Below are 225,803 nucleotides of genomic sequence, written 5' to 3' on the forward strand. Positions count from 1 at the left end.
CAGGCGCACTGGGTGGGCAGAGATGGCCTCAGGGCAGGTCGAGGGTGAAGCGGGCGCCGCCGAGCGGGGACTCGTCCACCATGATCTGGCCGCCGTAGCTGTGCACGATTTCGGTGACCACCGCCAGCCCGATCCCCTGACCGGGGGAGCTGTCGGCGCGCACCCCGCGCTGGAAGATCTGCTGCGACTTGCCCGGGTCGATGCCGGGGCCGTCATCCTCGATCTCGATCCGCAGCCGGTCGAGCCGGCGGCTCACCGTCACCTTGATCTCGCTGATGGCGAACTTGAAGGCGTTGTCGAGCAGGTTGCCCATCAGCTCCATCAGGTCCCCCTGCTCGCCGGCGAAGAAGACGTCGTCATCGAACTTGAAGCGGGTCTGCAGCTTCTTGTGGCGATAGACCTTGGCGAGGCTGGCCAGCAGCTTCTCGATGAGGGGCACCGGCTCGGTGCCCTTGCTGGCGAGCCGCTTGCGGCCGGTGACGGCGCGGCGCAGCTGGTACTGGATGATCTGATCCATGGTCAGGATCTGCTCATTGATGTTGTCGTGAATGTCGCGCCCGAGCTTGACCTCCTGCGCCGTCATCTGGATCAGCGCCAGCCGGGTTTTCAGGCTGTGGGCCAGGTCGTTGAGGGCATGCTGGTAGCGCTGGGTCTGCTGGCGCTCGTTTTCCAGCAGCTGGTTGACCGATTCGGTCAGCGGCGTCAGCTCCCGCTCATAGTCGTTGGAGAGCGCCTCCCGCTTGCCGGCCCGGATCTCGTCGATCTGGCGCGCCATGGTGCGCAGGGAGCCCAGGCTCCAGAAGCTGGTGAGCAGCAGCAGAGCGCCGAGCAGGGCGTAAGCGAGCAGGGCCTGGCGGATGCACTGGTAGAGGTAGTCGCGGGTCTGCAGCAGGTAGCGCTTGGCGGAATCGACCATCACCACGTAATAGGTGGTGGGGCCGTCACCGTGGTTGCGCAAGAAGCGCAGGCTGTAGATGAAGTAGCTCTCGCCGTTCTTGATGGTGAGGCGCTTGAAGAAGTAGTCCTGATCCAGCCCGCCCAGGTACTTCATCAGATCGTCGCAGATGGAGTCCTTGACCTGGATCACCTCCGGCATGTGCAGGCTGGACCAGCTCAGCTGGCCGTCGGCCCGGCAGATCAGGGTATCCAGGTTGGGGTCGATGGCATCCGGAGTGAGCCGGCCCAGATCCGTGCTGGCCTGGGCGTCCGGCATCTTGGAGGAGAACAGCTTGGAGAGGTTCTCCTGCATGCGGGTGCTGGCCTTCTGGGCCTGCTCATCGGTGTGGCCCAGATAGAGGATGTAGACCGAGAAGGACATGATGAGCGCGATGACCAGCATGGCGCTCAGCATCAGCTTGATGTGCAGCGAGCGGTGGATGAAGCGCATGGGGCGCGGCAGACGAAAGCCCATCAGCTGCACGACAGATTGAAGATGTAGCCCTGGCGGCGGATGGTGGAGATGGGCTGGATGAGCCCCTCCGGATCCAGCTTCTTGCGCAGCCGGCTCACCATCACCTCGATGGTGTTGGGGTCCCCCTCGCCGTCGCCGTAGAGCTGATCCAGCAGTTGCTGCTTGGAGACCACCTGGCGGGCGTTGCGCATCAGGTATTCGAGGATCAGGTACTCAAAGCTGGTGAGCACCACCGGCGTACCGGCGATGGTCAGCTCCTTGCGGGAGAGATCCAGCTCGTAGTCGCCAGCCTTGACCCTGGGAGAGATGAAACCGGCGCTGCGGCGCACCAGGGCGTTGAGGCGGGCCAGCAGTTCGTCCTTCTGGAACGGCTTGACCAGGTAGTCGTCCGCCCCCGCTTCCAGCCCCTCTACTTTGTCCTGCCAGTTGCCACGGGCGGTCAATACGATGATGGGGAAGGGGATCTGCTGCTCGCGCAGCTGGCGGATGAGCTGCAGACCGTCCATGTCCGGCAGGCCCAGATCGATGATAGCCACGTCGATGGGGTAGTCAGCGGCGTAATGGAGCGCCACCTGGGCGCTCTCGGTGCTGTGCACCTGATTCTGGGCTTCGGTCAGCAGGGTGGTGAGGTGGTGATTGAGCAGCTTGTCGTCTTCGACCAACAAAATTTTCATAAGGTGCGCGATCATGGGGATCCAGGCTGTCAATTAGAGGGCTTATGACGGGGAGAGTCAATCCGGATCCTAACAGCCCCGCCTGTATCGGGACTGAATCAGCCCGCCATTGGTTATATGCTTCCAGACCATGCGCAGACGCTTCGAGCAATCATGGTTGAACACTTTTTTTCCTTGCATTGCACCAACAAAAAAGCCAGTCAGGGGCTGACTGGCTTTTTATTGGCGTTTATCGGGGATCAGTCGATGAGACTGGCCCACAGGTCGTACTCGTCCGCTTCGTCGATGCGGACCTTGACCATGTCGCCGGGCTTGAGGCCGGTTTCACCATTCAGGTAGACCAGGCCGTCGATCTCGGGGGCATCGGCGGCGGAGCGGCCGGTGGCTCCCTCTTCGTCCACCTCGTCGATCAGCACCAGCATCTCTTTGCCCACCTTGCGGGCCAGCTTGCGGATGGAGACCTGCTGTTGCAGCTCCATGAAGCGCTGGAAGCGCTCTTCCTGCACCTCGGCCGGTATCGGATCCGGCAGCTCGTTGGCCTTGGCGCCCTCGACCGGGCTGTATTTGAAGCAGCCGACCCGATCCAGCTCCGCCTTGTCGATGAAGTCCAGCAGCATCTGGAACTCTTCTTCGGTCTCGCCGGGGAAGCCGACGATGAAGGTGGAGCGCAGGGTGATCTCGGGGCAGATCTCGCGCCACTTCTGGATGCGTTCCAGGGTGCGCTCGACGGTGCCGGGGCGCTTCATCAGTTTCAGGATGCGCGGGCTGGCGTGCTGCAGCGGGATGTCGAGGTAAGGCAGTACCTTGCCATCGCGCATCAGCGGGATGACGTCATCCACGTGCGGGTAGGGATAGACGTAGTGCAGGCGCACCCACATGCCGAGCTTGGCCAGCTCCTCGCACAGGGCCACCATGCTGGTCTTGACCGGCATGCCGTCGTAGAAGCCGGTGCGGTGCTTGACGTCGACGCCGTAGGCGGAGGTGTCCTGGGAGATGACCAGGATCTCCTTCACGCCGGCCTCTTTCAGGCGCTTGGCCTCGGCCAGTACCTCGCCGATGGGGCGGCTCACCAGATCCCCGCGCATGGAGGGGATGATGCAGAAGGTGCAGCGGTGGTTGCAGCCTTCGGAAATCTTCAGATAGGCGTAATGACGGGGGGTCAGCTTGACGCCCTGGGCCGGCACCAGGCTGGTGAAGGGGTTGTGGGTCGGCTTCTCCACGTATTTGTGGACGTGGCCGAGCACCTCTTCATAGGCGTGGGGGCCGGTGATCTCGAGCACCTTGGGGTGGATCTCGCGGATCTGGTTCTCTTTGGCGCCGAGGCAACCGGTGACGATTACCTTGCCGTTTTCGGCCAGGGCCTCGCCGATCGCTTCCAGCGACTCCTGTACCGCGCTGTCGATGAAGCCGCAGGTGTTGACCACCACCAGCTCCGCATCGTCATAGCTGGGCACCACGTCGTACCCTTCGGTACGCAGCTGGGTCAGGATGCGCTCGGAATCGACCAGGTTTTTGGGGCAACCCAAGGAGACGAATCCTACTTTGGGGGCCTGTTTTGTGTTGGACATCGCTCAATCACTCTTAGGTGGCTCTAGTTTTAGGGCGCGGATTTTACCGGAATGGCTAACCAAAAACTATACAGCCGGCACGCCGGAAGCGAACAATCTCTTTGCCCGGGCCACAATGGGCCGTCAAAGGAGAAAACCATGGTGGCAACAGGCCTTGCCGGCCGGTCTGCGGGGCCCTGATATCTGTTGCTGACGCTTGAGTCAATTTGGCAGGAGAGTGAAAACAGGGGTCACTATACTCCCTGCAGGAATAGCAGAAGGACGTGCGGGATGGAGAGTTCATTTGGCGAAAAAGTGCAGAACGTGCACGCCACGCTCAGGCAGCGGTTTGACAAGTTGAGCCGGGTTGCGGTCGCCATCTACGACCAGCAGACGGACAAGCTCAAGACCTTTGCCCACAGCACGGAGGGGGGATCGCCGCTGTTGCAGTACGAGGTGAAGCTGAGCGAGGTGCCCTCCCTGCGCTATCTGGCCGAGCGCCAGCAACCCAGGGTGCTCGATACTCTGGGCTCGCTGCAGGGGTCCCCCGCCGAGCACAGCCGCAAGCTGCTGGCGGCCGGTTATGAGTCGAGCTACACCGAGCCGCTGTTGTTCAACAGCCGGCTGTTCGGTTTTCTGTTTTGCGATGCCAGGGAGCCCGGCTACTTCGATGCGGCCATTCGCGGTGAGCTGGCGGCCTATGCCCAGATCCTGGCGGCCATCATTGCCGTTGAGTTCTTCTCCATCCAGACCCTGAACGGGGCGCTGACCACGGCGCGGGAGTTCAGCCGCTACCGGGACGAGGAGACCGCCAACCATCTGCACCGCATGTCGGGCTATTCGCGGCTCATCGCCTGCGAGGTGGCAGCCCATTACCCCCTCAACGACGAGGAGGTGGAGTTCATCCATCTCTTCTCCGAGCTGCACGACATCGGCAAGATTGCGGTGCCGGACGCCATCCTGCTCAAACCGGCCAAGCTGACCCCGGAGGAGTACGCGGTGATGAAGATCCACCCCCTCAAGGGACGGGAGATGATCGCCCTGATGATCAAGGAGTTTGGTCTGGACGGCATCCATCACACCGACATGCTCAAGAACATCATTGCCTACCATCATGAGCGTTTCGACGGCCAGGGCTACCCGGAGGGGCTGGCGGGGCAGGCGATCCCGCTGGAGGCCCGCATCGTCACGGTGGCGGATGTGTTCGACGCGCTCACCAGCGAGCGTCCCTACAAGCAGGCCTGGCCGTTCGAGACGGCCTTCGAGTACCTCAAGACCCATGCCGGCAGCCAGTTCGACCCCGTCTGCGTCGCGGCGGCGCTGCGCAGCAAGGAGGCGTTTCGCGCCATCCATCAGCAGTATCGGGATCCGGCCATAACCTGACCTCTCGTTCACGCTCTCGGTGCTAGGGTCGGCTTGCCTACCGGGGGGAATGCCTGGGGGCGGGCTCTGCAATTTGATAGAGATGCTCGGAGCAAGCGCTTGCGCAGCCACAAGGCCGGTCGCTATTGCCCTGGCGCTCTGCCGCTAGCCTGGTTTGGCGCCACCAGAGCAGGGCGCTCATGGCCAGGATCAATGGGAAGGCGGCCAGCATGCTCAGCAGCAGGTGTGACATGGTTCGTCCCCCTGTTGATGATTGCAGGCGCACTGCTCCGCCTGGTGACAACCATTTTCCCTACCGATCTGTTCCCCCTTGCGGCCGTTGCAGGATGGCCGGATCCCCTTGACAAGATCCCCGGCCTTGCTGGCCTTGCGGCGTGACGGACTGGCCTGGCTGGCGTCGGTCAGCGGCTGAAGGTGGGCAGCAGACAGATCAAGGTGCTCCGAGCGGTACTGCCATACCGATATCCCGGCATCGAGCAGTCGGCCCAGCATGTGCTCACCGATGTTTCGCACCAGCACCTGAGTGACGGCATGGGCCTGTAGCGTCGCCAGCAGGGCCTGTTTGCCACGGCAACCCTCGCCGTTGGCCGGGTTGGACATGGTCGCGAGCACCTCGCCGGCTGGGCTGACAATCTGCAGCTGCTCAGCCCGGCTGACGTGGGCGGATGGCTGGCCCCGGCTCAACAGGATGGCATGGTTGCCTGGCACGGCTGCTGTATTCACGTTCTGGTTCATTGCGCGGTTTCTCCACCGGGTTGCGGGACGTTGGGTTGCATCAACAGGGCCTTACCTAAGCTCAGGCACTCCACCACCTTGTAGCGGGCGCGCTTGAGGGTATTGGCCAAGGTCTGGCGAGAAACGCCCATGAGTCGGGCGGCCTCCTGTTGCTGCATGCCCTCCAGATCCACCAGGCGCAGCGCCTCAAACTCATCGGCGGCGAGGGCCACCTGCTCCAGTTCATGCATGGGGACACCATTGGGCTTGAAGCAGCTGTTGGCGGGGCGCCCACAGATACGACGGGCTATTTTCGGTCTCGGCATAACGCCTCCTAATTTGCATATGCCACATATACGCCGCATAAATGGCATATGCAAATTAAAGAAAAATGTAATTGAAAGGCATGATCTTGTTGAGAGGGAGGTTGCGGCTTCACGAGCAGAATTGGTGGCAACTTGATCATTTCAATGATTCTTGTATAGTTGAAATAAAGGTGCATCCAACGAGAGACAAACATGAACAAAGAGACGGCCACCAAGGTCTTTGAGTCGCTGGCATCCGGGATCCGGCTCGATGTGTGGCGGCTGCTGGTCAAGGCGGGGCTGGATGGGCGGGTCGCGGGCGAGCTGGCCGGCGAGCTCGACATCGCCCCCAACACCCTGTCGTTTCATCTCAAGGCGATGCTCAATGCCGGCCTCTTGTCGGTGGAGCAGGAGGGGCGCTTCCTGCGCTACCGCGCCAATATCCCCTTGATGCTGGATCTTATCGGCTATCTCACCGAGGAGTGCTGCGCCGGCCATCCGGAGGCGTGCGGCATGATGCGCGCCGAGTCTACTTGCTCACCCCATGTGCTGCCTGCGCAGCCCTGCTGCCACAAGGAGTAATGCCATGTCAGTCATTCAGATTTTCGACCCCGCCCTCTGCTGCGCCAGCGGCGTCTGCGGCACCGAGGTCGATCAGGCGCTGGTCACCTTTGCCGCCGATCTGGCCTGGGCCAGGGAGCAGGGCGTTGCCATCGAGCGTTTCAATCTGGCCCAGCAGCCGCTGCAGTTTGCCGAAACACCTGCGGTCAGCGCCTTTCTCACCCACGCCGGGGAGGAGGGGTTGCCGCTGGTGCTGGTGGAGGGTCAGGTTGTGCTGACCGGCCGCTATCCGAGCCGCGGCGAGCTGGCCCGCTATGCCGGACTGCCCGCGCCGCAGGCCACCATCAAGGGCATAGTGAAAGCGGCCTGCCGTCCTGGCAGCGGTTGCTGCTAAGACATTGATATTCCAAACCATGTCGTAACGGGAGAGGCTATGTATCACTTTCTGACCAATCCGCCGCCGTTTCTCTTTTTCACCGGCAAGGGCGGGGTGGGCAAGACCTCGCTGGCCTGCGCCAGTGCGGTGGCCCTCTGTGACGCCGGCAAACGGGTGCTGCTGGTGAGCACGGATCCCGCCTCCAACGTGGGGCAGGTGTTTGCCACCGACATAGGCAATCGCATCACCGCCATCGCCGCTGTGCCCGGTTTGTCGGCGCTGGAGATAGATCCCCCCGCGGCGGCCAAAGCCTATCGGGAGCGGATCGTCGGCCCGGTGCGCGGCAAGCTGCCCGAGCGAGTGGTGCGCAGCATCGAGGAGCAGCTCTCCGGCGCCTGCACCACCGAGATCGCCGCCTTTGACGAGTTCACCGCCCTGCTCACCGACCCGGCGCTGCGTTCGGAGTATGACCATATCCTCTTCGACACCGCCCCCACCGGCCACACCATCCGCCTGCTGCAGCTGCCGGGGGCCTGGAGCGAATTTCTGGCGCAGGGCAAGGGGGATGCCTCCTGCCTGGGCCCGCTGGCGGGGCTGGAGAAACAGCGTAGCCAGTATGCCGAGGCCGTCGCTGCGCTGGCCGACGACGCTCGCACCCGGCTGGTGCTGGTGGCACGCGCCCAGCACTCCACCCTGCGGGAAGTGGCCCGCACCCATGAGGAGCTGGCGGCCATCGGCCTGGCAAACCAGCAGCTGGTGATCAACGGCCTCTTCCCCGCGGCGGCCATCGCCGGTGACACGCTGGCGCAGGCCATCTGGCGGCGTGAGCAGCAGGCCCTCGCCGACATGCCGCAGGGAATAAATGGGCTGGCCCGGGATCAGGTGCCGCTGCTGGCCACCAACCTGGTGGGGCTCGACAGTTTGCGCCAGCTGCTGCAACCACAGGATGCTGGTGAGCAGGCACCACTGGCAACGTCAGCCCATCTGCCAGTCCAGCCCGAGTTGAGTTCGCTGGTGGACGAGCTGGCCGCCGACGGTCACGGCCTCATCATGCTGATGGGCAAGGGCGGGGTGGGTAAAACCACCCTGGCGGCGGCCGTGGCGGTGGAGCTGGCAAGCCGTGGCCTGCCGGTACACCTCACCACCTCGGACCCGGCCGCGCACCTCGGCGAGACGCTGGCAGGCAGCCTGCCCCATCTCGAGGTGAGTCGCATCGACCCCCGCGCCGAGACCGAGCGCTACCGCGGGCAGGTGCTGGCCAGCAAGGGGGCGGCACTGGACGAGCAGGGGCGGGCGCTGCTGGAGGAGGACTTGCGCTCCCCCTGTACCGAGGAGATCGCCGTGTTTCAGGCCTTCTCGCGGATCATCCGCGAGGCGGGCAAGCGCTTCGTGGTGATGGATACCGCCCCCACCGGCCACACCCTGCTGCTGCTCGATGCCACCGGCGCCTACCACAGGGAGATCGCCCGCCAGATGGGGGGCAAGGGGCTGCACTTCACCACCCCCATGATGCAGTTGCAGGACCCCAAGCAGACCAAGGTGCTGATCGTCACCCTGCCCGAGCCCACCCCGGTGCAGGAGGCGGCCAATCTGCAGGCCGATCTGCGCCGTGCCGGCATCGAGCCCTGGGCCTGGCTCATCAACCACAGTCTGCAGCAAGACGCGGTCAGCTCGCCGCTGTTGCAACTGCGGGCCGAGCGCCAGCAGCCCTATATCGAGGCGGTCGAGCGGCAGCATGCCAGCCGCTACGCCGTGGTGCCGCTGCTTGCCGAGGAGCCGGTGGGGGCGGATGCCCTGCGCCGCCTCTGTCAGCACCACTGAAGAGTCAGCATCACTGAACAAGGGCCCCGGCCGCGTGGCCGGGGCGGATGAACATTTGTCGTTAACGGAAGAGATGCGGGATGACCGCATCGGGAGCCCTCATGTCTGCAACCTGTGATGCCAAGAGCCAACCGGCGATTGGCTTTTTTGAACGTTACCTCACCGCCTGGGTGGCCCTCTGCATTCTGGTGGGGATTGGGCTCGGGCAGGGCCTGCCTGAACTCTTCAAGGCCATCGGCGCCATGGAGGTGGCCAAAGTCAACCTGCCGGTGGGACTGCTTATCTGGGTGATGATCATCCCCATGCTGCTCAAGATCGACTTCGGTGCCCTGCATCAGGTGAGGGGGCACCTCAAGGGGATTGGGGTCACTCTCTTCATCAACTGGCTGGTCAAGCCCTTCTCCATGGCCTTCCTCGGCTGGCTCTTCATTCGGGTGCTGTTCGCCGACTGGCTGCCGGCGGATCAGCTCGACAGTTACGTGGCGGGGCTGATCCTGCTGGCGGCGGCCCCCTGCACCGCCATGGTCTTTGTCTGGAGTCGCCTCACCAACGGCGATCCCTACTTCACCCTGTCGCAGGTGGCGGTGAACGACCTCATCATGGTGTTTGCCTTCGCTCCGCTGGTGGCGCTGCTGCTCGGGGTCTCCAGCATAGTGGTGCCCTGGGATACCCTGCTCACCTCTGTGGTGCTCTATATCGTGATCCCGGTGATCATCGCCCAGCTGCTGCGCAAGGCCTTGTTGCAAAAGGGGCAGGCCCATTTTGACAGCGTCATGACCCGCATCCAGCCCTGGTCGGTGGCGGCCCTATTGCTCACCCTGGTGCTGCTGTTCGCCTTCCAGGGCAACGCCATCATTGAGCAACCGCTGGTCATCGCCCTGTTGGCGGTGCCGATCCTGATCCAGGTGTTGTTCAACTCGGGATTGGCTTACTGGCTCAACCGCAAGGTGGGGGAGAAGCACTCGGTGGCCTGTCCCTCCGCTCTGATCGGCGCCTCCAACTTCTTCGAGCTGGCGGTGGCCGCCGCCATCAGCCTGTTCGGCTTCCACTCCGGCGCGGCGCTCGCCACCGTGGTCGGGGTGCTGATTGAAGTGCCGGTCATGCTGCTGGTGGTGCGCATCGTCAATGCCAGCAAACCCTGGTACGAAGCGGGGCTAAGCCGTTAACAGATGGCCGCTAACCCTTTTTATCCAATGTTTTTATTCACTTAAGCCATGAGAGACATGTCAATGAGTGCAATCACCATCTATCACAATCCAGAGTGCGGCACCTCCCGCAACACCCTCGAGCTTATTCGCAACAGCGGCGTCGAGCCGACCGTCATCCACTATCTGGAGACGCCCCCCTCACGCGATGAGCTGGTGGCGCTGATCGCCGCCATGGGGATGCCGGTGCGCGAGCTGCTGCGCAAGAACGTGCCCCCCTACGAGGCGCTCGCTCTGGCGGAAGATCGCTTCAGCGATGACGATCTGATCGACGCCATGCTGGCCCACCCGATCCTTATCAACCGCCCCATCGTCGTGACGCCCCTTGGCACCCGACTGTGCCGCCCCTCGGAAGTGGTGCTCGATATATTGCCCGATCAACAAAAAGGGGCCTTCGCCAAGGAAGATGGCGAGCAGGTGGTGGACGAGCAGGGCAAGCGGCTGCGTTGACAGGGAGCGGGGCCGAGCGTCACCGGCTGACCCGGACGGTGCAGATGCACTTACCGGGTGGGCGCCGGATCTGCTACTGTGACCCTCGACTCATCACAGTGGGGGAAACAGCATGAAGATTCGATTCCTGGTGATAGCCACGGCACTGGCGCTGACCTCGGCCCCTGGACTGGCCGACTGGGCCAAGGTGAAGGCGGCCGCGACCGAGCTTGGCAACGCGGTGAGCGACACCAGCAAGGAGGCGTGGCAGAGCGTCACCGATTTCTCCAAGGCGACCTGGGCCTCGGTCTCCCAGTGGGGCTCGGAGGCGTTCAATACCGCTGGCGCCTGGACCGACAAGAGCGTGGCCACCGGCAAGGAGTGGCTGGCGGTGGCCGACAAGAAGCTCGACGAGATGCTGGAGCCCAAGACGGCGGACGAGGCGCGCCTCGCCCTCAATACCATGGCCGACACCGCCCTGGTGCGGCTGTTCAACGAACAGCCCTCGGCCAAGCTGTTGTTTGACAAGGCATACGGCTATGCGGTGTTCGACTCGCGCAAGTTCTCCCTGATGCTGCACACCAACCAGGGGGCCGGGGTGGCCGTCAACCGTGCCACCGGCAAGCACACCTACATGAAGATGTTCGGCGCCGGGCTGGCGGCCGGGCTGGGTGGCAAGTTCTATCAGCAGGTGATCCTGTTTGAGGACAAGGCCAGGTTCGATGCCTTCGTCAGCCAGGGCTGGGAGGCCACCTCCGAGGTGGGTGCCGTGGCGGGCAAGGAGAGCGCCGAGTTGACCGCCAAGTACAACGGCGGCATGGCCATCTACCAGATCGGTGAGAAGGGGCTGCTGCTGGACGCCAATATCTCGGGCTCCAAGTACTGGGTGGACAAGGATCTGACCCGCTGATTGAGCAGAGGGTGAGCAACCGCCAGTTTTTCTTCATACTGCGCGGATTGCCGTCTGTTTAATTGGTGCGAATTACAGTAAAAAGAGGGCCTTAGGCCCTCTTTTTCATGGGCGCAGCCAGGTTCGTCAGCAAGACAAGGAGAGTGGCATGACTCAAGCATCAGCACAGGACGGGGCGGACGGAGCCCTGCGTCGGGAGTGGGACAAGCAGAGCATCTATCTGCGCCTGCAGGAGGGGATCCCCACGGCCTTCTGGGTCAGCGGGGATCTGGTCTCCCCCCTCGAGCCCGGCGCCGAGGGGGTGGCATACCAGGGCCACTTCGGCTGGGGGCGTGCCGACGAGGCGACCATGGCCCTGGCGCAGGCCATTGTCGCCAGGCTGGTGGCGGTAGGACTGGTTCCCCCCGAGCTGGCGGCGAGCCGCGCGGGCTACCTGCATGACGAGGTGCTGGTCAAGCTGCCCGCCGGGGAGCACTACGATCTCCACCTGAGCTATCTGAGGCTGCTGCTGGGGGAGGGGGCCGTGCCGCGCCCCTGAAGGGCCGGCTCATCATCTCGGCGAGCATCCCAACCCCTGTTTCGAGGAATCTTCTCCCTAATTGGCACTCTTATTGCTTGGAGCTTGTCAGTGTCAATGATTTGTCTGGGGATGAAATATGGAAATCAGTGCAAGCAGCCTGATGCAAGAGATGCAGGCCCTCAAGGTGGAAGCCGGCGCCACGCCGCTCACCCAGCCTGGCCGTCAGGTCAGCTCCGATTTTGGTCAACTGCTGCAGCAGGCCCTTGGCAACGTCAACGAGCTGCAAGGGGCCGCCAACGATCTGCGCACCCGTTTCGACATGGGCGACAACTCGGTCGACTTGTCCGAAGTGATGATCGCCGGACAAAAATCCTCTATCGCCTTCGAGGCGACGGTGCAGGTGCGCAACAAGATGGTCGATGCCTACAAGACCATCATGAACATGCCGGTGTAACTCAGGCCCATGGCGACTGAGCATCATGAACATGTCAGCAATAAGGACATAAATCGTGGCTACTGATCAAAACGGCGAACTGCTGATGAACGATGAGGGCACCGCCGCCCTCGATGAGAATGAGCAGAAGAGTTCGGCTCTCGGCTTTCTCTCCAATACGGACGTGTTGCGCCAGATCACCCTGATCCTGGGGCTGGCCATCTGTCTGGCCATCGCCGTTTTCATCCTGTTGTGGGGCAAGGAGCCGGACATGCGTCCCCTTGGCACCTATACCACCCAGGAGCTGGTCAAGACCCTCGACTTCCTCGATCAGCAGAAGATCCCCTATCAGGTGGATGGCAAGAGCGTGCTGGTCAATGCCGAAAACTTCTCCAACATCCGGCTGGCGCTGACCCGTGCCGGTCTGGCCAACGCCACTGACGCCAGCACCGACGGGGAAGACATCCTGCTCAAGGACTCCAGCTTCGGGGTCAGCCAGCGGATGGAGAGCGAACGGCTCAAGCTGAGCCGCGAGCGCCAGCTGGCCAGCGCCATCGAACAGTTCCAGAACGTGGCCAAGGCCCAGGTGCTGCTGGCCATTCCCAAAGACAACGTGTTTGCCCGCAACGAACGCAAGCCCAGCGCCACCGTGGTGCTGAGCCTCAAGGGCAATGCCCTCGGTCAGGGGGAAGTGGACTCCATCGTCGATATGGTCGCCTCCGCCGTGCACGGTCTGGAGCCGACCCGCGTCACCGTGACCGACCAGAACGGCCGCCTGCTCAACTCCGGCTCCCAGGATCCCGTCTCTGCCCAGACTCGCAAGGAGTTTGCGATGCAGCAGAAGCAGGAGCTGGAATACAAACAAAAAATTGACGCCATCCTGATCCCGGTGCTCGGCGCCGACAATTATACGGCGGAGGTCGACCTCTCCCTCGACTTCTCCCAGCAGGAGCAGACCCGCAAGACCTACAACCCGGACCTGCCGGCGGTGCGATCCGAAATGACCATGGAAGAGAACAGCGCCAACGGCAGTAACGGTGGCGTGCCAGGCGCGCTCTCTAACCAGCCGCCCGCCGCTTCCAACATTCCGCAGCAGGCGACCGGCCCCAACGCCGAAACCACCGCCTCCAGCTCCGGCCGCTCCCGCAAGGAGGCGACCCGCAACTTCGAACTGGATACCACCGTCAGTCATATCCGGCGCCAGATGGGTGGCATTCGCCGCATGACCGTCTCGGTGGCGGTGGACTACAAGTCGGCCACTGCCGCCGATGGCAAGGTGAGCCGCGAGCCGCGCACTCAGGCCGAACTCGATACCCTGCGTCGTCTGCTGAGCGGCGGCCTTGGCTTTGATGTGACCCGTGGTGATACTCTGGAGGTGGTCGCCATCCCGTTCAACCGGCCTGAGCTCGAAAACGTGGCCGAGGCGCCGCTCTACGAGCAGCCCTGGTTCTGGCGCGCGGTGCGCATCGCCGCCTCCGTGCTGGTCATCATAGTGCTGATCGTCACAGTGGTGCGCCCCATGCTCAAGCGCCTGCTCTATCCGGATGCCAAGCCGGAAGGGGAACTGGATTTCGACAACCACACCGTGCTGGGTGGGGATGACGAGCTTAGTCTGCTGGCGGCTCAGGCCGAAGCCGAGCCGGTGTTCGGGGTACGTGACGGCCATCTGAAACTGCCGGATCTGCACCGTGACGAAGACTTGCTCAAGGCGGTACGTGCCCTGGTGGCGAACGAACCGGATCTGGCCGCACAGGTCATTAAAGAATGGGTAGCGAACAAAGATGGCTGACGAAAACAAGACACAGGTCACCGGCAATGACATCACCGACAGTCAGCGCCAGATCCTGGATCAGATGAGCGGCATGGAGATGGCGGCGGTATTGATGCTGAGCCTCAACGAAGAGGACGCCGCCCAGATCTTCCGCCATCTCGAGCCCAAGCAGGTGCAGCGGCTCGGCATGTCGATGGCCTCCATGTCGGATTTCAGTCACGACCGGGTGGCGGCGGTTCACCGTCAATTCATCGACGACATCCAGAAGTACACCAACATCGGTATCGGCAGCGAAGACTTCGTGCGCAAGGCCCTGGTGGCGGCCCTTGGCGAAGACAAGGCCAGCAACCTGGTGGACCAGATCATCCTGGGTTCCGGCGCCCGCGGCCTCGATTCCCTCAAGTGGATGGATGCCCGCCAGGTGGCCAGCATCATCCAGAACGAACACCCGCAGATCCAGACCATCGTCCTCTCTTATCTGGAGCCGGAGCAGTCCGCCGAGATCCTGAGCCAGTTCCCGGAGCAGGTGCGCCTGGATCTGGTGATGCGCATCGCCAACCTGGAAGAGGTGCAACCGGCGGCGCTGCAAGAGCTCAACGACATCATGGAGAAACAGTTCGCCGGTGCGGCGGGTGCCCAGGCAGCCAAGATGGGCGGCCTGAAGGCGGCGGCCAACATCATGAACTACCTCGACACCAACATCGAGGGTCAGCTGATGGACTCCATCCGCGAGTCGGACGAGGAGATGAGCCAGCAGATCCAGGACTTGATGTTCGTGTTCGAGAACCTCATCGACGTGGACGATCGCGGCATCCAGACCATGCTGCGGGAAGTGCCTGGCGATCTGCTGCAGCGGGCCCTCAAGGGCTCCGACGATCAGATGCGCGAGAAGATCTTCAAGAACATGTCCAAGCGGGCCGCCGAGATGCTGGCAGACGATCTGGAGGCCATGGGGCCGATCCGGGTCTCCGAAGTGGAAGCCGCCCAGAAGGAGATCCTCTCCATCGCCCGCCGTCTGGCGGATGCCGGCGAGATCATGCTGGGTGCCGGTGGCGGCGAGGAGTTCCTCTGATGAACGCTCGCTTCGACGTGCATAACACTCCCGGCAGCGTGATGACGAGGAGTGCGGCAGCCAGATGAACAACAACAAACTGCGCGGCTATGTCAGACCCGACGGGGACGAGAGCCAGGTTCAGACCTGGGGCTGGCCGGAGATGGAGGTCGAGGCCGAGGTCGAAACCAATGCCCTCGGGCTGACCCCGGACTGGTATCGGCAGGAGGAAGAGGTGCCGGTCGAAGAGCCGGCAGAGGAGCCGGCCCCCAGCATCACCGCCGAGGAGCTGGAAGCCATTCGCCAGGCTGCCTGGGAAGAGGGGATGGCCGAGGGGCGTGACGCCGGTTACGCCAAGGGGCTCGAGGAGGGCAAGCTGGAAGGCTTGCAGCAGGGCCATGCCGCCGGACTGGAGCAGGGCAAGGAGGAGGGGCTGGCCCTCGGCCGCGAGCTGGTGGAGCAGCAGATGAGCCACTGGCAGGAACTGATCGATCGCCTCGCCAACCCGCTCAAGGAGCTGGACAGCGCGGTGGAGCAGCAGCTCATCGCGCTGGTGATGCAACTGGCCCGCGCCCTCATCCGTCACGAAGCCGAGACCTCGCCCAGACTGCTGCTCGAAGCACTCAAGCAGGGGCTGGCGCTGTTGCCCGCCGCCGAGCTGGGGGTCACCCTGATGCTGCATCCGGACGATCTGGCCCGGGTCGAGCAGGCATTTGGCGCCGAGGAGTGCGCCAAGCGTCACTGGCGACTGCAAAGCGATCCCACCCTCTCCCCCGGCGATCTGCAACTGGCCACCGAGCTCTCCAGCATCGACCTGACCCTCTCCGGTCGCATCGACCAGCTGCTGCGCAACTTTCTGCGGGACAATGCCGGCCAGGATGGTCGCGGCTAGCGGCCTTGCCTGCTTGCCCCGTCTATTTTTCAACTCATTCAACACCAGCTTTCAGGAGGCCGGATGAGCGGCTCGTTACTCAATCGGTTGCAGGGGTATCGGGTACGCGATATCGCCCCCAAACCCCCGGTGGCCGGCAAGCTCACCCGGGTGGTGGGCTTGACCCTGGAGGCCATCGGCTGTCGCGCCGCCATCGGGGCACTCTGTCGTATCGATACCCAGGATGGATCGCTTGAGGCCGAAGTGGTCGGCTTCTCCGGCGATCGCCTGTTTCTGATGCCGAGCGAACAGCTCAAGGGGGTCATTCCCGGCGCCCGGGTGGTGCCCATCACCGAGGAGCACGGCATTCCGGTCGGCATGAACTTGCTGGGCCGGGTCATCGACGGCATCGGCCAGCCGCTGGACGGGCTCGGTCCCATCCTCTCTTCCCAGACGGTGCAGTTTGCCCAGCACCGCATCAACCCGCTCTCTCGCCGCCCGATCCATCAGCCGATGGACGTGGGGGTGCGCGCCATCAACGCCGTGCTGACCGTGGGCCAGGGCCAGCGGATGGGACTGTTCGCCGGCTCCGGCGTCGGCAAATCCGTGCTGCTCGGCATGATGACCCGCGGCTCGGTGGCCGACGTGGTGGTGGTGGGGCTCATCGGCGAACGGGGCCGTGAGGTGAAGGAGTTCATCGAGGAGATCCTGGGGGAGGAGGGGCGCGAGCGCGCCGTGGTGGTGGCGGCGCCGGCCGATGCCTCGCCGCTGATGCGGCTCAAGGGGTGTGAAACGGCGCTGGCCATCGCCGAGTACTTCCGCGATCAGGGGCTCAACGTGCTGCTGCTGATGGACTCGCTCACCCGTTACGCCCAGGCCCAGCGCGAAATCGCCCTGGCGGTGGGCGAGCCGCCGGCGACCAAGGGGTATCCGCCCTCGGTGTTCGCCAAATTGCCGGCGCTGGTGGAGCGGGCCGGCAACGGCAGCGACGGCCAGGGCTCGATCACGGCATTCTTCACCGTACTGACGGAGGGGGACGATCTGCAGGATCCCATCGCCGACGCGGCGCGGGCCATCCTCGACGGCCACATAGTGCTGTCGCGCGAGCTGGCCGACTCCGGCCACTACCCGGCCATCGACATCGAGAAGTCCATCAGCCGGGTCATGCCCATGGTGACCTCGCCGGAGCACATGGAGCTGGCGCGCACCCTCAAGCAGTTCTACTCCCTCTACCAGCAGAACCGGGATCTCATCACCATCGGCGCCTACAGCCAGGGCTCCGACCCCCGCATCGACCGCGCCATCATCCAGAAACCCTATCTGGATCAGTTCTTGCAGCAGGGAATGCGCGAGGTCATTCACTACGATGCCGGCCTGCAGGCCCTGCAGCTGGTGGCCATGCCGCTGATGCGTTGACGAGAAGATGAAGGGGAGGCGTGACCATGAGTAAAGGCTTGATGATGTTGTCGGAGCGGCTGGTGGAGGCCGAGCAGCAGGCCGCGCTGGCGCTGGCCAAGGCCCAGCAGGATCTGAAAATCTTCCTGGAGCAGCAGGATGCGCTCAACCAGTACCGCCAGATCTACCACCAGCAGTGGACCGACCGCGGTCTGCAGGGGATCGGTGCCCAGCAGAACAGCCAGTATCACGCCTTCATCAACAAGCTCGAGCAGGCGGCGACCCAGCAGTACGAAGGGGTACTGCAGGTGCGCCAGGCGCTGGAGCTGCGCCGTGAAGAGTGGCTGGCCGCCCAGCAGCGGCGCAAGGCGGTGGAGCTGCTGCTGGCCAAGCAGGCGGGGCGCGAGCAGCTTAAAGCCCAGCGCCAGGAGCAGAAGATGCTGGATGAGTACGCCACGCTGCGCCGTTTCCACCATTCTGGCCTGTAACTTGCTTTCTTCTTGCCATCCCGTGTGCGCCTCACTCCCTGCGGGGAGCTGAGGAGAAACCCGAAGCCGAATGCCGTCAGGAATCTTCACCATGATGCAGACACTGTTAACCAATTCTTCCGCCGCACCGACAGCCGCCGCTGCCGACAAGAGTGCGGTGCTGACGGCGAGTCAGGATGGTAGCGAAGGAGCCCTGCAGAGCGACGGCAAGGGTGGCTTTTCCGAGGTGATGAACCGGGTGCAGCAGGCCGGCAAGGGCAATGCCAAAGCCGATGGCCATGTTGCCAACTCTGATGGCAAGGCCACGTCGCGGCCCGGTACCGGGCCGGAGCGTGCCGGTGCCGTGGAGAGCGACAAGCCACTGCAGAACGCCAAGGGCGAGGCTGCCAAATCTTTGGCGAATGAAGCCGAAGAGGCCGCTGGCGCCGACGACAAGCCACAGAAGGGGAGCGATCCCGACCCCGCCCTCGCCCCCAACGACTTCCTGCAGCGTCTGCAGGATGCCCTCAAACAGGACACCTCCCTGGTCGCCCCGGCGGCCATCACTCTGGTCGCCAGCACACCCGTGGTCGAGACGGACGGCAAGATGTTGCCGCCGGATGACGCGCAGGCTGCGTCGGCCGAGACATCGGCCACCCTCACCCAGCCGCTGGCCGGCAGCGGTGACAAGCAGGGAACGACGACCGCTGCCGCCGCGCTGGCCCGTCAGGCTGCCAGCTTGCTCACGGGCGAAACCAGTGCACCGGTTGATGCGAAAGCCACGCAGCCGGATGCCGTCGTGACGGATGACGCCGCCCTGGCTGCTCAGTTGCAGGAAGCCGGGAAAGAGGGCAGTGGCAAGGAGAGCGGCGCCGGTGGCGCCAATGCCGACCAGCATGCCGATAAAAATGGCAAAGATATCAAGGGGAGCAAAAGCGAGCTCTCCGCCGCCGAGCGGGCGGCCTTGCAGAGCAAGGTGCCAGCCGCTGCCGCGGTAAGCGGGCAGGATAAGGAGAACGTCCAAATCCAGGTGGAGGGCGCCGACAAGGCAGCCAAGCCTGTGGTGCCGCCCATGGCCGGCAAGGATGAGCCTGCCAAGCCTTCCCCGCTGCAGACCACCCACAGCACAGTGGCCGCTCAGCCGGGAGCCGCCAGGGCGTTTGCCGAGGGGATGAACCGGGCCGATGGCGAGACGAACCTGACCTCTGAAAAGGCGCCGCCGCAGGGCGTTGCCGAGGGGGATGGCCAGTCCAGACCCGCGACGGCGGCCAAGACGGAGAGCCAGCCAGCGCCTGCTGCCGGCAGCACGCCGGCGCCGGCCGCCACCCCGAGCGAACCCGTGCTGGTGGCGCCGCAGCAGGTGCTGGCCAGCAGTGAACCCCAGGGCCCGCAAGCCTCCCTGGCCAGCCTGTCGGCCGGACTCAAGCAGATGGAAGCCACCGAGCGCAGCGACAGCGCCAGAGGCAGAAGCGAGGTCAAGGTTGACCTGAAACAGAAGGCGGCAGAGCTGGCTCGCGGCACCAACCAGGGCAGCAGTGAGACGACCGCCACCCCGGAGAGCAGCCACAGCCAGCAGGTACAACAGAACAGCCAGCCCCAGGCGGTTGGCCATGACAACCGGCCTGCCACCGCCGAACTGGCCGCGCGGCGGGATCCCGCCAATCTGCTCCACCTCAAGCTGGCCGACCCGGAGGCGCCGGCCCAGCTGCACCAGAAGGTGAACCTGATGCTGGCGGACAAGCTGCAGCAGGCGGAGATCCAGCTCGACCCGCTCGGGCTTGGCAAGATGAAGATCCAGATCCAGATAGACTCCTCCAACCAGGCCAACGTGCACTTCGTGGTCCAGCATGGCCAGACCCGGGAAATGCTGGAGCAGGCCATGCCCCGGCTGCGTGATATGCTGGCAGGGCAGGGCATCCAGCTGGGCCAGACCCAGGTGCAGCAACAGCCGCAACAGCAGTCACAGGGGCAGTCTGGCTTCTCCGGTCAGGGCCAGCAGGGACAAAAAGGCAGCGGATCTTTTGCCGAAACAGGCCAAACTGAGGCAGAGGTCACGGGCGCCGGCATGAGTTTGTCGAGGGAATCGACAAACGACCGCGGAATTGATTTCTATGCTTGATGCCAGCCCGAGTAAGTTTATGATATCGAACAAGTTTGAGACTAGGGTGGACAAGGGATGGCAGACGATAACGAACTGACGCTGAAAGATCCGGCGGCAGGCAAGAAAAAGAAGCTGATCATGATTATCGCCCTGGCCGTGATTGTGCTGGGCGGCGGTGGTGCCGGCGCCTGGTTCATGCTGGCCGGCGGCGACAAGCCGGCGGCCGAAGCCGCGGGGGAGGGCAAGGATGCCAAGCCCAAGGAGGCGGCACCTCAGCCCTCGCTCTACGTGGGCATGCCGCGCCCCTTCGTGTTCAACGTCTCCGGCGGTCAGCGCGACCGGCTGGTGCAGATCAAGATCCAGCTGATGGTACGCGGTACCGCCGACGAAACGCTGGCCAAGCAGAATATCCCCCTCATCGAAGGCACCCTGCTGCGGGTCTTCAGTGCGGCCACCAGCGAGCAGCTGATGACCTTCGAGGGCAAGGAGAAGCTGCGCAAGGATTCACTGGAAGAGTGCCGTCGGGTGCTCAATGACCTGGTCTCTTCCCCCGTTATCGAACAAGTGCTGTTTACCGGCTTTGTCATGCAATAAGGGTGAAGCGTGAGCGATCTGTTAAGTCAGGACGAAATTGATGCCCTCTTGCACGGGGTCGATGATGTCGAAGAGGAGGAGATAGGCGCGGCGGGGGATCCCGGTGTTGCCCAGTTTGACTTTTCCTCCCAGGACCGCATCGTCCGTGGTCGCATGCCGACCCTGGAGCTGGTGAACGAGCGTTTCGCCCGCCACATGCGGATCAGCCTGTTCAACATGATGCGCCGCACCGCCGAGGTCTCCATCAACGGCGTGCAGATGCTGAAATTCGGCGAATACGTCCACACCCTGTTCGTGCCGACCAGTCTCAACATGGTACGTTTCCGCCCCCTCAAGGGGACGGCGCTCATCACCATGGAGGCGCGGCTGGTCTTCATCCTGGTGGAGAACTTCTTCGGTGGTGACGGCCGCTACCACGCCAAGATCGAGGGGCGCGAGTTCACCCCCACCGAGCGACGCATCATCCAGATGCTGCTCAAGCTGGTGTTCGAGGACTACAAGGATGCCTGGGCGCCGGTGATGGACGTGGGCTTCGAGTACCTCGACTCCGAGGTGAACCCGGCCATGGCCAACATCGTCAGCCCCACCGAGGTGATCGTGGTGAGTTCGTTCCACATCGAGCTGGACGGCGGCGGTGGCGACTTCCACGTGGCCATGCCCTACTCCATGCTGGAGCCCATCCGCGAGCTGCTGGATGCCGGCGTGCAGAGCGACAAGGGCGACACCGACGTGCGCTGGAGCAAGGCGCTGCGCGACGAGATCATGGACGTCAAGGTGGAGCTGCGGGCCAAGTTGCTGGAGACCGAGCTCACCCTGCGCGAGCTGATGGAGCTGCAGCCTGGCGACATCATCCCGGTGGAGATGCCGGAGAACCTGCTGGTGTTCGTGGAGGACTTGCCCACCTTCCACGCCAAGATGGGCCGCACCAAGGACAATGTGGCGCTCAAGATCACCGACAAACTCAAACGCCCGGAAGGGGTCAAGACAGAGATGCATCTGGTGACCCGGGGCGGCGTACGCATCGATGGCGAGGCCGAGCTGGAAGAGCTCGAGCGCAGCATCGGAGACCAACAGCAATAAACGACGGCCTGCCTGGGCAGACCGTCACGAAAACAGCATAAGGAATTCAAGATGAGCGGAACTGAGGAAGAGGATCTGATGGCGGACGCCTGGGCTGCCGCGCTGGAAGAGCAGGTGACTGCCGAAGCCAAGCCAGCTCCTCTCGAGGAGCTCAAGGACGATGCCCCCATCAGTGCCGAGGAGCGGCGCAAGCTGGATACCATTCTGGATATCCCGGTCACCATCGCCATGGAGGTGGGCCGCAGCCAGATCAGCATCCGCAACCTGCTGCAGCTCAACCAGGGCTCGGTGGTGGAGCTGGATCGGGTGGCGGGCGAGCCGCTCGACGTACTGGTCAACGGCACCCTGATCGCCCACGGCGAGGTGGTGGTGGTGAACGACAAGTTCGGTATCCGATTGACCGACGTCATCAGCCAGATTGAACGGATCAAGAAACTCAAATGATCCGCGTCTTCCCGTTGCTGCTGTTGTCCCTCCCCGCACTGGCCGAACCCGGTGCGGGCGCCAATCCACCCAGCCTCACCTCCTGGCTGCTCTCCAGTCTGATGGTGATTGGCCTCATCCTGGTGCTCGGCTTCCTGCTCAAGAAAAGCAAGATTGCCACCGCCATGGGCGGCGGCCAGATGCGCGTCATCGCCAGCCTGCCGGTGGGCTACAAGGAGAAGCTGCTGGTGGTCAAGGTGGGCGAGCAGCAACTGCTGCTCGGGGTGACGCCGCAGCAGGTCAACTTTCTCTATCGCCTGGAAGAGCCGCTGGACGAGAGCCAGCCCCAGGCATTTTCCCAGCAGCTTGGCAAATTGATGGGCAAGCATGAAAAAAGCTAACGGCTCACGGCCGCACGGTGGGCTGCTGGTCGGCCTGTTATCCCTCCTGATCCTCTGCTCGCCGCTGGCGCTGGCCCAGGACGGCATGTCGGCGGTCACCATCAAGACCATGGCGGACGGCAGCCAGGAATACAGCCTGACCCTGCAGGTGCTGGCGCTGATGACGGCGCTCTCCTTCCTGCCGGCCATGGTCATCATGATGACCTCCTTCACTCGCATAATCATAGTGCTCGGCATCCTGCGCCAGGCCATCGGCCTGCAGCAGAGCCCCTCCAACCAGGTGTTGATCGGCATCGCCCTGTTCATGTCGTTCTTCATCATGTCACCGGTGCTGGATCGCATCAACAACGAGGCGATGCAACCCTATCTGGCCGAGACCATCCAGGCCAAGGAGGCGCTGGAGCGGGCCGAGCTGCCCATCCACCAGTTCATGCTGGCCCAGACCCGGATCAAGGATCTCAACACCTTCATGGAGATAGCGAATGTGCAGGTGGACAAGCCCGCCGAGGTGCCGCTGCGGGTGCTGATCCCGGCGTTCGTCACCAGCGAGCTCAAGACTGCCTTCCAGATAGGCTTCATGCTGTTTCTGCCCTTCCTGGTGATAGACCTGGTGGTGGCCAGTATCCTGATGGCGATGGGGATGATGATGCTGTCACCCATGCTGGTGTCGCTGCCGTTCAAGCTGATGCTGTTTGTCATGGTGGATGGCTGGAACCTCATTCTGGGATCCCTGGCCAACAGCTTCGGGCTGGGTGCCGGTGGTTAAGGGCGAACGACGCAAGGAGCGAATGGCATGAGTCCTGAAACCTTTATCGATGTGTTTCGCGAGGCGCTCTGGCTGGTCACCATCATGGTGTGTGCCGTGATCCTGCCGAGCCTCTGCGTCGGCTTGCTGGTGGCCATCTTCCAGGCTGCCACCTCCATCAACGAACAGACCCTGAGCTTTCTGCCCCGTCTCATCGTCACCCTGTTTGCGCTGGGGGCGGGGGCGCACTGGGGCCTGCAGAGTCTGATGGACTTCTTCATGCTGATGGTGAGTCAGATTCCCGAGGTGGTGGGATGAGTAGCCAGGCCGTGCGCCTGCCGTTGCCGCAGGCCGGCAAGGTGCCCGCATGACCTATACAACCGCTCTCATCATGGAGTGGTTGTCTTCCATCGTCTGGCCGTTGGCGCGAGTGAGTGGGCTGCTGATGGTGATGGCAGTATTCGGCAGCCGGCTGACCCCGGCCCGCATTCGCATCAGCCTGGCGCTGGCGCTGACCCTGATGATCGCCCCTCTCTTGCCCGCCATGCCCAGGATTGAGCTCTTCTCCGTCGGCAGTTTTCTGGTGCTGGGGCAGCAGCTGCTCATCGGCATCGCCCTCGGCCTCATGACCCAGTTTCTGATGGAGAGCTTCGTGATGGCCGGCCAGATCATCGCCATGCAGACCAGCCTGGGGTTCGCCACTCTGGTGGATCCCATGAACGGACAGTCGGCCCCTGTGGTGGGTCAGTTCTATCTGATGCTGGCGACCCTGGTGTTCCTAGCGGTGGATGGCCACCTCATCATGCTGCGCATGGTGGTGTTGAGCTTCGAGACTCTGCCGGTGTCTGACAGCGGCCTCAGCCTGCCCTCCATTCGCGATCTGATCGGTTTTCTCGGGGTCATGTATCAGGCCTCGCTGGTGATGGCGCTCTCCGCCATCGTCGCCCTGCTGCTCATCAACTTTGCCTTCGGCGTCATGACCCGCGCCGCCCCCCAGCTCAACATCTTCAGCATCGGCTTTGCGGTCAGCATGATGTCTGGCCTGCTGATCCTCTGGCTCACCATAGGTGGCTTCCTCGGTCACTTCGACAGCATGTGGGAGCGGGTGCAGGAGACCAGCTGTACCCTCATCGGCACCCAGTGTCTGGGGGGCCAGTAAGATGGCTGCGGGGCGCCGTTACCTGCCGCAGGCCGCGCTGGCCCGCGGCCTTGCATTCGCAATGCTGAACGGCGGCGAGCGGGCGCGCGTTTCGGCTCGCCCACTCAACCTGTGCGGGGGTCAGCATGGCTGATACCGATCAGGAACGTACCGAACAACCCACGGGCAAACGACTGCAACAAGCCCGGGAAAAAGGGCAGATTGCACGATCCAAGGAGCTGGGCACCGCCAGCGTCCTGCTGGCGGCCGTATTCGGCCTGCTGATGGTCAAGGAGAGCCTGGCCGGCGCCATGGTCAAAGTGCTCACCATGGGCTTTACCCTGGACAGGGAGCAGGCGTTCGATCCCAACGCCATGATGACCATGCTGCCGGCCCTGCTGCGCGAACTGCTGCAGCCTCTTGGTCTGCTGTTCATGCTGGTGGCCATCGCGGCCTTCGTCGGCAACGTGCTGATGGGGGGGATGAACTTCTCCTCCGAGGCCATGCTGCCCAAGTGGAGCAAGCTGAGCCCCCTCAACGGCATCAAGCGGATGTTCGGGGTGCAGTCCCTGGTCGAGCTGATCAAGTCCATCGCAAAGGTGGTGTTCATCACCCTGTTCGCCTGGTGGATGCTCTCCAGCCAGTTCAACCACCTGCTCAACCTCTCCCTCGAGGGCTACCCGGGCGGCATCATAGACGCGCTGGATCTGCTGCTGTGGATGCTGATCATCCTCTGCTGCGCCCTCATTCCCATCGTCGCCATCGACGTGCCGTTCCAGCAGTGGAACCACATGCGCCAGCTCAAGATGACCAAGCAGGAGGTCAAGGACGAGTTCAAGGACAGCGAGGGCAAACCCGAGGTGAAAGGGCGGATCCGTCGCCTGCAGATGGAGATGGCGATGCGCCGCATGATGGGGGACGTGCCCAAGGCGGACGTGGTGATCACCAACCCGACCCACTACTCGGTGGCGCTCAAGTACGATTCCGCCAAGCCCGGTAGCGCGCCCAAGGTGGTAGCCAAGGGTACCGATGAAATCGCAATGAAGATCAGGGAGATAGCCCGAGAGTACGAGATCCCTGTGATGCCCTCTCCGGCGCTGACCCGCGCCATCTACCATGCTACCGAGATAGGCCACGAGATCCCGGAGGGGCTGTTTGCCGCCGTGGCCCAGGTGCTGGCCTATGTCTATCAGCTCAGGAAGTTCCGCCGTGGCCGTGGTCGTCGCCCCAATCCGCTGGCCAAGGATCTGCCCATCCCGCCTGAATTTCGCAAATGACAAACTTCTGACACAGTCAAAATAAAAGCATTGTATTTCAATGCGTTGCATTATTGGCTTGATGTTTGCTTTAATCTGGCATCAGCGGTTTGAGATTGAGAAAAACGATGAAACTCCAGGCATCATTGGGCCGTATCAAAGAGTACAAGTGGCTGTTGACCAAGGGCGTGGGGACGCCGCTGCTGGTGCTGGCCTCCCTTGGCATGGTGGTGCTGCCCATCCCGCCGCTGATGCTGGATATCCTCTTCTCTTTCAACATCGCCCTCTCCATCGTGGTGCTGCTGGTGGCGGTCTACACCCGCCGGCCGCTGGAATTTGCCGCCTTTCCGACCGTGTTGCTGATAGCCACTCTGCTGCGTCTTGCCCTCAACGTCGCCTCTACCCGGGTGGTGCTGCTGGAAGGCCACAACGGCAGTGCGGCGGCCGGCCATGTGATCGAGGCCTTCGGCAACGTGGTGATCGGCGGCAACTACACGGTCGGCATCATCGTCTTCATGATCCTGATGATCATCAACTTCGTGGTGGTCACCAAGGGTGCGGGCCGGATCTCCGAGGTGAGTGCACGCTTCACCCTGGATGCCATGCCCGGCAAACAGATGGCCATCGACGCGGATCTGAACGCCGGCCTCATCAATCAGGAAGAGGCCAAGAAGCGTCGTCAGGACGTGACCCAGGAAGCCGACTTCTACGGCTCCATGGACGGTGCCTCGAAATTCGTGAAAGGGGATGCGGTGGCGGGCATCATGATCCTCTTCATCAACATCCTGGGCGGTTTCATCATCGGCATGGTGCAACACCAGCTGAGCTTCGGCGAAGCGGCCCAGATCTACACCCTGTTGGCGATAGGTGATGGTCTGGTCGCCCAGATCCCGTCGCTCTTGCTCTCCATCGCCGCCGCCATCATCGTCACCCGTCAGAATACCGATCAGGACATGGGTACCGCGGTGCTGGGTCAACTGTTCGACAACCCCAGAGCCCTCATCATCTCGGCCGGTATCCTGCTGATGATGGGTAGCGTGCCCGGCATGCCCCATCTGGCGTTTCTGAGCCTGGGTGGCGTCGCCGCCGCCGGTGCCTGGTGGCTGCTGCGCCGCGAGAAACAGCTGGCCGCCAAGGCCGCCAAGGGCGAGCTGATGCCGGCGAACGCGGAGCAGCCTCACGAGCAGAAAGACTTGAGCTGGGACGACGTGATGCCGGTGGACATCATCGGACTGGAGGTGGGTTATCAGCTCATCCCGCTGGTGGACCGCAATCAGGGCGGCGAGCTGCTCAACCGGATCAAGGGGGTGCGCAAGAAGCTCTCCCAGGAGCTGGGTTTTCTGGTGCCTGCGGTGCATATCCGTGACAACCTGGATCTCGCCCCGAACCAGTATCGCATCACCTTGATGGGGGTCAGTACCGGCGAGGCCAATGTTTACCATGATAAGGAAATGGCCATCAATCCGGGTCAGGTGTTCGGCCAGATCCAGGGTATTGCCACCCGGGACCCCGCCTTCGGGCTGGAGGCGGTGTGGGTCGCCAAGGAGCAGGTCTCCCAGGCGCAGACCCTGGGCTATACCGTGGTGGATACCGCGACCGTGGTGGCCACTCACCTCAGCCAAATCCTCTCCAACCATGCCGCTCTGCTGCTGGGTCATGATGAAGTGCAGCAACTGCTCGACATGATAGGGAAGCATCAGAACAAGCTGGTGGAAGGGCTGGTTCCTGAGGTCATCTCCATGGGTAACCTGGTGAAGGTATTGCAGAATTTGCTCAATGAAGGCGTGCCAATCCGCGATATGCGCACTATCCTGCAGACCCTGGTGGAATATGCCCCGCGCAGCCAGGATCCGGAAGTGCTGACGGCCGCCTGCCGTATCGCCCTGCGGCGCCTGATCGTGCAGGAGATTGCCGGACCGGATCCCGAACTGCCGGTGATCACCTTGGCACCGGAATTGGAACGCATATTGCATCAATCCCTGCAGGCAGGGGGTGGTGATGGTGCCGGTATCGAGCCGGGACTGGCAGAGCGGATGCAGCGCTCGCTGGTGGAAGCCACACAACGACAAGAACTGGAAGGCCAGCCGGCCGTGCTTCTGACATCAGGGATACTGCGCAATACCCTGGCGAAATTTGTCAAGAATGCCATTCCTGGATTACGCGTTCTGTCTTATCAGGAAGTGCCTGATGACAAGCAAATCCGCATCGTCAGTGCGGTAGGACAGAGCTAGTTAGCGGAGATGACGGGTGAAGATTAAGCGGTTTTTTGCCAAGGACATGCGAACGGCTCTGGCCGAGGTCAAGGAGACTCTCGGGCCCGATGCCGTCATCATGTCCAACAAGAAGGTTACCGGTGGGGTGGAGATAGTCGCCGCTGTCGATTATCAGTCCCAGGTGCCGGGACCCAAGGACGCGCCGGTTCGCCGTCAGTTGAACGATGAGAGCGTCAATATCTCGTCTGCCGGCCGGCAGATGACGCGCTCCGCGCCGAGCCCGGCCAAAGAGCAGAATGAACACTATGCCGATACCCTGGCCGCCCTGCTGGCCCGCCAGCAAAAACTGAACCCGGCCGGCCAGGGGCTCAACGGCGTTGCGCCTGCCGCCGCCAGCGGTGCTCCCCGCACTCTGGCCGAACAGGGACAGTGGGGAAATGCTCCCGAACCGGCCAAGCCGAAGGCGAGGGCTGCCGCGCCCGGTCGTGCTCCCCAATCCCCTCAGCGGGATCAGGAGATGGAGGGGATGCGCAAGGAGATGGCCAGCATCCGCAAGCTGCTGGAGCACCAGATCTCCGGCCTGATGTGGCAGGAGGTGGAGCGCCGCGAGCCGATGCGCGCCCTGCTCATCAAGGAGCTCAAAAAGATGGGCTTCGACGATGCCTTCGCCGATCAGCTGGCCGGCATGATCCCCGAGGATATGCCGATCCATCAGGCCATGGCCCAGCTGGCCGAGGTACTGACGGCCCAGCTCAAGATCAGTGAAGACGAGATTCTGCGCCAGGGCGGGGCGGTTGCTCTGCTCGGGCCGACCGGGGTGGGCAAGACCACCACCATCGCCAAACTGGCGGCGCGGTTTGCCATGAAGTACGGTGCCGAGCAGGTGGCCCTCATCACCACCGACAACTACCGGATCGGGGCCCATGAACAGCTGCAGACCTATGGTCGCATCATGGGCTGCCCGGTGCGCCAGGTGCGTGATGCCGAGGAGCTAGCCAATGCCCTCTATCAGTTCCGCCACCGCCGGCTGGTGCTGATCGACACGGCGGGGGTCGGGCAGCGGGATATCCGGCTGACCGAGCAGCTCGATACCCTGGTCAAGAATGCCAAGGTGCGCATCCGCAGCTACCTGGTGATGTCTGCCACTTCCCAGCGTCGGGTGATGCAGGAAGCGGTGGACCATTTCCGGCGTATTCCATTGAGCGGCTGCATACTTACCAAATTGGATGAGAGTCTGAATCTGGGCGAAGTGATTAACGTGTGTATCCAGAATGCGTTGCCCATCAGCTATATCACTGATGGACAAAGGGTTCCGGAAGATATTCAGGTCGCCAATGCGGCGCAGCTCGTCGGAGCTGCCATGGGCTCGCTGGAGCGGGAAACAGAAGAACCCTATTTCTGGGGCACAGGCTTTGGCGAGGCCGAAGATTCGGAGTTTTATGAGTAACATGTATATGGATCAGGCGAGTGGTCTGCGCAAAATGCGTCAAAACAATCGAGTAAAAGTGATCGCCGTGTCTGGTGGCAAGGGGGGCGTCGGCAAGACCAACGTAACCCTGAACGTGGCGGGAGCCATGGCCGCACAAGGCAAACGGGTGATGGTGCTGGACGCCGACCTTGGCCTCGCCAACGTGGACGTCATGCTGGGGCTGCGGGTGCATCGCAACCTCTCCCATGTATTGGCGGGTGAGTGCACCATCGACGACATCATAGTCGAAGGCCCTTACGGCATGATGATAGTGCCGGCGACCTCGGGCACCCAGTCCATGGTCGAGCTCTCGCCGGTGCAACACGCCGAACTTATCCGCGCCTTCAGCGAGATGAAGACCCAGGTCGACATCCTGCTGGTGGATACCGCGGCGGGCATCTCCGACATGGTGTTGAGTTTCACCCGCGCTGCCCAGGACATCATGGTGGTGGTCTGCGATGAACCGACCTCCATCACGGATGCCTACGCGCTCATCAAGATCCTCTCCAAGGAGCACGGAGTGTTTCGCTTCAAGGTGGTGGCCAACATGGTGCGTTCCTTGCGCGAAGGGCAGGAGCTTTACGCCAAGCTGACCCGGGTGACCGACCGCTTCCTGGATACCTCGCTGGAGCTGGTCGCCTGCGTGCCTTATGACACCAATCTGCGGGCTGCCGTGCGCAAGCAGAAGCTGATTGTCGAAGCCTTCCCCAAGTCTCCGGCCGCACTGGCATTCAGAGCGCTGGCCAACAAGGCGGCAAGCTGGCCCATTCCTAACCAACCCGGCGGTCATCTCGAATTTTTCCTGGAAAATTTGCTGCAAAAGCCGGTCATAGCACAGGAAGGTTCCCGTGAATAAAGCCCAAGCGTACTTGCGTCATCAGGATTCCTACGTGCTGGTCGAGCGCCATGCTCCGCTGGTGAAGCGGATCGCCCAGCATTTGTTGGCTCGCCTGCCAAGCAGTGTCTTGCTGGATGACCTGATCCAGGCAGGTATGATTGGGTTGCTCGAAGCCTCCCGCAACTTTGATGGCAGCAAGGGGGCCAGTTTTGAAACCTACGCCGGGATCCGCATCCGCGGCTCCATGCTGGACGAGATCCGGCGCGGTGACTGGGTGCCGCGCTCGGTGCACCGCAACAGCCGCACCATAGCCGAAGCCATCGAAAATGTTGAACAAACCCACGGTCGTGATGCTCGCGACACCGAAGTGGCCGCCCAGATGGGGGTCAGCCTCGCCGAGTATCACACCATGCTGCAGGATGTGTCCTGCGGCAAGATCATCGGCATCGAGGATCTTGGTGTCAGTGAGGACGTCATCGGCCACCCCGATGACGAGCCGGGCAGCAACGGCTTTGATGAACTGGCGGCCGAACGTTTCCAGGGGGCGCTGGCTGAACACATTGCCCGCCTGCCGGAACGGGAAGCGCTGGTGCTCTCCCTTTACTACGATGAAGAACTGAACTTGCGTGAAATAGGCGAGGTATTGAACGTCAGCGAGTCTCGCGTGAGCCAGATACACAGTCAGGCGATGCACAGATTACGCGCGCGTTTAAGAGATTGGCATGTATAAGTGTTTGTACTGGCTACACTGAAACAAAACTCTAAGGCATAATCCGCAAAACAAAACCTGCGATCTGCATCATGTAAGTGAGCCGCTCTGGCGGCTATTTAGGAGGGAATTTTGGACAAGAACATGAAAATCCTCATTGTTGACGATTTTTCAACGATGCGCCGGATTATCAAGAACTTGCTGCGTGACCTGGGATTCAACAACACCCACGAAGCAGACGATGGCAACACGGCCTTGCCAATGTTGAAAAATGGCGATTTTCAATTTGTCGTGACCGACTGGAACATGCCTGGCATGCAAGGCATCGACTTGCTCAAGGCTATTCGCGTCGATGACAAGCTCAAACACCTGCCGGTACTGATGGTGACTGCCGAAGCCAAGCGCGAGCAGATCATTGAAGCCGCCCAGGCAGGCGTCAATGGTTATATCGTCAAGCCTTTCACTGCTGCAACGCTCAAAGAGAAACTCGACAAAATCTTTGAACGAATCGGCTAAGGAGCAGCAGGGATGAAGGCCAAAACGAGTGCAATGATTTCGCTCGATCAGGCAAGGATGCTTGTTGCCCATCTTGAGCAAGGTGAATTCGAACAGGCCGACACTCTCATCGCCGATGCGTGTGCACCCAATGCGGCGGCCCTGTTTGACAAAGTGGGTCAGTTGACCCGACAACTGCATGATTCCCTACAAGATTTTCGGCTGGATCCCAGGATCCCCGATCTGGCCACCCATGAAATTCCCGATGCGCGGGAGCGCCTCAGCTATGTTATCGACATGACGGACAAGGCTGCCAATCGCACCATGGATGCGGTGGAAGCCAGTCTGCCCATTGCCGATCGGTTAAATGACAACATTCAACTCGTTCTGCCCAACTGGAATGCCCTGATGAGCAGAGACATGAGTGTTGGTCAATTCAAGTCTTTGTGTCACCAACTGGATGATTTTATTAAGGCTTCTGAATCTGATGCCGATAAATTACGGCAACTGCTGACAGAAATCCTGATGGCGCAAGATTTTCAGGATTTGACCGGCCAAATGATCCGCAAGGTCATCAAGTTGGTCCAGGAAGTTGAAACTAAATTAATAGAAATGCTGACTATGTTTGGTGAGGCATCTGCCGAGCATTCTTCTCGCAGCCTTCCTGTAAGCGGGATTGAAGCCGAAGGCCCCATCATGAACCCTGAGACTCGTTCCGATGTGGTCAATGGTCAGGATGATGTGGACGATCTGCTGTCTAGCCTGGGATTTTAATGGAGTGACGCATGGCCTTCGAAGTTGATGAAGACATACTGCAAGACTTTTTGGTCGAAGCATCCGAAATATTGGAACAGTTGTCTGAACAACTGGTCGACTTGGAAAAGCGACCCGATGACAAGAATCTGTTGAATGCCATATTTCGCGGCTTCCATACCGTCAAGGGCGGCGCCGGTTTTCTCTCGCTGACCGAACTGGTGGACGTCTGCCACGGTGCCGAGAACGTGTTCGACATCTTGCGCAACGGCAAGCGGACCGTGACCGCCGAGTTGATGGACGTGATCCTGCAGGCCCTGGATGCCATCAATGTGATGTTCGCCCAGGTGCAGAATCGCGAACCGCCTAGCCCTGCGTCCGCCGAAATCCTTCATGATCTACACGAGCTCTGCAAACCCGAAGGGGAAGAGCAGCTGTTGACTGCCTCTGCAGGCAGCAGTGCTCCGGTGGAGGCTGCCGCTCCCGTGGCTGAAGAGGTGGCTCTGATTGCCGAGCCGGAGCCTGCGGCCGTTCCGGAACCCGCGCAAGAGGCCTCCGTGGTCAGCGGTGGTGGTTCTATTGATGAGATCTCGGCCGATGAGTTTGAACGCCTGCTTGACGAGTTGCATGGCGTCGGGGGGGCACCTACCGCTGCAGCCAGCCCTGCCGCGCCGAGTTCCGGCGACATCACAGATGACGAGTTTGAAGCCTTGCTTGACCAGCTCCATGGTCAGGGTCAGCACGGTGGCGCTCCCGAAGTCAACCCGCTGAAATCGGTACAGAAAGAGGTGGACGAGCTGATCGATGACGATGAGTTCGAACGTCTGCTGGATGAACTGCACGGTCGCGGTCAGAGTCCGCAGAGCAGCATGTCTGCCCCGGCGGCGCCCCAGACTCCAGCGCCGGCAGCACCGGTTACTCCGGCGCCGGCAGCGGCAAAACCAGCTCCTGCGCCTGCTGCGGCCAAGCCCGCCGCCGCGCCGGCAGCGGCAAAACCGGCTCCTGCTCCGGCGCCATCCAAGCAGGCTGCGCCAGCGCCCGCCGACAGTGCGGTGCAAAGCGACACTACGGTACGGGTGGATACCAAGACGCTGGACGTCATCATGAACATGGTGGGTGAGCTGGTGCTGGTACGAAACCGTCTGGTGAGCCTCGGCATCGCCAGCAACGATGAAGACATGTCAAAAGCCGTTGCCAACCTGGATGTGGTGACGGCGGATCTGCAAGGCGCGGTGATGAAGACCCGCATGCAGCCTATCAAGAAAGTATTTGGTCGCTTCCCACGGGTGGTGCGGGATCTGGCCCGTACCCTCAAGAAAGAGATCGAGCTGGTAATGGTCGGTGAAGAGACCGATCTCGACAAGAACCTGGTGGAGGCCCTTGCCGACCCGCTGGTTCACCTGGTGCGCAACTCTTGCGACCACGGCGTCGAGATGCCGGATGTCCGCGAGAAGGCGGGCAAGCCACGGCAAGGTACCATTACCCTGAGCGCGTCCCAGCAGGGCGATCATATCCTGCTCTGCATCGAGGATGATGGTGCAGGGATGGATCCCGAGAAGCTCAAGTCCATCGCCATCAGCCGCGGTGTGCTGGATGCCGATACTGCGGCACGCATGAGCGACAACGATGCCTACAACCTGATCTTTGCTCCCGGCTTCTCGACCAAGTCAGAAATCTCCGATATCTCCGGCCGTGGCGTCGGGATGGATGTGGTGAAGACCAGCATCGTCAGCCTGAATGGCTCGGTGCATATCGATTCGACCTGGGGCAAGGGCACCCGTCTCGAGATCAAGGTGCCGCTGACCCTGGCGATCCTGCCGACCCTGATGGTGGAAGTGGGCGAACAGACCTTCGCGCTGCCGCTGGGCTGCGTGAACGAGATTTTCCATCTGGATCTGAAAAAGGCCAACATGGTGGATGGACAGCTCACCATCATAGTGCGCGAGAAGGCCATCCCATTGTTCTATCTGCACAACTGGCTGGTCAGAGGCAAAAACCGAAAATCGCGTCAGGATACGGGCCACGTGGTGATTGTCCAGATTGGTACCCAGCAGATCGGTTTTGTCGTGGACAATCTGATTGGCCAGGAAGAGGTGGTGATCAAGCCGCTGGACAGCCTGTTGCAGGGGACTCCCGGCATGGCCGGGGCGACCATCACCAGCGACGGCGGTATTGCGCTCATCCTGGATGTGCCGAGTCTGCTCAAGGCGTACGCCCGTAGACATTGATACCCCAGGCTCAAGGAGTTAGAAGAATAACAATGGCAATCAAGGTATTAGTTGTCGACGATTCAAGCTTCTTCCGTCGTCGGGTCAGCGAGATCATCACTCAGGATCCCATGCTGACGGTCATCGACACGGCCCAAAATGGGCGGGAAGCGGTAGAAAAGGCACAGCAGTTGCGTCCTGACGTGATCACCATGGACATAGAGATGCCGGTGATGGATGGCATCAGTGCCGTGCGTGAGATCATGGCCAAGTGCCCCACGCCGATCCTGATGTTCTCTTCTTTGACCCATGAAGGGGCCAAAGCCACGCTCGATGCGCTCGATGCAGGGGCGCTCGACTTTCTGCCCAAGAAATTCGAAGACATTGCCCGTGACAAGGATGAAGCCGTCCGTCTGTTGCAGCAGCGGGTCAAGGAGATTTCACGCAAGCGCTTCCTGATGTCTGCGCCGTCACGCCCGAAGGCGCCCGAGCCTGTGGCCAGGACACCTCTGAATGCGCCACGTACGGCAGAGCGTCAGGCTGAGCCGCAGCGTGCTGCTCCGGTGGCCGCATTCAAGCGCAGCGGCAAGAGTTATCAGCTGGTGGCCATTGGTACTTCCACCGGCGGCCCGGTCGCCCTGCAGAATGTGCTGACCAAGCTGCCCGGCGATTTCCCGCATCCGATCCTGCTTATCCAGCACATGCCGGCAACCTTCACCGCGGCCTTTGCCGCACGCCTCAATGGCCTGTGCCAGATAGGCGTCAAGGAAGCGGAAGATGGGGATGTGCTCAAGCCCGGACACGCCTACCTGGCCCCCGGCGGCAAACAGATGCTGCTGGAAGGTCGTGGTGCCGGTGCCCGCATCCGCATCGTCGATGGCAATGACAAGGTCAACTACAAGCCGTGTGTCGACATTACCTTCGCCTCTGCCGCCAAGACCTATGCCGACAAGGTGCTTGCCATCGTGTTGACCGGGATGGGGGCGGACGGTCGAGATGGTGCGCGTCTGCTCAAGGAGCAGGGCTCCACCATCTGGGCGCAGGATGAAGCGTCCTGTGTGGTTTATGGCATGCCGCAGGCGGTTGCCAAAGCCGGGATTGCCACTGAATCGCTGCCGCTGGATCGGGTCGCACAACGTATCCTGGTTGAGCTGGGCCGCTAACGATGGGCATGTTTGGCCTGATCCTGGCACTGGGAGCCATTGCCATTGCCCAATTGTGGCATGGCGGCAACCTGTTGACCCTGCTCGATGGACCCGCGTTTGTCATCGTGGTGGGGGGAACCTGGGGGGCGGTCATTTTGCAGACGCCGCGCAAGTTCCTGCTGGAAGCGATCAGGCAGACCCGCTGGATGGTGCTGCCGCCGGACTGGGATCTGGTCGCTCAGGCCGAGAGATTGCAATCCTGGGCTATCTTTGCACGCCAGCAAGGGTTGCTGGCGCTGGAGAATCAGGCCGAGCAGGAGAGTGACGAATTTACCCGTCATGGCCTCACCATGATAGTGGACGGGGTTTCGGTAGACGACATTCGCATGTTGCTGGAAGCGGATATCGATATCGAGCAGGAGCGCAACGAGCACTCTGCCAGGGTCTTCGAGGCCATGGGGGGATACAGTCCGACCATCGGCATCATAGGTGCCGTCATCGGGCTGATCCAGGCGATGTTTCATCTGGAGGAGCCCGCCGCTCTCGGTGCTGGCATTGCCGTCGCCTTCGTTGCCACCATTTACGGGGTCGGCTTTGCCAACCTGCTCTACTTGCCGATCGCCAATCGCTTGCGTGCTTTTCACTATCATTACGCCCTGTTTCAGGAGATGACGCTGGAAGGCCTGATGGCCATCGCCCATGGCGAGAATGGCCCCCAGGTTGAACGGCGGTTGAAGGCTTATCTGAAGGGAGAGTAGCCATGCGCAAGCGCTATCGTTTGCATCTGCAAGGTCGGGAACACCTCGACCGCTGGCTGGTTTCCTACGCCGACTACATGACGCTGATCTTCGCCCTGTTCGTGGTGCTCTACTCGGTGGCACTGGTCAACAAGGACAAGTATCGTGCCGTCATCGACGGCATGACCCAGGCATTCAATGTGATGCAGCCCCGCAGCGATGGCTTGCTGGAGGGGCAGGGCAAGTCGCTGCTGAACAATGAAGTGTCCGCCGCAACCTCTGTGCTGGAAAGTGCCAAGGCCCGTTCACCCTCGCAGGCTCCTATTTCTGGTGTTCCCATTCTGCAAGATGGTATGACTCTTGCGAAGATAGATTCGCAACTGCAGGAGAACATGGGGTCTCTGGTGGATGCCGGGGTAGTCAAGTTGACACAGGATGACAACTGGCTGACGGTGGAGCTGAGTTCCGGCCTGCTGTTTGGCAGTGGCAGCGCGTTTATGAGCTCCAATGCAGATCCGGTGCTCAATACTCTTTCAAGTATCCTGAAACCGGTCGATAACTATGTGAGAGTGCGGGGTTACACGGATAACCAGCAGATAAATAATGAAATTTTTCGCTCCAACTGGACGTTGTCGGCAGCAAGGGCGGAGGCCGTACTCACTGCGCTCATCGCCAAGGGGATAGCCCCGCAGCGACTTGCTTACGAGGCGTACGGGGAGTTCTCTCCCTTCTCGGACAACAGTACCGAGCAGGGGCGTTTACAGAATCGCAAGGTGGTGGTCGCTATTTCCAAGTTCGCCTGGGTACCACCTCCGACGCCGACTCCTCCCGTTCAGCCAGTGACGGAGGAGCCGGTCCCGGCAGTTCAGCAGGCAGTCGAGGCAGGAGAGGTCAAGGTGATCTCGCTGCCAGGTGGTGGCATACGCATAACAACGAGGCAGGATTGATACAGTGATTGTTTGGACGGTTGCCAACCAAAAAGGTGGGGTCGGTAAAACCACCACGGTGGTCTCGTTGGCCGGTATTCTGGCTCAGCGTGGTCAGCGGGTGCTGTTGATCGACACCGACCCTCATGCTTCCCTGACCTCATATCTCGACTTTGACTCCGATCGGCTGGATGGCACCCTCTATGAGCTGTTCCAGGCGGTCAAGCCCACGGCGGAGCTCGTCAATAAACTGACGCTGCGTACCAAGTTTGAGAACATCCACCTGCTGCCCGCCTCCATTACCCTGGCCACGCTGGATCGGGTGATGGGCAATCGGGAAGGGATGGGGCTGGTGCTCAAGCGGGCACTGCTGCGCATCCAGGATCAATACGACTATGTGCTGATCGACTGCCCGCCCGTGCTGGGGGTCATGATGGTGAATGCGCTGGCGGCCTGTGACCGGATCCTGGTGCCGGTGCAGACCGAGTTCCTGGCGCTCAAGGGGTTGGAGCGGATGATGAAGACGTTTGAAATCATGCAGCGCTCCAAGCGGGAGAAGTTCCGCTATACCGTCATTCCCACCATGTTTGACAAGCGAACCCGCGCCTCGCTGATGACCCTGCAGTCCATCAAGGAGCAGCACGGGAGCGCGGTCTGGAATGCCGTCATACCCATAGATACCAAGTTTCGGGATGCCAGTTTGCTTCACATTCCCCCCTCCATCTATTCGCCGAGCAGCCGCGGCACCTACGCCTATGAGACGCTGCTCAACTATCTTGATGCGCAAGAGCGCCAGCGTGCTCATGAGGTGACATCATGAGAGATACCACCCAAGTCCGGGCCATGGATGACTACTTCCACTCCCTGCTGCTGGAGGATGCCCTGCTGCTTGATGCCGACGAGCCTGACTCCGCGCCCGTCATCCAGTTGCAGCGCAAGCCCCTGCCGGTTGCCGAGAAAGTGGCGCAGCCCTATCTGGAGGCGGATCAGCGGCTGGAACAGTTGAGTGAACTGCTGGCCCAGGTCGGTCAGGTACAATATGAAATCGACGCCCTGAGCCATGAAGAGGTGGTCACTGAACCGCTGCAGATCGAGGCCGAAGATGCCTTGCTGCCGGTTGAGCCGGTCTGGCCCGAGGAGATGCCTGAGCCGGTGGCGGCGGATCCCGCGACTCTGGTGGTGACGGAGACCGAGGTGGCGCTGGCGCCACAGGAGGAGGTTGCCCCCTCCACCTGGGAAAACATTGATACCGGCAAGGAGTTTCAGGCCCTGTTCTTTGAAGTGGCCGGCGTCACCTTTGCCGTGCCGTTGACCGAGCTTGGCGGTATTCATCAGCTGGGGGAGGTGTCATCCCTCTTTGGCCAGCCCAGCTGGTACAAGGGGATCATGACGTCCCGCGAGCAGAAGATGAACGTGGTGGACACGGCGCAGTGGGTCATGCCGGGCCAGCATCTGGAAATAGATGACTACAAGTATCTGATCATGTTGGGTGAATCCCCCTGGGGACTGGCCTGCCATCATCTGAAGGGAACCGAGTTATTGCACCGTGATCAGGTCAAATGGCGCCATCAGGAGGGCAAACGTCCCTGGCTGGCCGGCATGGTCAAGGAGAAGATGTGTGCCCTGCTGCACGTGAAGGAATTGCTCCTGTTACTGGAGCGCGGGGTCAACATAGAAGGTCGCTGATAACTTCTGCACTCGGGCTGTTTTATTGCTAGTTTTACCAGTAGACGTTTTCATAAAAGGAATAAAAACATGACAGAAAAGCGCAATATTGCACAGAATCTGGCCGAAGACGAAGTGCTGCAATGGGTCACCTTCCAGCTGGAAAATGAAACCTACGGCATCAACGTGATGCAGGTGCAGGAGGTGCTGCGCTACACCGAGATCGCCCCTGTGCCGGGTGCCCCCGAATACGTGCTGGGCATCATCAACCTGCGCGGCAACGTGGTGACCGTCATCGACACCCGTTCCCGCTTCGGCCTGCCTTCTGGCGATGTGAGTGAAAACTCGCGCATCGTCATCATCGAGGCGGAGAAGCAGGTTATCGGCATCATGGTCGACAGCGTGGCCGAGGTGGTCTATCTGCGTTCATCCGAGATCGATGCGGCCCCGGCCGTGGGTACCGAAGAGAGCGCCAAGTTCATTCAGGGGGTCAGCAATCGCGATGGCCAGCTGCTGATCCTGGTCGATCTGAACAAGCTGCTCTCCGATGAAGAGTGGGAAGATATCGGTTCCCTCTGATAGGAAGATGATGTGTTGATGATTGAAATTGCCGCCTTGGGGGTGTCCTTGCTGGCGTTGGCGCTGGCCCTGTACGGGGTGTTAGGCAGCCGACGTGGCCAGCGAGAGTCCGAGGCCAGGGTGGAGCTGCTGCAGGGTCAGCTCGAGAGTCTGCGCAAGCAGATGATGGAGCTGCATACCGGAGCCATCGGCATGGGCCAGCGTCTGCAATCCGTCGAAGGGGCCATGCAGCAGGTCAATGACCGCCAGCAGGAGCTTACCCTGCAGGATCCGGAACGCCGCCTGTACAGCCGGGCCGCCAAGATGGTGGAGCTCGGTGCCGACCTCGACGAGGTCATGAACGAGTGTGAATTGCCAAAGGCCGAGGCTGAATTGTTGATTTCATTGCGAAAAGGCCGCTCATGATCTATCGGGAAGGCATCTGCCTTCCTGATTTTCCCGCCCCGCTTTGCGGCTCTCCAAGGCGGGATCTCCCCCACAAATCCTGCTGATAATTGGCATCTTTGAAAAGACGCTTCCCGATACTGTGTTAATATGCAGGCCGCTTCTTTTCACTGATTACATCCTCATGCTGCTTCAAATTCACAACCTGAGCTGCGTGCGTGAAGATCGCACTCTGTTTGAACATCTCTCCTTTGCGGTGGCTCCCGGTGATCTGGTGCAAATTGAAGGTCCCAACGGCGTGGGCAAGACCAGCCTGCTACGCTTGCTGACTGGCCTGTCTCAGCCTTTTGCCGGTGAAGTGTGCTGGAATGGCGAGAATATTCGCCATTGCCGCGACGAATATCACGCCAATCTGCTCTATCTCGGTCATCAGCCAGGCGTCAAGGCTGCCCTGACACCGCTTGAAAACCTCGCCTTCTACCAGAAACTGCACCATGCGGCCGATACCAGCGTGGATCTGTGGCGGGTGCTGGCCCAGGTTGGTCTGGCCGGCTTTGAAGACAACCCCACCGGTCAGCTCTCCGCCGGTCAGCAGCGCCGCGTCGCGCTGGCTCGTCTGTGGCTGAGTGACCAGCCGGCACTCTGGATCCTGGACGAGCCGTTCACCGCCATCGACAAGCAGGGGGTGAAGGTGCTGGAGCGGCTGTTCCTGACCCATGCCGAGCGGGGGGGCATGGTGATCCTCACCACCCATCAGGACATGACCCTGATGCAGGGACGGCTGAAGACCCTCTCTCTCACGCCCTTGCTGCAGGAGTAGTTCTGATGTTGCGCGCCGTAATGCACCTGATCCACCGTGAGCTGCTGATGGCCCTGCGCCAGCGCTCCGACATCCTCAACCCGCTCTGGTTCTTTCTCATCGTCATCACCCTGTTTCCGCTGGGGATCGGCCCCGAGCCCAAGCTGCTGGCCCGCATTGCCCCCGGCATCATCTGGGTGGCGGCCCTGCTGGCGGCCATGCTCTCCCTGGAGCGGCTGTTTCGCGACGACTTCGGCGATGGCGCGCTGGAGCAGATGATGTTGATGCCCCATCCGCTGGGCTTGCTGGCGCTGGCCAAAGTGATCGCTCATTGGTTGCTGACCGGCCTGCCGCTGTTGCTCATCTCCCCGCTGCTCGCCATCCTGCTGTCGCTGGACATGCACACTTATCTGGCGGTGGTGGCAACCCTGGCGCTGGGCACTCCCGTGCTGAGCCTGCTCGGGGCGATCGGGGTGGCCCTCACCGTGGGTCTGCGCAAAGGGGGAGTGTTGCTCAGCCTGCTGATCCTGCCGCTCTATATTCCGGTACTGATTTTTGCCACCTCCGCCATCGATGCGGCGGGGATGGGGCTGCCCTATTCGGGGCAGCTGGCGATTCTGGGGGCCATGCTGGCCGGTGCGCTCACCCTGACCCCGTTGGCGGTCTCGGCGGCGCTGCGGGTCAGCGTGAATTGATGAAAGCGTCTGAAAAAGTGGCCATGGAAGGGCCGTTATAAAAAATATAATTGAGATAGATCAAGAGGATGGCTGCTTATTGCTTTCGGGGGATGTGATGTTTTCCGGCAGTGAGTAAGGTAGGCCTCGCCACGATATTAATAACAGAAAGGTTTTGTGAGCTATGTGGAAATGGTTGCACCCTTACGCTAAACCCGAGCGCGCTTACCAGCTGGCAGGGACCTTGCTGCCCTGGTTTGCCGTGACCAGCCTGCTGGCATTCATCATCGGCACCCTTTGGGGGTTGGCGTTCGCCCCTGCCGATTACCAGCAGGGTGACTCCTTCCGGATCATCTACATCCATGTTCCCGCCGCCATTCTCTCCATGGGGGCCTACTCCACCATGGCGGTCGCGGCCTTCATCGGTCTGGTGTGGCAGCTGCGGATGGCCGACATGACGGTGGCCGCCATCGCGCCGGTCGGTGCCGTGTTTACCTTCATCGCGCTGTTTACCGGTGCCGCCTGGGGCAAACCCATGTGGGGCACCTGGTGGGTGTGGGATGCGCGGCTCACCTCCGAGCTGATCCTGCTGTTCCTCTACCTGGGGGTCATCGCCCTCTACAACGCCTTCAGCGACAAGGTGCTGGCCGGCCGGGCCGCCGGTATCCTGGCGCTGGTGGGGGTGATCAACCTGCCCATCATTCACTACTCGGTGGAGTGGTGGAACACCCTGCATCAGGGCGCCACCATCACCAAGTTTGACAAGCCCTCCATCTCCCCCGAGATGCTGTGGCCGCTGCTCATCATGATCCTGGCCTTTGCCGCCTTCCTCGGGGCTCTCTCCCTGATGCGTTTTCGAAACGAGCTCTTGATGCGGGAGTGGCACCGCCCCTGGGTCAAAGAGATAGCCGAGCAGGAGAAGTAAGCATGCACTTTGCCTCATTCAGTGACTTTCTGGCGATGGGCGGTTACGCCTTCTACGTCTGGCTCTCCTTCGGTCTGACCCTGCTCTGCCTGGTCGGCATCGTCATTTCCACCCGTATGAAAACCCGCAGCCTGCTCGGCGAATTGCGCAGCAAGCAGGCGCGCGAGGCTCGTCGCAAGGCGGCCCAGCAGATGGAGAACACCCTATGAACCCGAGACGCAAAAAACGCCTCACCATCATCCTGGCGATCAGTGCCGGCCTCGCTGCCGTGATCGGCCTGGTGCTCTATGCCCTCAGTCAGAATATTGATCTCTTCTATACCCCGAGCGAGCTGGTGGAGGGCAAGGGACCGGACAAGATCAAGCCGGAAGAGGGGCAGCGCCTGCGCATCGGGGGTCTGGTGGTACCTGGCTCGGTGCAGCGGGATCCCCAGAGCCTCAAGGTGGCCTTCAAGCTGGTGGACAATGGTGGGCATCTGGTGACCGTCGAGTTTGACGGCATCCTGCCGGATCTGTTCCGCGAAGGGCAGGGCATCGTCGCCCAGGGCACCCTCAAGGATGCCACCACGGTCGCCGCCTTCGAGGTGCTAGCCAAGCACGATGAAAACTACATGCCGCCGGAAGTGGCCGATGCCACCAACGGCATGCACTTCAAACCGGAATATACCGACGCGCAGTTGAAGGGGAGCAAGCAATGATCCCGGAATTAGGACAGTTCTCGCTGATCCTGGCGTTTGCCACCGCCCTGCTGCTGGGCAGCTATCCGCTGCTCGGGGCCAAATGGGGGCGCCTTGGCATGATGTCGGCGGCCCGCCCGCTGGCCTATGCCCAGTTTCTGCTATTGCTGCTGTCGTTCCTCTGCCTGACCTGGGCCTTCATCGACAACGACTTCACCGTGCAGTATGTGGCCACCAACTCCAACAGCCTGCTGCCGCTGGCCTACCGCATCTCCGCGGTGTGGGGAGCCCATGAAGGTTCCCTGCTGCTGTGGGTGCTGACGCTGGGGGGCTGGACCGCAGCGGTCGCCATGTTCAGCCGCCGCCTGCCGCTCGACGCGGTGGCGCGGGTGCTCGGGGTGCTCGGCCTCATCTCGGTCGGTTTCACCGCCTTCGTACTGTTTACCTCCGACCCCTTCACCCGCACCTTGCCCTATTTCCCGGTGGATGGGCGCGATCTCAACCCGCTGCTGCAGGACCCGGGTCTCATCTTCCACCCGCCCATGCTCTACATGGGCTATGTGGGCTTCTCGGTGGCGTTTGCTTTCGCCATCGCGTCCCTGATGACCGGCCGGCTCGATGCCACCTGGGCACGCTGGTCGCGTCCCTGGACCATGGCAGCCTGGGTCTTCCTGACGCTGGGTATCGTGCTCGGCTCCTGGTGGGCCTATTACGAGCTCGGCTGGGGCGGCTGGTGGTTCTGGGATCCGGTGGAAAACGCCTCCTTCATGCCCTGGCTGGCCGGCACCGCCCTGCTGCACTCGCTGGCAGTCAGTGAAAAACGCGCCACCTTCAAGGCCTGGACCGTGCTGCTGGCGCTCTCGGCCTTCTCCCTGAGCCTGCTCGGTACCTTCCTGGTGCGCTCCGGCGTGCTGGTCTCGGTGCATGCGTTTGCCTCAGACCCGACCCGCGGCCTGTTCATTCTGGGCTTCCTGCTGGCGGTGATAGGTTCATCCTTGCTGCTGTTCGCCTTCAAGGGCTCCCAGGTAAGAAGCCACGGCAAGCACGAGCTGTGGAGCCGCGAGACCCTGCTGCTTGGCAACAACATCATGCTGGTGGCGGGCCTGCTGACCGTGCTGCTCGGCACCTTGCTGCCGCTGGTGCACAAGGAGCTGGGGCTGGGCAGCATCTCCATCGGCACCCCCTTCTTCAATCACATCTACAGCTGGCTGATCATCCCGTTCGCCCTGTTGCTGGGGGTCGGCCCGCTGTTTCGCTGGCGCCGTCAGGAGCTGGGCGAGCTCAAGGGCAAGGTGGTCCTGGCGCTCCTGCTGAGCCTGGCCACCGCCATCCTGCTGCCGCTGCTGCTGGCCGAGGAGTTCAAGCCCTGGGCTGCGCTCGGTATCGGGCTTGGCGCCTGGATCATCGTCACCAGCGTGCAGGAAACCTGGGCGCGCGCCACCCACAAACACAGCTTTGCCGTCGGTGTGCGGCGCCTTGGCAACAGCCACTGGGCCATGATCCTGGGCCACGTGGGTCTTGCGGTGAGCATTATCGGCATCGCCTGCACCCAGAACTACAGCATCGAGAAGGACTTGCGCATGCAGGCCGGCGATCGGGTTCATTTTGCCGATTATGAGTTCGTCTTTACCGGTATCAAGGAGAAGAACGGCCCCAACTACGACGGTTTCAAGGGCGTGCTGGAAGTGCACAAGGATGGCAAGCAGGTGGCTCTGCTCAAGCCGGAGAAGCGCATGTACAAGGTGACCCGGATGCCGATGACCGAGGCGGCCATCGATGCCGGCTTTACCCGTGACCTCTATGCGGCCCTTGGCGAGCAGCTCGACAACGGCGCCTGGGCGGTGCGGATCTACTACAAACCCTTCGTGCGCTGGATCTGGTTCGGTGGCGTCTTCATGGCCATTGGCGGCGTGCTGGCGATGCTGGACAAGCGCTACCGTTTCGGTCGTCGTGAAGAGGAGGCCAAGGCATGAGCAAGAAGACCTGGTTGTTTCTGATCCCCTTCATCGTCTTTCTGCTGGGAGCCGTGTTTCTGTTCAAGGGGCTCTATTCCGATCCCACCAAGCTCGAATCCGTGATGGTGGGCAAGGAAGTGCCCGTGTTCACCCTGCAGGATATCTATGACCTCAATAAGCAGCATGACAGGAGCATCCTCAAGGGGCGTCCCATGCTGCTCAACGTCTGGGCCACCTGGTGCCCGACCTGCTATGGGGAGCACACCTACCTCAAGCAGCTGGCGGGGCAGGGGATCTACATCGTCGGCATGAACTACAAGGATGAGCGGGCCAAGGCCATCAACTGGCTGGCGGAGCTCGGTAATCCCTATCAGATCAATCTGTATGATCCCGATGGCATGCTGGGGCTGGATCTGGGGGTTTACGGCGCGCCGGAGACCTTCTTCATCGACAGTCAGGGCATCATCCGCTATCGCCACGTGGGTGACGTCAACCCCGAGGTGTGGGCATCGACCCTCAAACCCATCTATGACGCCATGAAGTGAGGGAGAACCCGATGAGAATCTTGATTGCATCCCTGCTGCTGCTGGCGGGACTGGGCGGGGCAGGTCAGGCGCTGGCCGCCATCGATGTCTACACCTTCGACAACGACGCCCAGGAGCAGACCTTTCGTGAACTGACCAAGGAGCTGCGCTGCCCCAAGTGCCAGAACCAGGACATCGCCGACTCCAATGCGGGCCTGGCCAAGGACCTGCGTGACAAGACCTACCAGATGGTGCGCGAGGGCAAGGAGAAGCAGGAGGTGGTGGACTACATGGTGGCCCGCTACGGCAACTTCATCCTGTACAACCCGCCGCTGATGGCCTCCACCCTGATCCTCTGGCTGGGGCCGCTGCTGGTGATCGTGGTGGGCATAGTCCTGGTGGTGGTGCGCAGTCGCCGTCGTCCCGCGGCAGCTACGCCGGCGGATAGCGCCCTGAGCGCGGAGGAGCAGCGTCGTCTGGCTGCCCTGCTCAAAGAGGAAGAGAAACAATGACCGCATTTTGGATAGTGATCGCGGCCCTGCTGGTGCTGGTGAGCCTGGCACTGGTGTTGCCCCTGTGGCGGGGAGAGGGCCGCCAGAGCATCAGCCGCTCGGCCCTCAACAAACAACTCTATCGTCAGCGTCTGCTGGAGATCGGTGAAGAGCGCGAACAGGGGGTGCTGGCGGAAGAGCAGGACACCCTGATCGAGTTGCAGCGCAGCCTGCTGGACGACATCCCCGACGTGGAGCAGACCGCTCGCGGCGGCAAGAGTCTGATCTGGATCCCGGGTGTGCTGGTGCTGCTGGTGGTGAGCCTGGGGCTCTACTACAAGCTGGGCGCCTGGCAGGAGGTCAGCCGCTGGCAGGACGCCAGCAGCCGGTTGGGCGAGCTCAGCAACCGCATCCTGGTGGAGCGCAATGCCGAGGTCACCGAGCAGGATCTGCTGGACTTCACCCTGGCCCTGCGTACCCGCCTGAAAGAGGAACCGAACGATTACCGCGGCTGGCTGCTGCTGGGCCGACTGTCGCTGGATGGCAATGATCCCGATATGGCCCGCGAGGCACTGGAGCGGGCCTACGGGTTGGCACCACAGAAGGGGATGGTGGCGGTGCCCTATGCCCAAGCGCTGATGATGACAGGGGATGACGCGCAGGCCGATCAGCTGCTGCGGGGAGCCATCGCCCAGGATCCGGCCAATATAGAGGCGCGCTCCGTCTACGCCTTCATGGCCCTGCAAAAAGAGGACTTCAAGACCGCCCTGCAACGCTGGCGCGAGATGCTGCCGCTGATGGAGAAGGGCTCGACCCGCTACACCATGGTGGAGCGCTCCATCGACTATGCCGAGCAGCAGTTGAAGAAACGCGGCATGGCCAGTGCGGTCGTGCCGGCAGAGGCGAGCGGACAGAGCACCGCTTCCGCCCAGGTGCTGGAAGTGAAGGCCGGCGAGTTCCCGCTCAAGGTGACGCTGGCCGATGGCATTGCACTGCCGGAAGATGCCCATCTGTTCGTGTTTGCGGTGATCCCCAACGGGCCTCCCATGCCCATCGCGGTCAAGCGCATCCCGGGCCCGCACTTCCCGCTGACGCTGTCGCTGGGTGACGGTGATGCCATGATGGAGGGCAACAAGCTGGCCGCCTATCCCGAGCTGCAGTTCAAGGCGCGCCTCTCCCGTGGCGGCAACGTCATGAACAAGGAAGGGGCGTTCGAAGGGGCCTCGGTCCCGGTCGCCACCGGCTCAATTCCTTCAGCGCCGATTGACATCCGCATCGATCACGCCCTCTAATACGCCTCTGGCCCGGCCCTCGATGGGGCCGGGCTGCCTATAATTCAGATTAATCACAATAAAAAGCTAGGACTTCCATATGCATGTGCGTGTAGGGGCATTGACGGTGGCCTTGTTGCTGGGTGGCTGTGCTGGCGGCCCGCCCAAGCCGGGCCCCGAGAGCCTTGACCTCAAGGAGACGCCGAGCCGGCCCGAAGCGACCAGCACGGCCAGTGACAGCCGTGACCCGTTTCAGGGTGCCAACCGGGCCATGTGGGCCGTCAACTACGATGTGCTTGAGCCCTACGTGGCTCGCCCCGTGGTGCACGGCTACGCCCGATACGTTCCGCAGGGAATGAAGGATGGCATCGAGAATCTGGTGGAGAACTTCAACGAACCGAGCAGCATGGTCAACCACCTGCTGACCGGCGACTTGAAGGGGGCGGGTACCAACCTGGGCCGCTTCACCCTCAACACCACTGTGGGTCTGCTGGGGATCTTCGACGTGGCCAAGCATGCGGGCCTCGAGCGCAACAAGCTGGAGCTCTCTACCGTGCTCGGGCGCATGGACATAGGTGAGGGGGCCTACGTCATGGTGCCCGTCTATGGCCCCACCACCACCCGCGAGATAGTGGGGGATACCATAGACGTGCTCTACTTCCCCTACTCGCTGCTGACTTTCCCGCTGAAAGCGGTGCACTGGGCGCTGAATGGTCTGGGTACCCGTTCCAAGCTGATCGATCAGGAGCGGATCATCGACAACGCGCTCGATCCTTACGCCCTGACCAAGGACTTCTATCTGCAGTACAACCAGAACAAGGTGACTGGCCGTCAGAGCGATCTCAAGGCGCCGGCGCAGGAGAAGAGCGACGACAGCAACCTGGATGACTATCTGGACGAGATTGACCAGTGATGCCTGTGCATCCCGGCTCGAATGACAAAGGCGCCTGCGGGCGCCTTTTTGCTACGCTGGCTGCCCTTGCGCCATAAAAAACGCCCCGCAAGAGCGAGGCGTTTTGGCAAGAGTGTGGCGCTATCAGGCAGCCAGGTTCTTGGCCACGAATTCCCAGTTGACCAGGGCCCAGAAGGTTTCCATGTACTTCGGACGCAGGTTGCGGAAGTCGATGTAGTAGGCGTGCTCCCACAGGTCGACGGTCAGCAGCGGGGTGGTACCGGCTTCGGTCAGCGGGCAACCGGCGTTGGAGGTGTTGACGATGGCCAGGGAGCCGTCAGCCTTTTTCACCAACCAGGTCCAGCTGGAGCCGAAGTTGCCGATGGCAGACTTGGTGAACGCATCCTTGAACTCGGCGAAGGAGCCGAACGCCTTGGTGATGGCATCGGCCAGGGCGCCAGTGGGCTCGCCACCGCCGTTCGGGGAGAGGCAGTGCCAGTAGAAGGTGTGGTTCCAGATCTGGGCGGCGTTGTTGAAGATGCCACCAGTGGAGGTCTTGATGATCTCTTCCAGAGACTTGCCTTCAAACTCGGTACCCGGCACCAGGTTGTTCAGGTTGACCACGTAGGTGTTGTGGTGCTTGCCGTGGTGGTATTCCAGAGTTTCCTGGGAGATGTGCGGTTCCAGAGCATTGATTGCATAGGGCAGAGCGGGAAGTTCGAATGCCATTTTCTACTCTCCATTGGCTGGCCGTGCGAAGGCGACGGTTGCAAGACATTGCGTACTCTTTTCTATTTTGAAAAGAATTGTTCTTGAAGTGATGGGGCCAGTTGGCCCAAAGCCCATCGATTGTACCAGCATCAAAGATGGCCTAACAACTCTTGATTCTCGCCATGATCCGGATCAAGCTGCGGCGTATTGATTCGTCACTTCTTGCTGTTGTCGCGGTTTGCCAGTTTGTGGTCTGCCCGGATTGCAGTAGAATGGCCGCCGAAATCGCTCTAGTGAGGCACCTATGGAAACTATTGAAAAGATCAAACAGCAGCTGGCTGAAAACCCCATCATTCTGTACATGAAGGGCTCCCCCAAGCTACCCAGCTGCGGTTTCTCTGCCCAGGCCTCCCAGGCCCTGATGTCCTGTGGCGAGCCGTTTGCTTACGTCGACATCCTGCAAAACCCGGACATCCGCGCCGAGTTGCCGAAGTTTGCCAACTGGCCCACCTTCCCGCAGCTGTGGGTCGAGGGCGAGCTGGTCGGCGGCTGCGACATCATGATCGAGATGTTCCAGGCTGGCGAACTGCAGACCCTGATCAAGGAAACTGCCGCCAAACACAAGCAGGATGACGCAGCCGCCGAATAAGGCCGCCATCGCATCATGCAAAAAGGGGAGCCATCGGCTCCCCTTTTCTTATGCTGCAAGACGGTATCAGGCGATGCGCTCGATGCGCGCCAGATAGAAGCCGTCGAAACCGGTGGCCGCCGGGCTCACGGTGTGATCACCGAGCAGGCGGAAGTTGTCGTTGGCGGCGAGGAATTTGTCCACCTGCTGGCGGTTCTCCTCGGGCAGGATGGAGCAAGTGGCGTAGACCAGCATGCCGCCCACCTTCACCATCTGGCTGTAGCGCTGCAGGATCTCTTCCTGCAGGGCTACCAGCACCGGCAGCCGCTCGGCGGTATCGCGCCACTTGGCATCCGGATTGCGCTTGAGTACGCCAAGGCCGGAGCAGGGCACGTCCAGCAGCAGGCGATCCGCGCTCTCTTTGAGGCGCTTGACGGTCTTGCTACTGGTGATGACCCGGGTCTCCACGTTGTGGGCACCGGCGCGGCGGGCGCGCTGCTTGAGGTTCTCCAGTTTCCACTCTTCCACGTCCATCGCCAGCAGACGGCCCTTGCCCTTCATCATGGCGGCCAGATGCAGGGTCTTGCCGCCGGCACCGGCGCAGGCGTCGATCACCCGCATGCCGGGAGCCACGTCGAGCGCCGCCGCGATGTGCTGGGAGCCGGCATCCTGCTGCTCGAACCAGCCGTCAGCAAAGGCGTTGGTGCGAAACAGGGCGGCATCCGAGGTCACTTCCAGGGCGCTCTCGACCCCTTCCACCGGTACAGTGGTGATCTGCTCTTTGGCCAGGGCCGCCTGCAGCTCGTCACGGGTGCACTTGAGGGTGTTGACCCGCAGGTAGCGCTTGGGCATGGCGGTCAGGGCGGCACGCTCGGCCGGCCAGGCATCGCCCAGCTGCTCACTGCCGAGCTTTTCCAGCCAGGTTGGGCAGCCATCCATCAGCACCGGGTTCTTCTTGGCCTCGGTCAGACGGCGACGAAACGCCTCTTCATTGAAGCGATCCAGGGTCGGGTGATTGGGCTGAGCTATCTTGTGGAAAGCGTGCCAGCTGTGCAGCAGCGGCCAGACGTGCTTCTCGGCCTGCCGCACCTGAATACCGGTCAGGGCGCAGTAGAGGCTGAGGCGACGCAGCAGATCGCCGGTGACCAGGGCAATCCTTGCCTGTTCTTGCGGTTTGAGTTCGATGCCGGAAAATTGACGGGCATAGGCGCGATCCAGGGTGAGACCCTGGCCCAGCACATCGTCAACAATGGCAACGACCAGGTCCCCGAGACGGGGCAACAGTGGGGATTTGAGCATGAGATTAACCTTGGTCAGAAAAAGACGAACCGTCGCCATGGTGACGCGGCTCAAAAACTGATAAATCCGCGCAATGATAGGGGCTAGACAGGGTTGGTGCAACACTCCCCATTCGGGGAAGATAGGGTGGATGCTGCTGGACTAATCGGACCAGCAGGCGAATGATGCAGGTTGCAGTTCAGGTGAGTGCATTTTAAAAGGACTAAAACGATGCAGTTGATGAAATTTTCTCCCTTGGCGCTGGTGGTAGCCAGCTTGATGAGTTCGGGCGGCCTTGCGGCCAAAGAGTGGGATACGGTCGCGGCGCGCGCCACTGCCGCCGACGGGTATGACGTGAGGGCCAACCAGTTTCGGGTAGCCAAGGTGCCCATCGACTATTTTGCCGGACTGCAAGCCGGGGCGCGTTCGCTGACCCTGCCGCTGCCCGACGGGGGAGAAGTGACCTTCACCCTGCAGGCCTATGATCTGTTGCCGGCGGATCTGGCCGCCAAATATCCAGATATCCAGGTCTTCAAGGGTCACAACCCGGCGGCACCGGTGGAGACGGGGCGCTTCGATCTCGGCCCCCAGGGATTCCATGCCATGTTCACCCATCAGGGCAAGACGGTGTTCGTCGATCCGCTGCGCAATGCTGACGGTTATGCCGTCTATTACCAGCAGGACGCCTACAGCCGGTTGGCGGAGGAAGCGGACAAGGTTATCGGCAGCGATGCCAGCAAGGCGCTGGCGCACAAGGTGCAGGTGGATGGCAACGTACGCAAGCGCTATGTCATCGCCATCTCGGCGGCGGGGGAGTACACCCAGTATCACGGGGGTACTGTCGAGGCTGGTCTTGGCGCCATCACCACCCTGCTCAACCGGGTCAACGAGGTGTACCAGCGTGACGTGGCGGCCGAATTCCAGCTGGCCAGCGGCAACGACAACATCATCTTTACCGACCCGGCCAGCGATCCCTTCAACAATGATGACGGCGACGTCGACATCAATAGCGTGGTGCAGGCCGATGCCCAGACCCTGCCCAGCACGCCGTTGGGACCGTTTGACATTGGCCATGTGGTCAATACCGGGGGCGGTGGTCTGGCCGGCCTCGGCGTGCTCTGTATGGCTGACAAGTCGGCCGGCATGACAGGTTCCGCCACCCCGGTGGGGGATGCCTTCTTTATCGACTATGTGGCCCACGAGATCGGCCACCAGTTCGGCGCCGATCACACCTTCAACGGCACCACCAACAGCTGTGGCGGCGGCAACCGTGAGGCGAGCCAGGCCTGGGAGCCGGGCAGTGGCACCTCCATCATGGCCTATGCCGGCATCTGCGGGGAGGAGAACATCCAGCCCCACAGCGACCCCTATTTTCACAGCAAGTCCATCGAGCAGATGCGGGCGCACATGGCGACCGTGCCGACTTGCGGCACCACCATCGACCTCGTCAACAACGCGCCCCAGGCGGCGGCCGGGGCCAGCCACATCATTCCGGCCAACACGCCGTTCGTGCTGAAGGGGGCCGGCGCCGATCTGGACGGGGATCCCCTGACCTATACCTGGGAGCAGATCGATCTGGGGACTGAGTCGAGCAGCCTGGCCACCATGGTGGACGACGGCAGCCGGCCGCTGTTTCGCTTTGTCTCCCCCACCAGCTCACCGGAGCGGATCCTGCCGAGCCTGCCCTCCCTGCTGTCGGGCACGCTCGCCAAGGGCGAGGCCTGGCCTGCCACCAACCGGGATCTCAACTTCCGGCTGACGGTGCGTGACGGCAAGGGCGGTGTCGCCAGCGATGACATGAAGGTGCAGGTGGTCAATACCGGCAGCGCCTTCCGGCTGACTGCGCCGCTTGGGAGGTCGTTGACGCCGGGGGCAAGTCAGGCGGTCAGCTGGGATGTGGCCGGCACCAACCTGGCACCGATCAGCTGCAGCAAGGTGGACCTGCTCCTGACCCAGAACGAGGGAACCAGCTGGAGCAGCCTGGCGGTCAGCCAGCCCAACAGTGGCTCGGCCACCGTGACCCTGCCGGCGGATCTGGCCAGCGACGCCCGTCTGAAGGTGGCCTGCAGCGACAACATCTTCTTCGCCATCAGCCCAGCCAAGCTGCCGGTCGTCCAAAGCGGCGGCAGCTCGGGCGGTGGCGGTGGTGGCGCCCTCGGTTTCTGGACCCTGGCGCTGGCCCTGCTGGGCTGGCAGCGGAGGCGCGGATGAGGGCGGCCTGGCTGGTGTTGGCGTCCCTGCTCGGCGGCTGTCAGGCTGACGCCGATACCCTGGAGCAGGCGGTCAGCGCCAGCCTGGCCAAGCAGGATTACCGGCTGATCGTGCGGGCCGGGCGAGGCGAGGTGGCGCCCGGCATAGCGCCGGAGCAGCAGGCATCAGCCAAGGCCCGCTGCGGCGTGCGCTATCTGGAGGGGCTGGGGGATGTGATCAAGCCAGGCCAGCAGGAGGCCCAGGCCAAGCTGGCGGCCTACGCGGCCGACTACAACCGGCGCATGCTGGCGCACTGCCCGTCACTACCGGCAACGGATCGGCAGTGACAGAGGGCCGTCAAGGTCAACAGGGGGAGGCGCGAGCCTCCCTCTTTTTTACGGCTGTCATTTGCCGGTCACAAGGCTTGTACCCATGGCGTGCTCGTCGCACAATGCCTGCACGCATGGCCGCATGGGCGGCAAAGAGAGAAGGAAAATCAAGATGATGGATGTAGCCGATCTGCGCCGTGAATACACCCGGGGTGGACTGCACAGGGCCGATCTGCCGGCCGAGCCCCTCGCCCTGTTCGAGAAGTGGCTGGCCCAGGCGTGCGAAGCCAGGCTGACCGATCCCACCGCCATGGTGGTGGGCACAGTGGATGCCGACGGCCAGCCCTGGCAGCGCACCGTGCTGCTCAAGCACTACGACGCCGAAGGCATGGTGTTCTACACCAACATGGGCAGCCGCAAGGCGCACCAGCTGGAGGGCAACCCCCGCATCAGCCTGCTCTTCCCCTGGCACACCCTGGACAGACAGGTGCATGTGACCGGCCGGGTGGAGAAGATGAGCACCTTCGAGGTGATGAAGTATTTCCACAGCCGTCCCAAAGACAGCCAGATCGCTGCCTGGGTCTCCAAACAGTCGACCCGTATCTCGGCCCGTGGCGTGCTGGAGGCCAAGTTCCTCGAGCTCAAGCAGAAGTTTGCCAATGGCGAGGTGCCGTTGCCGAGCTTCTGGGGCGGTTTCCGGGTGCGCATCGACACGGTCGAATTCTGGCAGGGGGGCGAGCATCGCCTGCACGACCGTTTCTACTACACCCGCGAAGGGGAAGGGTGGCACATCGAGCGGCTGGCGCCCTGAGCGCCCCGCTAGCCCTCTGCTGCTGACAAGGAGTCTGTATGCGTCTGTATGGCGATCTGAAGTCCGGCAACTGCTACAAGCCCTGGCTGCTGGCCCGCTGGCTTGAGCTGCCCCTCGACTGGGTGCCGGTGGATGTGCTGGCGGGGGAGACCCGCACCCCCGACTTTTTGGCCCTGAACCCCAACGGCAAGATCCCGGTGCTGGAGCTGGCCCAGGGCGACACCCTGGCGGAGTCCAACGCCATCCTCTTCTACCTGGCGCAGGGGTCGTCCCTGTGGCCGGCCGAACCGAGCCAGCAGGCCGAGGTGCTCAAGTGGCTGTTCTTCGAGCAGTACAGCCATGAGCCCTATATCGCGGTAGCTCGCTTCATCGTTCACTATCTGGGGCGACCGGAGTCCCAGGAGGCGCGCCTCGACGGGCTCAAAGCCGGCGGCGAGAAGGCGTTGGCGGTGCTGGAGCAGCAGCTCAAGCAGAGTCCCTACCTGTGTGGCGAGGCGCCGACCATCGCCGATCTGGCGCTCTATGCTTACACCCATGTGGCGGAGGAGGGGATCTTCTCGCTGCAGGGCTGGCCCGCCATCCGGGCCTGGATTGCCCGTATCGAGGCGCATCCCCGCCACCTGAGCCTGCCCGCAGCCTGTCAGGCCGGCTGATGGAACTGCTGATCGAGCGTGCCCTGTGGCAGCCCCACTGGGCACCGGTGCTGCAGGCCTGGCAGCGGCAGGGCCATGGCTGGCAGTTGCTGCAGAGCAAGGTCGATGAGCGTTTGCCGAGCGAGACCGGCGGACTCTGGTCCTGTTGTCCGCCCGATGGCGTGCGTTCGGCCAGCGCGCTGCTGGCCGCCTGGCTGGACGGCGATCTGCCCGGCCAGCAGGCCGTTGATCCGAGCCGGCAGATCCTCATCAGTGGCTCGGCCTCCCTGCTGACCCTGGCGCGAGAGGAGGGGCTGTTGACCCTGGGAGGACAGGGGGCCGATCTGGCGCTGACGGCGCAGGACGATCTGGGCGCCGTGCTCAACCGCCTGCTGGCCCGCCGCCTGACGGTGCCGGTGCTGGCCGAACTTCCCTCCCGGTCGGAACCCGCCCTGCAGCTGCGCCCCCTGCTGGCGTGCGATGAAGCCGAGGTGGTGCGTTATTGCAGCGATGCGGCGCTCGCCCGCTACACCCTCAACATTCCCCACCCCTATCCGCTGGAGGCGGCCCGCGACTGGCTGGCCGGCTGCTGGCGCAAGGCGGCGCTCGGATTGGGCTGGAGCTGGGCGCTGACCCTGCCGGCTGGCGAGGGCGATGCGCCGCTGGTGGGGGTTATCTCGCTGCACTGGAACGGCGAGCTGGCCTGGTGGGTGGGTGTGCCCTGGCAAAACCGCGGACTGGCGACCCGGGCCGCCCGGCTGGTGAAGGCCTTTGCGTTCGACCGGCTGCAGCTGCCGGTGCTCACCGCCCGCCACATGCCGGACAACCATGCCTCCGGCCGGGTGATGGCCAAGTTGGGCATGCGCTATTGCGGCCGACGGGCACTGAGTGGCCAGCGCCCGTGCTTGAGCCAGAACCAGTGCGAGGTGAGCTACTGGCAGCTGGCGCGAAGTCTGACGCTGGCGGCGCCGGTCGAACGCCAGCTGGCCCCCCTGCTGGCTGACGAGCGGGTGGTGGCGGCCATCCTGCAGACACAGGTCGGGGAGGGGGCGCCGAAGCGGCTGGCGCTGTTCATGACAAATCGGGATGAGGCAGAAGAGGGCGAGCCCGCCGCCGCGCCGCCACGCTCCCTGGGTACTGACGGGCCGCTGGCGGTGGAATACTACGACCAGGATGCGCTGGCGCAGGCCGAGCCGGAGCAGCTCCATCTGCTGCGCGGCCTGCTGCTGAAAGACGCCGAAGAGCAGGGGCTGGACTACCTGCTGCAGTTGGCCAGTCTGCAGCGCCAGGGGCCTGTGTTGCTGACCCTGGTTGAGCGGCGCCAGCGCTTGCGCTGGCTCGCCAGTGAGGAGCGCAGGCTCGCCCTGCTGGCCGCTGAGCCGCTCACCCATCGCTATCATCTGCTCGACTTGCTGGTGGCCTTGCCCGCTCTGCTCGATGAGCTGGCCGGTCGCTGGCATCGGGATGCCGACGACACCCTGGCCTGGCTGGCACGGGCCGAACCGCTGCTGTTCAATGCCTATCGAACCGCCATCACCAGCCTGCAACCGGTCGATCTGCATGAGTTGCTGGCGCAGGTGGCGGATCGTTTTCCTGAGTCCACCCTCCCATTTCTGGACAAAGGTGCTCAGGGCGGCGGGCAGTTTGTGGAATAATGCCCGCTCTGCTGTACGAGGAGTAACGCTGTATGCTGAGAACCGAGCGCCCTGGCGACATGCTGCCGGTCTATGACCTGGTGAGTGCCGCCTTTGGCCGTACCGACGAGGCTGAACTGGTCAACCGCCTGCGCGAATGCGGCGCCGCCGTGGTGACCATGGTCGAGGAGGAGGAGTACGAGTTCATGGGGCACCTGATGCTGAGCCCGATCACCATTAACGGGGTGGAGGGGCCCTGGCTTGGTCTCGCGCCCGTGGCGGTCCACCCGGATTGGCAGGGGCAGGGGATCGGCTCGGATCTGGTGCGCGAGGGGCTGGATACGGCGCTGGAGATGGACTGGAAGGCGGTGGTGGTACTTGGTGACCCGACCTATTACAGCCGCTTCGGTTTTCGTCCCGCCAGCGAGTTCGGCCTGTACTGCATCTATGAGGTGCCCGCCGACTGCTTCATGGCGATGGAGCTGCAGGAGGGCGGCTTGACCGGAATGCAGGGTGAAGTGCTCTACCACCCGCTGTTTGACGAACTTCCCGAAGAACAATGAGCCACGCAAACGGCAGCCAGGGGCTGCCGTTTTGTTATCTGAATGCGCTGCAGATGCTGTGTCTCCCCCCTCGAACAGTCGATGGTTTTTTCTTTCCCGCCCCACCTCATCATTGCGGATCGTATTCACGAGCACACCGGTGAGCTAATGCCACTTTGCTCCGTGCTGGGATATATAGTGCGTACCACCTTTATCTGGAAATCATGGTGCTGCCCTGCAGCCTGATGGCACCTTGCTGCATTTTTGGGGGGCTCTTTTCGAAATATATTGTTACAACTTTTTCTCGGCAATATCTGTTTTTGTCTAACGGGTAACATTTTCTGGTTAGACCTCATTATTGATGTTTGACTCAAATGAGGATTGGAAGGTAGGTTGTGCAATATATAAACAAGGAGGCTTGATACGGTTGCCTTGGCTTTAATTGTTAATATCCTCCTTGCCTTGTATATCGGTAGTGCTGCTGTTATGCATATATTGACGATGCTGATATGGCAGCCTATTTACACCTCTCATAGAACAACAACCATATGCTCGGTCATGATGACATGGCCCGCCAGACTATTTCCTGAAATATTTAATAATCTGGGAAGCAATGAGCACTGATAGGGATATATAATATGAAAAAACTTTCAGAAATAATCCATCGTGAAGTTTCACAAGGGCGTCGGGATTTTCTGACGTTCTCCTCCATGTCGCTGATAGGCCTGGCTGCCGGCACTGTCTTCCCAGCCCCGGTGAAAGCCGCTATTGCTGTCCTGAATAGTGGCAATTTCGCCGAGCTGGATGCGATCAATTTTTACGTGATGGCATCTAATCAGCCCGTCGTTGATTCGAACCGGGTCAACTTTGTACAAGAAACCGATGAAGCGCAATATCTTGCCCAAGTGATGTTTCAAGAGCTGATGAAGTTCGAATTCCAGTATCAGAACAGCTCATTGAGCGAAGCGTTAGGCCCTGGCATGAAGCCTAACAATAATGTGTTGACCATGAGTGATGGCATCAACTCGGTCAATGCTATTTACAGCAGCAACCGACGCTATTTTACCGATAATATGGTTGAATATGTGAGTGGCTTGTTGCAGAACTCATATAGCAAGCAAACCAATGTCACTGTGGCAGACCGGAAGCTGTATAACTCTTGGGATATGGTGAAGGTAAATGCAAATATCAAGCAAGCTGAAAAGGGTACGCAGTTTAAAGAAATTATCGATCAGCTATACTCTGTCGCCACTCATTATTGTCAAAGCGGAAAGTTAACCGGCTACAAAGCAGCGGGGGAAAACTGGGCTCGTCAACTTATCGAACACTACTCCAAGAATGAGGTGTTAGAGGAACTGATCAGCTCTTTCAAAGTTCAGGAGTATCTGGGATCAGGTTCATCGTTTGAAAAGGCGATGTGGCAAGTCTACAACACCATCAATAAAGTAAGAGCGCTCAATATTTCATCCGGTCGTCGCATCACCGAGGACGAGCTGAAAAAATTTGAACGTACCATGGCGGGTTCTGTATACAGTGGGTTTGCCATGAACCTGAGCTGGGGCCAACAAAGCGAGAAATACACAGTCCTGGCCAACAGGAGAAATTTCGATGATGTGGTGACCTTGCTGAGAAATGAAAGCGGGACTCAGCGCACCTTCTGGAACAGTTTCTTCAACCAGAATAGCCCGGATAGCTTCTGGAATGAACTGAACAACATGAGCTTGAGAACGAGCACCCTGCAGGATGAGGGGGCCCGGCAGCGCATTCTTCAACGATATCCTGCGCTGGCAGGGACGGCGGGCAGTATGGCTCCCACAGCCTTCTCCGGTGTGGCTCCCGCTGCCTTTCCCATCGATTCATTCCTTTCCGTGTTCACCTTGTTGCTGGGGGTGGGCAACTTTACCTGGTTGACGGCGACCGATCGGGAGGAATGGAGCAACCCTGTTCCTTTGATGGAGTTGGGGGCGGCCCTGTTTGATGTGACATTGAATCTGATCCAGCTCGGTCGATTCCTTGATAAAGTGACCATGTTTATTTATGGCAATGGCGAAGGCATCATCAACAGCATTGCCATCAATATGGGTAAATTCAGTCAATTCTTGAGCAACCTTACCGCCAAAGGCCAGCATCTCACGAATGTATTAGAGCGGCAGATAGCCAGCAAGATGTTTCTCGCCACGCAAAATATCACCCGGATTATCAATATATGTTTTGTCGGATTGGCGGCGCTGGGGGCGGCCCTGGCTGCGTATAACCTATATCAGGCTATCGAGGGTGGCGATATAGGTGATATTATATTTGCGGCAATCAATATGTTGGTCGCCACGGTGGCGCTGGGTGTCGCCGTGGCCTCTTTTATGGGCTTTGCCATTGCCGGCCCCCTGGGGATTATTGTCGCGGTGATAGGCATAGTGGTGGCCATCGCCCAATGGATATACACATTACTTAAAAAAGAAGAGGTCAAACCTACCCCGATCGCGAGATATACCAACGAGTATATTAAACCGAGAGGGCTTGAGTATGAAGACCTGGGGTCATATATTTGCCGAGTGTCCAGTTACTGGAAGCGCACTCTGGTATGCGCCTTCGATGCAAGGACCATGAATACCGATTGGGATTACGTCCCAAGTATCGCGGATCATGACAACCCGATTTATACCCAGCCGGGGGCATTGGTCACCTCCCCAAGAAATGGCAGGATTTATAACTTTGCCAATATTCAGAAGCCAGGCTACGGAAATATATCGAACTTCTTCACTGCGGGAGCCACCACCCCAATCAGTAACTGGCGGCCGGGAAGTGATTTGCAGACCTGTTTGCATGCCGTTGAGAGTCAGGCAAACAATAATAGTCGCGCAGCAATATTTGTGGTGCTGGGCAACAACTCTAGCTTTTCACGGGCCTTCTTGACGTCTCATCTGGAGGATGCCCCGACAAGCAGCAATGAACTGACGAGTCAATTAAATCTGGAGTGGCAAGAGTATCCGCTGGATGTGGTTGCCATTAATGGCCTTGACGAGACAATGTTCCTTATCTTTACGACCCGGCATATCTATCAAGTGAAAGGTGGTGCAGTCCGCAGGATAATATCTGACTTTGTCGGTCAGCGCGATGCACCGATAACCTATGGCCTGAATGCGCTGGCGCTCGGTACCAACGTGAATTTGATCTATCGGCTAAATGGTCTGCAGGCGCCCGATACCCGCTACCATTATCTGCTGACCCGGGATGACAATGGTGACTATACCAGCATGAAATTGCTGCGGACCATCAATAATCCCATGTCCTCAGACTCGCCGATTGTTGGCCGGTTGTTCAAGAAAACCAACGATCTGGTTTCGCGGATGGACTTTATGTATCACGATGGCAAGAGTGGTTATGCGCGTTATGGCGCAATCATGAACAAGACTGATGATGCCTCCTTGTCATTGTACAATGGGGTGGAATTTCAGGTGCCGGACAATGGATTCCGCTCCTTCTACAAGAATGCGTTTATTCCCAAATAACACAGTCGGCACGCTTTCAGGCGTTCACGTCCTGGGCCATGAAGGACCCGTATCGACTCCTGATGTGTCGAAAACAGGCCACGCCCTTGTCGGCAACACTCAAAAGCCCTCAGCGAGGGCTTTTTTTATGTCATCCCCTTGCGTGTACAGGGCTTGCTCAGGCGCGGGTATCGAGCAGGTTGCCCTTGCGATCCTCGGCCCCTGTCATGCCCGCCAGTTGCTTGCCAAGGGGGCTCTGCCGGTATTGCAGGTAGTCGCCGAGCTGCTGTTGCTGCTGGTGGCGTTCTTCCATCCGGTAGAGATCGACAGCCGTCGGGGTGCTTTGCTCATCGCTCTCCTGCCCACTGGCTTGCAGATAGCGATCCACGGCGGCCTTGTCCTGCTGCTGCTCTGTGTAGGAGACGGCCAGAGTGCGGCGGGTGGTCTCTTTCTCTTCCTGCGTCGCCACGTATTCATCTCTCTTGTCCAGCGCCTTGTCACGACCCTGGTTGAGCTGCTCCGGGGTCAGCTTGGAATAGGCGTTGCCATAACCGGGCAACGGCATGGGACGAGTGCTGATCTGCATGGGATACCTCTCTGCTAAACCTGGCTGCTTGAGCAATGGCCGCATGATACGAGCTTTCGCTTGTGCAAAAAAGCATCATCAGGTGTGCCGTCAAGAGTGGGTTCAGCTTCGAAAGCAGGTTGTGGACAAGGCAAGAAGTGAAAGCGCCGCCGGGGTGGTCCGGTCGGCAGCAGAGACGGTGAGGTCGGGCAGCTGAGATAGAAAAGGCGCCCGAGGGCGCCTTCTGTCACCGCGGGGGGATCAGTTGAAGAACCAGTAGCCGCGGTTGATCAGCCGGGTCAGCAGCTGGAGGAAGCCGGCCTGATCGGCCAGTTCCACCATGTCGGCCTGGGTGACCATGTCCTTGTCGCACAAGAGCGAAATGGCCGCCGCATCCTCGCTCGGCAGGGTCCAGGCTTCGCCGTCGATGTAGCAGGTCTGGCTTTCGCCACTGAACCAGACAGAGCGCAGGCCCGGTACCTTGATGGCGGGCTCGCCCTGGGTCAGCAGGTCGGCCACTTCCTCGGCGCTGTAGTCCGGCTCCATGGGACTCACGTCCAGATCGTGCTTGGCCTCGGAGATCATGGTGCCGAACCACTCCTTGAACAGGGTCTCGTCATCGAGTGCCTGCTGCATCAGCTCGCGCAGGCGGTGCAGCTCATGGGGCTGGATCTCGCCGTGGCGGGCACGTGGCTTGAGGTCGGCATCGCCGTAACGCTCGGTGCGGATCTCGTTGTCGATCAGGTGATCGGCAAAGGAGGAGATAAGCGCCTTGGCATCCGGCGCGCGAAAGCCCACCGAGAAGTTCAGGGAGGGCTCGATGGCGTAGCCCTCGTGGGGGAATCCAGGCGGAATGTAGAGGATGTCGCCCGGCTCCATGATGACGTCGATGATCGCCTCGAACGGCTCGCAGTGCAGCAGGGCCGCGTGAGCGGCAAACTCGTTCAAGGGCTTGGCATCGCCGACGCGCCAGTGGCGCTTGCCCTGGCCCTGGGTGATGAAAACGTCGTAGTTGTCGATGTGGGGACCGACCCCGCCGTGAGGGGTGGAGAAGCTCACCATCACGTCGTCAAAACGCCAGCCCGGGATGAACTGGAATGGCAGCGCCAGCTCGTTCACCTCGGGGGCCCAGTGGTTGCAGGCCTGCACCAGCACTGTCCAGTTCTCTTCGCCCAGGTGATCGTAGGATTCGAAGGGGCCGTGGGCCGCTTCCCACTTGTTGTTGAAGCGGGTTACCAGGCGCGATTCAATCACCTCTTCCATGGCCAGACCCGCCAGCTCGTCCGGGCTGATGGGATCCTGAAAGTCGGTGAAGCCGCCCTTGATGAGGAGCGGGCGCTTCTGCCAGTAGTGCTCGAGGAAGTGAGCGATATCCAGATTGAGTTGGTACATGGTCTTCTCGTGTCTCTGTGAGAGAGGTGTTGCCCAAGACGGGCTTGGGCAACGCCACTCATGGCCCTGCCTGGGCAGGGAAAACAACAGGGGGCCCTGTGGCTAGCGCCCAGGGCCCCCGATACTGTCTCGCCCGCTTATTTCAGCAGGTCGACCAGACGCTGGGCGTCACCGATATAGTTGGCCGGGGTCAGCTTCTTCAGCTCGACCTTGACGGCTTCCGGCAATTCCAGGGTGTCGATAAAGGTACGCATCCCTTCGGCATCGACGCGGCGGCCACGGGTCAGCTCTTTGAGCTTCTCGTAGGGCTTCTCGATGCCGTAGCGGCGCATCACGGTCTGGATCGGCTCGGCCAGCACTTCCCAGTTGGCATCCAGATCGGCGGCCATGGCATCGGCGTTGGCTTCCAGCTTGGAGATACCCTTCAGGGTCGCCTGATAGGCAATCAGGGAGTAACCCACTGCCACGCCCAGGTTGCGCAGCACGGTCGAGTCGGTCAGGTCACGCTGCCAGCGGGAGATGGGCAGTTTGCTCGCCAGGTGCTGGAACACGGCGTTGGCCAGACCCAAATTGCCTTCGGAGTTTTCGAAGTCGATGGGGTTGACCTTGTGCGGCATGGTGGAAGAGCCGATTTCACCGGCGATGGTGCGCTGCTTGAAGTGGCCCAGGGAGATGTAGCCCCACACGTCGCGATCGAAGTCGATCAGGATGGTGTTGAAGCGCGCCATGGCGTCGAACAGCTCGGCGATGTAGTCGTGCGGCTCGATCTGAGTGGTGTAGGGGTTCCAGGTCAGGCCCAGAGAAGTGACGAACTCCTCGGAGAACTGGTGCCAGTCAACTTCCGGATAGGCGCTGATGTGGGCGTTGTAGTTGCCCACGGCGCCGTTGATCTTGCCCAAGATCTCCACCGCCATGATCTGCTTGAGCTGGCGCTCCAGACGGTAGGCGACGTTGGCCATCTCCTTGCCCATGGTGCTCGGGGTGGCCGGTTGACCGTGGGTGCGCGACAGCAGCGGCATGTCGCGGTACTCGGCGGCCAGGCGCTTGATCTCGGCAATCAGCTTCTCGCAGTAGGGCTTGATGACTTCCTCGCGGGCGGTCTTCAGCATCAGGCCGTGGGAGTTGTTGTTGATGTCTTCGGAGGTGCAGGCGAAGTGGATGAATTCGCTGACGGCGGCTAGCTCCGGGTTCACTTCCACCTTCTCTTTCAGGAAGTACTCCACCGCTTTCACATCATGGTTGGTGGTGCGCTCGATCTGTTTGATGCGGGCGGCGTCGCTCTCGTTGAAGTTGCTGACGATGCCGTCGAGCAGGGCACTGGCAGCCGCGCTCAGGGCAGGGACTTCCGGGATCCCGGCGTGGCTGGCCAGTTTTTGCAACCAGCGCACCTCGACTTCGACGCGAAAACGCAGCAGACCGAATTCGGAGAAGATAGGGCGCAGGGCATCGGCCTTGTCGCCATAACGACCGTCAATCGGGGAAACAGCAGTCAGCGCGGACAGCTCCATGGGGTGAACTCCTGATGATTGGTGTGGGGGATTCGTATCCACTCGCGCGCGGGCCGGGGGCCATCAAGGCTGATGTGTGGCTGTTCACCTTGTCCTCCCCTGCCTTTGCACGAGCCAATGATTAGTAACGCTTTGCCAGTTCCACCATCTTCTTGCGGGCGAAGATGATCTGGGTACGGCTTCCGCCGAGCTGGCGCCACAGCACGCAGGCCCGGATGCCGGCCAGCAGCAGGGCGCGCACCTTGTGCTGCACCAGCGGCTGCTGCAGGAACAGCGGGGTACCCGCTACCTGGATGCGCGGGCCGATCGGGCTGATGAGATCGCTGTAGATGCTCGCCATGTTGGCCAGGATCTGCTCGTCGAGCAGGTCGAAGTGCTGTTGCTGGCGGCCGATCTGGCCGATCCGCTCACCCAGCATGTTGAGAATGTCCTTGCGCTTGGCCAGCTTGCGCTCCAGCGCAATCAGGCTCACCACGTAGCGGGTCAGCTCGGCATTCTTCTGGCTGCCGTCGGCGCCCAGCTGCTCGACCAGGGCGCGGTAGCCGTCGCGAATGGCCAGGTGGTTGCCGAACACGTCCAGCGGCTGCTTGGGGTCGGTGACCAGGATGCTGGAGAGGCTCTCGCGCAGGGAGGCCTCGTCACAGGTGCCGTCGCGGGCCACCTTCTGCACCAGGTAGGCGGCCTGGCAGATGCCGGCAAAGGCCATGGTTCTGTCTTGGAATTTGTCGCTCATATCTTCACAGCCCTGTTCTGTTCATTCACCGGCCGATGCCATGATCCGGCCTGTAAGTTGCCAATCATGTATCACTGCCTTGTGCTGTTTTTTCTTTGTCCCTTCTCCCGCGAGGAGAGAAGGGAGTAGAGCGCGGACGCTTGTGAGCGTCCAGCCCTTACACCGGATGGCTGAAACGCTGCTCTATAATGCCGCCGCCCAGACACACTTCCCCGTCGTAGAAGACGGCAGATTGACCCGGGGTCACCGCAGCCTGTTTCTCGTCGAAGATGACCCGGATGGTCTCATCGTCGATGGGCTGGATCAGGCAGGGGATATCTTCCTGCCGATAGCGGGTCTTGACGGTGCAACGGCGCGGTTCGCGAATGGGGGTGCGATCCACCCAGTGCAGCTGGCTCGCGATCAGGCCATCGGAGTAGAGGCGGGGATGCTCGCCCTGCGCCACTATCAGGGTGTTGCGCTCGACCTCTTTGTCGACCACGTACCAGGCCTCTTCGGTGGCATCTTTGCGCCCGCCGATGCCAAGCCCCTTGCGCTGGCCCAGGGTGTGATACATCAGCCCCTGGTGCTCGCCGATCACCTTGCCGTCCACGGTTTCGATGGGGCCGGGCTGGGCGGGCAGGAACTTGGCCAGGAAGTCCTTGAATTTGCGCTCACCGATGAAGCAGATGCCGGTGGAGTCTTTCTTCTTGGCGGTGATGAGATCCAGCTGCTCGGCGATGCGGCGAACCTCCGGCTTCTCGAGATCCCCGACCGGAAACAGGCTCTGACCCACCTGGGTTTCGCTCAGGGTGTAGAGGAAGTAGCTCTGATCCTTGTTGGTATCGAGGCCGCGCAGCAGGCGCGGGCGGCCGGTGCTGTCGTCACGGCGCACATAGTGGCCGGTGGCGATGTAGGTGGCCCCCAGCTCCTCGGCGGCAAACTCCAGGAACGCCTTGAACTTTATCTCCTTGTTGCACAGGATATCCGGGTTCGGCGTACGGCCGGCCTTGTACTCTTCGAGGAAGTGCTCGAACACGTTGTCCCAGTACTCGGCAGCGAAGTTGATGGTGTGGAGTTTCATCCCCAGCTTGTCGCAGACGGCCTTGGCATCAGCCAAATCCTGGGCGGCAGAGCAGTACTCGTCCGTGTCGTCTTCTTCCCAGTTCTTCATGAACAAGCCTTCGACCTGATAGCCCTGCTGCTGGAGCAGGTAGGCCGAGACGGAAGAATCCACGCCGCCGGACATGCCGACGATCACCTTGATTTGGCTGTTGTCTGTCATTAGTCGAAGTTACCAGTTCGTTTAAACGGGGCGTATTCTACCAGAATTTCGCGCCCCCGGTCACATATCCATGCCGCCGTTCCCATCAGGAACCCGGCAGCAGGAAATCGTTTTTCTTGTCTCGGCCTCACGGCGTCAAAAAGAGCCTCTAACGGCTCTTAGATAAAGGCCTTGAGGGCCGATAGCGGCAAGCGGGTACCCGCCAGATAATCCTGAATGCACTGCCACACCAGAGGGCTTCTCAGGGCCGCTTTGCACTCGGCAATCTCCTCCAGGGTGAGCCAGTGGCAGGCCAGCACGTCGCCGTCGGGATCCTCTGGATGGTGCTGACCCGGCGCCTTTTCAAGGTCGAAGATGACGGCGATGCGCACAAAGGTGGCCTCGCTGTCCGCCGGTTTGTAGAGATAGACCCCGAGCCAGGCGGTAGGAGCGGCGGTGAGCCCGGTCTCTTCTTTCAGCTCGCGGCAGGCCGCCTGGATGAGATCTTCCCCAGGCTCCACGTGGCCGGCGGGCTGGTTGAAGCGGCGCTGGCCTTTTATCTCCTCTTCCACCAGCAGGAAACGGCCCTGCCAGTGCACCAGGGCGGCCACGGTAAGGCGGGCGGGCAGGGGGGGATGATCGCTCATTGGGACTCCTTGTCTTGTGTATTGTGCCTTGCTGTGGCACTCGATCAGGTTGCGCCATCTATGTTGCGGCACGCTGGCCAAATGGCTTCCTCGTGTTATTCCGATGGCTTGCTGCGGGCCGGGCGGCGCGCGGTGCCACGCCCGCCGCTGCGATTGGCCGGGCGGGTGCTCGCTTCGCGGCTGTCCCGCTCCTGGTGTTGGGCGTGACGGGCCGGCCGGGCCTTGCCGTGCACAGCCGATTGCCGCGGTGCCGCTGCCAACTCGGGAGCGGGCAGGGCGCGGCTCTCCCCCGGTGCCAGACCATCGAGGGTCCACTCCCCGATGGCGTAGCGGACAAGGCGCAAGGTGGGGTGACCGATATGGGCGGTCATCCGCCGTACCTGGCGGTTGCGCCCCTCGACAATCTTGATCTCCAGCCAGCAGGTGGGGATCTCCTTGCGTATCCGTATGGGCGGATTGCGCGGCCACACCGCAGGTTCATCCATGATGCGCGCCCCGGCGGGCAGGGTCATGCCGTCGTTGAGCTCCACCCCGGCGCGCAGGGCGGCCAGTTTCTCCTCGCTCGGGATGCCTTCCACCTGCACCCAGTAGGTCTTGGGGGTCTTCTCCCCCGGCTGGGTGAGGCGCGCCTGCAGCTTGCCATCGTTGGTGAGCAGCAAGAGCCCCTCGCTGTCACGGTCGAGCCGGCCCGCGGCATAGATGCCGGGCTCGGTGATGTAATCCTTGAGGGTCTCGCGACCCGCCTCGTCGGTGAACTGACAGAGCACCATGTAGGGCTTGTTCAAGAGCAGCAGCTTGCGATCGGCAGGCGCCGGTGCCGGTTTGCGCTCGCCCTCCTTGTCTCTCATGGCGTGTTGCGCCTCCCTGCGCTGGGATGGGCGCGTCGTGGCGGGCCCTTTGGCCTTGTGCTCGGTGTCAGGGCGGGCGGAGAGGGAGAGACGGGGACGGGCTGATTTCATCGCATGCATACCAAAAACAGAGGAAGGGCGAGTGTACCACAGGGGGCTGTCACGGGCATGAACGACGGGGACGGGAGGCTAGCCGCTTAGCCGAGCAGGCCGTCGATGACAATGGCCTGACGGGCGGGGGCGGAGCCTGCGTGCAGCAGCGCCGTGCCCACCTGCTCGTCTATCAATGCGCGGGCCAGCCGGGTGAGGGGGCGCAACTGCTCGGGGGCAAGACCGGCGGGTACTGCCAGCAAAATCAGGGTCTGCACCGGTCCGAGCGCGGAGCCCCACTCGATGGGTTCGCTGCTGCTGAGCAGCGAGAGCGCGGGGCGGCGGATGGCGGGGCAGATGACGTGGGGCATGGCGAGGCCGGGCCGGATGATGGTGGCGGCCAGCTGCTCACGCGCGGCGATGGCCTGCTCCAGCATGGGCCTGTCGCTTATCAGCGCGGCGGGCAGCAGATCCACCAGCACCGCCAGTGCCTGGGTCTTGTCGAGGGGAGCCGTGGCATGGCCGAGCTGGGCCAGGGTGAAGCAATAGTCGGGCAGCACCTGAGCGAGGCGCTGCTCGGCCAGGGCGGCGCTGCCCGGGCGCCCCAGCGGCTGGCCCAGCTCCACGCACCAGCAGGTGAAGGCCATGTGGGCGAGCTCGGCATCCAGCCCCTCGATCAGCAGCAGACAGAGATCGCCGGGCTGGGTAGCCAGGGTGAGCAGGGAGAGCTGGTTGGTCGCCTCTACCGCCTGGCGGCGGGTGACGTTGATGAACTGGATATGGGACTTGAACAGCCCGGCCAGCCGGCTCAGCTGCTTGGCCTGGGTGATGGTGAGCCCCAGCCGGCAGTGAAAGGAGATCTCGCGGATCAGCATTCAGACGCCGGGGGCGGCGGTCTTGAGCACGGCTACCGCATCGAGCAGCACTGCCTCCAGCGCCACCTGGTGAATGGGACAGCCGAGGAAGCGATCTTTTTGCTCAATCTCGATATCGGAGGCGATCAGCACCAGATCGGCGCCGGCGATGTCGCGGGCGGTGAGGATGTTCTCCAGCCCCATGGCCCCCTGGGTTTCGACCTTGATCTTGAGCCCCAGCTTGTCGGCGGCTTTTTGCAGCGCCTCGGCGGCCATGTAGGTGTGAGCGATGCCGGTGGGGCAGGCGGTGACGGCGAGGATCTTCATGGGCTCTCACGGCAAATTCGGGTGGGGCAACAAGATAGCGCCAAGGGGCGGCCTTGCCAAAGGGGTGGAGGCAAAAATGGGATCCCGACTGCGCTCTGGTGACGTGGTGGGCAAGGGACGGGGGTATTTATGGCCCCAAAAGGGACAAGTGGGGAAAAGAGGGGAGAAAAAAACGGCCCGCCAGAGGGCGGGCCGAATACACACTACGGAGTGAAACCTTAAGACCGGGCAATCAGTGCCCAGTAATCCGGGGCTCAGGCGGACTGGGTCGCCAGGGTAGCTGCTTTCAGTTCGCGCTGGTTCAGACGGACTGGGTCGCCAAAGTGGCAGCTTTCAGCTCCCGCTTGATACGGCGGATCTTGCGCTCTTCGGCGACCGCGACGCAGGCCATCAGCACCAGACAGGCGGCGGCTGCCATATCCAGCGCCGCGAAGGTGCCGGTCCAGCCGGTCAGGCCGAAGATGGGGGTGCCGTCTGCAATCATGCCCAGACCCAGTTTGGCGAAGCTGTCACCGATGAGGTAGGCGAAGGTGCCCTTGACGCCATCGGCCACGCTGATGCCCTGCTTGGGTACGAAGCCCACGGCGGCCACGCCGATCAGCAGCTGCGGACCGAACACCAGGAAGCCCAGCAGGAACAGAGAGCCCAGGAACATGAACTGGGTGGTGGCGTGCTGGTAGAGCCCCAGGGTGGCGATGATCAGTGCCAGCGCCACGCAGGCCACCAGACCACGGCGACCGTTGGCCAGATCGGAGAGGTAACCCCACATCAGGGTACCGACCAGGGCGCCCACCTCGAAGAAGGTAAAGCCCTGAATGGCTACGTCTTTGGAGAAGCCCAGCTCCTGGTGGGCGTAGACGGTGGACCACTGGTCGATACCGATACGCACCACGTAGAGGAAGATGTTGGCAAAGCAGAGCAGCCAGATCACCTTGTTGAGCAGCACGTACTTGACGAAGATCTGCCACTTGGTCAGCTTTTGCTCCTCGGTGGCGACGTCTTCTTCGCTGGCCACTTCGTCAAACAGCTCTTCCACCTTGCCAAGGCCATAGGCTTCCGGCGAGTCGCTACCAAAGCGCAGGCCGATAAAGCCGACGATCAGCGCGATGATGGAGGGGAAGATGAACATGCCGAGCACGTTGCCATCGAACAGGTAGTTGGCACCGAACAGCGCCACACCGGCCGCACCGGCCCCGCCCACGTTGTGGGAGAGGTTCCACATGCCGAGGTAGGTGCCGCGCTTGTTGCGGGGTGTCCACTTGGTGATGGTGGAGTAGCTGCAGGAGCCGCCGCAGCTCTGGAAGAAACCGCTGGCCGCGTAGAAGAAGATCATCAGGTAGAGGCTGAAACCGGTACCGCCCATGCTGGCACTGAAGCCCAGCATGCAGAGGGAGGAGAGGATCAGCATCAGCGGCAGGAACTGCTTGGTGTTCTTGCCGTCGGCATAGTAGGAGACGATGGTCTTGCCCACCCCGTAGGTGATGGAGAAGCCAAGGCCGATCATGCCGAGCTCGGTCATGGAGAGACCGTACTCCTGGATCATGTCGTTCTGCGCAATGTTGAAGTTCTTGCGGATCAGATACATGGTCAGGTAACCGATGAACACAACCAGATAGGATTGCATAAACGGTTTGAACCAGAGCTTGCGCCGGGCTTCGACCGGCAGGTTCAGGGTGGGGACCCGGACCTGTTCGAGCAGTTTAAACATCTTCGTTCATCCTCTGCGAGATAGACGCTGTTTCCGCCGCGTTCCACCCTTTTTGATTGGAGTTGGAGGTCACGCCACGGAAAGAACAACAGGAAGCGGGCGCGGTGCGCGGCGAGCCCCTGTCGATTGAACCCATGCCCGTCCCTTGCGCCATGGCGCGGGTCGGGTAACCACATCAGGTAGCGTGACTTTAATGAGGCGCGCTGCAAATGGCGTGAGAGCCATCCCTAGGGGGGGTAGGAAAATTTCCTAGTTTGGCGGGATCCGGCCGCGAAGCGTGAAGAGGATCACAAGCCGGCGTCGTGCGGCAGAGGTGAACGGGCTCTCTCGAACCCGACAAAAGAGGAGGCCACCCGCAGGTGGCCTCGTTTGGTTTGGTCGCCCCCAGCAAGGGGCGGCTTGGTTGGACGGGGATCAGGCGGCCTTGGCCAGCGTCACCTCGTCACTCTTCTTGACCCGCAGTTTTTTCAGGGCAACCGCCACCACACCGGTGACGATGGCGCCGCAGATCATGCAGAGCAGGGCCAGCAGCGGCTTGTTGACTGCACCCAGCAGGGCCACGATGGGGCCACCGTGGGCGACGCTGTTGGTGATGCCAAACAGGAAGGCCATCACGGCGGCGGTCATGCTGCCCAGCACGTTGGCTGGAATGACGGCGAGCGGATCACGGGCGGCAAACGGAATCGCCCCCTCGGAGATCCCCACCAGACCCATGGCACCGGCAGCCTTGCCCGCTTCAATTTCGGTGGCGTCGAAGATGCCGAGCTTGCGACCGAGCACGGTGGCCAGCGACATGCCAAGGGGGGCGGCCGGAATGGCGCAGGCCATGGCACCCATGAACTGGGTCTGGCCGGAGGCGATCATGCCCACCGAGAACAGGAAGGCCACCTTGTTGACCGGGCCACCCATATCAAAGCCGGCCATGCCCCCCAGCACGATCCCCAGCAGCACCAGGCTGCCACCGCTCATGGAGAGCAGCATGGCGTTCAGACCCGTCATCATGTCGGCGATGGGGGCACCGATGATGAAGATGAAGACCGCGGCGATAAAGAGCGACCCGACGATGGGGGCGATCAGGATCGGCACCAGCGGCTGCACCATCTTGTGGTAGTGGCGGGTCGCAATCCAGCGCACCAGATAACCGACCAGGAGGCCTGCGATGATGGCACCGATAAAGCCGGTACCGGCATCGGCGCCGTAGAAGCTGCCGTTGTTGGCGATCCAGCCGCCGATAAAGCCCGGTGCCAGCGCGGGTCTGTCACCGATGGCGTAGGCAATGTAGCCCGCCAGAATGGGGATCATCAGGGTGAAGGCGGCGACGCCCACGTTGAGGATCTGGTTCCACATGCTCCCTGCCGGGATCTGCATGCCGCTCGGGGTCGGATCGCCGCCGATGGCCAGTGCCAGGGCGATCAGCAGACCCCCCGTGACCACAAACGGGATCATGTGGGAGACGCCGTTCATCAGGTAGCGGTAGAGATCCGAGCTGCCGCCTGAGCTCTTCTCCTCGCTCTTGCGCTCATCCTTGTCCGCCACATAGGCGGGGGCCTTCAGCGCCTGCTCAATCAGCCCCTTGCCATCCTTGATGGGGGCCTTCACGCCGGTCTTGATGAGCGGCTTGCCGTTGAAGCGGGCCATGTCCACCTGCTTGTCGCAGGCCACCACGATGGCGCTGGCACGGGCGATCTCGGCCGCAGTCGGGCTGTTCTTGACGCCGATGGAGCCGTTGGTCTCCACCTTCACCTCAAAGCCCAGCTCTTTGGCGGCGCGCTCCAGGGATTCCGCCGCCAGATAGGTGTGGGCGATGCCGGCCGGGCAGCCGGTGACGCCGATGATCAGCCCCTTGTCGGCGGCGGGCGCCGGGGCTGTTTCTTCTTTCTTCTCGAGCAGCAGGGCCAGCGCATCGGCTTGGGTCTTGGCTGCCAGCAGGGCATCGATAAAGCCCTCTTCAATCAGCTTGGCGGAGAGCTCGGCCAGCACCTCGATATGGTGGTTGGCGCCACCGGCCGGGGAGGCAATCATGAAAAACAGCCGGGAGGGCTTGCCATCCTCGGCGCCGTACTCGATACCGGCGCGGCTGATGCCGATGGCCACCGCCGGGGTGCTCACTGCCGCACTCTTGGCGTGGGGCAGGGCGACGCCCTCTTCAAAGCCGGTGTTGTCCAGCTCTTCCCGGGCCCACAAGTCCTTGATGAACTGCTGCTCGTCGCTGACCTTGCCTTGCGCCGCGAGCAGACGGGTCATCTCGGTGAAGACCTCCTCCTTGCGCGTGGCCTTTAAATCGAGCGCGATCAGCTGCTCGTTGATAAGGGTGGTGATCATGGCGTTCTCCCTGCTCCTGGCCGGAGCCTGTTGGCATCTTTTCCTGGGCTAGCGCCCAGGAGATGCAGACAAAAGTGACCCCACTATTATCCCGCCCGCAGGGCAGCGCACCTATCGGACAAAACTGCGAAATACTGGATTTTTGTGCGACATCACCCCGAGTGTGACCCCGATCGCACAGCAGACCAGCTGACAAAATGGGTCTTGATTGAATCACTAATTGCTTTTTTATAGTTAAAAATCAATCAATTGAAAGTGTATGTGCCGATGTGCAGCTGCCATTGAGCCAGCCCTCATCTTGGCTAAGGGAGCTACATTGCTAGAAATTTGTGAGGTAATGAGAGGCTCCTGGATGTGAGCCAAAGCACATAAATGGCGGTAATCAGGGGAAGAGGAGGGGTGGCAAGGTGGAGAAACGTCGTGAGCCATCGGGTGGCTGCCATGTGGATGGTGGCTGAGAGTGGATTAAAAGTAGGTTGGCGGTTCGCCGACATAGCGTGGCCGCCTATGAGAGAAATGCATGCAATCACCCCCCGGAATGCGCCTATACCCCAGCCTCTCGTAGAAGTGATGGTCGATATCTGCATGGAGGAAGGTGGCGATGGCATCGGGACTATCCAGCAGCATGCCTGTCACCCCACGCAGTAGATGGGCGCCAAATCCTTGCCCCCTCATCGCAGGTGTCGTTGCCAGTGAACCTATGCCAAAACAGCCCTGGCCAAGGCCAAATCGGTCCCGATAGACGATAAGGGAAGAGACAGGCTGATTGTCCACAATCAGGACATACCACACACCGGAGCGGTATTTTTGACTGGCGTGGCAGCTCGCCAGATATTCAGTCGGTGACAGTCCTTCGCCCCAAGCATCAAAGCCCATCCAGAAGATGGCATTCAGTTCATCTGGGCTGGCTTTTCTTGTCTGCATCCTGCATTCATTCCTTTACCAGTGTCATGGTGCTCGATATGGCTCTCGTTGCTTTCGATGAGATGTGGCGACGCTGAATTGATCCCCCCACCATTTATCCCCAGAGCGCTACAGGCTGCTGAGGGTGGGGATAGCCTAGCCCAGTTCAAGGTAGAGCCGCAGCATATCCTTGTGCTGGATGCCGTGCTCCATCAGGGGCTCCGGGTAGTGGATAAGGAAGTGATCCTTGATGACGGCATCGATGCGAAAGCCGTGGCGCTGGTAATAGGTGAGCTGGTGGCCGAAGCTGCCGGTGCCGAGTTCGACGCGGTGTACCCCTTTCCCGGCCAGGCTGGTCAGCACGAAGCGCAGCAGGCCGGAGCCGATGCCTTGCTGCTGGCGATTGGGGGCAACGGCGATATTGAAGATCTCGGCCGTTTGCTCCCCCACCAGACCCGCCACACAAGCGCCCACTACCTCGTCGCCCGCCAGGGCGGCAAAGCCACAGGCGCCGGGCAGATAGGTGGCAATACGCTGTTCTGCGGGATCGGCCTCCAGCAGCAGCGCCAGCGGCAGTTGACCGGGGGTCATTTCGACAAACTTCATCTTTATTTCTCTTTTATCTCGCTCTGACTGTCCGGAGGCGCCGTCTTCTGGGCCTCAATACTCCAGAAACTTCTCGCCGCAGCGCTCGCAGATCAGGTGCTTTACATGGGTGGCCTGATAAGCGAGGGTCTGGCCGAATACCGCGTTGGTCAGGCTGCTGGAGCGAAAGGCTTGCCAGAAGGCTTTGCGCGGATCCTTGGGCATGATGTCCTGGCTGTGATCCCGTGGCACCAGCACTACGATATGGCGGGTGCGCTCCCGGCATTTGTCACAGCGATGGATTTCGCTTGGTGGCTCGCTTTGGGGTTGGGCGGTGCACTCTGTTGTCATGATGATGACCTGTTATGGATGGCGCGCCCATCATAGTCTTCTTCAGTTGGCTCTCAATCCCCCATGCTGGGGGCGTGTGCTGGTTGCGAGCGGGATCACTTTTTGGGGTGCGTAACGGGCTTGGTTGCGATGGTGTTTTTTACGATGCCCTCGGGGGAGGGAATACCCATGCTGGCCAATACCCGGGCGGCGTTCTCTTCACACGGCATCTCGTCGGGTTTGGACTCCACCAGCCGGATCAGGGCCTGCAATTGCTGCTTGCTGTGGGCAAGTCTTGCCTCCAGCGCTTCTATGTCGCTCACCTTGGCCTCGAGCGCCGCCAGTAGCGGGGCGTGTTGCCAAGAACTGATATCTGCGGGCACCAACTGCTTGATCTCGTCGAGGGAGAAGCCCGCCTGTTGCGCCTGGCCGATGATGGTCAGCAAGGGTACCGTCTCGGGCGGGTAGTCGCGATAGCCATTGGCACCCCGCCGTACCTTGCTGAGCAGGCCTCTGGCTTCGTAGAAGCGGATGGCCGAGGCCGCCATGCCGGTCTGTTTGGCCAGTTCACCGATCTTCATCTTGCCTCCTGGGCTGCGGGTTGGCGGGTCTGCCCACTGTCATGGACGAAGGGCGGGATCAGGGGGATTCTAAGATTAAAGCCAGCTTGAATGTCAACGGCACTGAGCAGGGACTGTGCGGGTGGATAGCATTTCTCCCATCGCGACGGCATCCCGATAAAGGGGCTTGACCTTCAAGTCAGCTTCAAACTTATGGTGGGGTCCTCATTACCGAGGAGATCGCCATGAATCCATTTACTCCCCTGACTCTGCCCAATGGCAGCCAGCTTATCAACCGCCTCGCCAAGGCGGCCATGGAAGAGAACATGGCCAACCGTGACCATGCCCCCTCAGAGGCGCTGATCCAGCTTTATCGTACTTGGGCAGAGGGTGGCGCCGGCCTGCTCATCACCGGCAATGTGATGGTGGACGGCCACGCCATGACGGGGCCGGGGGGCGTGGTACTCGATTCCCACGATCTCTCCCCAGAGCTGGCCGAGCGTTTCAGTGCCTGGGCCGAGGCGGCCAAGAGCGGGGGCGCCCAGATCTGGATGCAGATCAACCACCCCGGTCGCCAGATGCCGGCGGCGCTGGGGCAGCCCACCCTGGCCCCTTCCGCCGTGCCCATGGCGCTCGGCAGTTTCTCGAGGCAGTTCGCCCCGCCCAGAGCCATGAGCGAGGCCGACATTGCCGAGGTGAAGGCGTGCTTCATCAACACGGCGCTGTTGGCACAGCGTGTAGGTTTTGACGGAGTGCAGATCCACGCCGCGCACGGCTATCTGCTGAGTCAGTTCCTCTCGCCGCTCACCAACCAACGCAGTGATCGTTGGGGCGGCAGTCTTGAGAATCGCGCCCGCTTGCTGCTGGAGATAGTAGAAGGGATCCGTCAGCAGGCGAGGGAGTGCTTCTCACTGTCGGTCAAGCTCAACTCCGCCGACTTTCAGCGTGGCGGCTTCAGTACCGAGGATGCAAAGGCGGTGGTGGAGATGCTCAACCCGCTTGGGGTAGATCTGGTGGAGCTCTCCGGCGGCAGTTACGAGGCGCCCGCCATGCACGGCCAGGCCCGCGATGGTCGAACTCTGGCGCGGGAGGCCTATTTTCTAGAGTTCGCTCGGGAGATCGTCTCCGTTGCCCATATGCCCGTGATGGTGACCGGCGGAATTCGCCGCTATCCGGTGGTGGAGCAGGTGCTTGGCAGCGGGGTGGCGGTCGCCGGCATGGCCACTGCGCTGGCCATCGCCCCGGATCTGCCCGCCAGATGGCACCATGAGCAGGCGGCAAGTGCCGAGCTCAGGCCCATCCCCTGGCGCAACAAGGTGCTGGCCTCGGTAGGTTATATGGCGATGGTGAAATACCAGTTGCGGCGGCTGGGGCGCGGCCAGCCGAGCCGCCCCAAGATCGCGCCCGCCTTGGCGCTGGCCTGCCAGCAGTGGCAGACCCTGCTTGGCAACGCCCGCTATCGACGCTGGATCAAGGTGCAGGAAAAGTGAAGAGGTAGCGGCTCGTGAATCTGCCAGTCTTGCCAACTCAGGCCGATGCCCGCTTCTGCGATTTGCTGGTGAGCGGTGATGATATGGCAAATTCGGTCTGCTGCAGACGGACCTGCCTTGCCAACTCAGGCCGACGCCCTTTTCTGCAAGCTGGGGGTGATGATATGACGGGTGGGGGCGAGCTCGGGCTGCTGCATCCGGGTCAGCAGGCGCAGGGCGGCCTGGCGGCCTATCTCGCGGGCCGGCGAGCTGACGAAGGTGAGGGCGGGGGAGGTGAGCTCGGCCTCCGCCACGTCGTCAAAGCCGAGCAGGGCCACCTGCTGGCCGATGTAGTTGTCCTTGCCCACGCTGCGGCCGCTCGCCTCGACGCCGTAGATGCCACCGAGGGCTACCTCGGGGTAGTGGCACAGAACGGCGGTCACCTTGGGGTGCTGGTGCAGCAGCTGGGTGATGGTGTCGGCGGCGCTGCGCTGGGTTCGTTCGCACTCCAGTACCCACTCGGGTTTGAAGGGGAGGCCATATTGCAGCAGGCTGGCGCAGTAGCCGCCGATGCGCTCGGCGCGGGTGAGGGAGTCGGCCCGCCCGCCGACGTAGGCGATGTGGCGGTGACCCTGTTCGATAAGGTAGGTGGTGGCCTGTTGGGCGGCGTGGGTGTTGTCCGGGCCGATAAAGTCCACGTCGTCCCGATAGTAGGAGCGGGCGGCGCACACCAGCGGCAGCGCCGAGTCGAGCAGGGGCTCCAGCGGCTTGGCAACTGCACCGCGCACCGGGTTGAAGATGATGCCGGCCACCCCCTGGCGCGACAGGGACTGGATGCTCTGCTGCAACCGCTCGGGGCTGTGGCCGCACTGGGTCAGAAACAGCAGATAGCCCTGCTGCTCCAGCACCTCGCTCACCCCGGCGGTCACCTCGGTATAGAAGGGGTCGGTGATGTCCCGCAGGATCAACCCCACCAGGTTGGATTGCTGGCTGCGCAGGTTGGCAGCGGCGCTGTTGGGCACGTAGTCGAGCGCTCTGATCGCTTGCTGCACCCGCTCGGCGGTGGCCGGCGAGATGCGCCCCTTGCCGTTGAGCACCATGGAGACGGTAGTGACCGACACTCCCGCCCACTGGGCGACATCGGTGATCTTGGTGGCTTTGGCAGAGAGGGATTTGGGCGACATAGGGCGAACAGGCGACGGCGAGTTGAGAGCGAGGCTCCAGCATACCTGCTCATATGCCTGAGTGAAACGTTACATCACCATTGGGCCGATCCGGCTCACAGTTTTGCAAGCGCTTCCCTGACAGCACTTATATTCTGTGATCCTGTCGGCACTTGTGAGCTGATAAAACGTTTTATCATCCGACAAAACCAGATACGGCTCGCCGTTGCCATCCGTCAGGGAGGCCACCGGCAGGTGTATCGAATGCCCCTCACCTCACAAGGATCTGACACATGGCCAAGTCCCCCGCCAAATCCACCGTATGGGAGTTCCTGCAGAGCCTCGGCAAGACCTTCATGTTGCCGGTCGCCCTGCTGGCCTTCTCGGGCATTCTGCTCGGTGTCGGCAGCTCGCTCACCAGCGATGCGGTCAAGCAGAGCATGCCCTTCCTCGACAATACCGTGCTGCAGTTGCTGTTCCTCTGGATGACCAAGGTGGGGCTGGTGGCCTTTATCTACCTGCCGGTGATGTTCGCGGTGGCCATTCCGCTGGGGCTGGCGCGCGAGGAGAAGGGGGTGGCGGCCTTTGCCGGTTTCGTCGGCTATGCGGCGCTCAACCTCTCCATCAACTTCTACCTCACCGTGGCCAACGTCATCGGTGACGCAGCGGCAGAGAAGGCCTACGGGGTGAAAGCCATCCTCGGCATCAGCTCCATCGACACCGGCATTCTGGGGGCCATCATCGTCGGGGTGATCGTCGCCAAACTGCACGCCCGCTTCTACACCTACAAGATGCCCGATGCGCTCGCCTTCTTCGGCGGCGCCCGCTTCGTGCCCATTATCACCGCCATCGTGCTGGGGGTGGTTGGTCTGGTGGTGCCCCTGGTCTGGCCCTGGTTCGCCGCCGGCATCAACGGCATAGGGGCGCTCATCTCCCACGCCGGTCCCTTCGGCCCCTTCCTGTTCGGTACCGGCGAGCGTCTGCTGCTGCCGCTCGGTCTGCACCACATCCTGGTGGCGCTCATTCGCTTCACCGAGGCGGGCGGCTCCCAACTGGTGTGCGGCAACGAGGTGAGCGGCGCGCTCAACATCTTCTATGCCGAGCTCTCCTGCGCCGACACCACCCAGTTCTCGGTGTCGGCCACCTCTTTCCTCTCTCAGGGCAAGATGCCGGCCTTCCTCGGCGGCCTGCCGGGGGCGGCGCTCGCCATGTATCACTGCGCCCGCCCGGAAAATCGCGGCAAGATCAAGGCGCTGCTGGTTTCCGGCGTGGTGGCCTGCGTCATCGGCGGCATCACAGAGCCGCTGGAGTTCCTGTTCCTGTTCGTGGCGCCCGTGCTCTACGTCATTCACGCCATCCTGACCGGGCTCGGCTTTATGACTATGGGGCTGCTCGGCGTCACCATCGGCAACACCGACGGCAACCTCATCGATTTCCTGGTGTTCGGCGTGCTGCAGGGCACCGCCACCAAGTGGTATCTGGTGCCGGTCGCGGCGGCCATCTGGTTTGCCATCTACTACAGCGTGTTCCGCTTCGCCATCGTGCGCTTCAACCTGAAAACCCCCGGCCGGGAAATCGAGACCAGCGAGGCGGCTCAACCCGCGGGCAAGAAGGCAGGCAACAGCGGCTACAACGGCGAAATCATCCTCAATGCGCTGGGCGGCGCCGGCAATATCCTGGCGCTGGACAACTGCATTACCCGCCTGCGGATGTCGGTGCAGGACATGAGCCGGGTCGATGACAAGGTATTGAAGGCGAATGGCGCCATCGGGGTGATCAAGCTCGACGAGCACAACCTGCAGGTGGTGATCGGGCCCCAGGTCCATCTGGTGAAAAACCAGCTGCAGAGCCTGATGGGGGCCTGAGTCGGCCCTCTGTTACCCTGCGTTGGGGGGCGCCATGCCCCCTTGTTCATTGCTGTTTTTGCTGGTGAGAAAGAGATGCCCACTACCGAATCCTTTGATTTTGACCGCCTGGTCGATCGCCACGGCACCTACTGCACCCAGTGGGACTATGTGGCCGACCGCTTCGGCCACGCCGACCTGCTCCCCTTTACCATCTCCGACATGGATGTCGAGACTGCCCCCTGCATTCGCCAGACCCTGGCCAAGCGCCTGGAGCACGGGGTCTTTGGCTACAGTCGCTGGAATCACGACGACTTCAAGGGGGCGGTGAGCGACTGGTTTGCCAGCCGCTACGGGGCTCGCCTCGACCCCGAGAGCCTGATCTACGGCCCCTCGGTCATCTACATCATCGCCCAGCTGGTGAGCCTCTGGTCGGCGCCGGGGGAGGGGGTGCTGGTGCATACCCCCGCCTACGACGCCTTCGACAATATGCTGACTGCCAACGACAGGGTGCTGCTGCCTTGCCCGCTGATAAAGGGGGAGGGGAGCTATCACATTGACTGGGCCTGCTTCGAGCGCCAGGCGGCCCGCCCCGATTGCCGCGTTCTGCTGCTGTGCAGCCCCCACAACCCCACCGGCCGGGTCTGGACGCGGGATGAACTGGGCCGGATGGCCACTATCTGCCAGCGCCACGGGGTCAGGGTCATCTCGGATGACATCCATATGGATATGAGCTTTGCCCCTTACCTGCCGTGGAGCGAGGTGGCGCCGGATGACAACTGGGCACTGGTGAGCTCGGGCTCAAAATCCTTCAATATTCCGGCCCTTGGCGGCGCCTACGCCTTTATTGCCAACGCCGAGGTGCAGGCCGCCTATCTGCAGCGGCTCAAGGCGGCCCATGGGCTCTCATCGCCGCCCATTCTCGGAGTGCTGGCCCATATCAGCGCCTATCGGGAGGGGGATGAGTGGCTCGATGCCCTGAAAAGCTATCTGCACGGCAACCTGACCCAGGTGGCGGTGCGGCTCAACGCTGCCTTCCCCGCCATCGACTATCGGGTGCCCGAGGGGACCTATCTCGCCTGGATTGACTTGAGCGGCCTTGGCATCGACTCCACCGAGCGGATGGATGCGCTGCAAACCTTGCTGGTGGAGAAATACCGGGTCGCCATCATGCGCGGCGACACCTATGGCCCTGAAGGCAAAGGCTATCTTCGCCTCAACGTCGGCTGCTCTCGCTCGAAAGTAGATAAAGGACTCGATGCCCTGATCGGTGCGCTGCAAGAGCTGCTGGCCAGATAGAGCACCGCCGCCCTCGGGCGGCGGTTGCTATTTCGAGGCGGCCTTGTCAGGCCGATAGCGGGTCTCTTCTATCTGATCGAAGCGCAGGATCAGGGTATCACCCCCCTTGAGGCGATAGGCGCAGTGGGAAGCGTTGCAGGCGATGCGAATATGGGGCTCATCCCCCAGCAGGAGCGACTGACTATGGGCCTCTCTCTGCGGCCACTTGTTTTGCTCGAGGCGGGTGATCTGTGTTTGTGCCTCTTCAACACCTTTCACAAAGAACCAGAGCGCACCCATGACGGGGATCAATACGGATAACGACAAGAAGGCAAATTTGTAATAGTTATTCCCCATCCAAACAAATGCTCTGAAAAGAGAGGGGGCTGGGTAGCGTCCAATCTTTTTGGCTCTTTTGATCAGCCAACGATAGAACATTGAGCTTTGCCACAGCCATGTGAGATGAATTCGCCAGCGAGCGCAGATGAGTAGGGTGATCGCCACTGAAAAAATCGTGAGCATGCTACCCAATACAGGCCACATCCAGGGCTTGAGCATATTGAGAGTCGTGAGAAGGCCAAGGGCCAGCAGATAATCCGCCGGTGGAGAAAATTCGGCATAGTCGAGGTTAAACGCCAGGGTATAGCCATAGTGATAGGCCATCCCCAGAAGATAGGTTGCTGCTGTCAGGGCAGGAATGGCCGCCACGACTAATCCCGCAAAGCGCCAAGTTGTCCCCTTTTCTTCGGGTTCCAGCTCAGAATTGCGCAATGTTTTTATATGTTGGCGAAGCCAGCGCCAACGGGCAGCGGCTGTTCGATTACTCACTGGGCGTCCCTTCACTCATCTAGTTGATATATGAATCTGTCAGAGAATAGCGCGGTTTCGAAACCGAACCTTGTGCGAACCGCAGGCACAGCAGCTGGCGTTTTCACTATCGTCGGTGGCGCATTCGGGATGGCGGGCGAGGCACTCGGGCAGGGTGAGCCGTACGTCCGTCAGATCCATTTGTGCAAGGCTCCGTCCATGTGTGGTCGCCAGGCCGGCTGGCAGGCGAAGGCACGATATGGCTCCTATCTTATCGATCCTGAGTGGGAGGGTGCTATCCCCGTTCGGGCGGCTGACGAACAGGGTTTACTGCCTGATGCCTGGATAAAAGAAGGGGCCCTCGGCCCCTTCTGTCGCAGGTACTCTCAAGTCCGTTATCAGGCCACCTGGCGCCCCGGTCGGGTGCGGGCCAGCAGCCCCTCCGGGTTGTGGATGGCCTCCCGGGTCTTGACGTCGATGACCTCGATATGGGCGAAGCGCTCCCTGTTCTTGATGGCCACGTCGTGGGCCAGGATGACGCAGCGGGCGTTGGCCACGTCCTTGGCGCTGATGTGGTTGATGATGCCGTTGGCGCCCTGGGTTTCCACTTTCAACTTGATGCCGGCCTTGGCGGCTGCCTTTTGCAGGCTCTTGGCGGCCAGGAAGGTGTGGGCCACGCCGGAGGGGCAGGCGGTGATGGCCAGCACCTCGGCTTCCCCTTCCGCCTCGATGATCTGGTACTCCTCCAGGCGCTCGTTGCTCTCTTCGGTGTCACTGACCGGCTTTTTCAGCAGGTTGACGATAAGGGCCGTGGTGAGGGCGCCGAGCAGGGTGCCCAGGATATAGCCCATCTTGCCCTCCACCACCGGCAGCACGATCCAGCCGCCCCAGGGGGCGTGGTTGATGCTGTGCATCATGAAGCCGGTGATGTTGCCGACGATGCCGCCTGCGACGATGGCCGGGATGACCCGCACCGGGTCGGCGGCGGCAAACGGAATGGCCCCCTCGCTGATGCCGATCATGCCCATGATGGCGGCCGCCTTGCCCGCTTCACGCTCCTCTTTCTTGTAGCGCTTGGGCGAGAGCAGGGTGGCCAGCGCCATGCCGAGCGGCGGCACGCAGATGGCGATGCCGACCCCGCCCATCAGCCAGGGTTGGGTGTTGACCTGGGTCTGGGCGAACAGGGTGGCCACCTTGTTGATGGGGCCGCCCATGTCAAAGGTGGTCATGCCACCGAGGATGGCCCCCAGCATCACCTTGCCCGAGCCCGCCATGCCGGAGAGCCAGTGGTTCATCCCCTCCATCATGGCGGCGATGGGGGCGCCGATCACCCACATGACGATGCCGCACACCAGGAAGGTGCCGATCAGCGGATAGATGAAGATGGAGCCGAGCGAACTCATGGAATCCGGCAGCTTGATGCGTTTGAGCTGGTTGACGATGAGGCCGGCGATAAAGCCCACCAGGATGGCGCCGAGAAAACCGGTGTGAAACTGCTGCACGGCAATCCAGGAGCCGATCATGCCGGGGGCCAGACCCGGTTTGTCCGCCATGGAGTAGGCGATGTAGCCGCCCAGTACGGCGGTAAACAGAGTGAGCCCGGCAATCCCCATATCGGCCATGTCTTTAAGCACGCCCGCCTCGGGCACGGCGCCCTTGCCGCTGATCATCACCGACAGCGACAGCAGCACGCCCCCCGCGACTATGAAGGGGATCATGTGGGAGGTGCCAAACAGCAAATGCTGCTTGAGGGTGTTGAGCTGGGCCTTGATGCCGCGCTCCTGCGGATCTGCCGGCTGGGCTGGTTGCGCCCGGGGGGCGGCAGGGGCTGCGGACGGCCCTGGTGCGGCCAGCAAGGCGAGTACCTCGGCGTGGCTGGTGGCCGCCTGCATGCTGGCGATGAAGCCGGGTTCCAGCAGCTTGGTGGAGAGCTCGGCCAGTACCTCGATATGGTGGTTGGCGCCGCCCGCCGGGGAGGCAATCATGAAGAACAGCTTGGAGGGCTCGCCATCTTCGGCGCCGTAATCGATGCCCTGGCGACTGATGCCGACCACGATGGCAGGCTCTCGCACCGCCTCGCTCTTGGCGTGGGGCAGAGCGACCCCCTGCTCGAAGCCGGTATTGTCGAGTGCCTCTCGCGCCCAGAGGTCGCGGACAAACTGATCCTGACTGGCTATCTTGCCGCTGGCCTTGAGCCTCTCGGCCAGCTCGACAAACAGCGCCTGCTTGTCGCGGGCCGCAAGATCGAGGCAGATCAATCCTTCATCTATCAGGGTGGTGAGCATGGTTCTCTCCTGGCTGGTGCCGTCCGAATGGAACTGGTCCTGTTGAAACTGTGGTGCAACGGGTTGACCTGCCTATTGTTTCTCCCAAGTGCTGCGGTCGAAATCGGACATATGTGCCCTTTACTGGATTTTTGTGTCGATGGTGCTCACCTGTGAGCCTGCTCGCATTTTGTTCGGTTGGTAAAGGTTGCGGGTGCTGAACAAAAACAGATTTAAAAACAGATGATTATTCTTGGTTTGAGGGAGGTTGATCACCAGCCGGCGGTTGGAGGGCCTGCTCTTTGTGGGTTGAGGGATGGAGATTTGTGTGCTCACGTGGTCAGCAAAACTGTGAGCCGGTCGGCAAAAGCGGCTGCCTGGCCCTGGGCGGCGCTTATGGTGGCGGGGTTGCAAGGGATGCAAACACGGGGTGTGAAAAATCAGTGCATAATCGGCAGCTTGAAAAGGGTGTATGCACTCGCCATGATATCACTTTAAGCTACTGATATTTAATTGTTTTCATCTCATTCATAAGAGCGAAAAGCGGCCTGTTGAGCTCCTTTAGACGGTTTTACGAGAGACGTTTAATCATTTTTTAGATTGCTTTGTGCATATCCAATCGTTTATTTAGTTGGACAGTTTTGGCAAACCGGAAGTCAAACTTGATGAACCGACAGGCCAACGCCCTTGATGCGGAGTGTGCCGTCAACCCGTTTTACTTGTCATGTTCACCCAGATGTAAGGAGACATCCTGATGGAAAATTTGGCCCAAAAGATCGACACCATGCGCGAAGAGTTCAAGCAACAGGAGCTCAAACAGGCCCATGACAAATGGCAGGCCAGGGTCGAAGAGCTGCAGCAGATCCGCGCTGAAGAGCCTCAGTCGGAGGCGGTAGAAGAGTGACCTCGCTACGGGCCCGGCGCTGATGCGTGTGGCCCGGCTGAATGCAAAACCCCCGCCTGTATGGCGGGGGTTTTTTATTGCGGCTCGATGGCGTTGTGGTTCTGCCACTGGCGCAGGCGCTGTTTGAGGGAGCCATCGCCGGGGGGAATGAAGTCATCCATCAGGTAGCAGCGGTTGTCGCCGCTCTTCTGAAAGTGGAGGCTGACGGTCTGCGGCTCTTTCTGGGTGTCGGAGAGGGCAAACAGATAGTGCATCCTGACCGTTACCCCTTGCTCTTGCTCCTTGGCCAGGGTGAAGCTGACGGGCTCGCTCACCTCGCCATCCTGGGCGTTGATCCAGGGGTCGGCATCGATGGCACACACCTCGCCGTCGGCGTTGCACTCGGCCTCGCTGCTCAGCACGGCGAAGAAGTCGGGGGTGAGCAGCGCCTTGAGCGGCGCCGGATCGGCGTAATAGAAATCCTTGTGCTCGCTCCAGAACGCCTTGGCCAGCCTGAGTGCCACCCCCTTGTCGCAGGCGGCGTGCACCGGGCTGCCCAGCAGCGCCAACAGTAAAACGGATAGTCCACAGTAGCCTTTCATGATGTTCTTCCTGAACTGGGGCCGGCTGGCAGTGCTGCTCCGGCGGGTATCAAGACGTGTGATAGCCAGACGGGCATGATAGCCAACCAGAGAGACGCTGACAGCAGGATCTGATGATTTTATGCCACACATCAAGAATTTAGTCGGCAAAGGCAGGAGTGGACAGTGGCGGTCACTGTCAACAACAAGGGCCATCCTCGATGGCCCTTGTTGTCATGGGTCGATTTGAACCGGCTTAGCAGCGGTTGCCGGCGCGGGCGACCCGGCCCTCGGCCAGCAGCTGGTAACGGCCGGTGGCGGCCGGGATGAAGGCGGACTGACCCTTCTCGAGGCGCAGGGTGTCGTCACCACGCTTGAGGATCACGGCCTCGTCGATGGCAAACAGGATCTCGGCGCTGGCGGTAGTGAGCTGGTGCTCGCCCGCCGGATAGACGCTGAAGGTGAAGTCCGGCACCGGCACCTCGAAGTGCTGCACCGCCCCTTCCATACGGGGGGCAAGCAGGATCTGGTCGTCTGGCTTGGGTAAGCAGCGGGTGCAGGCCAACAGCTCGGCCACGTCTATGTACTTGGGGGTGAGCCCGGCGCGCAGCACGTTGTCGGAGTTGGCCATGATCTCAAGGCCAGTGCCGCGCACATAGGCGTGCGGGGTGCAGGCGTCCAGATACATCGCCTGACCGGGCTGCAGGGTCACCACGTTGAGCAAGAGCGGCGAGAAGAGCCCCACATCCCCCGGATACTGGGCAGCCAGACTGGTGATCAGCGCAAAGGTCTCTTCATCCTGATGCTTGGCGGCAAAGGCCAGCAGGCCCGCCAGCGCCTCCTCCTTGCGCGCCCCTTCCAGCACCAGCAGCTGGTGGAAGAAGTGCTGCAGACCCGCTTCGTTCTGGCTGGCGGCGAGGGCGGCAACCAGCTCGGCAAGGGCGGGCAGCTTGACCCGCTTGAACAGCGCCAGGATGGTCGGGATGGCGCGAAAGCCGTTCATCGCCTGATAGGGGGTGAGGGCAAACACCAGCTCGGGCTTGTGGTTGGGGTCCTTGTAGTTGCGATTGGCGGCTTTGGGCGAGATGCCGGCGGCCTCTTCCTTGGCAAAGCCGGCTTCGGCCTGCGCCTTGCTCGGGTGCACCTGAATGGAGAGGGCCTTCTCGGCGCACAGGACCTTGAACAGGAACGGCAGGCTGCCAAAACGGGTCTGGGTGGCTTCACCCAGTACGGCGGCGGGGGCGCGCTCTATCAGGGTCGAGAGCTTTTGCACCTGCCCGGCCAGCACTACCTCGGAGCAGCCGTTGGGGTGGGCACCCATCCACAGCTCGGCCTGGGGCTTGCCCGCCGGATTGGGGATGCCGAACAGGGTGGTGAGGGCGTCATGGCTGCCCCAGTCGTAGCCTTGAATCGGATTTTGCATTGACAAAAAAGAGGGCAGATCGCGACTGCTCATAAGGGATGCCTCATTTGGTGTGCAGAAAATCGGGTGCAGAAAAGGGTGGCATTGCTGCCGTGGACCGGACTATAACATGGGCGGTCGCGGGCACCGCAACCGCTTGCCTCTCTCTTGATCAGGATCAGCATGTCTCTTGTCTTCAGCCAGTTGCTCGATGGCGCCCTCCACGAGCAGGCCCCCTTCGACCAGATCTGGTTTGCCCAGGATCAGGGGGTGCCGCCCGGTTTCAGCTATCAGGTCAACTTTCCCCGCCTCGAGCTGGTGTTCAGCGGCGAGTACCGCAACCAGATCTGGGACAGGGAGCAGGGCTGCCAGGAGATCTGCATCGCCCCGGGGCAGGCGCTCTACATCCCCCCCAACGGCTGGAACAAGCCGCTCTGGACCACCGACTGCTCGGTGCTGAGCCTGCTGTTCGGCAAGCGCCAGCTCGGTTTCAGTCTGGTGAGCAAGCGGCGGGAAGACCCCGATTTCTTTGACGTGCAAAAGCACAGCATCATGGCCCGGGCCGGCCATGTGAACGAACACATACTGGCGGCACTCAACGTGCTGACCGAGGATCCCGCGCGCTCCCCCACCGACAATCACCTGCTGCAGGCGCTGCTCACCAGCGTGCGCCAGCTGCTGGCCGAGTCCACCTTCGAGCGGCCGCGGGGGGCCGAGCTGTTTCACGGGATCTGCATCTATATCCAGGAGAACTTTCACCGCCCCATCAGCCGGGATTCGATCGCCCATCGCTTCAACGTCTCGGCCAGCCATTTGTCGCACCTGTTTCGCGAGCAGGGGCACATGCGCCTGGCCGATTACATCAGCTGGGTACGCATCGATCGGGCCAAGTTCATGCTCAAGAAATACCGCTTTCGCCTCGAAGAGGTGGCCAGCCGCTGTGGTTACAGCGATGTGAACTATTTTTGCCGGGTGTTCAAGCAAAAGACCGGCTTGACCCCCTCCCAGTACCGGGCACTCAGCCAGCCACAGGGGCAGGCCGAGGGGCTGGCGGGATAAACAGGGATGCCGCCGGAGCCTGCCCAGCTCAGGCGCTGGCGGGGCTGCTTCGGATCCGGAACCGGCTGAATGGACGCATTGTGATCCAGTGCGCGACTATGGTCTGACATGCGTGCTCGCCATTTGATTCTGCCAATGGATGGGCTTAAGATGGCCGCGCGCAACTTACAGATTGATAACAAACGGAAGTTAGGAGATGCCGATGGAAAGCAAAGTAGTTATCCCGACCCAGGGCCAGAAAATCACAGTCGATGCCAACGGCAAGCTGCAGGTTCCCAACCATCCGATCATTCCGTTTATCGAAGGGGATGGCATCGGCGTGGACGTGACCCCGGCCATGTTGAATGTGGTGAATGCCGCGGTCGAGAAAGCCTACAAAGGCGAGCGCAAGATCGCCTGGATGGAGATCTACACCGGCGAGAAATCGACTCATGTCTATGGCGAAGGTGCCTGGCTGCCGGCCGAAACCCTGGATTTCATTCGTGAATACTGCGTGGCCATCAAGGGCCCGCTGACCACCCCGGTCGGTGGCGGTATTCGCTCCCTCAACGTGGCCCTGCGTCAGGAGCTGGATCTCTACATCTGCCTGCGCCCGGTCCGTTACTACGAGGGCACCCCGAGCCCGGTCAAGCGTCCTGATCTGACCGACATGGTGATCTTCCGCGAGAACGCCGAAGACATCTACGCCGGCATCGAGTGGAAAGCCGACAGCGACGAAGCCAAGAAGGTGATTTCCTTCCTGCAAAACGAGATGGGCGTGAAGAAAATTCGCTTCCCCGAGACCTGTGGCATCGGCATCAAGCCCATGTCCAAGGCCGGTACCGAGCGTCTGGTCCGTGCCGCCATCGAGTATGCCATCGACAACGATCGTGACTCCGTGACCCTAGTGCACAAGGGCAACATCATGAAGTTCACCGAAGGTGCCTTCAAGGATTGGGGCTACGCCCTGGCCCAGAAAGAGTACGACGCCCAGCTCATCGACGGCGGCCCCTGGTGCTCCTTCAAGAACCCGAAAACCGGCAAGACCATAGTCGTCAAGGACGTCATCGCCGACGCCTTCCTGCAACAGATCCTGCTGCGCCCGGCCGAGTATGACGTCATCGCCTGCATGAACTTGAACGGCGACTACATCTCCGACGCGCTGGCGGCTCAGGTAGGCGGTATCGGCATCGCACCGGGTGCCAACATCGGCGACGGCGTCGCCCTGTTCGAAGCGACCCACGGCACTGCGCCGAAGTACGCAGGTCAGGACAAGGTCAACCCGGGCTCCCTCATCCTCTCCGCCGAGATGATGCTGCGCCACATGGGCTGGGTTGAGGCGGCCGACCTCATCATCAAGGGGATGGAAGCGGCGATCCGCAACAAGACCGTCACCTATGACTTCGAGCGTCTGATGGAAGGGGCCACCCTGCGCTCCTGCTCCCAGTTCGCCCAGGACATGGTCGACCAGATGTAAGTCTCTGCGCGATGCAAAAGGCCAGCCCCATGGGGCTGGCCTTTTTTTATGGGCGTTTGGTTCCAGAAGCGGCGTTCGGTCAGGTCGCCGGGGCGAAGCGGCCGAGCAGGGCGGCGCTGGCGTCGCTCACCCCCGTCAGTTGCACCTCGGTGCCGGCAGCCTCGAAGCGGCGGCGCACTGTGGTCAGGGCCTCGGCGGCGCTGAGATCCCAGAAGTGGGCGTCACTTAAATCGATCACCACCCGCTCGAGGGATTCGCCGGTGTCAAAGCCGGCACAGAACTGCTCGGTGCTGGCGAAGAAGACCTGGCCGTGCACCCGGTAGGTGCGGGTGGCGCCGTGGCGCTCGCTGTCGCTGTGCACCAGCAGGGTACGCGCCACCTTGTGGGCGAAGAAGAGGCAGGCCAGCAGCACCCCGGTCAGCACCCCGAGGGCCAGGTTGTGGGTCACCACCACCACGGCCACAGTGCTCAGCATCACCAGGTTGGTGGCCAGCGGTGTCTTGTGCATGCGCAGCACTGAGCCCCAGGAGAAGGTGCCGATGGATACCATGATCATCACCGCCACCAGGGCGGCCATGGGGATCTGGCGGATCCACTCGTCCAGGAACACCACCATGACGATGAGCAGGGCCCCCGCCACCAGGGTGGAGAGGCGGCCGCGGCCACCGGATTTCACGTTGATGACCGACTGGCCGATCATGGCGCAGCCCGCCATGCCGCCCATCAGGCCGGCGGCGATGTTGGCCAGCCCCTGGCCCTTGCACTCGCGGTGGCGATCGCTGCGGGTGCCGGTCATCTCGTCGACGATGGCGGCGGTCATCAGGGATTCGAGCAGTCCCACCACGGCCAGGGCGGCGGAGTAGGGGAAGATGATGGCCAGGGTCTCGAGATTGAGGGGTACGTCGGGCCACATGAAGACCGGCAGGGTGTCCGGCAGGGCGCCCATGTCGCCGACCGTGCGCACCTCGAGGCCGAGGCCGACGCTCACCGCGGTGAGCAGCACGATGCACAGCAGCGGCGAGGGGAGCAAAGTGCCAATGCGCGGCAGGCGCGGGAACAGGTAGATGATGCCAAGCCCGGCTGCGGTCATGGCGTAGACCTGCCAGCTGACGTTGGTCAGCTCTGGCAACTGGGCCATGAAGATGAGGATGGCCAGGGCGTTGACAAAGCCGGTCACCACCGAGCGTGAGACGAAGCGCATCAGGGCGCCGAGGCGCAGGTAGCCGGCCAGGATCTGCAGCAGGCCGGTGAGCAGGGTGGCGGCCATCAGGTATTGCAGGCCGTGCTCGCGTACCAGGGTCACCATCAGCAGGGCCATGGCGCCGGTGGCGGCGGAGATCATGGCCGGGCGGCCGCCGGTGAAGGCGATGATGACGGCGATGCAGAAGGAGGCGTAGAGCCCCACCTTGGGATCGACGCCGGCGATGATGGAGAAGGCGATGGCCTCCGGGATCAGGGCCAGGGCCACGACCGTGCCCGACAGCAGATCCCCCCTGACGTTGCCAAACCACTCTTGTCTGATGCGCTCACGCATGGATTGTTCTCGCTCGTTGCTGGCGCTCTGGGCGCGCGTTGTCGTTATGGGCGCGGTGGCCGCGCGGCGCGCGACTCTAACAAAGGGGAGGGGCAGGGGCAAGGCGCGAACGGGTCGATGTGACGCCAAATTGCGCATGGCAGGTGGCCCTGCCCGGTAACCTGTTGAAACGATGCGGGCAACGATATGAAGCAGGCAGGCAGATCTGCGCTGTCATGGTGAGAGCACAAAGGAGGCGAGGGGAGGAAGGGGCTGGATAAAAGAGAGCCTTGCAGTTTGGGGCTGCAAGGCAAGGATTCGGATGATTAGGTGGTTCGTTCCAGATGGTGCTGGTAGATCTGCTGCCATTTGTCCTGCTCGGCCTCGTCCCCCTGGGTTTGCCAGAACTCGCAGATGGAGCTGGCGAGTTCGGATGCCATGGCGTGGTCCCCATCGCGGCGACTCATCAGATATTGTCCCAGCCAGCTTTGATATTGTTTCATTGCCCGATCTCCTTATCTCGTGTGTCTTGCTGACCGCCGCCAAGCTTTGTGCCGGACGGGGCCTTCAGGCCACGGTTTTTCTGCATGCCCTTGATGGTTGTGATCGACGGATTGGGTCGCGATCTCGCCCGAACAGGGCGCCAACGTGGGTGCAGATGTCAAAAAACGGTCACTATCGTATCACAAAATAACCAGCTTGGGGGGATTGTCAGCAATTCAGGGTGTCCAGCTGTCTGGCCGTCTACATTCGATACTCCTAAGCATGCACCCCATCTTGCTGATCTCACACGAGAAAAACCCGCCAGTCTGGCGGGTTTTATGGCTGAAAAAAAGATCAGAGGCGGGCGCTGGCCAGGTACTTTTCCATCTCCTCGGCGGGTACCATGCCGCCGCCGGTGGCCCACACCAGGTGGGTAGCGCTGGCCATCTTGGCGGTATCCAGCCCTTGACCAGTTTGCCACTCAAGGTCGGCCGCGACGCGCCACGGGCCTGCCATGCCGGCCAGCGCCGAGGGTTCCAGCTTGATCTGCTCATCGCGGGCCAAGAGTCCGAGCAGGTCGTACATCTCCTGATCGCTCAGGGTGTAGAAACCTGCCAGCAGCCGCTCCATGGCGCGGCCGACGAAGCCGGAAGCGCGCCCCACCGCGAGGCCGTCGGCCGCAGTGAGGTTGTCGATGCCAAGGTCTTGCACCGCAATGGCATCGTGCAAGCCGGTGTGCACCCCCAGCAGCATGCAGGGGGAGTGGGTCGGCTCGGCGAACAGGCAGTGGACGTTATCCCCGAACGCGAGCTTGAGACCAAAGGCCACCCCGCCTGGGCCGCCACCGACACCGCAGGGCAGGTAGACAAACAGCGGATGGTCGGCGTCCACCACAATCCCCATTTCATCAAACTGCGTTTTCACCCGCTCACCGGCCACCGCGTAGCCGAGGAACAGAGTGCGGGAGTTCTCGTCATCGATGAAGAAACAGTTGGGGTCGCGTTCGGCCTCCTTGCGTCCCTGCTCCACCGCCACCCCGTAATCTTCGGCGTATTCCACCACGATGGCGCCATGTTCGCGCAACTTGCGCTTCTTCCACTCCCGCGCATCGGCGGACATATGGACGGTGACGCGAAAGCCGAGGCGGGCGCTCATGATGCCGATGGACATGCCGAGGTTGCCGGTGGAGCCCACCGCGATGCTGTACTGGCTGAAGAAGTGGCGGAACTCGTCTGTGAACAGCTTGCGATAGTCGTCCTCTTCGCAGAGCAGACCGGCCTTGATGGCCAGCTGCTCGGCATGGGCCAGCACCTCGTAGATGCCGCCGCGTGCCTTGATGGAGCCGGAGATGGGTAGGTGGCTGTCTTTTTTGAGTAGCAATCGACCGCTGACCTCAACGCCGTAACGTTGGTTGAGAGTGGCCTGCATCGCGGGAATGGCGGCTATCTCGGACTCCAGAATGCCCTTGCTGGCGCGGGTCTCGGGGAAGGCTTCACACAGGTAGGGGGCGAAGCGGGCCAGGCGGGCGGAGGCATCCGCCACATCGCTGCCATCCAGCCCCACATAGGGCAGGCCCTCCACCAGGGTGGTTGCCTTGGGGTTGAACCAGCTGACCGGTTCCAGCGCGATCAGGGCGTGCAGCAGCGGAAACTGCTGGGTGAGTTGTGATACGTCGATGTTTTTCATGGTGTTCTCGGCCTCGTTATACGATACAGGAGAGCAGGAAAGTGCCGGCCAGCGCCATCAGGGAGGCGACAAAGGTGGCGGTAGTGTAGTACTTGAGCGTTTCGTTCAGGGTGGCGCCGCAATACTGCTTGACCAGCCAGAACAGGGAGTCGGTCACCATGGTGCAGCCAATGGCACCGGAGCCGATGGCGAGCGTCATGATCTCCGGGCTGATGTTCGGGTAGTGCACCATGATGGGGGAGACGATGGCGGTAGCCCCCATCATGGCGACGGTGGCGGAGCCCACGGCGGCGTGCAGCACGATGGCCACCAGCCAGGCCAGCAGGATGGGATGCATGTCGAGCTGGGAGAGGATGGTGGCCAGGCCGTCTCCCAGGCCACTGGCCTTGAGTACCCCGTTGAAGGCGCCGCCGGCACCGATGATCAGCAGTATGTTGGCAATGGAGGAGAAACACTGCTCGGTCTGGTCCAGCAGCCCTTCCATCTGCATGCGCCGGCGGATCCCCAGCACGTAGTAGGCGGTGAAGGCGGCGATGAACATGGCGGTGATGGGGTTACCGATAAACTCCAGCAGGGTATAGAGGTGGCTGGTGTGATCCATGTTGAGCTCGGCCACTGTCTTGACCAGCATCAGCAGGATGGGCAGCAGCACGGTGAAGAGAGAGGCGCCCAAGGTCGGCAGCTCTGCCTCGTTGCGGGCCTGGATGTCGGCAAAGGCGGCAGGCACCTCCTTGAACGGTACCCGCTTGCCCAGCAGCTTCAGAAACAGCGGGCCACCCACCAGCGAGGCAAACAGCCCGACCGCGAGGCCATAGACGATGACGGAGCCCACATCGGCACCCAGCTGGTTGGTGACATAGAGGGCGGCGGGGTGGGGCGGCACTATGCAGTGCACGGCCATCAGGGCGGTACAGAGCGGAATGGCCAGGGTCAGCAGCGAGGTGTTGGTCTTGCGGGCGATGGAGAAGGCCAGTGGAATGAGCAGTACTACCCCCACCTCCACAAACAGGGTGATACCGCATACCAGCCCGACCAGCACCATGGTCACCTGGGGTGACAGCCAGCGGCTCTGCTGCAGGGCGAGGCCGATGCGCTCGGCGGCGCCCGACACCTCCATCATCTTGCCGAGTATGGTGCCAAGGCCGATGACGGCGGCCAGAAAGCCCAGGGTGCTGCCTATGCCTTCCTCCATGGCATTGACCATCTTGAGCGGGTTCATCCCCATCAGGGTGCCCACATAGAAGCTCGCCAGCAGCAGGGCGAGAAAGGGGTGGACCTTGCCCTTCACTATGGTGACGACGATCAGCAGTATGCTGGTCAGCAGGGTTCCGACGATCCACATTTCTGAATTCATGGCGTGCCTCTGTCATGGGAATGATGTTGGCGCTATTGAATGAAAATGCAGGTTCCCTGACAAATGATGAAATCGGCAGTTTGGGTGAGCTAGATTGATGCAAAGGTGCCACATTCATCACATTTATGGTGTGAAGGTGGTTTTGCATGGTGTGAGCTGATGCAGCGGGCCACTTTTTCGGTATCATCGGTGCCGGTTTCGCAAGGGGGGCATATGTACGGCGAAGAGAACTATGTGGCAAGAAGCAGTGTCGCGGGAAACAAGCTGCTCAACGGCTATCAGCTGGCCAGACTGCACACCTTCGAGGCGGCAGCCAGACACGGCTCCTTTGCGCTGGCGGCTGACGAGCTGGCGCTCAGCCCGAGTGCGGTGAGCCACCGGATAAGCGCGCTGGAGGAGGATCTCGGCTTCAAGCTGTTCCAGCGTTTTCATCGCAAGGTGGCGCTGACGGCAGACGGGCAACGGGTGTTCTGGGTGCTCAAGTCATCGCTGGAGTTCATCAACCAGGAGATCCTTGAGATCCGCCATCAGGAGCTGTCGGGCACCCTGACCGTCTTCTCACGCCCCTCCATCGCCCAGTGCTGGCTGGTGCCACGACTGGCGGATTTCGCCCGTCAGCATCCCCAGATCGAGCTCAACGTCATGACCGGCAACGAGAACATCAACCTGCATGGCTACGGCATCGATCTCGCCCTCAGCTTCGATGACAAGACGCCTGCGCGGCTCGCCATTCACCCGCTGATGGACGAGTACATGGTGCCGGTGTGCAGCCCCGAGTATGCCGAGCAGCACGGGCTGCTCGGCAACCCAGCCAACCTGGCACACTGCCGTCTGCTGCACGATCGGCAAGCCTGGAGCCAGGATTCCAACGATGACGAGTGGTCCGGTTGGGCCGAGCAGTCCGGCGTGTCGCTTTCGGCATGCAGGGCCTGCATGGGGTTTGATCGCTCCGATCTCGCCATCATCGCCGCCATGAACCACGCCGGGATCGCCATGGGGCGTCAGAACCTGGTGAGCCAGCGGCTGGCACGGCGCGAGCTGGTGGCCCCCTTCCCGGACATGGCGGTGCGCTGCGCCCAGCGCTACTACATCGCCACCCTGCCCAATTGCCAGAACCCCAAGGCGCAAGCCTTCATCGACTGGGCCTGCCAGCAGGCGGGGGAGGAAACGCCGGTTTTGTAGATAAGGGCTGGCCAATAGAAAGGGCCACCTCTTGGGAGGTAGCCCTTTTTCCGTTCAAGCAGATGGTTGGGAAACCGCGCCTGTCACTGGATCACAACGGTGGAAAGCTCAGGCCATTTCTTCATCATGTAGCGGTAGAGTTCTGGGTGTTTTTTAAGATTTTCTCCTGCAACAGGTACAGGTTTTTCCTCTGGGTACAGGGGCTTGCCATCAGCGACAAAATGTTCAACACCACGCAGGGCAAACTTTTTGCCATCTCGGTAAGCAAAATACTTCACATCACCGGGATCGAGCCCGCCGCGACAGACCATTGAATAAGCGAGCAGCAGATAATAATCCCCCTTGCCGGTGAGCTCGACGACCTCAAATCCGGTGGGGTTGATATTGATGAACATATCGAGGTTGCAGTTGGTGACGCTGTCATACAGGACCCACTCCTGCTCACCGTTCAGGGTGCCCAATCCGGTAATAGCCAGAGAGCGACTGTCTTTCTCCGTAGCCGGGATCTCATCGACCGACAGCGTGACCTCATGCTTGCCCTTGCTATCAAGCCACAACGCCTTGTATAGCTGTTCGCTGCTATAAGCCGGTGCTGCGCCAAGCAACCCCGCAAGGACTATCCATTTCATGGCCACCCTCCTGTATTTCTCATTGTTCACTGTCTTGCACAGCGCAAAGGGGGCATCAATTCCCGATCGTCTTCTGTCAGAGAACCGCCAGCGACCTGACAGAGATAGCCGCCAACCTCCAGACCCGGGAGGATTTCATCTCCGCCAACGCCCCAGCCTTGCGACTCGAGGCAGCGATCGAGCGTCTCGTCAAAATCTGTTTGCTGCGGACAGAAGGTGAGTGGAAAGCCGAACTTTTGACATTTCCCCAGAGGCAACTTCTTGTGCAGTCGGCGGGAGTGCTTCTTGGTCGGGTCGTTCACGAGTTTGTCACCTTCTGGTGGCAGTAGGGTGGGGCTCGTACGAGCTCCATGTTGCGCCTTAACGGATTAGTCAACGGTGGCTCATCTCTTTGAGCCAACGGTCAACGCTATCAGGGTCGGCAAGCAGCTGAGCGAGCGGTATATGGTTGGAGCAAAAGGCGAGCTGGTTGCACTCATCACTCAGCTTCCAATCCGGTTGAGGAAGGGGCCAAGGCACCGGGCTCCACAGCTCATCGAAATGCTTGTCGCTATCTTCCAGACAACGGAACAGACTCACTTCCACGATGGCTTGGCCATCAAGTTGCAAAGGATCTGGCTGGCCTTTTACCCCAGTACGTAACGCAGAGGTCCGGCGAAAATCGTGATCGAGATAGAGGCGGAAGACCAGCGTTTTATCCCCCTGCTTAGCGATATCCCCATCCCAGTCTCGGTAGGCGTGATTGGATGCAAACAGTGGCAGATAGTCCCATGCCCAACTGCTGGATGGGCAGGTTCCCGAGCGACAGGGGCGGCTCGTTTCGCTGGGCTCCCAATACCAGAACTCAGCGTCCAGCGCCTGGCTGGCGATCTGATCGAATAGCGGGAGGATACGCTGGTAGAAACCGGCTGCGAGTCGGTGAGCTTGTTGCAGTTGGGTCACCAGCTGGGTGGTCTGTTCAAGAGAGTGTTGCATGACGGCATCCTTAGCCAAAGTCAGGTATTCATAAAGGAGATATCGGGGCGAGAGAGGTGCAATGTCCCGGCATAGTCGAGCAGAGCAGCCCAACCAGTAGGCTCAGCCGGTGGAGGAGTTTCCCGTTCTGACATCAACCCGCAATCCAGATCCAGCAGCCCTGCGTAGGCAAACAACGGCGCCCACTCGGGCACAATCGGGGCCATACCAAACAGCTCAAACGCCTGCAGCCACTCATCGCGAATAGTACGGTCCTGTCGACAAGCCTCAACAAACTCGGGGGCGGTTTGCAGATAGCGGCGCAGTGGCTCCCATTCACGCAAGGTCATCTGGACAAAGCGTTCGGGCAGATCGGGACGTGACAATGGGGCGCTAGGGATATTGCCAAGCGCCACGTAATAGAGCCGATCTTCATAGTCATCAAACTCGGCTTCACTGACCACAGCATTGACCTGCGCCAGCCACTGCTCCCGATACTGGTCGCCACCGAACGGGGGCTTCACCTCGATAACCACCAGCGCGTCGCCAAAGTGGAGCAGCACATCGGGCTCGACATAACGGCGATCCTGCAGCGATGCCAGTTTTGGCCACAGCTCCAGCCGTTGAAAAGTGGTCGGGTCTAGCGGATTGTCACCGAGTAGAAAGCGCAGCACGGCACGCAGAGCTCCGTCCGAGATGTGGGGCAGACGGCCGAAGAAAGTAGCAGTCAGCAGATCTTCACTGCCTTTGAACAGGTCGCGCCAGCGCAGGGATTCCCCTTCCCGCTCGATACGACCAGCCTTGCCATGCAAAATGGCATGTAGCATCGCAACTCCTTGTAATGTTGATATTTCAAGCAGGCTCTCACGTAGCTGAAGAGCCTTCGAGATCCTGCTTTAATAGCCACTCGACTACCACCATATCAGTCACAAAATGGGGTAAAAATGTTTGACTGAATGGAGGTTCCCCCTATTCTTCTTCGCAACAAGCCCCCGGCCTCTTGGTTGCTTCGCAACTTACGCTGGGGTTCTTATTTGGTGGATTTACCACCATTCCTGCCAGTTCTCTATGTACCCCATATTTGCCAACCCCAGCTTACGCACCGACTTTTGTGTGGGGAACGTCAGCAGATGATCCCGCAGGCGCAGATGCTCTTTGAGCCGCGAAGCTTGCTGAATGACCCACTGCAGAGAAAGCCCAAATAAAAAGGGCCACCTCTTGCGAGGTGGCCCTTTCCAAACGTTTGGTGGAGCTGGGGGGATTTGAACCCCCGTCCAAAATTACTACATCCTCGGCACTACATGCTTAGTCACTCTTTACATTCGCCAACCCGCTGCGGAGAGACACGCCACGAATTGACTAGCTCGATTGGTTTTAATGCTTCCGCCCCGAGCAGGACTTCCACACGATCCTGTGAAGGATGACCTTCCGATTCCCTAGGACACAGGCAAGCTAGGGTAGAAGGGCTCTGCGCAGGTTATTAAGCTGCCAGTGCGTAGTTTTCGTCGTTTGCGACTATTTTTTTGCGGTTTATTAACGAGGCCTACCGCACCTCGGCATGCACCTTGGGTTTCGTGAATCTTGTCGAATCCAGAATCAGCCCCAAGTTGTTAAGAGGGATTGTACGCAAAAATCCTGCCATGGCAAGGCGTTGATGGTCATTCCCGCAGGTAGCTGCTCCGTTTGCCGATTTATTGTGCGCACGCCTGGCGGGTACGGGTAAGCGGCGGGCCGGAAAAGAAAAAGTCCGGGCAGGAGCCCGGACCTTGCAGCATCAAGCGGATTAGCCGCGGTTCTTGTTCTTCATAATGCGGGCTTTTTCCCGATCCCATTCGCGGGCCTTGGTGTCTTCGCGCTTGTCGTGCTCTTTCTTGCCCTTCACCAGGCCGATTTCGACCTTGACCCAGCACTGTTTCCAGTAGAGGGCGAGCGGCACGATTGTATAGCCCTGACGGGCGATCAGGCTTTCGAGCTTGTCGAGTTCACGACGGCTCAGCAGCAGTTTGCGGGTCCGGGTTGGGTCGCACACCACGTGGCTGGAGGCAGCCTGCAGTGGTAGGAAGCTGGAGCCGAACAGGTAGGCCTCGCCATCGCGGAAGATGACATAGGCTTCGCTGATGTTGGCCTTGCCCGCCCGCAGGGATTTGACTTCCCACCCTTGCAGGGACAGACCGGCTTCGATCTTCTCTTCGATGAAGTATTCGTGGCGCGCGGTTCTGTTGAGTGCAATGGTGTTGGACCCGGCTTTGTTTTTACTGTTTTTTTTGCTCATGACGGGCGATTTCCGGCAATGACTGGGAGGAGGGCATTATACGTGGGCAAGGGCGGCTGTAAAACGCGCAGCGGGTCAACTGATGGCTTTATGAGCAGTTTGACCGAGGTTTTACCTCCAAAAGCGCAAACATGGTGATAAAATCGCGGCGATTGGATGAGGAAAAGCCATGCCCCGTATTACTCGCAGTGCCCTGGTGATGTTCAGCGCAGAACAGATGTTCAGGCTGGTCAATGATGTTCACGCCTATCCGGAGTTCCTGCCCGGTTGTGTCGGCAGCCGTGTCCACGAGACCGGTGATGACTATATGACGGCGTCGGTCGATGTGGCCAAGGCCGGGATTGCCAAGACCTTTACCACCCGCAACCTGCTCGAGGCCAACCGGCAGATCAAGATGGAGCTGGTGGAGGGGCCCTTCAGCAAGCTGGCGGGCTGGTGGACCTTCACCCCGCTGGACGTGGATGCCTGCAAGGTGGAGTTCGATCTCGACTTCGAGTTCACCTCCAAACTCATCGAGCTGGCGTTTGGCCAGATCTTCCGCGACCTGGTGAGCTCCATGGTGCTGGCCTTCTCCAACCGCGCCAAGGTGGTGTACGGTGCCTGATCAACTCAATATCGAAGTGGTCTATGCCCTGCCTCAGCAGCAGACAGTGCTGCGGCTGCGGGTGGCGCCGGCCACGACGGTGCAGGCCGCCATCGAGCAGTCCGGCATCATGAGCAAGCATCCCGAGATCGATCTGGCGGTCAACAAGTTCGGCATCTACAGCCGGCCGGTCAAGGGCGCCGAGTTGCTGCAAGATGGCGATCGCATCGAGATCTACCGTCCGCTCATCGCCGATCCCAAGGAGATGCGCAAGAAGCGCGCCGAGAAGGCCAAGGAGGAGGGGCGTGCTGACGTGGTGACCGGCGGCCGGCCCAATGCCAATCGCAAACAGTCAGACTGAGAGCCTCTGGCTCGACACCGCATCTAAAAAAGGCGCCTTGGCGCCTTTTTTGATCCCGTCATCCCGCCAAGCGGGGCGCTTCGTTACAGCTGGAGCAGCCGCTCGTTCTCGACCACTTCGCAGCCGGCGGGCTGGCAGGAGAGGGCTATCATGGCGCGGGCCACCTGGCTGGCCTCGATGGCGCGCCAGCGGCGCAACCTGCCTACCAGCAGTGGCTTCAGCAAGGGGTAGATGGCCTGGAAAAACTGCTCCGAGTGGCGCGGTGGCTGGCGATCTCCCAGCAACATGGCGGGGCGCACGATGGCGAGCCGCTGCCAGGGCTGGGCCAGCAGGGCCTGCTCCAGCTCCCCCTTGGTACGGGGATAGAGGGCAGGGGAGTGCGGGTTGGCCCCCAGGCTCGAGACCACTACCAGCCGCTGGCAGCCGTGGCGGCGGGCCAGCTCGGCAAAGGCCAGCACATAGTCTAGATCGACCCGGCGAAAGGCCTCGGCGGAGCCCGCCTCCTTGCGGGTGGTGCCAAGGCAGCAGAAGGCGAGATCCACCGGCTCGGGCAGATTCACCTCGGCCAGTTCATCGAAATTGACCGGCAGCCAATGATGGGTGGGCTGCGGCTCTCCGGGCTTGCGGCAGAGCAGGGTCAGTTCATGCTCCGCGGGCAGTTGCCGCACCAGCTCGCGGCCGATGAGGCCAGTGGCTCCGGCGATCAGGATCCGGCTCATGCTGCTCTCCCTGTGTGATTGAATCGAGGCCAGTATTGGACGAGGGGCAGCCCTCTGCAAGGGGGGAATGGGTGGCCGGCGGCGTTAAAACAAAACCGGCGCGAGGCCGGTTTTGTGGATGGGATCAGAGCGGGGTATGGAAGGCTGCTGGCAGCGGGAAGTCACCGGTGACCGTGGCCAATCTGTCGTTGGCAAAGGTCAGGGTGAGCTCCTTGCGCTCTTTTTCGCCGCGCCCCGGCTGGAATTCATAGAGGTAGTACCAGGTGTTCGGGTCAAAGCCATCGCGCAGCATGGCGGAGCCCAGCACGAACTCGACCTGCTCGCGGGTCATGCCCTGGCGCAGTTTGTCGACCTGTTTTTGTTCCACATAGTTGCCCTGGGGAATATCGATGCGATAGACCAGGCTGCAACCGGACAGGGTGAGGGCGGTCAGGGCCGCGGCAATCAGGTGTTTCATCCGCATATCGAGTTCAGATCATCCATTCAAGTCTTTTTAAGCTCGGCAAATCATACCGGCTCCCTCTACGGAAGTAAAAAGCCATTGATCCATCAGCCAATAAAAAGGGCCGCCGTGCGACCCTTTCTGCCCATTGCCCCCTTACATGGCGGCGCGGAAGATGGCGACGATCTCGTCGTGGCTCGCCTGTTTCGGGTTGGTGAAGCCGCAGGCGTCTTTCAGGGCGTTCTCGGCCAGCACGTTGAAGTCGTCGGCCTTGACGCCAAGCTGCTCCAGCCCGGCCGGGATCTTGACGTCGCGGGCCAGCTGCTGGATGGCGGCAATGGCGGCGGCAGCCCCTTGTTCATCGTTCATGGCGCTCACATCTACTCCCATGTGACGGGCCACGTCCTTCAGGCGGCCGGCACACACCTGGGCGTTGTAGGCCTGCACGTGGGGCAGCAGCACGGCGTTGCACACCCCGTGCGGCAGGTCGTAGAAACCACCCAGCTGGTGGGCCATGGCGTGCACGTAACCCAGGCTTGCATTGTTGAAGGCCATGCCGGCCAGGAACTGGGCGTAGGCCATCTGCTCGCGGGCGTGCAGATCGTCGCCGTGGTTGACCGCGGTGCGCAGGTGTCTGGCGATGAGCTGGATGGCCATGATGGCGCTGGCATCGGTCACCGGGGTGGCGATGGTGGAGACATAAGCCTCGATGGCGTGGGTCAGCGCATCCATGCCGGTGGCGGCGGTGAGGCCGGCCGGCTTGGCCAGCATCAGCTCGGGGTCGTTGACCGACATCAGCGGGGTGACGTGCTTGTCGACGATGGCCATCTTCACGTGGCGGGCCTCGTCGGTGATGATGCAGAAGCGAGTCATCTCGGAGGCGGTGCCGGCGGTGGTGTTGATGGCGATGAGCGGCAGTTGCGGCTTGGCGGAGCGATCCACCCCTTCGTAATCCTTGATGCTGCCACCGTTGGCGGCCACCAGGGCGATCCCCTTGGCGCAGTCGTGGGGCGAGCCGCCCCCCAGCGAGATGACACAGTCGCAGCCATTGGCCTTGAGCATGGCCAGGCCCGCTTCCACGTTGGTCATGGTCGGGTTGGGTTTGGTCTCGTCGAAAACTGCGCTTTCAATGCCATGTTCTGCCAACAGGCCGGCCACTTTGGCCACCACGCCAATCTGATTGAGGATCTTGTCGGTGACGATCAGCGCCTTGCGATGGCCATAACCCTTGATATCGGCTGCCGCCTCTTGCAGGCAGCCTGCTCCCATCAGGTTGATTGCGGGAATGTAGAACTTGAATGTCGCCATGATGGACTCCGTATGATTAGCCATTAAGTGGTATACGGGCGCCAACATAGCACCGTCAGGGGGGATGAAAAGGGGTCAATAGTATCTGCTTTGCAACTTTATGGACTCGATCACGTACCGGAAACATGGGCCGCGACAGGGATTGACAAGCGCGCTAGCCTGTTCGCGAACAGAAAAACGTTTTTCAATTAATTCATCAAGTTAGCAAACGTTTTGCGCCGAATTTGTGGCTGTCAATGCAAGGAAGTGTGAGATGCTTCAAGGAATTGGAAAGCGCTTTCGACCATAGTTGGCGCCTCCCCGACGAGGGGAGTAAAGGCTTGAAAGTACCATAAAGAATCACCTTAACTTGCCCCTGACCATGCTGGTGGGGAGCAACCAGGAGTCCACTATGTCTGATGTATTTCACTTGGGTTTGAAAAAAGCGGATCTGCAAGGCGCCACCCTGGCGATCGTCCCCGGTGACCCCGAGCGCGTGAAGCGCATCGCAGAGCTGTTGGATAACCCGGTGCACCTGGCCAGCCATCGTGAGTTCACTACCTGGCGTGGCGAGATGGACGGCAAGGCCGTGATCATCTGCTCCACCGGTATCGGCGGCCCGTCCACCTCCATCGCGGTGGAAGAGCTGGCTCAGCTGGGCATCCGTACCTTCCTGCGCATCGGCACCACCGGCGCCATCCAGCCGCACCTGAACGTGGGCGACGTGATCGTCACCACCGGCTCCGTGCGCCTCGACGGTGCCAGCCTGCACTTCGCGCCGATGGAGTTCCCGGCCGTAGCCGACTTCGACTGCACCACTGCGCTGGTCAACACCGCCAAGGAGCTGGGTTCCAAGCTGCACGTGGGCGTTACCGCCTCTTCTGACACCTTCTACCCGGGTCAGGAGCGCTACGACACCTTCTCCGGCCGCGTGGTACAACGCTTCCAGGGTTCCATGAAAGAGTGGCAATCCATGGGCGTGCTGAACTTCGAAATGGAGTCCGCAACGCTGCTGACCATGTGCTCCAGCCAGGGCCTGCGCGCCGGCATGGTGGCCGGTGTCATCGTGAACCGTACCCAGCAAGAGATCCCGAACGCCGAGACCATGGCGAAGACCGAATCTGATGCCATCAAGATCGTGCTGGGCGCTGCCCGCAAACTGATCTGATAGCCCTCTTTGTAACAAAGAGTACCGAGTGGGGGGTGGGGGCCGTTGCGAAAGCGCGGCCCCTATCTTTATCCGCCGTTGACCGCTTTCCTCTTCTCCTTTTCCCCTCTTTCCCGCGTTACCCCTGTTGCCCCGTCATGGCCGCCAGCGCCTGCTCAAAGGGGGCCTCACAGCGGATCTGCATCGGCTCGCCACTGATCGGGTGAACAAAATCGAGCTCACTGGCGTGCAGCATCAGCCGCGGCGCCTGCTCGCAGCCGGGCTGCAGCAGGCCACCATAGAGGTCGCAACCAAGAATGGGATGACCCAGCTGCCGGCTGTGGATACGCAGCTGATGGGTGCGACCGGTTTCCGGTACCAGTCGCACCGAGGTCAGCGGTACGGCGTCGCCTTGTACCTGGCAGATCAGGCGCGTCATCACCTGATAGCGGGAGCGGGCGGGCTTGCCGCTGACGGCGCAGATGCTCATCAGCGGAAACAGCGCCGGATCCTTGGCGATGGGGGCATCGATCACCCCCTCGTCTTCGGCCAGATGGCCGCACAGCAGGGCGCTGTAAGCCTTGCTCACCGTGCGCTGGCTGAACTGGCGGCAGAGCAGGGCGTTGATGGCCTTGTTCCTGGCCACCAGCATGATCCCCGAGGTGCCAAAATCGAGGCGATGGACCAGGGCGCAACCGGGATAATCTTGCACCAGCCGGTGGTGCACCGAGTCGAGGTTCTGCGGGTTCTTGCCCGACAGGCTCAGCAAGCCGCTCGGCTTGTTGATGAGCAGCAGATGTTCATCCTCAAACAGGATCTCGATGGCGGCCGCACAGGGCGGCGCGATGAAGGTGTCGACGATGACGGACATGGGGCGCACGGTTAGAAAAGGGAGGGGGATCATACCCGAACCGGCGAAGCGCGGCGAATAACTGCAGATGCGGCCCTCGTCTTGTGACTAACTGCTTGATAACGCAGGGAAGGGGCCATTTTGTGACCCCTTCCAGAGTTAATGCAGCCGCGGCTTGCTAAGGTATGGCTCCCTGTCATGTTGTAAGGAACCTGTCCATGGCGTTGCCCGTTATTCTCGATTGCGATCCCGGCCACGATGATGCCATCGCCCTTATCCTGGCGCTGGCCAGCCCCGAGCTCAAGGTGCTGGCGGTCACCACCAGCGCCGGCAACCAGACGCCGGACAAGACCCTCAACAACGCCCTGCGCATCCTGACCCTGCTGGGGCGTGATGACATTCCGGTGGCGGCGGGGGCCTCCAAGCCGCTGGCCCGCGAGCTTATCATCGCCGACAACGTCCATGGCGAGTCGGGGCTCGATGGCCCCAAATTGCCGGATCCCGCCTTTGCCCCCGTGGCCATGACCGCCCTTGAGCTGATGGCCAGCTGCCTGCGCGAGAGCCCTGAGCCCGTGACTCTGGTGCCGACCGGCCCGCTCACCAACATCGCCCTGCTGCTGGCGGCCCACCCCGAGCTCAAATCCAAGATCGCCCGCATCGTGCTGATGGGCGGCGCGGCGGGAGCCGGCAACTGGACCCCGGCGGCGGAGTTCAACATTTATGTGGACCCGGAAGCGGCCGATATGGTGTTCAAGTCGGGGCTCCCCATCACCATGTGCGGGCTGGACGTGACCCACGAGGCGCAGGTGATGGACGAGGATATCGAACGGGTGCGCGCCATCACCAATCCGGTGGCCCAGTGCGTGGCCGGTCTGCTCGATTTTTTCATGATCTACCACCGTGATCCCAAGTGGGGATTTGCTGGCGCGCCGCTGCACGACCCCTGTACCATTGCCTGGTTGCTGGCTCCCGCGCTGTTCCACGGGATCGAGTGCCGGGTCGATATCGAGACAGGCGGCACCCATACTAGCGGCATGACGGTGGTGGATCGCTACGGTCTGACCGGTAAGCCGGCCAATGCGCTGGTGCTGCTGGGGCTGGATCGGGCGGGCTTTATCGATCTGCTGGTCACGCGGCTGCGGGCCTTTGACTGAACGCAGTTCCACTCTTGCAAGAAGGGGCGAAGCGATGTGGAAGACAGGGCTGGCACTGTTGGCCGGGTTGCAACTGACGGGGTGTGCCACGCCGTTCGAGTCGATGTGGCAGGGGCTGGCGACCTGCGAGCTGGATGATCTCTATCTCGACAGCGAGACGGGCAAGCCGGCGCACCCGCAGCTCAACCACTACACCCCCTACAAGGTGGCGGACGGCTTCGCCTGGTACAAGACCCGCCAGGAGTTGCACGGCCTGCCCATCAGCGGTTTTCTCATTCCGGCCTCCACCTTCGAGGTGCACGCCCTGTTCGTGGATACCCCCATCGCCAACGCGCGCCGGCTTACCCACAATGCCTACGGCAGCGAGTTTTCCGACGAGCAGAAGCACGACGAGGGGCTGGCCCCCCTGCTGCTGCGCGATCCCAACAACCCCAAGCGCTCCATCATCGACTGCACCCGGGGCGAGAGCCAGGAGTCGCTGCCGGAGGAGCCTTTCCCCGAGTAGAAAGAAGGCCTAGGCCTTGGCAGAGATAAAAAGAGGGCCAGCCTTGTCGGCTGGCCCTCTTTCTATTTGGTGGATTGGCTCGGATTGCCCCCCCGTCACTTTTAGGGGTAACCCAGCGTCTCTTTGATAACCGGCAGCTGGGCTTTTATCCAGGCCGGGTTGATGGGTCCCCAGTCACTGATGCGATAGTGCCCCTGCAGATGGCGAGCCCCCTCGGTCTGCTCGAAGCCGCAGCTGATGTCCAGCTCGGCCAGGGCGCTGAGCGTATCCTGCGCGGTGCGACGGGGCATACCGGTCGCTTCCATGATGGCCGGCACCGTATCCGTGCCCTGGCTGATCAGCCAGGCCACGTAGAGCCGGCGATAGAAGCTGGTGCGCGTCTTGCTCGGCTCACTCATATCTCGTCCTCGAGACGATCGAAGTAGCGCCAGGTAGCGATGGCAGCCTTGCCCATCACCAGGGCCCAGATGCCGAACCAGAACCAGCGGAAGAAGCTCCAGGTGGAGGCGTCGGGTTCGGTGCTCTCAATCTTGGTGACGTTGGGGAACATGGAGAACATGTTGATGCGCCAGCCGTAGGAGGTGATGATGGCCAGCCGTTTTTCGAACTCCATCGACTTGGCCTTGGCCTGCACATCGGCGGCGTTGAACTTGAAGTAGAAGGGCCAGCCCCACTCGGTATCTTCGTTGCGGAACACGCGGATCTTCTCGCCGGGACGCTCGGTATAGATGTAGTAGACGTCGGTGGTGGGGCCGTCGGCCGGGTTCTTCTGGCTGATGGGGCCATCCTTATCAGTGCGCTTCACCTCCACCCCTGTGATGGTGGCGATGGTGTGTTCCGGCAGGTAGTAGTCGAGCCAGATGGCGGTGACGAGGGCGATGAGCCCGAGGCCGATGAAGGCCGGTTTCTTGAAGGACAGCTTCATGATGATCTCGCATGAGGGGGAGTGACGTGCCTCTACCATACCCACATTTGGTGAGGTAGCCCAGCCCCTAATGAAGCCTGATTATAAAAAATAGCGTTTAAAACAATAACAAGTCATCAGCGTCATTAACAGAGAGGCCCCGCATGCGGGGCCTCTCTGTCTGGTCAGCGGGTGTGTGTCACAGCTGGAACTGGGACAGTTGCTTGCGCTGCTGTTCGGCGAGCTGTGACAGTTCGTGACTGGCGGCGGCACTCTGGCTGATGCCGGCCGCGTTCTGGTTCACTATCTCGTGGATGTTGGTGATGTTGCGGTTGATGTCGGCGGTGACGCAGGATTGCTCCTCGGCGGCGGTAGCCACCTGGGCGTTGGCGCCGTTGATCTGGTTGACCGCCTCCGTGATGCCGCCCAGCAGATCCTGTACCTGGCCGGAGAGCTGCTGGTTGTGGGCCAGGATGGCCAGGGTATCCTGCACGCCGCTGTTGGCCGACTGGGACTGGCTCTGCAACTGCTCGATGATGGCCTGGATCTCCTTGGTGGAGTCCTGGGTGCGGGCCGCCAGCATGCGCACCTCGTCGGCCACCACCGCAAAGCCGCGACCTGTTTCGCCGGCGCGGGCGGCCTCGATGGCGGCGTTGAGGGCCAGCAGGTTGGTCTGCTCGGAAATCCCCTGGATGACCTCGATCACCTTGCCGATCTGCTCGGACTGGGACTTGAGGCTGGCCACCACGGAGGCGGCGCTCTCCAGGCTGTTGGCCATGCGGCTGTTGGCCTGAATGCTCTCGGCAAACAGCGCCAGCCCCTCTTCGACCCGCTGGTTGGCATCGCGCGCCAGCTCGTCGGCCAGGGCGGCGTTGTGGTTGACGTTGTCGGCGGTGCTGGCCAGCTCGGTGACGGCGGAGGCGACCTGTTCGGTCTCACTGCGCTGCTGCTGGGCATTGACCTCTGCCTGGGTCATCACGGCGGCGAGCTCGGTGGCGGCGGAGGCCACGTTGCCGCTGATGCCGGTCAGGGTGTTGATGGTGCTGCCAAGCTGGGTCAGAGTCTGGTTGATGTCGGCGGCCAGCTGGCTCAGCTCGTTGTTGCCATCGCTGGCTGCGCGCACGTTGAAGCGGCCCTGGGCCACCGCGCGCATCACCTGCTGCAGCTGACCGATGGGGCGCACGATGCGGCCGGAGAGCCACCAGCCGCCAAACAGGGCGGCGGCCAGACTGGCTGCCATCAGCAGCAGGGTACGCAGCAGGGTGGCGTGGTAGTGAGCCTGCTCCTCGGCAATTTCAGCCAGGATCAGCTGGTTGACGTGGGCGGACATGGCATCGATCTGCTTGATGAGATCCTCCCCCAGATCGCGAAAGCGCAGGCGGGCCTGCTCATAGGCGGCAGGATCGCCGCCACCCTGGTGCTTGGCGGCCAGCAGCGGCAGCATGTTGCTGCGGGTGTGGCCGAGGTAGGCCTGCAGGGCGGCCGCGACCCGGCTGTTGTCCTGCTCGGCGCCGGCGATGGCCAGTCTGGCCAGGATGGCACCTATCTCCTGCTCGGCGGCGGAGAGCTCGCTGGGCAGCTGGGCAAAGCGGGCGGGGTCATAGAGGCCGTAGATGGCGTTGGTGCGCAGCCGGTAGGTGGCGTGGATCAGGGTGGCGATGTCGTCTTTGTGACGGGTCACGCTGGCGGTGGTCTCGTTCATGTCGTCGATGGCGCGGTCGATGTCCTGTTTGCCGATCCCGATCATCAGGATCATCAACAGGCTGGCGAGCAGGAGAGGGATGAGTACTTGCAGACGGATAGAGAGATTATTCAATGACATGAAAGATCCTGACCCAAAAGAGAAACAAGGCGGCATCTTACACAGGCGCGACAAAGCTTGTCACAGGTTTTTAAGGTGCAAAACCGGCTATTTGAAAAGGTTTTTTCTTGTGTTAAATGAGTGTGATAGGCAAGATCGTCGGTCTGTTACCATGGAGGTGTTGTGTGTCCGACTGGATCGATCCTGCCATTTTGGCGCTGTTTATTCCCACGTTCTTTTTTGTCTCCGTGACCCCCGGCATGTGCATGACCCTGGCGATGACCCTCGGCATGAGTCTGGGGGTGCGACGCACCCTGCACATGATGTGGGGCGAGCTCATCGGGGTCGGCCTGGTCTCTGTGCTGTCGGTGATCGGGGTGGCGGCCGTCATGCTCAACTACCCGGCGCTGTTTGCCGCCTTCAAGTACGTGGGCGGCGCCTATCTTATCTGGCTCGGCATCCAGATGTGGCAGGCCAAGGGCAAGCTGGCGATCCCGGCGGATCTGTCGGCCGCCCAGGAGACCCGGCCGCTGGCGCTGGCCATGCAGGGCTTCGTCACCGCCATCGCCAACCCCAAGGGGTGGGCCTTCATGGTCTCCCTGCTGCCTCCTTTCATCAACGCGGCCAAGCCGATGGCACCCCAGATCAGCGCCCTGGTGGCCCTGATCCTGCTCATCGAGTTCTCCTGCCTGCTGCTCTACGCGAGCGGCGGTCGCACCCTGCGCCACTTCCTCGCCAAGAGCGGCAACGTCACCCTGATGAACCGGATCGCCGGCTCTCTCATGCTGTTTGTCGGGGTCTGGCTGGCGCTGGGTTGATACAGCACTTGCCAGCTGGTCTGTTACTGCCGAGAAGCCCCGCCATGCGGGGCTTTTTTGTGTTGCCGGCGGATGGTTGGCCACATTTGCTTACATTTATCCGGTTTGCAAACGGCCGGGATGCCGTCAGTCTCGAATGGCATTCTCTTGCCCCTGCGAGAGAGTGTACAGGGTCCGTTTATTAACATTCCGAGCAAGGAGATTTAAGGATGATGAGGCTGACCAGTATTGCATTGCTCCTGTTTGCTGGCGCAGCGGCTGCCGGCAAAGAGAGGAACCTCGATTTTTACAACATCAAGGAGCCGCAACTTATCGAGCTGTTTGCCCGTCAGCAGGGGGCGCCGGGTCAGACGATCAAGACCTTCTCCGGCCTGTTTCTGGGCAACCCCTATGTGGCCAACCGGCTGGTGGGGTCGAACGAGGTGCAGGAGAAGTTGGTGGTGGATTTTGGCGGGCTCGATTGCTTTACCTATCTGGACTATGTCGAGTCGCTGCGTCGCGCAACGAGTGTGCATCACTTCATCGAGAACCTGATGCACACTCGTTACGTGAACGGTGAGGTCAACTATCTGACCAGAAAGCACTTCTTCTCAGACTGGGTGCATGGTGACAACAAGGTGAGCGACGTGACCCATCTGGTGGGCGGCGCTGCGGTGACCACCGCCAAGCTGCTCAACCAGAAGGCCGACGGCGGCCACTACATTCCGGGGCTGGGGGTGACGGCGCGGGACATCACCTACATTCCGTCCGCCAGCATTGACGAGAACACCCTGAGTCTGCTGGAGGAGGGGGACTACATCGGCATCTACACCGATCTGGCCGGGCTCGACGTCACTCACACCGGCATCTTCATCCGCGGCGAGAACGGCCCCGTGCTGCGCAATGCCTCCTCCCTCTCGAGCAAGATGCAGGTGGTGGACTCTCCCTTCCTGGAGTATGTGCAGAACAAGCCGGGGATCCTGGTCTATCGGCCGCAGGCCGAGGACGCGAGCTCCTAGGGAGGGACCCTGGCCGAGATGGACGCCTTGCGTCTGACAAAAGAAAGCCCCGGGCAGTGCCCGGGGCTTTTTGTTGGCGGCGCCCCTCAACGGGGTTTGAAGCGGGCGACCCAGGGATTGGCGGTGAGACCGTGCAGGATGACGCTCAGTATGATGGTGCAGAGCACGGTGGCGATGATGGGGCGCTGGCCGAGGAGGGCCGGCTCATTTTGCAGCACCATCACCGCAAAGACGATGCTGGCCAGCCCCCGCGGTCCGAACCAGCCGATGAAGAGCTTGAGTTCAAGCTTGAGGCCGGTGCCGAGCAGGCTCAGCCAGACCGGTACCATGCGCAGCAGGGTGAGGCTGGCGGCGGCATAGAGCCAGTACTGCCAGTGCAGCAGCTCTGCCAGCATGGGCATCAGGGTGGCGCCGAACACCATCCAGATCACCACAGAGAGCAGATCGCCATAGCCCTCGCAGCTGTCCATATAGGAGTGCTTGTGCTCCCCCAGTTTGCGGCCGATCAGCAGGCCGCCGACGAAGGCTGCGATGAAGCCGCTGCCCCCCAGGGTCTGGGCCAGCGCAAAGCAGAGCAGGGCCAGCCCCGGCATGGTGAGCTGGCGCCAGAGCGGCAGCTGCCAGCCGTTGAGGTAGGAGGTCTTGAGCAGGCGCAGGGTAAGACTGGTCAGCCCCCAGGCCACCAGCAGGCCGATGCCGATCTCCTCCAGCAGCAAGGTGAGAGCCAGCAGGCCGGTGCCGGTGTGCTGCTCGGTGGGGGCGATGAGGGCGAGCAGCAGGAGCAGCACGGGTACGCAGATGCCGTCGTTGAGGCCGCTCTCCTGGTTGAGCCCCTCCCGGATGGGGGCGGGCACCGCCGGGTTGCTCACCACCGCCTTGCCGAGCGCCGCATCGGTGGGGGCGAGTATGGTGGAGAGGATGGCCATCTCCAGCAGCGGCAAGTCGGGGAAGAGCCAGCGACCGAACAGGGCGCCGGCCGCCAGGGTGAGCGGCAGGCCGATCAGCAGCAGCCGGATGGGCAGGCTGCGGTTGGCCAGCAGCACCTGCCAGTTGGTGTTGGCCGCATCGCTGAACAGCACTATGACCAGGGTCAGCTCCGCCAACAGCTTGATGCCATCGCTGTCAATGGAGAGGGAGAGCAGCTCGATGCCGCCCGGCCCCAGCAGCCAGCCCATCAGCAAGAACAGCAGGGGGCCGTTGATGAGGCGGGATTCAAAGCGCCCGGCGATCAGGCTGTAGATGAGCAGAAAGGCGGCGATCACCGCCAGGTTCTGGTAAATCAGGGACGCGTCCATGCTGCCTCCTGTGGCAATGCGTCTGGGGATCAGTCGGTGAGACAGTCCGGGTCGAACACGTACTCGCCATCGAGCCAGCGCAGGATCTCGTCGACGCAGGATTGGTCGCGAAACGGCAGGTAGCGGGCCTTGAGGTGAGTCACCTGCTCAGGGGTCAGCTGGGCCAGCCCTATGTCCTGAAACAGCGGCAGATCGGCCTGGATCATGGCGGAGATCTGCGGGCCGCAGGTGGCGTTAAGGGAGGCGTGCAGCGCCTTGTCCGGGTCGTACTGCTTGCCGAGCCGGTAGCTCATCGGCAGGGTGGCCAGCGGCAGGGCCGACAGCGCCGCCTGCTTCATGGGGTTGACCGCATGGCCGCTCACGAGATCCGCCAACTCCGCCGGACGGTTTTCGAAGGCGCGCAGGTGCAGGAAGCTGCTGGCCTTGCTGCCGTCGTTGACCGGGTAGTTGTCCCACAGGAACGGCTTGCGGTGCAGCCACTCGGCCGTCTGCCGCAGGTGGGCCGCCGGGTACTCGCTGGAGCAGACCTTGGGGCCGGTCCAGAAGATGTCGATGCGCCGATCCAGCCCCTGCCCCAGATCCTGCAGATAGTGGGGGGGCATGGCGCCGAACACCTTCTCCAGCACAGGGTCCGTGCTGTAGTAGCTGGGGCAGAACAGCAGCCGGCCGGCACTGGTATGGGCCGCGATGTCGTGGGTGATGGTGAGCTGCCAGTGGGCGAGATCCGGGGTATCCCCCTTCATGTCGTCAAACAGGATCGCCAGGATGTCGGGCTTGAGCTCCTCCTCGATGAGCCGCACCTTCTCCAGCAGGGCCGGTCGCTGGCGGGCATAGTCGTGGTGGGCACCCATGGGGCTCAGCCCCACCCCGAAGGCGAGGCCGTTGTCGCGGCACTGGCGGGCGAGCTGGCGCAGTGCCTCGAGCTGGGCGGCAGGCCAGGGCTTGGCCCAGTGCTTGCGCAGATAGCCATCCTCTTTCGGGGCATAGAGATAGAAGCCGTAACCGTGGCGGGGCAGCCACTGGGCGTAGCGGGCGCGGGCTTCCCAGCTCCAGCCCTTGCCAAAGAAGCCCTCGATCACCCCCAGGTTGGGCGAAGGGGGTTGCAGGCCGGACAACAGGGTTTGGTAAGGCATAGATAACTCCCTTCTCGCAGAGGACGAGGCAGACGGCGATCAGACCGGATCTTCTTCCAGAAAACGCACCCCTATCTTGCGGGGTTCACCCTCTTCCATTTCGGCCACGGTCCAGATCAGCCCCTGCCATTCGACGTGGTCGCCGACCACCAGATTATCGCCCAACTGCTGTGCAATAAAATGGCCAAGGGTCTGATCCGCCACCTCGCTCACATCCAGCCCGTACAGCGGTGCCAGATCCACCAGCTTGGCGGCCGCCTCCAGCAGGAAGTCGCCGAAGAAGCGCGGGCCCAGATCCTGCTCCGGCGCCTGGCTGAACAGCTGGCCGAGGGCAGGCAGGTCGCGCTCGTGGCCGATGACGCAGAGGATGTCGTCCGATTGCAGACAGGTACTGCCCGAGGGGTGCAGCAGCTCCTGCTCCCGGAACAGGGCGCAGATGCGGGTGCCCTTGGGCATGCGCAGATCCCGCAGCGGCGAGCCGATGCACCACTTCTCGTCGCTCAGGCGATAGACGAAGGTCTCCCACTGGCTGTCGAGATCGATCTCGAGCCCGGAGCGGTTGATGGGCGAGGGGGGTGCCGGCACTTCGACCCGGGCGAGGCGGGAGGCCAGCGGCAGCGAGCTGCCCTGCAGGATCAGCGAGACCAGCACCACGAAGAAGGCGACATTGAAGTAGAGCTGGGCGTTGGGCAACCCCGCCATCATGGGGAACACCGCCAGAATGATCGGCACCGCGCCGCGCAGGCCGACCCAGGAGATGAACCAGCGCTCGCGGGGGGCAAAGTTCTTGAACGGCAGCAGGCCGATCCAGACCGAAATGGGGCGGGCGAACAGGATCATCCACATGGCCAGCGCCAGCGCCGGCAGGGCGATGGGCAGCAACTTGTGGGGGGAGGCGAGCAGCCCTAGCACCAGGAACATGCCGATCTGGCTGAGCCAGGTCAGGCCGTCCAGCACCGACAGGGTGGTGCTGCGACTGCGCAGGGAGAGGTTGCCGAGCAACAGGCCGGTGAGGTAGATGGCCAGGATGCCGCTGCCGCCTACCGCCGTGGTGAGGGCGAAGATGAGCAGGCCGCCGCTCACGGTGAGCAGCGGGTAGAGGCCGGGGGCCAGCCGGGCGCTGTTGATGAGCTTCCACAGCAACCAGCCGGCGCCAAGGCCGATGCCGGCTCCCAGCCCGAACTGCTTGAGCAGTTGCAGCAGCAGAAAGCCGCCATCCAGCCCCTGCTGGGCGGTGGCCAGCACCTCGATCAGGGTGACGGTAAGAAACACCGCCATGGGGTCATTGCTGCCTGACTCTATCTCCAGGGTGGCGCTGACCCGCTCGTTGAGGCTGCGCCCGCCGAGCAGGGAGAAGACCGCAGCCGCATCGGTGGAGCCGACGATGGCGCCAATCAGCATCCCCTGCAGCAGGTTGAGATCAAACAGCCAGGCGGCGGCGAGGCCCGTCAGGCCGGTGGTGATGGCCACCCCGACCGTGGCGAGTGACAGGGCAGGCCAGAGCGCGACTCGAAACGAGGAGACCCGGGTGCGCATGCCGCCGTCCAGCAAGATGATGGCGAGCGCCAGGTTGCCCACCAGGTAGGCGATGGAGTAGTCGGCGAAGTGGATGCCGCCGGGGCCATCTTCACCGGCCAGCATGCCGACAGCGAGGAAGATCACCAGGATGGGGATACCGAGACGGGAGGAGAGCGCGCTCAACAGGACACTGGCACCCACCAACAAGGCCGCGACGAGGAAGAAACTGTTGATGGTGACGGCATCCAATGGCGAACTCCTTCTGTCAAAATGCAAATCAGGCACATTATATGCAGTTTGACCGGCTCCGTGTGGCTTAATTGTGCATTTATTTGCAGTTTTTTACATTTTCAGTGCGATTGCTGCGAAGGGTTCTGGCTATCAAAAGGGGGCCAGCGGAGTGATCAGAGAGGTCGACAACGTGATGATGTTCACAAAATGGACACTTGAGGGAGAGGCGGGCGCCGCAGCGGGCAGCAAACGGCAGGGGCCCACGCCGGGCCCCTGCTGACCGAGGTCGTCAGTCGTCCTCGTCGTCCTTCACTTCCCGGATCTTGTCCTTGTAGCGGGGCAGCTCTTTCTCCAGTCGCTTCATGTCCTTGATGGCGTTGAGAAACAGGCCGAGCAGGAAGAGCAGGGGCAAGCCTATCCAGAGCCAGAGGTTCATGTGCTACTCCTTTCGTCGGTGGCCAGGGTGACATAGCGGGCCAGGATCTCGTCGAGGTTGGCCAGTATGGTCGCCTTGCCTTCAATATCCGCCTGTTGCAGGCAAAGTGCCAGCGCGGCCGGGTCGAGCCGCTGCTCGCGGGACTCAGGCGCAAAGCTGATGTGCCAGGGCTCGTAGGCGACGCCACTGCCGGCATCGGCCGGCTTGGCGTAAGGCAGGAAGAAGCCGAAGTCGTTCATGCGATCCTCCAGCCACTCGCTCAAGTCGGCAAACCAGCCCCCCTCTTCATACTCCCAGGGCTCCAGCGCCAGCCTGGTGCCGGCGGGCAGGCAGTCCGGGTCGTAGATGTCGAGATCTGTGCCCCAGTGGTGGCGGCTGGTGCCGGGCAGGGCGCTCCAGTGCAGGATGGCGTGCAGCCGTTCCTCGTCGCTCAGTTGCAGGGCGTCGATGGGCTGGCTATGGGCATCGAGCAGGGGGCGCTCGCCGCGCCACTTGCCGTTCCAGATGGCGAGCTGGCGCTCGAAGCCCCGCCAGCTGGAGGCGGGCTGCAGGTTGAAGCCGGCGTGGGCGGCGGCCACCTGCATGTCGTTGAAGGCCGCCGCGGTGGCGGCCGTCAGCCGGTGCGGGCCTTGCCCCACCAGGATGAGGTGACCCTCATCCTGGCCCAGCAGCTGATCCTGGGTCATACCAGCAACCTCGCGAGCACCCCTTGGTACATGTCGGCCAGCAGATCCAGATCGTCCGCCTTCACGCACTCGTTCACCTTGTGGATGGTGGCGTTGACCGGGCCCAGCTCGATCACTTCCGCCCCGGTGGGGGCGATAAAGCGCCCATCGGACGTTCCCCCCGTGGTGAGCAGGGCCGGCTGCTGGCCGTTCACCGCCTCGATGGCAGAAACCGCAGCCGCCAGCAGCTTGCCGGTGTCGGTGAGGAAGGGCTGGCCGGAGAGGGTCCACTTGATCTGGTAATCCAGACCGTGCCGCTCGAGCAGGGCTTCGACCCGCTCGCGGATCGCGGCATCGGTGAGCTCGGTGCTGAAGCGGAAGTTGAACTGGACGTGCAGTTCGCCGGGAATGACGTTGGAGGCGCCGGTACCGGCCTGGATGTTGGCGATCTGGAAGCTGGTGGGGGGGAAGTAGGCGTTGCCCTGATCCCATTCGATGGCGGCGAGCTCGGCCAGCGCCGGGGCCGCCTTGTGGATCGGGTTGTCCGCCAGATGGGGATAGGCGACGTGGCCCTGCACCCCGCGCACCAGCAGATCGCCGGTGATGGAGCCGCGCCGGCCGTTCTTCACCACGTCCCCCACCACGGCGGTAGAGGAGGGCTCGCCGACGATGCACCAGCGGATCTTCTCGTTACGGGCCTCCAGGGTGTCGATCACCCGGGTGGTACCGTTGATGAAGGGCCCCTCCTCGTCGGAGGTGATGAGAAAGGCAATCGACCCTGCGTGATCCGGATGCTCGGCCACGAAGCGCTCGACCGCCACCACCATGGCTGCCAGCGAGCCCTTCATGTCGGCGGCGCCGCGCCCGTAGAGCACGCCATCCTGGATGGTCGGCTCGAACGGCGGGGTGTGCCATTTGTCCAGCGGGCCGGCGGGCACCACGTCGGTGTGGCCGGCGAAGCAGAACAGCGGCCCCTCGCTGCCGCGGCGGGCCCAGAGGTTGGTGGTGTCTTCGAACACCATGGGCTCGATGACGAAGCCGAGCTTGGCGAGGCGCTCCGCCATCAGGGTCTGGCACCCTTCATCCAGCGGGGTAACGGAGGGGCGGCGGATCAGATCCTTGGCCAGTGCGATGACATCCGACATCGTTTTTCCTTAACGAGAGAAGAGGGATTGGTAGTGATCGGCCTTGAAGCCCAGGGTCAGCTCGCCGTCTCGATCCAGCAGCGGGCGCTTGATCATGGCCGGGTGCTCCAGCAAGAGGGCGCGCGCCTTGGCGGTGTCGAGCCCCTGCTTGGCTTCGTCCGGCAGGGCGCGAAAGGTGGTGCCGCGGCTGTTGAGCAGCGCCTCCCAGCCGAGCTGGTCCAGCCAGCGGTCGAGGTCGGCCGGGTTCAGGCCGTCGGCCCTGTGGTCGTGAAAGCGGTAGTCGATGCCGGCCTGCTCCAGCCACTTGCGGGCTTTCTTGATGGTGTCGCAGTTCTTGATGCCATAGAGGGTGGTGGCCATGGGGAGTCCTTTGTCTGCGGGCATGGGCCCGGAAAGCCGAAACTTGAGTCCTGAAACGGGAAATCAAGAAGAGGCCCGATTCTGGCATTGTGGCGATCCCAAGGCAACGCCGATGCGCATGGGGGAGGTGAGGCGAGGCGCTGGTCGGGCCTGGGAAGAGGGGAAAAGTACCCGGCGCAGGACGCGCCGGCGGGTATCAGAGTTCGCTCTGGGTGCGACACCAGAGGTGCAGTTCGGATTCGAACCAGTTGAGCATGGCGTTGTTGTCGTCGCGACGATGGCGAATGAGGCTCACCTCGAAGGTGGGCAGGGCGAAGCGGGTCTCGTACTCCACCAGATCCAGCAGCGGCATCAGCGGACGCAGCACCCGGGCAGGGGAGGTGAGCAGCAGAGGCGCGCACGGCAGGATGAAGGGGGCGGCCAGAAAGCTCTGCACGATCAAGGGGGTGTGCCGGGTCATGCCGTGGGCGGCCAGCAGATCATCGACGATGCCCCCTTCGCTGCCGCGCGGGGCGACCAGCAGGTGCTGAGCCTGGGCGAAGGATTCGATACACAGCACCTGGCCCTGCAGCGGGTGGCTGCGGTGGGCGGCGCAGATCAGCTTGTCCTCGAACAGCGGGATGCGGCGAAAACGGCCGGGCACCTCGTCCTGTTTGCTGATCACCATGCTGATGACCCCTTCGTCGAGCTGGCTCTCGTAGTCCGCATTGAGCGGCACCATGTGGATGCGCAGGTTGGGCGCCTGCTGCTGCAGCCGGGCCAGCAGGCTCGGCATCATCACGTACTCCACATAGGTGTGGGCCCCGATGCGCAGCACCCCCTCGAACTGGGCGGGGTCGAGCTGCTCGGGCGGGCTGAAGGTCTGCTCGATGTCGCGCAGGATCTCCCGCAGCGGCAGCAGCAAGGCCTCCGCCCGAGCGGTCGGTTCCATGCCCTGGGGAGTGCGGATCAGCAGGGGATCGTCATAGAGCAGACGCAAACGGGCCAGTGCCCGGCTGACGGCCGGCTGGCTCATGGCGAGCCGTTCGGCGGCCTTGGTGGTGTTGCGCTCCTCCAGCAGTGCCTTGAGCACTACCAGCAGGTTGAGGTCGACGCCTCGTAAATTCATTCTGTGCATAATGGAATACTAATAAATCATTTCCTTAAGCAGGGCCTTCACTTTAGTCTCATTTCCCGTCGATGGTCAGCATGAAGCTTGGGTAAATCAGCGATTTATGCAAACCCATGTTGTCCTGTTACCTCTTTCGCGTGGTGCCGGAGGTGGCAAGATTCGACAGCCTGAACTCTTTACTCTGGTCATCCAGAGCGTTGCTTGCTTAGTACCCGCCGTCTCGGCGGGTTTTTTTTGCCTGCGGTTCAGGAAAAAGGGGGCCCGAAGAAGTACAAAACGCGCCGGTGGGCGCGTTATGGTGAGGGGCTGAGCACTCAGGGCGCAACCGGCCACTGGTAGTCAAACACCTTGGCCCGCTCCCAGGGGGCGTCCGGCAGACTGGAGGAGAGGCCGGTATATTTGCCCACATCGTCCACCACGATGGCGGAGAGGATCGGCAACTGGTGCTCGGTGCAGTACATGCGGATGCGTTGCAACAGGGTGCGCAGCTCATCCTGGCAATTCTCCAGCCCGGCCTGCCTGGCCAGTTTGGAGTAACGAATGGTGGTGCGTTCCTTTGCAGACTCGACGAGGATGTCCCATAGCTTGTAGTCGCAGGTCGTCATGCCTGCGGTGGCTCGGTCTGTCATAACTCTCTCCGGCGCGAAACGGTCTCTGTGTGTCGTTGCGCATCTTGGCCAGTTCACTGGCCCCTGACGTTGATCCAAAGCAAAAAAGCCTGAGGTTATTCGCCAGAACGCGTGGCAAAGGGATTCTAAAGGTTTGCCTTTAGTTTAAAAGACCGTTTTTTGTTAAGTATGTAGCATTTTATTTTATCGAAGTGCGGTCAAGCCATCTTTCTTGACAGGGATCAATGGGAAAGCGCGGTCAGACCACTAGATTTCGCTCCTCGATAACTTTATCAGGAGTGAATATTTGGAACTCGTCTTCGTCTTGCTCGTCCTGCTGGCCGTGGTCTACGGCATCATCAGGGATTACAACCCGCAGGCGGTGCTGGCACTGGCCGGCATGGCCATCTTCACCGTCGCCTACTGGCTGGGATTGCACCCCATTCTGCCCGCCGACAAGAGCACCGGCTTCGCCTTGTTTGACCTGTTCGAGATGTTCAAGGGGATCTTCTCCTACCGGGCGGCGGGGCTCGGCCTCACCATCATGGCGGTGGCGGGCTTTGCCACCTACATGTCCCATATCGGCGCCTCCCAGTCGCTGGTGCGGGTGGCGGTCAAACCGGTGGCGGGCATCCAGTCCAGCTACCTGATGCTGGCCATCTGCTACCTGGTGGCGGTCTTCGTCTCCCTGTTCGTCACCTCTGCCACCGGCCTTGGCCTGCTGCTCATGGTCACCATGTACCCGGTGATGCGCAACCTCGGCATCAGCCCGGCCTCCGCCTGCGGCGTCATCGCCACCTCCCAGGCGTTCGAAATCGGCCCGACCCAGACCAATGCCATCTTCTCCGCCGGCCAATCCGGCATGGATCCCACCAGCTACTTCGTCGACTACCAGATCTGGCTGGTGGCCCCCATGTTGCTGGTGACCATGGTGCTGCACTTCTTCTGGCAGCGGCACTGTGACCGCCAGGATGGCTGGGATCCGGCCCAGCATCGCGGCGAGCACGCCGAGCTGGACGAGAAAGGCACCGAGGCGGTAGCGGCGCCCACTTGGTATGCCCTGCTGCCCATCATCCCCTTCGTGCTGATGATGACCTTCTCCAAGCTGCTGGTGAGCGACATCAAGATGAGCGTGGAGGTGGCCATGCTGCTGTCGGTCTTTATCGGCATGCTGTGCGAGCTGCTGCGTACCCGCTCGGTGCGCACCGCCTTCGCCGGGCTCTCCAGCTTCCTCGACGGCATGGGCAAGGTGTTTGGCCCCGTGGTGGCGCTGATCGTCTGTGCCGAGCTGTTTGCCGAATCCCTCAAGGCCATCGGCGCCATCGACACCCTGCTGCACTCGGCCAGCAACGCCGGCATCGGCAGCGGCCTGATGACGCTGGTGATGGTGGGGCTCATCATGGTGGCGGCGGTCATCATGGGTTCGGGCAACGCGGCATTCTTGAGCTTCTCGACCCTGGCCCCCGCGGTGGCGGCCAAGTTCGGGGTGCCGGCGGTGACCATGCTGTTGCCGATGCAGCTCGCCTCCAGCATAGGCCGCACCGTCTCCCCCATCGCGGCTGTGCTGATCGCCTGCGCGGGCATCGCCAAGGTCTCCCCCTTCGTGGTGGTCAAGCGCACCTGTGTGCCCATGGCTGGCGCCCTGGTGACGGCGCTCACCCTCAACTATCTGCTGTTTATGTAAGCGGGTGGCGGACGACACGGGTCGTACGCCCCTTTCACTCGGCTGTCGGACGGGAGGCGTACCCTCCCGTCCCAGGAGATGACAATGACAGACTTTCGCAACGCTTTTTCTCTGGACGCCTACCTGGCGGATCTGGCCCCCCTCATCAACCTCGATTGCGGTACCCGCACCCCGGCTGGGGTGGCGACGGTGGCCGACATCATGACCGAGAAATATGAGGCGATCGGCTGGCAGGTGACCCGCCACCAGTTTGCCGCCGAGTGCGGCCCCTGCCTCGAGGCAACCAATGCCCCCGGCGCCAGCCATTACGACGTGATGCTGGTGGGCCACATGGACACCGTCTTCCCGGTGGGGACGGCGGCCAAGCGCCCGCTGAAAGTGGAGGGCAATCAGGCCTTTGGCCCCGGCGTGTCGGACATGAAGAGCGGCCTGCTCTCCAGCTGGTATGCCCTCAAGGGGATGGACCCGGCCGTGCTGGCCAAACTGAAGGTGCTGGTCTGCTGCAACTGTGACGAGGAGATCGGCTCCCCCTGGTCCAAGGAGTGGCTGGTGGAGAAGGCCAAACAGAGTGGCTGCGTGCTGGTGGCCGAGGCGGCCCGCCCGAACGGGGATCTCATCAGCGCCCGCAAGGGCAATGCCAAGTACCGCATTACCTTCCACGGCAAGGCTTCCCACGCCGGCTCGGCGCTGAGCGAGGGGATCTCCGCCATTACCGAGCTGGCCCATTGGGTGCTCGCCATCAACCAGCAGGTCAACCTCGACACCGGCACCACCATGAACGTGGGGGTGGTGCAGGGAGGGACCGGCGTCAACGTGGTGCCAGACTTTGCCGAGGCGATCGTCGACCTGCGCTTCTGGAACAATGACGAAGCGGCCGCCGTGCACGAGCGGCTCACCTTCATGGCCAGCAACCCCTTCCTCGCCGGTTGCCGGGTCGAGGTGGATCGCCAAAGCTTCAAGCCGGCGATGCGCCCGAGCGGCGACACCGAGGCGTTGATGGCACTGGTGGAGGCGGCAGCGAAAGAGGAGGGGATCTCCTTCAACTGGCTGGAGGCCGGCGGTGGCTCCGATGCCAACTTCACCGCTGCGGCCGGGGTACCGTCGCTCGATGGCTTCGGCCCCATGGGGGGCGGTTTCCACTCGGAGGCGGAGTTCCTGCTGCTGGAGAGCGTAGAGCCGCGCATCCGCCTGTTGCAGCGGGTGCTGGGCAAGCTGGCCAGATAGGCTGCATGACAAGCAAAACGGGAGGCCATCGCCTCCCGTTTTTTATCTGTTGTGCCGGTGCAGATCGGTCGAACGGATCTGCGCGCTACTCCTCACTCTCCAGCAGATAGGCAAGCGGTTCCTGACGGGCAACCTGCCAGCGGCCGAGCACCAGCGGCGCCGCAAAACCCGGGCCGTCGGTCACCATGGTGTGATACTCCCCCTGCTCGCCGCAGGCATCGAAGCCCCAGGTGGCCGCCAGCTGCTGCAACTCGGCCAGGGTGGCTGCATCGAGTGTTCGTCCCACCCACTCGGGGGTCAGGACGCGGGTATCGACGCAGGAGAGGTGGGCGACGATGCCGCGGGTCAGCAGATCCGCCAGCAGCGCCTCGCGGGAGAGTTGCCAGAGCGGTGTGTGGACGGTGAGACCAAGCGGGCGACAGCGCTCGCGGATCCAGTTAGGCGCGCCGGCCACGCTGTCGATATCGCCGGTGACGACCCCATCCAGTTGCCACTCCTTCTTGAGCTTGGTCAGCGCCCGCTCATAACCGAGATCGAACGGCGCCTCTATGGTGACCAGCCGATGGGGCAGCCCGAGGGCCGCCGCCTGTCGACGCACTTGCGACAGGGGATGGGCCAGAAAGCGGGGCGAGGGAGGTGCAAAGGTCGCCAGTGCCACCACCTGATGACCCGCTTCACGGGCATGGCAGAGCGCCTGCATGGCATCCTTGCCGCCGCTCCAGAGCACGATGACGCGAGACATGGGGGAGATTCCGCAAAGAAAAAGAGGGGTCATGCTACCCAGAGTGCGGGCGGTTGGCAAAGCAGGAAGGTGAGCGAAAAGCACAGGCCCCCGAGCGGGGGCCTGTGGAACGGATTGCGCGGTGCGACTCCGTCAGAGCAGGATGCTGGTCAGGATAAAGCCCAGCGAGCAGGAGGTCACCACCCCGATCAGCCCCGGGATGATGAAGCTGTGGTTGATGATGAACTTGCCGATGCGGGTGGTGCCGGAGCGGTCGAAACCGATACAGGCCAGATCGCTCGGGTAGGTCGGCAGCACGAAGTAGCCGTAGCTGGCCGGCAGGAAGGCGATCAGCAGCTTGGGTTCGACCCCCAGCGCCAGCCCCATGGGGGCGATGGCGGTCAGCGCCGCGGCCTGGCTGTTTACCAGCTTGGAGATGAGGAACAGCACCAGGGCGTAGGTCCAGGGCTGGGCCTGTACCACGTGGGCCAGGGTCTCCTTGAGCAGCGGCATGTGGGCCTGGAAGAAGGTTTCGCTCATCCAGGCAACCCCGAACACGGAGAAGATGGCGACCATGCCCGCCTTGAAGACGGCGCCGTTGGCGATCTCGCCCGGCTTGACCTTGCAGCGCATCAGTATGATGGCGCCGGCGATCAGCATCATCATCTGGATCACCAGGTTCATGGAGAGCGGGCCGGTTTTGTCCTTGATGGTGAAGACCGGACGCAGACCTTCGTTGGCCCCCAGCAGTACCACGGCAGCGATGGCGGCGAAGAAGATCCAGGTAGACCAGTAGGCCTCTTTCGGGAACTTGGTGTTGAGCAGGGTTTCACCGCCGCCGTAGATGAAGGCGCGCTGCTCCGGATCCTGGATCTTGGCCTGGAACTCTTCGTCCTTGTCCAGATCCTTGCCACGGCGCAGGCTCCAGAGGGCCGCGACGATGACGCCGGTCAGGGAGGAGGGGATGGCGATCATCAGGATGTCGAGCAGACCGTAGGCCTGACCGATGCCGTGACCGGCCGCCAGGATGGAGACCATGGAGACCACGGCCACCGAGACCGGCGAGGCGCAGATGGCCATCTGGGAGGCGACGGAGGCCACCGCCATCGGGCGCTCGGGACGGATGTTCTTCTGCAGCGCGATGTCGGCGATGATGGGGAACATGGTGTAGACCACGTGGCCGGTACCGCACAGGAAGGTGAGGGTCCAGGTGGTGAGCGGGGCCAGTATGGTGATGTATTGGGGGTGACGGCGCAGCAGACGCTCGGCCACCTGCATCATCAGGTTGAGACCACCGGCGGTCTGCAGGGTGGCGGCACAACCGATCACCGCCAGTATGGTCAGCATCACCTGCACCGGCGGTTCGCCCGGCACCAGACCGAACACGAAGGTCAGCAGGAACAGACCGATGCCGCTGATGAGACCCAGCCCCATGCCGCCAAACCGGGTACCCAGCAGCAAGCAGCCGAGTACCACCAAAAATTCCATCAAGATCATTCCATTACCTCGCGTTATTTAATCCATGTAAGTGCTGTGTTGGGCGCATGGACCGGGATTGTCTGTTTTTTATTTAGCCCTAAAGGGTTAGTGGTTATTCTGCCTGCCACAAGGGGGCAAAAATTTGAGGTACTTCAATAACTCATCGCTTTTTGATTTAACGCCATAAAAACCACGTATTAACCATTTTGTTATTTTGGGGATAACAGGCGGCATCGTATGGAGCTTTAAGGCGGGCAGGGTAGCAGGATAAAAAGGCGAGGGGAGCGGTTTGTTGCAAAAAAAGTGATTAATTGTGGCCAAGGTAAGCCGGTGGCAGGGGGGCGGGCAACAAAAAGCCGACCCTGAGGTCGGCTTTGTCGGCAAAGTCCCGTAATCAGAACTCGGCGGTGCGTGGGGTACGCGGGAAGGGGATCACGTCGCGCACGTTGCCCATGCCGGTCACGTAGACCACCAGACGCTCGAAGCCCAGACCGAAACCGGAGTGCGGCACAGTGCCGTAGCGGCGCAGGTCGCGGTACCACCAGTAGTCTTCCTTGTTCAGGCCCATCTCGGCCAGACGGGCATCCAGCACCTCGAGACGCTCTTCACGCTGGGAGCCGCCGATGATCTCGCCGATGCCCGGGGCCAGTACGTCCATGGCGGCAACGGTCTTGCCGTCGTCGTTGAGGCGCATGTAGAAGGCCTTGATGTCTTTCGGGTAGTTCTTCACTACTACCGGTGACTTGAAGTGCTCTTCGGCCAGGTAGCGCTCGTGCTCGGAAGAGAGGTCGATACCCCAGGAGACCGGGAACTCGAAGCTCTTGCCGCAGTTCTTCAGCACTTCGATGGCGTCTGTGTAGTCAATCTGGGCGAAGTCGGAGGCGACGAAACGCTCCAGACGGCCGATGGCGTCCTTGTCCACGTGCTGGGCGAAGAACTCCAGATCGTCGCGGCGCTCGCTCAGCACGGCGTTGAAGACGTACTTCAGCATGGCTTCGGCCAGGGCGGCGTTGTCTTCCAGATCGGCGAAGGCCACTTCCGGCTCTACCATCCAGAATTCGGCCAGGTGGCGGCTGGTGTTGGAGTTTTCGGCGCGGAAGGTCGGCCCGAAGGTGTAGACCTTGGACAGGGCGCAGGCGTAGGTCTCGACGTTCAGCTGGCCGGACACGGTCAGGAAGGTCTCCTTGCCGAAGAAGTCCTTGTCGTAGTCCACCTTGCCTTGCGGGGTGCGCGGCAGGTTTTCCAGATCCAGGGTGGAGACGCGGAACATCTCGCCGGCGCCTTCGGTGTCGGAGGCGGTGATGAGCGGGGCCGCGATCCAGAGGTAGCCCTGTTCGTGGAAGAAGCGGTGAATGGCCTGGGAGAGGCAGTTGCGCACTCGGGTCACGGCGCCGACGATGTTGGTGCGGGCACGCAGGTGGCCCTGCTCGCGCAGGTACTCGATGCTGTGGCGCTTGGCGGACATGGGGTAGGTGTCCGGATCTTCGACCCAGCCCACTACCTTGACCTCGGTGGCCTGCAGTTCGAACGCCTGGCCGCTGCCCTGGGACTCGACCACGGTGCCGGTCACTTCGACGGAGCAAGCTGTGGTCAGACGCTGCACTTCATTCTCGTAATTGGCCAGGGTATTGGGGACGACGGCCTGTACCGGATGGAAACAGGAGCCATCGGAAACGGCCAAAAATGAGATCCCCGCCTTGGAATCACGGCGGGTCCGGATCCACCCTTTCACTGTCAGGGTGGTGCCGACCGAATACTTACCGGCCAGCACATCTACTACGGATGCGTGCGTCATCGAAATATTGTCTCCAGCTTGTTCTTGCAGCGCTATTTGCAACACTAGGGGTCTGGCCCGGGCACAGATGGCCCACCATGGCAGACTAAGCCGTTCATCTTACCCGCGCAGGTTTGATAAACAAGCAAAAATGTCGGACTCTGGGGGGGATTTCGGCGCCAATCACTTCATTGGCGGGCCAGCGGAACGGGGGATGGACGTGAAAGAGCGGCGACGGGGGCCGGACGGGCTGACACGGGTGTTGCGGGGGCTGGTGATCCTCTGCTGGGGCGGCTTTATCGTGCTGCTCTCCCTCTACCACTTCGCCCGGCCAGAGGTGGCCTACGGTTTTCTGGTCTATGGCGGGATCAAGGTGCGCCAGAGCTGGGATCCCCAGCTCACCCCCTGGCTGCTGCACGGGCTCTGGGGATGCTGCCTGCTGACCCTGGCGGTGCTGCTGGCAGAGCGTTGGCGCTGCCGGCGGCGGGAGGACACGGGGCGGGTGCACCTGGCTATCTTGCTGCTGATCCTCGTCGCCAGCCTGCTGTTCTACTACCTGGGCTAGTCTGCCGGCCCGGAGGGGTCGCGGCTGGAGGGCGCTTGCCCCGCCCGCGGCTGCTCGCCAGCGGAGCGCTTGCCGAGCTGGCGCTCCACGCTGTCGAGCATCTGGTTGTAGGCGAGCGCCACCCGACCAATCTCGTCCCCCTCATCCCCTTCCAGCCGGTGGCCGAAGTCGTGCAGATCGGTGGCCTCCTCCATGGAGCGGGTCAGCTGGTTGAGGGGGCGGACGATCCAGGTACGGATGACCCAGAGGGTGAGCAGCAGCCCCAACCCGAAGATGACGGTGAGGCTCAGGGCCGAGGTGAGAATGTTCTGCTCGACCCGGGTAAACAGGGTGTCGAGGGAGTAATCAAAGCGCACCGCCCCCAGCACGGTATTCTCCGGCACCTGGTGGCAGCTGGTGCAATCGGTGCCGCGAAAATCCTTCTTGGCCAGCAGTGGGCGGGTCACCACCAGCTTGCTGTGCATGCCGTCGTGTACCACCTCCAGGCTCCCTTTGCCCGCCAGTGCCAGCTCGTCGAACCTGTCCTTGGACTGCTCGTGCTCGCGGCCGGCCCCGTACTGCTTGCTCACCGCCTCGCTGCGCACGATGCGGGCATCCTCCACGTGAGCGTGTTCGAGAAACTTGTCGCGCAGGGTATCGCGGGCTTCCATCTTGCCGGTCAGCATCAGCATGTTGAGCCCATCGAAATAGGCTTCGGTCTGCTCGCGGCTCTGCTCCTTGATGAGGGTCAGAATGAGGTCGCGCTCGCGCACCGCCTGATAGGCCGCGGAAAACACCAGCACCATGGAGAAGATGAACAGCAGGAAGAAGTTGATTTTGGCAGCAATGGAGAGGCGCATGGGAACGGTACATCTGTTGGGTAAAACCCGCGCAGTCTACGCGTCTTGGCTGCCCGGGTCTGGTGTCTTGCTCACATTCTGATGAAAAAGATTCAAAAGACCCTGCCTGAGCGGCAGGGTCTGCCTGTCAGGCTCAGAACTCGCCGCTGTGGATGGCGGCGGCGATGGCGCCGGTCAGCACGGTCAACTGTGCCGGGCCGATGACGAAGGGCGGCATCAGGTAGATGAGCTTGCCAAAGGGGCGGATCCAGGCGCCCAGCTCCACGAACTTGCGCTGGATGCGCGCCACGTCCACCCGCTCCTTCATCTCCACCACCCCGATGGCGCCGAGCACCCGCACGTCGGCCACTGCCGGATGCAGGGTCAGTTCCACCAGCTCGGTGCGCAGCTGATGCTCGATGGCGCGCACCCGCTCAGCCCAAGGCGAGGCCAGCAGCAGTTCGATGGAGGCGTTGGCCACCGCGCAGGCCAGCGGATTGCCCATGAAGGTCGGCCCGTGCATGAAGACGCCGGCCTTCCCATCACACACGGTGCGAGCCACATGTTCGGTAGTGAGCGTGGCCGACAGGGTGAGGTAGCCGCCGGTAAGCGCCTTGCCCAGACACATGATGTCGGGGCTGATGCCGGCCCAGTCGCAGGCAAACAGCTGGCCGGTGCGGCCAAATCCGGTGGCTATCTCGTCGGCAATCAAGAGCACGCCGAACTCGTCGCACAGGGCGCGCACCCACTGCAGGTAGCGGGGGTGGTAGAAGCGCATGCCGCCGGCGCCCTGCACTATGGGTTCGAGCACGATGGCGGCGATCTCCTCGTGATGATCCGCCAGCAAGGTCGCCAGCTCCACCACGCAACGCTCGTCCCACTCGGCGTGGAAACGGCAGCTAGGGGCTTCGACAAAGTGGTGCTCGGGCAGGAAGCCCTGGTAGAGCTCGTGCATGCCGCCATCCGGGTCGCACACGCTCATGGCGCCGAAGGTGTCGCCGTGATAGCCGCCGCGCAGGGCAACGAACTTGGCGCGAGGCGTCCCCTTGGCGTGCCAGTACTGCTGGGCCATCTTGAGCGCCACTTCCACCGCCACCGAGCCTGAATCCGCCAGAAACACCCGATCCAGCCCCTTTGGAGTGATCTCCACCAGCTTGCGGCAGAGCTCCACCGCCGGGGCATGGGTCAGGCCGCCAAACATCACATGGGACATCTTGCCGAGCTGGGCGGTGGCGGCCGCATCGAGCTCGGGCACCTGATAACCGTGCACGCAGGCCCACCAGGAGCTCATGCCATCCACCAGCTTGCGGCCGTCGCTGAGGGTGAGGGTCACTCCCTTGGCACTGGCCACTTCATAGCAGGGCAGGGGATGGGTGAGAGAGGTATAGGGGTGCCACACATGGTGCAAATCGAATTCTTGGTTGGTCATTTGTTGTTCTGTTGTCAATTTGTTTGATCTGGTCGGTGTTGACAGTCTACGCGCGCTCTCTACACTAGCCAACAATTTCAGCCACTTGGCCCTGCGCGCATCCCTGTTCGCCCGGGCCAGGTGGCGGGTTTTGCGCTTCTCTCTTGCAAGGAACTTTTGCAAAGAGGTCTTGCAAGCAAGGCGGCGCAGGATCCCACTTATAACAATTGGAAGCCATGTATGAATGCTGTCACCGCGGGCGATCACGCCCTTCGTCACGACTGGACCCTCGCCGAGGTTCAGGCCCTGTTTGCCCTGCCATTCAACGATCTGCTGTTCCAAGCCCAGATCGTGCACCGCGCCCATTTCGACCCGAACGAAGTACAGGTGAGCACCCTGCTCTCCATCAAGACCGGTGCCTGCCCGGAGGATTGCAAGTACTGCCCCCAGAGCGCCCGTTATCACACCGGCCTTGAGGCCGAGCGGCTGATGGAGGTGGAGAAAGTGCTGGAGCGGGCCCGCGAAGCCAAGGCCAACGGCTCGTCCCGTTTCTGCATGGGGGCCGCCTGGCGCAACCCCAAAGAGAAGGACATGCCCTATATCCTGCGGATGATCGAGGAGGTGCGCGGGCTCGGCATGGAGACCTGCATGACGCTAGGCATGCTCACCGCCGATCAGGCGGTGCGCCTCGGCGCCGCCGGCCTTGACTACTACAACCACAACCTCGACACCTCGCCGGAGTTCTACGGCGACATCATCACCACCCGCACCTATCAGGACCGGCTCGATACTCTGGAGCACGTGCGCGGCGCCGGCATGAAGGTCTGCTCCGGCGGCATCGTCGGCATGGGCGAGCAGGCGAAGGATAGGGCGGGCCTCTTGATGGCGCTGGCCAACCTGCCGCGCCACCCGGAGAGCGTGCCCATCAACATGCTGGTCAAGGTGAAGGGAACGCCGTTGGAGAACCAGGAGAACCTGGATCCGTTCGAATTTATCCGCACCATCGCCGTGGCACGTATCATGATGCCGGCCTCCCACGTGCGCCTCTCCGCCGGGCGGGAGAAGATGAACGAGCAGATGCAGGCCATGTGCTTTATGGCGGGGGCCAACTCCATCTTCTACGGCTGCAAGCTGCTGACCACTCCTAACCCGGACGAAAACAGCGACATGCAGCTCTTCAAGCGCCTCGGCATTCGCCCCGCCCAGCGGGCCCAGAAGCCGGATCAGGTTCAAGAAGAGGAGCTGCTGGCCGAGGTGAGCCGCCAGAGCGAGCCCGCCGAGATGTTTTATGACGCCACCCGCCCCCGTGCCGGGGCCGCGCGGTCATGACGGGCCCCGCAGTAACGGGCCCCTTTGAGTTGAGCGCAGCGCTGGCCGAACGCGAACAGGCCGGCCTGCTGCGCAGTCGCGTCGCCACCGACGGCGCGAGTGGCGGGCGGCTCAAGGTTGGGGGGGGCGATTACCTCAACTTTTCCGCCAACGACTATCTGGGGCTGGCCGATCACCCCGCCATCAAGGCCGCCTTCCAGGAAGGGGTTGACCGCTATGGTGCGGGGGCCGGTGCCTCGCCGTTGGTGACCGGTTACAGCCGGGCCCACCAACAATTGGAAGAGACGCTGGCCGACTGGCTCGGGCTGGAGGCGGTGCTGCTGTTCAACTGCGGCTTCTCGGCCAATCAGGCGGTGCTCAAGGCCCTGCTCGGCAAGGAGCATCTGCTGTGGCAGGACAAGCTCAACCACGCCTCCCTGCAGGAGATGGGCAGTCAGCTGCCCTGCAAGATGAAACGCTTCGGTCACAACGACATGGCGGTCCTTGAGCGGCAGCTTGAGCCAAACCGGGGGCTTATCGTCTCGGAGGGGGTGTTCAGCATGGACGGGGATCAGGGCCCCTGGCGTGAGCTTAGCCAACTGGCCGCCAAAAGCGGCAACTGGCTGATGATCGACGATGCCCACGGCCTCGGCGTGCTGGGGCCACAAGGGCGCGGCACCCTGGCGGCGCAGGGGGTGAACCCGGCCGGCGTGCACATCCAGATGGGCACCTTTGGCAAGGCGCTCGGGGTGGCAGGCGCCTTTGTGGGCGGCAGTCGCGAGCTGGTGGCGTATCTGGTCAACTTCGCCCGCCACTACGTCTACAGCACCCATATGCCGGCGGCCCAGGCCTGCGCCGTGCACCAGAGCATCGAACTGGTGCGTGCCGCCGACGAGGCCCGTGCCCATCTTGATGAACTCATCACCCGTTTCCGACAAGGGGCGCAGGCGCTGGGCTGGCGGCTGGGTGACAGCAATACCCCCATCCAGCCGCTGCTGGTGGGGGAGAGCAGTGCCGCCTTGCAACTGGCCGAGCGGCTGCGGGGGCGCGGCGTCTGGGTGAGTGCCATCCGCCCGCCCACGGTGCCGGTCGGCACGGCGCGCCTTCGCATCACCCTGAGCGCGGCTCACCGCGTACAGGACGTGGATCGGCTGCTCGATGCCCTCGGTCCCTGCCAGGCCACTGACGAGAGAGGGGGCGCCCATGCTCCATGAGCGTTTTCAGGCGGTGGACAAGGCCCAGCTTGCCCGCCGTTTTGGCGCCGCCGCCCGTCACTACGATGCCCACGCCCGCTTCCAGCAGGAGGTGGGGCAGGCGCTGCTGGTGCGGATGAGCGCGGCGGGTATGCATGAGGGGCTGGAAGGTCGCGGGCTCGATCTGGGCTGTGGTACCGGCTTCTTTCTGCCGGCTCTGGCCGGGCGTTGCAGCGAGCTGACCGGGCTGGATCTCGCCCCCGGCATGCTGGCCCAGGCGGCCCTGCGTGGCAGCGGCGCCCGCCTGCTGTGCGGCGATGCCGAGCAATTGCCCTTTGCCGACGAGACGTTTGACTGGGTCTTCTCCAGCCTGGCCTTGCAGTGGTGCGAACGGCCGGCCCAGGCCTTCGCCGAGCTGCACCGGGTGCTCAAACCCGGCGGCCGGCTGCTGTTCTCGACTCTCTTGGCCGAGTCGCTCTGGCAACTGCGTGAGGCCTGGCGCACGGTTGACGAGTGTGATCATGTCAATCGCTTCCTCAGCCTGCCACAATTGCAGCATGCCATCGCCGTCGGCGGTTTTGTCGCCCCCGCGCTGGAGAGCCTGACCTGGTCGCTCGGCTACCCCGAGCTCAACGGCTTGCTGCGCGATCTCAAGGGGATCGGTGCCAGCCAGGTCAATGACGAGCGTCATACCGGCCTTGGTAGCCGTCAGCGCTTGTTGCGTCTGAGCCAGGCCTATGAGGCCCATCGTCAGCCGGACGGTCTGCTGGCCGCCAGTTATCAGGTTTGCCTCGGCCAGCTGATCCGCCGTTAACCGGCGGCCTTGGCCGAGAGAATTGAGCTGCGGTGCCCCGCCATATCGAGCCTGGGCACCCGCACCGTATTGAGGAGTCATCATGGTCAAATCCTTCTTCGTCACCGGCACCGACACCGATGTGGGCAAGACGCTGGTCGCCCGCACCCTGCTGCTGGAGTTCGCCGCGCACGGCATCCGCTGCGCCGGTTACAAGCCTGTCTCCGCCGGCTGTGCCCGTACCCCGGAGGGACTGCGCAATCTGGATGCTGTGCTGTTGCAGGAGGCGGCGAGCCTGCCGCTGCCCTACGATCTGGTCAATCCCTACGCCTACGAGCCGCCCATCGCGCCCCATATCGCCGCCAGCGAAGCGCGCGATGCCATTACCCTGAAGGGGTTGTCGGACGGGCTGCGCCAGATTGAACAGGCGGGGGCCGAGCTGGTGGTGGTGGAGGGAGCGGGGGGCTGGTTCCTGCCACTCGATCGCAAGCACCTGCTGTCGGACTGGGTCAAGCAGGAGAACATGCCGGTCATCATGGTGGTGGGGGCCAAACTGGGCTGTCTCAACCATGCCCTGCTCACCTTCGCCGCCATTCGCAACAACAACCTGCCGGTGGCGGGCTGGGTCATCAACCGGCTGCACGGCTCCATGAGCCACTATCAGGAGAATCTGGACACCCTGCGGGGCTTGCTGCCGGCCCCGTTTTTGGGTGAAATACCCTTTGTAAACAATCCGCTCGAGGCTGATCTGCGCGGGCGACTCGACATTTCGCCCCTGCTCTGAATCCGACATTCAGCGAACATTCATAGAAACTGTCTATTATGCGTGACAGGTGTGGCCCGACCGGCAGCGAACTGGTGACGGGCCACGCATCCATATCTCACAAGGAGTCAATATGAAGCGAATTATGCTATTCCTGGTGACCAACCTGGCCGTCATGCTGGTGCTGGGGGTGGTACTCAATATCCTGTTCTCGGTTCTGGGGATCAACAAGTCCAGCATTTCCGGTCTGTTGGTGTTCTGCGCCGTGTTCGGTTTTGGGGGTTCCTTTATCTCCTTGCTGATGTCCAAGTGGATGGCCAAGCGCAGCTATGGCGTCCAGGTCATCGAGCAACCCCGCAACGAGACCGAGCACTGGCTGGTCAGTACCGTGGCCCGTCAGGCCCGTGAAGCGGGCATCAAGATGCCGGAAGTGGGGATCTACGACTCCCCCGAGATGAACGCCTTCGCCACCGGCGCCCGCCGTGACGACTCGCTGGTCGCCGTGTCGTCCGGTCTGCTCTACAGCATGAGCCGTGACGAGGCGGAAGCCGTGCTGGCCCACGAGGTGAGCCACGTGGCCAACGGCGACATGGTGACCCTGACCCTGATCCAGGGGGTGGTGAACACCTTCGTGATGTTCTTCGCCCGCATCGTGGCCGGCGTCATCAGCAACTTCTTCAGCTCCAACAACGAGGAAGAGAGCAGCAGCACAGGCGGTTTTGCCTACATGATCACCGTGTTCGTGCTGGAGATGGTGTTCGGCGTGCTGGCCTCCATCATCGTCATGTGGTTCAGCCGTCAGCGTGAATTCCGCGCCGACGCCGGCGCCGCCAAACTGGCCGGTCGCGACAAGATGATCGCCGCCCTCGAGCGCCTCTCCCGCGGTGCCGAGCCGCAGCTGGAAGGCTCCATGATGGCGTTCGGCATCAACGGCAAGCGCTCCATGAGCGAGCTGTTCATGAGCCACCCGCCCATCGAGCAGCGCATCGCCGCCCTGCGCGGTTAAGCGAAAGTGCCAATGAAAACGGCTGCCCTCGGGCAGCCGTTTTGCTTTGTGCGCTTTGCGCTACAGCTTGAAGTGGGCCATCTCCTGGCGCAGCAGCCGTGACAGCTGCTTGAGCTTGGCCGCCTCCTGCGAGACGTGGCGGGCGGCATCCCCCGACTGCTCGGAGAGGGAGGTGATGTTGCCGACGGTGGAGACCACCTCGTTGGCGGCAGTGGACTGCTCACGCAGGGTGTGGCTGATCTCCCCCATCAGGCCGGTCAGGTTGGAGGCGTGATCCTGGATGCTGGCGATGGCCGCGCCGGTCTGGCTGGCCAGGCTCACCCCGCGGGAGACGTTGTTGACCGTGTTCTCCATGCTGCGGATGGAGGCGTCCGCCCCGCTCTGAATTTTGCCGATCATGCCGGTGATCTGCTGGGTGGAGGCGGCCGAGCGGCTGGCGAGGTTGCGCACCTCGTCGGCCACCACCGCAAAGCCGCGTCCCTGCTCGCCGGCCCGGGCTGCCTCGATGGCGGCGTTGAGGGCCAGCAGGTTGGTCTGATCGGCGATGCCGCGGATCACCTCGATGATCTCCGAGATCTGCTGGGTGTGGCTGTTGAGATCCGCGATGCTGCTGGCGGCGTTGGAGACGGTATCCGAGATGCTCTGGATGCTGTCGAGGGTCTGCTTGATGACCCCGGAGCCCTCTTCCAGCGTGTTGGCGGAGATCTTGCTGAGCTCGTCGGCGTGGGTGGCGTTGTCTGAGAGGTGGCTGATGCTCACCACCAGCTCCTCGATGGCGGCCGCCATAGTTTGGGTGCTGGTCTGCTGGGAGGTGGCGAACTGGGCGGTCTGCTCCGCTATCTGGGCGATGCTGTCGGCCGAGCCAGAGAGCTCTTCGCTGGAGTGGGAGACCTGGGCGATGATCCCCTTGAGGGTGCTTTGCATGGTGGCGAGCAGGCCGATCAGGCTCTCCTTGGCACCGGCCGGCACCTTGATGGGCTGGGAGAAGTCCCCCTCGGCCAGGTGGTTGAGATCGCTTCTGAGTTGATCGACCGAGGTACCGACCAGATCGATCAGCGCCTTGTAGGTGCGCCAGAGGAAGAACATCAACACCAGGCCGAGCGCGATGAACAGGTAGCGCAGCATGGCGGACTGGCTGGTGGCGTCATCCACCGCCTGCTGGGTGCGGGTTTCCATCATGACGTAGAAGTCGTCGATGGGGGACATGATGCGCCCCTTGTTCTGGTGATAGGCCTTGTCATGCATCATGGCGATGGCCTTCTGCTGGTTGGCGGCCAGATCGCCATCGGTCTGCTGCACCAGCTTGAAGGCGGCCACCTCGGTGTTGACCAGGGCATCCGAGTTGTTCTTGGCCTCGTTGAGCTTGGCCAGCTCGCCCTCGGTAAAGCCGGCATCCTTCATCAGATCGATGAGGCCGCGACGCACCTGGCTGTCGGGCCGCGGGTTCTGGCCGTTGGCGGCGACGAAGTCCCAATAGATGCGGTTGTAGCCCTGCGGCCGGTTCTGCTCCCCGTTGCGAATGGCCAGGATCCGCATGTACTGCTGCTCGTAGGCGGGATCCTTGGTGATCACATAGGTGCGGCCGAGGCGGGTCAGATCGTCGGAGGATTGCCGCAGTTCATCGGCCAGCAGATAGGATTGGTAACGTTGCTGATAGCTCTGTTCCATCTGTTTTCCCGACCAGCTGTAGGCGAAAAACACCAGCGACAGCAGGATCAGGGTGATGACTGAGAGCAGCAGATTGAGCTGAAAGGCGGGTCTGTTCTGTTCCATGGTTTGAGCGTCCTTATTCTCACCGATAACCCCCTTTGTCACGCGGCGAAGGCCGGTACTTCTGTGGGGTTTTATTGTTGTTGCAGTGAGTATAGGAGCGCTCTTCGCCAAGGCTGCGGCGGGTCGGCGAAAAGGTGCGAGAAAGGAGGCGCGAAGGCAAAGGAGGGGAAAAGCGCGGCCGGGAGCGTACCCCGGCCGGATTATTGCACCTCGATCACCTTATTTGATGACGATGTCGGTGAGGGGGACGGCGCAGCAGGTGAGGATCTTGCCAGCGGCTCGCTCGGCGGCGGTGATGGCGGGGGCATCGGGGTGATCCACTTCACCCGAGACCAGGGTCTGCTTGCAACTGCCGCAGATGCCGGCGCGGCAGCTCCAGGGCAGCTCCACCCCTTGCTTGTGGGCCTGATCCAGCACTGTGCCCTGATTGTTGCCGGCAAACGCCTGCTCGCCGATGCGCAGCTGCACCGCCTGATGTGGGCGGGAGAGGGAGAGGATGGCGCCGCCAAAGCTCTCCTGGCGGATCCGTCCGGCCGGCACGCCAAGGGCGGCCAGTCTGGTGGCCGCATCGGCCATAAAGCCGTGGGGGCCGCAGATAAACACTTCCCGCTGTTGCAACCCTTTGATCTGTTTGAGGTGAACCTCGTCCAACCGCCCCTTGAGCCCCTGCCAGTGCGTATCGGGCTGGCTCAGGATCAGGGTGAGGGTCATCCCCTGCTGCGCCAGGGCGTGCAACTCGCCGGCGGCGGGAATGTCCGCCTCGCTGCGGCACAGGTGCATGAAGTGCACGTCGCCGAGCTCCCCGCGCAAGGCCAGAGTGCGGGCAATGGAGAGCATGGGAGTGACCCCCGAGCCTGCCGAGAGCAGCAAGAGATTGCGATCCCGGCCCAGATGAAATTCGCCGGCGGGGTTGGCGGCCAGCAGACGGTCACCCGGTTGCAACTGCTGGTGCAGCCAGTGGGAGATGCGACCGCCGCCCACCTTCTTGACGCTGATGCTGTAACGCTCCGGCTGCTCCGGGGTGGAGCTCAGGGTATAGCGGCGCTGCAGGCGCTCGCGCCGCAGACCCAGGCCAATATCCAGGCTGATGGGCAGGTGCTGGCCAGGCAGATAGTCGGGCAGGGGCTCGCCATCGGCCGCCTCGAACCAGAAGGTCTCCAGATCCCGTGCCAGCGGCTCGCGGGCCACGCACACCAGCTCCCTTTTTTTCGGGGCCGCGTTGGGGTAGACAGGTGCGCGGGCGCGCTCCAGCACCTCTATCTCGCTGCCCGCCTCAATCCAGCCCTCGTTGAGGGCCACCAGGTTCTGACCGAAGTAGACCTCGCCATCCTCGCCGCGCCGGTAACGGGTGAGGGTGGCTAGCGGCTCTTTCAGGGCATTGAAGCGATCCGTGCCCGGCTCCACCGTGGTCATGATGCAGCGGCTGCAGGGCTTGGCCACCAAGAACTCCACCTCGCCGATGCGGATCCGCTTCCAGCCGTCCTCCTCGAAGGGGAGGGTGCCGCTTGCCACCAGGTTGGTGCGAAACTGGCTCATCTGGTGCAGGGCATCGGATCTCAGGTTGAGATCTTCCAAAGACGCCTGGCTTATCAGCAGCAGGGGGTAACCATCGGCAAAGCTGACCCGGGTGCCGGTCTTCTCCCGAAAGCGGGCAGACTCTTCGCCAAGCCAGAGCAGTTGCACCGGTTCCCCCGCCACCTTGCTCAGCCACGCATCGGCCTGGGCGTGGGTGTGCAGGGCGTTGAAGCTGTCTTTCCAGACGCCGGTGGCCCGGGGCGCGCGGCTGAACCCGGTCTCTTGCAGGGTGAGCGGCTCGAAGCCCGGATAGCGCAGCTGCAGGCCTCCCTCGATGGGGGTGGCCACCACCTGCTGCAACTGGGGATGGGTGCGGGCCGTGATGAAGCTGCCGTCCGGTTTGACCACCATGTAGCGGCGATCCCCCTGCAGTCCCTCTTCGGTGACCAGGGCGCGGGTCAGTGGCATGCCTGCCGTCGACTTGATGGGGTAGAGATGAATGCTGGCGAGTGTTGGCATGGCCGGGTCCTTGTGCGATGGCGGTTCCAGTGCAGGAGAGAAGCGGGCGAGCCCCGTTCCGTGCAGCAATGGTTGCAGGGATGACGCTCACCCGGGGTGGCCGACGATGCGGTGTCGCTTGCGGGGCGTGAGCCCGAGCGGAGTTCCTGCAGACGGGCAAGATGTTACACGGGTCACGTTGTGCACTCCATACCTCATAAAGTGCAACATTTTTTGATCCTGATCCGTCATTCAGTACAAAAATCAGTCCATTATCGAGCCAGCTTCCAGTTTCTGACGCTTTCGCTTCTTCCCTCTCCGGCCACCGTCCGCTTCGGTTAAACGGTATCAAGTGCATTCGGATGGGGCCTGTCACCCAAAAAGAAGAAAGCAATGTATGAGCAAACAACTGGATATGACCCCACCGCCGGATCTCTCCCAGAAGACGGGAACAGGTCCGGTCCGTACTCGGCTACCCGTTTGGCGGCCGGCCCTGCCACCCTGCAATCATGCCTGCCCGGCTGGCGAGAACATCCAGGCCTGGCTTGCCCTGGCTGAAGCGGGCCGCTTCGAGGCGGCCTGGCAGACTCTCATCGAAGAGAATCCCCTGCCTGCGGTCCACGGGCGGGTCTGTTATCACCCCTGCGAAAGCGCCTGCAACCGGGCCCAGGTGGATGATGCCGTCTCCATTCATGCCATCGAACGCTTTCTCGGCGACGAGGCGCTGGCCCGGGGCTGGCAGCCTGCGCCCCCTGCGCCCGCCAGCGGCAAGAAGGTGCTGATCATAGGTGCCGGCCCCTCCGGCCTCTCCTGCGCCTGGCACCTCAACCGGCTCGGCCATCAGGTGGAGATCCGCGAGGCGGGGCCGCTCGCCGGCGGCATGCTGCGCTTCGGCATTCCCGCTTACCGCCTGCCCCGCGAGATGCTGGACAGGGAGGTGGCCCGCATCGTCGCCGCCGGGGTGACGTTGACCCTCAACCACAAGGTGGAGGATGTGCTGCGCGAGCGCGACCAGGGGGGCTTTGACGCCGTCTTTATGGCCATCGGCGCCCATCTGGCCAAGCGGGTCGATATTCCGGCCCGGGAGGCGGGCAAGATCCTCGATGCGGTGAGCTTCCTCGAGCAGGCCAGCCTGGCGGAGGAAAAAGGCTTGCCGCCACCCAAACTGGGACGGCGGGTGGCCATCTACGGCGGCGGCAACACCGCCATGGACGCGGCCCGCACCGCCCGTCGCCTCGGGGTCGAGGAGGCGATGATCATCTATCGCCGCGACCGGGACCATATGCCGGCCCACGCCTTCGAAGCCGACGAGGCCGAGGAGGAGGGGATCAAGATCAACTGGTTGCGCACCATTCGCCAGCTCGACAGCACCAGTATTGAAGTGGAGGTGATGGCGCTGGATGCCGAGGGCAAGCCGGTGCCCACCGGCCAGTTTGAAACCCTCGAAGCGGACTCCCTCATCCTGGCGCTCGGTCAGGAGGTGGACTTGAGCGTGCTGGAGAGCATCTCCGGCGTGCGGGTCAACCAGGAGGGGGTGGTGCAGGTTGGCAAAAACCTGATGACGGACGTACCGGGTCTGTTTGCCGGCGGCGACATGGTGCCCTCCGAGCGCACCGTCACCATCGCCACCGGCCACGGCAAGAAGGCGGCGCGCCATATGGATGCCTGGCTGCGTGGTCGCCTCTACCACAAGCCGCTCTCCTACCCGCTGGTGGGGCCCGAGCAGTTGCAGCTCTGGTTCCAGACCCATGCTCCCGCCAGCAGCCAGCCGGTCAAACCGCCCTCGGCGCGGGATGACTTTGGCGAGATCATCGGTGGATTGGACGAGACGGCGGCTCGCTACGAGGCGGCGCGCTGCTACTCCTGCGGCAACTGCTTCGAGTGCGACGGCTGTTATGGCAGCTGCCCCGAACAGGCCATCGCCAAGCTGGGACCGGGTCTGGGCTATCAGGTGGATGCCGAGCGCTGCACCGGCTGCGGTGCCTGCCATGACCAGTGTCCCTGCCACGCCATCGATCTGCGCCAACCGGAGGAGTCCCAATGAAACATGAATTGATCATGGTCGATGGCAACGAAGCCGCGGCCCGGGTGGCGTATCAGCTGAGCGAAGTGTGTGCCATCTACCCCATCACCCCGAGCTCGACTATGGCCGAGCTGGCCGATGCCTGGGCCGCCGAGGGGCAGACCAACCTGTGGGGCAACATCCCTACTGTGGTGGAGATGCAGAGCGAAGGGGGGGCGGCCGGTACCGTGCACGGCGCCCTGCAGGCGGGGGCGCTGGCCACCACCTTCACCGCCAGTCAGGGGCTGATGCTGATGCTGCCCAACATGTACAAGATCGCAGGCGAGCTGACTTCGGCGGTGTTCCATGTGGCGGCCCGATCCTTGGCAGCGCAGGGGCTGTCGATTTTTGGTGACCATCAGGACGTGATGGCGGCGCGCAGCACCGGCTTTGCCATGCTCGCCTCCGGCTCGGTGCAGGAGGCGCAGGACCTGGCCTTGGTCGCCCACAGCGTCACCCTGCAGTGCCGGGTGCCCTTTATCCACTTCTTTGACGGCTTTCGCACCTCCCACGAGGTGAACAAGATCACTGCGCTGCACAAAGATGAAATTCGGGCCCTTATCGACAACGACTGGGTGCGCGCCCACCGCGCGCGGGCCCTCAACCCGGATCATCCGGTGATGCGCGGCACCGCCCAGAACCCGGATACCTATTTCCAGTCCCGCGAGAGCGTCAACCCCTTCTACGAGGCGGTGCCGGCGCGGGTGCAGCAGTGCATGGATAGCCTCGGCGAGCTGACCGGCCGCCACTACCGGCTGGTGGAGTATCACGGCGCCCCGGATGCCACCGAGGTCATCGTGTTGATGGGCTCGGGGGCTGCCACCGCCCGCACTACCGTGGACTGGCTCAACCGGCAGGATCGCAAGACCGGGGTGCTGGTGGTGCGCCTCTATCGCCCCTTCCCGGTGCAGGCGCTGCTCGATGCCCTGCCCGAGAGCGTGCGGCGCATGGCGGTGCTGGATCGCACCAAGGAGCCGGGCGCCGGCGGCGAGCCGCTGCTGCTGGATGTGCAGAGCGCCCTCATCGATGGCTTGCAGCGCGGTCTTATCAAGCGGCTGCCGTGGCTGAGCGGCGGTCGCTATGGCCTCTCTTCCAAGGAGTTCACCCCCGCCATGTGCGCGGCTGTGTTCGAGGAGCTGGCATCCGATGCGCCGCGCCCCCGCTTTACGGTGGGGATTGTCGATGACGTGTCGGGCCTCAGTCTGGCCTGGCACCCCATCGGCGATCTGGAGCCTGCCAGCCGGGTGCGGGCACTCTTCTTCGGCCTTGGTGCCGATGGCACCGTGGGCGCTAACAAGAACAGCATCAAGATCATCGGCGAGCTGGAGGGCTTCCACGCCCAGGGCTACTTCGTCTACGACTCCAAGAAGTCGGGCTCGCGCACCGTCTCCCACCTGCGCTTTGGCCCCGAGCCCATCGACGCCCCCTGGCTTATCGAGCAGGCGAGTTTTATCGGCTGTCACCAGTGGGGCTTTGTCGAATCGGTAGACTTGCTGGAGCACGCCGCCGAGGGTGCGACCCTGCTGATCAACGCCCCCCATGAGCCCGACCGGGTCTGGGCCGAGCTGCCCGAGCGGCTGCGCGCCCGCATCCGGGCTCTCGATATCCGCCTCTACTGCATCGACGGCGATCGGGTGGCCGAGCGCAACGGCATGGGCAATCGCATCAACACCATCATGCAGACCTGCTTCTTCGCCCTGGCCGGCATATTGCCGCGGGACGAGGCGATTGCGCTTATCAAGGAGAGCATCGAGAAGAGCTATGCCCGCAAGGGGCCCGAGGTAGTCGAGCGCAACTTCGCGGCGGTGGATGACACCCTGGCCCACCTCCATCAGGTGGTCATCCCGGCTGGTGAGGAGCAGATCAGCGACTATCCGCTGCCACTGGCTCCCGGCGGCAGCGAGTTTGTCCAGCGGGTCACAGGTGAGATGCTGGCAGGGCGCGGCGATTTGATCCCCGTCTCCATGCTGCCGGTGGACGGCACTTACCCCACCGCCACCAGCCGCTTCGAGAAGCGGGATATCGCCCGCGAGATCCCGATCTGGAATTCGGACATCTGCATCCAGTGCGGCAACTGCGTCTTTGTCTGCCCCCACGCGGCGCTGCGGGCCAAGTTCTACCATCAGGACTGGCTGGCGAGCGCTCCAGAGGCTGCCCAGTCGGTGCCCGTCACCGCCAGGGGCTTCCCCGATAGCCGCTACACCTTGCAGCTCTATCCGGAGGATTGCACCGGCTGCGGCCAGTGCGTGCAGGCCTGTCCGGTGCGGGCTGGAGAAGATGAGAGCCATGAAGGCGAGCGCGCCATCGCCATGATGGACAAGGCGCCCCATCTGGCCGGCCAGAAGCAGGCACTGCACTGGTTCGAGAGCCTGCCCTGGCCGGCCCGCGAGCGAGTGGATTTTTCCACGGTGCGCGGCGCCCAGTTCCTCGAGCCCCTGTTCGAGTTCTCCGGCGCCTGCGCCGGCTGTGGCGAGACCCCTTACCTCAAACTGCTGACCCAGCTGTTTGGTGACCGCATGCTGGTGGCCAACGCCACCGGCTGCTCCTCCATCTATGGCGGCAACCTGCCGACTACCCCCTGGGCCAAGAATGGCGAGGGCAAGGGGCCGGCTTGGTCGAACTCCTTGTTCGAGGACAACGCCGAGTTTGGCTTTGGTTTCCGCCTCACCGCCGATCAGCACCACGCCCAGGCGGTGGCGGCGCTGCAGGCCATGAAGGGGGAGCTTGGGGAGACTCTGGTCGACACCCTCATCAATGCCCCGCAGCGGCTGGAGTCGGAGATCCGCGCCCAGCGCACCCGGGTGGCACAAGTGCGCGAGCGGCTGGAAGAGGTGAAGTCCGGCAAGGCCCGCGAGCTGCTGTCCCTCATCGATCAGCTGGTGCGTCGCTCGGCCTGGATAGTAGGCGGCGATGGCTGGGCCTATGACATCGGCTCGGCGGGGCTCGATCACGTGCTCGCCTCCGGGCGCGATGTGAACGTGCTGGTGATGGATACCGAGGTCTACTCCAACACCGGCGGTCAGATGTCGAAATCGACCCCGCTCGGTGCCGTTGCCAAGTTCGCGGCGGGAGGCAAGACGTTGGCCAAGAAGGATGTAGCGTTGCAGGCCATCTCCTACGGCAACGTCTATGTTGCCCGCATCGCCTTCGGGGCCAACCCGCAGCAGGCGCTGCAGGCCTTGCGTGAGGCGGAGGCCTATCCGGGCCCGTCGCTCATCATCGCCTACAGCCACTGCATTGCCCATGGCATCGATATGGAGTTTGGCCTGACCCAGCAAAAACGCGCCGTGGCCTCCGGCCACTGGCCGCTGATGCGCTACAACCCGGTACTGCGCAGTGCGGGGCAGAACCCCTTCAGCCTCGACAGCCTGCGCCCCTCCATTCCGCTCGCCGAATACCGCCAGGAGGAGACCCGTTATCGGGTGTTGGCCCAGAGCCACCCGGAGGAGGCGCAGCGGCTGATGCAGGTGGCGCAACAAGTGGCGTGGCAGAAGTGGGCCACCTACGAGGAGATGGCCACCCGCGAGGCCAGCCAGTTCCATCCGCCAGTGTAATGATGGGGTGAAACAGGTATGACAAAGCGGGCCATTGGCCCGCTTTTTTATGGCTGGATAGAGAGGGTTGACTCAGGGGCTGCTGGTGCGCAGTACCTTGAGGTGCAGGGTACGCTCCAGGTGGGCCGCTATCTCCTGCTCGGTGAAGCGCATGGGTTGCCACTGCTGACGGGCGAACTGCTCGGTCTGATCGGTGAAGTGCGGGCTCTCGGGGTCGTGGGACTGGCCGTAGCTCAGGAAGCGCTCCGCCTTGGGGCCGGCGTCATCGAACTGCAGGGCCAGCACAAAGCTGGAGCCGTAGTTGGCGCGATAACGCAGCTCGGGCTGGCCGTCACCGTCATCATCCAGGCTGCGCAGCGTGGTGCCTGCCACGGCCTTGCCGGTCACTATGTTGGCGAGATCCGAGCTGCTGCGCGAAGGCAGGTTGGTCTGCACCATGTTGAACATGCCCTCGAACGAGTTGCCTCCCGGTAGTGCGATGGGGGTCAGCCCGGCCGCTTTTTGCACGAATTGCAGTGCGCCGAGTTCGGCATCCGGTGCGATACCGGCCGCCTGCAACCGTTGCTGGGCCTGGGCCAGCGCCAGCAGGGCCGGGTCTTCATCAGGTGCGCCGCTCCAGGGTGCCAGCCCGCGCGGGGTGGTGGCGCCATGGGCCGGATCGAAGGGGATGGCGAACAGGGCATCCTTGATGTCTCTGTGACCGCTGGTGCGAAACGCCGTCAACCATTCGCGCATCAGGTGGGCGCCGCGGCTCTCCAGCTGATACTCGCCATCCCAGTTGGCGAGTGCATTGCAGCTCGGCGTCAAGTCCAGCGGGCCGCTGGTCAGCTGGATCAGCGGATGGGCCTGACAGCGGGCCAGCAGGGGTTCTCTGAGCTCACGGGCAAACAGGGAGCCGTTGTGGGTCAGTACCCGTTGCAGCGACTGCAGGGTGAAACGCCGATCGCTCCCGGTCAGTCCCATGGTGTCGGGGGTGCTGATGAGCTGGGCGTTGTAGCGGGTCCGCGGGCTGCGCACCGTCTGCTCCGGCCCGTAGAGGATGGAGTAACCCTCCAGCGGGGCCGCCAGGTTGGTCAGCCAGTGGCTGCTGTTGGCGTTGTAGACGTAGTCGCTGCGGGTCTGGCGGGGAGCCTGGCTGAGGGGGGCAAGGCCGGGAGCCCGGGTCTGGCCGCTGTCGATCCACTCGAAATCGGGGTCGTTGCCCGGCAACAGCACGCTGCCCTCGCCATCCAGCCAGATGGGCGCCAGTTGCGGTGTCTGGGAGGCGGCTCGCCACCAGGCCTCTGCCTTGGCGCCGAGGCGGGGTACCTGGGTGGCATCCACATAGCTAGCCTGGCCCGTCTTGTCGATCAGCAGGGTATTGACCCAGGGCACCCCCTGATGCTCGGCCAGCGCCTCGAAGAAAGCCGGGGTGCTTTGGGCCCTGGCCATGGCCAGCCACTGTTCCAGCATCTTGTAGTTGCCGGCGTTGGCATCGCGGAAGCTGACGGCGCTACTGCTGGTCCAGCTCAGGGTGGGCGAGAGGGAGGCGAGGTTGACCATGGGGCCGAAATGGCTGGCATAGAGGGTCTGAACATGGGGCTGCAGGCTGCCATCGGCCTGGCGTACCTGCACGGTGATCTCTTTCTGGCTCATCTCCCGCCACTGATCACCGTAGCGATAACGCAGCGGATTGGCTGGATCCAGGGTGAGCTGATAGAGGGTGAAGCGCTTGGACTGGGAGACGGTGTGGGTCCAGCCCAGCTGCTCGTTGAAGCCGATCAGGATGGCGGGAAAGCCCATCATAGTGGCACCGGTCACATTGAGTTTGCCCGGGATCTGCAGGTGCTGTTCAAAGAATCTGAGCTCGCCATCCCAGGGAAAGTGGGGATTGCCGAGCAGCAGGCTGTTGGCGTTGCTGCTGCGATCCGCCCCCAGCGCCCAGCCGTTGCTGCCGATCCCCTCCGAGGTGAGCAGCGAGACGGGATCCAGCGCCGGGGCGGGCAGGGCAGCACGTCCCTGTGCACTGGCAGTGGCGGGGGGCTGGGCGCTGGCCATGGCGCTGATAAAGCTGCGGCCGCTGGCCAGCTGGGCAAGATCCAGGTGATAGGCCAGCAACTGGACCGGGGTGATGGGTTCGACCCACTCGGCCCCGCGGCAGGGGGAGGGGTAGTCCGCCGGACTGGTTCGCCCGGCAAGGGAGTGGTTGAACCCCGCCACATAGCCTTCGACAAGGTCACGGGCATCCGGCGCCAGCTTGCCATACAGGGCCGCGGCCTGGGCAGGCAGGTCGAGGACGCGATAACCCACGTCGGAGAGCAGGTTGCGCTGCTGCTCCCCCGCGCCCAGCCTGCGGGATTTCTCTCCTCGCAGCTTCATGATCTGCTCGCTCAGGGTGCAGAGGTTCTCTTCGGCATGGGCATAGCCGGCCCCGAAGCCCAGGCTGGCGTAGTCGTTCGCCTTGATGTGGGGAACACCCTGCTCCGTGTAGGTGAGGGTGACGTCGTAGTGGCGAGCGGGATCCGGCTCGCTGTTGTTCTCCTGACAGCCGGCCAGTATGAGGCAGCCGAGCAGGGGGAGGGGAAAATGGGTTTTCATCCTGGTTCCTTCTGTGGTCCTGACTTGTTATTGTTCTGTTGCTTTTCAGCCGCAGGCGAAGGTATTTAAGCGCAGCCCTTCCGCCCCTGTCGCCTCGCTGGATGGAACCGGTCAATGGTTGGAAAACATAATAAAAACAATGGTAAACAGGTACGTCTCGATGGAGGCGTACCTGCAGGAGGACGCATATGCAGTGGGAAGAAGTGGCCGCCGTGCTCAGTCTGAGCCTGACCGGCATGTTGCTGCTGGCCACGCTCGGCTGGCTGCGGCGCATGCGGCGGGATGCCGCCGCCGGTTATCTGCTGGCTCTGCTCAGCCTGAGCGGCTTGCAGGCGCTGGAGTATCTCTACCACCAGCAGCAGTGGTTTCACCATTGGCCCCATCTGCTCAAGCTGGCTGACCCCCTGGTGGTGATGTTGCCGTTCTGCCTCTATGGCTACATCAGGGCTCTGCAGGGGGAGTCGGTGCTCGGTGGCTGGCGTGAGCGGCTGGTGCACGGCTTGCCCCTGCTGCTGGTTGCCGCTCTGGCGTTGCCCTACTGGTTGTTGCCGGGGGCCGACAAGGTGAGCTGGATCCTGCTTGGCAAGCAGGGGGATTCGCTGTGGCCCGGTGTGACCCTCTATGGTAACCGCTATCTGGCCTGCATCGCCCTGCTGGGGCTGGCCTACTGGTGGCAACAGCGGCGCCTGGGAGTGGCCAGCCGCAAGCCGGCGCTGCGGGCCTGGATCGCTCAGTTGCAGGGGCTGCAACTGCTGGTGGCCTTGCTGTTGTTGGTGCGCATCGCCTTGAGCTGGCTCGGCTGGCCGCTCTCTACCGTCTATCTGCAGGCCCCCGTCACCGCCTATCTGCTGCTGCAAGTGCTGGCCCATGCCAGGCTGCCCCAACAGGGAGGGGTGCCGGAGGGGGGCGTGCGCGAGCGCACCAATGATGCCGCATCGGAACCGGTTCGGCATGAGGGCCTGCGCCCCCTGTTCGAGGCGCTGGAGCGCCAGCTCGGGCGCGGTGCCTATCGGGATCCCGCCCTCTCCCTTGGCAAGCTGGCCGAGGAGTGCGGTCTGAGCCTTCATCAGGCATCCAGTGCCATCAACGCCTGTTCAGGGGGCAACTTCTACGACTGGCTCAACCGCCATCGGGTGGAGGAGGCCAAGCGGCTGCTGCAGGCGAGTGACGAGACGGTGGCCAATGTCTGCTACCGGGCCGGTTTCAACAGCAAGTCCACCTTCAACAGTGCTTTTCGCCGCCATACCGGCCAGACGCCGAGCGAGTTTCGACGCCAGGGGGCGCAAGCGGCCGTCGCCTCCTGATGAGCGGCCAACAAAAAGCCCGGCGTCGGGCCGGGCTGGCAGGATAAGTTGCTTATCCAGGTATTCGTCGAGGCGTCTATTGTGGATGTTGTTTGAGGATGTCGTAGATCTCCTCTTTCAGTTTGAGTTTCTGTTTTTTCAGATCCTTCACCTCGGCGCTGTAGTCGCTGGCGTGATGTTTCTCCAACTTTCTAATCTCCACATCCAGGTCGTTATGCAAGTCAAACTTCTTTTGGAAATGGACATCACTGCTCTTCAGTTTCGAGATGAGCTCTCTGTACTCTGGGAACATGTAATGCGGCCTCCTTGGTTTCGTTTGATTGTGCCTGCAAGACCAAACTACCGCGTCCCCTGCGAGATAAATGTGATCCGGCTCCAATTCGGGACCAATGATTTGCTGCATGCGACGGGCGATTTTTAACTGTTTGAATCACAAGCTGATAAGGCTTTTATCGGTAAGCAGAGAGTCTGAAAAGTGCCGGATGGATCACAATTGTGACGGCCGGATGACAGCCTGGGGCCGCCGGGCGGGCAGCAAAAAGGGGCGCAGGGCCCCTTCTTGGTAACAGGTGTCGCGTTTACTCTTTTTTCTTTTTCTTCTCGGGCAGCGGCTTGCCATCGCGGGCGATCACCTTGCCCACCTCGAAGCCGATTTGTGCCGCCAGCTCTTCCAGATCCGGTGACTTGGCTTCGTTGCCGATGGCGTACTGATAGTTGGCGATGGAGATCTTCTCGGCCACCGGGGTGCCCGGAACGATGGGCTCGCGCCAGCCCTGACCCACATGGGCCACCAGAGTGCCGTTCATGATGAGCTCGCCGACGATCTCCTGGGTGGGGATGCCCTTGCCGTAGGTGAGGCCCTGCGGGTGCTTCTTGCCGACCAGGGGTTCGCTGCTTGCCGGCATCAGCTTGGTGCGGATCAGCCACTTGGGCGACTTGGTCTTGCCCACCACCTTGCCGGTCTGGTACTCGTTGATCTTGATGGTCTTGATCATCTGGGCCATGAAGTCCTTGGTCAGCGCCTTCTGGGCCTCGCTGGTTTCATCGATGGCGATGGGGGCCACGTACCAGGTCTGGGCCGCCTGCGCCTTGGGGGCGGCGGGGGCGGTTTGCGCCATGGCGAGCGGGCTGAGCAGGATGGCCGCCAACAAGAGTCCTATCTTCTTCATTGTGATTCCGCTTATGTTTCAACAAGAATTTTGTTTTGCCAGCGACGACTGCGCCAGCGCCAGAACATGGCCAGACCGCGCACCCACTCGTCGCAGGCGAGCGCCAACCAGATACCGACCAGTCCATAACCCTGCATGATACCAAGGAAATAGGCCAGTGGAACGGCAATTCCCCACATGGAGAGCAGCGCCATGTAGAGCGGGAAACGGGCGTCACCGGTGGCGCGCAGGGCGTTGATCACCACCAGGTTGAAGGTGCGGCCGGGTTCCAGAATGAGGCTTATCAAGAACAGCTGCGCCACCTGGGTGATGATGTCGGCGTCATCGGTGAACAGGCTGATGATGGTGCGGCCGTTGAGGGCGGCGGCGAGGGCGATGAGCGCGGTGACGACGAGCCCCAGTTTCAGGCTCTTCATCAGCTGGGTGTAGGCCTGCTCAAAGCGGCGGGCCCCCGCCAGATGGCCGATGATGATTTCGTTGCCAAGGCCGATGGAGAGGCCGAACAGCAGGATAAACAGACAGATCTGGAAGAAGTAGGACTGGGTCGCCAGCGCCTTGTCGCCGAGCAGGCCGACGAAGGCGGTCACCACCATGAACTGCAGCATCCAGGAGAGGTTCTCCCCGGCGGCCGGCAGGCCGATGTGCAGCACCTTGCCCAGCATCAGCCGGCTGGGTTTGACGATCTCCGGCAGTTTCAGGTGGATGCCGGTCTTGCGCGCCACCAGCCACACCAGCAGCACCACCCCGACGATGCGGCCCGCCACCGTGCTGATGGCGACCCCGGCCACCCCGAGCTGGGGCAGGCCGAACCAGCCGTAGAGCAGCAGCAGGTTGCCGACGAAGGTGATGAGGTTGACGGTCAGGGTCACGTACATGGCCTGACGGGTGTGGCCGTGGGCGCGCAGGGTAGCGGCCAGGCAGAGAGCCGCCGCTTCCGGCAGCAGGCACAGGCCGATGATCTGCAGGTAGAGGGTGGCATCGCTCATCAGGTTGGCGGGCAGGTTCATCAGCGCCAGCATGGTACTGGCCCCGGCGATGACGCCGACGGCGGCCACCAGCCCCACCAGCAGATTGAAACCGATGGCGGTGTGGATGACGACGCGGGCCTTCTCCTTGTCGCCGGCCCCCAGATACTGGGTGATCACCACGCTGGTGCCGATGCTGACAAAGCTGAACAGGGTGATGGCGAGATCGAACACCTGGTTGCCGACCGCGAGCGCCGCCACCCCCTGATAGGAGACGTGACCCACCATGAAGGTGTTGAGGGCCCCGGTCAGAAAGTGCAGGGCGAGATCGATAAACAGGGGCCAGGTCAGGGAGAAGAGGGAGCCCGGACCTGCGTGGGATTGAGTTTGCATGGGGTGTCCAAATACTGGGGATGGCCCTCGTCGGCGCCATCTGGACGGGCATTTAACACCAAGCGGGTGCGAGGCGCAATCGTGGCGGTGGCCAAGAAGGGGGAGCAAGAGACGCGGCCCTGCCGCAGGGGCAGGGCTCGCTCGGGATCAGGCCGGGGTGGCGCCCGCCTCCTGTTCGCTTGGCAGAGTGAGGCGCGCCGAATCGGGCAGGGCCTCATCCTGGGGCCAGCGCGACAGGATGGCCTCGGTGGTGCTCTCCACCACCTCGTCGTCCTTGAACACCGGCTCGCGGTAGCAGCGGGTCATGCGCAGCGCCTGATACATGTCGGGGCAGAGGATGATCCCCTCGTCGCCGACCCGGATCCCGGCCTGCTTGAGCCACAGGCTCATCTGGCCGTGGCGGCCGGCCATCACCATGTGGATGCCGCGCCGTTTCAAGTCGCGGTGCAGCTCCCCCAGCATGCTCATCACGCTGATGTCCTGGTGGGTGAAGCAGGCCACCGCGTCCACCACCAGGCATTTGGGGCTGTGGGGATCCTGCACCAGCAGCGCCAGCACCCGCCGCTTGAAGTAGGGGGCGTTGAAGTAGGTGAGCGGCGAGTTGAAGCGATAGACCAGGATGCCGGGAATGGCCTTGGCCTGCTCGTTGTCCCCCAGGGTGCGCACCACCCCTTCATCGTCCATGCCGAGCAGCTGGTCGGTGGGGCGCATCACGTTGCGCAGGAACTGGAACAGCCCCAGCAGTACCGCGAGGGTGATGCCCGGAATGACCCCCATGGCCAGCACGCTGATGAAGGTGATGAGCGCCAGCCAGAAGGCGGAGCTGTCGGAGTTGCGCAGGGCCCACAGGCCGCGAAAGTCGGTGAGGGACAAGGATGCCATCACCAGCACCACCCCGAGGGCGGCGGTAGGGATGTATTGCAGCGGCGCCGTCAGGTAGAAGGTGACCAGGGCGATGACGGCGGCGGCGATGATGGAGACCAGCTGGCTTTTGCCGCCGTTGGCATCGTTGACCGCGGTGCGCGAATCGGCGCCGCTGATGGCAAAGCCCTGGGAGGCTGCCGCCGCCAGGTTGGCCATGCCCAGCGCCCGGAACTCCTTGTCCGCATCGATTTCGTAGCCGTTCTTGGCGGCGAAGCTGCGGGCGGTCAGCATCATGGAGACGAAGCTCACCATGGCGAGGTTGAGCGCCGGCAGCACCAGTTCCCGCATCAGGCCGGGGGGAAACTCCGGCAGCTGGAAGGCGGGCAGGCCGGAGCCGATGGCGCCCAGGGTGGCGATGCCGAACCGGCCGAGATCGAGCGCCCACACCAGTCCCGCCGTCACCACCATGGCCACCATGGAGGAGGGCCAGGCCGGCTTGAAGCGTTTGGCCAGCAGCAGGGTGAGCAGGGCGGTCAGGCTCATGGCTAGGGTGGGCAGATGGGTCTGGGTGATGTAGCTGGCACCGCCGGCGATCCGCTCGATGAGGTAGCGCTCGCTGAAGGTGAAGCCGAAGATCTTGGAGAGCTGGCCCACCATGATGGTGATGGCCACCCCGTTGAGCAGCCCCATCAGGATCGGGCGGGAGAGAAAGTCCGCCAGCACCCCCAGCTTGAAGCGGCTGGCGATGAGGCACCAGAAGCCGGTCATGGCGGTCATGGTCATCACCAGCTGCCAGTGGCGGGTGGCATCCCCGGCGGCGAGCGGGGTCACCACGGCGGCGATCACCGCGCAGGTGGCGGCGTCCGGGCCGACGATGAGCTGGCGGGAGGTACCGAACAGGGCGTACACCAGCATGGGCAGGATGCAGGAGTAGAGGCCGACCAGCGGCCCCACCCCGGCCAGCTCCGCATAGGCGATGGCCACGGGCAGGGCCACCGCTGCCACCGACAATCCAGCGCGCATATCCGGCATCAGCCAGGCCCGCTGGTATTGCAGCAGGGCGGCGAGGCCCGGTAGCCAGCGTTCGAGTGAGAAGAAGTCGCGCATTATTTAACCCATTGAGTTACAAACAGCTTTTCCTTAGTGTGCCCAAGGTTATCGAAACATTGCAATCAGGTTATGGCCAGTTCACCACCAGGTCAGGCCAGAGCCGTTGCCACTCCTTGGCCTTGACCCGTTCGGTAAAGACCCGGCTCTCCTGGCGGCAGCGTGGGTTGGGATCCACCTGCAGGGACCAGTTGGGGGCAAAGCCGTAAGGGGCCAGCCACTCGAATGAATCGTCTGCCAGCAGCCGGACCCCGATGCAGGTGGGCACCTCCACCCAGTGGCTGAGGGCCGAGAGCGAGCTGGTGAAGGGGGGCACCAGCTGACGCACATGCATGCGGGCCTGGTTGCGTACCTCCCACTGCTGGCCCGGCATCCTGACGGCGAGCCAGGCTTCGTGATCGGCCTCCGCCAACCCATCCGGGTCGGCGCTATCCAGATAGATAAGATCGATGTCGTTGAGGGCGGTCGGCGCCGATTTGCGGTGCAGATGATCCCAGATGAGGTTGCGGATAAAACCGGCCCCCAGCGCCCAGTCGGGCAGTGCCAGTTCACGGGCAGCCCAGAGGCAATCCATGCGCAGGTCATCGGCCCGCAGCAGGGCTTCGGTTTGCGCCTGCAGGTCGGCTTCCTGGGCGCCCGGGCGAAGGTTGAACGCTTGCGTGTGGTGACGCGTCTGGGGGTCAGCCGGCATTGCGGCGCAACCAGACGTCGATGTAGCTGCAGCTCGGTACTATGGTGAGCCCTTCCGCCTGGGTCCAGTCGTAGAAGGTGCGAGCCAGCTGATCGGCGATCCCCTGTACCCTGAGCTCGGGCGGGACGAAGGTGCTGTAGGCGTCGATGGTCTTGGCGTCGAGCCGCCGGTAACGCAGCCTGGACTCCTTGCCATCCACCACACAGATGAATTGCTGCTGGTTGGCCTGATGAATGATCTCGCTCATGCTTGCTCCTCGGTACGGGGGATGGGGTTATCTGACCATGTCGGCGCCCCTTTGCCAACTGTTCGGGGTCGCTTACACTGCGAGCCCGGCCGGGTACATACCCGCTAGCCAAGGTATAGAACAGTTCACGAAGGATGGATCCCATTATGGCTTTTGCCACGCTGGAAGAGTTGATCGGCAATACCCCCCTGCTGGCGCTGCATCGCATTAATCCCCACCCCAGTGTCACCCTGCTGGTCAAGCTGGAGGGCAACAACCCGGCCGGCTCGGTCAAGGACAGGCCGGCGCTGAACCTCATCAAGTGTGCGGAGGCGAGCGGTCACTTAGCGCCTGGGGCCCGGCTTATCGAGGCTACCTCCGGCAACACCGGCATCGCGCTGGCCATGGTGGCGGCGGCGCGGGGCTACCGGATGCGGCTCATCATGCCAAATACCATGAGCCAGGAGCGGCGCGATGCCATGCAGGCCTACGGCGCCGAGCTGGTGCTGGTGGAGGGGGGCATGGAGGCCGCACGCGACCTCGCCCTGGCCATGCAGGCACGGGGCGAGGGGCTGGTACTCGATCAGTTCAACAACCCGGCCAACCCGGATGCCCATTACCTCTCCACCGGCCCCGAGATCTGGCGCCAGAGCGAGGGGGCGGTCACTCACTTCGTCTCGGCCATGGGCACCACGGGCACCATCATGGGGGTCTCCCGCTACCTCAAGGAGCAGAACCCGGCGGTGCAGGTGATCGGCCTGCAACCGGCCGAGGGGAGCCAGATCCCGGGGATCCGGCGCTGGCCGGCGGCCTACCTGCCCGCCATTTTCGAACCCGCCCGGGTCGACCGGGTGCTGGACGTCACGCTCGACGAGTCTCTCGCCATGATGCGCCGGTTGGCGCGGGAGGAGGGGATTTGCTGCGGGGTCAGCTCGGGCGGCGCCGTGGCTGGCGCCCTGCGGGTGGCGGCAGAGATCAGACAGGGGGTGGTGGTGGTCATCATCTGCGATCGGGGGGATCGCTACCTCTCCACCGGGGTGTTCAGCGACGAGCAGGGGTGAGAGCCTAGGTCGGTGTGCTGATTAACATCATATGTATCAATAGCTTGCTGATACATTGCACTGTGTACCCCTTGTAACAATCAAGCCTGCTGGCAGGGTTGATTCCATTTGCCTCCTGTTTGACACTCGGCCTCTTTTGTTGACCGCTGCAAACAGGAGCGTCCCATGATCTTGCCTTCCTCTCTTCGTCTTTCTCTGCTTGGCCTCTGTCTGGCCACGGCAGGCTGCACCGTCGAACCCTATGCCTATCAGTGCGGCGACAAGCAGTGCTCGGTGATTGATCATCAGGGGCAGAAACAGGAGCGGCCGCAGGACGAGGTGAAACCCGTCTGGGAGCGCAAGCAGGAGCGGGAAGAGGCAGTGCGCCGCAACAAGGAGTCCATCTGGCGTGAGAAGACGCCCGAAGATAGCGGCAACTACGGCGCCGGCGCCACCATCCGCTGGTAACAGAACAGGCGGCCCCGCGATGCGGGGCCTCTGTCTGATTACTCCCAGGCCTGCTCCAGCAGGGCCAGCAGCTGGGCCCGGTCGGCATCCTTGCGGTTGTAGAGCAGGGCGCCGTCGTTGATGGCGAGATCGCGGATCTCGGGCAGCAGCGCCTTGTCGGTGAGACCCGCCTCCCGCAGGGTGCGCGGCAGCTTCACCGTCTCCCACAGGGTATTGCGCAGCGCCTGCAGCGCCTCGATGGCGGCCTGGGGCCGCACGGCGGCCGGGGTCGCGGCAAAGCGCTCGGCCCCCACCAGCGGCAGCAGCAGGCGAGCCAGTTCGGGGTCTATGCCCGGCCGGTTGTAGTCGAGCACGGTGGGCAGGAAGAGGTTCATGCACAGGCCGTGGGGCAGGTGGCAGCGGGCCCCCAGGCTGTGACCGAGGGCGTGCACCAGTCCCACCATGGAGTTGGAGAAGGCCATGCCAGCCAGGGTGGATCCCTCTGCCAGCTGCAGCCGAAGCTGCTTGTCCTGCGGGTTGCTCAGCACCTGGGGCAGGGCGTTGGCGATCTTCTCCACCGCCATCAGGGCCAGGGCGTCGCTGACCGGGTTCTTGGCCGTGCCGATGAAGGCCTCGATGGCGTGGGTCATGGCATCCATGGCGGTGGCGGCGGTGATGTTGAGCGGCAGCCCCTGGGTGAGGCGCGGATCCAGCACTGCCAGCTGGGGCAGCAGGAAGGGGGAGGTAAAGGGCACCTTGCGCCCGCTCGCCTCGTCCTTGATCACCGCCACCAGGGTCACCTCCGAGCCGGTGCCCGCCGTGGTGGGCACCACCGCCAGCGGCTGCAGCGGCCGGGTCAGGCAGCCGGCGCCGGCGTAATCGAGCAGCCGATCCCCTCCCATGGAGGCTAGGATGTTGACCGCCTTGGCGGTATCGATGACGGAGCCGCCCCCCAGCGCCACCAGGCTGTCACAGCCAAGCTCCCGGTGACGGGCCGCGATCCGCTCCACCACGGCGGTGGAGGAGTCGGCCGGGATCTCGTCCCAGATGGCGGCCACCGGCAGCTCTCCCTCGGCCAGCACCCCGGCCAGCAAGGTAGCCAGCCCGGTGCCGCTGACCCCCTTGTCGGTGAGCAGCAGCGGCCGGCGCGCCCCCAATCCCGCCAGCTCGCCGGCTAGTTGCTCCAGCGCCTGCTCCCCTGCGATCAGTTTGACCGGACAGAAAAAATCGTAATAGCGACTCATAGGCTCATCCTCTCATTCAGCCGGTCAACAGACCCAGGTAGATGTGGCAGGCCCGGCTCAACTTGTGGCGCGGGTCAGGATAGTGGCGCAGCAAGGGGCGGGCGATGAAGGCCGGCAGGATCAGCGCCTGCAACTGCTCCAGCGCGCGCACCAGGTGCATGGCGACGGTGAGATCCCCCTCCACCAGCAGGCGGTTCTCGCTGAACGCCTGATTGACCCCGAGCCGAAAGCTGAGGGCGCGAAAGGCGATGGCGGGATGCTTGAAGCGGACCCGCAGCGGGTGCAGCCCGCCGGCATCGGGGGCGGGGCCGTTCTGCCAGCGGCCGTTTGCCTTGTGAATGGTCAAGCCCTGGGCCATGCCGCCTACCTCCAGCCGGATGGTGAGCCCGTCCGGCAGAGGGGCCAGCTCCCGGCGTACCGCCTCATCGACCCGGGCAGCGCGGCACAGGGTGCGGCCGATGATCCAGAGCAGGCTGGTTATCCAGAGCCGGCGGCCCAGCGCCGCCAGGGTATCAAGGTTTTGGTTGTGCATCAGCGTGAGCTCCCGAGATGGCGGACCAGAACAGGGCGAAGGCACTGGCTTGCCAGTGAGCGTCCCGTCCCAGTTCAGGTTGGTCGACAAACAGGGAGGCGCAGGCCAGGAACTGGCCCTGGCACACCTCCAGCATCAGGGCCGGTGGGGCTTGCATCAAGTCGCCGCTGGCCTGGCCCTGGGCCAGCAGGCGGGGTAAAAAGCGAAGGGTGTCGCTCAAGATCTGGCTGCGCAGCGGGCGAGCCAGCAGGGGGGAGTGGAAGAAACCCAGCACGAACTTGAGCTCGTGGGGGTGGGCCTGCATCCAGGCCATCGCCTGGCTCCAGTAGTGGTGCGCCTGCGCCTTGAGGGGCAGGGTGGCGTCTGCCTCGGTGATGGCGGCGCCGAGGCGCTGCTTGATGTCCTGATAGAGGCTCTGGATCAGCATCTCCTTGCTGGGAAAGTGGTGAAACAGGGTGCCATTGGCCACCCCGGCCGCCTTGGCGATGCGGGCGGTGGCGGCCCCCTGCAAACCATCTTCGGCACAGAGGGCAAGGGCGGCATCCAGGATTTGGCGACGCTTGTCGGTCACGGGCGTATTCATATTTGTCTCGTCAACGTAAGAACAGGGCCATCATCAGCCGCTGGTGCCAGCGCCGATAGGGAGGGTGCACCATGGTACCGGTGCTGAAGCGCCCCCGGCTCAGCACGGTCTTGGCCTTGGAGAAGGTGAGAAACCCCTCGTGGCCGTGGTAGTGGCCCATGCCGGAGGCGCCGATGCCGCCGAAGGGCACGTCGTCGGCCGCCACCTGGAACAGGCTGTCATTGATGGCCATGCCGCCGGAGTGGGTCTCCTGGATCACCTTGTGCTGCAGGGCGGGATCCAGGCTCATCAGGTAGAAGGCAAGCGGGCGGGGCCGGGCGGCTATGTAGGCGAGCGCCTCGTCCAGCGAGTCATAGGGCACGATCGGCAGCAGCGGGCCGAAGATCTCCTGCTGCATCAGCTGGCAGTGGTTCGGCACCTCGGTCAGCAGATGGGGCAGCAGGCGATGGGCGCCATCGTCGCGGGCCGGGCTGCCACAGGGGTGGATCTGGGCGCCAGCCCGCTCCGCTTCGGCCAGCCAGCCGGTGAGCCGCTCATACTGGCGGCCATTGATGATGGAGCCGTAATCCGCGCTGGCCAGCCCCTGGGGATAGAGACGGGCGAAGTGATCGCGATAGGCTTCGACAAAGGCCTGCTCCTGACCGCGTGGCAGCAGCACATAGTCGGGGGCGACGCAGATCTGGCCGGCGTTGAGGCTCTTGCCGAAGATCATCCGCTCTACCGCCAGCGCCAGCGGCATGTCGGGGGCGATGAGGCAGGGGCTCTTGCCGCCGAGCTCCAGAGTGAGGGGGGTGAGCTGGGGGGCCGCCGCGGCCATCACCAGCCGGCCCACCGCGGTGGAGCCGGTAAACAGCAGGTGATCGAAGGGCAGAGCGCTGAAGGCGGCTGCCACCTGGGCGTCGCCTTCAATCACCATCACCTCGCGCTCGTCGAAGACGCCATCCAGCAGCTCGCGCAGCACCCGGTTGGTGTGGGGGGTAAATTCGGAGAGCTTCAGCATGGCGCGGTTGCCGGCGGCGATGGCGCTGATGAGGGGGCCGAGGCTCAGCATCACCGGGAAGTTCCAGGGCACTATGATGCCGACCACCCCGAGCGGCTGATAAAACACCTCCACCCGGGCCGGCGCCAGCAGCAGGCCGGTGTGGCGGCGGTGCGGGCGCATCCAGCGCTTGATCCGTTTCTGGGTGTAGTTGATCTGCATGACGCAGGGGAGGATGTCGGCAATCATGCTGTCGTAGTCGCTGCGCTGGCCATAGTCTTTGGCCAGGGCGTCGCACAGCGGTTGCTTGTGGGCGATCAGGGCGCGCTTGAGCTGGCTGAGATGGGCTCTGCGCTCGCTCAGGCTCGGCATGGGATTTTGCTGACAGGCCTCTCTGAGTTTGGCCAGTCTGGCCGGGAGCGACAACTTGTCGGCGGCCTCCTGCAACTGCATCGCTTCCATGACATACCCCGCTGATAAATGGACCGACTGATTGGTCGGTCTAAATCTAGCTGTGTGTTAATCAAATGTAAAGTTCGGTGCGCTGGTTTGGCATGGCGCACGGGTGACTCACCCGGCGACTGTGCTGGCTACCACATTTTCGTGGATCCAGGGTTGGTGAATTATCCAATAAGGGGTAGTTTTGGCTATCAATCGACAAGGAGAGAGCACGATGACCAGGGAACTGAACAGCTTGTTGGCCCGCCTCGAGGATGTGGTCGAGCGGATGCCGGATTGCTTCAACACCTATGAGTTTGCCCAGAAGCTGGCGCTGCAGCATCAGCGCGAATTTTTTGCCGCGGGTCACTCCCTGGCCGAACAGGAGGGGCGCCTGCTGCGGGTGCTACACGAGAAGATTGCGGAAGCGCTGGCCGGCAGCGACAAGGTGATCGAGGGGGCCTTGTTGCCCTGCGTGACGCCCTGGGGGGAGCGGGCCACCTCGCCGCGCTGGCACCGCAAGCACTGAGCCATCCGTTGAATCAGCAACAGAACAGGGCCCGTCGTGGGCCCTGTTCTGTTGTTGCTGTCACTGGGTGAGGCGGCGCGCCTGCCAGTAGCGGCTGTTCCAGTAGACGTTGTCGAGGCGTGAGCGGATCACCCCCTTGCTGGTGGAGGCGTGGATGAACTCCCCGCCGCCGGTGTAGACGCCGACGTGGTATTGCTGCCAGCCGGTCTTGAAGAAGACCAGGTCGCCGTTTTGCAGCCGGTAGCGATCGACCGGCCGGCCCAGATTGGCCTGGGATTCGGTGGTCCTCGGCAGGTTGAAACCCATCACCTGCTGATAGGCGAGCTGGGTAAAGGCGGAGCAGTCGAGACCGGCCCGATCCGAGCCGCCCATGCGATAGGGGACGCCGCGCCACTGCTGATAAAAGCCTTCAAAGGCGCTGCTCTGCTGGCGCGGTGGGGCAGGCTCGGGCGTGCTGGAACAGGCGGCCAGCAACAGGGCCAGCAGGGGCAGCAGCAACTTGCAATCCATGGGGGCTCCTTCGAGACGACAACCTCTCCATCATAAACGGGGTTTGGGGCTCGAACATAGCCTTGCCTGCAAGAAACCACCTGTTGCTACCTTAAAAGAGGCGCAAATGGAGAGGGTTATAATATTCTTTGTATTCATTTGAATAACATTGACTGATTATCTTGAATGAGTATTTCAATATTAAAGTAGTTATTCCAATCAGCCTGACAATGAAATGATAATTAACCTTGTTGATGTCACCCCGTGATCTGTGTCACGTTCTGTCTCAGGGCTAATTCGTTATGATGACCCCATGAAATAAATGGAAAGGGATCCCGCCATTTTCACCGCCAATATGACGGCAAAAAACAAGATATCTCTGGGTATATTTCCGCAACTGGTTCACATAATAATATTCGGTCAATGACTGGCGTTGGCTGACAATATCACCAGACAGAGGAGGGCCGCCCCATGATATCCGGTCCATAGCAGTGAGTGTTCCCTCGCACCAGAATGCCTGCGGCATCTGGCTGTTGTGCCATCGTTCAGGCCGATGAGCGCTACGTTAAAGCCAATGGTTACCATGCGAGGTTCAAGGCGCAGTCAGGCGGCCTTGAGGGAAGATCGCCATCAGATCGCGACTCCCGTGTAATAGCATCGGCGCATGCCGAATCGTCCACCTTAGATCGCCTCGCGATCCTTGTTCTGTCAACCATAAATACCTTCGCCAATCCGCTGTTAATTCACGGCGAAAATAATGAATGTCATGACAGACAAGCAGAATAACGCCCCGAAATATAACCGTGAATAATATGGTTATGCCATATTTGTTCGCTGTTTAAATAGCTTGGCGTGATTCGACAAGGAGATAACAATGAAAAACAAAAAACCACGCAAATTCATCACGCAAGCTCCCGCTCTCAGTCTGCTCGCGCTGGCCTTGTTGGCTGGCAGCGTGCAGGCCGAAGATATTGGCGAGCGTACTGACCAGGGCACCGCCATGCTGGCCAGTCTGCAATCCGAACAGGGACTGATTTACCTCAATGCCGATGTCTGGCTGAAGGGGCAGGGGGCGACATCGCTGATGACCCGGGATCAGCTGCGCGAGCGGGTGCTGGAACGGGGCGAACGCCTGTTCATCGATTTCAGCGCCGTCACCGACAAGGCTGAGCGCCAGCAGGCCAGAAAGTCCATGGAGCAGCTGGCCGGCATCTCTTTTGATGCCGACTGGGTACTGGTGTCCGGCTACAAGGGGGAGTTGCTGTTCACCCCGCTGGGGGGCGTCGATGACCCGGCCTTCTATCAGGTGATGGAGCGGGTCGACAGCCTGGAAGGGCAGGGCAAGCGCCACAAGCGCTCGCTGACCCAGCCGCCTGCCGCCGAGGCCGGTCTGCCTCACGTGGCCTTCTACCTCAACGTCAACCGCAAGATCAGCGATGCCGAGTGCACCTTCCCGCGTTCGCGCACTTGGAGCCGGGGTGATCGGCTGTTCTGCGATTCGCCGAACATCTCGCTGGTCTACCGGGTCAACCTGGAGCGCTCCCTGCAATTTGGCAACACCGGCTCCGCCACGCCGGATGCCAAGATCGTGCGGATCTCGCTGGATGAAGAGTCGGCCGGTGCCGGCATCCAGCTCAACGAGGATCTCAGTTGGAGCGAGAACATCGCGGACTACCTGCTGTTGGACGGCTGGGCTCGCGACTATGCCACCGATGCCATCGCCCAGGATTACCGCTTCAGCATAGAGGCGTCCAACACCAAGGCGGCGGTGCTCAAGAGCCTGCCGACCAACCTCAACAGCAAGTACGAGCATCGCGAGATCTCGGGCTTCGAGGTGGGGGTCACCGGCGGGGTCGAGGTGAACAAGGATGGGCCCAAGGCCAAGCTGGAGGCCTCGGCCAAGTTCAGCCAGCAGCGCCAGCTCGCCTACAACACCCAGGATTACCGGGTCGAACGCTCGGCGCCGAGCGCCCAGAAGGTGAGTTTCAGCTGGGTGCGCGATCAATACGCGACCGCGGAGTCCCTGCTCTCCTCCAAGACGGCCACCGTCTGGGGCATGGGCTACGACGTGGATCACAACCGCATCCAGCCGCTCAGCTACAAGGGGTTCGTGCCGAATCTGGACGTCATCTACAAGGCGGCGCCGGATGAGACGGGCAGCACCGAGTTCAAAATCGACTCCTCGGTCAACATCCGCCCCATCTACACCGGCATCTACAAGCACTACTACGTGGTGGGGGCCCATGTCTCCTTCCAGGGCTTCGAAGATACCGACAAGCGCAGACGGGTGACGGCCTCCACCAGCTTCAAGGTGGACTGGAACCACCCGGTGTTTACCGGCGGTCGCCCGGTCAACCTGCAGCTGGGGGGCTTTGACAACCGCTGCCTGAGCGCGGATGCCAACCACGGTCTGAGCGCGGTGACCTGTGACGAGACCTCGGCCGCCCAGTCCTTCATCTATGACCAGTACGGCCGTTATGTCAGCGCGCAGGATACCCGCCGCTGCCTGGACGGCAACAACCTCGGCCAGCTGCAGAGCTGCAGCCTGAGCCTGGGCCAGCGCTGGGAGTGGAAAGCGGACAGCGATGCGCTCAGCAACCTGAGTGCCCATCAGCTGCTGGGTCACGACAAGCAGAGCGGAGCGCTGGGGCTCTACGACGAGAACGGCAATCCGCAGAATGTGAGCGTACGGACCCTGACCTCTTACACCCGCATCTTCGGGCCACCGGCCAGCCACTGACAGAGCAGGGCCTTGCGCCCATGACAACAACGCCGGCATGTGCCGGCGTTTTTTATGGGAGTGAGCTTCAACCCTTGTTGTCGATGAGCGGGGCGAGCAGCTCCGCCAGCTTGTAGAAGGTCTGCACCCGGGTGGTGCTGGGGCGCCACACCAGCCCGATCTCGCGGTAGGGGTGCTCCCCCGGCAGCGGAATGGCCACCAGATCCGTGTTGTCGAGGATGCCCGCATCGATGGCCATCTGCGGCAGGAAGGTGGTGCCGAGCCCGGCGCCGACCATCTGCACCAGGGTGTGCAGGCTGGTGGCGGCAAACGGGTTGATCTTGCTCTTGTCCCGCAGCCGGCAGGCGCTCACCGCGTGTTCGGTGAGGCAGTGTTCCCGCTCCAGCAGGAAGATGCTCTGGTTGGGCAGCTCCTTGTAATCGAACGGGGTGTGCAGGCTGGCCGCCATGCTGGCGGGCATCACCATGTGGAAGGGATCCTGGCCAACCGTCTTGCAGTGAAAACCGCCGATCTCCACCGGCAGCGCCAGGATCAGCAGGTCGAGCTGGCCCTGCTCCAGCTGCTTGAGCAGGTTGGTGGTGGTGTCTTCACGCAGCAACAATTCCAGCTCAGGATAGGTTTTGCCGCACTCTTGCAGCAGCTTGCTGAGCAGGAAGGGGGCTATGGTGGGAATGCAGCCGAGGCGCACCGTGCCGTGCATGACGCCCCCCTGATGCTGGCCGAGTTCCATCAGATCCCGCGCATCGGAGAGCAAATTGCGAGCCCGCTCGACGATTTCCATGCCGACCGGGGTCATAATGAAGCTCTTGTGGTCCCGCTCCACCAGTTGCAGGTTCATCATGTCCTCCAGGGTCTGGATCCCGGTACTCAGGGTCGACTGGCTGACATGACAGGCCTTGGCGGCGCGGTTGAAGTTCTTGTGCTCGTCGAGAGCGACCAGATATTGCAGCTGTTTCAGGCTGGGCCAACGTTGCATAGGAAAACCCGATTAATGCTATCTATTTAATTTGATTTAACTAATCTACCATCGGGGTTATAGTTTGTCGCTTTAATTAGACGGACTTGGCTCTAGGTAGCCCAATCCTGACAGGATTGTTCACTTCACATAAAGAGGAATTGAATATGGTATTGGTAGGCCGTCCCGCACCCGATTTCACCGCTGCTGCCGTTCTGGGCAATGGCCAGATCGTTGACTCCTTCAACCTGGCATCCCACATCAAGGGCAAGGCAGCCGTCCTGTTCTTCTATCCGCTCGATTTCACCTTCGTCTGCCCGTCCGAGCTGATTGCCTTCGATCACCGTCTGGAAGAGTTCAACAAGCGTGGCGTGGAAGTGATCGGTGTTTCCATCGATTCCGAGTTCTCCCACAACGCCTGGCGCAACACCAAGATCGAAGACGGCGGCATCGGCCCGGTCAAGTACCCGCTGGTTGCCGACATCAAGCACGAGATCTGCAAAGCCTATGACGTTGAACATCCGGAAGCCGGTGTGGCATTCCGTGGCTCCTTCCTGATCGACAAGAACGGTGTCGTTCGTCACCAGGTTGTCAACGATCTGCCGCTGGGCCGCAACATCGACGAGATGCTGCGCATGGTCGATGCCCTGCAGTTCCACGAAGAGCACGGCGAAGTGTGCCCGGCTCAGTGGGAAAAAGGCAAAAAAGGCATGACCGCCTCTCCGGACGGCGTTGCCAAGTATCTGTCCGAGAACGCCGCTTCCCTGTAATCGGGTCGGTACACCGGATAATGAAAAACCGATGCCCAGGCATCGGTTTTTTTATGGCCGTTATTTGGCGGTCTGGTTTGGTAACATTGTTTAGTAACCACGGCTCAGTAACCATGCATGGCTTAGCAGGATGGCTGTTACCGGCAGATTGCTGATGAATGGCAGGCATAAAAAAGCGCGCCCTTTGGCGCGCTTTTGTCATCCAGCTCCGGACTACTCGTCAAAGATACCGAAGTGATCCTTGGCGAAGTTGACCCGCTGCTCCACGTTCATCTTCACCTGACCCAGCTTCTCGATGGTCTTGAGGTTGGGCACCAGGCCGCGGCCGTTGGCGATCTGGATGGCGAGGCCCGGACGGGCGTTGAGTTCCAGCAGCATGGGGCCGCGGAACTTGTCCAGCACCATGTCGGTCCCGATGTAGCCGAGGCCCGACATCTCGTAGCAGGAGGCCGCCAGGGTCAGCAGGGTGTCCCAGTGGGGCACCTTGAGATCGTACAGATCGAGGCCGGTATCCGGATGGTGACGCAGCGGATTGCCAAACTGCACTGCCCGCAGGGCGCGGCCGGTGCGCAGGCACAGACCCACCCCCACGGCGCCCTGGTGCAGGTTCGCCTTGCCGTCGGAGGCGGCGGTGGAGAGGCGCATCATGGCCATCACCGGGAAGCCCTTGAAGATGATCACCCGGGCATCGGGGACCCCTTCAAACGAGTAGCCGTCGAACACGTCATCGAAGTTGATGAGCCCTTCCACCAGCGCCACGTCAGGCTTGCCGCCCAATGAGTAGAGCCCTGCCAGGATGTTGGAGACATGACGCTCCAGATCCTGGCCGTTGCTGGCGCTGCCGTTCGGCTTGTAGAAGAGGCCATCCTCCTGGCGCAGGATCACCAGGATCCCCTTGCCGCCGGAGCCGCGCGCCGGCTTGATGCAGAAGCCCGGCCAATCCTTCACCAGCTCGGTGATGCGGCTCACGTCGTGCTGGGCACGGATGGTGCCGATCAGTTCCGGCACCGTCACCCCCGCATCCAGCGCGATGCGCTTGGTCTGCAGCTTGTCATCCACCAGCGGATAGAGGCTGCGCGGATTGTAGCGGCTGATGTAGGAGTGGTTGCGCTTGTTCATGCCGAGGATGCCTGACTGAGACAGGCTCCACGGGGTGGTGTACTTTTCCCAGAACCACATCTGTTACTTGTCCTTACCCGGGGTGGCACCGGAGCGCATCTCGTCCACCAGCGGCTTGAAGCGCTTGAGCTCGCTCAGCTTGTAGCCGGTGTAGTTACCCATCAACAGCACGGTCGCCATCAGCACCAGCTGCAGACCGAGGAAGTTGAAGGTGAGGTGGCGGATCAGTTCGTTGTCCATGGCCAGGTAGGCGATGATGGCCACCAGCAGGGAGCCGCCGCCCTGGCGGAACACCTCTTTCGGGCCCTCTTCTTCCCACAGGATGGACATCCGCTCGATGGTCCAGGAGAGGATGATCATCGGGAAGAAGGTGATCTTCATGCCGTCGGTCAGCCCCAGCTTGAAGGCAAACGCCGAGAAGATGCCGATCATCGAGATCACCATGATGATGATGGCCGATATCCGCGCCACCAGCAGCAGGTTGAGCCGCGACAGGTAGGAACGGATCACCAGACCCGTGCCGACGATGAGCAGGAAGCCCACCAGACCGGTGATCAGCTGGGTCTGGATGAAGGCGACCGCGATCAGCACCGGCATGAAGGTACCCGAGGTCTTGATGCCGACGATGACCCGCAGGAACACCACCATCAGCACGCCGATGGGGATCAGCAGCAGGCCCTTGAACAGGGTCTGCTCTTCCAGCGGCAGGCTGTGGATGGAGAAGTTCATCATCTCCGATTTTTCAAACTTCTGGGCCAGCGCCACGCTCACCGGTTGCTCCTGCGCGATCATCGAGAAGCTCACCTTGGAGTTGTGGCCACCGGTCACGTCCAGCAGGGCACCGGAGTTGTACTCCCACAGCAGCAGGTTGGCCGGGCGACCCTGTTCACCGGTTTGCGGGTTGAACAGCTTGTAGTCGGTCGGGCTGTTGAACACCTGCAGGTAATCCACCAGCTCCTGACGACGGCGACCGTCTTCCAGGCTCAGGGCATGGACGACACGGGCCGGTACGTCGGCGTTGTTGAGCAGCTCGGCGATCAGGTTGGCACGACTCTTGTGCTTTTTCAGCAGCTCGGCGTTCTGCTCCTGCTTCTCGATCTCCTTGATGATCTCGCGAGTCAGGGTGTAGCCGTCGGCGGAACGCTCCTGGGCACGCTCCAGGATCTGCTGCATGGCGGTGGCGTAGGGCTCGCTCTCGATCTGCTTCTCGATGGCCGGCGGCTGCGGGTTGGCAGCCGGCTTGGCGTGGGCATCGGCCATCATGTCAACGCGGTAGTAGAGCTCTTGACGGCCGGAGGCGGTGCGGATCGACCACTCGGCACGGGCATCGCCATCCTTCTCGACGAAGGAGAGGCCGTAACCCGGGCTCGCGGCGTTCTCGTTCATCAGGGTGAAACCGGGCTGGGTGCCCGGAATGGCCAGGGAGGCAATCACCGGCTCGCCGGTGGCCTCGAACTCCAGCTTGGCTTCGATGGACCAGATCTGGCGTTTTTCACCCGGCGTGAGCGGTACGTCCAGCGCGATGTGGTGATAGAACGTCATCCCCAGGCCGACAATGTACAGCAGGGCAACCAGCAAATAGAACGGCTTACGGGAAACCATGGATTATTTCACATCCTTGAGCTTGGGTTTTGGTTGGATATATTCGCGGGCCACATCAACCACGGCGATGTCTTTCAGGAATTCACGACCCAGCAGCACGGGGAAGGCCATGTCGCTGCGATCTTTCAGGGTAAATTCGGCCTTCTCGGTCATGTCGCCGATACGTACGGCGAGGCGTACCACAGGGCGGCGGTCGAGATCGTCGGCGGAGGCCTGACGCACCCGCACGTGGCGCACCAGCGGCGCTTCAATCTGGATCTTGTCGTCCATCTCCTGATGGCTCAGGAAGAAGCGTACCCAGTTCTTGCCGTTGCGCTCGAAGATGGTGATGTCCTGGGCGCTGATGGAGGAGGTGGTGGCACCGGTATCGACCCGCGCCTGGAAGGCGTCGTTGGCGGCGTCAACCCAGATCCACTCCGCCTCGCCGACCAGCAGCTTGCCGTCGACGGTGTGACCCTGGCTCGGGGCCTGGCACTTCTCGGTCGGGATCGCCATGGGTTTGGGCGGCTCGGGCGGCAGGTGTTCCAGCTTGCTGCCGACTTTGTTCACGGACTCTTTCATGTTGTTGACATCAGTGTTGAGCTGAACCAGCAGGTGCTGTTGCTGCACATACTGCTTCTGTTGCTGTTCCATGGATGTTTGCAGGCGCTGCTCGCTCAGATTGATCTCGTTGCGAAGCTCGGCCAGCGTCAGGGTAGGTACCGGGGGCGCTTTTTCCATCGTGACACACCCGCCGAGACTGAGCAGGGAGAGCAGGGTCATTCCTTTTAATTTGCTTTTCATGTCATTCATTTAACTGTGCTTCCTGGAATTGGGTCAGTGTAACTTCCACCGCGGCCATCGGCTAGTCTTTGGCCTTTCTGGCAATCAGTACGGCACGTTTGGGTGCCGGGTGTCCTTCTACCGTGAGTGCCGGATTGGCTGGATCCAGATAATCACTCAGGGATTCATTAATCATCCAGTCGGTACGACGCTGTTCGTCCGTGCTGGTCATATTCTCGTCGACTATCCGTACATCGGTGAACCCGCAGCGCTCGACCCACAGCTTGAGCGCTGCGCTGGAAGGAATGAACCAGACGTTGCGCATCTTGCCGTAGCGATCGGTGGGCATCAGCACGTCGTTGACGTCGCCGTCGATCACCAGGGTCTCCAGCACCAGCTCACCGTCGTCCTTGAGCTGGTTGCGCAGCTGCTCGATGTGCTCGATGGGGGATTTGCGGTGATAGAGCACCCCCATGGAGAAGACGGTGTCGAACGCCCGCAGCTCCGGCAGCTCCTGAATGCCGAGCGGCAGCAGGTGGGCGCGCTGGTCGTTGCCGGCGAAGTGACGAATGGCCTCGAACTGGCACAGGAACAACGGACTCGGATCGATGCCGACCGCCAGCTTGGCCCCTTCACCCACCATGCGCCAGAGGTGATAGCCGCTGCCGCAGCCCACGTCCAGCACGTAACGGCCGGCAAGCGGGCTGATGTGGGGCAGCACCCGATCCCACTTCCAGTCGGAGCGCCACTCGGTGTCGATGTGGATGCCGTGCACCGTGAACGGGCCCTTGCGCCAGGGCATGAAGTGGCGCAGCAGGCTCTCCACCTTCTTGCGCTCCCCTTCGCCGAGGCTCTCGGCCGAGCCGATTTCGACCCGGCTGGTCAGCTCGATGTGGCCGGGAGCCACCTGCGGCAGCTTGTTGAGGGCACGGTTCCAGCGCGGCAGATCGCCGTGCTGGTTGTCGTGTTGCCAGGCGTGCAGCTGGGCGGGCAGGGTGTGCAGCCAGTGGCTCAGCCGGTTCTTGGCGATCAGCTGATAGAAGTTGGCAAAGTCGATCATGGCTGGGCAGGCTCGCTCGATTTGATGGCGATCATGGAGCCGAAGTTGAAGCACTGGAACCAGAGATCCTGATGGGTGAAGCCGGCCTCTCGCAGACGGGCCTGATGTACCGGCAGGCTGTCGGTGCGCATCACGTTCTCAAGGGCGGTGCGTTTCTGGCTGATCTCCAGCTCGCTGTAACCGTTGGCACGCTTGAAGTCGAGGTGCAAGTCGATGAGCAGCTCGTTGACCTGCTCGTCCTCGAAGCGGAACTTCTCGCTCAGGATCAGGATCCCGCCCGGGCGCAGGCCGTCAAAGATGCGCTGGATGAGGGCGGCCCGTTTCTCGGGCGCGACGAACTGCAGGGTGAAGTTGAGCACCACCACGGAGGCGTTCTCGATGGCGATGTCGCAGATGTCCGCCTCGATGAGCTCCACCGGCACCTCGGACTTGAAGCCTGAAAGGTGGGCGCGGGCTCGCTCTATCATGGGGTGGGAGAGATCCACCGCCGTGATGCGGCAGCCGGGCTGGGCAACATGGCGACGCATCGCCTGGGTGGCGGCACCCAGGGAGCAGCCGAGATCGTAGAGTCGGCTCTCGGGCTGGGCGTAGCGGGCGGCCATCATGCCGATGGCGGAGATGATGTTGCTGTAACCCGGCACCGAGCGCTGGATCATGTCGGGAAAGACATCGACGACCTGTTCGTCAAAGCAAAAATCCCCCAATCGGGCGATGGGGGCGGCAAAAATCTGATCGTGCATGCTGGCGCAACCTGACAGCCGGTGCGCGAACCGACTGTTTTGTTCAATTGAATCGTTGGGTGACACCCGTCCGGGTCGTGTCGTCACCGGTTCACGAATGGGGTGGCGGGCCTTGAGATCCATCGGGCCGCTTCCGTTCGCAATGGACCATCATCCTGGTCCTTTTGATGGGCTGCGCCCTGGGCGACAAGCGGTTGTCGTCAAGGGGCGTCGGGGCCCTGTTACCGGAGCCGGATGCTCGCCTGCAATCAAGTGCGATGGGCGGGCAGTCCGGGTCCTTGCATGGGGCGCTAGTGTAGAGGAAAGGCGGCCGTTTGTCTTGACGCCAAGCCCCGTCAGATCAGAAAAAAACGGCTTTTTTTCGCGCCGAAGCGGGGGCGGCGAAAGCGCCGCTCAAAAGGGCAGCACGCCCTGGCGCGCGCGATCGTTTTCCCCCGGCCAGGGGGCCATCTCCTGCCCCAGCAGGCGGGCCACCTGACGGGCCAGTTCGGGGGCCTGGGCGTTGTCGGCAGTATGTATAAAGAGGTAGAGATCTTTTCCCTCCGCCAACCACTGACGCCAGTGAGGGAGCCAACCTGGCAGGAAGGGGTGGTTGTCCTCGGGATGTGGCAGGCCGATGAGCCGCACCACGGGGGCATCGGCGGTGGCTAGCAGGTGCACCGGCAGCCTCGGCTTCTTGCCCTGGGCATCGATCATGGCCGCCGTGGTGGCGGGCACCGAGAAGAGTGGCCGGCTGTCGAGCATGATGCGGTTGATACCTCTCTCCATCAGCAGCCGGTTCAACTGCCGCTCCGCCTCGCCCTTGGCGAAGAAATCGGGGTGGCGCACCTCGAGGGCATAGTTAAATTGTGTCGGCAGCCGTTCGAAGAAGGCCGCCAGGCGAGGAAGACCGTCGGGTCCGAAGCGGGCGGGCAGCTGCAGCTTGAGCAGCCCCAGTTTGTCATGCAGGGGGGTCAGCAGGCGGATAAAGTCGCTCACTTGCTTGTCGGCGCTCACCAGATCGCTCTGGTGACTGATGGTTTGCGGAAACTTGAAGCTGAAACGAAAGCCCGCTGGCACCGCATCGGCCCAGCGCCGGACCGTGTCGGGGGTCGGCGAGGCGTAGAAGGTGGTATTGCCTTCCACCGTGTTGAAGACCCGGGCATAGTGGGCGAGGTGCTCGGCGGGCTTGGCACCCACCCCCAGCAAGTGACCGGGCCAGGCCGGGTGCGACCATTGTGGCAGGCCCAAAAAGAGGCTCATGAGGGATCCTGTCTGCGGGTTTGTCTCGATTTTCCCCTTTTTTTGCCCCGGGATGTAAAAAACAGGGCAAAGGAGGCTGCTGGCCATTTTACCCAAATGGGGGTTTTCCTCTATAATGCCAGCCCTTTTGTTTGCCAATTTGTTGTGACTCACGCCGCTGTACGCATATTGTGACGACGGCAGCGGCCATGATGCGGCCAAACAACAATCGCTTGCCGATGCCCTCCGCCCGACAACCCGGCCGCTTGCCAGCCGCCTCTGGTCGAGCCGATATCGGCGGCAGGTGTCCGATCCCGGCGGTCGGACGGTACGAGACAGATTTCAAACCGGGCAAGAAGCAGGATCTGGCCAGCTGTAAGACAGACGGTGCTTGCCAGTCGTGCCCGGCGACCCAGGTTAACCGTCTCTCTACAATTTCGAAGGAAGAAGTCCATGCGCTCTATCTATTGCGGACAGGTCAATGAGGCCCATGCAGGGCAGACCATTACATTGTGCGGTTGGGTCCATCGTCGTCGCGATCTGGGCGGCCTCATCTTTATCGACATGCGTGACCGCGAGGGCATCGTCCAGGTGTTCTTCGATCCGGACAAGCCGGACGCCTTCGCCCTGGCCTCCGAACTGCGCGGCGAGTTCTGCATTCAGGTCTCCGGTGTGGTGCGCACCCGTCCCGACTCCCAGCGCAACAGCGACATGGCCACCGGTGCCATCGAGGTGTTCGCCCACGAGCTCACCATCATCAACCGTGCCGAGCCGCTGCCGCTGGACTTCAACCAGGTCAACAGCGAAGAGGTAAGCCTCAAGTATCGCTACCTGGACCTGCGTCGCCCCGAGATGGCCAAATACCTGAAGACCCGCGCCAAGGCCAGTGCCTTCGTGCGCCGCTTCATGGACGAGCACGGCTTCCTCGACATCGAGACCCCGATGCTGACCAAGGCCACCCCGGAAGGGGCCCGTGACTACCTGGTGCCGAGCCGCGTGCACAAGGGCAAGTTCTACGCCCTGCCGCAGTCCCCCCAGCTGTTCAAGCAGCTGCTGATGATGTCTGGCTTCGACCGCTACTACCAGATCGTCAAGTGCTTCCGTGACGAAGACCTGCGTGCCGACCGCCAGCCGGAATTCACCCAGATCGACGTGGAGACCTCCTTCATGACCGCACCGCAGGTGCGTGAAATCATGGAAGAGATGATCCGCAAACTGTGGCTGCACATCCTGAACGTGGATCTGGGCGACTTCCCGATCATGACCTTCGACGAAGCCATGCGTCGCTACGGCTCCGACAAGCCGGACCTGCGTCTGCCGATGGAGCTGGTGGATGTGGCAGATCTGCTGACCGCGGTCGAATTCGCCGTGTTCGCCGGCCCCGCCAACGATCCGAAAGGCCGCGTGGCTGCCCTGAAAGTACCGGGCGGCGCCGAGCTCTCTCGCAAGCAGATCGACGAGTACACCAAGTTTGTCGGCATCTACGGTGCCAAGGGCCTGGCCTGGATGAAGGTCAACGAAGCGGCCAACGGCATCGAGGGCGTGCAGTCCCCGGTGGCCAAGTTCCTCTCCGACGCCATCGTGCGCGAGATCCTGGCCCGCACCGGCGCGATGGATGGCGACATCATCTTCTTCGGTGCCGACTCCAAGAAGGTGGTGTGCGATGCCATGGGCGCCCTGCGTCTGAAAGTGGGCCGCGATCTGGGCCTGCTGGAGAACGTCTGGAAGCCGCTGTGGGTCATCGACTTCCCGATGTTCGAGGAAGATGGCGAAGGCGGTCTGGCTGCCATGCACCACCCGTTCACCGCGCCGAGCGGCCTGAGCCCGGAGCAGCTAAAGGCCAACCCGGTAGGCGCTTACGCCAACGCCTACGACATGGTGATCAACGGCTACGAAGTGGGTGGCGGTTCTGTCCGTATCCACAACAGCGAGATGCAGTCCACCGTGTTCGACATTCTGGGGATCACCCCGGCCGAGCAGCGCCTGAAGTTCGGCTTCCTGCTGGATGCCCTCAAATACGGTACCCCGCCGCACGCCGGCCTGGCCTTCGGCCTGGACCGTCTCAGCATGCTGCTGACCGGTACCGAGAACATTCGGGACGTGATTGCCTTCCCGAAAACCACGGCGGCCGCCTGTCTGATGACCGACGCCCCCAGTTTTGCCAACCCGACCCAGCTGGGCGAGCTGGCGATTGCGACCACCGTCAAGGGTGACGAATAAGCCTTTATCGGCAACCAGGGCCGCAGCAATGCAGCCTTTCCCGTTTCCCCGGGTAGTCGCAACCTGTGTTACTGAAATTTCAAACTATAACGGAGAGTCCCTATGGCAGGTCACAGTAAATGGGCCAACATCAAACACCGCAAGGCGGCGCAAGACGCCAAGCGCGGCAAGATCTTCACCAAGCTGATCCGCGAAATCACCACCTCCGCGCGTCTCGGTGATGCCGACCCGGCCAACAACCCGCGCCTGCGTGCGGCGGTGGCGGCGGCCCTGACCAGCAACATGACCCGTGACACCATCAACCGTGCCATCGCCCGTGGGGCCGGCGGTGGTGACGGCGAGCAGCTCGAAACCATCGTCTATGAAGGTTACGGCCCGGCCGGCTCTGCCGTCATGGTGGAGTGCCTGACCGACAACCGCAACCGCACCGTGGCCGAAGTGCGTCACGCCTTCAGCAAGTGCGGCGGCAACCTGGGTACCGACGGCTCCGTGGCCTACCTGTTCACCAAGAAGGGTGTACTGACCTTCGTGGGCGCCGATGAAGATGCCCTGATGGACGCCGCCCTGGAAGCCGGTGCCGACGACGTGGTGACCGAAGAAGATGGCACCATCGAGGTGTACACCACCCCGAACGACTTCGGCACCGTGCTGGACGGTCTGGAAGCCGCCGGCTTCAAGCCCGAGAGCGCCGAAGTGACCATGATCCCCTCCACCGAAGCGGAGCTGGATGCCGAGACCGCGCCCAAGCTGATGCGCCTCATCGACATGCTGGAAGATCTGGACGACGTGCAGGAGGTGTACCACAACGGTTCCATCTCCGACGAAGTTGCCGCTACCCTGTAATCAGGTCGGCAATAATCCTCGAAACGGCAGCCTCGGCTGCCGTTTTTTTTCATCCGCATAGACCCACCCTTCGGCCAGAACAGGCCCCGCCTTAATTCTCCCTTAAGTTTGGTTTTCTACCCTGCCTGCGTCCCGGGGCCCTCGCGCCCACGGCCGGTCTGCACCTCGGGAAGAGGGCGCCGGCGCGGAAGATCCAAAGAGGGGCTGTTGCCAAGCCCCCTGTCTTGTCTGGTTTGTCGGAGTATCGTTATGCGTATCACCTTGGGTGTGATGAAGGTGAATCTGTTGTTGGTGCTGCTGTTTGCACTGCTCTTCAACTGGCCCATTTTCCTCCACTTCTACACCATTCTTACCAAACTGGAACACGTCAAGGCGGGCTTCGTCGTCTCGATCCCCTTCGTGCTGCTGGCCGCGCTCAACGCGGTGTTCCTGCCTTTTACCTTTCGCTATCTGCTCAAGCCCTTCTTTGTGCTGCTGATCCTGATGGGATCCGTGGTCAGCTACGCCATGCTGAAATACGGCGTCATCTTCGACGTGAGCATGGTGCAGAACATCGTCGAGACCAACAGCGGGGAGGCGGCCTCCTACCTCAATGGTTCCGTGTTGCTCTGGTTCGCGCTGACCGGCCTGCTGCCGGCCTTGGCCCTGCTGTGGGTGAAGATTGACTATCCCCGTCCCTGGTACAAGGGGCTGGGCCTGCGGCTCGGCTCCATCGCCCTCTCCTTGCTGTTTCTGGTGGGGGTAGCCGCCCTCTATTACCAGGATTACGCCTCGGTCGGGCGCAACAACAAGTCCCTCGGCAAGGAGATAGTGCCCGCCAACTACGTACACGGCCTCTATCGCTACGCCACCGACATCCTGTTCGCCACCCCGATCCCGTATCAGCAGCTGGGCACGGACGCCAGGGTGGTGGGGCAGGGCAGCAAGCCGACCCTGATGTTCCTGGTGGTGGGGGAGACGGCGCGCAGCCAGAACTACTCCCTCAACGGTTACGGCAAGGCTACCAACAGCTTCACCGCGAGGGAGTCGGGCATGGTCTCGTTTCGCAACGTGCGCTCCTGCGGCACCGCCACCGCGGTCTCGGTGCCCTGCATGTTCTCCAACCTGACGCGACGCGGCTATGACGACACCCTGGCCCAGTCCCGTGACGGCATGCTGGATGTGCTGCAGCACGCCGGCGTCTCCGTGCTGTGGAAGGAGAACGATGGCGGCTGCAAGGGGGTGTGCAAGAACGTGCCCACCATCGAGATCGAGGCCAAGGATTTTCCCCAGTACTGCCAGAAGGGATCCTGCTACGACGAGGTGATGCTGGAGGGGCTGGATCGGCAGATCGCACAGATGAAGGGCAACAAGCTGGTGGCCTTCCACCTGATGGGCAGCCACGGCCCGACCTACTATCGCCGCTATCCCGCCAGTGAACGGACCTTCGTGCCAGACTGCCCGCGCAGCGACATCGAAAACTGCACCAATGAAGAGCTGGTCAACACCTATGACAACACCATCCGCTACACCGACAAGGTGGTGGCCCGTCTCATCGACAAGCTCAAGACGCTGGAGAAGGATTACAACGTGGGGCTGGTCTATCTGTCGGATCATGGCGAATCCCTCGGGGCCATGGGGCTCTACCTGCACGGCACCCCCTACAAGTTCGCCCCGGACGATCAGACCAGGGTGCCGCTGATGACCTGGTTCTCCCCCCAGTTGCAGGCCGACCGCAAGCTGGATCTGGATTGTCTGCAGCAGGAGGCGGCCGGCAAGCGCTTCTCCCACGACAACCTGTTCCACTCCATGTTGGGGATCATGGATGTGCAGACCCAGGTCTACAACGGCGCGCTGGATCTGTTCAAGCCGTGCCGGGCGGGGTGAATGGGCCAGAAAGGTTGAGCGGCACGACAACCTGTTGCCCCGCGCCATGCTGGGGATCATGGATGTGCAGACTCAGGTCTACAACGGCGCGCAGGATCTGTTCAAGCCGTGTCGGGCGGGGTGAATGGGCCAGAAAGGTTGAGCGGCACGACAACCTGTTGCCCCGCGCCATGCTCGACATCATGGATGTGCAGACTCAGGTCTATAACGGCGCGCTGGATCTGTTCAAGCCGTGCCGAGCGGGGTGAACCGGCGAGATAGATCAATAAAAAAACGGCAGCCACTGGCTGCCGTTTTTTCTCGCAAGGCCGGGGCCTTACTTCTGCTCCATGATGATCTGCAGCAGGTCTCCCTCCAGCAGGGCCCGCTTCACCAGCGCGAAACCACCGACGGTGGGTTGATTCTGGAAGCGTGCCTTCACGATGGGCAGGCCGCGATGGAAGCTTGGCAGCGACTGGTGCTCCACGCAGCGGCGGATGGCCGGGAACAGGATCTCCTCGGCGGCGGTGATTTCGCCGGCGATCAGCACTTTCTGCGGGTTGAACAGGTTGACCGTGATGGCCACCGCCCGTCCCAGATGCTCACCCACGTTCTCGATCACGCTGCGGGCCAGCTCGTCACCGGCCATGGCCGCCTTGCACACCTCCTGGATGGTGATGTGCTTCTCCTGCAGCGAGCTCAGGTGGCCGCGGCTGATGAGCTCCTTCACCTTGTCGACGATGGCCTCGTTGGAGGCGATGGTCTCCAGACAGCCGAAGTTGCCGCAGTGGCAGCGCTTGCCGAGCGGCTCGACCTGGATGTGGCCGATCTCGCCGACGTTGCGGTTCTGACCGAGGAACACCTTGCCCTTGGTGATGATGCCCGAGCCTGCCCCCTGATGGACACTCACCAGAATGGAGTCCATGCAGTCGCGGGACTCGCCGAAGAAGTGTTCGGCCAGTGCCAGCGAGCGGGTGTCGTTACCCACGTAGCAGGGCAGGTTGAAGTGGTTTTCCAACAGCTTGGCCAGCGCCAGATTGCGGATCTGGTACTTGGGGGTGTAGATGACCATGCCCGATTCCGGATTGACAAGGCCCGGCATGGTCAGCGCGATGCTGATGAGGTTGCGGCTGCGATCCTGCTGGGAGTCGATGAAGGCACCGATCTCCCGCAGCAGCATGTCTACCACCGGTTGTTGCTCGATCTCGGTCACCTGGGTGACATGCTGGTCGAGCTCCTTGCCGTCGAGATCATAGAGACTCAGCTGCAGGTAGCCGCGACCCAGCTTGGCGGACACAAACTGGAAGCGATGCTTGATGGTGGTCAGGGAGATGGCGCGCCGTCCACCGGTGGAGGCTTGCGGCGAGGTCTCCTTGATCAGGCCATGCTCGATCAGTTGCCGGGTGATCTTGGTCACGCTGGCCGGGGCCAGCTGACTCAACTCGGCAATTTTGACCCGCGAGATGGGCCCCTGCAGGTCGATGAGCCGATACACGGCTGCACTGTTGACCTGCTTGATAAGATCTACGTTTGCTATTTGTCCGCCAGTCATAGTGTCACTGTGTTGTGTAGTGTCCGTTAACCACGGTCCCGCAGACCGTGAAGGCCTGATCAAAGACAGTCAGGTTGGCTATTTTTCCGACCTGGATACTACCGAGACGTGAGTCCCATCCAATGGCGCGTGCAGGGTAAAGGGTGGCCATTCTCAGTGCTTCATCGAGCGGTAATCCGACCTGTTTGACCAGATTCTCCACCCCCTCAATCATGGTGAGGGCAGAGCCGCCGAGTGTACCATTCTCGTCGACGCACTGACCATCGCGGAAATAGACGGTTGCGCCACAAAAATCAAACTTCTCAAAGCCTTCCGGTGCCCCCGCCGGCGCGGTCGCATCGGTGACCAGCACCAGTCGTTCCCCCAGCATCTTGTGGGCGAGGCGCACGTTGGCCCAGTGCACGTGATGGCCGTCGACGATAACGCCGGCGTAGACATCCTTGCGATCATAGATGGCACCCACCACGCCCGGCTCGCGGCCGTTCAGGGTCGGGGTCATGGCATTGTAGAGGTGGGTAGCGAAGCGAATGCCGCTGTCGAACCCGGCCATGGCCTGATCGTAATTGGCGGCGGTATGGCCGGCGGAGACCAGAATGCCGGCCTCCACCAGGCGGCGGATGTGTTCCGGCTTGTTGCGCTCCGGCGCCAGGGTGATCTTGGCGATGGCATCCGCGTTGGAGCAGAAAAAGTCGATCATCTCGTCGGCGGGCTGGCGGATCTGCTCGGCCGGGTGGATCCCCTTGCGCTTGAGGTTGGTGTAGGGGCCTTCCAGGTGCACGCCAAGGACTTCGTTGGGGTGCGCCGCCATGTAGTCGCGAGTGACGGCGACGGCCTGCTTCATGTCCGCATCCGGGCTGGTGATCAGGGTCGGGAGGAAGCTGGTGGTACCGGATTTCAGATTGGCGGCCTGCATGGTCGCCAGGGTCTCGGTGGTGATGTGGCCGTTGAACATGACGCCGCCGCAGCCGTTGAGCTGCACGTCGATGAAGCCGGGGCAGAGGTTGGCACCCTTGAGGTCAATCTGTTCGATGCCGGCCGGCAGTTCGGCCTGGTGGGAGATGGCGACAATCTGGTCGCCCTCGATCACCACCCCGTAACCGGTCAGCACGCAGCTGCCGGTGTAGAGGGTGCAGTTGGTCAATGCGTACATGGTGACTCCTTACAGACGGCCGATGTTGGCGGCTTCGAGCTGTTGGAAGTAGCGCACCGTCTTGACCTTGAGCTCCATGGTGGAGGGCTCGTCACACACCATCATTCCCTTCGGATGCAGCTGCAGGGTGGAGATGGTCCACATGTGGTTGACGCTGCCTTCCACCGCGGCCTGCAGGGCCTGCGCCTTGCCGTGACCGGTCACGAGGATCATGATCTCCTCGGCATCCATCAGGGTGCCGACGCCCACGGTCAGCGCCAGCTTGGGCACCTGCTCCATGTCGCCACCGAAGAAGCGGGAGTTGGCGATGCGGGTGTCTTCGGTCAGGGTCTTGACCCGTGTGCGGGAGGCCAGGGAAGAGGCCGGCTCGTTGAATGCGATGTGGCCGTCGTTGCCGACGCCACCCATGAACAGGTGGATCTTGCCGTAGGACTTGATCTTGTCTTCGTAGCGCTTGCACTCGGCCACCAGATCCGGCGCATTGCCGTTGAGGATGTTGATGTTCTCGGGGCGAATGTCGATGTGGCTGAAGAAGTTGTTGTGCATGAAGCTGTGGTAGCTCTCGGGGTGGTCTTCCGGCAGGCCGACGTACTCGTCCATGTTGAAGGTGACCACGTTCTGGAAGCTCACCTCACCGGCTTTATGCAGTTCAATCAGGCGCTTGTAGGTGTTGAGCGGAGTGCCGCCAGTGGGCAGGCCCAGTACGAAGGGGCGATCGGCAGTGGGTTTGAACGCATTGATACGGTCAACGATGTAACGGGCGGACCACAGCCCCACTTGGCTGGCAGATTTCAACGGGATCAGGCGCATTGTAGATACCTCTGTACGGGTTGCTGCCGGGATGTCGGCGGCAAATAGACTGGGACGGATTCAAGTTGTTTTATAGCGTAAATAAAGATTGCGAACTAAGCCACATCTATCCGCCACCTTTATCTCGTTTGGGTGATAATGATCACGATTACAGGTTTATTAATTTGCGCAGCGAAATAAAAGCCCTAGACTGCCAATCAAGCCTTGATGGCTTATGCGTCAAACGTGATAAGCACTTAATTTCTAGAAAAACATTAACTAAGGAGAGGAACCGTGAACATTCTCGGTTATTTGCAAAAGATCGGCCGTGCCCTGATGGTGCCGGTAGCGGTATTGCCTGCCGCCGCGATCCTGATGGGGATTGGCTACTGGATTGACCCGAATGGTTGGGGTGGTGGCAGTCCTGTCGCCGCGTTCCTGATCAAGGCCGGCGCAGCCATCATCGACAGCATGCCCGTGCTGTTCGCTGTCGGTGTTGCCTATGGTATGTCCAAAGACAAAGACGGTTCTGCCGCGCTGGCCGGTCTGGTCGGTTTCCTGGTAGTGACCACGCTGCTGAGCCCGGGCGCCGTTGCCCAGATCAAGGGTATCCCGGCCGATCAGGTCCCGGCTGCCTTTGCCAAGATCAGCAACCAGTTCGTCGGTATCCTGTGTGGTGTCATCGCCGCCGAGCTCTACAACCGCTTCAGCAGCGTGGAACTGCACAAGGCGCTGGCCTTCTTCTCCGGCCGCCGTCTGGTGCCGATCGTAACCTCCGTGGTGATGATCGTCGTCTCCTTCATCCTGATGGCCGTCTGGCCGGTCATTTACGGTGGTCTGGTGAGCTTTGGTGAATCCATCGTCAGCCTGGGCTCCACCGGCGCCGGTATCTACGCCTTCTTCAACCGCCTGCTGATCCCTGTCGGTCTGCACCACGCCCTGAACTCCGTGTTCTGGTTCGACGTGGCCGGCATCAACGACATCCCGAACTTCCTGGGCGGCCAGTCCTCCATCGACGCCGGCAAGGGCATCGTGGGTGTGACCGGCATGTATCAGGCTGGCTTCTTCCCGATCATGATGTTCGGTCTGCCGGGTGCCGCGCTGGCCATCTACCACTCCGCCAAGAAAGAGAACAAAGAGAAAGTTGCGTCCATCATGATCGCAGCAGCCTTTGCCGCCTTCTTCACCGGGGTGACCGAGCCGCTCGAGTTCTCCTTCATGTTCGTGGCGCCGGTGCTGTACGTCATCCACGCCCTGCTGACCGGTCTGTCCGTGTTCATCGCTGCCTCCATGCAGTGGATTGCCGGCTTCGGCTTCAGTGCCGGTCTGGTGGATATGGTGCTCTCCAGCCGCAACCCGCTGGCGACCCACTGGTACATGCTGCTGGTACAAGGCTTGGTGTTCTTCGGTCTCTACTACGTTGTGTTCCGCGCTGTCATCGTCAAGTTCAACCTGAAAACCCCGGGTCGTGAAGATGACGAAGCGGTACCGGCACAGGCTCAGACCACCGACCGTACCGAACTGGCACGCCAGTATCTGGAAGTGCTGGGCGGTCAGGAGAACCTGGTGACCATCGATGCCTGCATCACCCGTCTGCGTCTGACCCTGAAAGACCGCAGCATCGTTGACGAGCGCAAGCTCAAAGCCCTGGGCGCGGCCGGTGTGGTCAAGCTCGGTGAGCAGAACCTGCAGGTGATTCTGGGCCCATTGGCCGAAATCATCGCCGGTGAGATGAAGGCCCTGCGTTAATCGGGCGCCAAGATCGCCTCAAGTCTAAGTCCATTGTTGACATAACTAAGGGCCCCGCCTCGGGGCCCCATATAAAAAAAGCCAAGAAAATCCAACCTTTACTTCAAATGAGAGCAGCAGTTATGAACTTGAAACATTCTCTGTTAGCCATTGCCATGTCTACCGTTTTCGTCAGCCAGGTACAGGCAGCCGATGCCGCCAAGCAAGCCGTGGTCGATTCCCTCGCCAGCAACCTCGTCGTCAAGTACGAAGTCGTCACCAACGACGGTGCCGGTGCCGGCCTCGACTGCCAGGCGCTGGGCTCCGAGTGGGCGAGCTGCGGCGTTGCCAAGCTGCACCTGACCAATACCGGTGCTGACGTCACCTCCAAAGACTGGAGCATCTATGTCTCCTCCATCCGTCGTATCCAGCGTGTGGACAACGACCAGTTCACCATCACCCACCTGACCGGCGACCTTTATCGTTTGACGCCAACCGAGAAGTTCCAGGGCTTTGCCAAGGATGCCACGGTCGAAGTGCCGCTGGTGGTGGAGTACTGGGTACTGTTCGAATCTGACATCATGCCGAACTGGTATGTCGCCAGCGAAGGTGCCGAGCCGAAAGTACTGGCCAGCATGAGCAACATCGACGATGCCAGCACCTACGAGAAGCCGATGCCGGCCGATGGCTGGAAGCGTACCAAGGATGACAAGAACATCCTGATGAACAGCGAAACCCGTTTCGCGGCCAACCAGACCAGCACCCTGCTGCCGGCTGGCAAGGTCGACAACCAGATCCTGCCGACCCCGATGAAGCAGGTGGTCAAGGCCGGCCCGCAGGTCGACTTCTCCACCATCAAGCTCAATGCCCTGGATCTGCCGAGCGATCGCGCCGAGGCCCTGAAGGCTCAACTGACCAAGCTAGGTGTCACCCTCTCCGACACCGGCTACCCAGTGACCATCAAGCTCGGCAGCAAGCTCAAGCAGGCCGAAGGCTACGACATGACCATCGGCCAGAAAGGCACAGTGGTTCAGGGTCATGACATCGAAGGCGCCTTCTGGGGTGCCCAGTCCCTGATTTCCCTCTTGGGGGTCAACGACAAGCTGGTCAGCCAGATGCACGTCGAGGATGCGCCGCGCTTTGAATACCGTGGCATGCAGACCGACGTGGCCCGTCACTTCAGAAGCCCCGAGACTCTGAAGAAGCTGGTTGACCAGATGTCCGCCATGAAGCTCAACGTGCTGCATCTGGGGCTGACCAACGATGAAGGCTGGCGTCTGGAGATCCCGGGCCTGCCGGAACTGACCGACGTCGGCAGCCAGCGTTGCCACGACGAGTCCGAAACCAAGTGCCTGATGCCGCAGCTGGGCTCCGGCCCGACCAGCGACAACCAGGGTTCCGGTTTCTACAGCAAGGCCGACTACATCGACCTGGTACGCTATGCCAAGGCCCGCGGTGTGACCGTGATCCCGGAGATCAACATGCCGGCCCACGCCCGTGCTGCCGTGGTCTCCATGGAAGCGCGTTACAAGCGCCTGATGGCTGAAGGTAAAGAGACCGAAGCCAACCAGTTCCGTCTGACCGACCCGGCCGATACCTCCAACGTCACCTCGGTGCAGTTCTACGACAAGATGTCCTTCATCAACCCTTGCCAGCCGGGCGCTGCCACCTTCGTGGCCAAGGTGATGGATGAAGTTGCCCAGATGCACCAGGCCGCCGGCCAGCCGCTGACCGCATGGCACTACGGTGGTGACGAGGCGAAGAACATCATGCAGGGCGGTGGTTATCAGGATCCGGCTGTCACCAAGAAAGAAGAGCTGGTGGCATGGAAAGGCAACGTCGATTCCAGCAAGCAGGACAAGCCGTTCGGCAAGTCCCCGATGTGCCAGAAGATGATCGACGATGGCAAGATCAAGGACGTAGCCGAGCTGCCGGTTTACTTCGCCAAGGAAGTGGGCGAGATGGTCAAGGGCCACGGCTTCTCCACTCTGCAGGCGTGGGAAGATGGTCTGAAATACGCCAACAGTGCCAAGGACTTCGCCACCGACAACACCCGTGTCAACTTCTGGGAAACCCTCTACTGGGGTGGCTTCAACGAAGCGATGAAGTGGGCGCACAAGGGTTATGAAGTGGTGCTCTCCAACCCGGATTACCTCTACTTCGATTTCCCGAACGAGGTACACCCGGCTGAGCGTGGCTACTACTGGGCAACCCGCTTCAACGACACCCGCAAGGTGTTCGCTTTCGCCCCGGAAAACCTGCCGCAGAACGCCGAGACCTCGGTTGACCGCGACGGCAACGCCTTCGTGGCCAAGGGTGACCAGGATCCGGTCAAGTTCAAAGGGATCTCCGGTCAGCAGTGGAGTGAAACCGTGCGTACCGACGCTCAGTACGAGTACATGGTTTACCCGCGTATCTTCTCCATGGCTGAGCGTGCCTGGCACAAGGGCGGCTTCGAGCTGAACTATGTGAAAGGTCGCGAGTTCTCCGGCGAGACCAAGTATGTCAACAAGGCCACCCTGAATAAGGAGTGGAACCAGTTCGCCAACGTGCTGGGTCAGCGCGTGCTGCCGAAACTGGACCAGGCCGGGGTGGAATACCGCCTCTCCGTACCGGGCGCCAAGGTGGTGAACGGTGTGCTTGAAGCGAACGTGGATCTGCCGGGCCTGCCCATCCAGTACAGTCTGGATGGCAAGAGCTGGAGCGCCTACGACGCTGCCGCCAAGCCGAGCGTCAACGGCAAGGTCTACCTGCGTACCACCAGCTTCGACGGCAAGCGCACCAGCCGCGTCACCGAGCTGAACTGATAGCCCTCACTCCATAACGCAAGGTGGGTCGCAAGACCCGCCTTTCCCAAGGACGATGGTCATCGGGCTTGGGAAAGGTTGACTGTGCGTGTGAGCCTTTGTTGTGTGTGTGTATTGTCTGTTTTTGTTTTTCATCACCTTGAACCCCGCCTCGTGCGGGGTCTTTTTTTCGCCAGTCAGTCAAACCGGCCACCAGTGCGGGGCGTTTTGCGGCGCCAGTACCCCGAAACGGGCAAATTCAGGTTGAGACAGGGCGCGTAATGAGGGATCATATCCGGCTTGACGGCGGGGGGATGAGGGTGCCAGCCGGCACAACTTCCGCCAGTGACGCATTTTTGAGGTGAGCCATGAGTCAGGCGAACAGCCCAACTAACTTTATTCGTCAGATCATTGATGAAGATCTGGCCAGCGGTAAGCACAAGAGCGTGCATACCCGTTTTCCGCCCGAGCCGAACGGTTATCTCCATATCGGTCACGCCAAGTCCATCTGCCTGAACTTCGGCATCGCCCGCGACTACCAGGGCCAGTGCAACCTGCGCTTCGACGACACCAACCCGGTGAAGGAAGATATCGAGTACGTTGAGTCCATCAAGCAGGACGTGCAGTGGCTCGGCTTCCAGTGGAATGGCGAGATCTGCTACTCCTCCGACTATTTCGACAAGCTGCACGGCTATGCCATCGAGCTCATCGAGAAGGGGCTGGCCTACGTGGACGAGCTCTCTGCCGAGCAGATGCGCGAATACCGCGGTACCCTGACCGCGCCGGGCAAGAACAGCCCGTTCCGCGATCGCAGCGTGGAAGAGAACCTGGCCCTGTTCGAGAAGATGAAGAACGGCGAGTTTGCCGAAGGCACCGCCTGCCTGCGCGCCAAGATCGACATGGCCTCTCCCTTCATGGTGATGCGTGACCCCGTCATCTATCGCATCAAGTTTGCCCACCATCACCAGACCGGTGACAAGTGGTGCATCTACCCGATGTATGACTTCACCCACTGCATCTCGGACGCCCTGGAAGGGATCACCCACTCCATCTGTACGCTGGAGTTCCAGGACAACCGTCGCCTGTACGACTGGGTGCTGGACAACATCACCATCGATTGCCACCCACGTCAGTACGAGTTCTCTCGTCTGAACCTCGAATACACCGTCATGTCCAAGCGCAAGCTGAACCTGCTGGTGACCGAGAAGCACGTGGACGGTTGGGACGATCCGCGCATGCTGACCGTCTCCGGCCTGCGCCGCCGCGGCTACACCCCGGCCTCCATCCGCGAGTTCTGCAAGCGCATCGGCGTTACCAAGCAGGACAACATCGTCGAGATGAGCATGCTGGAAGCCTGCATCCGCGAAGATCTCAACGAGAATGCCCCGCGCGCCATGGCCGTGCTGCATCCGGTCAAGGTGGTCATCGAGAACCTGGCCGCCGACGAAGTGCTGACTGCCCCGGCGCACCCGAGCAATGCCGAGATGGGTACCCGCACGCTTCCCTTCACCCGCGAGATCCTCATCGATGAAGCGGACTTCAAAGAAGAAGCCAACAAGCAGTTCAAGCGTCTGGTACTGGGCAAGGAAGTGCGTCTGCGCAACGCCTATGTCATCAAGGCTGAACGGGTCGAGAAGGATGCCGACGGCAAGATCACCTGCATCTACTGCTCTTACGATCCCGAGACCCTGGGCAAGGATCCGGCGGACGGCCGCAAGGTGAAAGGGGTGATCCACTGGGTCAGCGCCACTCACTCCCTGCCGGCCGAAGTGCGCCTCTACGATCGTCTGTTCAAGGTGCCGAACCCGGGTGCCGAAGAGGACTTCGAAGCGGCCCTGAACCCGGACTCCCTGGTGATCATCGAAGGTGCCCGCGTCGAGGCTTCCCTCAAGGATGCCAAGCCGGAGCAGGCTTACCAGTTCGAGCGTGAAGGGTATTTCTGCGCCGACAACAAGCTCTCCAGCCCGGAGCACCTGGTGTTCAACCGCACCGTGGCCCTGCGCGACGTGTGGGGCAAGGCCGAGGCCTGATGAAGGAGGGCAGGGGAGGCCCTGCCCTTTCTTGTCCGGAATACGGGCACAAAAAAGCCAGCATCATGCTGGCTTTTTTATTGCGCGGGTTCTGCCAATCAATCGTCGTGCTTGCAGTCGCCGGCGGCGCAGTGGCCATAGAGATAGAGGCTGTGATTGGTCAGACGGATGTTGTGCTTCTTGGCGATCTCGGTCTGGCGCTGCTCGATCACCTCGTCGGAGAACTCGATCACCTTGCCGCAGTCGAGGCAGACCAGGTGGTCGTGGTGTTCCTGGGTGGCCAGCTCGAACACCGACTTGCCCCCTTCGAAGTGGTGACGGGTGACGATACCGGCATCATCAAACTGGTTGAGAACGCGGTAGACGGTAGCGAGACCAATCTCTTCACCCTGGTCGATCAGTCGTTTGTACAGATCTTCCGCACTGGTGTGCTGGCAGTCCGGCTGTTGCAGGATTTCCAGGATCTTGACACGGGGCAAGGTGATCTTGAGCCCGGCCTTTTTTAACGCTTGGTTGTTGTCTGCCATTTCTATTTATTCGCATTCTCGAAGGTGTGGTTATTCTGATTGACTGCCGCTGTAATGGCAACCACGAACTCGCTTGGCCTGTCATTATAGGTCGTAGCTCACCTAAAAATAAACCCAGTAATTCAAGGGCTTTAGCGCGATCGACCACCTATCCACGAATTGTGCGGATTGTGACGGCGGCTTGCTCACCCGCCGAATGTTGATAAAATGTAACCTTCTTCACTCTGGTCGGATGAGATCCATGGATTGGCTTTTTGACAACGCGGCCTGGGTGCGCCGCGCACTCAACACCTGGCCCCCCTTCTGGGGCGCGGGCATCAAGATAGAGACATTGAGCGATGATTTTCGCTTCTGCCGGGTCACCCTCAAGTCCCGCTGGTGGAACAAGAACGCCAACCGCACCCAGTTTGGCGGCAGCATGTTTGCGATGACGGATCCCATCTATCCGCTGATGCTGATGGGCTATTTCAGGAACCGTTATTACGTCTGGGACAAGGCGGGCAGCATCAACTACATCAAGCCTGGCAAGGGCAAGCTGGTGGCCGAGTTCAACCTGACCGACGGCAAGCTGGCCGCCATAGTCGCGGCGACCGAAGGGGGAGACAAGCACTTTCCCGAGTTTGAGGTGACGGTACAGGATGGCCAGGGCGAGCTGGTGGCCCAGGTCAAACGTACCCTCTATGTGCGGGCCAAGCCCGAACACAGGGGCGGCGAGAGGGCATGACCAGAAAACAACAAGGGCCCCGCGGGGCCCTTGTTGTCAGAGGTGCTGGCAAGCGTGGATCACTCCAGCTCGGCCAGGCACATCTCTTCATGCAGCTGTTTGCACCAGCCCTTGACGCGCTCGGCAGTCATCTCGGGTTGGCGATCTTCGTCGATGCCCAGGCCCACGAAGTGCTTGTCGTCCACCAGCGCCTTGGAGGCTTCGAACTCGTAACCGGCGGTCGGCCAGTGGCCGATGACGATGGCGCCTTTGGCTTCGACGATGTCACGCAGGGTGCCCATGGCGTCGAGGAAGTACTCGGCATAATCTTCCTGATCGCCGCATCCGAAGATGGCGACCAGCTTGTTGGTGAAGTCGATCTCTTCCAGCTCGGGGAAGAAGTCGTCCCAGTCGGCCTGGGCTTCGCCATAGTACCAAGTCGGGATACCGAACATCAGCAGATCGAAGCTGTCGATGTCGGCCTTGCTGCTCTTGGCAATGTCACGGACTTCAATCAGTTGTTTGCCCAGTTCTTTCTGGATCATCTTGGCGACAGCTTCGGTATTACCGGTATCGCTGCCGAAAAACAGACCTACACTAGCCATAGTGTTTAGTTACCCGTATCTGGTGTTAATGCTTAACGGTCAGATTGCGATGCCTGCTGCATGTGCAGACTCAATCTGTTGCTTCAGGATAGATTGGATCAGCTCGGCTCGGCTGACGTTCTGTTGTAACGCAAGTTGGTTCAGGCGCTCCAGCAATTCGGCCTCCACCTTTAACTCTACCCGCTTCAGGCCGTTCTCTCGATCGCGCTTGAGCTGGTTGCGCTTGTTGATCTTGAGCTGGGTCTCACGGGGGAGTGGGTTGGTCTTTGGCCTGCCGGGGCGCTTCTCGTTTGCGAACAGATCCAGTGTTGTTCGATCAGTTTGCTGTTTGGCCATACATCACAGATGGAAATAAGTTAGCCGATGCCTGAGCCTTCCCAGCCCAGTTCGATCAGCCCCTTGGCGACAAAACCTGCACAACCCAGGAAGAGTACCAACCAGACGATGAATCGGCCGAAACGGGGCACATTGCCGCGTTTGAGCACGTCCTGAATGGCCAGGCCAATCAATACGAAAATGGCCACAAAGAATAACTTCAGGCCCAGACTCTCGATCAGGTCGATATGTTCACTTAGCATGGATTGCGCACACTCCTTATGACGGGCGCACTATATCACAAAGGATTTGAAACTGTTAACCGCCTGTCGACAGGAAATCCACAACCAGTTTGTTGAACAAAACCGGCTTTTCCGCGTGCAGCCAGTGACCGGTGCCGGCGATGACCCGGGCCTTGGCAGCGGGAAATTGGGCCATAACCGTCTCGGTATGCGCGGGCAGCATGTAGTCGGAATCGCCCCCCTTGATGAAGAGCGCAGGCCCCTCGAAACGGCTCTGTGGATCGGGCCAGCCCATGATGTTGGCGTAGTTGCGCTCCAGGGCCGGCACGTTGAAACGCCAACCCCAACCTGACTCCCCCTTGGCGAAGGACTTGAGCAGGAACTGGCGTACGCCGGCGATCTCGACATGCTCGGCCAGGATGGCTTCCGCCTCGCCGCGGCTTTGCGGAGCCTGTTCGAGCGTGGCATTGAGGCCGGCAAACACGTTCTGGTGGCGGGCGTGAGGGTAGGCGACCGGCGCTATGTCGGCCACTACCAGCCTGGCGACGCGGGTCGGCGCCTGCTTGGCAACCTGCATGGCCACCTTGCCCCCCATGGAGTGGCCCACGAGCGCCACCTGTTCAAGCCCCAGCCGATCGAGCAGGGCGAGCAGATCAGCGGCCTGGGCCGGGTAGCTCATCTCATCGGAGTGAAAGGAGGCGCCGTGGTTGCGCAGATCGACGCTGATGACCCGGTATTGTTCGCTCAGCGGGCGTGCCAGCAGGCCCAGGTTGTCCAGGCTGCCGAACAGCCCGTGGATCAGCACGACGGGTTGGCCCTGGCCCTGCTCCTTGAAGTTCAATAATGGGTTTTGTTGCAAAATGACACCTTGTCGGTCGTGAGTACGTTGCTCGCCATGATTTAACGCACTGGAAAGAAAAGGATTTCACTCATCACGGAGCAAAAAAGTGTGGTTTTTTTCCTAAAAAAAGCCAGCCAGATCGGCTATCAGTGCGACGGATCACACACTTGGGCCGCTATTATGCCGTATTCTCGATGAGATTCATGCACATCTGTCCGCCCCTTGCTTGGGCTGCCGGGTTTGCCTATGTATAATCGCCGCATCCGAATTTCGACGAGTCCAGCGCATCCCTATGAAAACCATCGAGCTTGATGACGATCTCTACTTCTATATCGCCAGCCAGACCCGGCACATCGGTGAGAGTGCCTCCGATATCCTGCGCCGCCTGCTGGAACAGCCCGCCCGCCAGGCCTCGCCGGTCGCAGCAGAGGTGACGGCAGCTCCGTCGCCTACCGTGGCCGACGCCATGGGGCTGGAAACGCTGCTCGATTCCGGCGAGCTGCAAAAAGAAGAGAAGTCCATCAACCGCTTCATGCAGGTGCTCAGTACCCTCTACCGGGATGATCCGGTCGGGTTTACCCAGGCCACCGAAATCAAGGGGCGCAAGCGCGTCTATTTCTCGCGGGATCCCGATGCCCTGCGCGCCAGCGGCAGCACCACCAAGCCCAAGCAGGTGCCACAAACCCCGTTCTGGGTGATCACCAACACCAACACCAGTCGCAAACAGAACATGGTGGCCCAGCTGATGGCCAGCATGGGGTATGGCGACGAGGTGATTGCCCGGGTGTGCGGCGCAATCTAACGGTTCATCAGACTCAGGCCTTGCTGGGCAAGGCCGCCATCAAGCAAGGACAACGCCATGGCACAGCATTCCCACGCCGGTCAGCCGGCCCGTTTGAGCGACCTGACCAACATTCCCCGTCTGGTCAGCGCCTACTACCTCAACAAGCCGGACATGAGCCGCCCCGAGCAGCGGGTTGCCTTCGGCACCTCTGGCCACCGCGGCAGCGCCTTGCACAATGCCTTCACCGAATCCCACATCCTGGCGGTGACCCAGGCGCTGGTGGAGTATCGCCAGCAGGCCGGCATCACGGGCCCGCTGTTTGTCGGCATGGACACCCACGCCCTGTCTGAATCCGCCTTTGCCAGTGCGGTGGAAGTGCTGGCCGCCAACGGCGTCGAGACCCGCATTCAGGCCGGCCTCGGCTTTACCCCGACCCCGGTCATCTCTCACGCCATCCTGCGCCACAATGCGGGCAAGCCTGCCGCGCGCGCCGACGGCGTGGTGATCACCCCGTCCCACAACCCGCCGGAAGACGGTGGCTTCAAATACAACCCGCCCCACGGCGGCCCCGCGGAAGGGGAGATCACCAAGTGGGTGGAGGATCGCGCCAACGCGATTCTGGAAGCGGGTCTGGCCGGCGTGAAACGGATGCCGTTCGCCGAGGCCCTCAAGAGCCCGTTCGTGGCCCTGCACGACTATGTCACTCCCTATGTGGATGACCTGAAGAACGTGCTGGACATGGAGGCCATCAAGCAGGCCGGCATCAAGATCGGTGTCGATCCGCTGGGCGGCTCCGGCGTCGCCTACTGGGACGTCATCGCCAAAACCTATGGTCTGAACATTGAGGTGGTGAACTACAAGGTCGACCCGACCTTCTCCTTCATGACCCTGGATAAAGACGGCAAGATCCGGATGGACTGCTCCAGCCCGTTCGCCATGGCCAGCCTGATTGCCCTCAAGGACAAGTTCGACATCGCCCTTGGCAACGACCCCGACTACGACCGTCACGGCATCGTTACCAAGTCGGGCCTGATGAACCCGAACCACTATCTGGCGGTGGCGATCCAGTATCTGTTTACCCATCGCACCGGCTGGTCTGCCGATGCTGCGGTCGGCAAAACGCTGGTCTCCTCCTCCATGATCGACCGGGTGGCCGGCGAGATTGGCCGTACCCTCAAAGAGGTGCCGGTCGGCTTCAAGTGGTTCGTGGATGGCCTCTACAGCGGCGAGTTCGGCTTTGGCGGCGAGGAGAGCGCGGGCGCCTCCTTCCTGCGCAAAGACGGCACCGTCTGGACCACCGACAAGGATGGCTTCATCCTGGCGCTGCTGGCGGCCGAAATTCTGGCGGTGACCGGCAAGGACCCGCAGGCCCACTACGACGCGCTGGAGGCGAAATTCGGCCGCTCCAGCTATCGCCGCATCGACGCCCCGGCCAACAGCGCCCAGAAGGCGGTGCTCTCCAAGCTGGATCCGGCGCTGGTGGAAGCCTCCACCCTGGCCGGCGAGCCCATCGTCGCCAAGCTGACCAAGGCGCCGGGCAATGATGCTGCCATCGGCGGCCTCAAGGTGGTGACCGAGAACGGCTGGTTCGCGGCGCGCCCCTCGGGTACCGAGTCCATCTACAAGATCTACATGGAGAGCTTCAAGGGCGAGGCGCACCTGGACCTCATCCAGCAGGAAGCCCAGCAGATCGTCTCCGCCGCTCTGGCCAAGGCCGGGGTCTGAGTTCGACTCAAATACCCGCGGAATGTGAAAGAGGAGCCTTGATGGCTCCTCTTTTTTATTGCGCTTGAGCTGGATGGGTTGTGCTCACGGCCTGCCGCACTGACCGGTGCTCGCCCGGCGGGCCTGCCAGCGCTTGAAGAAGGGGCGAGCAGGCAGCTTCATCAGGAACAAAGAGAGCAGGATCACCCCGATACCGAGCCATTGGCGAGCGTCCAGCGTCTCGCCCACCATCAGCACCCCGCAGGAGACCGCCACCATGGGGTTGGTGAGGGCCAGCATGCCCATCACCTCCGGGCCGTGGCGCTTGAGCCCCCACAGCCAGGCCCAGTAGGCCAGCGCCGTGTTGAGCAGGATCAGCCAGAGCAGGCCGGGGGCGCTTGCCGGCTGTGGCAGCGGCATGGGGCCGGCCAGCCACCAGGCGAGCGGGATCAGCATCAGGCCACCCAGCAGCAGCTGCCAGGCGGTCAGCGCCAGCAGATCGCTCACCGGCCAGTGGCGCATCCAACGGCTGGACTGGCCGATGAGCAGGGTGGCCAGCAGGGCGCAGGTCACGCCGACAGGGTCCAGATTGGCGGAAGGGTTGAGCAGCAGCAAGACCCCGCCCAGTCCCATCAGGCCCAGCAGCAGCCATTTCAGGGACGGTCTGACACCATCCTGCAGCCAGGCCAGCAACATCAGGATCAGCGGCAGGGTGGCACCGAGCGTACCCGCCACGGCGCCCGGCAGCCGGAAGGCGGCCACGAACAGCAGGGCGAAGAAGGCGGCGATGTTGCAAAACGCCAGCAGGCTCTGTTTGCCCCAAGGCAGGGGCGGCAGACGCGGGCGTACCAGCAACAGGAGCAGGCCGGCCGGCAAGGCGCGCCACACCGCCACCCAGTAGGGGGAGTAGTCGGTCAGATAGAGGCTGACGACGGCATAGGTGCTGCCCCAGAGCAGGGGGGCCAGCAGGGCGATCAGCATGGGCATGTATTTGTCTCTTTACAAAGTATCTTTAAGTAAAGATAAATTAGCCTCAAATTGTTTTACCATCAAGTATCTCGATAAAAAGATAAGTGGCCGAAGATGGAATCAGATCATGTAGACCTGCTGCTGGCCCAGTGGGCCCGGCAGCGACCGGATCTCGACTGCTCTCCCATGGGCGTGCTGGGACGGGTGGCGCGAATGGCGGCGATCGCCGGACGGGAAGTGAGCGAGGAGCTCAAGGAGTGCGGCCTGCTCGGCAGCGACTTCGACATTCTGGCGACCTTGCGCCGGGCCGGCGAACCGCTCACCCCGACCGTGCTCTATCAATCCGCCATGTTGAGCTCGGGGGCCATGACCGCCCGGCTCGACAAACTGGCAGAGCGAGGCTTGGTCGAGCGTCAGGCCGCCCCGAGCGATCGGCGCAGCCTGCTGGTCTGCCTGACCGACGCGGGTCGGGAGTTGGTTGACCGGGCGGTGGAGCGGCACGTGGCCAACGAGCGGCGCCTGCTGGCGCCATTGACCCTGACCGAGCAGGAGCAGCTGGCCGCCCTGCTCAAGCGCTGGCTGCTGGAAAACGAGTGACCCCCAGAGCCTGGTGAGCGGTCGTCATGCCTCCGCAGACAGGATAGCCTGCATCTGGGCCAGCACGGCGTTCACCTTGGCGGCGGGCGGATGGGTGCGGCCCAGTACGCGCAATCCCCACACCATGGTCATCAGCAAGGCGGCGGTGGCGTCGACGTCGCGCCCGGCGGCCAGCTCCCCTGCCGCCTGCGCCTGGCGCAGGGCTGCACTGACCCGCAGCTCGACCTCGGCGAGGTGGCTGCTGGCGGTCTCCTGAATGAGCGGGTGGTGGCGGCCGATCTCCAGCAAGGTGTTGACCAGCAGGCAGCCACGGTGTGCCTCGCTGGCGATGGCATCCCGGGCCACAGCATCGAGCAGGGCCTGCACGCCCGCCAGGGGGGAGGCAGCCGAGCCCAGGATCTGCTCGATCTGCGCCAGGCTCTGCGCCGAATAGCGCTGCAGCACCTCCATGAACAACCCCTCCTTTGAGCTGAAGGCGCCGTACAGGCTGCTGGGCTTGAGTCCCATCCGTTCGACCAGCGCGGCAATGCCAGTGTTGCTGAAGCCGGTATCCCAGAAGGCGTTGAGGGCGATTTCCAGTACCTGTTCTCTGTCAAATGATGCGGGTCTTGCCATCTCGATTCCTGCCTTGTGAAATGTCATTCTGGAGTGATCACTAAAAAACAGCTTGACCATGGAGCTTGGTCCGTCTGATATTGTAGCGACCACTACAAAAAGGATGGTCATGATGCACACACTCGAGCAAAAAATCAAAGCGTACGATGAGCAGAAGCAGCGCCAGGTACCAGCCCCGGTGCTGGCCCTGATGGAGGAGGCGACCCGCAGCCTGCAGGAAAGCGGGCTGGCGGAGGCCGCCCTGGGTCGTGGCGAACAGATGCCCGACTTCGCCCTGCCGGATCAGCACGGGGTGGTGCGCCCGCTCTCCCACTATCTGGCGGAGGGGCCTGTGCTGCTCAACGTCTATCGCGGTGGCTGGTGTCCCTACTGCAACATGGAGATGCAGGCGCTCAACGCCGTGCTGCCGGCGCTACGCGAGCGCGGCGTGAACCTCATCGGCATGACGCCGGAAACCCCCAGTTCGGCGCAGGATACCCTCACCGCCAACGGGCTGGCGATCACCGTGCTGAGTGACGAGGGCAACCGGGTCTCGGCAGCGCTGGGGCTGGTGTTCGAACTGCCGGAGGCGCTCAGGCCCATCTATGCCGGCTTTGGCATCGACATCCCGGCGAGCAACGGCGACGAGAGCTTTACCCTGCCGGTGCCGGCCAGTTACATCATCGGCCAGGACCGCACCGTGCTCTACCACTTCATCAACGCCGATTACACCCGTCGGGTCGAGCCGGCCGCCCTGCTTGCCGAGCTGGATCGTCTGGCGAAGGCTGGGGCGCTGTAAACGCACACTGCGCCCGGAGGCGCAGTGTGGATGGTTGGCGAGGCGGCCCCGAGGGCTGCCTTTTTTATCCGGCCGGATCAGAAACCGCCGCGGGCATCCTTGACCGCCAGCCCCAGCTGCCACACCGCCATGGCGTAGTGGGTGCTGTGGTTGTAGCGGGTGATGGTGTAGAAGTTGGGCAAGCCGTACCAGTACTGATAGCCGGTGCCCACGTCCAGACGCAGCAGGCTCGCCTCGTTGTGGTTGCCGAGGGTGCTGGTGGGGGTCAGCCCGGCGCGGCGCAGGGAGGCAACCGGGTAGCGGGTCTGGAAGCCGTGCTCGTAGCCGGGCAGCTGGCCCTGACCGCGCACCGCCACCGGTTGTCCCTTCTCCCAGCCGTGGGCCTTGAAGTAGTTGGCCACGCTGCCGATGGCATCCACCGGATCCCACAGGTTGGTGTGGCCGTTGCCGTTGAAGTCCACCGCGTAGCGCTGGAAGCTGGAGGGCATGAACTGGCCGTAGCCCATGGCGCCGGCGTAGGAGCCCTTGGGTTCGGTGGGATCCATCCCCTCGTCGCGGGTCATCACCAGGAAGGATTCCAGCTCGCTGGTGAAGAACTCGGCCCGGCGCGGGTAGTCGAACGCCAGGGTCGCCAACGCGTCCAGGATGCGGGTCTTGCCCATCACCCGGCCCCAGCGGGTCTCCACGCCTATGATGCCGACGATGATCTCCGGCGGCACCCCATAGATCTGCTGGGCGCGGTTTAGCTCGTTCTCGTACTCACGCCAGAAGCTGACGCCGTTCTGTACGTTGTCCGGGGTGATGAACTTGGCACGGTAGCGATTCCAGGCGCCGGTCGGGCCGGTGGGTGGCGTGGTGGTGGGTGCCTGGGCATCCATCAGGCGGATGATCCAGTCATAGCGTTCGGCCTGGGCCAGCACCCGGTGCAGCTCGGCGCCATCGAACCCGTGCTTTTGCACCATCCGCTGCACGAAGTTGTTCACATTGGCGCGATTGGCGAAGTCCCCCTTGCTGACTCCCGGCTGGCTCACCTGCCCGTAGAAGGGTTTGCTCGGCGGCGTCTGGTTGATGAAGGCGCTGTTGGGCTGGGGCTTGACCACGGGCTTGGCAGCCGGCGTGCTGCTGCAGCCATAGAGCATGGGAAACAGGGAGAGGGTGAGCACGGAGACAAGGCGACGCATAAGGTTCTCATGAGCCTGAAAAAGAGTGTCGCCATGGTAAAACATTGTCGTCCATGCGCAAGTGTTCCGTAGCGGCCTCCTCCCGCCGTCCTGCCTCAACGCAGGGTGTGGTAACCGCTCCAGAGCCGGGTCAGGGTGGTGATGGCGCAGAGCAGGGCAAAGCCGTAGGCGAGCGGGGCGAAGGCGGCGGGCCACAGGCACATCAGCACGAACAGGGTTATGGTCTCGCTCCCCTCGGTGAGGCCGCCCAGATAGTAGAGGGATTTGTGGTGGTAGACCGGATTGTCGATGCCCCGCTTGCCCGCCATGATGGCAAATGCCAGAAAGCTCGAGCCGGTGCCCATGAAGGCAAACAGCAGGGTGGCGGCGGGCAGCGCATTGGCGGGGGTGGCGAGGGCAAAGCCCAGCACCACGGCGGCGTAGAAGATGAAGTCGAGCGTGATGTCGAGAAAGCCGCCGCAGTCGGTGATGCCGGTCTCCCGTGCTACGGCGCCGTCGAGCCCGTCCAGCAGCCGGTTGAGCAGGATGGCCGCCAGCGCCCACTGATAGCAGCCAAAGGCCAGCAGCGGCAGCGCCAGCATGCCGATGGCAAAGCCGGTGAGGCTGACCTGGTTGGCGCTGATCCCGGCGCGGCAGAGCGGTCTGGCGAGCCGGGCGAGGGGGCTGCGGATAACGGGGATCAGGTGGCGGTCAAACAAGGTGAACTCCTCGGTCAAAAACGGGATTCGGTGAGCTGGATTATGGTGCCCGGCGCGTCATCTTCGTCGTGGGTCACCAGAATGGCGGGGATGGCCAGTGCCTTCACTTGCGCGAATACCAGTGCGCGAAAGGCGGCCCGCAGCGGCTTGTCGAGGCGGGAGAAGGGCTCGTCCAACAACAATGCTTCGGGCTCGGCCAAGAGCGCCCGCAGCAGGCTGACACGGGCCTTCTGGCCGCCGGAGAGCGCCCCCGGCAGCTTGTCCGCCTGATCTGTGAGATCCACCTGCGCCAGCGCGGCCACCGCCTTTTCCCGCCGCGCTCCGTGCCCCTTCACGCTGGCCGGCATGCCGAACATCAGGTTCTCCGCCACCGTCAGGTGGTCGAACAGCAGATCATCCTGAAACAGCATGCCGATGCGCCGCGCCTGGGGCGGCAGCTGGGTGAGCCGGCGCGCGCCCAGGGTCACGTCCCCCTCCAGCCGGAACGGGCCGCTGGCGGGCAATACCCCCGCCAGCGCCGCCAACAGCGAGCTCTTGCCACAGCCACTGGGCCCCATCAGGGTCAACACCTCGCCCGGCGCCACCTGCAGGGCGGGCAGCGAGAGCAGCAGGTTTTCCTCCAGATAGAGGCGAAGAGGCGTGGTGCTCAGCATATGGCTATCTCCATCATGAGAGTTCATCGTCAGCGGGCGCCCTTGAGCGCCGGGTTGAGCCGGGCCGGCAGCCAGAGCGCCAGCAGATAGATAACGAGCGGCAGCAGCAGTTGCAGCAGGCCGTAGAGGCCCGCCAGCCGCCGGTTGAGGCCGCTGCCGATGGCCACCGCCTCGGTGGTGATGGTGACCACCCGGCCGGCGCCAAACAGCAGGGTCGGCAGGTATTGGGCCAGACTCACAGCCGCTCCAACGCCGAAGGCAAACAGCAGCGGACGGGCCAGCAGCGGCCCTTTCACCTGCCACCAGGCTCGCCACGGGGTTGCCCCCAACAGCAGGGCACTCTGGGTGATCCGTGGGTCGAACTGGCGATAGGGGCCCTGCAGGCACAAGTAAACGTAGGGAAAGACAAACAGCAGCTGGCTCCAGAGCACCCAGCCCCAGCCGATGCCATCGCCCCCCCACCCGAGGCTGAACCAGTCCACCCCGAGCCGAATGCCGAACAGCAGGCTGGCCTGTGGCAGCAGCAGCGGCAGACAGATGAGCCAGAGTGGCCAGGGGCGGCGGCCCGCCTGTGCCTCCAGGCTCAGCACCGCCATCACCAGCGCTATCGCCCCGCTCGCCAGCGCCAGCAGCATGCTGGTGGTCAGCAGCGGCGACAGGGTCGGCAGCAGTTCGAGCCAATGGCGGCCGCTCCACTGGCTCGGCCAGAGGGCGGGAAAGGGCCAGCGCCGGGTCAGCGACCAGAGCAGCAAGGCCCCCAGTACCGCCAGATTGAGGGCAATCAGCGTCACCACGCTGCCGGTGGCAAGGGTGCGGCCAAGAGCGCTTGGATTTGCTCGTCTGCCATCGAGCCAGCCGGGTTTGCCAAGGGTTCGATGGGCCAGCTCGAGCAGGCGCAACAGGGCCAGCAGCAGCGCCGTGATGGCGAGCAGCAGCAGGGCGCCGCTGGCGGTGGCGCCGCGCCAGGCAAGGTCCGGGTCCTGATACCAGAGCCACAGGCGCACAGCCAGCGGAGCGGGAGCATCGGGCCCGAGCAACTGGGCCAGATCCACTACGGCTACCCCGTAGGCGGCCACCGCGTAGAGGGGCAGACGCAAGGCGGGCCACAGCGCCGGCAGCAGCAGGCGCCACCAGATCTGGGGGGCGCTGAAGCCAAGGCTCGCCCCCAGCCACTGCTGACGCGCCACCCTGGCGGGGTCTTGTGTACCGAGCGCCATCAGCAGCAGGAATGGGGTCTCCTTGAGGGTCAGGGCGAGGATGAGCCCGAGCCCGGCGGGATCGCGCAGGGTCTGCCAGTCGGGGGGCAGCTCGAACCCGGTGAGGGTCGGCGAGAGCAGGCGCAGCAGCCAGCCGGAGGGGGCGAGCAGAAAGGCAAAGCCGATGGCAAAGGCGACGTGGGGCAGTGCCAGCAAGGGCGATAGCAGCCGACGCAGCCAGCCGACGGCCCGGCTGTCGCTGTGGGCCAGCAGCAGGGCGGTCAGCAGCAGGCTGGCCAGGGTCGAGGCGGCGCCAATCCACAGGCTCAGCAGCGCCGAGTGCCAGATGCCCGGCTGGGCCAGCAGCCGCTGCAGGTGGGCCTGACTCAGCCCCTCGGCCAGCAGTTGCCAGCCCCCCGCCAGCAGCGGGAGACCGAAAACCAGGGCGCACCCGGCGGTGAACAGGGGGCGCCAAGCGGATGCAGCGCTGCCAAACCGGCTCATCAGTGGCCGTAGCGCTCGGCCCAGGCCGCTTCGAGCCTGAGCTGCCAGCTGGGGTGGGGCTCTGCCACCGATTTGAAGCGCAGTGCCGGCGCCTGCTGCTGGGTGGCGGGCAGGGCATCGGCGCGCAGCACGCTGGGATCGCCCCAGAAGGCGGGCTCGGCCTTGCGCTCCTGGGCGGCGGGGCTCAGCAGGAAGTTGGCCACCACCTTGGCACCGGCACGGGCGTTGGCATTGAAGGGGATGGCGAGGAAATGGCTGTTGGTCAGCGCCCCTTTCGCCATGGCCACCGCCACCACGTTGGGGGGCAGGGTGCCATTTTGCACCGCGCTCTGCGCCTCCTGCGGGTTGAAGCTGATGGCCATGGCGAGCTCACCGTCATCGAGCAGTTGGCGGGTTTCGGCGGCGCTGGTGGGGAACAGCTTGCCTTTGCGCCAGAGCGTCGGATGCAGCTCGTCCAGCCAGGCCCAGAGCGGGGCGGTAACTTTGGCAAAATCGGCATCGGTCGCCTCCCGATAGAGGGGGGCGGGATCCGGGGTCAGCTCCAGCAAGATCTGTTTGAGGAAGCTGGAACCGTGAAACTGGGGCGGTTTGGGATAGGTGAAGCGGCCGGGGTGGGCCTTGCTCCAGGTGAGCAGGGCCGCCGCCGAGGTGGGCAGCGGGCTGACCTCTTCGCCGTTGACCATCAGGTTGAGCTGGCCTATGCCCCAGGGGGCTTCCAGCCCCTCCACCGGCACGGTGAAGTCCTCGCTCACCGGCAGGGTACCGTCGACCAGCGCCATGTTGGGCAGCTCCCGGGTAAAGGGGGCGCCGAGCAGCCCCTGCTCCTTGAGCGCCTTGAAGTTCTCGCCGTTGACCCAGAGCAGGTCGATGGGGCCGCCACTGCGCTTGCCGGCCTGCTTGTTGGCCAGCAGCTGGCTGACGCTCTGGGCGATGTCATCCACCTTCACCTGCACCAGCTTGACCTGGTATTCGCGCGCCAGCTCCTGGCCGGCCCACACCAGATAGGCGTTGATCTCCGGGCTGCCGCCCCAGGCGTTGAAGTAGACGGTCTGCCCTTTGGCCTCGTCGAGAGTCTGCTGCCACTGCGGGTTGTCACCAGCGTTGGCCTGGGTGAAGAGGAGGCTGCCTGCCAGCAGGGGCAGGGTGCGCAGCAGCTGTTTGAACGAGGGCAATGAGTGTCGCATCTGGGTTACCTGGTTGGTCAGGCGCCGCGGCGCCAGCTGTGATAACGGGTCAGCAGCGCCAGCAGGGTGGCGGGCTGACGGGCCCGGCGCCACTCGCCCGCCAGGTACTTGTTCCCCTCCATCAGGGTGGGGTAGGCGTGGATGGTGGCGAGGATCTTGCCAAGGCCGAGGCGGTGGCGCATGGCGAGCACGAACTCGGCGATCCGCTCGCCGGCGTGAGTGCCCACTATGCTGGCACCCAGGATCTGATCCTTGCCGGGCACGGTGAGCACCTCGATAAAGCCCTGGCGCTCGCCGTCGGCGATGGCCCTGTCCAGCTCGGCCAGCTCGAAGCGGGTCAGCTCGAAGGGGATGCCCTGCGCCCTGGCCTCTTTCTGGTTGAGGCCGACCCGGGCGATTTCGGGGGTGGTGTAGATGGCGGCCGGCATGGCCCGATAGTCGGCCCGAAAGCGCTTGAACGGGCTGAACAGGGCATTGACTGCGGCATACCAGCCCTGATGGGCGGCGGCATGGGTGAGCTGGTAAGGGCCCGCTACGTCCCCCACCGCCAGAATGCTGGGGTAGTTGGTGGCGAGGAAGCCATCGACCGCCACAGTGCCGCGCGGGGTCAGCGCCACCCCCAGCGCTTCGAGCCCGAAGCCGCTGACGTTGGCCACCCGGCCCAGCGCCAGCAGCAGCTGATCGCCTTCAATTGTTTGCGTCTCGTCGCCCCGCCGCAGTTGCAGCCGGATGGGGAAATCTGAGGCCGCTGGCAGATAGTTGGCTCGCTCGGCGCGCCAGCCGGTGAGCACCCGCACGCCGTCGCGGGCCAGCTGATCCGCCAGCAGTTCGGCCACCTCCCGCTCTTCGCGGGGCAGCAGCTGATCCGAGAGCTCCACCAGGGTAACGGGCACCCCAAGCAGGGCAAAACTCTGGGCCAGCTCGCAGCCGATGGGGCCGCCGCCCAGCACCAGCAGCTGGCGCGGTGCAGTGCGCAGTTGCCAGAGGGTGTCGGAGGTGAGCCAAGGCACCTGATCCAGCCCCGGCAGCTCGGGCACCAGCGGCCGGGCGCCGGTGGCGAGCACGATATGGCGGCTGGCAAGGCGCTGGCCGTTCACCTCCACCTCCCAGGGAGAGACCAGCCTTGCCTCCCCCTGGATGCACTCCACTCCCAGCCCCTGATAGCGCTCAATGGAGTCGTGGGGTTCGACCTCCTTGATGACGCGGGCGACTCGCTCCATCACGGCGGCGAAATCGGCGCTGGTCTGGCTTGGGCCAAAGCCCAGTTCACTGGCCCGGCGCTGCTCGGCGGCAAAGCGGGCGCTTCGGATCAGCGCCTTGGAGGGGACGCAGCCGCTGTTGAGGCAATCGCCCCCCATCTTGTGCTTCTCGATAAGGGCCACCCTGGCCTTCACCGCCGCGGCGATATAGCTGGTGACGAGGCCGCCGGCCCCGGCGCCAATCACCAGCAGGTTGTAGTCATAGCGGGTCGGCTTGCGGTAGGGGGCGTGCAGTCGATGCAGGGTGAGGCGCCGCTGCAGATCCTTGAGCAGCATCGGCATCAGCCCGAGCAGGGTCAGCGCCACCATCAGGCCGGGGGAGAGGATATTGCCGGTGCTGGTGAGGTTGGCGAGCTCGCTGCCCGCCAGCACGTAGACGAATGTGCCGGGCAGCATGCCAAGCTGGCTCACCCAGTAGTAGGTGCTGACTCTGATGGGGGTGAGCCCCATCAGCAGGTTGACCAGAAAGAAGGGGAAGATGGGGATGAGGCGCAGGCTCAGCAGATAAAGCGCCCCTTCCTTCTTCATGCCGGCCTGCAAGCTGGCCAGCTTGTCGCCAAAGCGCCGCTCGACCCAGTCGCGCAGCAAAAAGCGGGCGCTGAGAAAGGCCAGGGTCGCGCCAATGCTGCTGGCAAAGGAGACCAGCAAGAGCCCCCAGGCAACGCCAAATACGGCGCTGCCAGCCAGGGTGAGCAGGCTGGCGCCAGGCAGGGAGAGGGCGGTGCTCACCACATAGACGGCGACGAACAGCAGGGCGGCGGCGCCGAAATGACGCTCGACCAGGGCGGCCAGCTCGGCCTGACGGGCCTGCAGCTGGGGCAGGCTCAGGTAGTGGCCCAGGTCGAAGGCGAAAAAGGCGCCGATGAGGCAGCCCATCACCAGCACCAGCAGCAGGCGGGAGCCTCTCATCAGGCGTCCTTGCTGTTCGGCTGGGCCGGGCGCTCGGGCTGGACCGGCAGCTGGCAGAAGCCCTGCGGGGCGATATCGAGGGCGGCGTTGAACTTGGCCGACATGTTCTGGAAGGCGATGAGGCCGGTGAGCTCCACCATGGCGTCGTCGTCGAACCAGGGCTTGAGACGGGCGGCCTGCTCGTCGCTGACCCCATCGAGGCCCGTCATCGCCTCTGTGTAGTCGAGCACGGCCCGCTCCCGCTCATCGAACAAGGGGCTTTCGCGCCAGTTGGCGAGCGCCTCCACCTTCTCGCTGGAGCCGGCTCTCTTTATCAGGGTCATGGCGTTGATGTCGACGCAAAAGCGGCACCAGTTGAGCTGGGATACCCGCACCGTCACCAGGGAGCGCAGCACGGGGTCGATGGGGGAGCGCTTGCGGTTGATGACGCCGTAGAGGGTGGCGACGGCGGCAAACAGGCGCGGCGAGCGGCCCCAGCACTTGCCCGGAATGAGCACCTGGCCGTAGTTGCGCTTTTGCAGCCAGAAAAAGGGGCGGATAAACCAGGCATATTCCCGGTCGGCTTTCACCTCGACGCGCATGGATGACCTTCTTATTGCTTCAAGTTGGGTTTGTAGGCCTGACCCAGCCGCTCGTTGAGACGGATCAGAAATTCCTCTATACGGGCCCGGTTGGTGCCCAGGTCGCTGCGTCCCTGGCGGGAGGCGGAGCGCATGTCGATGCGGGTCTCTTTGGGACCGGCAAAGACCCGCAGCGCCACGTCATTCTGAAAACCGAACCAGCCGGTGGTGACCACCGCCTCGAGCCCTTGTGGGCTTGGTCGCACCCGCCAGCCGAGCTGCTCCATCAGGGCGTGGGCCTCGGTGATCACCTCGGCCGGGGGGGCGCTGGTAAAGAGAGGACCGGGTTTCCCCTCAAATGCTTTCAAAGGAGCCGGATTAATGGGCAGATCCTGCGCCGTTCTGAGTTCGGCTGCCCAGCGCAGCTGGGGCGGGTTGCTGGGATCCGTGCTCACGTCGTTGACCAGCGGCATGCGCAGCGCCTGCACCACAAAGGCCAGGGGCAATAACAGGGGGACGGCGCCCCAGCCGTTGGCGCAGCGGTTGCGACACCAGGGCAGGCGAACCAGCAAGGCGAGGGAGACGAGCGCCCCGAGCAGGCAGAGGGCGAATCCCAGCCACCAGGGCCAGAGGTGAACACGGCTGCCGAGGGCGCCGGCGAGCGGCAGCAACCAGGCCAGCAGTGGCCACCACAAATAACTGGGCATAACGGGGATCCCCTGGTTATGATGAACAAGTGCCCAGAAGGATAAACTTAATTGACTGATAACGTTAGTAAATTTATCTCAATCCTGCTGCTTTTCCCAAGCGTTCCGCTGTGGGCGGACAGCGCCGTGCTGGCGGCGGGGGACATGTGGCGCGCCGAGGCCGTCTACGAGACCCTGCCCGGGGTCAGCCGGGTGGAGCCGGGCTATGTCAGTCAGCGGGTGGCGACGGGGTCGAGCTGGCGGGAAGTGCCACCGCAGCGCCAGGCGGTGCGCATCGATTATGACCCGGTCAAGGTGGGGTATGGGGATCTGCTCAACGTGTTCTGGCAACTGGTGGATGGGAGCGATGGCGACGGCCAGTATTGCAACCGGGGGCCGGCATTTGCGCCGGCCCTGCTGCCGAAGGATGACTACCAGTGGCGTTTGGCCCAGGTGAGCCTGACACGCTGGCAGGCCCTGCACGGGCGGCCGAGCCGGGTTGCGCTCTGGCCGCAGAGCCGGTTCACCCCGGCGCCGGAGATGGAGGACTGGGCGGCGCGCCACCCCTGGCGTTTCGGCTTCTATGCCCGCCGCTGCGGCGGCTGGCCGGCGGCTGGCCGGTGGAGCTCAGCGCCGAGCCCTGAGCCTTGTCTTGCATTCAGCTGCGGTAGAGCACCTTGATAAGGTGAAAGCCGAACTTGGTGCGCACCGGGCCGAGCACGGTCAGCAGCTCGCCCTTGAACACGGCATCGTCAAACGACTTGACCATGTCGCCCTTCGAAAACTCCCCCAGATCGCCGAAGCGCTTGCCGGAGGGGCAGGTAGAGAAGTGCTTGGCCATCTGGCCGAAGTCGGCTCCCTTGGCAATCTTCTCCTTGATCTCCAGACACTCTTTCTCGGTCTTGACCAGGATGTGCTGGGCACAGGCTTTTTTCATCGGGGTGCTCCTCGGTAGCGGGCAAATCGGGGGCGCAAAGAGTACTCCAATTCCTGCCGCGCGTCAGCCGTCATCGGCATATCAGCCGCGGGCACGGGCTCCAAGCCGGGTTCTGGGGCGCGCCTGCCAGAGGAGCTCCAGCCCGAGCAGGGCATAGAGGCTCCAGATGGCCAGCGGATTGAGCCAGTTGCCCCCCAGTTGCAGGGTCGCCAGGGCGCTGCCTGCCAGCAACAGGGTGATGCCCGGCAGGCGCCAGTGGGTCGGCAGCGGTGCCAGCATGGCCATGCCCAGCAGGATGGCGAGCCCGAACGGCAGGGTCAGCGCGGTGAAGGCCAGCGCCTGCTGGCCGTTCATGCCGGTCAGCAGGGCCAGCAGGGCGCTGCAACAGGCGAGAAAGGTGATGAATTCGAGTCTATCGGCGATGTAGTCCGCCATCTGTTCGCTGCGTGCGTGCATGCTGTGTCTCCTCTGGTGGGGCAGGGGTCTGATCCAATGGCTCCAGTGTGGGCGAGAAGTGAGCAGGGGGGCAGCGGGATAAATCGATTGGGTTGAACGAGGCTTTGATTGCGTGACGGCAACTGTTTGATCCGGCAAGATAAAATCCGCAGTCCCGCGGAGGGGGGAGTGAGATGGCCGAGTACCGGCCCAGTGTCGGCCAAGGGCCTGGCTGTGCCGCTTGGGGAGGGGGCGTCGCTGCTATCTTGACCCGTTGCCGACAGTTGGTGTCGCGCCCATCGGGAAATCGGGGAGATTGCGCCGTCGGGCCGGATTGGCCGGCAGGGGCCATCTGGCCAGGCCCTGAGGGCCATGGATTGCCCTTTTGGGCCCATAGTGGCATAAGTCTGCGGGGGAATGCCTGAAAAATGGGCGGCCCGCGCGGGCAAAGGCTTCAATAATATGGCGAAATTCGCGGTCAACCCGCTCTGATGTCGAGCCGGGGATATGCTAGGATGAGGCGCGCTTGCGATCGAGTGAGCCTCATATTCGTTCTGAATATCGCATTATTTTAATCATGTTCTTCGGGGAAATTGACGTTTGACAGGATGCAATCCGCCCCTGCCTGCAGGGATCTCACCGCCCGCACGGGCTTTTCGTCGTGGGCTTCGCGCGCTGGGACTGAGCCTCTGTCTGCTGCTGTTCGTCACGCCCGCCATGGCGGCCAAACTCACCTATCAAATCAAGGGGTTGAAAGGGGAGAACAAGGACAACGTCGAAGCCTACCTCAATGCCCTGCCGGTCTATCAGGAGCGCCAGTACCGTCCGGCCCGCCCCAAGATCACCGAGAGCGTGCAAAAGGCGCTGCAGGTCTATGGTTACTACCAGCCCAAGATCACCCTGAGCCGGGACAAGAAAACCCCCGCTAAGGTGATCATCGAGGTGGATCCCGGCAAGCCGGTCATCATCTCCCGCCTCGACATTCTGCTGGAAGGGGATGCCGGCAGCGACGAGCTCTACAGCGAGCTGTTGGACAAGCTGCCCCTGAAAGAGGGGGATCCCCTCAACCACGGCAAATACGAATCCATCAAAGCGGATCTGGGCAGCCTGGGGCTGGCCCGCGGCTACTTCGACGCCAAGATCAGCAAGAGCCAGGTCAAGGTGTTCCCGGATCAGGGCACCGCCGAGATCTACATCCTGTTTCGCTCCGGCCCGCGTTACCACTTCGGCGAGATCCGCTACGACGCCACGCCGGAGGCGCTGCGTCTCATCCGCCCTCTCATCAACATCAAGAGCGGCGACCCCTATCTGGCGATCCGGCTGGCGGAGATGTCGCAGGATGTCTCCTCCACCAAGCTGTTCAAGCAGGTGGACATCAAGCCGCTCATTAGCCAGGCCGAGCATAACCGGGTGCCGGTGCAGGTGACCCTCTCCAACCGGGTCGATCACGAGATTGAAACGGGTATCGGCTATGCCACCGACGTGGGGCCGCGCATGAGTGCCACCTGGGAGAAGCCCTGGGTCAACCGCTACGGTCACCGGCTCAACGCCACCGCCAAGGTATCCCAGCCCGAGGCCGAGCTCAGCTTCGATTACCAGATCCCGGTGGGCAACCCGCTGCGGGACTACTACTCGTTGCAGGCCGGCTATCAGTACAAGGACAACAACGATACCCGCTCCGATCTGACTACCTTCAGCGTGCACCGCTGGAAGCGGCGGCCGGAGAGCTGGGACCGGGACGTGTTCATCCGGCTGGAAAACGAGGTCTATACCCAGGGGGCCGACGAGGGCAACAGCTTGCTGTTGATCCCCGGCGTCTCCTGGTCGCGGCTGCGGGTGCGCGGCGGTCTGGTGCCCGACTGGGGCGATCGCCAGCAGCTCACCCTGGAGTTCTCCGACCCCTACTGGGGCTCCGACATCAGCTTCGTGCGGGTGTGGGGGCGCAGCAAGTGGCTGCGCACCCTGGGGGAGGATCACCGCTTCCTGCTGCGGGCCGAACAGGGGGCCATCATAGGGGACAGCTTCTCGCTGGTGCCGCCCTCCCTGCGCTTCTTTACCGGTGGTGATCAGACGGTGCGGGGCTACGGCTACGAGACCATCTCGCCGCGCGGCAGCGACGGCAAGCTGCAGGGGGGCCGCTACGTGAGCGTCGCCAGCGCCGAGTACAACTACCGTTTCAGCGACAAGTGGCTGGGGGCCCTGTTCGTCGACAGCGGTACCGCCACGGTCGACTACAGCGAGGCCTGGAAGATAGGCACCGGGGTCGGTGTGCGCTGGGTGACCCCCATCGGTCAGGTCAGGTTCGATCTGGCAGTGGGCATTTCCGAAGATGAGAAGCCGCTGCGGCTCCACTTCGCGCTGGGGCCTGAACTATGATCCGGCCCTGCTCCACCTCTCTTCTCTTATGTTCTTCTGACCGGCCGCTGCGGCTGCATCTTTCGCGGGGGTCTGCACTGTGATCTGGGTAAAACGTATCTTTCTGTGGCTGATGGGGCTCATCTTCCTGCTGCTTATCGGCGTCAGCCTGCTGGGCTTCACCCATCAGGGCAACAAGTGGCTGTGGCAGCAGGCCAGGGCCGCCCTGCCTTCCCTCAAGGGGGAGCTGGTGGCGGGCCAGCTCGGCTATGGCTGGACCCTGGAAGGGGTCGGCTGGCAGGACGAGCTGGTGGACGTCACTGTGGATCGCGCCGTGCTGGACTGGGATCTGGGCAAATTGCTGCAGGGCAAGCTCTGGATCAAATCCCTTAACGTCACCCACCCGGTGGTCAAGGTGGCCGACTCGGAGCCGGCCCCGGAAGAGCCGTCGGAACCCTTCGTCTGGCATCCGCTGCCCCTGAAAATCCAGGTCGACAGCCTGAAGGTGGCGGATCTCGATGTGACGGTGCCTGGGGTGGGAGTGAGCCTCAAGTCCCTCGACATCGGCGCCACCCTCAGCCGCAAGGGGCTGATCGTGCAGGGGCCTGTGCTGGACGGCCTCAAGGTGACCCTGGCCGAGACGCAGGCCACCGAGGCTGCCAAACCGGCCAATCCCAAGGCGACCCCCAATCCGCAGACAGCGGCCAAGGCTGCCGGTAGCGGGAACAAAGCGGCAAATGCTGGCAAGGCGCAACCGCCCAAGCTGGCGGAGCCCATCGCGCTGCCCGCCATCCGGCTGCCTTTCCCCATCCAGCTGGAAGGCTTGCAGGTCACGGCGTTTCGCTATCAGCAAGGTGAATTGATTGAAGGGCTCGACAAGCTGCTGCTGTCGGCCAGCGCCGAGGGGAGCGACATCGTGCTGCGCGAGCTCTCCCTGCGCCACGCCATGGCGGATCTGGCGCTCAAGGGCAAGATCCAGCTCAAAGACGATTATCCGCTCGCCCTGACCCTGGACGCCAAGGCCCGCAAGGGGCTGCTGGATGGCGAGCTGCAGGGGCAGCAGGCCAGCCTGACCCTGGGTGGCTCGGTGGGCAAGCTGGCGTTGGCGTTGCAAGCCAAGGGGCCGGTGGCCGCCAATCTCAAGGGATCACTGGCGCCCCTCGACCCCGACTTGCCGTTTGATGCGGGGCTGGAGTGGAAAAGCCTGGGCTGGCCGCTGCACAAGCCCGCCAAAGATGAGCCCAGCTACCGGCTGGAGAAGGGCACGCTGAGCGCCAAGGGCAAGCTCTCCGGCTACCAGTTTACCTTGAATACCGCAGGCAAGGGCACGGACGTGCCCCCCTTCAAGCTGGCGCTGACCGGCAAGGGGGACCTGACGCAGCTGAACCAGATAAACCTGCTGCTCAACGCCCTCAAGGGGGAGCTCAAGCTTGACGGCAAGCTCGCCTGGGACAAGGGGGTTCGCTGGCAGGGCACCACGGAGTTCAAGGGGATCAACCCGGCCGAGCTGGTGCCCGAGCTCAAGGGGGCGCTGGCGGGCAAGATTGCCAGCCGCTTCGAGCTCGATGAGGCGGGCCACTGGCAACTGCAACTGCCCGAGCTGAAGGTGGACGGCAAGCTCAACCAGTATCCGCTGGCCATCAAGGGCAGCGCGAGCGGCAACGACAAGATGGAGTGGACCATCCCGGCGCTGGCGCTGCAAAGCGGCCCCAACCAGCTGCAGGCCAAGGGCAGCCTGAGCCAGCAGGCGTGGAAGCTGGATGCGGATCTCGATGCCCCCAACCTGGCCGGGCTCTACCCCGGGCTCAAGGGGGACATCAAGGGGCAAGTGCGGCTGACTGGCAATCAGCAGGCGCCGCGGGTCACCACAGATCTGGCTGCCAGCCGTCTCTATTATGCCGGCACCGACCTGAAGGGGATCGCCATCAAGGGCAATGCCCTAGTCGGCGACAAGCCGGCAGGGGAGGTGGCCCTGACGGTGGCCAGCCTAGTACAGGGGACGACCAGCCTCAGCCAGCTGGCGCTCAACCTGAACGGCGATCTCAACCAGCACGCCCTGTCGCTTACCATGAAGGGAGACCCGGTGGCGGCCAACCTCAAGCTGAGCGGCGGCCTGCGCGGGGATCGCTGGCGCGGTGCCCTCGGCGAGCTCAAGTTGAAGACGCCGCTGCGGCGCTGGGAGCTGAGCGCACCTTGGGATCTGGATGTGGATCTGCCGCGGCAGCGGCTGACCATGGGGGATCTCTGCCTCGGCTCCCAGGGGGCCAGCCTCTGCGTCAAGGGCAGTCAGGTATCAGCCCAGCAGGGCAGCCTGGAGTTTGCCCTCAACCAGTTCGACCTCAAGCGCCTGCGGCCCTGGCTGCCGGACAACTTCCGCTGGCAGGCGGTGCTCTCCGCCGACGGGCGGGCCAGCTGGCGCGGCAATCAGCCGACCCTGCACGCCACCGTGCGCACCACGCCGGGCACCTTCGTGGCCGACGAGCTCAAGACCGACTATCAGCGCCTCGAGCTCGGGGTGGACTTCGAACGCCAGCAGGCGGCCATCCGGCTCGACTTTGCCTCCGGGCAGATCGGCAACATCGACACCAAGCTCTATATCCGGGATCCGTCCGGTCGCGGCAATCTCTCCGGCCAGCTCAAGTTTGACGACCTCAAGCTGACCACCTTCGCCCCGCTCATCCCCGAGGTGCGCTCCCTGCAGGGGGTCATCTCGGCCGATGCCCGCTTCGACGGCACTCTGGCCTCGCCGCTGCTGTTTGGTCAGCTCAATCTGCTGGATGGGGAAGTACAGACCCACTCCGACATGGTGACCCTCTCCAAGCTGGTGACCCGCCTCAAGATTGAAGGCAACCGGGCCGAGCTGGACGGCACCATGCTGGTGGGCAAGGGCCCGCTGGCGCTGGGGGGCTGGCTGAGCTGGGCACAGCTGCCGGTCACCGGCAGCCTCACCATCGAGGGCAAGGAGCTGGAGGCCCAGTATCCGGGCATGGGCCGGGTGCGGGTCTCCCCGGACATCGCCATCTCGCTGGGAGAGGAGACCCGGATCACCGGCCAGGTGGACATTCCCTGGGCGCGGATCCTGGTCAAGAGCCTGCCCGAGAGCGCGGTGGCGGTGTCGGATGACGTGACCGTGGTCTACGACGATCTGCCACCGGTGCCCAAAGCCGCGCCGCTGCCGATGGAGATCAAGCTGGCCATCCGGCTGGGTGATGACGTGCGGCTGGAGGCGATGGGACTCAAGACCAAGGTGGGGGGCAGCATCAACATTCGCCAGGATCCCTCGCGGCCGCTGGCGGGCAATGGTCAGCTGGTGCTCAACGATGGGCGCTTCAAGGCCTATGGCCAGAACCTCATCATCAAGGATGGCCGCATCCTCTTCTCCGGCCCCCTCGATCAGCCCTACCTCAACATAGAGGCGTATCGGGATCCCGATACCATAGAGGACAAGGTGACGGTCGGGGTGCGGGTGACCGGGCCGGCCAGCAAGCCCAAGATCACCGTCTACTCGGAGCCGCAGATGGCCCAGTCCGAGCAGCTCTCCTACTTGCTGCGCGGCAAGGGGCTGCAGACCAGCGGCGAGGATGGCGGTTTCAACGGCCTGCTGGTGGCGGGCGCAGTCAGCCAGGCCAACGGCGTGGTCTCCAGTCTGGGGGAATCCCTCGGCATGAGCGACGTGGCACTCGACACCGCCGGCAGTGGTGAGAACACCCAGGTGACCCTGTCGGCCTACCTGTTGCCGGGGCTGCAGTTCCAGTACGGGGTCGGGGTGTTCAGCCCCATCGCCGAGTTCAAGCTGCGCTACGAGCTGATGCCAAGGCTCTACCTGCAGGCCATGAGCGGGGTGGCCCAGGCGGTGGATATCTTCTATCGCTTCACCCTGTAACGGGCGGCAAGAGACAAAAACGGGAGGCGATTGCCTCCCGTTTTTATGGGGGCGTTGAAGGTGCCGATGAATGTGGTGGGACGCTGAAAAGCGAAAACCCGGCGCTAGGCCGGGTTTTCTTGAATAGATGGTGGAGGGAGAAGGATTCGAACCTTCGAAGGCAGAGCCGTCAGATTTACAGTCTGATCCCTTTGGCCGCTCGGGAACCCCTCCACGGGGCATTGCTGATGTTGCATCACAACCTGGGTCGTGACGGCACTTGAAATGGTGGAGGGAGAAGGATTCGAACCTTCGAAGGCAGAGCCGTCAGATTTACAGTCTGATCCCTTTGGCCACTCGGGAACCCCTCCACAAGTGCGAGGCGCATACTAACAGATCTTCTGCGGTTGTGAACCCCTCGGCGGGATTTTTCCTGCTCAAAGGATCGGATTTGCGGCCGATAAAGGATGAAACCACCGTTTCCAAGAGTTATCCCATGCTACCCAGCGCCGTTCGTGAGCAATGGCTGGTGGACGAAGCCCAGCTCGGGCAACGTCTCAACCAGGATCTCCAGCACGGAGACAGGGCGGACTTTCGTCTGCATCTGGCCCTGCTGACCGATGCGGTGGAAGAGCAGCCCTGGTTTGATCCCAGGCAGCCAGCAAAGGCAGAGAGTCGGGTCTGGCGCAGCCGCTTTGAGCTGCCACCGGCTACCCCATTGCAGGGGAGCGAGGATGATGCCGAGGCAAGCGTGCTCAACGAACGGCTGCAGCAGGGGGGCTCCATGGTGGATGTGCGGCTCTGGCTGGCGCTGCGTTCGCCGCCGCTGCTCGGTACCCCGCCTGCGCTGGAGCCCGCCGTCTATGACAACCTCTCGCCGCTTGGGCGCGAACGCTGGCGAGGCAAGCTGGCGGATCAGCCCAGACGCGAGGATCCCTTGCTGATGCTGCCCGTACTAGATGCGCTCAAGGAGGGGGTGGATGCCGGTCTGCACTGGCTCAGCTGAGAGGACCAGGCAGCAAAAAGGCGGGGAGACCCCGCCTTTTGTGTGATGGATGTGTCGTGCCCTGGATCAGGCGTCGGCTTCGTCCGGCAGCGGGACTTCCTTGCCGGCCGCAGCGGCGCGACGGGCGATGGGTTTCTCGGTATGGCGGTTGATCTGACGCTCCAGTTTTTGCCCCAGTTCGGTGATGGCGGCGTACAAGTCCTCATGTTCTGCCTGGGCAAACAGTTTGCCGTTGGGGATGCCAGCAGTGGCTTCAACGATAAACATCAGACGCTCTTTGGAGACAATCACATGGGGTGTGATAAGAGGCACCTGAAGACGTTCGAGCTTGTCAAAGCGGGATTCAATGCGCTCGCGGATAGCCGGGGTGATCTCGATGATTTTGCTGGTAATTTCGATTTTCATATTGGCCCCCTTCGGGTCGTATTGCTTGTGTCTTCACCTTCAGATTACTCATGGCTGAACATTAAAATGTGATCTGTGTCACTAAATGGTGCCTTGCTGCGAAGGGGAGGGGGAAATTGTGATCTTTTCCCGTTCTGCACCAAAAAGCACTTGAGCTCGACGAAACAGGCAGGCAGTATGGGGAAACTTGGATCGTTTCTGTCCCTTCGTGGCAGCGCCGCATGTCGACCTCATGTCCGGTTTTCACCGCTTAGTCTCGCATCTTTCGCACTTCCCCCCGCACCGCCCTTGCCGACGTGCGCGCTGAGAATGTGGGCGCTATCGAGTCGTCAGGGACTTGAACGTGGTTGTTGTGGTGTTGGAGTAGTACATGAAACAGCAAGCCACTCAGATGATGTGGTTTTATGATCGGCAACATGCCCAGTGGAGCCTGTCCGATCATGCCTCCTACCAGCTCTGGCAAGGGGAGGGGCCTCACCCCTGGTTCGGGCAACTGGCGGCAGATGACGAGGCCGGCTTTGCCGACTTTCTCGCCAGACTCTATCACTCCCAGCAACCGGCCCAGTTCATCGGCCACCTCGGCGACGAGAACGGCGAGGTGCGTCACGTGCTCTGGAGCGGCCAGTACGTACCGGCCCAGCAGATGTGCTGTGGCTGGATTGCGCCGCTCGATACCACCCGCAGCACCCAGCTGCCTGCGGATCTCTCCCAGCAACTGCCACTGCTGCAAGACCCTCTGCTGACCCAGCTGGCTCAGGCGCTCTCCGCCCGGACCGGGCTCGATTTCTTCAATACCCTGGTCAGCCAGCTTGCCCACATTCTGGTGGCGGATGCGGTCTGGCTGGCGGAGCGCACCGGCAGCGAGCGGCTCAAGGTGCTGGCCTGTCACGGCATCGACCTCAAGGAGTACGAGCTGGCGGGCATGCCGTGTCAGCAGGTCTACCAGCGCGGCGAGACCTGCATCCTGCCGCTCACCGCCGAGCATCTGCATTGCGCCGGCTTCAAGGCAGGGCAGGGCTACTACGGCCTGCCCCTGTGCGATCGCAACGGCCAGCTGCTGGGGCACCTGGCGCTGCTCTTCTCCGATCAGAGCGCGATCCCCAATCTGGGCTCGGTACTGACCACCTTCTCCATGCGCATGGTGGCGGAGCTGGAGCGGCTGCAGAGCGACGCCCAGCTGCGCCTCTCGGCGGTGGCCTTCGAAACCCACGAAGGGATCATCATCACCGACCCCGACTTCAAGATCCTGCGGGTCAACCACGCCTTCAGCCAGATCACCGGCTTTGACAGCCAGCGAGTCATCGGCCTGCATCTGGGCAACGATCTCTGGTGCGGGCTGGGGGGGCTTGGCTATGAGCTCGGCAGCCTGAGCCGCTGGCAGGGGGAGACCCAGCGCCTGCACGCGGATGGCTACTCCTATCCACAATGGGAAATCGTCACCCCGGTGCAGGATGACAGGGGGGCGATCAGCCACTTCGTCATCTGCTTCGAGGATATCTCCGAGCGCAAGGAGGCGGAGCGCCGCATCCAGGATCTCGCCTACTACGACGAACTGACCGGCCTGCCCAATCGCCGCCAGCTGCACGAGACCCTGGCCCACGCCTTTGGCGAGGCGAGCCGCGACTATCTGATCGGCGCCCTGCTGTTCATCGATCTCGACCACTTCAAGACCATCAACGACTCCCTCGGCCACGCCACCGGCGACTGGCTGCTCAAGGAGGTGGCCAGCCGGCTCAAGCGGCTGGTACGCCAGGGGGATTGTCTGGCGCGCCTTGGCGGCGACGAGTTCGTGCTGTTGCTGCCCTCGCTCTCGGCCAGTCCTCCCCAGGCGGAGATGCAGGCCGATCTCATCGCCGAGCGGCTTATCAGCGAGATTGCGGCCCCCTACAACCACGCCGGTCAGGTGCTGCACATCGGCGCCAGTGTCGGCATCACCCTCTTCCCCGGCCGGGAGCAGGGGGTGGACGATCTGCTCAAGCAGGCGGACACCGCCATGTATCAGGCCAAGTCGGCAGGTCGCAAGACCCGGCGCTTCTTCGATGCCTCCATGCAATTGCAGGCGGATCGCCGGCTGCTCATCCACAACGAGCTGCGCAGCGCCCTTAACCAGCAGGAGCTGACCCTTTACTACCAGCCCCAGCACATGGTGGAGGGGGGCGACATCATCGGCGTCGAGGCGCTGATCCGCTGGCAGCCGCCCGGTCGGGCGCTGGTCTCCCCTGCCGAGTTCATCCCCATCGCCGAGGAGACGGACCTTATCGTCGATATCGGCAACTGGGTACTGTACGAGGCCTGCGCCCAGTACGTGCGCTGGGAGGAGAACGGCATCCACATCCCGCAGCTGTCGGTCAACGTCAGTGCCAAGCAGTTTCACGCCGCCGATTTTGTCGACCGGATCCACGACGTGCTGGCCTCCACCGGCATGGATCCCGCCAGCCTGAATCTGGAGATCACCGAATCCGTGGTGCTGGGCCACGCAGAAGACACCATCAGCAAGATGAGCGAGCTCAAGGCGCTCGGCATCAGCTTTGCCATCGACGATTTTGGCGCCGGTTACTCCTCCCTGAGCTACCTCAAGCGGCTGCCGGCGGACGAGCTCAAGATCGACCGCTCCTTCATCCAGGACATACCGCGCGATGGCGACAACATGGCCATCGTTGAGGCGGTGATCGCCATGGCGCGTCACATGGGATTCAACGTGACGGCGGAGGGGGTGGAGTCGCGCCAGCAGCTGGAGTTTCTGCAGGCCCAGGGCTGCCACTTCTACCAGGGCTACCTGGCCTCCAAGCCACTGCCGGTGACCTACCTGGAGCGCTATGTGCGGCGCCTCACCCGCAGTGAAAGCCTCGCCAGCGGCGAGTAAAAATAGTCTCGCCGGCGAGCTGTAGCCCCCGTGGTTAACGGGTAGAATGAGGGAATATGACACCACCGCCAACGGGCGGTGGCATTGCCTCTCAATGGAGACGTCTCTCGTGAAAGCCGTGCAGGGAATCATTTTATCGGCGCTGTGCGTGCCGGGGCTGCTGACGCAGGTGGCGGCGCAGACCCTGGAACAATCTCTCTATCGCCAGGCTTATGACGCGGTGCGGGCCGACGACCAGGCCCGTTTTCAGCAAATTCGTGCCCGTTTGACCCATTATCCGCTGCTGCCCTATCTCGACTACTACCAGCTGGCCTTCCGGCCTGGGGCGGCGGACTATGACGACGTGACTCGCTTCATCCGCGAGCACGGCGACACCCCCCAATCCAACCGGCTGGAGCGCAGCTACCTCACCTATCTGGCCCAGAGCCAGCAGTGGTCCCAGTTCCTGCGCTTCTACCCGGCCAAGCCGAACTCCACCGATCTGCTCTGCATGCACTATCAGGCGCGCTACTACACAGGTCAGCAGAGCCAGGCGCTGCAGGAGGCGGGCAAGCTCTGGCTGAGCGGCCAGTCCCGTCCTGATGCCTGCGATCCCCTGTTCCAGCTCTGGCAGCAGGCGGGTTTGCGCACCCAAGAGAAGATCTGGACCCGCATGACCTTGGCCTTCGAGGCGGAGAACCCGAACCTCATCCGCCACCTCGGCGCCCAGCTCGCTAGCGGCATGAAGGCCTATGGGGATCAGATGATCACCCTGTTCGAGCAGCCCGCCAAGTCGATGAACACGGCCTATTTCACTAACGCAGCTCCTTCCCGGAAGTTGCTGCTGCTGGGACTGGCCCGCTATGCCAACCAGCAGCCAGAGGCGGTGCTGGGGCAGCTCGGCTATCTGCGCTCGCGTTTTGCACTGAGCGCGGCCGAGCTCAAACCGGTAGAACGGGCGGTGGCCAGACGGCTGCTGCTGGATCGCTCCACCGCCCAGCGCAGCTGGCTGGATGCCACCGTAGTGCGCCAGGCCGACCCGGATCTGCTGGAGCTGCGGGCTAGGCTCGCCATCTGGGAGCAGGACTGGAAAGGGCTCTCCGGCTGGGTCAAGCGCATGCCCATGGGCCTGCAGAAGGAGGATCGCTGGCGCTACTGGCTGGCGCGCTCGCTGGAGGTACAGGGCCAGCAGAAGCCGGCGCGGGATCTTTATCTGGAGACCGCCAATCTGCGCGGTTTCTACGGCTTCATGGCGGCGCAACGCACCGGCGTGCCCTATCGGATGAAGAACCAGAGCGTGGCGCACAAGGTGCCGGACTGGCGCACCGCCAGCCGCCGCTGGCCCTTCCTGCTGCGGGTGCGCGAGTTGCTCGACATGAACGAGATCACGGCGGCGCGGGCGGAGTGGATCCACAACATGGATCGTAACCCGGTGGCCCAGCGCCTCGAGTTTGGCCACATCGCCCTCAATCAGGGCTGGCACGAGCTGGCTATTCTGGCCAGCATCCGGGCAGAGGCCTGGGATGCCCTCGACTTGCGCTTCCCGCTGCCACTCAAGCACACCTTCTCCCAGATGGCGCAAGAACGGACCATGAACACCAGTCTGCTCTACGCCATCTCCCGCCAGGAGAGCGCCCTCTACCCGCTGGCGCAGTCGCCGGTGGGGGCGAGGGGACTGATGCAGCTGATGCCGACCACTGCCAAGGAGACGGCCAGCAAGCTGGGGGTGCCCTATCGCAACGAGCAGCAGCTGTTTGATCCCGCCATGAACATCCGCCTTGGCAGTGCCTATCTCAAGCGGCTGCTGGATGTGTATGACGGTAACCGGATCCTGGCGGCGGCGGCCTACAACGCCGGCCCCGGCCGGGTCAAACGCTGGCGCGATCAGAGTGCGGACAAGCCGATGGATGTCTGGGTCGAGAGCATTCCCTACAAGGAGACGCGCAACTATGTGCAGAACGTGCTGTCGTTCGACCTCATCTATCAGCACAAGCTGCAGCAGCCACTGCGCTTCATGTCTGAGCGCGAGCTGAGTCACGCTTATTGAGACGGCTGCCGCCCTGGCGGCAGCCGGATTCCCATTCCTTCCCCAAAATGGTTATTATCCCATAAGGTTTTGTTACAAAAGGAAACCTGCCAGGTGATCGGGCGCCCTCTCTTGGTCTGGCAGGTTCGTTATAATCGCCCGTTCAACACAGACAGGCTTCCCCAACAAAGGAATTGATAGTGGCAACGATTAAAGACGTTTCCCGGTTGGCTAATGTGTCCATTTCAACTGTGTCGCGAGTCATCAACAACACGGCGCAGGTGGCACCAGAAAAGCGTGAGGCCGTATTGGCGGCCATGAAGGAACTGAATTTTCGTCCCAACAGTTTTGCTCAGGCGCTGGTCAGCAAGCGCTCCAACTGCATCGGCGTGCTGGTGGGGGATCTGTGTGGTGGCCCCTTCTTCGCCCAGATGATGCGCGGCATCGAGAGCGTGGTGGACAAGGCGGACAAGTTCACCATCGTCATGTCCGGCAATCACGACGAGGTGCGCGAGCGTCACGCCATCCAGGCGCTGCTGCAGCGCCAGTGCGATGCGCTGATCCTGCACAGCAAGGCGTTGCCCGACGAGGAGCTGAGCGAGCTGGTGGCGGGTAGCACCCCGGTGGTCTTCATCAACCGCCAGGTGCCGGGCGCCGAAGATCGCTGTGTCTGGCTGGACAACCAGGCCGGCATCACCACCGCCTGCCAGCACTTGCTGGATGCAGGTCATCGTAAGATTGCCTTCGTCACCTCGGACGATGAAGAGTTCGTCGATGGCCAGCAACGGATGGCCGGGTATCACCACGCCCTGCAGCGGGCCGGCATCGCTCTTGATCCTGCTCTCATCGGTCGCGCCTTTGCCGACGAGAACGGTGGCTACGTGGCGATGGGTGAGCTGCTGGATCGGGGCGTCGAGTTTACTGCCGTGCTCGGCTTCAACGACGCCATGGTGGCGGGTGCCATCTCCTGCTTGCTGGAGCGGGGATACAAGATCCCGCAGCAGATTTCGGTGGTGGGTTTTGATGACATTCCCTATGCCCGCTACATCTATCCCAAGCTCACCACGGTGCGCTACCCCATCGAGGAGATGGGCGGTCGGGCCGCCGAGCTGGCGCTGAGCCTGCTGGATCACAAGCCGGCCGAGGGGCTGGAGCTCAAGTTCGAGGCAGAGTTGGTGAGACGGGAATCCGTCGCCTGAGTGGCCGACATTGGCCCTGAACGGGCCAATGTCGCTCCCGAATTTTGCAGAAAAATTGAAAGCGTTTTCAGAAATCCTTTTCAACTGTGATCCGCTTCAAAGCTTTTTGGACTGCCTGCCACTAGCATAGGCCCCACGAATTAGGAGCCTGCGCTCCCGATTTTCCCGCTGTGGGAGGTAACTGGTTAATCCAGCTATTTCCTTCGTTACTTTCGACGGTCATCATGGATGGCCGTTTTTTTTTGCCAGGATTTTGTCATGACAACAGAGCGTGAATACCAGACCGGGATCGTGGGGGCAGGCTGGCTGGGACTGCCGCTGGCCCGGGCGCTGCAGGCCGAGGGCCGCCAGGTGGCGGTGACGGTCAGCTCGGCCGAAAAAGCCGCGCAGCTGACAGCAGAGGGGGTGAAGGCCTGGCCGCTGCAACTAGGTACCGGGCTGGCGGCCCTGCCGTTTCGCTGCCGCGAGCTGGTGATCTGCGTGCCACCGAGCAAGGTCGAGGATTACCCGGCCGCCATCGCTCGGGTGGCCGAGTTGGCGCAGGGCGCCGGTGTGCTGCGGTTGCTGTTCGTGAGCGCCACCTCGGTCTGGGCGCCGGGGCAAGGGGAGGATGAACACCCCATGCCTACCCACGAGCGCGGGAGGCGGATGCTGGCCGCCGAGCAGGTGGTGATGGGAGCCGGCATTGCATGCTCCATGGTGCTGCGCCCGGCCGGGCTCTACGGACCAGAGCGCCATCCCGGCCGTTTCCTGGCGGGCAAGACCCTGGAGGGGGGCGGCCAGGCGGTGAACCTGGTGCATCTGGATGATGTGGTGGCCGCCTGCCAGCTGCTGCTGAAACAGGGCAAGGATGGGGATGCCTACAACCTGAGTGCGCCAGTGCACCCGCGCCGGGAGCAGTTCTACCCCTTTGCCGCGCGCCAGCTGGGCCTGCCGGCCCCGATCTTCATCGAGCCGGCCGGCCGGTTTGCCCCCGTCGAGGGGCAGCGCATCTGCGAGCAGCGCGGGTTTGTCTACCGCTGGCCCGATCCGGCGCACTGGTTTGCCGAGCTGGCAGCCCGGGGGCACTGAGCATACTGGCCGGTGCTATGCGTGGGTATGGCGGTGAGGCACAGGCGGCTCCGCTCCTTGGTCGGGCCTGCCGTTTGACGGGCAATTGAGGTTTGCCAAGGGGGAGCTCGCCCCCTATCATGCCGCCATCCATATAGAGAGAGCGGTAATGATGGTAGATACAAGACGTCACCCCGATGGGGAACTGTTGCTGAGAACCCTGGCAATGCCAGCCGATACCAACCCCAATGGCGATATCTTCGGGGGCTGGATCATGTCCCAGATGGATATAGGTGGGGGCATCATGGCCAAGGAGCTGGCAAAAGGACGTATTTGTACCGTATCCGTCGAGGGCATGACCTTTCACAGCCCGGTCAAGGTGGGCGACGTGGTGTGCTGCTACGGACGCTGTCTGAAGATTGGCCGCAGTTCCATGCGACTGAAGCTGGAGGTGTGGGTCAAGCCGGTGCTGCGTGAAAACGAAGCCCAGCGCTACTGCGTTACCGAGGGGATCTTCACCTATGTCGCCATCGACGAACAGGGAAAATCCCGCCCGGTACCGGTCTGATCCGGGTCAGATCAGCCGGGCATTGATGATGGATATTTCCTGCTCAAACCCGGTTTTTTGCCGTATCATGCGTTCCAGCATCTCTTCCGAGCCGACGCACTGCTGGGTATCGAACAGGCAGAGATCGCACTGGGGATCCCGTCTGATCTGATAGACGGTGGAAAGCTCCACTTGATGACAATTTCCTTGTTGATCATAAAACGTCACGCGGTACTGGTGCTGTCTCGCCATCGTTGAATTCCTTCTGGATGAGCCGGGCCGGACACGAGTTATGAGCCTAGTCGGCAGCGATGACGTTTGGGATGGTCATGACACAATGCAGAGGCAGGTGGTTGTTAGCCAATGAAAAATAGTTATCGCATTCTGGGTACGTCGCTGCTGACGTTGGGACTGGTCGGCTGTTTCGAGGTGCCGGATCAGGATCACCTGGTCACGGCGCAGGGCATCATCCCCGGCGCCAGCTGCCAGAAGCCGCCGCTGGTGGCGCTGGCCTCCACCGCCTTGCCCCGCGAGTTTGGCATTACCGTCTGGAATCTCTACAAGGGTCAGCGCAAAAACTGGCGCGAGGGGCTGGACGAGTATGCCAAGGCCCAGGATCTGGTGCTGTTGCAGGAGTCGGCAACCCGCCCCGAGATGCTGGCGTGGCTCAAGGCCGGTGATTTCCAGTGGCAGCAGCTGCAGGCCTTTACCCAGGGTGGCGTCTCCTTCGGCGTGATGACGGTGGCCAAGACGCCGCAGGCGTTCGTGTGCGGCGTGCGCTCCCCCGAGCCGCTGCTGCGCATCCCCAAATCCGGTCTGGTCAGCCTCTACCCGTTGCAGGGGGATCCTGACGGTGTGCTGGTGGTCAACCTGCATGCGGTCAACTTCGAGCTGGGGATGGCGACCTTTCGCGAGCAGATCAACGATCTGACCGCTCTCATTCATCGTCACCAGGGGCCCGTCATTCTGGCCGGGGATTTCAATACCTGGAGCGACAAGCGGGAGTTCTGGCTGAAGCGGCTGGTAAGCGATCTGGGGCTGCAGGAGGCGATCCCGATGCCGGATCTGCGCCGGACCGCCTTCGGCCGGCCGCTCGATCACCTCTACTACCGCAATCTGGATCTGGTGGAAGTGAGCAGCCCGGCGACCGATGCCTCGGATCACAATCCCATCGTGGCCCGTTTCGCGGCCCAGGCCATCACCCCCTGAGCCCTGCTCCAGATAAAAAATACCCCGCATCAGGCGGGGTATTTTTTATGAAGTGATGAACGATCAGCTGTTGTTCTTCACGAACAGGGTCAGCTCCTGACCCGGCTTGAGGTAATCGCTCTTGCCCAGCTGATTCCAGCGCATCACATCCATCACGGCGACCTGAAAGCGGGCTGCGATGGAGGAGAGGGAATCGCCGCGGCGCACCTGATAGACCATGGACTTGTTGCCACCCTTGCCCTGCTTGGGCCAGACCACCAGCTTCATGCCCGGTTTCAGGGCCGATTTGGCGTTGAGACCGTTCCACTTGGCCAGCTCGTCATGGGTCACCCCGTGTGCCTGGCTGATGCTCCACAGATTGTCGCCGGCCCGTACCTTGTACTGGATCTTGCCGCTGCCACGGCTGGCGAGCTGCTGTGGCTTGCTCTGGACGTTCTGGCTGACCACCGGTTTGCTGCCGCTGGTCGGGATCATCAGGGTCTGACCACGGCGCAGGTTGTTGCTGCGCAGGTTGTTGGCCAGCTTGATCTGCTGCACGCTCACCCCGTGATTCTGGGCGATGCGGGAGAGGGTGTCGCCACTGGTAACCTGATAGGAGCGGGTGCGGATGCGCTCGCTCTGTGGCAGGTCGGCCAGGGCCAGCTCCAGGGTATCGGCATATTCAACCGGTACCAGCAGGCGATAGGGGCCCTTGGGCGAGGTCGACCAGCGGGTCAGCGCCGGATTGACCTCTTTCAGCTGAGCCGGGCGCAGGCCCGCCAGCTGGGCCGCCACGTTCAGGTCGATCTGACCCCCCGTGTTGACCACCCGCAGTTGCGGTTTGTTGGCCAGCACCGGCAGGGTGACATTGTACTTGTCCGCATTGCGGATCATGTCAGCCATGGCCAGGATCTTGGGCACGTACATCCGGGTCTCGCGAGGCAGATCGAGCGACCAGTAGTCGGTCGGCCGGCCAGCCTTCTGATTGCGGATGATGGCGTTGCGCACCCGTCCTTCACCGGCATTGTAGGCGGCCAGCGTCTGCAGCCAGTCGCCGTCGAAGAAACGGTTCAGGTACTCCAGATAATCCAGCGCGGCATTGGTGGAGGCCAGTACATCGCGGCGGCCGTCGTACCAGTTGTCGTGGCGCAGGCCGAAGTTTTTGCCGGTCGCAGGAACGAACTGCCACAGACCCACCGCATTGCTGCGTGAACGGGCGTGGGGATCGAACATGCTCTCGATCATGGGAATGGTAATAAGCTCCATTGGCAGCTCACGCCGTTCGATTTCCTCTACCATCAGATACAGGTAGGGCTCAGCCCGGCTGGCAATGGTCGCCAGATGCTTATCATTGCGCAACAACCAATCACGCTGCTGGCGGACACGGTCGTTCTCCTGCGGATCAAACTGCATATCATCGCTGATACGCACCCACAGGTTATCGGTGTCATCCAGTTCGTCGATCTGTTCGTCACCGAACAGGAAGCGCGCAGAATGTTTTTTATACGCTTTTTTATTGACTTGGGGGGACTTGATCGGCTCGATTGCCGTTAGCGCCCGGTCATCCTGATGGCTCAGGTTTTGGCAGCCGCTGAGAAACAGCGCCGCCAATAAGGCCGTTCGTACCTTCATCTCGCTCAGGTCATCTTTGGGAAAAACAGCTCGCATCATAAGGGGCAATGGCCCCCTGATCAAGGTTTGTTCAAAAAACATCCTTCCATTGGCGCAGGATCGTGAAGGTATCTACCGGATTTTCCACGCATTTCAGAGCGTGTTTCTCAGCAGAAAATTTCACGGAATCCAGTTCGCAACGCAGAAAAACATTGAAGCGCTTCTCATCCCCCAGCCGTGAGGGGAGACTCGGCAGGCCCTGCTGGCGCAGCTTGCTGATCAGCCCGATCTGTTGCTGGATCGCCTGGTTGTCGGGCTCGACAGCGTGGGCGAAGCGCAGGTTGGAGAGGGTGTACTCGTGGGCACAATAAACGAGGGTGTCATCGGGCAGGGCGGCGAGGCGCTGCAACGATCCGAACATCTGGGCCGGGGTCCCTTCGAACAGGCGGCCGCAGCCGGCACTGAAGAGGGTGTCGCCACAAAACAGCATGCCGTGACCGTGGTAGGCGATGTGACCGTGGGTGTGACCGGGCACGTGGATCACCTCGAGGCTCAGGCCGTGCCAGTTGATCTGATCCCCGTCATCGAGCCACTGGCCGTGGTACGCCGGCATGGGGTCAAGCTTGGGGCCATAGAGGCGGGCATGGGGAAAATGTTCCAGCAACTCGCCCACGCCGCCCACATGGTCGTGATGGTGGTGGGTGAGCAGGATGGCATCCAGTTGCAGCTCCAGCACGGCCAGCCGTTCCAGCACGGGAGCGGCCTCGCCAGGATCGACGACTAGGCAGTGATTTTCGTGTCGGATCAACCAGATGTAGTTGTCGTTAAAGGCTGGAACTGTGATCACTGGATACATGAGTCTGCTTCTCTTTATGGAGGGTATCTTATATAACTGGATGGCGTTCGAACCCCAAGTTGAGCCCTATTATGCAGGTGGCACGTACCGAACAACAAATCGAGATCCCGACCAGCTGGTCGGCACTGCCCATGGGGGACTGGGTAGCGGCCGAGATCCAGGAGCGACTCGACAGCTGGTGCCCGCATCTGTTTGGTTATCATCTGCTGAAGGTCGGCGCGTTGAGCGCCGAGCTCTCCTGCGGTTGCTCCTCCATTCGCCACCAGATAGGGATCGCCCCTGGCGGCCGCCTGCTGGATCTCAAGGGGGATCCGCTGGCCCTGCCGGTACGCACCGGCAGCGTGGATGCCTGCCTGCTGGCCCACTGTCTCGATTTTTCACCCGACCCGCACCAGGTGCTGCGGGAGGCGGAGCGGGTACTGACCGACGATGGCTGGCTTATCGTCAGCGGCTACAATCCGCTCAGTCTGGTCGGCATCGGCCACTGCCTGCCTTTCCTGCGTCAACATCTGCCCTGGTCCGCCCGCATGTTCACCCCGGCACGGGTCACCGACTGGTTGCAGCTGCTTGGCTGCGAGGTGATGTTTGACGAGCGCTTCGGCTATTCGTTCATGGGCAGGCAGAGCCGGATCGGCTGGTGGCGGGAGAGTGTGGGGCGGGATTACTGTCGGCCGTTTGCGTCAGTCTACGTGATAGCGGCGCGCAAACGGCGCTTCCCCTTGACACCGGTGCGCCGTCGCTGGCGTCTGCCGGGTTCCATCGCCACGCCGGGGATGGCGCGCCAGGGCGGCTAGTCGTCAGCCGCCGGGCAGGCTCATGCGTCAGAGGGGAAGGCTGTCAGGGTTGATAGCCGGTATCTTCGGCCAGCTGTTTGCCGCTGGCGGCCTCGCGGGCCAGCTCATCGCAGCGCTCGTTCTCCGGGTGTCCGGAGTGCCCCTTGACCCAGAGCCACTCGATCTGGTGGCGACTGACTTCCGCATCCAGCGCTTTCCAGAGATCGACGTTCTTGACCGGTTGACGGTTGGCGGTCATCCATCCCTTCTTCTTCCAGCCGATGATCCACTGGGTGATCCCCTGGCGCACATACTGGCTGTCGGTGGTGAGGCGTACCTGGCAGGGCTCGTTCAGGGTGCGCAGCCCCATGATGGCGGCCATCAGCTCCATCCGGTTATTGGTGGTGAGGCGAAAGCCGGCGGCGATCTCCTTGCGATGCTTGCCGTAGACCATGACGGCACCATAACCACCCGGGCCCGGGTTGCCGAGGCAGGAACCATCCGTATACAAATCAATCTGTTTTAACATGAGGCTTGGGGTAAACTAGCGGGTAAAGCCGAAGTTTGACATAGATTGGATCATGAGCACACCCCAACTGAATCGCCAGATCATTCTGGATACTGAAACCACTGGTATGAACACGGCCGGTGGCCCCGTCTATCTGGGACACCGGATCATCGAGATCGGCTGTGTGGAGGTGATCAACCGCAAGCTGACCGGGAACCACTTCCATGTCTACATCAAGCCGGACCGGCTGGTGGACCCGGAAGCCATCCAGGTGCACGGCATCACCGACGAGTTTTTGCGTGACAAGCCGTCGTTCAGCCAAATTGCCGACGAGTTCATCGAGTTTATCCGCGGCGCCGAGCTGATTGCCCACAACGCGCCGTTTGACGTGAGCTTCATGGACTATGAGTTCAGCAAGCTCGGCCTCAACTTCAAGACCGCCGACATCTGCGGCATCACGGATACCCTGGCGATGGCGCGGGACCTGTTCCCGGGCAAGCGCAACAACCTGGACGTGCTGTGCGATCGCTACGGTATCGACAACTCGCACCGTACCCTGCACGGGGCCTTGCTCGATGCGGAGATCCTGGCAGACGTCTACCTGTTGATGACGGGTGGCCAGACCAAACTGAACCTGGCCACCGAGAGCAGCGAGAATGAAAGCAACCAGGACACCAGTATCCGGCGGCTGGAGAGCAACCGTCCGCCGCTCAAGGTGATCCGGGCCAGCGCCGAGGTTGAGGCGATGCACGAGGCGCGGCTGGATCTGGTTCAGAAGAAGGGAGGAGCCTGCCTGTGGCGGCAATGAGCAAGCTATGGGGCGGCCTGCTGTTGTTGGCCTCGCTGACGGCCGGGGCCAACGAGGTATTTGCCCCCTCCGACATCCCCCTGCTCGATAATCGCTTTCGCATCGATTACGGGGTGAAGGAGATCACCTTCATCGTGACGCGCAAGCCGGGCACTCCGTCGGTGATCCTGGTGCGGCCCGATGGCAGCAAGCTCTATGTGAGCAAGGTGACGCCGCCCGACGTGGGCTGGCTGGCCCTCAAGGATCAGGATCTCATCACCATCCGCAACCCTATGCCGGGCCCCTGGCAGGCCATCGGCGAGGTGGACCCCGACAACCGGGTGCGCCTGCTGTCGAACATCAAGCTGGAAACCGATCTGTTGCCGACCCAGCTTTATCAGGGGGAGAAGGTCAAGCTCAAATCCTGGCTGCTGATCGACGATGCGCCACCCAAGGATGGTTACTACCTGTCCGATCTCGGCATGACGGTGCGACTGCAGCGTTTCAATGACGCCAAGCCGGAGGGGGAGCCGGTGGTCGATGAGGTGCTCGGTCACTATCGTGACGATGGCAAGGGGCTCGACGAGGTGCCAGGCGACGGCATCATGACCGCCGAGGCGGTGCTGGATGTGCCTGCCGGGAAATACCGGGCCATGTACAGCACTGGCAATCAAGTCTTCTCCCGTGCCCGCTATCAGGATGTGCTGATCTATCCGCTACCTGTCAGTTACTCCCTCGCGCCTCCCTCCCAGGAGTTCGGGGCCAAGCTCTCCTTCCTGATCGACGTGGATGAACTGGATCCCGCTTCCGTGGCGATCCAGGGCAAGACAACCAGCACGGTCGGGACCAGCATGCCGTTCAATGCAGTGGCCACCGAACCCAAGGTGGAGGTGGATCTCTCCGCCATCAAGGACGTCGGCCAATATGAGGTGACGGCTACCCTGTTTGGCACGACCCGCTTGGGCCGCGAAATTCAGGTGAGCCTGCCGGCCAAATCCTTCAATATCTTCCCGGTGCTGGCAACGCCGCCATCGGCCGCCTCTGCCGCGTCAGAAGCCTCGGCGGCAATTCCGAGCCAGGTCAAGTTCGAGGAAAAGGAGAGCGGCGGCTGGCTGGTCTGGCTGCTGGGTGGCGCTGGCATATTATTGCTGCTTCTGCTCGGCGGC

Annotated in this window: 212 protein-coding genes, 2 tRNA genes and 1 other RNA gene (1 of these 215 running past the window's edge); 109 read left to right on the forward strand and 106 right to left on the reverse strand. The window is 62.4% G+C overall.

Features of this window, described 5'->3' with window-relative positions; genetic code table 11:
- Positions 1-28 precede the first annotated feature (28 nt).
- From AB5Y94_RS02910 to rimO, 3 genes are all read right to left on the reverse strand, one after another.
- Positions 29-1,411, reverse strand: coding sequence for an ATP-binding protein (locus AB5Y94_RS02910; RefSeq protein WP_368205009.1), 1,383 nt, complete (start codon positions 1,409-1,411; stop codon positions 29-31).
- Positions 1,411-2,085, reverse strand: coding sequence for a response regulator transcription factor (locus AB5Y94_RS02915; RefSeq protein WP_010634645.1), 675 nt, complete (start codon positions 2,083-2,085; stop codon positions 1,411-1,413). Before AB5Y94_RS02915 ends, AB5Y94_RS02910 begins: the two co-directional genes overlap by 1 nt.
- Positions 2,086-2,324: 239 nt before the next feature.
- A complete protein-coding gene (gene rimO / locus AB5Y94_RS02920; RefSeq protein WP_201889555.1) occupies positions 2,325-3,653 on the reverse strand; it encodes a 30S ribosomal protein S12 methylthiotransferase RimO in 1,329 nt (442 codons plus the stop codon).
- Between the two features lie 270 nt (positions 3,654-3,923).
- Here rimO and AB5Y94_RS02925 point away from each other — a divergent pair, with 270 nt between their 5' ends.
- Positions 3,924-5,015 (forward strand): HD domain-containing phosphohydrolase, encoded by a 1,092-nt coding sequence (locus AB5Y94_RS02925; protein WP_368204783.1) that lies wholly within the window; start codon positions 3,924-3,926, stop codon positions 5,013-5,015.
- Between the two features lie 213 nt (positions 5,016-5,228).
- Here the strand turns inward: AB5Y94_RS02925 and AB5Y94_RS02930 are convergent, their stop codons facing one another.
- Complete coding sequence (locus AB5Y94_RS02930) at positions 5,229-5,750, reverse strand: NifB/NifX family molybdenum-iron cluster-binding protein (protein ID WP_368204784.1); 522 nt, start codon at positions 5,748-5,750, stop codon at positions 5,229-5,231.
- Positions 5,747-6,055 carry a DUF134 domain-containing protein gene (locus AB5Y94_RS02935; protein ID WP_368204786.1) on the reverse strand — a complete coding sequence of 103 codons (309 nt, stop codon included), beginning with the start codon at positions 6,053-6,055 and terminating at the stop codon, positions 5,747-5,749. Before AB5Y94_RS02935 ends, AB5Y94_RS02930 begins: the two co-directional genes overlap by 4 nt.
- A gap of 192 nt (positions 6,056-6,247) precedes the next feature.
- Here AB5Y94_RS02935 and AB5Y94_RS02940 point away from each other — a divergent pair, with 192 nt between their 5' ends.
- The 46 genes from AB5Y94_RS02940 to AB5Y94_RS03165 all read left to right on the forward strand — a co-directional run bounded on the left by AB5Y94_RS02940 (position 6,248) and on the right by AB5Y94_RS03165 (position 47,929).
- A complete protein-coding gene (locus AB5Y94_RS02940; protein ID WP_005298747.1) occupies positions 6,248-6,616 on the forward strand; it encodes a helix-turn-helix transcriptional regulator in 369 nt (122 codons plus the stop codon).
- A gap of 4 nt (positions 6,617-6,620) precedes the next feature.
- Complete coding sequence (arsD, locus tag AB5Y94_RS02945; RefSeq protein WP_005298749.1) at positions 6,621-6,989, forward strand: arsenite efflux transporter metallochaperone ArsD; 369 nt, start codon at positions 6,621-6,623, stop codon at positions 6,987-6,989.
- 39 nt (positions 6,990-7,028) lie between these two features.
- Positions 7,029-8,792: an arsenical pump-driving ATPase gene (arsA, locus tag AB5Y94_RS02950; protein WP_368204788.1), complete on the forward strand. Its 1,764-nt coding sequence runs from the start codon at positions 7,029-7,031 to the stop codon at positions 8,790-8,792.
- Between the two features lie 101 nt (positions 8,793-8,893).
- On the forward strand, positions 8,894-9,958 hold the full coding sequence (gene arsB / locus AB5Y94_RS02955; protein WP_017785772.1) for an ACR3 family arsenite efflux transporter: 1,065 nt from the start codon (positions 8,894-8,896) through the stop codon (positions 9,956-9,958).
- A 63-nt stretch (positions 9,959-10,021) separates the two neighbouring features.
- Positions 10,022-10,447 carry a glutaredoxin-dependent arsenate reductase gene (gene arsC, locus AB5Y94_RS02960; protein ID WP_368204789.1) on the forward strand — a complete coding sequence of 142 codons (426 nt, stop codon included), beginning with the start codon at positions 10,022-10,024 and terminating at the stop codon, positions 10,445-10,447.
- A gap of 112 nt (positions 10,448-10,559) precedes the next feature.
- Complete coding sequence (locus AB5Y94_RS02965) at positions 10,560-11,336, forward strand: hypothetical protein (RefSeq protein ID WP_010634629.1); 777 nt, start codon at positions 10,560-10,562, stop codon at positions 11,334-11,336.
- Between the two features lie 148 nt (positions 11,337-11,484).
- Entirely contained in the window at positions 11,485-11,874 is a 390-nt protein-coding gene (locus AB5Y94_RS02970) for a hypothetical protein (RefSeq protein WP_017778745.1), read from the forward strand.
- Positions 11,875-11,992: 118 nt separating this feature from the next.
- Positions 11,993-12,310, forward strand: coding sequence for a flagellar hook-basal body complex protein FliE (gene fliE, locus AB5Y94_RS02975; protein WP_005298759.1), 318 nt, complete (start codon positions 11,993-11,995; stop codon positions 12,308-12,310).
- Positions 12,311-12,365: 55 nt separating this feature from the next.
- The gene (gene fliF / locus AB5Y94_RS02980; protein ID WP_005298761.1) at positions 12,366-14,078 is read left to right on the forward strand and encodes a flagellar basal-body MS-ring/collar protein FliF; all 1,713 of its coding nucleotides are present in this window, start codon (positions 12,366-12,368) and stop codon (positions 14,076-14,078) included.
- The gene (gene fliG / locus AB5Y94_RS02985) at positions 14,071-15,132 is read left to right on the forward strand and encodes a flagellar motor switch protein FliG (protein WP_005298762.1); all 1,062 of its coding nucleotides are present in this window, start codon (positions 14,071-14,073) and stop codon (positions 15,130-15,132) included. The genes fliF and fliG overlap by 8 nt, the downstream gene beginning before the upstream one ends.
- A gap of 64 nt (positions 15,133-15,196) precedes the next feature.
- Entirely contained in the window at positions 15,197-16,003 is an 807-nt protein-coding gene (gene fliH, locus AB5Y94_RS02990; protein ID WP_017785775.1) for a flagellar assembly protein FliH, read from the forward strand.
- A gap of 63 nt (positions 16,004-16,066) precedes the next feature.
- Positions 16,067-17,398 (forward strand): flagellar protein export ATPase FliI, encoded by a 1,332-nt coding sequence (fliI, locus tag AB5Y94_RS02995; protein WP_005298767.1) that lies wholly within the window; start codon positions 16,067-16,069, stop codon positions 17,396-17,398.
- A 26-nt stretch (positions 17,399-17,424) separates the two neighbouring features.
- Positions 17,425-17,865: a flagellar export protein FliJ gene (fliJ, locus tag AB5Y94_RS03000; RefSeq protein WP_005298769.1), complete on the forward strand. Its 441-nt coding sequence runs from the start codon at positions 17,425-17,427 to the stop codon at positions 17,863-17,865.
- Between the two features lie 91 nt (positions 17,866-17,956).
- Entirely contained in the window at positions 17,957-19,963 is a 2,007-nt protein-coding gene (locus tag AB5Y94_RS03005; RefSeq protein ID WP_368204792.1) for a flagellar hook-length control protein FliK, read from the forward strand.
- A gap of 57 nt (positions 19,964-20,020) precedes the next feature.
- Positions 20,021-20,539: a flagellar basal body-associated protein FliL gene (fliL, locus tag AB5Y94_RS03010; protein ID WP_005298773.1), complete on the forward strand. Its 519-nt coding sequence runs from the start codon at positions 20,021-20,023 to the stop codon at positions 20,537-20,539.
- 9 nt (positions 20,540-20,548) lie between these two features.
- Entirely contained in the window at positions 20,549-21,619 is a 1,071-nt protein-coding gene (gene fliM, locus AB5Y94_RS03015; RefSeq protein ID WP_005298775.1) for a flagellar motor switch protein FliM, read from the forward strand.
- Positions 21,620-21,670: 51 nt separating this feature from the next.
- On the forward strand, positions 21,671-22,063 hold the full coding sequence (fliN, locus tag AB5Y94_RS03020; RefSeq protein WP_005298791.1) for a flagellar motor switch protein FliN: 393 nt from the start codon (positions 21,671-21,673) through the stop codon (positions 22,061-22,063).
- Positions 22,060-22,443 (forward strand): flagellar biosynthetic protein FliO, encoded by a 384-nt coding sequence (gene fliO / locus AB5Y94_RS03025; protein WP_017785777.1) that lies wholly within the window; start codon positions 22,060-22,062, stop codon positions 22,441-22,443. Before fliN ends, fliO begins: the two co-directional genes overlap by 4 nt.
- Complete coding sequence (fliP, locus tag AB5Y94_RS03030) at positions 22,430-23,209, forward strand: flagellar type III secretion system pore protein FliP (RefSeq protein WP_368204794.1); 780 nt, start codon at positions 22,430-22,432, stop codon at positions 23,207-23,209. Before fliO ends, fliP begins: the two co-directional genes overlap by 14 nt.
- Before the next feature lie 27 nt (positions 23,210-23,236).
- Positions 23,237-23,506 (forward strand): flagellar biosynthesis protein FliQ, encoded by a 270-nt coding sequence (gene fliQ, locus AB5Y94_RS03035; protein WP_005298799.1) that lies wholly within the window; start codon positions 23,237-23,239, stop codon positions 23,504-23,506.
- A 49-nt stretch (positions 23,507-23,555) separates the two neighbouring features.
- A complete protein-coding gene (gene fliR / locus AB5Y94_RS03040) occupies positions 23,556-24,347 on the forward strand; it encodes a flagellar biosynthetic protein FliR (protein ID WP_017766596.1) in 792 nt (263 codons plus the stop codon).
- A 125-nt stretch (positions 24,348-24,472) separates the two neighbouring features.
- A complete protein-coding gene (flhB, locus tag AB5Y94_RS03045; protein WP_017766597.1) occupies positions 24,473-25,603 on the forward strand; it encodes a flagellar biosynthesis protein FlhB in 1,131 nt (376 codons plus the stop codon).
- Positions 25,604-25,710: 107 nt separating this feature from the next.
- Positions 25,711-27,813, forward strand: coding sequence for a flagellar biosynthesis protein FlhA (gene flhA, locus AB5Y94_RS03050; protein WP_368204796.1), 2,103 nt, complete (start codon positions 25,711-25,713; stop codon positions 27,811-27,813).
- Positions 27,814-27,829: 16 nt separating this feature from the next.
- The gene (gene flhF, locus AB5Y94_RS03055) at positions 27,830-29,242 is read left to right on the forward strand and encodes a flagellar biosynthesis protein FlhF (RefSeq protein ID WP_010634620.1); all 1,413 of its coding nucleotides are present in this window, start codon (positions 27,830-27,832) and stop codon (positions 29,240-29,242) included.
- Between the two features lies 1 nt (position 29,243).
- On the forward strand, positions 29,244-30,119 hold the full coding sequence (locus tag AB5Y94_RS03060) for a MinD/ParA family protein (RefSeq protein ID WP_010634619.1): 876 nt from the start codon (positions 29,244-29,246) through the stop codon (positions 30,117-30,119).
- Positions 30,112-30,831, forward strand: coding sequence for an RNA polymerase sigma factor FliA (locus AB5Y94_RS03065; RefSeq protein ID WP_005298811.1), 720 nt, complete (start codon positions 30,112-30,114; stop codon positions 30,829-30,831). The genes AB5Y94_RS03060 and AB5Y94_RS03065 overlap by 8 nt, the downstream gene beginning before the upstream one ends.
- Before the next feature lie 111 nt (positions 30,832-30,942).
- A complete protein-coding gene (gene cheY / locus AB5Y94_RS03070) occupies positions 30,943-31,326 on the forward strand; it encodes a chemotaxis response regulator CheY (RefSeq protein WP_010634617.1) in 384 nt (127 codons plus the stop codon).
- A 12-nt stretch (positions 31,327-31,338) separates the two neighbouring features.
- A complete protein-coding gene (locus tag AB5Y94_RS03075) occupies positions 31,339-32,079 on the forward strand; it encodes a protein phosphatase CheZ (protein ID WP_005298816.1) in 741 nt (246 codons plus the stop codon).
- Between the two features lie 11 nt (positions 32,080-32,090).
- On the forward strand, positions 32,091-34,286 hold the full coding sequence (locus tag AB5Y94_RS03080) for a chemotaxis protein CheA (protein ID WP_010634616.1): 2,196 nt from the start codon (positions 32,091-32,093) through the stop codon (positions 34,284-34,286).
- A gap of 32 nt (positions 34,287-34,318) precedes the next feature.
- Entirely contained in the window at positions 34,319-35,428 is a 1,110-nt protein-coding gene (locus AB5Y94_RS03085; protein ID WP_010634615.1) for a chemotaxis response regulator protein-glutamate methylesterase, read from the forward strand.
- A gap of 2 nt (positions 35,429-35,430) precedes the next feature.
- Positions 35,431-36,168, forward strand: coding sequence for a flagellar motor protein (locus tag AB5Y94_RS03090; protein ID WP_010634614.1), 738 nt, complete (start codon positions 35,431-35,433; stop codon positions 36,166-36,168).
- Between the two features lie 2 nt (positions 36,169-36,170).
- On the forward strand, positions 36,171-37,094 hold the full coding sequence (locus AB5Y94_RS03095; RefSeq protein WP_017778738.1) for a flagellar motor protein MotB: 924 nt from the start codon (positions 36,171-36,173) through the stop codon (positions 37,092-37,094).
- Positions 37,095-37,098: 4 nt separating this feature from the next.
- Positions 37,099-37,893 carry a ParA family protein gene (locus AB5Y94_RS03100; RefSeq protein WP_005298826.1) on the forward strand — a complete coding sequence of 265 codons (795 nt, stop codon included), beginning with the start codon at positions 37,099-37,101 and terminating at the stop codon, positions 37,891-37,893.
- A complete protein-coding gene (locus tag AB5Y94_RS03105; protein WP_139397417.1) occupies positions 37,890-38,759 on the forward strand; it encodes a chemotaxis protein CheW in 870 nt (289 codons plus the stop codon). Before AB5Y94_RS03100 ends, AB5Y94_RS03105 begins: the two co-directional genes overlap by 4 nt.
- A 69-nt stretch (positions 38,760-38,828) precedes the next feature.
- Positions 38,829-39,317, forward strand: a complete 489-nt coding sequence (locus AB5Y94_RS03110) for a chemotaxis protein CheW (protein ID WP_005298836.1) — start codon at positions 38,829-38,831, stop codon at positions 39,315-39,317.
- 18 nt (positions 39,318-39,335) lie between these two features.
- Positions 39,336-39,722 (forward strand): DUF2802 domain-containing protein, encoded by a 387-nt coding sequence (locus AB5Y94_RS03115; protein ID WP_010634610.1) that lies wholly within the window; start codon positions 39,336-39,338, stop codon positions 39,720-39,722.
- A 163-nt stretch (positions 39,723-39,885) separates the two neighbouring features.
- Positions 39,886-40,521, forward strand: coding sequence for a cytochrome c biogenesis heme-transporting ATPase CcmA (ccmA, locus tag AB5Y94_RS03120; protein WP_005298840.1), 636 nt, complete (start codon positions 39,886-39,888; stop codon positions 40,519-40,521).
- Between the two features lie 5 nt (positions 40,522-40,526).
- Entirely contained in the window at positions 40,527-41,195 is a 669-nt protein-coding gene (gene ccmB, locus AB5Y94_RS03125; protein WP_017778735.1) for a heme exporter protein CcmB, read from the forward strand.
- A 163-nt stretch (positions 41,196-41,358) separates the two neighbouring features.
- Positions 41,359-42,099: a heme ABC transporter permease gene (locus AB5Y94_RS03130; protein WP_005298843.1), complete on the forward strand. Its 741-nt coding sequence runs from the start codon at positions 41,359-41,361 to the stop codon at positions 42,097-42,099.
- A gap of 2 nt (positions 42,100-42,101) precedes the next feature.
- The gene (ccmD, locus tag AB5Y94_RS03135; protein ID WP_005298845.1) at positions 42,102-42,308 is read left to right on the forward strand and encodes a heme exporter protein CcmD; all 207 of its coding nucleotides are present in this window, start codon (positions 42,102-42,104) and stop codon (positions 42,306-42,308) included.
- The gene (ccmE, locus tag AB5Y94_RS03140) at positions 42,305-42,796 is read left to right on the forward strand and encodes a cytochrome c maturation protein CcmE (protein WP_005298847.1); all 492 of its coding nucleotides are present in this window, start codon (positions 42,305-42,307) and stop codon (positions 42,794-42,796) included. Before ccmD ends, ccmE begins: the two co-directional genes overlap by 4 nt.
- The gene (locus tag AB5Y94_RS03145; protein ID WP_017778734.1) at positions 42,793-44,748 is read left to right on the forward strand and encodes a heme lyase CcmF/NrfE family subunit; all 1,956 of its coding nucleotides are present in this window, start codon (positions 42,793-42,795) and stop codon (positions 44,746-44,748) included. The genes ccmE and AB5Y94_RS03145 overlap by 4 nt, the downstream gene beginning before the upstream one ends.
- Positions 44,745-45,275 carry a DsbE family thiol:disulfide interchange protein gene (locus tag AB5Y94_RS03150; protein ID WP_005298853.1) on the forward strand — a complete coding sequence of 177 codons (531 nt, stop codon included), beginning with the start codon at positions 44,745-44,747 and terminating at the stop codon, positions 45,273-45,275. The genes AB5Y94_RS03145 and AB5Y94_RS03150 overlap by 4 nt, the downstream gene beginning before the upstream one ends.
- An 11-nt stretch (positions 45,276-45,286) precedes the next feature.
- Positions 45,287-45,766 (forward strand): cytochrome c-type biogenesis protein, encoded by a 480-nt coding sequence (locus tag AB5Y94_RS03155; RefSeq protein WP_005298856.1) that lies wholly within the window; start codon positions 45,287-45,289, stop codon positions 45,764-45,766.
- Positions 45,763-47,037, forward strand: coding sequence for a c-type cytochrome biogenesis protein CcmI (ccmI, locus tag AB5Y94_RS03160; RefSeq protein WP_216989179.1), 1,275 nt, complete (start codon positions 45,763-45,765; stop codon positions 47,035-47,037). Before AB5Y94_RS03155 ends, ccmI begins: the two co-directional genes overlap by 4 nt.
- Positions 47,038-47,116: 79 nt before the next feature.
- Entirely contained in the window at positions 47,117-47,929 is an 813-nt protein-coding gene (locus AB5Y94_RS03165) for a VacJ family lipoprotein (protein WP_026140852.1), read from the forward strand.
- 123 nt (positions 47,930-48,052) lie between these two features.
- On the opposite strand, the gene sodB is transcribed toward AB5Y94_RS03165, so the two are convergent.
- Entirely contained in the window at positions 48,053-48,637 is a 585-nt protein-coding gene (gene sodB / locus AB5Y94_RS03170; RefSeq protein ID WP_005298860.1) for a superoxide dismutase [Fe], read from the reverse strand.
- Between the two features lie 286 nt (positions 48,638-48,923).
- On the opposite strand from sodB, the gene AB5Y94_RS03175 reads away from it, so the two are divergent.
- Positions 48,924-49,268 carry a Grx4 family monothiol glutaredoxin gene (locus AB5Y94_RS03175; RefSeq protein ID WP_010673955.1) on the forward strand — a complete coding sequence of 115 codons (345 nt, stop codon included), beginning with the start codon at positions 48,924-48,926 and terminating at the stop codon, positions 49,266-49,268.
- Positions 49,269-49,334: 66 nt separating this feature from the next.
- Here the strand turns inward: AB5Y94_RS03175 and AB5Y94_RS03180 are convergent, their stop codons facing one another.
- Positions 49,335-50,546 (reverse strand): RsmB/NOP family class I SAM-dependent RNA methyltransferase, encoded by a 1,212-nt coding sequence (locus tag AB5Y94_RS03180; RefSeq protein ID WP_368204800.1) that lies wholly within the window; start codon positions 50,544-50,546, stop codon positions 49,335-49,337.
- Positions 50,547-50,756: 210 nt separating this feature from the next.
- Here AB5Y94_RS03180 and AB5Y94_RS03185 point away from each other — a divergent pair, with 210 nt between their 5' ends.
- From AB5Y94_RS03185 to AB5Y94_RS03215, 7 genes are all read left to right on the forward strand, one after another.
- A complete protein-coding gene (locus tag AB5Y94_RS03185) occupies positions 50,757-52,736 on the forward strand; it encodes a reprolysin-like metallopeptidase (protein WP_368204801.1) in 1,980 nt (659 codons plus the stop codon).
- The gene (locus tag AB5Y94_RS03190; RefSeq protein WP_024942908.1) at positions 52,733-53,062 is read left to right on the forward strand and encodes a hypothetical protein; all 330 of its coding nucleotides are present in this window, start codon (positions 52,733-52,735) and stop codon (positions 53,060-53,062) included. Before AB5Y94_RS03185 ends, AB5Y94_RS03190 begins: the two co-directional genes overlap by 4 nt.
- A 154-nt stretch (positions 53,063-53,216) precedes the next feature.
- Positions 53,217-53,855: a pyridoxamine 5'-phosphate oxidase gene (gene pdxH / locus AB5Y94_RS03195; protein WP_005298871.1), complete on the forward strand. Its 639-nt coding sequence runs from the start codon at positions 53,217-53,219 to the stop codon at positions 53,853-53,855.
- Between the two features lie 38 nt (positions 53,856-53,893).
- Positions 53,894-54,508 (forward strand): glutathione S-transferase family protein, encoded by a 615-nt coding sequence (locus AB5Y94_RS03200; protein ID WP_368204803.1) that lies wholly within the window; start codon positions 53,894-53,896, stop codon positions 54,506-54,508.
- Positions 54,508-56,142: a GNAT family N-acetyltransferase gene (locus tag AB5Y94_RS03205; RefSeq protein WP_368204804.1), complete on the forward strand. Its 1,635-nt coding sequence runs from the start codon at positions 54,508-54,510 to the stop codon at positions 56,140-56,142. The genes AB5Y94_RS03200 and AB5Y94_RS03205 overlap by 1 nt, the downstream gene beginning before the upstream one ends.
- 32 nt (positions 56,143-56,174) lie before the next feature.
- Positions 56,175-56,684: an N-acetyltransferase gene (locus AB5Y94_RS03210; RefSeq protein ID WP_336288959.1), complete on the forward strand. Its 510-nt coding sequence runs from the start codon at positions 56,175-56,177 to the stop codon at positions 56,682-56,684.
- Between the two features lie 617 nt (positions 56,685-57,301).
- Entirely contained in the window at positions 57,302-60,169 is a 2,868-nt protein-coding gene (locus AB5Y94_RS03215) for a hypothetical protein (protein ID WP_368204806.1), read from the forward strand.
- Positions 60,170-60,326: 157 nt separating this feature from the next.
- Here AB5Y94_RS03215 and AB5Y94_RS03220 read toward each other — a convergent pair whose 3' ends face one another.
- The 15 genes from AB5Y94_RS03220 to AB5Y94_RS03290 form a co-directional block, all read right to left on the reverse strand.
- A complete protein-coding gene (locus tag AB5Y94_RS03220; RefSeq protein WP_368204808.1) occupies positions 60,327-60,734 on the reverse strand; it encodes a hypothetical protein in 408 nt (135 codons plus the stop codon).
- A 240-nt stretch (positions 60,735-60,974) separates the two neighbouring features.
- The gene (locus tag AB5Y94_RS03225) at positions 60,975-62,105 is read right to left on the reverse strand and encodes a cupin domain-containing protein (RefSeq protein ID WP_267999720.1); all 1,131 of its coding nucleotides are present in this window, start codon (positions 62,103-62,105) and stop codon (positions 60,975-60,977) included.
- Between the two features lie 137 nt (positions 62,106-62,242).
- On the reverse strand, positions 62,243-63,613 hold the full coding sequence (purB, locus tag AB5Y94_RS03230; RefSeq protein ID WP_010634594.1) for an adenylosuccinate lyase: 1,371 nt from the start codon (positions 63,611-63,613) through the stop codon (positions 62,243-62,245).
- Between the two features lie 121 nt (positions 63,614-63,734).
- Positions 63,735-64,346: a high frequency lysogenization protein HflD gene (gene hflD / locus AB5Y94_RS03235; protein ID WP_005298892.1), complete on the reverse strand. Its 612-nt coding sequence runs from the start codon at positions 64,344-64,346 to the stop codon at positions 63,735-63,737.
- A 157-nt stretch (positions 64,347-64,503) separates the two neighbouring features.
- Positions 64,504-65,610 (reverse strand): tRNA 2-thiouridine(34) synthase MnmA, encoded by a 1,107-nt coding sequence (gene mnmA, locus AB5Y94_RS03240; protein WP_010634593.1) that lies wholly within the window; start codon positions 65,608-65,610, stop codon positions 64,504-64,506.
- Between the two features lie 158 nt (positions 65,611-65,768).
- Positions 65,769-66,236, reverse strand: coding sequence for an NUDIX hydrolase (locus tag AB5Y94_RS03245; RefSeq protein WP_195878233.1), 468 nt, complete (start codon positions 66,234-66,236; stop codon positions 65,769-65,771).
- 95 nt (positions 66,237-66,331) lie between these two features.
- Positions 66,332-67,204 carry a pseudouridine synthase gene (locus AB5Y94_RS03250; protein WP_368204811.1) on the reverse strand — a complete coding sequence of 291 codons (873 nt, stop codon included), beginning with the start codon at positions 67,202-67,204 and terminating at the stop codon, positions 66,332-66,334.
- A gap of 77 nt (positions 67,205-67,281) precedes the next feature.
- Positions 67,282-68,049, reverse strand: coding sequence for a PTS sugar transporter subunit IIA (locus AB5Y94_RS03255; RefSeq protein WP_368204814.1), 768 nt, complete (start codon positions 68,047-68,049; stop codon positions 67,282-67,284).
- On the reverse strand, positions 68,050-68,355 hold the full coding sequence (locus AB5Y94_RS03260; RefSeq protein ID WP_017409976.1) for a PTS fructose transporter subunit IIB: 306 nt from the start codon (positions 68,353-68,355) through the stop codon (positions 68,050-68,052).
- 301 nt (positions 68,356-68,656) lie between these two features.
- A complete protein-coding gene (uhpT, locus tag AB5Y94_RS03265; RefSeq protein WP_017780840.1) occupies positions 68,657-70,063 on the reverse strand; it encodes a hexose-6-phosphate:phosphate antiporter in 1,407 nt (468 codons plus the stop codon).
- 414 nt (positions 70,064-70,477) lie between these two features.
- Positions 70,478-72,385, reverse strand: coding sequence for a fructose-specific PTS transporter subunit EIIC (locus AB5Y94_RS03270; RefSeq protein ID WP_368204816.1), 1,908 nt, complete (start codon positions 72,383-72,385; stop codon positions 70,478-70,480).
- 465 nt (positions 72,386-72,850) lie between these two features.
- The gene (locus AB5Y94_RS03275) at positions 72,851-73,309 is read right to left on the reverse strand and encodes a GNAT family N-acetyltransferase (RefSeq protein ID WP_368204817.1); all 459 of its coding nucleotides are present in this window, start codon (positions 73,307-73,309) and stop codon (positions 72,851-72,853) included.
- A gap of 135 nt (positions 73,310-73,444) precedes the next feature.
- The gene (locus AB5Y94_RS03280; protein WP_368204820.1) at positions 73,445-73,894 is read right to left on the reverse strand and encodes a GNAT family N-acetyltransferase; all 450 of its coding nucleotides are present in this window, start codon (positions 73,892-73,894) and stop codon (positions 73,445-73,447) included.
- 54 nt (positions 73,895-73,948) lie between these two features.
- A complete protein-coding gene (locus AB5Y94_RS03285; RefSeq protein WP_017781171.1) occupies positions 73,949-74,224 on the reverse strand; it encodes a hypothetical protein in 276 nt (91 codons plus the stop codon).
- Positions 74,225-74,319: 95 nt separating this feature from the next.
- On the reverse strand, positions 74,320-74,784 hold the full coding sequence (locus AB5Y94_RS03290; RefSeq protein WP_368204823.1) for a MerR family transcriptional regulator: 465 nt from the start codon (positions 74,782-74,784) through the stop codon (positions 74,320-74,322).
- A gap of 224 nt (positions 74,785-75,008) precedes the next feature.
- On the opposite strand from AB5Y94_RS03290, the gene AB5Y94_RS03295 reads away from it, so the two are divergent.
- The gene (locus AB5Y94_RS03295; protein ID WP_368204826.1) at positions 75,009-76,253 is read left to right on the forward strand and encodes an NADH:flavin oxidoreductase/NADH oxidase family protein; all 1,245 of its coding nucleotides are present in this window, start codon (positions 75,009-75,011) and stop codon (positions 76,251-76,253) included.
- Positions 76,254-76,378: 125 nt separating this feature from the next.
- Here AB5Y94_RS03295 and AB5Y94_RS03300 read toward each other — a convergent pair whose 3' ends face one another.
- Entirely contained in the window at positions 76,379-77,416 is a 1,038-nt protein-coding gene (locus AB5Y94_RS03300; RefSeq protein ID WP_368204827.1) for a Mal regulon transcriptional regulator MalI, read from the reverse strand.
- 272 nt (positions 77,417-77,688) lie between these two features.
- Between AB5Y94_RS03300 and malX the strand changes: the two genes are divergently transcribed.
- Positions 77,689-79,260 (forward strand): maltose/glucose-specific PTS transporter subunit IIBC, encoded by a 1,572-nt coding sequence (gene malX / locus AB5Y94_RS03305; protein WP_368204828.1) that lies wholly within the window; start codon positions 77,689-77,691, stop codon positions 79,258-79,260.
- A gap of 75 nt (positions 79,261-79,335) precedes the next feature.
- A complete protein-coding gene (locus tag AB5Y94_RS03310) occupies positions 79,336-80,538 on the forward strand; it encodes a MalY/PatB family protein (RefSeq protein ID WP_368204830.1) in 1,203 nt (400 codons plus the stop codon).
- Positions 80,539-80,565: 27 nt separating this feature from the next.
- Here AB5Y94_RS03310 and AB5Y94_RS03315 read toward each other — a convergent pair whose 3' ends face one another.
- Positions 80,566-81,345 (reverse strand): hypothetical protein, encoded by a 780-nt coding sequence (locus tag AB5Y94_RS03315; RefSeq protein WP_368204832.1) that lies wholly within the window; start codon positions 81,343-81,345, stop codon positions 80,566-80,568.
- Positions 81,346-81,722: 377 nt separating this feature from the next.
- Positions 81,723-83,609, reverse strand: coding sequence for a PTS fructose transporter subunit EIIC (locus AB5Y94_RS03320; protein ID WP_368204834.1), 1,887 nt, complete (start codon positions 83,607-83,609; stop codon positions 81,723-81,725).
- Positions 83,610-84,342: 733 nt separating this feature from the next.
- Here AB5Y94_RS03320 and AB5Y94_RS03325 point away from each other — a divergent pair.
- Positions 84,343-84,492 (forward strand): hypothetical protein, encoded by a 150-nt coding sequence (locus AB5Y94_RS03325; protein ID WP_362818942.1) that lies wholly within the window; start codon positions 84,343-84,345, stop codon positions 84,490-84,492.
- 74 nt (positions 84,493-84,566) lie between these two features.
- Here the strand turns inward: AB5Y94_RS03325 and AB5Y94_RS03330 are convergent, their stop codons facing one another.
- Both AB5Y94_RS03330 and manA read right to left on the reverse strand, forming a co-directional pair.
- Positions 84,567-85,073: a hypothetical protein gene (locus tag AB5Y94_RS03330; protein ID WP_094696036.1), complete on the reverse strand. Its 507-nt coding sequence runs from the start codon at positions 85,071-85,073 to the stop codon at positions 84,567-84,569.
- A 235-nt stretch (positions 85,074-85,308) separates the two neighbouring features.
- Positions 85,309-86,508, reverse strand: coding sequence for a mannose-6-phosphate isomerase, class I (gene manA / locus AB5Y94_RS03335; protein ID WP_368204836.1), 1,200 nt, complete (start codon positions 86,506-86,508; stop codon positions 85,309-85,311).
- A gap of 129 nt (positions 86,509-86,637) precedes the next feature.
- Between manA and AB5Y94_RS03340 the strand changes: the two genes are divergently transcribed.
- Both AB5Y94_RS03340 and icd read left to right on the forward strand, forming a co-directional pair.
- Positions 86,638-87,513: an AraC family transcriptional regulator gene (locus AB5Y94_RS03340; RefSeq protein ID WP_005298937.1), complete on the forward strand. Its 876-nt coding sequence runs from the start codon at positions 86,638-86,640 to the stop codon at positions 87,511-87,513.
- Between the two features lie 202 nt (positions 87,514-87,715).
- Positions 87,716-88,969: an NADP-dependent isocitrate dehydrogenase gene (icd, locus tag AB5Y94_RS03345; protein WP_005298939.1), complete on the forward strand. Its 1,254-nt coding sequence runs from the start codon at positions 87,716-87,718 to the stop codon at positions 88,967-88,969.
- Positions 88,970-89,048: 79 nt separating this feature from the next.
- Here the strand turns inward: icd and AB5Y94_RS03350 are convergent, their stop codons facing one another.
- The 4 genes from AB5Y94_RS03350 to dsdX form a co-directional block, all read right to left on the reverse strand.
- Entirely contained in the window at positions 89,049-90,503 is a 1,455-nt protein-coding gene (locus AB5Y94_RS03350; RefSeq protein WP_019839587.1) for a SulP family inorganic anion transporter, read from the reverse strand.
- A 305-nt stretch (positions 90,504-90,808) separates the two neighbouring features.
- Entirely contained in the window at positions 90,809-90,985 is a 177-nt protein-coding gene (locus AB5Y94_RS03355; RefSeq protein WP_005298942.1) for a hypothetical protein, read from the reverse strand.
- Between the two features lie 334 nt (positions 90,986-91,319).
- Positions 91,320-92,651, reverse strand: coding sequence for a D-serine ammonia-lyase (locus tag AB5Y94_RS03360; RefSeq protein WP_368204839.1), 1,332 nt, complete (start codon positions 92,649-92,651; stop codon positions 91,320-91,322).
- A 16-nt stretch (positions 92,652-92,667) separates the two neighbouring features.
- Positions 92,668-94,005 (reverse strand): D-serine transporter DsdX, encoded by a 1,338-nt coding sequence (gene dsdX / locus AB5Y94_RS03365; protein ID WP_368204842.1) that lies wholly within the window; start codon positions 94,003-94,005, stop codon positions 92,668-92,670.
- A gap of 213 nt (positions 94,006-94,218) precedes the next feature.
- Between dsdX and dsdC the strand changes: the two genes are divergently transcribed.
- Complete coding sequence (gene dsdC, locus AB5Y94_RS03370; RefSeq protein ID WP_368204844.1) at positions 94,219-95,187, forward strand: DNA-binding transcriptional regulator DsdC; 969 nt, start codon at positions 94,219-94,221, stop codon at positions 95,185-95,187.
- 83 nt (positions 95,188-95,270) lie between these two features.
- Here dsdC and AB5Y94_RS03375 read toward each other — a convergent pair whose 3' ends face one another.
- From AB5Y94_RS03375 to smpB, 6 genes are all read right to left on the reverse strand, one after another.
- Positions 95,271-95,816 (reverse strand): M949_RS01915 family surface polysaccharide biosynthesis protein, encoded by a 546-nt coding sequence (locus AB5Y94_RS03375; protein ID WP_368204847.1) that lies wholly within the window; start codon positions 95,814-95,816, stop codon positions 95,271-95,273.
- 26 nt (positions 95,817-95,842) lie between these two features.
- The gene (locus AB5Y94_RS03380) at positions 95,843-96,118 is read right to left on the reverse strand and encodes a 50S ribosome-binding protein YggL (RefSeq protein ID WP_206865547.1); all 276 of its coding nucleotides are present in this window, start codon (positions 96,116-96,118) and stop codon (positions 95,843-95,845) included.
- Between the two features lie 70 nt (positions 96,119-96,188).
- Complete coding sequence (locus tag AB5Y94_RS03385; protein WP_368204849.1) at positions 96,189-96,791, reverse strand: hypothetical protein; 603 nt, start codon at positions 96,789-96,791, stop codon at positions 96,189-96,191.
- Between the two features lie 20 nt (positions 96,792-96,811).
- A complete protein-coding gene (locus tag AB5Y94_RS03390; protein WP_368204852.1) occupies positions 96,812-97,597 on the reverse strand; it encodes a hypothetical protein in 786 nt (261 codons plus the stop codon).
- A gap of 417 nt (positions 97,598-98,014) precedes the next feature.
- Positions 98,015-98,374, reverse strand: a transfer-messenger RNA (tmRNA) gene (gene ssrA, locus AB5Y94_RS03395).
- 179 nt (positions 98,375-98,553) lie between these two features.
- Complete coding sequence (gene smpB, locus AB5Y94_RS03400) at positions 98,554-99,042, reverse strand: SsrA-binding protein SmpB (protein ID WP_017766150.1); 489 nt, start codon at positions 99,040-99,042, stop codon at positions 98,554-98,556.
- A 169-nt stretch (positions 99,043-99,211) separates the two neighbouring features.
- On the opposite strand from smpB, the gene AB5Y94_RS03405 reads away from it, so the two are divergent.
- On the forward strand, positions 99,212-99,646 hold the full coding sequence (locus AB5Y94_RS03405) for an SRPBCC family protein (RefSeq protein WP_005298951.1): 435 nt from the start codon (positions 99,212-99,214) through the stop codon (positions 99,644-99,646).
- Positions 99,639-99,986 carry an RnfH family protein gene (locus AB5Y94_RS03410; RefSeq protein ID WP_019838597.1) on the forward strand — a complete coding sequence of 116 codons (348 nt, stop codon included), beginning with the start codon at positions 99,639-99,641 and terminating at the stop codon, positions 99,984-99,986. The genes AB5Y94_RS03405 and AB5Y94_RS03410 overlap by 8 nt, the downstream gene beginning before the upstream one ends.
- An 83-nt stretch (positions 99,987-100,069) precedes the next feature.
- Here the strand turns inward: AB5Y94_RS03410 and AB5Y94_RS03415 are convergent, their stop codons facing one another.
- From AB5Y94_RS03415 to yiaY, 3 genes are all read right to left on the reverse strand, one after another.
- Positions 100,070-100,705 (reverse strand): NAD(P)H-binding protein, encoded by a 636-nt coding sequence (locus AB5Y94_RS03415; protein ID WP_017766152.1) that lies wholly within the window; start codon positions 100,703-100,705, stop codon positions 100,070-100,072.
- 124 nt (positions 100,706-100,829) lie between these two features.
- Positions 100,830-101,168, reverse strand: coding sequence for an outer membrane protein assembly factor BamE (locus AB5Y94_RS03420; protein ID WP_011705347.1), 339 nt, complete (start codon positions 101,166-101,168; stop codon positions 100,830-100,832).
- 135 nt (positions 101,169-101,303) lie between these two features.
- Positions 101,304-102,455, reverse strand: a complete 1,152-nt coding sequence (gene yiaY / locus AB5Y94_RS03425; RefSeq protein WP_368204854.1) for an L-threonine dehydrogenase — start codon at positions 102,453-102,455, stop codon at positions 101,304-101,306.
- A 391-nt stretch (positions 102,456-102,846) separates the two neighbouring features.
- Between yiaY and udp the strand changes: the two genes are divergently transcribed.
- Complete coding sequence (udp, locus tag AB5Y94_RS03430) at positions 102,847-103,602, forward strand: uridine phosphorylase (RefSeq protein WP_005298967.1); 756 nt, start codon at positions 102,847-102,849, stop codon at positions 103,600-103,602.
- A 118-nt stretch (positions 103,603-103,720) separates the two neighbouring features.
- On the opposite strand, the gene AB5Y94_RS03435 is transcribed toward udp, so the two are convergent.
- Positions 103,721-104,485, reverse strand: a complete 765-nt coding sequence (locus tag AB5Y94_RS03435) for an RluA family pseudouridine synthase (RefSeq protein ID WP_368204857.1) — start codon at positions 104,483-104,485, stop codon at positions 103,721-103,723.
- A gap of 164 nt (positions 104,486-104,649) precedes the next feature.
- Between AB5Y94_RS03435 and rihA the strand changes: the two genes are divergently transcribed.
- Both rihA and AB5Y94_RS03445 read left to right on the forward strand, forming a co-directional pair.
- Positions 104,650-105,585: a pyrimidine-specific ribonucleoside hydrolase RihA gene (gene rihA, locus AB5Y94_RS03440; protein WP_368204858.1), complete on the forward strand. Its 936-nt coding sequence runs from the start codon at positions 104,650-104,652 to the stop codon at positions 105,583-105,585.
- Positions 105,586-105,619: 34 nt separating this feature from the next.
- Positions 105,620-106,090 carry a hypothetical protein gene (locus AB5Y94_RS03445; RefSeq protein ID WP_005298971.1) on the forward strand — a complete coding sequence of 157 codons (471 nt, stop codon included), beginning with the start codon at positions 105,620-105,622 and terminating at the stop codon, positions 106,088-106,090.
- A 101-nt stretch (positions 106,091-106,191) separates the two neighbouring features.
- Here AB5Y94_RS03445 and AB5Y94_RS03450 read toward each other — a convergent pair whose 3' ends face one another.
- The 3 genes from AB5Y94_RS03450 to AB5Y94_RS03460 all read right to left on the reverse strand — a co-directional run bounded on the left by AB5Y94_RS03450 (position 106,192) and on the right by AB5Y94_RS03460 (position 108,816).
- A complete protein-coding gene (locus tag AB5Y94_RS03450; RefSeq protein ID WP_005298972.1) occupies positions 106,192-106,488 on the reverse strand; it encodes a helix-turn-helix domain-containing protein in 297 nt (98 codons plus the stop codon).
- Positions 106,485-107,015: a DUF1523 family protein gene (locus AB5Y94_RS03455; protein ID WP_010634531.1), complete on the reverse strand. Its 531-nt coding sequence runs from the start codon at positions 107,013-107,015 to the stop codon at positions 106,485-106,487. Before AB5Y94_RS03455 ends, AB5Y94_RS03450 begins: the two co-directional genes overlap by 4 nt.
- Before the next feature lie 178 nt (positions 107,016-107,193).
- Positions 107,194-108,816: a methyl-accepting chemotaxis protein gene (locus tag AB5Y94_RS03460; RefSeq protein ID WP_368204861.1), complete on the reverse strand. Its 1,623-nt coding sequence runs from the start codon at positions 108,814-108,816 to the stop codon at positions 107,194-107,196.
- Between the two features lie 164 nt (positions 108,817-108,980).
- Here AB5Y94_RS03460 and AB5Y94_RS03465 point away from each other — a divergent pair, with 164 nt between their 5' ends.
- Together AB5Y94_RS03465 and AB5Y94_RS03470 are read left to right on the forward strand one after the other, a co-directional pair.
- Positions 108,981-109,613, forward strand: a complete 633-nt coding sequence (locus AB5Y94_RS03465; RefSeq protein WP_017786084.1) for a LysE family translocator — start codon at positions 108,981-108,983, stop codon at positions 109,611-109,613.
- 209 nt (positions 109,614-109,822) lie between these two features.
- Positions 109,823-110,611, forward strand: coding sequence for a DUF1460 domain-containing protein (locus AB5Y94_RS03470; protein WP_017779584.1), 789 nt, complete (start codon positions 109,823-109,825; stop codon positions 110,609-110,611).
- An 86-nt stretch (positions 110,612-110,697) separates the two neighbouring features.
- Here the strand turns inward: AB5Y94_RS03470 and AB5Y94_RS03475 are convergent, their stop codons facing one another.
- The 9 genes from AB5Y94_RS03475 to AB5Y94_RS03515 all read right to left on the reverse strand — a co-directional run bounded on the left by AB5Y94_RS03475 (position 110,698) and on the right by AB5Y94_RS03515 (position 119,134).
- Positions 110,698-111,906: a cation:proton antiporter gene (locus AB5Y94_RS03475; RefSeq protein ID WP_368204863.1), complete on the reverse strand. Its 1,209-nt coding sequence runs from the start codon at positions 111,904-111,906 to the stop codon at positions 110,698-110,700.
- 29 nt (positions 111,907-111,935) lie between these two features.
- Entirely contained in the window at positions 111,936-113,039 is a 1,104-nt protein-coding gene (locus tag AB5Y94_RS03480) for a beta-N-acetylglucosaminidase domain-containing protein (RefSeq protein WP_017779582.1), read from the reverse strand.
- 39 nt (positions 113,040-113,078) lie between these two features.
- Complete coding sequence (locus AB5Y94_RS03485) at positions 113,079-114,806, reverse strand: potassium/proton antiporter (RefSeq protein ID WP_005298984.1); 1,728 nt, start codon at positions 114,804-114,806, stop codon at positions 113,079-113,081.
- Positions 114,807-115,077: 271 nt separating this feature from the next.
- Entirely contained in the window at positions 115,078-115,224 is a 147-nt protein-coding gene (locus AB5Y94_RS03490) for a hypothetical protein (RefSeq protein WP_005298986.1), read from the reverse strand.
- Positions 115,221-115,910 carry a M15 family metallopeptidase gene (locus tag AB5Y94_RS03495; protein ID WP_211029098.1) on the reverse strand — a complete coding sequence of 230 codons (690 nt, stop codon included), beginning with the start codon at positions 115,908-115,910 and terminating at the stop codon, positions 115,221-115,223. The genes AB5Y94_RS03490 and AB5Y94_RS03495 overlap by 4 nt, the downstream gene beginning before the upstream one ends.
- Positions 115,907-117,034, reverse strand: a complete 1,128-nt coding sequence (gene dapE, locus AB5Y94_RS03500) for a succinyl-diaminopimelate desuccinylase (RefSeq protein ID WP_213343084.1) — start codon at positions 117,032-117,034, stop codon at positions 115,907-115,909. The genes AB5Y94_RS03495 and dapE overlap by 4 nt, the downstream gene beginning before the upstream one ends.
- Before the next feature lie 9 nt (positions 117,035-117,043).
- Positions 117,044-117,394 (reverse strand): ArsC family reductase, encoded by a 351-nt coding sequence (locus tag AB5Y94_RS03505; protein WP_126882199.1) that lies wholly within the window; start codon positions 117,392-117,394, stop codon positions 117,044-117,046.
- Positions 117,395-117,590: 196 nt separating this feature from the next.
- Positions 117,591-118,502, reverse strand: a complete 912-nt coding sequence (locus AB5Y94_RS03510; RefSeq protein ID WP_017783426.1) for a LysR family transcriptional regulator — start codon at positions 118,500-118,502, stop codon at positions 117,591-117,593.
- Between the two features lie 317 nt (positions 118,503-118,819).
- Complete coding sequence (locus AB5Y94_RS03515; RefSeq protein ID WP_005298999.1) at positions 118,820-119,134, reverse strand: hypothetical protein; 315 nt, start codon at positions 119,132-119,134, stop codon at positions 118,820-118,822.
- Positions 119,135-119,420: 286 nt separating this feature from the next.
- Here AB5Y94_RS03515 and dcuC point away from each other — a divergent pair, with 286 nt between their 5' ends.
- Both dcuC and AB5Y94_RS03525 read left to right on the forward strand, forming a co-directional pair.
- Entirely contained in the window at positions 119,421-120,797 is a 1,377-nt protein-coding gene (dcuC, locus tag AB5Y94_RS03520) for a C4-dicarboxylate transporter DcuC (RefSeq protein WP_368204867.1), read from the forward strand.
- Positions 120,798-120,881: 84 nt separating this feature from the next.
- On the forward strand, positions 120,882-122,021 hold the full coding sequence (locus AB5Y94_RS03525) for a M20 family metallopeptidase (RefSeq protein ID WP_368204869.1): 1,140 nt from the start codon (positions 120,882-120,884) through the stop codon (positions 122,019-122,021).
- A gap of 85 nt (positions 122,022-122,106) precedes the next feature.
- On the opposite strand, the gene AB5Y94_RS03530 is transcribed toward AB5Y94_RS03525, so the two are convergent.
- The 3 genes from AB5Y94_RS03530 to asnS all read right to left on the reverse strand — a co-directional run bounded on the left by AB5Y94_RS03530 (position 122,107) and on the right by asnS (position 126,016).
- Entirely contained in the window at positions 122,107-122,763 is a 657-nt protein-coding gene (locus AB5Y94_RS03530; RefSeq protein ID WP_368204871.1) for a hypothetical protein, read from the reverse strand.
- 132 nt (positions 122,764-122,895) lie between these two features.
- Positions 122,896-124,239 (reverse strand): anaerobic C4-dicarboxylate transporter, encoded by a 1,344-nt coding sequence (locus tag AB5Y94_RS03535; protein WP_005299013.1) that lies wholly within the window; start codon positions 124,237-124,239, stop codon positions 122,896-122,898.
- Positions 124,240-124,615: 376 nt separating this feature from the next.
- On the reverse strand, positions 124,616-126,016 hold the full coding sequence (asnS, locus tag AB5Y94_RS03540; RefSeq protein WP_005299016.1) for an asparagine--tRNA ligase: 1,401 nt from the start codon (positions 126,014-126,016) through the stop codon (positions 124,616-124,618).
- Positions 126,017-126,209: 193 nt separating this feature from the next.
- On the opposite strand from asnS, the gene AB5Y94_RS03545 reads away from it, so the two are divergent.
- Positions 126,210-126,560, forward strand: coding sequence for a hypothetical protein (locus AB5Y94_RS03545; RefSeq protein ID WP_010634517.1), 351 nt, complete (start codon positions 126,210-126,212; stop codon positions 126,558-126,560).
- Here AB5Y94_RS03545 and AB5Y94_RS03550 read toward each other — a convergent pair.
- Positions 126,557-127,399: a HAMP domain-containing protein gene (locus tag AB5Y94_RS03550; RefSeq protein ID WP_017783430.1), complete on the reverse strand. Its 843-nt coding sequence runs from the start codon at positions 127,397-127,399 to the stop codon at positions 126,557-126,559. The two genes, AB5Y94_RS03545 and AB5Y94_RS03550, sit on opposite strands and share 4 nt — an antisense overlap.
- Positions 127,400-127,532: 133 nt before the next feature.
- A complete protein-coding gene (gene bioA, locus AB5Y94_RS03555) occupies positions 127,533-128,807 on the reverse strand; it encodes an adenosylmethionine--8-amino-7-oxononanoate transaminase (RefSeq protein ID WP_368204873.1) in 1,275 nt (424 codons plus the stop codon).
- Between the two features lie 219 nt (positions 128,808-129,026).
- Between bioA and bioB the strand changes: the two genes are divergently transcribed.
- From bioB to htpX, 5 genes are all read left to right on the forward strand, one after another.
- Positions 129,027-130,115: a biotin synthase BioB gene (gene bioB / locus AB5Y94_RS03560; RefSeq protein ID WP_368204874.1), complete on the forward strand. Its 1,089-nt coding sequence runs from the start codon at positions 129,027-129,029 to the stop codon at positions 130,113-130,115.
- Complete coding sequence (gene bioF / locus AB5Y94_RS03565; RefSeq protein WP_368204877.1) at positions 130,112-131,308, forward strand: 8-amino-7-oxononanoate synthase; 1,197 nt, start codon at positions 130,112-130,114, stop codon at positions 131,306-131,308. Before bioB ends, bioF begins: the two co-directional genes overlap by 4 nt.
- Positions 131,298-132,101 carry a malonyl-ACP O-methyltransferase BioC gene (gene bioC, locus AB5Y94_RS03570; RefSeq protein ID WP_017783434.1) on the forward strand — a complete coding sequence of 268 codons (804 nt, stop codon included), beginning with the start codon at positions 131,298-131,300 and terminating at the stop codon, positions 132,099-132,101. The genes bioF and bioC overlap by 11 nt, the downstream gene beginning before the upstream one ends.
- An 82-nt stretch (positions 132,102-132,183) precedes the next feature.
- Positions 132,184-132,864 carry a dethiobiotin synthase gene (gene bioD / locus AB5Y94_RS03575; RefSeq protein ID WP_005299037.1) on the forward strand — a complete coding sequence of 227 codons (681 nt, stop codon included), beginning with the start codon at positions 132,184-132,186 and terminating at the stop codon, positions 132,862-132,864.
- Positions 132,865-132,976: 112 nt separating this feature from the next.
- Positions 132,977-133,849, forward strand: a complete 873-nt coding sequence (gene htpX, locus AB5Y94_RS03580) for a protease HtpX (protein WP_010634511.1) — start codon at positions 132,977-132,979, stop codon at positions 133,847-133,849.
- A 60-nt stretch (positions 133,850-133,909) separates the two neighbouring features.
- Here the strand turns inward: htpX and AB5Y94_RS03585 are convergent, their stop codons facing one another.
- Together AB5Y94_RS03585 and AB5Y94_RS03590 are read right to left on the reverse strand one after the other, a co-directional pair.
- The gene (locus tag AB5Y94_RS03585; RefSeq protein ID WP_017766177.1) at positions 133,910-135,622 is read right to left on the reverse strand and encodes a methyl-accepting chemotaxis protein; all 1,713 of its coding nucleotides are present in this window, start codon (positions 135,620-135,622) and stop codon (positions 133,910-133,912) included.
- Positions 135,623-135,841: 219 nt separating this feature from the next.
- Positions 135,842-137,656 (reverse strand): MOSC N-terminal beta barrel domain-containing protein, encoded by a 1,815-nt coding sequence (locus tag AB5Y94_RS03590; protein ID WP_368204879.1) that lies wholly within the window; start codon positions 137,654-137,656, stop codon positions 135,842-135,844.
- A 376-nt stretch (positions 137,657-138,032) separates the two neighbouring features.
- On the opposite strand from AB5Y94_RS03590, the gene AB5Y94_RS03595 reads away from it, so the two are divergent.
- Together AB5Y94_RS03595 and nifJ are read left to right on the forward strand one after the other, a co-directional pair.
- Complete coding sequence (locus tag AB5Y94_RS03595; RefSeq protein ID WP_368204881.1) at positions 138,033-139,679, forward strand: NAD(P)-binding protein; 1,647 nt, start codon at positions 138,033-138,035, stop codon at positions 139,677-139,679.
- Positions 139,676-143,251, forward strand: a complete 3,576-nt coding sequence (gene nifJ, locus AB5Y94_RS03600; protein WP_368204883.1) for a pyruvate:ferredoxin (flavodoxin) oxidoreductase — start codon at positions 139,676-139,678, stop codon at positions 143,249-143,251. Before AB5Y94_RS03595 ends, nifJ begins: the two co-directional genes overlap by 4 nt.
- A 72-nt stretch (positions 143,252-143,323) precedes the next feature.
- Here the strand turns inward: nifJ and AB5Y94_RS03605 are convergent, their stop codons facing one another.
- Positions 143,324-145,828, reverse strand: coding sequence for a penicillin acylase family protein (locus AB5Y94_RS03605; protein ID WP_368204886.1), 2,505 nt, complete (start codon positions 145,826-145,828; stop codon positions 143,324-143,326).
- 188 nt (positions 145,829-146,016) lie between these two features.
- On the opposite strand from AB5Y94_RS03605, the gene AB5Y94_RS03610 reads away from it, so the two are divergent.
- Entirely contained in the window at positions 146,017-147,132 is a 1,116-nt protein-coding gene (locus AB5Y94_RS03610; RefSeq protein WP_368204888.1) for a helix-turn-helix domain-containing protein, read from the forward strand.
- Between the two features lie 76 nt (positions 147,133-147,208).
- On the opposite strand, the gene AB5Y94_RS03615 is transcribed toward AB5Y94_RS03610, so the two are convergent.
- The 6 genes from AB5Y94_RS03615 to AB5Y94_RS03640 form a co-directional block, all read right to left on the reverse strand.
- Positions 147,209-147,424 (reverse strand): YdcH family protein, encoded by a 216-nt coding sequence (locus tag AB5Y94_RS03615; RefSeq protein ID WP_005299061.1) that lies wholly within the window; start codon positions 147,422-147,424, stop codon positions 147,209-147,211.
- A 286-nt stretch (positions 147,425-147,710) separates the two neighbouring features.
- Positions 147,711-148,301, reverse strand: coding sequence for a hypothetical protein (locus AB5Y94_RS03620; protein WP_368204891.1), 591 nt, complete (start codon positions 148,299-148,301; stop codon positions 147,711-147,713).
- An 11-nt stretch (positions 148,302-148,312) separates the two neighbouring features.
- Complete coding sequence (locus AB5Y94_RS03625) at positions 148,313-149,659, reverse strand: MATE family efflux transporter (protein ID WP_017783851.1); 1,347 nt, start codon at positions 149,657-149,659, stop codon at positions 148,313-148,315.
- Between the two features lie 147 nt (positions 149,660-149,806).
- A complete protein-coding gene (locus tag AB5Y94_RS03630) occupies positions 149,807-151,630 on the reverse strand; it encodes a SulP family inorganic anion transporter (RefSeq protein WP_368204894.1) in 1,824 nt (607 codons plus the stop codon).
- Between the two features lie 70 nt (positions 151,631-151,700).
- Positions 151,701-152,321 carry a nucleotidyltransferase family protein gene (locus AB5Y94_RS03635; RefSeq protein ID WP_368204897.1) on the reverse strand — a complete coding sequence of 207 codons (621 nt, stop codon included), beginning with the start codon at positions 152,319-152,321 and terminating at the stop codon, positions 151,701-151,703.
- Positions 152,311-152,568 carry a GNAT family N-acetyltransferase gene (locus tag AB5Y94_RS03640; protein WP_005299077.1) on the reverse strand — a complete coding sequence of 86 codons (258 nt, stop codon included), beginning with the start codon at positions 152,566-152,568 and terminating at the stop codon, positions 152,311-152,313. Before AB5Y94_RS03640 ends, AB5Y94_RS03635 begins: the two co-directional genes overlap by 11 nt.
- Before the next feature lie 134 nt (positions 152,569-152,702).
- Here AB5Y94_RS03640 and cysM point away from each other — a divergent pair, with 134 nt between their 5' ends.
- A complete protein-coding gene (gene cysM / locus AB5Y94_RS03645) occupies positions 152,703-153,608 on the forward strand; it encodes a cysteine synthase CysM (RefSeq protein ID WP_368204900.1) in 906 nt (301 codons plus the stop codon).
- A 165-nt stretch (positions 153,609-153,773) separates the two neighbouring features.
- A complete protein-coding gene (locus AB5Y94_RS03650) occupies positions 153,774-154,055 on the forward strand; it encodes a hypothetical protein (protein ID WP_368204901.1) in 282 nt (93 codons plus the stop codon).
- 38 nt (positions 154,056-154,093) lie between these two features.
- On the opposite strand, the gene AB5Y94_RS03655 is transcribed toward AB5Y94_RS03650, so the two are convergent.
- Genes AB5Y94_RS03655 through AB5Y94_RS03670 form a run of 4 tightly spaced genes read right to left on the reverse strand, consistent with a single transcriptional unit; the run spans position 154,094 to position 157,834 of the window.
- Positions 154,094-155,278, reverse strand: a complete 1,185-nt coding sequence (locus tag AB5Y94_RS03655; RefSeq protein ID WP_244366669.1) for an iron-containing alcohol dehydrogenase — start codon at positions 155,276-155,278, stop codon at positions 154,094-154,096.
- A gap of 16 nt (positions 155,279-155,294) precedes the next feature.
- Positions 155,295-155,810, reverse strand: coding sequence for an SCP2 sterol-binding domain-containing protein (locus AB5Y94_RS03660; protein ID WP_368204903.1), 516 nt, complete (start codon positions 155,808-155,810; stop codon positions 155,295-155,297).
- On the reverse strand, positions 155,791-156,393 hold the full coding sequence (locus AB5Y94_RS03665) for a TetR/AcrR family transcriptional regulator (protein ID WP_368204906.1): 603 nt from the start codon (positions 156,391-156,393) through the stop codon (positions 155,791-155,793). The genes AB5Y94_RS03660 and AB5Y94_RS03665 overlap by 20 nt, the downstream gene beginning before the upstream one ends.
- Before the next feature lie 10 nt (positions 156,394-156,403).
- A complete protein-coding gene (locus AB5Y94_RS03670) occupies positions 156,404-157,834 on the reverse strand; it encodes a coniferyl aldehyde dehydrogenase (RefSeq protein ID WP_368204907.1) in 1,431 nt (476 codons plus the stop codon).
- Positions 157,835-158,045: 211 nt separating this feature from the next.
- Between AB5Y94_RS03670 and AB5Y94_RS03675 the strand changes: the two genes are divergently transcribed.
- Entirely contained in the window at positions 158,046-158,339 is a 294-nt protein-coding gene (locus tag AB5Y94_RS03675; protein ID WP_005299095.1) for a hypothetical protein, read from the forward strand.
- Positions 158,340-158,399: 60 nt separating this feature from the next.
- Here the strand turns inward: AB5Y94_RS03675 and AB5Y94_RS03680 are convergent, their stop codons facing one another.
- Positions 158,400-158,849 (reverse strand): C40 family peptidase, encoded by a 450-nt coding sequence (locus AB5Y94_RS03680; RefSeq protein ID WP_368204910.1) that lies wholly within the window; start codon positions 158,847-158,849, stop codon positions 158,400-158,402.
- Positions 158,850-159,702: 853 nt separating this feature from the next.
- On the opposite strand from AB5Y94_RS03680, the gene ahh1 reads away from it, so the two are divergent.
- Positions 159,703-161,568 (forward strand): hemolysin Ahh1, encoded by a 1,866-nt coding sequence (gene ahh1, locus AB5Y94_RS03685; protein WP_010634494.1) that lies wholly within the window; start codon positions 159,703-159,705, stop codon positions 161,566-161,568.
- 67 nt (positions 161,569-161,635) lie between these two features.
- Here the strand turns inward: ahh1 and AB5Y94_RS03690 are convergent, their stop codons facing one another.
- Positions 161,636-162,544 carry a hydrogen peroxide-inducible genes activator gene (locus AB5Y94_RS03690; RefSeq protein ID WP_005299110.1) on the reverse strand — a complete coding sequence of 303 codons (909 nt, stop codon included), beginning with the start codon at positions 162,542-162,544 and terminating at the stop codon, positions 161,636-161,638.
- A gap of 146 nt (positions 162,545-162,690) precedes the next feature.
- Here AB5Y94_RS03690 and AB5Y94_RS03695 point away from each other — a divergent pair, with 146 nt between their 5' ends.
- Positions 162,691-163,293, forward strand: coding sequence for a peroxiredoxin C (locus AB5Y94_RS03695; RefSeq protein ID WP_005299113.1), 603 nt, complete (start codon positions 162,691-162,693; stop codon positions 163,291-163,293).
- 213 nt (positions 163,294-163,506) lie between these two features.
- On the opposite strand, the gene AB5Y94_RS03700 is transcribed toward AB5Y94_RS03695, so the two are convergent.
- The 6 genes from AB5Y94_RS03700 to AB5Y94_RS03725 form a co-directional block, all read right to left on the reverse strand.
- Positions 163,507-164,472, reverse strand: a complete 966-nt coding sequence (locus AB5Y94_RS03700; protein ID WP_005299117.1) for an alpha-L-glutamate ligase-like protein — start codon at positions 164,470-164,472, stop codon at positions 163,507-163,509.
- A gap of 3 nt (positions 164,473-164,475) precedes the next feature.
- Positions 164,476-166,014 carry an inactive transglutaminase family protein gene (locus AB5Y94_RS03705; protein WP_005299120.1) on the reverse strand — a complete coding sequence of 513 codons (1,539 nt, stop codon included), beginning with the start codon at positions 166,012-166,014 and terminating at the stop codon, positions 164,476-164,478.
- 3 nt (positions 166,015-166,017) lie between these two features.
- Positions 166,018-166,776, reverse strand: coding sequence for an ATP-dependent zinc protease (locus AB5Y94_RS03710; RefSeq protein WP_010634492.1), 759 nt, complete (start codon positions 166,774-166,776; stop codon positions 166,018-166,020).
- Positions 166,777-166,858: 82 nt separating this feature from the next.
- Complete coding sequence (gene cmoB / locus AB5Y94_RS03715) at positions 166,859-167,836, reverse strand: tRNA 5-methoxyuridine(34)/uridine 5-oxyacetic acid(34) synthase CmoB (protein ID WP_026141832.1); 978 nt, start codon at positions 167,834-167,836, stop codon at positions 166,859-166,861.
- Positions 167,833-168,576: a carboxy-S-adenosyl-L-methionine synthase CmoA gene (gene cmoA / locus AB5Y94_RS03720; RefSeq protein ID WP_368204913.1), complete on the reverse strand. Its 744-nt coding sequence runs from the start codon at positions 168,574-168,576 to the stop codon at positions 167,833-167,835. Before cmoA ends, cmoB begins: the two co-directional genes overlap by 4 nt.
- 393 nt (positions 168,577-168,969) lie before the next feature.
- Complete coding sequence (locus tag AB5Y94_RS03725; protein WP_099358500.1) at positions 168,970-169,818, reverse strand: DUF72 domain-containing protein; 849 nt, start codon at positions 169,816-169,818, stop codon at positions 168,970-168,972.
- A 432-nt stretch (positions 169,819-170,250) separates the two neighbouring features.
- On the opposite strand from AB5Y94_RS03725, the gene aspS reads away from it, so the two are divergent.
- The 3 genes from aspS to AB5Y94_RS03740 all read left to right on the forward strand — a co-directional run bounded on the left by aspS (position 170,251) and on the right by AB5Y94_RS03740 (position 174,726).
- Positions 170,251-172,017, forward strand: a complete 1,767-nt coding sequence (gene aspS / locus AB5Y94_RS03730) for an aspartate--tRNA ligase (RefSeq protein ID WP_026141833.1) — start codon at positions 170,251-170,253, stop codon at positions 172,015-172,017.
- A 102-nt stretch (positions 172,018-172,119) separates the two neighbouring features.
- Positions 172,120-172,860, forward strand: coding sequence for a YebC/PmpR family DNA-binding transcriptional regulator (locus AB5Y94_RS03735; RefSeq protein ID WP_005299136.1), 741 nt, complete (start codon positions 172,120-172,122; stop codon positions 172,858-172,860).
- A gap of 249 nt (positions 172,861-173,109) precedes the next feature.
- A complete protein-coding gene (locus tag AB5Y94_RS03740) occupies positions 173,110-174,726 on the forward strand; it encodes a phosphoethanolamine transferase (RefSeq protein WP_005299139.1) in 1,617 nt (538 codons plus the stop codon).
- 316 nt (positions 174,727-175,042) lie between these two features.
- On the opposite strand, the gene AB5Y94_RS03745 is transcribed toward AB5Y94_RS03740, so the two are convergent.
- Genes AB5Y94_RS03745 through nagB form a run of 3 tightly spaced genes read right to left on the reverse strand, consistent with a single transcriptional unit; the run spans position 175,043 to position 178,217 of the window.
- Positions 175,043-176,257, reverse strand: coding sequence for an ROK family protein (locus tag AB5Y94_RS03745; RefSeq protein WP_010634486.1), 1,215 nt, complete (start codon positions 176,255-176,257; stop codon positions 175,043-175,045).
- A gap of 4 nt (positions 176,258-176,261) precedes the next feature.
- Positions 176,262-177,407, reverse strand: coding sequence for an N-acetylglucosamine-6-phosphate deacetylase (gene nagA, locus AB5Y94_RS03750; RefSeq protein WP_368204916.1), 1,146 nt, complete (start codon positions 177,405-177,407; stop codon positions 176,262-176,264).
- Between the two features lie 9 nt (positions 177,408-177,416).
- Entirely contained in the window at positions 177,417-178,217 is an 801-nt protein-coding gene (gene nagB, locus AB5Y94_RS03755) for a glucosamine-6-phosphate deaminase (protein ID WP_017766092.1), read from the reverse strand.
- 273 nt (positions 178,218-178,490) lie between these two features.
- Here nagB and nagE point away from each other — a divergent pair, with 273 nt between their 5' ends.
- From nagE to glnS, 3 genes are all read left to right on the forward strand, one after another.
- Positions 178,491-179,945, forward strand: a complete 1,455-nt coding sequence (gene nagE / locus AB5Y94_RS03760; protein ID WP_011705424.1) for an N-acetylglucosamine-specific PTS transporter subunit IIBC — start codon at positions 178,491-178,493, stop codon at positions 179,943-179,945.
- Between the two features lie 122 nt (positions 179,946-180,067).
- The gene (locus tag AB5Y94_RS03765; RefSeq protein WP_368204918.1) at positions 180,068-182,731 is read left to right on the forward strand and encodes a beta-N-acetylhexosaminidase; all 2,664 of its coding nucleotides are present in this window, start codon (positions 180,068-180,070) and stop codon (positions 182,729-182,731) included.
- Between the two features lie 347 nt (positions 182,732-183,078).
- Complete coding sequence (glnS, locus tag AB5Y94_RS03770) at positions 183,079-184,740, forward strand: glutamine--tRNA ligase (RefSeq protein WP_368204921.1); 1,662 nt, start codon at positions 183,079-183,081, stop codon at positions 184,738-184,740.
- A 98-nt stretch (positions 184,741-184,838) separates the two neighbouring features.
- On the opposite strand, the gene fur is transcribed toward glnS, so the two are convergent.
- Positions 184,839-185,267 (reverse strand): ferric iron uptake transcriptional regulator, encoded by a 429-nt coding sequence (fur, locus tag AB5Y94_RS03775; protein WP_005299160.1) that lies wholly within the window; start codon positions 185,265-185,267, stop codon positions 184,839-184,841.
- Between the two features lie 241 nt (positions 185,268-185,508).
- Between fur and AB5Y94_RS03780 the strand changes: the two genes are divergently transcribed.
- Entirely contained in the window at positions 185,509-185,991 is a 483-nt protein-coding gene (locus AB5Y94_RS03780) for a DUF4442 domain-containing protein (protein ID WP_368204924.1), read from the forward strand.
- 59 nt (positions 185,992-186,050) lie between these two features.
- On the opposite strand, the gene fldA is transcribed toward AB5Y94_RS03780, so the two are convergent.
- Genes fldA through AB5Y94_RS03800 form a run of 4 tightly spaced genes read right to left on the reverse strand, consistent with a single transcriptional unit; the run spans position 186,051 to position 187,973 of the window.
- A complete protein-coding gene (gene fldA / locus AB5Y94_RS03785; protein ID WP_005299167.1) occupies positions 186,051-186,575 on the reverse strand; it encodes a flavodoxin FldA in 525 nt (174 codons plus the stop codon).
- Positions 186,576-186,614: 39 nt separating this feature from the next.
- Complete coding sequence (gene ybfE, locus AB5Y94_RS03790) at positions 186,615-186,911, reverse strand: LexA regulated protein (RefSeq protein WP_005299169.1); 297 nt, start codon at positions 186,909-186,911, stop codon at positions 186,615-186,617.
- 20 nt (positions 186,912-186,931) lie between these two features.
- Positions 186,932-187,153 (reverse strand): DUF2788 domain-containing protein, encoded by a 222-nt coding sequence (locus AB5Y94_RS03795; RefSeq protein WP_005299172.1) that lies wholly within the window; start codon positions 187,151-187,153, stop codon positions 186,932-186,934.
- Between the two features lie 55 nt (positions 187,154-187,208).
- Positions 187,209-187,973, reverse strand: a complete 765-nt coding sequence (locus AB5Y94_RS03800; RefSeq protein ID WP_124250567.1) for an alpha/beta fold hydrolase — start codon at positions 187,971-187,973, stop codon at positions 187,209-187,211.
- 292 nt (positions 187,974-188,265) lie between these two features.
- On the opposite strand from AB5Y94_RS03800, the gene seqA reads away from it, so the two are divergent.
- The gene (seqA, locus tag AB5Y94_RS03805) at positions 188,266-188,775 is read left to right on the forward strand and encodes a replication initiation negative regulator SeqA (RefSeq protein WP_005299178.1); all 510 of its coding nucleotides are present in this window, start codon (positions 188,266-188,268) and stop codon (positions 188,773-188,775) included.
- A 57-nt stretch (positions 188,776-188,832) separates the two neighbouring features.
- On the forward strand, positions 188,833-190,482 hold the full coding sequence (gene pgm, locus AB5Y94_RS03810) for a phosphoglucomutase (alpha-D-glucose-1,6-bisphosphate-dependent) (RefSeq protein WP_267997152.1): 1,650 nt from the start codon (positions 188,833-188,835) through the stop codon (positions 190,480-190,482).
- An 84-nt stretch (positions 190,483-190,566) separates the two neighbouring features.
- Here pgm and AB5Y94_RS03815 read toward each other — a convergent pair whose 3' ends face one another.
- Positions 190,567-191,448, reverse strand: coding sequence for a DMT family transporter (locus tag AB5Y94_RS03815; protein WP_279484586.1), 882 nt, complete (start codon positions 191,446-191,448; stop codon positions 190,567-190,569).
- Positions 191,449-191,544: 96 nt separating this feature from the next.
- Between AB5Y94_RS03815 and AB5Y94_RS03820 the strand changes: the two genes are divergently transcribed.
- Positions 191,545-192,027 (forward strand): MarR family winged helix-turn-helix transcriptional regulator, encoded by a 483-nt coding sequence (locus AB5Y94_RS03820; RefSeq protein ID WP_017766083.1) that lies wholly within the window; start codon positions 191,545-191,547, stop codon positions 192,025-192,027.
- Between the two features lie 24 nt (positions 192,028-192,051).
- Here AB5Y94_RS03820 and AB5Y94_RS03825 read toward each other — a convergent pair whose 3' ends face one another.
- On the reverse strand, positions 192,052-192,642 hold the full coding sequence (locus AB5Y94_RS03825; RefSeq protein WP_017781822.1) for a TetR/AcrR family transcriptional regulator: 591 nt from the start codon (positions 192,640-192,642) through the stop codon (positions 192,052-192,054).
- A 112-nt stretch (positions 192,643-192,754) separates the two neighbouring features.
- Between AB5Y94_RS03825 and AB5Y94_RS03830 the strand changes: the two genes are divergently transcribed.
- Positions 192,755-193,420, forward strand: a complete 666-nt coding sequence (locus AB5Y94_RS03830) for a peroxiredoxin-like family protein (RefSeq protein WP_201892397.1) — start codon at positions 192,755-192,757, stop codon at positions 193,418-193,420.
- Positions 193,421-193,497: 77 nt separating this feature from the next.
- Here AB5Y94_RS03830 and mltB read toward each other — a convergent pair whose 3' ends face one another.
- The 8 genes from mltB to AB5Y94_RS03870 form a co-directional block, all read right to left on the reverse strand.
- Complete coding sequence (gene mltB, locus AB5Y94_RS03835) at positions 193,498-194,601, reverse strand: lytic murein transglycosylase B (protein WP_201892209.1); 1,104 nt, start codon at positions 194,599-194,601, stop codon at positions 193,498-193,500.
- A gap of 95 nt (positions 194,602-194,696) precedes the next feature.
- Positions 194,697-195,299 (reverse strand): CDP-alcohol phosphatidyltransferase family protein, encoded by a 603-nt coding sequence (locus AB5Y94_RS03840; RefSeq protein ID WP_042050743.1) that lies wholly within the window; start codon positions 195,297-195,299, stop codon positions 194,697-194,699.
- Positions 195,300-195,313: 14 nt separating this feature from the next.
- Positions 195,314-195,952, reverse strand: a complete 639-nt coding sequence (locus tag AB5Y94_RS03845) for an ATP-binding cassette domain-containing protein (protein ID WP_319905883.1) — start codon at positions 195,950-195,952, stop codon at positions 195,314-195,316.
- 29 nt (positions 195,953-195,981) lie between these two features.
- The gene (locus AB5Y94_RS03850) at positions 195,982-197,652 is read right to left on the reverse strand and encodes an ABC transporter permease (RefSeq protein ID WP_279484585.1); all 1,671 of its coding nucleotides are present in this window, start codon (positions 197,650-197,652) and stop codon (positions 195,982-195,984) included.
- Entirely contained in the window at positions 197,652-198,836 is a 1,185-nt protein-coding gene (locus AB5Y94_RS03855; RefSeq protein WP_336289012.1) for an ABC transporter substrate-binding protein, read from the reverse strand. The genes AB5Y94_RS03850 and AB5Y94_RS03855 overlap by 1 nt, the downstream gene beginning before the upstream one ends.
- Before the next feature lie 17 nt (positions 198,837-198,853).
- Complete coding sequence (locus tag AB5Y94_RS03860; RefSeq protein ID WP_368204928.1) at positions 198,854-201,004, reverse strand: FAD-dependent oxidoreductase; 2,151 nt, start codon at positions 201,002-201,004, stop codon at positions 198,854-198,856.
- The gene (locus tag AB5Y94_RS03865; protein ID WP_065017408.1) at positions 201,004-201,585 is read right to left on the reverse strand and encodes a carboxymuconolactone decarboxylase family protein; all 582 of its coding nucleotides are present in this window, start codon (positions 201,583-201,585) and stop codon (positions 201,004-201,006) included. The genes AB5Y94_RS03860 and AB5Y94_RS03865 overlap by 1 nt, the downstream gene beginning before the upstream one ends.
- An 11-nt stretch (positions 201,586-201,596) precedes the next feature.
- The gene (locus AB5Y94_RS03870) at positions 201,597-202,271 is read right to left on the reverse strand and encodes a DUF1499 domain-containing protein (RefSeq protein WP_368204931.1); all 675 of its coding nucleotides are present in this window, start codon (positions 202,269-202,271) and stop codon (positions 201,597-201,599) included.
- A gap of 51 nt (positions 202,272-202,322) precedes the next feature.
- Between AB5Y94_RS03870 and AB5Y94_RS03875 the strand changes: the two genes are divergently transcribed.
- Entirely contained in the window at positions 202,323-202,931 is a 609-nt protein-coding gene (locus AB5Y94_RS03875) for a peptide-methionine (S)-S-oxide reductase MsrA (protein WP_368204933.1), read from the forward strand.
- Here the strand turns inward: AB5Y94_RS03875 and AB5Y94_RS03880 are convergent.
- Entirely contained in the window at positions 202,909-203,187 is a 279-nt protein-coding gene (locus AB5Y94_RS03880) for a peptidylprolyl isomerase (RefSeq protein WP_368204936.1), read from the reverse strand. The two genes, AB5Y94_RS03875 and AB5Y94_RS03880, sit on opposite strands and share 23 nt — an antisense overlap.
- Before the next feature lie 81 nt (positions 203,188-203,268).
- Positions 203,269-203,643, reverse strand: a complete 375-nt coding sequence (locus tag AB5Y94_RS03885) for a hypothetical protein (protein ID WP_368204938.1) — start codon at positions 203,641-203,643, stop codon at positions 203,269-203,271.
- Positions 203,644-204,297: 654 nt separating this feature from the next.
- Between AB5Y94_RS03885 and AB5Y94_RS03890 the strand changes: the two genes are divergently transcribed.
- Both AB5Y94_RS03890 and AB5Y94_RS03895 read left to right on the forward strand, forming a co-directional pair.
- Positions 204,298-205,998, forward strand: a complete 1,701-nt coding sequence (locus AB5Y94_RS03890) for an autotransporter assembly complex family protein (RefSeq protein WP_368205011.1) — start codon at positions 204,298-204,300, stop codon at positions 205,996-205,998.
- Positions 205,999-206,077: 79 nt separating this feature from the next.
- Complete coding sequence (locus tag AB5Y94_RS03895; protein ID WP_368204939.1) at positions 206,078-209,860, forward strand: translocation/assembly module TamB domain-containing protein; 3,783 nt, start codon at positions 206,078-206,080, stop codon at positions 209,858-209,860.
- Between the two features lie 128 nt (positions 209,861-209,988).
- Here the strand turns inward: AB5Y94_RS03895 and AB5Y94_RS03900 are convergent.
- Together AB5Y94_RS03900 and AB5Y94_RS03905 are read right to left on the reverse strand one after the other, a co-directional pair.
- Positions 209,989-210,073 (reverse strand) — tRNA-Tyr (locus AB5Y94_RS03900).
- 52 nt (positions 210,074-210,125) lie between these two features.
- A tRNA-Tyr gene (locus AB5Y94_RS03905) sits at positions 210,126-210,210 on the reverse strand.
- A gap of 125 nt (positions 210,211-210,335) precedes the next feature.
- Between AB5Y94_RS03905 and AB5Y94_RS03910 the strand changes: the two genes are divergently transcribed.
- A complete protein-coding gene (locus AB5Y94_RS03910) occupies positions 210,336-210,845 on the forward strand; it encodes a VC2046/SO_2500 family protein (RefSeq protein WP_042008255.1) in 510 nt (169 codons plus the stop codon).
- A 66-nt stretch (positions 210,846-210,911) separates the two neighbouring features.
- Here AB5Y94_RS03910 and raiA read toward each other — a convergent pair whose 3' ends face one another.
- A complete protein-coding gene (gene raiA / locus AB5Y94_RS03915; RefSeq protein WP_010634460.1) occupies positions 210,912-211,250 on the reverse strand; it encodes a ribosome-associated translation inhibitor RaiA in 339 nt (112 codons plus the stop codon).
- 370 nt (positions 211,251-211,620) lie between these two features.
- Between raiA and AB5Y94_RS03920 the strand changes: the two genes are divergently transcribed.
- The 5 genes from AB5Y94_RS03920 (at position 211,621) to yciA (ending at position 218,935) form a co-directional block, all read left to right on the forward strand.
- Complete coding sequence (locus AB5Y94_RS03920; protein WP_368204942.1) at positions 211,621-214,113, forward strand: putative bifunctional diguanylate cyclase/phosphodiesterase; 2,493 nt, start codon at positions 211,621-211,623, stop codon at positions 214,111-214,113.
- A 109-nt stretch (positions 214,114-214,222) separates the two neighbouring features.
- A complete protein-coding gene (locus AB5Y94_RS03925) occupies positions 214,223-216,139 on the forward strand; it encodes a transglycosylase SLT domain-containing protein (RefSeq protein ID WP_195878327.1) in 1,917 nt (638 codons plus the stop codon).
- 179 nt (positions 216,140-216,318) lie between these two features.
- Positions 216,319-217,317: a LacI family DNA-binding transcriptional regulator gene (locus AB5Y94_RS03930; RefSeq protein ID WP_005299251.1), complete on the forward strand. Its 999-nt coding sequence runs from the start codon at positions 216,319-216,321 to the stop codon at positions 217,315-217,317.
- A 258-nt stretch (positions 217,318-217,575) separates the two neighbouring features.
- A complete protein-coding gene (locus AB5Y94_RS03935) occupies positions 217,576-218,388 on the forward strand; it encodes an NAD-dependent epimerase/dehydratase family protein (protein ID WP_206865495.1) in 813 nt (270 codons plus the stop codon).
- A 148-nt stretch (positions 218,389-218,536) separates the two neighbouring features.
- Positions 218,537-218,935 (forward strand): acyl-CoA thioester hydrolase YciA, encoded by a 399-nt coding sequence (gene yciA, locus AB5Y94_RS03940; RefSeq protein WP_024942822.1) that lies wholly within the window; start codon positions 218,537-218,539, stop codon positions 218,933-218,935.
- Between the two features lie 6 nt (positions 218,936-218,941).
- On the opposite strand, the gene AB5Y94_RS03945 is transcribed toward yciA, so the two are convergent.
- Complete coding sequence (locus tag AB5Y94_RS03945) at positions 218,942-219,166, reverse strand: hypothetical protein (protein WP_005299261.1); 225 nt, start codon at positions 219,164-219,166, stop codon at positions 218,942-218,944.
- A gap of 111 nt (positions 219,167-219,277) precedes the next feature.
- On the opposite strand from AB5Y94_RS03945, the gene AB5Y94_RS03950 reads away from it, so the two are divergent.
- Entirely contained in the window at positions 219,278-220,123 is an 846-nt protein-coding gene (locus AB5Y94_RS03950; protein ID WP_010634455.1) for an endonuclease/exonuclease/phosphatase family protein, read from the forward strand.
- 63 nt (positions 220,124-220,186) lie between these two features.
- On the opposite strand, the gene AB5Y94_RS03955 is transcribed toward AB5Y94_RS03950, so the two are convergent.
- Together AB5Y94_RS03955 and gloB are read right to left on the reverse strand one after the other, a co-directional pair.
- Complete coding sequence (locus AB5Y94_RS03955; RefSeq protein ID WP_017786581.1) at positions 220,187-221,734, reverse strand: LysM peptidoglycan-binding domain-containing protein; 1,548 nt, start codon at positions 221,732-221,734, stop codon at positions 220,187-220,189.
- Positions 221,735-221,804: 70 nt separating this feature from the next.
- A complete protein-coding gene (gene gloB, locus AB5Y94_RS03960; protein ID WP_368204946.1) occupies positions 221,805-222,569 on the reverse strand; it encodes a hydroxyacylglutathione hydrolase in 765 nt (254 codons plus the stop codon).
- A gap of 71 nt (positions 222,570-222,640) precedes the next feature.
- Between gloB and AB5Y94_RS03965 the strand changes: the two genes are divergently transcribed.
- Complete coding sequence (locus AB5Y94_RS03965; RefSeq protein WP_195878331.1) at positions 222,641-223,363, forward strand: methyltransferase domain-containing protein; 723 nt, start codon at positions 222,641-222,643, stop codon at positions 223,361-223,363.
- Between the two features lie 43 nt (positions 223,364-223,406).
- On the opposite strand, the gene rnhA is transcribed toward AB5Y94_RS03965, so the two are convergent.
- Entirely contained in the window at positions 223,407-223,871 is a 465-nt protein-coding gene (gene rnhA / locus AB5Y94_RS03970; RefSeq protein ID WP_005299276.1) for a ribonuclease HI, read from the reverse strand.
- Between the two features lie 52 nt (positions 223,872-223,923).
- Between rnhA and dnaQ the strand changes: the two genes are divergently transcribed.
- Together dnaQ and AB5Y94_RS03980 are read left to right on the forward strand one after the other, a co-directional pair.
- A complete protein-coding gene (dnaQ, locus tag AB5Y94_RS03975) occupies positions 223,924-224,658 on the forward strand; it encodes a DNA polymerase III subunit epsilon (protein WP_124250268.1) in 735 nt (244 codons plus the stop codon).
- Positions 224,655-225,803, forward strand: the 5' portion of a protein-coding gene (locus tag AB5Y94_RS03980; protein WP_368204949.1) for a TIGR03503 family protein. Its footprint extends 120 nt past the window's final position; 1,149 of the gene's 1,269 nt are visible here — the first part of the coding sequence; the start codon lies at positions 224,655-224,657; the stop codon falls past the right edge of the window. Before dnaQ ends, AB5Y94_RS03980 begins: the two co-directional genes overlap by 4 nt.

Origin of the sequence: Aeromonas sp. s5, from assembly GCF_040907865.1 — a bacterium.
Taxonomy (GTDB): Bacteria; Pseudomonadota; Gammaproteobacteria; order Enterobacterales; family Aeromonadaceae; genus Aeromonas; species Aeromonas dhakensis.

Bases quoted from the DNA above. Each gene is read 5' to 3' on its own strand.
- AB5Y94_RS03190 (WP_024942908.1), top strand. From the start codon at position 52,733: ATGAGGGCGGCCTGGCTGGTGTTGGCGTCCCTGCTCGGCGGCTGTCAG.
- AB5Y94_RS03435 (WP_368204857.1), bottom strand. From the start codon at position 104,485: ATGATCCCCCTCCCTTTTCTAACCGTGCGCCCCATGTCCGTCATCGTC.
- AB5Y94_RS03870 (WP_368204931.1), bottom strand. From the start codon at position 202,271: ATGCCCAGTTATTTGTGGTGGCCACTGCTGGCCTGGTTGCTGCCGCTC.
- aspS (WP_026141833.1), top strand. From the start codon at position 170,251: ATGCGCTCTATCTATTGCGGACAGGTCAATGAGGCCCATGCAGGGCAG.
- AB5Y94_RS03475 (WP_368204863.1), bottom strand. From the start codon at position 111,906: ATGGACGCGTCCCTGATTTACCAGAACCTGGCGGTGATCGCCGCCTTT.
- fur (WP_005299160.1), bottom strand. From the start codon at position 185,267: ATGGCAGACAACAACCAAGCGTTAAAAAAGGCCGGGCTCAAGATCACC.
- rimO (WP_201889555.1), bottom strand. From the start codon at position 3,653: ATGTCCAACACAAAACAGGCCCCCAAAGTAGGATTCGTCTCCTTGGGT.
- AB5Y94_RS03455 (WP_010634531.1), bottom strand. From the start codon at position 107,015: ATGAAGCTGTCCTTCAAGAAACCGGCCTTCATCGGCCTCGGGCTCATC.
- cmoB (WP_026141832.1), bottom strand. From the start codon at position 167,836: ATGATCGACTTTGCCAACTTCTATCAGCTGATCGCCAAGAACCGGCTG.
- AB5Y94_RS03280 (WP_368204820.1), bottom strand. From the start codon at position 73,894: ATGAAGTTTGTCGAAATGACCCCCGGTCAACTGCCGCTGGCGCTGCTG.
- AB5Y94_RS03390 (WP_368204852.1), bottom strand. From the start codon at position 97,597: ATGCTACATGCCATTTTGCATGGCAAGGCTGGTCGTATCGAGCGGGAA.
- AB5Y94_RS03525 (WP_368204869.1), top strand. From the start codon at position 120,882: ATGACAGACTTTCGCAACGCTTTTTCTCTGGACGCCTACCTGGCGGAT.
- AB5Y94_RS03670 (WP_368204907.1), bottom strand. From the start codon at position 157,834: ATGGAAGCGATGCAGTTGCAGGAGGCCGCCGACAAGTTGTCGCTCCCG.
- arsC (WP_368204789.1), top strand. From the start codon at position 10,022: ATGAGTGCAATCACCATCTATCACAATCCAGAGTGCGGCACCTCCCGC.
- bioC (WP_017783434.1), top strand. From the start codon at position 131,298: ATGCTCCATGAGCGTTTTCAGGCGGTGGACAAGGCCCAGCTTGCCCGC.
- AB5Y94_RS03820 (WP_017766083.1), top strand. From the start codon at position 191,545: ATGGAATCAGATCATGTAGACCTGCTGCTGGCCCAGTGGGCCCGGCAG.
- fliL (WP_005298773.1), top strand. From the start codon at position 20,021: ATGGCAGACGATAACGAACTGACGCTGAAAGATCCGGCGGCAGGCAAG.
- AB5Y94_RS03180 (WP_368204800.1), bottom strand. From the start codon at position 50,546: ATGCTCAAATCCCCACTGTTGCCCCGTCTCGGGGACCTGGTCGTTGCC.
- AB5Y94_RS03295 (WP_368204826.1), top strand. From the start codon at position 75,009: ATGAATCCATTTACTCCCCTGACTCTGCCCAATGGCAGCCAGCTTATC.
- AB5Y94_RS03935 (WP_206865495.1), top strand. From the start codon at position 217,576: ATGACAACAGAGCGTGAATACCAGACCGGGATCGTGGGGGCAGGCTGG.
- AB5Y94_RS03105 (WP_139397417.1), top strand. From the start codon at position 37,890: ATGAGAGATACCACCCAAGTCCGGGCCATGGATGACTACTTCCACTCC.
- AB5Y94_RS03515 (WP_005298999.1), bottom strand. From the start codon at position 119,134: ATGACAGACCGAGCCACCGCAGGCATGACGACCTGCGACTACAAGCTA.
- AB5Y94_RS03590 (WP_368204879.1), bottom strand. From the start codon at position 137,656: ATGCCAACACTCGCCAGCATTCATCTCTACCCCATCAAGTCGACGGCA.
- udp (WP_005298967.1), top strand. From the start codon at position 102,847: ATGTCTGATGTATTTCACTTGGGTTTGAAAAAAGCGGATCTGCAAGGC.
- AB5Y94_RS03310 (WP_368204830.1), top strand. From the start codon at position 79,336: ATGCCCACTACCGAATCCTTTGATTTTGACCGCCTGGTCGATCGCCAC.
- AB5Y94_RS03415 (WP_017766152.1), bottom strand. From the start codon at position 100,705: ATGAGCCGGATCCTGATCGCCGGAGCCACTGGCCTCATCGGCCGCGAG.
- bioD (WP_005299037.1), top strand. From the start codon at position 132,184: ATGGTCAAATCCTTCTTCGTCACCGGCACCGACACCGATGTGGGCAAG.
- AB5Y94_RS03340 (WP_005298937.1), top strand. From the start codon at position 86,638: ATGTCTCTTGTCTTCAGCCAGTTGCTCGATGGCGCCCTCCACGAGCAG.
- AB5Y94_RS03145 (WP_017778734.1), top strand. From the start codon at position 42,793: ATGATCCCGGAATTAGGACAGTTCTCGCTGATCCTGGCGTTTGCCACC.
- ccmD (WP_005298845.1), top strand. From the start codon at position 42,102: ATGCACTTTGCCTCATTCAGTGACTTTCTGGCGATGGGCGGTTACGCC.
- asnS (WP_005299016.1), bottom strand. From the start codon at position 126,016: ATGACGCACGCATCCGTAGTAGATGTGCTGGCCGGTAAGTATTCGGTC.
- AB5Y94_RS03585 (WP_017766177.1), bottom strand. From the start codon at position 135,622: ATGGAACAGAACAGACCCGCCTTTCAGCTCAATCTGCTGCTCTCAGTC.
- AB5Y94_RS02930 (WP_368204784.1), bottom strand. From the start codon at position 5,750: ATGAACCAGAACGTGAATACAGCAGCCGTGCCAGGCAACCATGCCATC.
- AB5Y94_RS03320 (WP_368204834.1), bottom strand. From the start codon at position 83,609: ATGCTCACCACCCTGATAGATGAAGGATTGATCTGCCTCGATCTTGCG.
- AB5Y94_RS03885 (WP_368204938.1), bottom strand. From the start codon at position 203,643: ATGCACGCACGCAGCGAACAGATGGCGGACTACATCGCCGATAGACTC.
- AB5Y94_RS03595 (WP_368204881.1), top strand. From the start codon at position 138,033: ATGAGCAAACAACTGGATATGACCCCACCGCCGGATCTCTCCCAGAAG.
- sodB (WP_005298860.1), bottom strand. From the start codon at position 48,637: ATGGCATTCGAACTTCCCGCTCTGCCCTATGCAATCAATGCTCTGGAA.
- AB5Y94_RS03630 (WP_368204894.1), bottom strand. From the start codon at position 151,630: ATGCGCGACTTCTTCTCACTCGAACGCTGGCTACCGGGCCTCGCCGCC.
- AB5Y94_RS03625 (WP_017783851.1), bottom strand. From the start codon at position 149,659: ATGCAAACTCAATCCCACGCAGGTCCGGGCTCCCTCTTCTCCCTGACC.
- AB5Y94_RS03825 (WP_017781822.1), bottom strand. From the start codon at position 192,642: ATGGCAAGACCCGCATCATTTGACAGAGAACAGGTACTGGAAATCGCC.
- fliE (WP_005298759.1), top strand. From the start codon at position 11,993: ATGGAAATCAGTGCAAGCAGCCTGATGCAAGAGATGCAGGCCCTCAAG.
- fliP (WP_368204794.1), top strand. From the start codon at position 22,430: ATGAAAAAAGCTAACGGCTCACGGCCGCACGGTGGGCTGCTGGTCGGC.
- ccmB (WP_017778735.1), top strand. From the start codon at position 40,527: ATGTTGCGCGCCGTAATGCACCTGATCCACCGTGAGCTGCTGATGGCC.
- cmoA (WP_368204913.1), bottom strand. From the start codon at position 168,576: ATGCACGATCAGATTTTTGCCGCCCCCATCGCCCGATTGGGGGATTTT.
- nagA (WP_368204916.1), bottom strand. From the start codon at position 177,407: ATGTACGCATTGACCAACTGCACCCTCTACACCGGCAGCTGCGTGCTG.
- glnS (WP_368204921.1), top strand. From the start codon at position 183,079: ATGAGTCAGGCGAACAGCCCAACTAACTTTATTCGTCAGATCATTGAT.
- AB5Y94_RS03250 (WP_368204811.1), bottom strand. From the start codon at position 67,204: ATGCATGCGATGAAATCAGCCCGTCCCCGTCTCTCCCTCTCCGCCCGC.
- AB5Y94_RS03530 (WP_368204871.1), bottom strand. From the start codon at position 122,763: ATGTCTCGCGTCATCGTGCTCTGGAGCGGCGGCAAGGATGCCATGCAG.
- AB5Y94_RS03210 (WP_336288959.1), top strand. From the start codon at position 56,175: ATGCTGAGAACCGAGCGCCCTGGCGACATGCTGCCGGTCTATGACCTG.
- AB5Y94_RS03255 (WP_368204814.1), bottom strand. From the start codon at position 68,049: ATGCTGATCCGCGAGATCTCCTTTCACTGCCGGCTGGGGCTCACCATC.
- purB (WP_010634594.1), bottom strand. From the start codon at position 63,613: ATGGAGCTGTCCGCGCTGACTGCTGTTTCCCCGATTGACGGTCGTTAT.
- AB5Y94_RS03385 (WP_368204849.1), bottom strand. From the start codon at position 96,791: ATGCAACACTCTCTTGAACAGACCACCCAGCTGGTGACCCAACTGCAA.
- AB5Y94_RS03745 (WP_010634486.1), bottom strand. From the start codon at position 176,257: ATGACTGGCGGACAAATAGCAAACGTAGATCTTATCAAGCAGGTCAAC.
- AB5Y94_RS03665 (WP_368204906.1), bottom strand. From the start codon at position 156,393: ATGAATACGCCCGTGACCGACAAGCGTCGCCAAATCCTGGATGCCGCC.
- AB5Y94_RS03865 (WP_065017408.1), bottom strand. From the start codon at position 201,585: ATGCGCGTCGAGGTGAAAGCCGACCGGGAATATGCCTGGTTTATCCGC.
- AB5Y94_RS03285 (WP_017781171.1), bottom strand. From the start codon at position 74,224: ATGACAACAGAGTGCACCGCCCAACCCCAAAGCGAGCCACCAAGCGAA.
- AB5Y94_RS03405 (WP_005298951.1), top strand. From the start codon at position 99,212: ATGCCCCGTATTACTCGCAGTGCCCTGGTGATGTTCAGCGCAGAACAG.
- AB5Y94_RS02915 (WP_010634645.1), bottom strand. From the start codon at position 2,085: ATGAAAATTTTGTTGGTCGAAGACGACAAGCTGCTCAATCACCACCTC.
- AB5Y94_RS03795 (WP_005299172.1), bottom strand. From the start codon at position 187,153: ATGCTAAGTGAACATATCGACCTGATCGAGAGTCTGGGCCTGAAGTTA.
- AB5Y94_RS03075 (WP_005298816.1), top strand. From the start codon at position 31,339: ATGAAGGCCAAAACGAGTGCAATGATTTCGCTCGATCAGGCAAGGATG.
- fliQ (WP_005298799.1), top strand. From the start codon at position 23,237: ATGAGTCCTGAAACCTTTATCGATGTGTTTCGCGAGGCGCTCTGGCTG.
- uhpT (WP_017780840.1), bottom strand. From the start codon at position 70,063: ATGTTTAAACTGCTCGAACAGGTCCGGGTCCCCACCCTGAACCTGCCG.
- malX (WP_368204828.1), top strand. From the start codon at position 77,689: ATGGCCAAGTCCCCCGCCAAATCCACCGTATGGGAGTTCCTGCAGAGC.
- AB5Y94_RS03495 (WP_211029098.1), bottom strand. From the start codon at position 115,910: ATGACCCAGGATCAGCTGCTGGGCCAGGATGAGGGTCACCTCATCCTG.
- AB5Y94_RS03735 (WP_005299136.1), top strand. From the start codon at position 172,120: ATGGCAGGTCACAGTAAATGGGCCAACATCAAACACCGCAAGGCGGCG.
- AB5Y94_RS03130 (WP_005298843.1), top strand. From the start codon at position 41,359: ATGTGGAAATGGTTGCACCCTTACGCTAAACCCGAGCGCGCTTACCAG.
- AB5Y94_RS03005 (WP_368204792.1), top strand. From the start codon at position 17,957: ATGATGCAGACACTGTTAACCAATTCTTCCGCCGCACCGACAGCCGCC.
- cysM (WP_368204900.1), top strand. From the start codon at position 152,703: ATGGATCCCATTATGGCTTTTGCCACGCTGGAAGAGTTGATCGGCAAT.
- AB5Y94_RS03175 (WP_010673955.1), top strand. From the start codon at position 48,924: ATGGAAACTATTGAAAAGATCAAACAGCAGCTGGCTGAAAACCCCATC.
- AB5Y94_RS03220 (WP_368204808.1), bottom strand. From the start codon at position 60,734: ATGCAGATCAGCACTCGTCCCATGCCGTTGCCCGGTTATGGCAACGCC.
- pgm (WP_267997152.1), top strand. From the start codon at position 188,833: ATGGCACAGCATTCCCACGCCGGTCAGCCGGCCCGTTTGAGCGACCTG.
- AB5Y94_RS03185 (WP_368204801.1), top strand. From the start codon at position 50,757: ATGCAGTTGATGAAATTTTCTCCCTTGGCGCTGGTGGTAGCCAGCTTG.
- AB5Y94_RS03680 (WP_368204910.1), bottom strand. From the start codon at position 158,849: ATGGATTGCAAGTTGCTGCTGCCCCTGCTGGCCCTGTTGCTGGCCGCC.
- AB5Y94_RS02970 (WP_017778745.1), top strand. From the start codon at position 11,485: ATGACTCAAGCATCAGCACAGGACGGGGCGGACGGAGCCCTGCGTCGG.
- mltB (WP_201892209.1), bottom strand. From the start codon at position 194,601: ATGCGTCGCCTTGTCTCCGTGCTCACCCTCTCCCTGTTTCCCATGCTC.
- AB5Y94_RS03115 (WP_010634610.1), top strand. From the start codon at position 39,336: ATGATTGAAATTGCCGCCTTGGGGGTGTCCTTGCTGGCGTTGGCGCTG.
- AB5Y94_RS03690 (WP_005299110.1), bottom strand. From the start codon at position 162,544: ATGCAACGTTGGCCCAGCCTGAAACAGCTGCAATATCTGGTCGCTCTC.
- AB5Y94_RS03655 (WP_244366669.1), bottom strand. From the start codon at position 155,278: ATGAGTCGCTATTACGATTTTTTCTGTCCGGTCAAACTGATCGCAGGG.
- AB5Y94_RS03110 (WP_005298836.1), top strand. From the start codon at position 38,829: ATGACAGAAAAGCGCAATATTGCACAGAATCTGGCCGAAGACGAAGTG.
- AB5Y94_RS03330 (WP_094696036.1), bottom strand. From the start codon at position 85,073: ATGAAAGGCTACTGTGGACTATCCGTTTTACTGTTGGCGCTGCTGGGC.
- arsD (WP_005298749.1), top strand. From the start codon at position 6,621: ATGTCAGTCATTCAGATTTTCGACCCCGCCCTCTGCTGCGCCAGCGGC.
- AB5Y94_RS02925 (WP_368204783.1), top strand. From the start codon at position 3,924: ATGGAGAGTTCATTTGGCGAAAAAGTGCAGAACGTGCACGCCACGCTC.
- nifJ (WP_368204883.1), top strand. From the start codon at position 139,676: ATGAAACATGAATTGATCATGGTCGATGGCAACGAAGCCGCGGCCCGG.
- AB5Y94_RS03350 (WP_019839587.1), bottom strand. From the start codon at position 90,503: ATGCGTGAGCGCATCAGACAAGAGTGGTTTGGCAACGTCAGGGGGGAT.
- AB5Y94_RS03620 (WP_368204891.1), bottom strand. From the start codon at position 148,301: ATGAAGAAGATAGGACTCTTGTTGGCGGCCATCCTGCTCAGCCCGCTC.
- hflD (WP_005298892.1), bottom strand. From the start codon at position 64,346: ATGAGCGACAAATTCCAAGACAGAACCATGGCCTTTGCCGGCATCTGC.
- AB5Y94_RS03830 (WP_201892397.1), top strand. From the start codon at position 192,755: ATGCACACACTCGAGCAAAAAATCAAAGCGTACGATGAGCAGAAGCAG.
- AB5Y94_RS03860 (WP_368204928.1), bottom strand. From the start codon at position 201,004: ATGAGAGGCTCCCGCCTGCTGCTGGTGCTGGTGATGGGCTGCCTCATC.
- ccmA (WP_005298840.1), top strand. From the start codon at position 39,886: ATGCTGCTTCAAATTCACAACCTGAGCTGCGTGCGTGAAGATCGCACT.
- AB5Y94_RS03360 (WP_368204839.1), bottom strand. From the start codon at position 92,651: ATGAAAAACATCGACGTATCACAACTCACCCAGCAGTTTCCGCTGCTG.
- dapE (WP_213343084.1), bottom strand. From the start codon at position 117,034: ATGTCGGATGTCATCGCACTGGCCAAGGATCTGATCCGCCGCCCCTCC.
- arsA (WP_368204788.1), top strand. From the start codon at position 7,029: ATGTATCACTTTCTGACCAATCCGCCGCCGTTTCTCTTTTTCACCGGC.
- AB5Y94_RS03150 (WP_005298853.1), top strand. From the start codon at position 44,745: ATGAGCAAGAAGACCTGGTTGTTTCTGATCCCCTTCATCGTCTTTCTG.
- AB5Y94_RS03490 (WP_005298986.1), bottom strand. From the start codon at position 115,224: ATGAACCTCTGGCTCTGGATAGGCTTGCCCCTGCTCTTCCTGCTCGGC.
- AB5Y94_RS03460 (WP_368204861.1), bottom strand. From the start codon at position 108,816: ATGTCATTGAATAATCTCTCTATCCGTCTGCAAGTACTCATCCCTCTC.
- ccmI (WP_216989179.1), top strand. From the start codon at position 45,763: ATGACCGCATTTTGGATAGTGATCGCGGCCCTGCTGGTGCTGGTGAGC.
- AB5Y94_RS03165 (WP_026140852.1), top strand. From the start codon at position 47,117: ATGCATGTGCGTGTAGGGGCATTGACGGTGGCCTTGTTGCTGGGTGGC.
- raiA (WP_010634460.1), bottom strand. From the start codon at position 211,250: ATGAAAATCGAAATTACCAGCAAAATCATCGAGATCACCCCGGCTATC.
- bioF (WP_368204877.1), top strand. From the start codon at position 130,112: ATGACGGGCCCCGCAGTAACGGGCCCCTTTGAGTTGAGCGCAGCGCTG.
- AB5Y94_RS03245 (WP_195878233.1), bottom strand. From the start codon at position 66,236: ATGAGCGATCATCCCCCCCTGCCCGCCCGCCTTACCGTGGCCGCCCTG.
- AB5Y94_RS03060 (WP_010634619.1), top strand. From the start codon at position 29,244: ATGTATATGGATCAGGCGAGTGGTCTGCGCAAAATGCGTCAAAACAAT.
- AB5Y94_RS03090 (WP_010634614.1), top strand. From the start codon at position 35,431: ATGGGCATGTTTGGCCTGATCCTGGCACTGGGAGCCATTGCCATTGCC.
- fliO (WP_017785777.1), top strand. From the start codon at position 22,060: ATGATCCGCGTCTTCCCGTTGCTGCTGTTGTCCCTCCCCGCACTGGCC.
- AB5Y94_RS03945 (WP_005299261.1), bottom strand. From the start codon at position 219,166: ATGGCGAGACAGCACCAGTACCGCGTGACGTTTTATGATCAACAAGGA.
- AB5Y94_RS03700 (WP_005299117.1), bottom strand. From the start codon at position 164,472: ATGTGGTTCTGGGAAAAGTACACCACCCCGTGGAGCCTGTCTCAGTCA.
- AB5Y94_RS03270 (WP_368204816.1), bottom strand. From the start codon at position 72,385: ATGATCACCACCCTTATCAACGAGCAGCTGATCGCGCTCGATTTAAAG.
- AB5Y94_RS03710 (WP_010634492.1), bottom strand. From the start codon at position 166,776: ATGACCCTGCTCTCCCTGCTCAGTCTCGGCGGGTGTGTCACGATGGAA.
- pdxH (WP_005298871.1), top strand. From the start codon at position 53,217: ATGATGGATGTAGCCGATCTGCGCCGTGAATACACCCGGGGTGGACTG.
- ybfE (WP_005299169.1), bottom strand. From the start codon at position 186,911: ATGGCCAAACAGCAAACTGATCGAACAACACTGGATCTGTTCGCAAAC.
- AB5Y94_RS03765 (WP_368204918.1), top strand. From the start codon at position 180,068: ATGAACTTGAAACATTCTCTGTTAGCCATTGCCATGTCTACCGTTTTC.
- flhA (WP_368204796.1), top strand. From the start codon at position 25,711: ATGAAACTCCAGGCATCATTGGGCCGTATCAAAGAGTACAAGTGGCTG.
- seqA (WP_005299178.1), top strand. From the start codon at position 188,266: ATGAAAACCATCGAGCTTGATGACGATCTCTACTTCTATATCGCCAGC.
- AB5Y94_RS03610 (WP_368204888.1), top strand. From the start codon at position 146,017: ATGCAGTGGGAAGAAGTGGCCGCCGTGCTCAGTCTGAGCCTGACCGGC.
- gloB (WP_368204946.1), bottom strand. From the start codon at position 222,569: ATGTATCCAGTGATCACAGTTCCAGCCTTTAACGACAACTACATCTGG.
- yiaY (WP_368204854.1), bottom strand. From the start codon at position 102,455: ATGGCGACATTCAAGTTCTACATTCCCGCAATCAACCTGATGGGAGCA.
- AB5Y94_RS03550 (WP_017783430.1), bottom strand. From the start codon at position 127,399: ATGCGCCTCTCCATTGCTGCCAAAATCAACTTCTTCCTGCTGTTCATC.
- AB5Y94_RS02935 (WP_368204786.1), bottom strand. From the start codon at position 6,055: ATGCCGAGACCGAAAATAGCCCGTCGTATCTGTGGGCGCCCCGCCAAC.
- AB5Y94_RS03225 (WP_267999720.1), bottom strand. From the start codon at position 62,105: ATGTACCAACTCAATCTGGATATCGCTCACTTCCTCGAGCACTACTGG.
- fliG (WP_005298762.1), top strand. From the start codon at position 14,071: ATGGCTGACGAAAACAAGACACAGGTCACCGGCAATGACATCACCGAC.
- fliN (WP_005298791.1), top strand. From the start codon at position 21,671: ATGAGCGGAACTGAGGAAGAGGATCTGATGGCGGACGCCTGGGCTGCC.
- AB5Y94_RS03275 (WP_368204817.1), bottom strand. From the start codon at position 73,309: ATGCAGACAAGAAAAGCCAGCCCAGATGAACTGAATGCCATCTTCTGG.
- AB5Y94_RS03355 (WP_005298942.1), bottom strand. From the start codon at position 90,985: ATGAAACAATATCAAAGCTGGCTGGGACAATATCTGATGAGTCGCCGC.
- AB5Y94_RS03375 (WP_368204847.1), bottom strand. From the start codon at position 95,816: ATGAAATGGATAGTCCTTGCGGGGTTGCTTGGCGCAGCACCGGCTTAT.
- AB5Y94_RS03445 (WP_005298971.1), top strand. From the start codon at position 105,620: ATGTGGAAGACAGGGCTGGCACTGTTGGCCGGGTTGCAACTGACGGGG.
- AB5Y94_RS03325 (WP_362818942.1), top strand. From the start codon at position 84,343: ATGGAAAATTTGGCCCAAAAGATCGACACCATGCGCGAAGAGTTCAAG.
- AB5Y94_RS03535 (WP_005299013.1), bottom strand. From the start codon at position 124,239: ATGATCTTGATGGAATTTTTGGTGGTACTCGGCTGCTTGCTGCTGGGT.
- nagB (WP_017766092.1), bottom strand. From the start codon at position 178,217: ATGCGCCTGATCCCGTTGAAATCTGCCAGCCAAGTGGGGCTGTGGTCC.
- rihA (WP_368204858.1), top strand. From the start codon at position 104,650: ATGGCGTTGCCCGTTATTCTCGATTGCGATCCCGGCCACGATGATGCC.
- AB5Y94_RS03545 (WP_010634517.1), top strand. From the start codon at position 126,210: ATGGACGTGAAAGAGCGGCGACGGGGGCCGGACGGGCTGACACGGGTG.
- AB5Y94_RS03635 (WP_368204897.1), bottom strand. From the start codon at position 152,321: ATGCCGGCTGACCCCCAGACGCGTCACCACACGCAAGCGTTCAACCTT.
- AB5Y94_RS03450 (WP_005298972.1), bottom strand. From the start codon at position 106,488: ATGAGTGAGCCGAGCAAGACGCGCACCAGCTTCTATCGCCGGCTCTAC.
- AB5Y94_RS03205 (WP_368204804.1), top strand. From the start codon at position 54,508: ATGGAACTGCTGATCGAGCGTGCCCTGTGGCAGCCCCACTGGGCACCG.
- AB5Y94_RS02965 (WP_010634629.1), top strand. From the start codon at position 10,560: ATGAAGATTCGATTCCTGGTGATAGCCACGGCACTGGCGCTGACCTCG.
- AB5Y94_RS03605 (WP_368204886.1), bottom strand. From the start codon at position 145,828: ATGAAAACCCATTTTCCCCTCCCCCTGCTCGGCTGCCTCATACTGGCC.
- smpB (WP_017766150.1), bottom strand. From the start codon at position 99,042: ATGAGCAAAAAAAACAGTAAAAACAAAGCCGGGTCCAACACCATTGCA.
- fldA (WP_005299167.1), bottom strand. From the start codon at position 186,575: ATGGCTAGTGTAGGTCTGTTTTTCGGCAGCGATACCGGTAATACCGAA.
- ccmE (WP_005298847.1), top strand. From the start codon at position 42,305: ATGAACCCGAGACGCAAAAAACGCCTCACCATCATCCTGGCGATCAGT.
- AB5Y94_RS03910 (WP_042008255.1), top strand. From the start codon at position 210,336: ATGCTACCCAGCGCCGTTCGTGAGCAATGGCTGGTGGACGAAGCCCAG.
- AB5Y94_RS03965 (WP_195878331.1), top strand. From the start codon at position 222,641: ATGCAGGTGGCACGTACCGAACAACAAATCGAGATCCCGACCAGCTGG.
- dsdC (WP_368204844.1), top strand. From the start codon at position 94,219: ATGTACGGCGAAGAGAACTATGTGGCAAGAAGCAGTGTCGCGGGAAAC.
- flhB (WP_017766597.1), top strand. From the start codon at position 24,473: ATGGCTGATACCGATCAGGAACGTACCGAACAACCCACGGGCAAACGA.
- AB5Y94_RS03080 (WP_010634616.1), top strand. From the start codon at position 32,091: ATGGCCTTCGAAGTTGATGAAGACATACTGCAAGACTTTTTGGTCGAA.
- AB5Y94_RS03155 (WP_005298856.1), top strand. From the start codon at position 45,287: ATGAGAATCTTGATTGCATCCCTGCTGCTGCTGGCGGGACTGGGCGGG.
- rnhA (WP_005299276.1), bottom strand. From the start codon at position 223,871: ATGTTAAAACAGATTGATTTGTATACGGATGGTTCCTGCCTCGGCAAC.
- AB5Y94_RS03640 (WP_005299077.1), bottom strand. From the start codon at position 152,568: ATGAGCGAGATCATTCATCAGGCCAACCAGCAGCAATTCATCTGTGTG.
- AB5Y94_RS03420 (WP_011705347.1), bottom strand. From the start codon at position 101,168: ATGCGGATGAAACACCTGATTGCCGCGGCCCTGACCGCCCTCACCCTG.
- AB5Y94_RS03855 (WP_336289012.1), bottom strand. From the start codon at position 198,836: ATGCGACACTCATTGCCCTCGTTCAAACAGCTGCTGCGCACCCTGCCC.
- manA (WP_368204836.1), bottom strand. From the start codon at position 86,508: ATGAGCAGTCGCGATCTGCCCTCTTTTTTGTCAATGCAAAATCCGATT.
- AB5Y94_RS03085 (WP_010634615.1), top strand. From the start codon at position 34,319: ATGGCAATCAAGGTATTAGTTGTCGACGATTCAAGCTTCTTCCGTCGT.
- AB5Y94_RS03200 (WP_368204803.1), top strand. From the start codon at position 53,894: ATGCGTCTGTATGGCGATCTGAAGTCCGGCAACTGCTACAAGCCCTGG.
- AB5Y94_RS02940 (WP_005298747.1), top strand. From the start codon at position 6,248: ATGAACAAAGAGACGGCCACCAAGGTCTTTGAGTCGCTGGCATCCGGG.
- AB5Y94_RS03215 (WP_368204806.1), top strand. From the start codon at position 57,302: ATGAAAAAACTTTCAGAAATAATCCATCGTGAAGTTTCACAAGGGCGT.
- ahh1 (WP_010634494.1), top strand. From the start codon at position 159,703: ATGAAAAACAAAAAACCACGCAAATTCATCACGCAAGCTCCCGCTCTC.
- AB5Y94_RS03725 (WP_099358500.1), bottom strand. From the start codon at position 169,818: ATGAGCCTCTTTTTGGGCCTGCCACAATGGTCGCACCCGGCCTGGCCC.
- htpX (WP_010634511.1), top strand. From the start codon at position 132,977: ATGAAGCGAATTATGCTATTCCTGGTGACCAACCTGGCCGTCATGCTG.
- AB5Y94_RS03615 (WP_005299061.1), bottom strand. From the start codon at position 147,424: ATGTTCCCAGAGTACAGAGAGCTCATCTCGAAACTGAAGAGCAGTGAT.
- arsB (WP_017785772.1), top strand. From the start codon at position 8,894: ATGTCTGCAACCTGTGATGCCAAGAGCCAACCGGCGATTGGCTTTTTT.
- AB5Y94_RS03675 (WP_005299095.1), top strand. From the start codon at position 158,046: ATGACCAGGGAACTGAACAGCTTGTTGGCCCGCCTCGAGGATGTGGTC.
- AB5Y94_RS03095 (WP_017778738.1), top strand. From the start codon at position 36,171: ATGCGCAAGCGCTATCGTTTGCATCTGCAAGGTCGGGAACACCTCGAC.
- AB5Y94_RS03510 (WP_017783426.1), bottom strand. From the start codon at position 118,502: ATGAATTTACGAGGCGTCGACCTCAACCTGCTGGTAGTGCTCAAGGCA.
- AB5Y94_RS03650 (WP_368204901.1), top strand. From the start codon at position 153,774: ATGATCTTGCCTTCCTCTCTTCGTCTTTCTCTGCTTGGCCTCTGTCTG.
- AB5Y94_RS03695 (WP_005299113.1), top strand. From the start codon at position 162,691: ATGGTATTGGTAGGCCGTCCCGCACCCGATTTCACCGCTGCTGCCGTT.
- AB5Y94_RS03705 (WP_005299120.1), bottom strand. From the start codon at position 166,014: ATGGTTTCCCGTAAGCCGTTCTATTTGCTGGTTGCCCTGCTGTACATT.
- bioA (WP_368204873.1), bottom strand. From the start codon at position 128,807: ATGACCAACCAAGAATTCGATTTGCACCATGTGTGGCACCCCTATACC.
- AB5Y94_RS03740 (WP_005299139.1), top strand. From the start codon at position 173,110: ATGCGTATCACCTTGGGTGTGATGAAGGTGAATCTGTTGTTGGTGCTG.
- fliH (WP_017785775.1), top strand. From the start codon at position 15,197: ATGAACAACAACAAACTGCGCGGCTATGTCAGACCCGACGGGGACGAG.
- dnaQ (WP_124250268.1), top strand. From the start codon at position 223,924: ATGAGCACACCCCAACTGAATCGCCAGATCATTCTGGATACTGAAACC.
- yciA (WP_024942822.1), top strand. From the start codon at position 218,537: ATGATGGTAGATACAAGACGTCACCCCGATGGGGAACTGTTGCTGAGA.
- AB5Y94_RS03850 (WP_279484585.1), bottom strand. From the start codon at position 197,652: ATGAGCCGGTTTGGCAGCGCTGCATCCGCTTGGCGCCCCCTGTTCACC.
- AB5Y94_RS03780 (WP_368204924.1), top strand. From the start codon at position 185,509: ATGGATTGGCTTTTTGACAACGCGGCCTGGGTGCGCCGCGCACTCAAC.
- bioB (WP_368204874.1), top strand. From the start codon at position 129,027: ATGAATGCTGTCACCGCGGGCGATCACGCCCTTCGTCACGACTGGACC.
- fliI (WP_005298767.1), top strand. From the start codon at position 16,067: ATGAGCGGCTCGTTACTCAATCGGTTGCAGGGGTATCGGGTACGCGAT.
- AB5Y94_RS03300 (WP_368204827.1), bottom strand. From the start codon at position 77,416: ATGTCGCCCAAATCCCTCTCTGCCAAAGCCACCAAGATCACCGATGTC.
- AB5Y94_RS03880 (WP_368204936.1), bottom strand. From the start codon at position 203,187: ATGAAAAAAGCCTGTGCCCAGCACATCCTGGTCAAGACCGAGAAAGAG.
- AB5Y94_RS03845 (WP_319905883.1), bottom strand. From the start codon at position 195,952: ATGCTGAGCACCACGCCTCTTCGCCTCTATCTGGAGGAAAACCTGCTG.
- fliR (WP_017766596.1), top strand. From the start codon at position 23,556: ATGACCTATACAACCGCTCTCATCATGGAGTGGTTGTCTTCCATCGTC.
- icd (WP_005298939.1), top strand. From the start codon at position 87,716: ATGGAAAGCAAAGTAGTTATCCCGACCCAGGGCCAGAAAATCACAGTC.
- mnmA (WP_010634593.1), bottom strand. From the start codon at position 65,610: ATGACAGACAACAGCCAAATCAAGGTGATCGTCGGCATGTCCGGCGGC.
- AB5Y94_RS03290 (WP_368204823.1), bottom strand. From the start codon at position 74,784: ATGAAGATCGGTGAACTGGCCAAACAGACCGGCATGGCGGCCTCGGCC.
- AB5Y94_RS03260 (WP_017409976.1), bottom strand. From the start codon at position 68,355: ATGAAGATCCTCGCCGTCACCGCCTGCCCCACCGGCATCGCTCACACC.
- AB5Y94_RS03815 (WP_279484586.1), bottom strand. From the start codon at position 191,448: ATGCCCATGCTGATCGCCCTGCTGGCCCCCCTGCTCTGGGGCAGCACC.
- fliJ (WP_005298769.1), top strand. From the start codon at position 17,425: ATGAGTAAAGGCTTGATGATGTTGTCGGAGCGGCTGGTGGAGGCCGAG.
- AB5Y94_RS03660 (WP_368204903.1), bottom strand. From the start codon at position 155,810: ATGCACAACCAAAACCTTGATACCCTGGCGGCGCTGGGCCGCCGGCTC.
- AB5Y94_RS03470 (WP_017779584.1), top strand. From the start codon at position 109,823: ATGATGAGGCTGACCAGTATTGCATTGCTCCTGTTTGCTGGCGCAGCG.
- AB5Y94_RS03920 (WP_368204942.1), top strand. From the start codon at position 211,621: ATGAAACAGCAAGCCACTCAGATGATGTGGTTTTATGATCGGCAACAT.
- AB5Y94_RS02910 (WP_368205009.1), bottom strand. From the start codon at position 1,411: ATGGGCTTTCGTCTGCCGCGCCCCATGCGCTTCATCCACCGCTCGCTG.
- dsdX (WP_368204842.1), bottom strand. From the start codon at position 94,005: ATGAATTCAGAAATGTGGATCGTCGGAACCCTGCTGACCAGCATACTG.
- AB5Y94_RS03480 (WP_017779582.1), bottom strand. From the start codon at position 113,039: ATGCCTTACCAAACCCTGTTGTCCGGCCTGCAACCCCCTTCGCCCAAC.
- AB5Y94_RS03955 (WP_017786581.1), bottom strand. From the start codon at position 221,734: ATGAAGGTACGAACGGCCTTATTGGCGGCGCTGTTTCTCAGCGGCTGC.
- AB5Y94_RS03950 (WP_010634455.1), top strand. From the start codon at position 219,278: ATGAAAAATAGTTATCGCATTCTGGGTACGTCGCTGCTGACGTTGGGA.
- AB5Y94_RS03505 (WP_126882199.1), bottom strand. From the start codon at position 117,394: ATGGCCACCACCCTCTATGGCATCAAGAACTGCGACACCATCAAGAAA.